Genomic DNA, 229,957 nt, shown 5'->3' with positions numbered 1-229,957 from the left:
GAATGCCGGCCTGCGTCGACAGGCGAAGCGGCTGGGCGTCAGCCTGGCCAGCCTGTGCCATCTGGCCTGGGCGCAGGTGCTGGCGCGCACCAGCGGGCGTGATGCCGTGGTGTTCGGCACGGTGCTGCTGGGCCGCATGGAATCGGGCGAAGGCGCCGACCGGGCGCTGGGGCTATTCATCAATACGCTGCCGCTGCGGCTGGATATGGACGGGCGCAGCGTTGAGGCGTCGGTGCGGCAGGCGCATGCGCGCCTGAGCGGCTTGCTGGCGCATGAGCACGCCTCGCTGGCGTTGGCGCAGCGCTGCAGCGGCGTGAAAAACGGTGCGCCGCTGTTCAGTGCGCTGCTGAACTACCGCCACAACGACGGGGAAGCATTGGCGCTGCCGGAAGGGGTCAGCCTGATCGGCGCGGACGAACGCACCAACTACCCGTTCGTGCTGTCGGTAGACGACGGCATGGATTCGCTGGCGTTGACGGCGCAGGTCATCGATCCTATCGACGCCGCACGGGTGTGCCGCTATATGCAACAGGCATTGACCGCTCTGGTGAATGCGCTGGAACACACGCCGGAAATGCCGGTGCGCGAACTGTCGATTCTGCCGGACGACGAGTACGCCTTGTTGATCAATGGCTGGAACGCAACGGCGCAGCCTTATCCGCAGGATGTCTGCCTGCATGCGCTGTTTGAAGCGCAGGTGCGCCGCACGCCGGACGCCGTGGCGCTGGTTTGCGGCGGCGCCGAACTGAGCTACGCCCAGCTGAATGCGCAGGCCAATCGCCTGGCGCACGCGCTGATAGCGCGCGGTGTCGGTCCGGATTGCCGCGTGGCGGTGTGCGCCGAGCGCAGCCTGGCGATGGTGACAGCATTGTTCGGCGTCCTCAAGGCCGGCGGCGCCTATGTGCCGTTGGATCCGGCTTATCCGGGCGAGCGTCTGCACTATATCCTGCAGGACGCCGATCCGGTGCTGCTGCTGGCGGACGCCGCCGGCCGCGCGGCGCTGGGCGAACACGCGGTGCCGCTGCTGGCGCTGGATGAACCGTTGGCGGACGAGCTGAACGCCGATAACCCGGCGCCGCGCGCGCAGCCCAACCATTTGGCCTACGTGATTTATACCTCCGGCTCGACCGGCAAACCGAAAGGCGCGATGAATGAACATCGTGGCATCGTTAACCGCCTGCTCTGGATGCAGCAGGCTTATGGATTGACGCCGGCGGATACGGTGCTGCAGAAAACGCCGTTCGGCTTCGACGTCTCGGTGTGGGAATTCTTCTGGCCGTTGATGTATGGCGCGCGTCTGGCAATGGCGCGCCCTGAAGGCCACAAGGATCCGGAGTACCTGAGCCGCGTCATCGAACAGTATGGCGTGACAACGCTGCACTTTGTGCCGTCTATGCTGCAAAGCTTCCTGCTGTATGAAGGCGCGAGCCGCCGCTGCGGGCAGGTGGTGCGCGTCATGTGCAGCGGCGAGGCGCTGCCCGCCTCACTGGTGGCCGAATTCTACCGCCAGATGCCGCATGTCGAGTTGCATAACCTCTATGGCCCGACCGAAGCGGCGGTGGACGTGACCGCCTGGCACTGCACCCGCCAATCTGGGCTGGTGTCGGCGCCCATTGGGCGGCCGGTGGCCAACACGCGGATCTATCTGCTTGATGAACAAGGGCAGCCGGTACCGCTGGGGGCGGTCGGCGAGCTGTATATCGGCGGCATTCAGGTGGCGCGTGGCTATTTCAACCGGCCTGAACTGACGGCGGAGCGTTTCCTGGCCGATCCGTTCGATGCCGGTCACGGCGGCCGCATGTACCGCACCGGCGATGTGGCTCGCTATCTGCCGGACGGCAATATCGAGTATCTGGGACGTAACGATCAGCAGGTGAAGATCCGCGGTTTCCGTATCGAATGCGGCGAGATAGAGGCGGCGCTGGCCGCGCATCCGCAGGTGCGCGAAGCCGTGGTGGATGCGCGCGGCGGCGACGGCGGTGAGAAACGCCTGATCGCCTGGGTGGTGTCGCAGCCAGGTGCCGATGAGGCGTCGCTGGCGGAGACGCTGCGCCGGCATTTGGCCGACAAGCTGCCGGATTACATGGTGCCGGCCGCTTGCGTGCTGCTGGAGGCGCTGCCCCTGTCGCCAAACGGTAAGCTCGATCGCCGCGCATTGCCCGACCCGTCGGGCGAGGCCTATCGTCGAGAAGCCTACGAGGCGCCGCAGGGGGACGTCGAGCAGCGTCTGGCGGCGCTGTGGGAAGAGCTGCTGGGCGTGGAACAGGTTGGCCGCAACGACAGCTTCTTCGCTCTGGGCGGCCATTCGCTGTTGGCGGTGCGTTTGGCCAACCGCCTGCAGCAAAGCGGGTTGCCGTTATCACTGCAGGCGCTGTTCGCCAACCCGGTTCTGCAGGCGTTGGCGCGCCAGATTACGCAGGCGGAAAGCCTGCCGCCGATTCTGCCCGCGCCGCGCGATGCCGCCTTACCGCTGTCGTTCGCTCAGCAGCGCCTGTGGTTCCTGACCCAGCTGGACGGCATGAGCGAAATTTACCACATGCCGTTGGCGCTGCGGCTGCGTGGGCCGCTGAATCTGGCCGCCTGGCAGAGCAGCCTCGACGCGCTTTATGCGCGCCACGACGCGTTGCGCACCGTCTTCATCAGCCGCGACGGCCAGCCGCAGGCGCTCATTTTGCCGATCGCCGGTTTGCCGCTGACGATCCACGATCTGCGCGGCGTCGCGGATGCGCAGGCGCGCGCCGCCACGCTGATACGGGAAGAGGTCGCAGCGCCCTTTGATCTGACCGGCGGCCCGCTGGTGCGCGCCAGCCTCATCCGGCTGAGCGACGAGGAACAGCTGTTCGCGCTGACCTGCCACCACATCATTTCCGATGGCTGGTCGAACGGCATCCTGCTGCGGGAGCTGGGCGCGCTGTACGGCGCATTGTGTCGCGGCGAGCCGTCACCGCTGCCGCCGCTGGCGTTGCAGTACGCGGATTACGCCCACTGGCAGCGGCAATGGCTGCAGCCTGCGCGGTTGTCGAAGCAGGCCGATTATTGGCGCCAGACGTTGGGCGATGCACCGGCACTGTTGACGTTGCCGACCGACCGTCCGCGTCCGGCGGTGCAGTCATTTGCCGGGGATCGGGTGGCCGTCTCGCTCGATGCCGAGCTGACCGCGGCGCTGAGGCAATTCAGCCTGCGTCAGGGATGCACGCTGTTCATCACGCTGCTGACGGCGTGGAGCGTCGTGCTGTCCCGTTTGTCGGGGCAGCGCGATCTGGTGATCGGCACGCCGGAGGCCAACCGTCGCCGGCTGGAAACGGAACCGATGATCGGCTTCTTCGTCAGCACCCTGGCGCTGCGCATCGATCTGTCCGACGATCCGGATTTGTCGACGTTGGCGCTGCGCGTGCGCGATACGCTGCTGGCGGCGCGCGACCATGGCGATCTGCCTTTCGAGCAGGTGGTTGAACAGGTGAACCCGCCGCGTCATCGCGGCCATACCCCGTTGTTCCAGGTGATGCTGAGCTGGCAGGACGGTTCGGTGCACGATATCGGCTTGCCGGGGCTGCAGGCGGAAGCGATCGATGCCGGCTATGCCGCGGCGAAATATGACATGACGCTGGATCTGACCGAGATCGGCGAAGAGATCGCCGGCTCGCTGTATTACGCCACGGCGCTGTTCGATCGTGAAACCGCTGAGCGCTACGGGATCTATCTGCGCCAGGTGCTGCAGGGCATCGCGTTGGCGGCGCCGCTGCCGGTTTCGCAGCTTGCGCTGTTGCCGCAGAACGAACGGCAACGGTTGTTGCATGGCTGGAACTGCACGCCGGATGAACCGCAGGCGGATCTCTGCCCGCACCATCACCTGGAGCGGCTGGCGCTGCGCACGCCGGCGGCGATCGCAGCGGTGTGCGGAGAAGAACGCCTCAGCTATCGGGCGCTCAATGAACGAGCCAACGCGTTGGCGCAGGTGTTGATCGCGCGCGGCGTCGGGCCCGATCGTCTGGTGGCGCTGTGTGCGGAGCGCGGCACGCCGATGCTGGTCGGGTTGCTGGCGATCCTGAAAGCGGGCGGCGCCTATGTGCCGCTCGATCCGGCGTATACCGGCGAACGTCTGGAGTACATTTTACACGATGCCCGGCCGGTGTTGCTGCTGGCCGACGCTGCAGGGCGCTCGGCGCTGAGCGGGGCCGATGTGCCGACGATGGCGCTGGAGGAAGACTGGGGCACCGAGGCCGCCAATCCGCAGGTTGAAGGGCTGACGGCGGCCAATCTGGCCTATGTGATCTATACCTCCGGATCGACCGGCAAGCCGAAAGGCGTGATGGTGGAACACCGTCAGGTTGAGCGCCTGTTTACCGCGACCGATGCCGGGTTCGGCTTTGACGCCGGGGATGTGTGGTGTCTGTTCCACTCGTTCGCCTTCGATTTCTCGGTATGGGAAATCTGGGGCGCGTGGCGCCACGGCGGCCGGTTGGTGATCGTGCCGCAGGAAACGGCGCGCTCCGCCCCCGCGTTCTATCAGCTGGTTTGTCACCAGGGCGTGACGGTGCTGAATCAGACGCCTAGCGCCTTTAAGGCGTTCATTCAGGCTCAGGACGACACGCCGCATCGGCTGCGCTACATCGTCTTCGGCGGCGAAATGCTGAATCCGGCCGATCTGGCGCCGTGGTATGCCCGTAATCGGCCGGACGCGCCGCGGTTAATCAATATGTACGGCATAACGGAAACGACGGTGCACGTCACTTACCGGGAAATGTCTCCGGCGGACATCACCGGCAGCGGCAGCCCGATCGGCCGCCGTATTCCGGATCTGCGCCTGTATCTGCTTGACGAACACGGTCAGCCGGTGGCGCAGGGCGCGGTGGGGGAGCTGTATGTCGGCGGGCTGGGCGTGGCGCGCGGCTACCTGAATCGGCCGGAGCTGAATGCGCAACGTTTCCTCGACGATCCTTTCGTGGCGGGAGAACGGATGTATCGCGCCGGCGATCTGGCGCGCTATCTGCCGAACGGTGAGCTGGAGTACCTGGGGCGCAACGACCAGCAGGTGAAAATTCGCGGTTTCCGCATTGAGTGCGGTGAGGTGGAGGCGGCGCTGCTGAGCCATCCTGCGGTCCGCAGCGTGGCGGTTGACGCCTGGCAGGACAACGGCGGCGACAAACGTTTGGTGGCCTGGGCGGTGCCGGGCGAAGGGGGGGACCGGGAAACGCTGGCGCTGCAGCTGCGTCAGCATCTGGCCGGGCGTCTGCCGGACTATATGGTGCCGACGGCCTTCGTGTGGCTGGACGCGTTGCCGCTGACCACCAACGGCAAGCTGGACAAACGCGCGCTGCCGGCGCCGGAGCTGGGCGCCGCCGCGCGCGCCGTTTATGAAGCGCCGGCCGATGAGCGGGAACGCCTGCTGGCGTCCGTCTGGCGTCAGTTACTGAATGTTGAACGCGTCGGTCGTCAGGATGACTTCTTCGCCCTGGGCGGACATTCGCTGCTGGCGGTACAGTTGGCCAACCGGGTGCAGCAGGCCGGCTGGCGGTTGCCGCTGTCGGCGCTGTTCGCCGCGCCGGTGTTGCAGGCGCTGGCGCAGTGGCTGGAACGGGAGGGGGCGGCGCAGCCGACGGCCATCGTGCCGACTCCGCGTCACGGCGCATTGCCGTTGTCGTTTGCCCAGCAGCGGTTGTGGTTCCTGAGCCAAATGGGCGGGATCGGCGAGACTTACCATATCCCGCTGGCGTTGCGCTTGGACGGCGAACTGGATGCGCCGGCGTTCCAGCGCAGCCTCGACGCGCTGTATGCCCGCCACGAAGCCTTGCGCAGCGTGTTTGTCTGCCAGGATGGGCAACCCCAGGTGCGGATCTTGCCGGAGGCGGCCATGCCGCTGGCGTATCACGACTTGCGCGGCGAGCATCAGGCGGAGCAACGTTTGCACGCGCTGGCCGAAACAGCGATGAAAGCGCCGTTCGATCTGGAAGGGGGGCCGCTGGTGCGGGCCTGCTTGCTGCAAGTGAGCGAGCGGCGGCATCTGTTCCTGCTGACCTGCCACCATATCGTTTCCGACGGCTGGTCTACCGGGATCCTGATGCGGGAGCTGAGCGCGCTGTATGGCGCCTTCCAACGCGGCGAACCGTCGCCGCTGCCGCCGCTGGCGGTGCACTATGTCGATTATGCCGTTTGGCAGCGCCAGTGGTTGACGCAGGAACGGTTGGCCGAGCAGGCGGCGTTCTGGCGCCAGACGCTGGGCGATGCGCCGGCGCTGCTGACGCTGCCGACCGATCGGCCGCGTCCGGCGATGCAGTCGTTCGCCGGTGGCGAGGTGCCTCTGGCCATCGACGCGGCGCTTACCGACGCGCTGCGGCGGTTAAGCCGTCAATACGGCGGCACGCTGTTCATGACGGTGCTGGCCGCCTGGAGCCTGGTGTTGTCCCGCATGGCCGGCCAACAGCAGGTGGTGATCGGCACCCCGGAGGCCAACCGCGGCAGGCTGGAAATCGAACCGCTGGTCGGCTTCTTCGTCAGCACGCTGGCGATGCATGTCGATCTGCGCGGTGAGCCGACGCTGCAAATCTTGCTCGAGCGAGTGCGCGAGACGGTATTGGCGGCGCGGGAAAACGGCGATCTGCCGTTCGAACAGGTGGTGGAGGTGGTCAATCCGCCGCGCCAGCTGGACGCGACGCCGCTGTTCCAGGTGATGCTGGCCTGGCAGGATGGCTCGGTGCGCGATATCGCCTTGCCGGGCCTGCAAACGGCGGATGCCGGGCTGAGCTATGACGTCGCGAAATTCGACATGACGCTCGAGTTGGCGGAAAGCGGCAGCGGCATTGTCGGCTCGTTGAACTACGCCAGCGCCTTGTTCGATCGCGACACGGCGGTGCGCTACGGCGTGTATCTGCAGCAGGCGCTGCGAGCGATGGCGGCGGATCTTACCCAGCCGGCGGCGCGCGTCGATCTGCTGCCTGCGGCCGAACGCCAACTGCTGCTGCATGACTGGAACCGCACCGAGCGGGCGTATCCGGCGCAGGCGTGCGTGCATCAGCTGTTCGACGAGCAGGCGCGGCGCACGCCGCAGGCGACGGCGTTGATCGATGGCGAGCAGCTTATTCGCTACGCGCAGTTGGCGGAGCGCGCCAATCGGCTGGCCTGGCGCCTGATTAAGGCGGGCGTGGAGCCCGGCCAGCGCGTGGCGGTCCGGTTTGAGCGCAGCGCCGCCCTGGCGATCGCCCAATTGGCGATCCTTAAGGCCGGTGCTGCCTATGTGCCGGTTGACCCGCAGCTGCCGGCCGGCCGGCAGAACTGGATCATCGCCGACAGCGGCGCGGTGCTGCTGCTGAACGGCGGCGAGGACGACGCGCAGATCGGCGTCGGCGTCGCTCGTCTTCCGCAAAATGATGACGCGGACCTGCCGTCCGGCGCGCCGATATTGGCGAGCAACAGTCTGGATCTGGCCTACATCATGTATACCTCCGGCTCAACCGGTAAGCCGAAAGGCGTGATGGTGCCGCATCAGGGGATCAACCGACTGGTGATCAATAACGGTTATGCGGAGTTCAGCGACTCAGATCGTATCGCTTTCGCCATCAACCCGGCATTCGATCCGGCGACGCTGGAAGTTTGGGGAGCCTTGCTGAACGGCGCCGCGCTGGTGGTGGTGCCGCCTGCGGTCTTGCTGGACGCCTCGGCGTTCGCCGATCTGCTGACGCGTCAGGCGATTACGGTGCTGGTGTTGCCGACCTCGCTGTTCAATCAGCATGCGCACAGCATTCCCGCGACGTTGGCGGGGCTGAAATACCTGATCAGCGGCGGCGAAGCGGCGGATCCTCATGCCTATACCCGGGTGCTGAAGGAGGGCGGCCGGGTGCAGCTGATCAACGGCTACGGCCCGACGGAAGCCACTACCGCCGCCACCTCGGCGCATATTACCGTGGCGGCGGGGCGGCACCGTTTGCCGATTGGCCGGCCGATCGGCAATACCCGGGTGTATCTGCTGGATGAACACCGCCAGCCGGTGCCGCTGGGCGCGATCGGCGAGCTGTATATCGGTGGCGTGGGCGTGGCGCTGGGTTACCTGAATCGCGAAGACCTCACGGCCGAGCGTTTCCTGGCGGATCCGTTTAACGAGGGAGGCCGCCTGTATCGCACCGGCGATTTAGCGCGCTATCTGCCGGACGGCAATCTCGATTACTGCGGACGCAACGATCAGCAGGTGAAGATCCGCGGCTTCCGCATCGAGTGCAGCGAGATTGAAGTCCTGTTGGAAACGCACCCGGCGGTGCGCGAAGCGGTGGTTGACGTGCGCGGCGCGCATCCTGCGTTGATCGCCTGGATCGTCCCGCAAGCTGAGGCCGAGGGCCGCGATCTGGCCGACGAGCTGCGGCGGCATCTGGCGGCGCAGTTGCCGGACTACATGGTGCCGGCGGCCTGTCTGATGCTGGCCGACTTGCCGTTGACCCCGAATGGCAAAGTGGATCGCCACGCGTTGCCGACGCCGCAGGCCGGCGACTTTGCACGCGTGGGCCATGAAGCGCCTCAGGGCGACACGGAAACCCTGTTGGCGGCGATCTGGGGCGAATTGCTCGGTCTGCCGAATGTCGGCCGACATGACAATTTCTTCGAGTTGGGTGGGCACTCGCTGCTGGCGGTGAAACTGATTGCGGAGCTGCGCCGCTGCGGCCTGACGGCGAACGTGCAGACGCTGTTTACCGCCCCGACGCTGGCCTCGCTGGCGGAGGCGCTGGAGGCGCGCTGCGAAATCGAGATCCCCGAGAACCTGCTGCGGCCGGATAGCGCGCGCATCACGCCTGAGCTGCTGCCGCTGGCCTCGCTGAACCAGGTTGAAATCGACAGCATCGTGGCGCGCGTGCCGGGCGGCGTGGCCAACGTGCAGGATATCTATGCGCTGTCGCCGTTGCAGGAGGGGATCCTGTTCCACCACCTGTTGGCGGAGCGGGGCGATCCGTACCTGTTATCTACGCTGCTGCGCTTTGAGCACCGCGAGCGACTGGATCGTTGGCGGGCCGCGATGCAACAGGTGATCGATCGCCACGATATTTTGCGCACGGCGTTCATCAGTGAGGCGATCCGCGAGCCGGTACAGGTCGTTTGGCGCGCCGCCGCGCTGCCGTGGACTGAGCTGACGCTCGATCCGGCGCAGGGGGCGATTGGCGAGCAACTGCTGGCGCGCTTCGATCCGCAGCATGCGCGTCTGGATCTCAGCCGCGCGCCGCTGCTGAATGTCGTGGTTGCGCAAGATAGCGATGGCAGTTGGTGGATGCTGCAACAATGGCATCATCTGGTGGGGGATCATTCCACGGCGGCATTGATTGAGGAAGAGATCGCCACGATCCTCGCCGGCAAAGGTGCCGAGCTGGGCGCCCCACCGCCGTTCCGCAATGCGGTGGCGCAGGCGCGTTTGAGCGTCAGCGCGCAAGAACATGAAACCTTCTTCCGCACCATGCTGGCGGACATCGAAGAGCCGGTGCTGCCGTTCGGGCTCGGCAACGTGCGCGGCGACGGCAAGGGCGTCACCACGGCGCACCAGCCAATCGACAAAGCGCTGAACGAACGTCTGCGGCATCAGGCCAAGCGGCTGGGCGTGAGCCTGGCCAGCCTGTGCCATCTGGCCTGGGCGCAGGTGCTGGCCCGCACCAGCGGCCAAGATCACGTGGTGTTCGGTACCGTGCTGTTGGGACGCATGCAGGCGGGGGAAGGCGCCGAACGCGCGATGGGGCTGTTTATCAATACGTTGCCGCTGCGCCTCGACATCGGCGATGACGATGTGGTGACGGCGGCGCGCCAGGCCCACGCGCGGCTGAGCGGGTTGCTGCATCATGAGCACGCGCCGCTGGCGCTGGCGCAGCGCTGCAGCGGCGTGGCGGCGGGGATGCCGCTGTTCAGCGCCTTGCTCAACTATCGCCACAACAACGGCAGCGAGCTGGTGTTGCCGGAAGGCATGACGCTGTTGAGCGCGCAGGAGCGCACCAACTATCCGTTCGTCCTGTCGGTGGAAGACGGCGGCGACTCTTTGGGGTTGACGGTGCAGGTCAGCGAGCCGGTGCCGGCGGCGAGGATCTGCGGCTATATGCAACAGGCGCTGGCCTCATTGGCGCAGGCGTTGGAAAGCCAGCCGACCCTGCCGGCGAGCGAACTGGAGATCCTGCCGCCGTCAGAGCGCCGGCTGCTGCTGGAGGAATGGAATCAGACGGCGGAGCCTTATCCCGCAGCGCTTTGCGTGCATCAGCTGTTTGAACGCCAGGCGCAGCGTGCGCCGCAGGCTGTAGCGATCGTGCAAGGCGATCGTCGGATCGGCTATGCGGCGTTGAACGCCCAGGCTAACCGGCTGGCGCATGCTCTGATCGCGCACGGCATTCAACCGGGCGAGCGCGTGGCGACGCGTCTGGCGCGCAGCATCGATCTGGTGGCGACGCAGCTGGCGATCTTCAAAGCCGGCGCGGTGTATGTGCCGATCGATCCGCAGCTGCCGGCGGCGCGTCAGCAGTGGATCCTGGAGGACAGCGGCGCGCGTCTGATCGTCGGTGAAGCGGCGGACGGGGATACCTTGCCGCTGCTGCGGCCGGTGGTCTCCGGCGGTGACGAGAACGACCCGGCGCTGTCGCTGTCGAGCGGCGAGGTGGCGTACATCATGTACACGTCCGGCTCCACAGGGCTGCCTAAAGGCGTGATGACGCCGCACCAGGGCATCACTCGGTTGGTGCTCAACAACCGTTATGCGGCGTTCGATGCGACGGAACGGGTGGCTTACGCCGCTAATCCGGCCTTCGACGCCGCGACGATGGAGGTGTGGGCGGCGCTGTTGAACGGCGGCGAACTGGTGGTGATCCCGGCGGAAACCGTGATGGATGCGGCGCGTTTGAGCGCCGCATTGACGCAGCATCGCGTGACGACGCTGTTCCTGACAACCGCGTTGTTCAATCAGTATGTGTACAGCATGGGTGCGACGTTGGCCCAGTTGCGCTACCTGATCTGCGGCGGGGAAAAGGAGGAGCCGAGCGCCTTCGAACGCCTGCTGCAGGAAGCGGGGCCGGTACAGCTGATCCACGCCTATGGGCCGACGGAAGCGACGACCTTCGCGACGACGGCGGCGATAGCCGAGGTGCAAGGCGCAACGCGTTTGCCAATCGGTAAGCCGATCGGCAACACCCGCGCCTATGTGTTGGATGCGCGCGGTCGGCCGGCGCCGCTGGGCGCTATTGGCGAGCTGTATATCGGCGGCGTCGGCGTGGCGCTGGGATACCTCAACCGGCCTGAACTGACCGCAGAGCGTTTCCTGAACGATCCGTTCAACCCGGGCGGGCGCATGTATCGCACCGGCGATCTGGTGCGTTATCGGGCGGACGGCAACCTCGAGTATCAGCGACGCAACGATCGTCAAGTGAAGATCCGCGGCTTCCGCATTGAGATGGGGGAGATAGAGGCGCGCCTGGCGGCGCACCCGGCGGTGAACGAAGCGGTGGTCGATGGCCGCTGCATCGGTGCGGATACGCGGTTGATCGCCTGGATCAGCCTGCGTGAGAACGTGGCGAGCGACGGGTTGGCCGGTGAGCTGCGCCAGCATCTGGCGGCTCAGTTGCCGGACTATATGCTGCCTGCGGCCTTTGTCTGGCTGGCGGCGATGCCGCTGACGCCAAACGGCAAGATTGATCGGCGGGCTCTGCCGGCGCCGGAGATGGCCGCCGCCGCAGGCGAAGCCTACGAAGCGCCGCGCGGCGATACCGAGACGCTGTTGGCGCAGGCGTGGGCGGAGTTGCTGGGGCTGCCGCAGATCGGCAGACACGACAACTTCTTCGAACTGGGCGGCCACTCGCTGCTGGCGGTGCGCCAGGCCAGCCTGGCGCAGCAGTGGGGGATCGCACTGCAGGTGCAGGCGATCTTTGACCATCCGGTGCTGGCGGATCTGGCGGCGCATGTCGAGCAGCGCACGGGCGCACAGCCGCTCAGGGCATTGCCGGCGCGCCGCAGCGGCCAGCGCCCGCCGGTGTTCTTCATGCCGACCGGCTATGGCGATCACTCGTATGTTTATGAGATTGCCAAAGAGATCGATGCGGACTTCCCGATTTATGCCGTGCCGTGGCCAGAGATGGCCGACGCGCCGCCGGCAACGATGGAGGCGATGGCGGAGATCGTTGTCGGGGTCATCCGGCAGGCGCAAGCCAGCGGGCCGTACCATCTGTTCGGTTACTCTTCGGGCGGGATCTTGACCTACATGGTGGCGGAACGGCTGCAGGCGGAGGGGGAAGAGGTGGCGCTGGTGGGCCTGCTCGACACCATGCGGCCACAGCAGGCGATGCGCGATGCGACACAGCTATTCCTCAGCTGGCTGGAGGTGGAACATCCGACGCTGGAGGCGGCGCTGTTCGCCCGCCTGCAGTTGCTGTCGGTGGAGGAGGCGCTGGCCGTGCTGCACGGCCAGGGCATCAGCACTTTCCTCGATGATCCGCTGAAGGAGGCTGCTTTATGGCGCAAGCGTTATCACTATGCGACCCTGGTCGGCGCCAGCGTCATCCGGCCGCTCGGCCTTAATCTGCATTTGTTTAAAGCGGTGGAGGAGATGCCCGGCTTGCTGAATGACGATCTGGAAGCCTACTGGCAACGCATCAAGCCGGCAGGTTACAACCGCCGCGACGGCTCGGCACTCGGCTGGGAGGGGCATCTGCCGGCGTCGGCGGTGACGGTCAACCTGGTCGATGGCGATCATGTCACCATGATGTCGGAAGCGGCGAACCGGCGCGGGTTAGGAGAGCGCATCAGCGCCGTGCTGAATACGCTCGTTCGACGCTGACCGCGTTGCTTGTCAATGAAGCCCTCGCAAGAGGGCTTTTTTTTACCCGTTGGCGGCGGTTTTGACGAGTTCCACCACCAGCGGTGAAAGCTCGCCGCGCAGCGCGGCGCGTTCCGACTGGAACAGCGTGGCGACATAAAAACGCCGGCCCGGCAGTTCGATGGCGCGCACGTCGCCTTCGGTGTCGTGGCCGCTGATCATCAGCGGGAAGCGCTCAAGATCGGCGACGAACTCCGGATTCACGCCGAAGTTGCAGTGGTAGCCTTCATGGGTGTTCAGGCTGCCGTAGGCCTGCGCGACGCGGGTCTCGGGCTGAAAAACGATGTCGCCGGTTTTTTCCACCAGCGAGCAGCTCAGCGGGGCGATCACCAACCGGCCGCCGCTGTCGGTTTCCGCATGGCCGGCGTCGTGCCAGCCCATCACGTTGCGGGCGTATTCGACGATGGCGTATTGAAAACCGCCGCAGGAGCCGAGGAACGGCACGTCGTTTTCCCGCGCATGACGGATCGCCATAAAGGCGCCGTCGTCGTAACGATACGGACTGCCCGGCACCACCCAGATGGCGTCAAAATTTTGCAGCGTTTCGGGGGCGGTCAGGGTGTCGGTCGGTAGCCACTGGGGCTGCACGTCGATGTCGAGATGGGCGGCGGCGAGCTGGAGCGCCACGGGGATGGCCTGATGGGCCACGGCTTGCGGGTTGTAATCACCGACCAGAGCAATGCGAACTTGAGCTTTCATCATTTCCTTTCCTGTGCGGGTAAAAAAGGAGATTACAGGAAAGTAGAGTGTCGAGCCGCCGCTTTTTAAACGTGGCGCACAAAAAAGCCCGGCGTGGCCGGGCTGAAAAAAAGAGGGTCAGTACAGCGAGGGCGCACCGGCCGGTCGGGTTTTGAAGCGGCGGTGCAGCCACATGTATTGCTCCGGCGCCCGCATGATCTCTTTCTCGATCACTTTGTTCATGTAAGCCGCCGCCGCCTGTTCGTCGCTGAGCGGATAGTCTTCCAGGGCAGGCTGGATCAGCAGGTCGTAGCCGCGGCCACGTTCGCGGCGGATCAGCACCACCGGCACCAGCGCCGGGTTGGCCATGCGTGCCAGCATGAAGGTGCCGCTGGTGGTAGCGGCCTGATCGACGGCGAACAGCGGGGCGAATACGCTGCCGCGCGGGCCGTAGTCCTGATCGGGCGCGAACCATACCGCCTCGCCGCGCTTGAGCGCGTGCACCATACCGCGCAGATCCTTGCGATCGATCATCGCCTTGTTGGAGCGCATGCGACCCTTGGTCTGCGCCCACTCCATCGCCTTGTTGTTGTGCGGACGGTACATCGCCATCATCGGCTGGCACAGACCCATTGCCCGGCCGCCCAGCTCCAGCGACATAAAGTGCACGCCGATCACCAGCACGCCGCGATCGTCGCGCTGCGCCATTTTGAGGTGGTTGATGCCGGAGACGTTGAACCAGCGCTTGACGCGTTTATCCGACCAGAACCAGGCCATGCCGGTTTCCAACAGGCCCATGCCGAGCGATTCGAAGTTGCCCACCACCTTGCGCTCACGCTGCGCTTCGTCCATCTCGGGGAAGCACAGCTCGAGGTTGCGACGGGTGATGGTGACGCGGCGTTTGAGAAATCGCATCGAAGTGCGCCCCATCCACACTCCCAGCCGATTGAGCAACGGGTAGGGGAGCTGGACCAGCAGGAACAGCAGGGCGAGACCGAACCAGGTGAGCCAGTAGCGCGGGTGCAGCAAGGCCAGTTGAAATGCTTTGGCTGATTTCATAGAAACTCTTTTTATACGTTAAAGGGGGGCAGCAAGCTGTAACGCATAAAGGTTCCACTCGATAGCGATACGACTACTCAGACACCCAAGTACGGCCAGGGTTTAGTCGGAATTCCATAATTGACTAAACATTTACATTCGAAGGGCGGTTTGCGCTGCTATCAGGCTTCGGAGGGATAGCTGTTGGCCAGCGGAGGCGGCTCTAGGAACGTGTATGTTAACACAGGGTACGGGGTGTGGCGGAAGAGGGGCATGCGAATATTCTCATTCGCGTTGCCCCTGAGTTGATGATTGGCTCGTTTTATAGGCTGGGAATGATAATCGCGGCGAAAATGGCGGCGATCGCCAGCCACTTCAGCAGGTAGTAACCGCGGCGGTTGCGCGCCTTCAGGCGTTGGCCGGCATCGCGCACCGCGTTGACGTACTTGAAGATGCGGTTGATGCCGCCGGTGCGATCCTGATCGTCGTTCGGCGAGCTGGCCGCCGACATCAGCGTGGCGCCGACCCAGTGGTTGACCGCCTGCGCCCAGCGCCATTTCATCGGCCGTTCGACGTCGCAAAACAGAATGATGCGCGTCTGATCGGTGGCGTTTTGTGCCCAGTGCACGTAGGTTTCGTCAAAGATCACCGCCTCGCCGTCGCGCCAGCTGTGCTGCTCGCCGTCCACCTCGATGAAGCAGCGGTCGTCGTTGGGCGTCATCAGCCCCAGGTGATAGCGCACCGAACCGGCGTAAGGATCGCGGTGTTTACCCAAATGGCTGCCGGGCGGCAGCTCGGCGAACATCGCCGCCTTGACCGACGGGATGCGGTTGAGCAGCGCGACGGTTTTTGGGCACAGCGTCTGCGCCGAAGGGTGGCTGTCGCTGTACCATTTCAGATAGAAACGTTTCCAGCCGCGCTTGAAGAAAGTGTTGAACCCTGCGTCGTTGTGCGACTGCGCCTTTTTGATGTGATCCTGCAGGCGTACCGCTTCCTCGCGGATCACCTGCCAGTTGTCGGTCAGCGTCTGCAGCTCCGGGAAGCCTTTTTCGTCGAAGTAGGGCTGTTTGGCGGGCAAGCGGGAGAAGCCGGTCATAAACATGTTGATCGGCCCCATAAAGGTGGAGTGATCGAACAGTTGGCGGGTAAGCTTTTGTTTCTCTTTGCCGCGGGAGTGGGCGTAGAGGAAGCTGATGATAAAAATGCCGATAATGATCGCGGCAACCATAGAATCCATCCCTGTTGGTGCTTGTTAAAAATTCGTACAAATTATAGTTTTGTGACAGGAAAAATTTAACTTTTTCGTGCGCTTTCCCGCTCATGCTGCTTGGTGGCATAAAAAATCAATAAAAATATTGGTAATAAAATTTTATATCGATTTTTTTGGTTTTAGTCCTATTCTTAAATCGTTCAAGGGGCGTTTCATGCCATCTTGTTTCATAACGAATGGCACGTATTTGAGAAAAGAGGGACTTATGAAGAAATCAATCATTGCCTTGTCTGCACTGCTGCTCGCTTCCCCGGTGTTCGCCGCTGAAACCGCGACCGACACCGCCGCCCACGCCAGCAACGAGGTCGTTGCTGAAGCGCACAAAGGGGCGGATACCGCCAAAGAAAAGCTGCACCAGTCTCAGGACAAGGGTGAGGAGCTGAAGCTGAAAGCCAAACACGCCGCCGAAGGCAAAAGCGACAGCGTCGGCAGCAAAGTGAGCGAAGGCTCGCAAAAGGCCTGGCACTCCACCAAACAGGGTACGGAGAAGGCTTGGGACAAGACCAAGCAAGGGGCGGAAAGCCTCAAGAACAAAGCGACCGAGTAAGGTCTTCGCTTTTACCCCAAGGGCCGCGTAGCGGCCTTTTTTATTGCCTGCAATCCAGAGCCGATACCGCGCTTTGTCGCCCTGATTAAAACGTGAGAGTATCCTTCATCGATTGGCGACTCCGTCGCAAGTAAGAAGGAAGCCCTATGAGGCCCTATTGGATAAGGCGTTTATTGACACCCTCACCCACCTGGACAGGCAGAGCATCGGTGATCTTGGGTCTGCTGGTGTTTGTGGTGTTGAGCGGGCTGGATAGCCTGGGTGTAGCGTTGGACGGGTGGACGCGCTACGTGATGATCGCGGGCGTGGCGGGTATTTGCTATTTCATTGCCGGGTATATTGATAAGCGCATTCCGCGTAAAGCACCGCCAATGTAGGCACAAGCCAGAAAAAGAAAAAGGCGCTTATCAAATGAGATAAAGCGCCTTTTCAACACGTTAACTGACTAGTATCAGTTCATGCCGTATTTTTTCAGCTTCTTGCGCAGCGTGCCGCGGTTGATGCCCATCATCAGGGCTGCGCGGGTCTGGTTGCCACGGGTGTATTGCATCACCATGTCCAACAGTGGCTGTTCAACTTCAGCCAGTACCAGCTCATACAGGTCATTTACGTCTTGACCGTTCAGTTGAGCAAAATAGTTCTTCAGTGCTTGTTTAACCGAGTCACGCAGAGGCTTTTGAGTCACCTGATCTTGTGAGTTAACGGTAGAAACGGTCAGTACGTCAGAATTTACGCGTTGTTCGAACATAGTTCTGTCAGCTCTTTTTTTACGCTAAGATTTTCGAAATATGCCTCCAACGCCTCCAGCTGTTCGCTGGCATCCTCTATGGCGTTGAATGTGCGCCGAAACTGGTCATTCGGAGCGTGTTCCTGGAGATACCAGGACACGTGCTTACGAGCAATCCGGAATCCCTTGCCTTGGCCATAGAAGCCGTGCAATTCCCGAATGTGCCCAATCAACAAGCGCTTCACCTCGCCAAGCGGCAGCGGCGGCAGCAACTCCCCAGTGTCCAGATAATGCTGGATTTCCCGGAAGATCCAGGGTCTCCCCTGAGCAGCGCGGCCTATCATCAGGGCATCGGCCCCGGTGTAGTCAAGCACTGCTCTGGCTTTATGCGGGTCAGTAATATCCCCATTCGCGATAATCGGAATGGAAACACTCTGCTTAACTGCCCGAATGCTGTCGTATTCCGCGTTGCCGTTAAACAGACAGGCGCGGGTTCGGCCGTGAATCGTCAGAGCCTGAATACCACAGTTTTCGGCCAGTTGGGCAATCTCTACACAGTTACGATGCTCTGGCGCCCAGCCGGTGCGAATCTTCAGCGTTACCGGCACATCCACTGCGTCAACCACCGCGTGGAGGATCCGTTTAACAAGATCCGGGTACTGCAACAAAGCGGACCCGGCAAGCTTCCGGTTCACTTTTTTGGCCGGGCATCCCATATTGATGTCGATGATCTGCGCGCCGTTGGCCACGTTGATACGCGCGGCGGCGGCCATATCATCAGGATCGCATCCGGCAATCTGCACGGATCGGATCCCTGGTTCATCGCTATGCACCATACGCAGACGCGACTTATCCGTCCGCCACACCTCCGGGTTGGAGGAGAGCATTTCGGATACAGCCATCCCAGCACCCATTGCATGACAGAGGGTTCTGAACGGGCGATCTGTAATACCGGCCATCGGGGCCGCAATCAGGCAATTAGTAAGCTGGTGGTGTCCAATGCGCATAGACAAAGAGTGACCATACTGTGTCCGCAAGGGCGCGTATATTACGCATTTTTGCGCCGAGATGAAAGGCCAAACTTTAACCAATTGGCCCGATATTAGGACGAAAAATGCGCTACGCAGTGTTTCATAAAAATATTATATATATTTTACAATAAGTTGACGAAAAGTGCTTATTTTGTGTGCGGAAAAATATTCGCCTTTGCGCAGAATATTATCTGCATTCACCTGCGTTTTTTGCCGAAATAGCCTGCCTGGAAGGCGCATTGTCAGGGCGATCCGTCGTTGAGCGGCGAAAAATTGCATAAAATTTTGTCTCGCCCGCGGGCCGATCGCCGGACAAAAAAAATCCACCGGCGCTGGGCCGGTGGATGAGGGGGCAATAGACCGTGGCGCTTACTTGCGGCGGCCGGTGATGCGGCACCATTCTTCGCGCTCGGCGACCGGATCGAGCGTGAACTGCTCTTCGTAGGCTTGCGCAACGCTGCTCGCCTGGCTGGCCAGCACGCCGGACAGCCCCAGATGACCGCCGGCCTTCGGCAGGCAACCGATCAGCGGCGCCAGCTCGCGCAGTGGGCCGGCAAGGATGTTGGCGACCACCACGTCCGCCAGCAGGTCCGCCGGCTGGTCTTTCGGCAGATACAGTTCCAGACGCTCTGAAACGCCGTTACGCTGCGCGTTGTCGCGGCTGGCCTGAATGGCCTGGGGATCGATGTCGATGCCGATAGCGCGCGCCGCACCCAGCTTCAGGGCGGCGATTGCCAGGATGCCGGAACCGCAACCGAAGTCGATAACGGTTTTGCCGGCCAGATCGAGGCCGTCCAACCACTGCAGGCACAGCGCGGTGGTCGGGTGGGTGCCGGTGCCGAACGCCAGGCCCGGATCGAGCATCACGTTGACCGCGTCGGGATCCGGCACGTCGCGCCAGCTCGGGCAGATCCACAAGCGCTCGCCGAAGCGCATCGGGTGGAAGTTGTCCATCCATTCGCGCTCCCAGTCCTTGTCTTCCAGCTGTTCTATCTTGTGGCGGAAACCGGCGCCCAGCAGCGGGTGCTGTTCCAGCATCGCCACCACCTCGGCCATATCGGTTTCCGCGTCGTACAGGCCGATCACGTCGGTATCGCCCCACAGCAGGGTTTCACCCGGCAAAGGTTCGAACACCGGGTTGTCGTGGGTGTCCTGGAAGGTCACCGACACGGCGCCGCTTTCCACCAGCGCGTCGCTCAGGTCTTCCGCCTGGCTGCCGGTGGTGTTCAGTTTGAGTTGGATCCAAGGCATAGCAATTCTCTTCAAGAGGGTAATGATGACGCCGCCTGGCGCTTTTCGCCGACGACGTTACCGAGATAAAACGCCAACAGGCTGAGCAACAGCGAAGGCACGATAGGGTGCAGCCCCGCCGGTTGCAGGTTGAAGCTGGCCAATAGCGTATAGCATACCGCACCCGACAGCATTGAGCTAAGCGCTCCCTGAGCATTGGCGCGTTCCCAATACAGGCCCAGCACCAGTGGCCACAGGAAGACCGCCTCCAGCCCGCCGAAAGCCAGCAGGTTGAGCCAGATGATCATCTCAGGCGGCCGCCAGGCCGCCAGCAGCACCAGCAGACCGAGGATCAGCGTGGTCAGGCTGGAGAAGCGCTTGATCAGCCGCTCGTTGTGGATCTGCTGTGGGCGTATGCCCAGGTAGAGATCCTTGATGATGGTGGCGGAAGATTGCAGCAGTTGGGCATTGATGGTCGACATGATCGCCGCCATCGGCGCCGCCAAAAAGATCCCGGCGGCGTACGGCGGCAACACGGTGATCATCAGCGTCGGGATCACCTGATCGGGGATCTTGAGATCCGGCAACACCGCGCGGCCGAGCGCGCCGGCCAGGTGCATGCCGAACATCAGCACCGCCACCACCACGGTGCCGAGCAGAATGCCGCGATGCACCGCCTTGCTGTCTTTGTAAGAAATGCAGCGCACGGCGGTGTGCGGCAGGCCAATCACCCCGAAGCACACCAGGATCCAGAACGACGCCATAAACGGCAGGCTGAGGATCTGATCGCCGCCCTGCGGCGACACCAGCGCCGGGTCGATCTGCTGCAGTTTGTTCACCGCGCTGTCCAGCCCGCCGGCGGCGTGGATCACCGCCACCAGCAGCAGCACGGTGCCGAGCAGCATCACCAGCCCCTGCATGGCGTCGTTCAGCACGCTGGCGCGGAAGCCGCCGAAGGCGGTGTACAGCGCAATGCTGATGCCGAAGATCAGCAGGCCGGTGTCGTAAGGAATGCCGGCGGCGGTCTCCAGCAGGCGGGCGCCGCCGATGAACTGCACCGTCATGGCGCCGAGGAACGCCACCAGCAGGCTGAGGCTGGCCAGCCACACCAGCAGGCGGCTTTGGTAGCGGCCATACAGCATGTCATTGAGAGTGATGGCGTTGTAGCGCCGCGCCAGGATGGCGAATTTCTTGCCCAGCACGCCGAGCGACAGCCACACCGCCGGCAGCTGGATCATCGCCAGCAGCACCCAGCCCAGGCCGTATTTGTAGGCGGCGCCGGGGCCGCCGATAAACGAACTGGCGCTGATGTAGGTGGCGGTCAGGGTCATCGCCAGCACAAAGCCGCCCATCGAGCGGTTGCCGAGGAAGTATTCGCTGAGGAAATTCCCGCTCTGGCGGCGGCTGTAGGCGTACACCGACAGGCCGAACACCAGCAGCAGGTAGGCGATCAGCGGCAGGATCACTTCAGTTTGCATCGCGGTCCTCCAGCGAAATGTCGCGGAACACCGTGCGTACCATCAGCCAGCACAGGCCGATGAACAGCAGTGGTACCAGTAAGCAGGCCATTTCGAACCAATGCGGCAGGCCGGTGACGCCGATAGCGCTGTCCGGCAGGTAGGCCGCCAGTCCCCAGGCCAGCAGGTAGAGCAGCGTCAGCCCCAGCGCCCAGCGCGCTTCGCGGTGCGCCTGAATAAAACGTTTGTCCATCAGTGTCCCCCATAGGTTTACGATGATGGCTTGTGACAAGAACAGATGAAGGAACAGGATTGTACGGAATGTGCGGCGTTTGGCTAATAAATTATTCACCTTTCCGGTGAACGCAACGGGGTGATGGAAAGAAAAGAGGGGGGTAAATATATAAACTGTTGCCGGTTTATTTCGATTGAAAAATAATTAAAGAGAATGGGAAAGGAATGGGTTTTATATTGGTTGGCGCAACCGGAATCGAACCAGGTGACCTCTGTGAAGTATGACACAGCGCTCTACCACTGAGCTACACGCCTGCAATAAACAAATTTATAACATCTCCTAATCATTCATGTAAATAGATTTTTTTATTTTTTGCTATTAAATAAATCGTTCGGTTAAATAATAACCTGCATATCCTTCGCCATTTATTTACTGTGATTAATATCACGATAAAGCCGCCCCGTTAATACGCTTAAACAAGGGCGGCGTTAATTAGCGGATTAACAATGTCACGCGGTTATCGTTCTTTTCTCAGATATTCTTTCTGAAATAGTATAAAGAACGATGACGCCGATGCACAAAAAGAACATCACGGCATACAGGGCGCCACCGCCACCTTGTTTTAACAGCAAACCGCCGACAAAAGGGGCGAGCGCCAGGCCAAATTCGTAAAACGTGGCGGCGCCGAAGTAAGCCCCTTTTAGGTTAGACGGCGCCATACGATCAATTTGTATATTGAGCGTAGGGAACAGGATGACTTCGCCGAGGCTGAGCAGGAACATGGCGACCAACCACAGCACCCAGCTTTCACTGGAAACCAGCAGGAAGACAATTTGTGAAAGCGCGAGAAAGAACACGCCCAGGCTGGTTTTCAGTGCCAATGACATGCGACGGGTAAAGCGCTCGGTGAAATACTGCAGCGTTATCACCGTAGCTGCATTGATGAATATCAGCACGCTGAGCAGGTATTCGGGGTTGTGCACCTGGCTGATCATGAGGTATTGCGGCAGCGTCACGTCGATCTGCCCGTAGACCAGCATCACCAAAATGTTGGCGACAACCAAAACCTTGAACGCCTGATCGTTCCAGATAATCCGCAAAGAGCCAATGAACGAGAAGGTGGCGTTGCGCGTTTCTTTACCGTGCCCCGCTTTGAATACCGCGAGCACCAGCAGCAAATAGCAAAGGAACGACAATGCGGTGACGAAGAAGGTGGCCTTCTGCGCCGTCAGCCCGAGAGCGACACCCACTAATGGGCCTACGGCTGCGCCCACGTTCATCAGGAAGTAGCGAATGTTCAACGCGCGTTCTCGCTCTTGCCTGTCATGGAGAATATCGCCGATCACCGCTTTGCTGGCGGGTTCGATCAATGAGCGCGAAATGCCATTGAGTAAAATACCGACAAAATACCACGCCGGTGAGTTGGCCAACGCAAGTACGCTAAATGAAATGATAGCGGCAATTGCACCGAGAATAATCAACGTGCGACGGCCATATTTGTCTGATGCGCCACCGAAGAGATAGCCGAAAGAAATAGACACGATAAGTGATACGCTCATCATGACGCCGATTTCCACCGGAGTCATCGCGTAGTTATTTCTCATGAGAATGGTAATGAATGGCCAAATCATGAAAAAGCAGGCGCGCGTCAAAAACGTCCCGATAAAGATAACCCATATTTCTTTTGGGAAATAAGGGATGAATGTTGACCTCAAGGCGGTTTCTCCTTAAATGTTGCTCGTCGTCTGTTGAACCGAGTGTATTACACCTTTTCCAAACTTTCCTTTTCCCATCGGTTAGCCAGAGAGAGTAACGGCGTCACTCCGGCTTCTCTAATCCTCGCGATGAGATTTTTCCGCTGATCGAAGATAACCGGATGCGGGCTGATGCCTTGAATAATCGCGGCGACAGTCGCCGAGACTGGCGTGCTATGCGCCAGCGTTGGAATCGCCAGAACGTTCATGCAGTATTCGAACATGGAATCGACGGAGTTCAATTTACCCAACATCAAGAACGTCATTTCATCTCCGACGAGGATAGCGCCAAGGCTGTCGAATATCATTTTGACTTGCGCCACGGGCTTCTCTTTCAGATGGAAACTGAGCAGTGCGCGGAACTGGTCGCGATTCAGACGGCCCTGTTTCATCTCGTCATTCAGCATGGCGAGTGCCTGGCGTACATAATTTTCCTCTTCGTTGAACAGATCTGCCGAAGCGCAGCGGAAATGCTGTTTGAGGAAATACCAGTGAAAGACATATTTGCCGTCGAATTCAAGGCGAACAACGTTGGTGAAGTCTTCCAGATCGTGCCGTTCCGGGTGGAATTCGCTGAGATCGCAACGAATATCGATGCCGGAAGAGGAGGCGATTCGGCGGCAAATGGTGGTGATATCAGCTTCGCCCAATAGCGCTTGCAGCATATGCTGCATGTTGTTACCGCCGGCGGCCAACTCGCAATAGGCGTCTTTGCCTGGCGTCAGGTATTTGATTCGGCTGTCGCGCGCATTGAGTGATGAGGCAATCTCAGCCCATTGGTTATGTACTTCCTGGCTTCTGATCGTTTCCAAACGAGGGTTTTTCTCATAGAACGCGATGACGCGCGGATCGACAGCCAGGCCACTGCGTTTGAGTATTCCGGCGTCAAGCTGCGCGCTTGCTTGGTTTTTCACCAGGACATTGATGAAGTTGCGCAGCGAACTCTCCCCGCAATCTGAGAACGAGACGTCAGAATCCGGCGCGGGGCGGCAGGTTTTGGTGATGCACAGCGGCGGAAAATAGCGGCCGTACACTTCGCGATCGTAATAGTCATGGCAGCGATCGGGGAAGTGCGTCTCGCCCGTCGCCGTTTCGCCGAACAGCTCCCCGCTCAGCTCCCGCAGTTGCTGCATGTAGGCGGTCAATTTGCCGAAGTTACCCTTGCATTTCAGCCACAGCGCCGCGTTGAGCAAATGAAACACCTCCCTGTCGTGCCCGGCGGTGCGGCTGGCCGCGATCAGTAAACGACATAAGTTGTGCAACTCGGCCAGCAAGCTGTCGCGATCTGCGCAGTGGATACCGACGTAATCCTGCACACGTCGCGGCAGATAGCGGTGATACTTGTTGAAAGGCAGATGCAATGCGATGAAGTCGGCGCTGAATCCCTCGGTTTGCAGCCGTTCGACGGTGCTTTCGGTAAAATTTTCCGCCAGCATGCTGGCGCGCAAGGTGGCTTCATCTTTTTGCTGGCGGGCATGTTCGACGGCGGCCAGCGCGTTTTGCCAGGCGGGGAACAGGCCGGCTTGCTGCACGGCTTCTTGCTGCGCCGCATTCACGCGTGCTTCCAGCTCGGCGATTTCGGCATTGAGCGCCAACAGTTGCGCCTCTTTATTCTCCGCAGCGCTTTTGCCCAGCGCTTTTTTACCGGTTTTTAGCGCGGCGATCGCGGCTCGACATTGTTGGATCGGCGCCTGCTGCGCTTTAACGGCGTTTTCCGCCTGTTGCAGGATCTGGTTCAGCGCTTTTTCCTGCGTTTTCAACTGAGCGCCTAAGGCGAGCGCTTCGCTCTCCGCGGCGGCGATCTGCGCTTTTGTGTCCTCGAATTGTTGCAGCACGCTGTCGCACAGCCGGCGTATTTGCACAGAAAGCCGATGTTGCTGCTCAATGGCATCGTGAAAGTCCGTTTCATCTCGTACATGCTGATATAACGAGGCGATATCATTGTCGGTGAAACGCCGGCTGCTCATGAAAGCCACCAGCCGTGCAAGGGTGGCGGGGGAAAACCAGGTGAACGGGTTCTTCACCTCTTTGCTTACGTCAAACTCGACCAGGTCAGTGCGGTAGAACAACGCGCGCGCCACCTGGCCGATCGGGTGATCGGCGCCAAGAAAACGATAATACTTTTCCGCGAGTTCGTTGTGGCACCAGATCACCCCGTACAGTGGCGAAAGAAAGCGATACTCAGGGCGTAACGGCATGTAGAGATCGCGGAAAATCTGTCTGGTTTGATCGGTCGTCATCAGCTAAAACCTTGGATGATGTTTTTTAACTTGAGCGCCGCCTGGTGGATTTGTTGTTGTTCATCCTGATTGGGCATCAGCGGCAGCGGCGTAAAGACGTCGTCGCGCAGAGCCAGCGGCCAGGACATGAACACGCCCAGTTCCGGCAGCCAGACCGAACCGCAGCAGGGGGTTTCGTCCCGTTGGATGATGCGCTCAAGCAAGATAAGAATGGAGGCGGCCGGGCCATATTTAGGAGGGCGCCGCATTTTGTGAAATATGTCCAACCCTTGATTGCGGGTATCGGTGACGATTTGCGCCAGCGCCTGTGCCGAAAGTACCTGGTTCAGCGGCCCCTCGTCGGTTGTTACCTGGCTGAGCAAGGGCACCAATCCGGCGCCGTGCTCGCCGCAGACCGTCAGGCTACGCACGTCGATGCGCTGCATGTCGATCCCGGAAATGCGGCAGATGCTTTTCAGCAGCCTGGCGGTGTTGTGCGCGGCGCCGATACCTATCACCCGGCAGCGAGAGTCGAGCAGGATTTTATCGATGTAATAGCTGATGCTATCCACCGGATTGACCGCATTGATGATGTGACAACCGGGAGCAATGAAGGGTTTGGCTCGGCTAAAAATGGCCTCGCTGAGCCGTACGTGATCGTCCAGCAACGCCTGGCGGTCATGCATCGGAAAGGTTGAAGGCACGCCATAGCAACAGAGGATCACGTCAGCCCCGTCGATGTGGCGGTAGTCATCCGTCACAACAATCTTGGGTAAAGACGTTCGGTTATGGCGTGAGAAGAGCGCTTCCGCCAGCAGGCCATCAAGAATATCTTCGCAAACGGCTGAATACTTTTCGGTATTTCGGCAGATGATCACGACTTCATTGACGCTGCCACGTCGCTCGGTCGTACTTAACAGCGCGTTTAGCGTCTCTTGCCCAATGCCGCCGAATCCCAATAAAACAATTTTCATGACCGCTCCTGATGACCTGCCCGGCTTATGCTTCGATCAGTTCGGCCAGTCTTGCATACTGCTTCTCAACCATACTCCACCCTTTATCGAGTACGGCTTTGACACGCTGGAATTGTTCTTCGGTCATCCCCTTGAAGAACGCTTTATCCACTTCCTGATGATCGCCATCGAATTCGGAGTGATCCTCGAAATGGTTCTGTTTGCTCGGATCGAACACGTGTTTGATGTTGTTATAGAAAACGAAAGCCGAACCTTCGATGACAAAGTGCACCAGGATAGCCTGTTCCAGATTATCCAGCGTGATCATCTGGTGGTTGAACCAGATGCACAGTGCTTCAAAGATCGCGTCTTCGCGAACTTGGAGGTTGTCGCGGCTGTTGCGCAGCACCTCGTCATGGCCGAATTCTTCTTTCAGATGCTCACTGAAGAAACGTGAGAAGCGAACGTCTTCACACAGTGCGCTACGCAGCAGCACCATTTTTTGGAACTGATCGGACAGGATCTGCAGGTAGTCCAGGAACAAGGATTTTTTCGCCTCGGAGAAGGTTTTATCCTTGGCGAATGCGGTAAAGATCTTGTTGTCCTGATAGCGCTCGATGTAGCGGGCGTTATGCGCTTTAAGCTGATGGTAGTAAGCGTAGGGATCTTGATCGAAAGTCACCAGTGGCTTGCTTGGATCTTCATAGAGCCCGCGCTCCTCAAACTGGATTGACAGCCCCCAGTAGCCGTTGTCGCCCGCGCCGATGAAGCCGTGATCCGCGCCTGGCGGAATGCAGATGACATCGCCTGGAACGGCCCGGCGGTCAACGCCGTCTCCCAGCAGGATCGCTTCCCCTTCACAAATGATATACAGCGAAGATATTGGATGAACATGCACATCCAGCTTTTCGTTTTTCGCCAGACGCACCCAGCTTACTGCCAGGCGTGCCTGTTCGGGAATAAAGCGGTTCATTTCCTCATTGGCGCGGAAATTCTTCACTTCACCCAAAAGCTTCTCAATCCCGTTTTCCTTAATGCTTTTTATGGTTTCCATGTCAGCACGGTGGTACTGGGAAAACACGGGCTTACGGTCGTATTCAGTTACATGGCTCATTAAGACATTACTCATCTAAGTCAATAAAAAGGATAAATAAAAAGAGAAAAAGAGCGCGCTGCATTCGATCGACGGCGACAATAGCACGGGCTATCACCGAGCGGATGTGATCGGGGTCAAGCTTTGTAATTAATACGTTAATTTTGTTAAAGCTTGTGGCGTGTGAAAATGCGAGGGATTGGGTTTTTTCCTTGATAATATTTATTTTTAAGCTAAGAGTTCATTATTTTTTGTTTAAAAACAGTTGGTTATGTTTTATGTGGTGAGGCGAGTGGGGGGCTCGATAAATGTGAAGATAAAGTTATCTGTGAAGATTTGATTCTATTTTGCGCGGTTGAACGAAAAAATCAGGCGGGCGCGAGAAAAGAAAAAGGCCGGTGATTAACCGGCCTTTCGTCAGACGATGCTGCGTACCTGCTTAGGTTTCCTGCAGACCCAGCTTCTTCTCCAGATAGTGAATGTTGGTGCCACCGTGCTGGAAGTTTTCGTCGTTCATGATTTTCTGCTGCAGCTCAACGTTGGTTTTGATGCCGTCGATGATCAGTTCAGCCAGGGCGTTTTTCATGCGGGCAATCGCCACGTCACGGTTTTCGCCGAAGGTGATCAGTTTGCCGATCATGGAGTCATAGTACGGCGGTACGGTGTAACCGGCGTAGATATGAGATTCCCAACGCACGCCGAAACCACCTGGCGCGTGGAAGCGGGTGATCTTGCCCGGGCTCGGCAGGAAGGTGTTCGGATCTTCGGCGTTGATACGGCATTCTACCGCGTGGCCGTGGATCTTCACTTCTTCCTGTTTGATCGACAGCGGCTGACCGGCAGCGATGCGCAGCTGCTCTTTGATCAGATCCACGCCGGTGATCATTTCGGTAACCGGGTGCTCTACCTGAATACGGGTGTTCATTTCGATGAAATAGAACTCGCCGTTTTCATACAGGAACTCGAAGGTGCCCGCACCGCGGTAGCCGATTTCCACGCAGGCTTTCGAGCAGCGCTCGCCGATGTAACGGCGCATTTCGCTGGTGATGCCCGGTGCCGGTGCTTCTTCTACCACTTTCTGGTGGCGGCGCTGCATGGAGCAGTCGCGTTCGGCCAGATAGATGGCGTTGCCCTGGCCGTCGGCCAATACCTGAATCTCGATGTGGCGCGGATTCTCCAGGAATTTCTCCATGTACACCATGTCGTTGTTGAAAGCCGCTTTGGCTTCCGCTTTCGTCATGTTGATGGACTGCTCAAGGTCTTTGTCGCTGCGCACGACGCGCATGCCGCGACCGCCGCCGCCGCCGGACGCCTTGATGATCACCGGGTAACCGATGCGCTTGGCGAAGGCACGGTTTTTATCCATGTCGTCGGTCAGCGGGCCGTCAGAGCCAGGTACGCAAGGCACGCCGGCTTTCTTCATGGCGTTGATCGCGGAAACCTTGTCGCCCATCAGGCGGATGGTTTCGGCTTTCGGGCCGATGAAGATGAAGCCGGAGCGTTCAACCTGCTCGGCGAAGTCGGCGTTCTCGGACAGGAAGCCGTAGCCTGGGTGGATCGCCACGGCGCCGGTGATTTCCGCCGCCGAGATGATGGCCGGGATGTTCAGATAGCTTTTTACCGATGGCGCAGGACCGATGCAGACGGTCTCGTCGGCCAGCAGCACGTGTTTCAGATCGCGGTCGGCCGCGGAGTGAACCGCAACGGTCTTGATGCCCAGTTCTTTACAGGCACGCAGGATGCGAAGCGCGATCTCGCCGCGGTTGGCGATAACAATTTTATCAAGCATGGGGGCGCCTCGTTATTCGATGACGACCAGCGGCTCGTCATATTCGACCGGCTGGCCGTTTTCCACCAGGATAGCTTTCACGACGCCGGACTTGTCGGCTTCGATCTGGTTCATCATTTTCATGGCTTCAACGATGCACAGGGTATCGCCGGCGTTCACTTTCTGGCCCACTTCCACGAAGGCTTTCGCGTCCGGGCTTGGGGTGCGGTAGAAGGTGCCTACCATTGGAGAACGAACGACGTGGCCACTCATGGCCGCCGGTGCCGCAGGGGTTTCTGCCGCAGGTGCGGTGGCAACGGCGGCAGCCAGGGCCGGCTGCTGCTGCGCCGGCATCGCGTAGGCCTGCTGCATGACGGGGTAAGCCTGCGCCGGTGCGGCACGGCTGATGCGAACCGATTCTTCGCCTTCAGAGATTTCCAGTTCAGAAATGCCTGATTCTTCAACCAGTTCGATCAGTTTCTTGATTTTACGAATATCCATGAGTGTGATTCCGTACTCTTTTTGTGGAGCAATTAGTGGGTTTTCGACAGACGGTTAACCGCTGCCTGTAAAGCGAAAGCGTAGCCATCCGCACCGAGGCCGCAAATCACGCCTACCGCTACGTCCGAGAGATAAGAGTGATGGCGGAAAGGTTCGCGGGCGTGCACGTTGGACAGGTGGATCTCGATGAACGGGATCTGCACCGCCAGCAACGCATCGCGCAGCGCCACGCTGGTATGCGTGAACGCCGCCGGGTTTATCAGAATGAAATCGGTGTTGCCGCGCGCCTGATGAATGCGATCGATCAGCTGATGCTCGGCGTTGGATTGCAGATGGCTCAGGGTAATATCCAATGCGGATGCCTGGTTTTCCAATCCGTTAACAATCTCTGTCAGCGTCGTGCTGCCGTACTTCTCCGGCTCACGCGTCCCCAGCAGATTGAGATTGGGGCCGTTCAGAAGCAAAATGTGAAACTTATCCGCCATTGTGCTGGTATCTCCGGCAATAAAACCATCATCGTAGAAAATAACCCGATGTTATCGATTTGTCACCTGTTAAGGGGCAAATTCACCCTGAGAACAGAAACAAGGTCGGGCATTATAACGATATCGTAGCAATTCGCAGCTAAATACTGGTCTTATCAGCGAAGATATTCAACCCCAAATCGACGAACTTGGGGATCCGTGACAGGAATATGAGCGCTGGAACACAGAAAAAGTTCCGGCCGGCGGCGTGTGTTTTTCCGCGACAATAACACGCGCCGCCGCGCGATTCAGCGCCACCAGGCGCGGAATTTCTTGTAGCGCAGGCCCAACAGCGCCACCGCCAGCAGCGCGTAAATGAACGGCTGGGGGGAAAACGTTTTGACCGACCACAGGTAGTGGATGGGGGCGAGGATCGCCGCCAGATAGACGAAGTTGTGCAATGTTTGCCATTTGGCGCCCAGTTTGCGCATCGCCCACAGCGTCGAGGTGGCCGCCAACGCCAGCAGGATCAGCCAGGTGAGGATGCCGAGCGTCAGATAAGGGCGGTTCACCAGCTCGCTGCCCAGCAGGCCGAGATTGCTCAGCCCCAGCTCCAGCGTGGAGTAGCTTATCAGGTGCAGCGTGCCCCAGGCAAAGCACCACAGCCCCACCAGACGGCGGCAGCGGATCAGCAGCGGCTGGCGGGCGTAGCGCGCCAGCGGGGCGATAGCCAGCGTGGCCAGCAGCAGTTTCAGCGTCATTCTGCCGGTAAAATGCTGAATGTCCTTGGACGGATCGGCGCTGAACCAGCCTTGATCCACCGCCAGCACCAGCCAGAGAAAGGGCAGAAACGCCGCCAGATGCAGGGCGGCTTTCAGCCATTTGATATGAACAGGCGTCAGGCGCACTTAGAAATTCTCCCGCAGATCCATGCCGTGATACAGCGAAGCCACCTGATCGGCATAGCCATTGAACAGCAGCGTCGGTTGGCGTTTGACGTCGAGAATGCCGCCGGAGCCGATGAAGCGCTCGGTGGCCTGCGACCAGCGCGGATGATCGACGTGCGGGTTCACGTTGGCGTAAAAACCGTACTCGTTCGGCGCGGATTGGTTCCAGGTGGTCGGCGGCTGATCGCGCACCAAACGGATATGCACGATCGATTTGATGCCTTTGAAGCCGTATTTCCACGGCGTGATCAGCCGCAGCGGCGCGCCGTTTTGCGGCGGCAGGGTTTTGCCGTACACGCCGACGGTCAGCAGTGCCAGCGGATGCATCGCCTCGTCCAGCCGCAGCCCTTCGACGTAGGGATATTTCAGGCCGCCGCCGATAAAGCGATCTTTCTGGCCGGGCATCTGCTCCGGATCGTACAGCGTCTGGAAGGCCACGTAGCGCGCGTTGCTGTTCGGTTCGGCCAGCTTGATAAGCTTGCCCAGTTCGAAACCGATCCACGGCACCACCATCGACCAGGCCTCGACGCAGCGCATGCGGTAAATGCGCTGTTCCAGCGGGAAACGCTTCATCAGATCGTCGATATCCAGCGTTATCGGCTTTGCCACTTCGCCGTCGATGCGCACTTTCCAGCCTTCGGTTTTCAGCCCGCCGGCGTTGGCGGCCGGATCGGCTTTGTCGAGGCCGAATTCATAGAAGTTGTTGTAGCCGGTGACCTTGTCTTCCGGCGTCATCGCCAGCTGCGCCTGCCAGGCGGCCGGTTTGCTGAATGCCAGCGCTTTGCCCGGCGGCGCCTTGGGGCGATCGTTGCCTTTGAACCACGACAGCAGGTCCGCCCGCGCACTGGTAGGCAGCGCCAGCGTAGCGGCGGTGATGCCGAGCGCCTGCAGCACTTTGCGCCGCTGGTGAAACACGCTCTCCGGCGTGACGTCGGCTTCGGTCAATTTCGGGTGTTTGTTCATGCTTATGCTCTCCGCGACTGATTCCCGCCGCCTGCGAGCGGCTAACGGGTCTCCATGAAATAAGCATGGCGCTAAAGCCGGCCGGAAGCGAGGGGACGCGGGAAAATATGAAATTTCGCAGAAGCGAGCGATCCCCCCGTCGCCGGGGGGAAAGATCAGCGGATTTTCACCAGGGTGCGGCCGGTGATTTGGTTGTTCAGCAGCGCGGCGGCGGTGGCCGGCGCTTGCTCGAGGGCGATTTCGTGCGTGGCCTGCTGATAGAAGCTGTCCGGCAGAATGCCGGCCAGCCGTTCCCAGGCGGTTTGGCGGCGGTGCAGCGGCGTATGCACCGAGTCCACGCCCTGCAGGCGCACGTTGCGCAGAATGAACGGCATCACGGTGGTCGGCAGCTGATAACCGCCCGCCAGGCCGCAGGCGGCGACGGTGCCGTTATAGTTCATCTGCGCCAGCACCCGCGCCAGCAGCTTGTCGCCGACGGTGTCCACCGCGCCGGCCCACAGCTGCTTCTCCAGCGGGCGCGGCGTGTCGATATAGCCATCGCGCGACATCACCTCTTTGGCGCCGAGCGCTTTCAGGTACTCGGTATTGCTGTCGCGGCCGCTGATGGCGGTCACCCGGTAACCCAGCGCCGCCAGCAGGGCGATGGCGGTGCTGCCCACGCCGCCGCTGGCGCCGGTCACCAGAATATCGCCGTCGTCCGGATGCACGCCGCCTTCCTCCAGCGCCATCACGCACAGCATGGCGGTAAAGCCGGCGGTGCCGATGATCATCGCCTTGCGCTCATCCAGGCCGTTCGGCAGCGGCACCAGCCATTCGCCGGAGACGCGCGCCTGCTCGGCCAGGCCGCCCCAGTGGTGTTCGCCCACGCCCCAGCCGGTGAGCACCACGCTTTGCCCCTCTTTGAAGCGATCGTCACGGCTGTGGCGCACGGTGCCGGCGAAGTCGATGCCCGGCACCATCGGGAAGTTGCGCACGATCTTGCCTTTGCCGGTGATCGCCAGCGCATCTTTATAGTTCAGGCTCGACCAGTTGATGTCGACGGTAACATCGCCTTCCGGCAAGCTATCGCTGCCGATATCTTTGATATGAGCCAGAGTTTGGTCGTCTTGTTGTTCCAATAACAGTGCACGCATGTCACTCTTCCTCTCGTTTACACTTTTCTATCAATGGCTGAATCACATTTATTTGACTATATGCATAATAAGCGGCCCAAGTCCTGATAAAGGACAAAAACGGCGCTTGCAGGTTTAATTCCTCGGCAAGGCTTGTTAGGGTTGGACGGCCCCTTTTAGCTAAAGGGTGAACACTCACTTAACCATAGCGGACAAGGCACAGGGATGCGATTTACCACCAAACTCTCTGCATTGATCACTCTGTTGGTCGCGCTGGCGATGTTTTTGATGCTGATGGGATGCTCATACAGCTTCTTTTACGTTACCCAGGATCGCCAGGAGCGCCGCTTGGATTCGCTGGTCACCACTCTCGATCAAGCCATGCTGAGCGAGCCGCCGCAGGAACAGGAGAAATGGTTGCCGATCGTCATGCGCACGCTCGGCATCGTGTCGATCCGCATAGAGGCCGGTACCAGCCAACTGCTCGACTATAAATTACCGACGGTCAAAAAAGAGCACTGGGATGCGCTGAACGGCTATCGTCAGGTCTCGCGTCCCCTGTTGCAGCATCCGGGCAGCACGCTGCACATTACCTATCGCGATCCCTTCGCCAGCGACGTGCGCACGTTGCAATCCACCGCCGCCGTCACGCTGTCGATCGTCGTGATGGTGGTGGTTTTGCTGTTCAGCCTGCGCTGGCTGCGTGAGCAGGCCGACGGTGAAGATCGCCTGGAACGCCGCGCGCGGCGCATTCTGAACGGCGAGCGTGAAAACGTCATGCAGGGCGACGTGCGTGAGTGGCCGGCCAACGTCAGCGGCGCGCTCGACCGCCTGCTGGCCGATCTGGCGGAAGCGCGGGAAGAGCGCAGCCGGGTCGATACGCTGATCCGCGCCTTCGCCGCGCAGGACGCCAAAACCGGGCTGAATAATCGCCTGTTCTTCGATAACCAATTGACCACTCAGCTGGAAGACGAAGGCTCGCACGGCATCGTGATGATGGTGCGGCTGCCCGATTTCGAGACCCTGCGCGAGACGCACGGCAGCGTGGCGGTGCAGGAGCTGATGTATTCGCTGGTCAACCTGCTGTCTACCTTCGTGATGCGCTACCCGTCGGCGCTGCTGGCGCGCTATTTCCACAGCGATTTTACCGTGTTGTTGCCGCATCGAACCCTGAAGGAGGCCGATGGCATCGCGTCACAGCTGGTCAATGCCATCGATGCCTTGCCTTCCACGGCGCTGATCGATCGCGAGGCCTTCCTGCACATCGGCATCGTGGCGTACCGCAGCGGTCAAACTACCGAGCAGGTGATCGATTATGCGGAGCAGGCGACGCGCCACGCTACGCTGCAGGGCGAAAACGGTTGGTATGTGTACGACAGCCAGGTGCCGGAAAAGGGGCGCGGCAGCGTCAAATGGCGCACGCTGCTGGAACAGGTGCTGGCGCGCGGCGGCCCGCGGCTGTATCAGAAACCGGCGGTGACCGTGGGAGGCGAGGTACATCATCGCGAGATCATGAGTCGGATCTATGATGGCACCCAGGAATTGCTGCCGGCGGAATATATGCCGCTGGTGCAGCAGCTCGGCTTGGCGGAGAGTTACGATCGCCAACAGGTGAGCCGCGTCATCCCCTTGCTGGCGCAGTGGCCCGAAGAAACGCTGGCGTTCCCGCTGTGCGTGGACTCGATTTTGCAGCGCTCTTTCCAGCGCTGGCTGCGCGATACGCTGTTGCAGTGCGAAAAAAGTCAGCGTAGGCGAATTCTGATTGAACTTGCAGAGGCAGATGTGTGTCAACATATCGACCGTTTGCGTCCGGTGCTGAGGTTGCTGTCAGGGCTGGGCTGCCGCCTCGCGGTGTCCAAAGCGGGTTTAACCGTGGTCAGTACGTCCTATATCAAGTCGCTGCAGGTGGAGATCGTCAAGCTCCACCCGGGGCTGGTGCGGAGTATCGATAAGCGGGACGAAAATCAGCTGTTCGTGCAGAGCCTGACCGGCGCCTGCGCGGGCACGCGCGCGCAGGTGTTCGCCGCCGGCGTACGCACGCGCAACGAGTGGCAGACGCTGAAAGATCGTGGGATCCACGGCGGGCAGGGCGACTTTTTCGCGCCGCCGGAACCGATCGACGCGGGGCGTAAAAAATATTCACGTCGTTATCGCGTTTAAGCTGATTGCCGGACAAAAATTGACGTAGAATGAGCGCCGGATCCATCTGGGCCATGTCACCCGTCATTTTGGAGTTTTCTCCAATCTGCCTGCGACAACGACGCCTATTTGAGATAGGCTCTTGTCAGCTTTTATCTGGTTGACGTTGGTAGGTGCTTACCATCGGCGGCAATCAGGGAATATGTTAGATTTTATGAGCTGTGTTACGCCGTTTCGTGCGTTGACAGGGTGGTAAACTGAGCCTTTGTTCAGGGAATTCAGGCCTCATCCAATTTCCGTGCATTCGAGCAGAAACAATACAGACTATTTTTCACCGAAGTAGAACGTTTTTGCGCCTTGTCGCTGCTTCGTGTGGTTGGTAAAGTAGGCGGATTTTATTTTCCGCCCCCAGCTTGCAGGATTATCCTTTCGTTATGTTTAAGAAATTTCGTGGCATGTTTTCCAACGACTTGTCCATCGACTTGGGTACCGCCAATACCCTGATTTATGTTAAAGGGCAAGGCATCGTACTGAATGAACCTTCGGTGGTTGCCATTCGTCAGGATCGTGCCGGCTCCCCAAAGAGCGTTGCGGCCGTCGGTCATGACGCCAAACAGATGCTGGGCCGCACCCCCGGCAACATCGCGGCTATTCGCCCGATGAAAGACGGCGTGATCGCCGACTTCTTCGTGACCGAAAAAATGCTGCAGCACTTTATCAAACAGGTTCACAGCAACAGTTTCATGCGCCCAAGCCCGCGCGTGCTGGTCTGTGTGCCGGTCGGCGCGACCCAGGTTGAACGCCGCGCTATCCGCGAGTCCGCCCAAGGGGCCGGCGCGCGTGAAGTGTTCCTGATTGAAGAGCCGATGGCGGCGGCGATCGGCGCAGGTCTGCCGGTCTCCGAAGCGACCGGTTCCATGGTGGTGGATATCGGTGGCGGTACCACTGAAGTGGCGGTGATCTCGCTGAACGGCGTGGTGTACTCTTCTTCCGTGCGCATCGGCGGCGATCGCTTCGATGAAGCCATCATCAATTACGTGCGCCGCAACTACGGCTCGCTGATCGGCGAAGCCACCGCCGAGCGCATCAAGCACGAAATCGGTTCTGCCTATCCGGGCGACGAAGTGCGCGAAATTGAAGTCCGCGGCCGTAACCTGGCCGAAGGCGTACCGCGTGGCTTTACCCTGAACTCCAATGAAATCCTCGAAGCCCTGCAAGAGCCACTGACCGGCATCGTCAGCGCGGTGATGGTTGCGCTGGAGCAGTGCCCGCCAGAATTGGCCTCCGACATTTCCGAACGCGGCATGGTATTGACCGGCGGCGGCGCGCTGCTGCGCAACCTCGATCGCCTGCTGATGGAAGAAACCGGCATTCCGGTCGTGGTGGCGGAAGACCCGCTGACCTGCGTGGCGCGCGGCGGCGGCAAGGCGTTGGAAATGATCGACATGCACGGCGGCGATTTGTTCAGCGAAGAATAGTCAGCCCCTGGAAGGAGGAATCGTATCGGATGAATGCGCACAGCGAGAATCGGGTACGGTTCCTCTTTCTGTTGTCGAGGAACTCGCATAATTTATGAAGCCGATTTTTAGCAGGGGGCCTTCCCTGCAACTGCGACTTTTTTTGGCGGTGATTGCGGCCATTGGCCTGATCGTTGCCGACAGCCGGCTCGGCACGTTCGTGAAGATACGCAACTACATGGACACCGCAGTCAGCCCTTTCTATTTTCTGGCCAACGGGCCGCGTAAAGTTTTGGACAGCGTGTCAGAAACGCTGGCCACCCGCCAACAGCTGGAGCTGGAAAACCGCGCTCTGCGGCAGGAACTGCTGCTGAAAAACAGCGATATTCTTCTTCTTGGCCAATTCAAGCAGGAAAACGCCCGCTTGCGCGAGCTGCTGGGCTCTCCGCTGCGCCAGGACGAACACAAGATGGTCACCCAGGTGATCTCCACCGGTTCCGATCCTTACAGCGATCAGGTGGTGATCGACAAAGGGTCGGACAACGGCGTCTATGAAGGCCAGCCGGTGATCAGCGACAAGGGCGTGGTCGGTCAGGTGGTGGCGGTGGCGAAAGTCACCAGCCGCGTGCTGCTGATCTGCGACGCCTCGCATGCGCTGCCGATCCAAGTGCTGCGCAACGATATTCGGGTGATCGCCGCGGGCAGCGGCTGCGCCGACGACCTGCAACTGGAGCATCTGCCGAACAACACCGACATCCGCGTTGGCGACGTGCTGGTCACCTCCGGCCTTGGCGGCCGCTTCCCGGAAGGGTATCCAGTGGCGGTGGTCTCCTCGGTCAAGGTCGACAACCAGCGCGCTTACACCGTGATTCAGGCGCGGCCGACCGCCGGTCTGCAACGCTTGCGCTACCTGTTGCTGCTGTGGGGCGCCGATCGCAACGGCGACATGCCGCTGCCGCCGGACGAAGTGCACCGCGTGGCCAATGAACGCCTGATGCAGATGATGCCGCAGGTGCTGCCGCCTGCCGGCTCCGTCGGGCCGCAGCTGCCGGCTCCGGCCACCGGCGTGGTGCCGCAAACCGTCGCTCCAGCGTCTGCTCAGCCCCAGGTTAAGCCTGCCGCGGCGGGAGTGGTGCAATGAACAGCTACCGCAGCCACGGGCGTTGGATAATCTGGCTATCGTTCCTGGTGGCGTTGGTGCTGCAAATCATGCCGTGGCCGGAGCAGATCTACATGTTCCGGCCTTCCTGGCTGGTGCTAATCCTGATCTACTGGGTGATGGCCTTGCCGCATCGGGTCAACGTCGGTACCGGCTTCGTGCTGGGGCTGATCATGGATCTGATCCTCGGCTCCACGCTGGGCGTGCGCGCGCTGGCGCTGGGCATCATCGCTTATCTGGTGGCGTTCAAATTCCAACTGTTCCGCAATATGGCGCTGTGGCAACAGGCGCTGATCGTCGTGCTGCTGTCGCTGTCGATGGACGTGGTGGTGTTCTGGGCTGAGTTTTTAGTGATCAACGTCTCTTTCCGCCCAGAGGTGTTCTGGAGTAGTGTGGTAAACGGCATTTTGTGGCCGTGGTTATTCCTGTTGATGCGTAAAATCCGCCGTCAGTTCGCCGTACAGTAAGGATATATCAATGACTTCGCTTTATCTGGCCTCCGGCTCCCCACGTCGACGTGAACTGCTGACCCTGCTGGGCGTGTCGTTCGACATTCTGCTGACGCATACCGAAGAGCAGCGCCGGGAAGGCGAAGCCGCGGAAGCCTATGTGCGCCGCCTGGCTCAGGACAAAGCCAAAGCGGGCGTGGCGCTGGCGCAGGAGGATCGGCCGGTGCTGGGCGCCGACACCATCGTGGTGCTCAACGGCCGGGTGCTGGAGAAGCCGCGCGACGAAGCCCATGCGGCCGAAATGCTGGCGGCCCTGTCCGGCAAGCAGCATCAGGTGATGACGGCGGTGGCGATCGCCGATCGCCACGACGTGCGTTGCCAACTGGTGGTGACCGACGTGACGTTCCGCAGCCTGTCACAACAGGATATCCGCGACTATATTGCTACGGGCGAACCGATGGATAAGGCGGGCGCCTATGGAATTCAAGGAAAGGGTGGTTGTTTCGTCAGAACGATAACCGGGAGTTATCACGCGGTGGTCGGTCTGCCGCTGGTCGAAACACATGAGCTGCTCAGTAATTTTGTCGCATTACGTGATGTAAGAACCGGTTGATGGGCGCTGCCATTATCGACCGGCTCTGAGGAGAAGGCATGACAGCTGAGCTACTGGTTAATATCACACCGTCTGAAACGCGGGTCGCCTATATCGATGGCGGCATTCTGCAAGAGATCCATATCGAACGCGAATCCAAACGCGGCATCGTCGGCAATATCTATAAAGGACGCGTCAGCCGCGTTCTGCCGGGCATGCAGGCGGCGTTCGTCGACATCGGCCTGGACAAGGCCGCCTTCCTGCACGCCTCCGACATCATGCCGCATACCGAATGCGTCGCCGGCGACGAGCGGAAAAACTTCCACGTGCGCGACATCGCCGAGCTGGTGCGACAGGGGCAAGATCTGATGGTGCAGGTGGTGAAAGATCCGCTTGGCACCAAGGGCGCGCGCCTGACCACCGACATCACGCTGCCTTCGCGCTATCTGGTCTTCATGCCGGGCGCGGCGCACGTCGGCGTTTCGCAGCGCATTGAAAGCGAAGCCGAGCGCGAGCGCCTGAAATCCATCGTTGCGCCGCACTGCGACGAGCTGGGCGGCTTTATCATCCGCACCGCGGCGGAAGGTATCGGCGAGGAAGAGCTGGCGCAAGACGCCGCGTTCCTCAAACGCCTGTGGACGAAGGTGATGGAGCGCAAGAAGCGCAACCAGACCAAATACAAGCTGTACGGCGAGCTGGCGCTGGCGCAGCGCATCTTGCGTGATTTCGCCGGTGCGGCGCTGGATCGCATCCGCGTCGATTCGCGACTGACCCACGATCTGCTGGTGGAGTTTACCGGCGAGTACATCCCGGACATTACCAACAAGCTCGAGCTCTATACCGGTAGCCAGCCGATTTTCGATCTGTATGATGTGGAAAACGAGATCCAGCGCGCGCTGGAGCGCAAGGTGGAGCTGAAGTCCGGCGGCTATCTGATCATCGATCAAACCGAGGCGATGACCACGGTCGACATCAACACCGGCGCCTTCGTCGGCCACCGCAACCTCGACGAAACCATCTTCAATACCAACATCGAGGCGACGCAGGCCATCGCGCGCCAGCTGCGGCTGCGCAACCTGGGCGGCATCATCATCATCGACTTTATCGATATGAACAACGAAGAGCATCGCCGCCGGGTGCTGCACTCGCTGGAGCAGGCGTTGAGTAAAGATCGGGTAAAAACCACGATCAACGGCTTCTCTCAGCTAGGCTTAGTTGAAATGACGCGTAAACGAACGCGTGAAAGCATTGAACATGTGCTCTGCCACGATTGTCCTACTTGCAATGGGCGCGGCACCGTGAAAACGGTGGAAACCGTGTGCTACGAGATCTTGCGCGAGATTGTGCGCGTGCACCATGCTTACGATTCCGATCGCTTCCTGGTGTACGCTTCGGCGGCGGTCGGCGAAGCGCTGAAGAGCGAAGAGTCGCATGCGCTGGCCGAAGTGGAGATCTTCGTCGGCAAACAGGTGAAGGTGCAGATCGAACCGTTGTACAGCCAGGAGCAGTTCGACGTCGTCATGATGTAGCCCGCCCGACATCGGTAAGGGCCCGGCACGCCGGGCCCGTCAGTGCATAGATATTCCCGTTGCCAGGCAGCGGAGCAAGGAGAACTGCGTGAGGCGACTGCCTGGGATTCTGTTAGCAACAGGCGCCACCCTAATTGTGATTGTGGCGCTGCTGATCAGCGGGCTGCGCCTGATGCTGCCGAAGCTGAACGACTACCGTCCCCAACTGCTGGCGCAGGTGGAGAAGCTGTCCGGCGTGCCCGTGCGAATGGACTTCGTGCAGGGCAGTTGGGAAACGTTTGGCCCACAGCTTGAAATGCGCAACCTGAGCGCCACGCTGCCCAAAAGCGATGTGCATATCGAACGCGTGACGCTGGCGCTGGACGTGTGGCAATCGCTGCTGCACTGGCGCTGGCAGTTCCGCGATCTGACCTTCTATCAATTCCGCCTCGATCTGAACGCCACGCTGGGCGGAGACCGGCAGGGCGACGGCCTTGAGCCGGGTAAAATCAGCGATCTGATGCTGCGCCAGCTCGACCACTTCGATTTGCGCGACAGCCGTATCTCGTTCCTGACGCCCGCCGGCGCGCGCGCCGAATTCGACATTCCTCAGCTGACCTGGCTCAACGGCCGCGATCGCCACCGCGCCGAGGGGCAGATCAGCCTGTCGACGCTGAACGGCCAACACGGCGTGGTGCAGCTGCGCATGGACCTGCGCGATAATCAGGGCCTGCTGGACACCGGCACGGTCTACCTGCAGGCCGATAACATCGACATGAAACCCTGGTTTACCCGCTGGCTGCGCGCCAACACCGGGCTGGAAAGCGCCGACTTCAGCCTGGCGGCCTGGCTGCAGGTGCAAAACGGCGAGATTGCCGGCGGCCATGCGTTGCTCAAGCAGGGGGCGGCCAACTGGGATACCGGCGCCGCGCAGCACCGGCTGGACGTGGACAATCTGGCGCTGTCGCTGCGCCGCCAGGGCACCGGTTGGCAGCTCGATGTGCCGCAGCTGCGGTTGAGCACTGACGGTCAGGCCTGGCCGCAGGGCGCGCTTTCCGCGCTGTGGTTGCCGGAAAACACCAAATTCATGGGGCCGGCGCAGAATGAAGAGCTGCGGGTGCGCGCAACCCACCTTCAGCTGGAGCGTCTGTCGGCGCTGCTGCCGACCTTCTCGTTCCTCAGCCCGGACGTGCTCGATCGCTGGAACGATCTGCAGCCGCAGGGGACGATGGAAGCCTTGGCGCTGGACATTCCGCTGAAGCAGCCGGAAAAGAGCCGTTTTCAGGCGCTGTGGCGTGATGTCAGCTGGCAGCATTGGGAACTGCTGCCCGGCGTCAACCACTTCTCCGGCGCGTTGAGCGGCGGGGTGGAGAACGGCCGCCTGACGCTGGGGCTGGCAGGCAGCACCTTGCCTTACGGCGATATGTTCCGTGCGCCGCTTGAAGTCAGCAGCGCGCGCGGCGCACTGACCTGGCGTTACAACGATCAAGGCTGGGAGCTGGCGAGCCAGGGGCTGGACGTCAAGGCGAAGTCGCTGTGGGTCAATGGCGATTTCCGCTATCAGCAGCCGGCCAAGGGCGATCCGTGGCTGAACATCCTGGCGGGCATCCGCCTGTATGACGGCGCCGACGCCTGGCGCTATTTCCCGGAACCGCTGATGGGCAAGCATCTGGTGGACTACCTGAGCGGCGCCATTCAGGGCGGCCAGGTGGATAACGCCACGCTGATTTATTCCGGCGATCCGCAGCACTTCCCGTACCGTAAAAACGAAGGGCAGTTCGAAGTCTTCGTACCGCTGCGTCATGCCACCTTCCAGTTCCAACCGGGCTGGCCGGCGCTGACCGATTTGGCGATCGATCTCGATTTCGCCAACGAAGGATTGTGGATGCATGCGCCGCAAACCCGGTTGGGCAAGGTGGCGGGCAAAAATATCAGCGCGGTGATACCGGATTACCTGAAAGAGCGGCTGCTGATCGACGCCGAAGTCGCGGGTGCGGGCAGCGACGTGCATGACTACTTCATGCAGACGCCGCTGCACGATTCGCTCGGGGCGGCGCTGGATCAGCTGCAGATTGGCGGTGATGTCAGTGGGCGCTTACATCTCGATATCCCGCTGGACGGCGAGCAGGTCAGAGCCACCGGCGAAGTGGCGCTGAACAACAACTCGTTGCTGATCAAGCCGCTGGACAGCGAACTGCAAAAGCTCAGCGGCAAGTTCCGCTTCGACAACGGCAACCTGCAGAGCGACCCGCTGTCGGCCACCTGGTTCGGGCAGCCGGTGGCGGTCAACTTCACCACCCAGGAAGGCGAGCGTGACTACAAGGTCAACGTCGGCCTGAAGGGCGACTGGCAGCCGGGCAAGTTCCCCGGCCTGCCGAAAGAGGCCGCCGATGCGCTCAGCGGCAGTGCGCCCTGGCAGAGCCAGGTGGCCATCACGCTGCCGCATCAGGGCTCGGCCAGCTACGATATCGGCCTTGACGCAGACTTGAAAAAAGTGAGCAGTCACTTACCTTCGCCGCTGGATAAGGCGCCGGGTGAAGCGTTGCCGGTGAACGTCAAGGTCAAAGGCGGTCTTAACGGCTTCATGTTGGCCGGCAGTGCGGGCAAGCAGAACCGCTTCAACAGCGAATGGAACTTCGACAAAAAACAGGTGAATCTGGCGCGCGCCGCCTGGCAAACCAACGGTGGCGGCACGCCGCCGCTGCCGGCCGGCAAGTCGATGACGCTGAACCTGCCGGCGCTGGACGGCGAGCAATGGCTGGCGCTGTTGGCGCCGGCGCTGAAACAGGGCGGCGGCAGCGGTCAGGTGGGCGGTTTCAGCTTCCCCACCACCGTGGCGCTGACCACGCCGCAGCTGCTGTTGGGCGGCCAGGCCTGGCATAAGCTGACGCTGTCGGCCGAAAAACAGCTGGGTGCCACCGTGGTGAGCGCCAAGAGCGATGAAGTGGACGGCAGCCTGCGGGTGGCCGATCGCGGGCCGTGGCGCGCCGATATCAACTACCTGTATTACAACCCGCAGTTCGCCGAGACGAAAAACGCGGCGGGCACGCCGACGCCGCCGGCGGAGAAAGTTTCCTTCCGCGACTGGCCTTCGCTGATGCTGCGCTGCAAGTCGTGCTGGGTGCTGGGGCAGAACCTCGGCAGGGTCGAGGCGGATTTGAGCAATCGGGGGGACACCCTGACGCTGGATCACGGCTTGATCGACACCGGCAAAGGGCGCATGAGCGCCACCGGCCTGTGGAAGCAGAACGCGCAGGAAGAACGCAGCTCGTTGAAAGGCAAGCTGCTCGGCGGCAAGATCGATGAAACCGCCGCCTTCTTCGGCATCACTATCCCGCTGAAAGGTGCGCCTTACGACGTGGACTTCGATCTGTATTGGCACGGCGCGCCGTGGCAGCCGCAGGTCAATACGCTGAGCGGCGCGCTGCAGGTCAAGATGGGCAAGGGCGAGATCGACAGCATGGGCGGCGGCCGTGCCGGTCAGCTGCTGCGGCTGGTCAGCTTCGACGCCCTGCTGCGCAAGCTGCAGTTCGATTTCAGCGATACCTTCGGCAAAGGTTTCTACTTTGATTCCATCCGCAGCACCGCCTGGCTGAAAGATGGCATAATGCATACTGATAATCTATTGATCGATGGCCTGGCGGCGGATATCGCCATGAGTGGCCAGATCGATCTGGCGCGCCGCCGCATCGATATGGAGGCGGTGGTGGCGCCGGCGATTTCGGCGACCGTCGGCGTGGCCACGGCGTTTGTCGTCAACCCGATCGTCGGCGCGGCGGTATTTGCCGCCTCGCAGGTGCTGGGGCCGCTGTGGAGCAAGATTTCGCTGATTCGTTACCATATCAGCGGCGATCTCGATCAGCCGAAGATCAATGAGGTACTTCGTAAGGCAAAGGAGGATAAGGCGTCATGAGGAATGCTAACGTTGCGTTGTTGCAGTTGTGCAGTGGCGATCAGGTGCGCGATAACCTGGCCCAGATTGAACAGCAGATCAAGCAGCTCAATGCCGGGGTAAAACTGGTCATGACGCCGGAGAACGCGCTGCTGTTCGCCAACTCTGCGGCCTACCGCCAGCAGGCGGAAAAACAGGGCGATGGCCCGCTGCAGAACGCGGTGCGCGAGCTGGCGCGCCGCTATGGCGTGTGGTTGCTGGTGGGCTCGATGCCCTTGATCAGCCGCGAAAATCCGGAGCTTATCACCACCAGCAGCCTGTTGTTCGACGAGCAGGGCGAGATCCGCGCTCGCTACGACAAGCTGCACATGTTCGATGTGGACATCAACGATGCGCACGGCCATTACCGCGAGTCGGATACCTACCAGCACGGGCAGCACCTGACGGTGGTGGATACGCCGGTCGGGCGTTTGGGCATGACCATATGCTACGATCTGCGCTTCCCCGCGCTATTCCAGGCGCTGCGGGCGCAGGGCGCCGAACTGATTTCGGTGCCGGCGGCCTTTACCCGGGTCACCGGTGAGGCACATTGGGAAATCCTGCTGCGCGCCCGGGCGATCGAAAACCAGTGCATGATCCTGGCGCCGGCGCAGGTGGGGCGCCACGGGCCGACCCGCCGCACCTGGGGCCACTCGCTGGCTGTCGACGGCTGGGGCAAGGTGTTGGCCGAGAACGCGGACGCTGTGGCGGCACTGAAGGTGCGCGTGGACACCGCAAGCCTGCAGCCCTTGCGGCAACAGATGCCGGTATTGCAGCACAACCGATTCCAGACGTCGCTGACGGCGCCGTCTGACAAGCTATCCTCCAATCAAGAGTGAAACCATTATGAGTCTGACGTTTGTCAGTGAGCAGTTACTCGCTACCAACAAGCTGAGTCATCAAGACCTGTACCAGGTACTGGGTCAACTGGCAGAACGCCGTATCGACTATGCCGATCTCTATTTCCAGTCCAGCTATCACGAAGCCTGGGTGATCGAGGACGGCATCATCAAGGATGGCTCTTACAATATCGACCAGGGCGTCGGCGTGCGCGCCGTTAGCGGCGAGAAGACCGGCTTCGCCTATGCCGATCAGATCACCCTGAATGCGCTGCAGCAGAGCGCCCAGGCGGCGCGCAGCATCGTGCGTGAGCAGGGCGACGGGCGGGCGCACACCCTGGGCGAGGTCGGTTACCGGGCGCTGTATCCGCTGCTCGATCCGCTGCAAAGCCTGCCGCGCGAAGAGAAAATCGCCCTGCTGCACCGCGTCGACAAGGTGGCGCGCGCCGCCGATGCGCGAGTGCAGGAAGTGAACGCCAGCATCACCGGCGTTTACGAGCAGGTGTTAGTCGCCGCCACCGACGGTACGCTGGCGGCGGACGTTCGCCCGCTGGTGCGCCTTTCCGTCAGCGTGCTGGTGGAGCAGGACGGCAAGCGTGAGCGCGGCTCCAGCGGCGGCGGCGGCCGTTTCGGTTACGACTATTTCCTGGAAAGCGTCGACGGCGACGTGCGTGCCGATGTCTATGCCCAGGAAGCGGTGCGCATGGCGCTGGTCAATCTCGGTGCGGTAGCGGCGCCGGCCGGCAATATGCCGGTGGTGCTGGGTGCCGGCTGGCCGGGCGTACTGCTGCACGAGGCGGTGGGCCATGGCCTGGAAGGCGACTTCAACCGGCGCGGCACCTCGGTGTTCAGCGGCCATATGGGCGAGCTGGTGGCTTCCGAGCTGTGCACCGTGGTGGATGATGGCACCCTGCAAGGGCGCCGCGGCTCGCTGGCGATCGACGACGAAGGCGTGCCGGGCCAGTACAACGTGCTGATCGAAAACGGCGTGCTGAAAGGCTACATGCAGGACAAGCTCAACGCGCGGCTGATGGGCGTCGCGCCGACCGGCAACGGCCGCCGCGAGTCCTATGCACATCTGCCGATGCCGCGCATGACCAACACCTACATGCTGGCGGGCCAATCGACGCCGGAAGAGATCATCGCCAGCGTTGAGTACGGCCTATACGCGCCGAACTTTGGCGGCGGCCAGGTGGACATCACTTCCGGCAAGTTCGTGTTCTCCACCACCGAAGCCTACCTGATCGAGAAGGGCCGCATCACCAAACCGGTGAAAGGGGCGACGCTGATCGGCTCCGGCATCGAGGCGATGCAGCAGATCTCGATGGTCGGCAACGATCTGGCGCTTGATAAAGGCGTGGGCGTATGCGGCAAGGAAGGCCAGAGCGTGCCGGTGGGCGTTGGCCAGCCGACGCTGAAACTGGATACGCTGACCGTCGGCGGCACGGCGTAATCTTTCCTCAAGGGGCCATGCACCGGCCCCTTGTTCATTCCCCATTTTGAGTTTTTTCTCGCCCGCGCAAAGAGTGCTGTGCGGCGATGATGCCGAGAAAGATGACGATGGCGTGCTTTGGTGTGTCTACCCAGCGTTGGTTGCTGTTGCTGGGCGTTTTGTCCCTGACGGGCTGTGCCCGTTCCGATGCGCTGTGGGGCGTGGTCGATAAGCTCTGCATGGCCAACTATCAGCAAAAGCGCGATCCGGCTCCGTGTGAGCAGATTTATATGCCGCAGGGGAAAGCGCAGGGTTTCAGCGTGCTGCAAAACCCGCGTTATCCCTACCACTTCATTCTGGTGCCGACGGCGCCGCTTTCCGGTATTGAAAGCCCGCTGCTGCTGGCCGGGGAACGGACGGACTATTTTGGCTATGCATGGCTGATGCGTTACCGGCTGGCCGCCGAGTATGGCGGGCCGGTGCCGGACGACAGGCTGGGCATGGCGATCAACTCCGCTTATGGCCGCAGCCAGAACCAATTGCATATTCATCTGACCTGCCTGCGCGAAGATGTACGGCGCCAATTGCAGGCGGAACGCCCCTATATTCAGGAACAATGGCGGCCTTTGCCGGATAAGCTGTTGCGCCACACCTACTATGCCCGCCGCGTGATGCAACCGACCGCGATGGGCATCTACCCGATTAAGGATCTTGCGGATTATTTTCATCTGTCGCCGCAGCAGCTGGCGGAGTATGGCGTGGCCATTGTTCCGACCACGTTTGCCGGCCAACGGGGGGTTATCTTGCTGGCCTCGAAGCGTGGCTGGGACGTTGGCAACCGCGCCTCGGTAGAATCGCTGCTGGATAAAACATGCGCGATTTTGCCGCGTTAATCTCAAGCATTTCTCGCTACACGATACTGATTAGCCGGCCTGTGCAGGTGTATCAGTCATTACCTCTGCAGTTCCCCCTTTCGCCAGTCATGCTTGGCAATGAGAGCCAGGGATTTGGTATAATTTAGTTACATTTTTCTTGAGTAAGGGTATTGTTTGGAGTACTTTAAATGGCCGGAACTGATGGTCATGAATAAGCATTTTGATGGTGTTAATTTAATCGATATAATCACCGATAGCTTCAATGAATATTGGATGGTTACAAATTCAATCTGTCCGATAGTTCATTGATTTACGAGTCTTTCACTGTTTTTATATTGATTTCATTCAGCCTGTGAGTGGCTGATGATTTTAATTTAAAAATACCGTAAGGTGCCGGTTAATAAATAAACTGTGGTTTCATTTGACTGTATTGTTGCAGGTATTCATTTATCCATTGATGAAAGTTATCAAAATTACTTTAATATGGAGGTTGTATGAAAAGGGTTTCCAAGTTGTTAATCGCATTTTCCGTGGCAGGGGCCTTAGTGGGATGTGCGCGCACAGCGCCGGTTGATAATGTTCATTCGACAGTTAGTGCCGGGCATAGTGAAGCTCAAGTCAGAAGCGCAATCCTTAAGGCGGGCGCCCAGCGCCAATGGATCATGAATGATGCAGGGCCGAGTGTCATCAAGGCGCGTCAGCAAAACCGCAATCACAGTGCAGAGGTGCGTATTACCTACTCGGCAACGGCTTATTCTATCGATTATGACAGCAGCCAGAATTTGCTTGCTTCTCAAGGTAAGATTCATAAAAACTATAATCGTTGGGTACGCAATCTGGATAAAGATATTCAGGTTAACCTCGCCACGAATGCAGTGCAGTAATATCTTTTTAGTCGGGCCAAGTATGGCCCGATAAATATTTTTAGCACAGGACGCTTATCATCGTTATGTATGAACAAGACACCTTTAATGCGCTTGATGCCATAACTGAAGCGCAACGCATTGCTTTTGCTCCCATGCTGTTTCAAACGGCGCTTTGTTTGCGCAATGGGGGGGTGTTGGCCTATCTGGATAAGCAAGGTGAACAAGGCGCGTTTCTGGATGAAATCGTTGCTAATAGCAGTCTGAATGATTATGCCACCAGCGTGCTGTTGGATATGGGGTTGAGTGGTCGCATCATTACCTGCCGCGACGAGCGCTACCGCCTCACAAAAGTGGGGCACTTCCTGCTGCATGACACGATGACCCGTGTGAATATGGATTTCACACAGGATGTCTGTTATCAGGGGTTGTTCTTTCTGACGCAAGCGCTAAAGGAGTCCAAACCTGCGGGTCTCCAGGTGTTCAGTGACACGGAAACTATCTATCCTGTGCTGTCCCAGTTACCATCTCCAGCTCGTGAAAGTTGGTTTGCATTCGATCATTACTACTCTGATGCGGCCTTTCATGCTGCGTTGCCGCATATTTTCGCCGGCCAACCTCTAAGCCTGTACGATGTCGGAGGAAATACGGGAAAATGGGCGCTGCGTTGCTGCCAATACGATGACGATGTCACGATTACGATACTGGATTTACCGCAACAAATTGCACTTGCCCGCCAAAATGTCGAAAATGCCGGTTTTTCTCACCGCATTGGCTTTCATGCGGTTGATATGCTCAAAGATGCCACATTGCCTGGCGAAGCGGATATCTGGTGGATGAGCCAGTTCCTCGACTGCTTCGCTCCGCAGCAGATAATTGGCATGTTGGAGCGTATCGCCAAGGTGATGAAACCTGGTGCTCGGTTGTGTGTTATGGAGCTGTTCTGGGATGCGCAAAAATTTGAGGCGGCCTCATTCAGCCTGAACGCCACGTCGCTTTATTTTACCTGCATGGCTAACGGCAATAGCCGTTTTTACAGCGTAGAGAAATTTTATCGCTACTTGGAAACGGCAGGATTTGAGGTTGAAAAGCGCGTCGATCATCTCGGTGTTGGTCATACCTTACTCATATGCAAGAAAATTTGACTTAAAAAGAGGCGTCAATTTGGCGCATTGTGCCAGAGATTACGGATACACCACGGATTTGCGTTAATGAAATTTGCCTTGAACATAGTCGACTGGCAGGCTCGAGCACCGGGTCTGAGCGCAGCGACCCAGTGGCTTGCATGGGCGCGCCAACCTGATGCCATTGATCCGAGCGCGCCTCAGGCGTTGCCTGATGAATTGCCGATGATGGTCGCCCGTCGCTTGAGCTCCGGCAGTAAGCTGGCGGTTGATTGCGGGCTCTCTTTGCTGCGTCGTCATGCCGTTGACGCCGTGCTTTATACCAGCCGTCACGGGGAACTGGAGCGTAACTACCGTATCCTTCATGCATTGGCGACCGGCCAGGCTGTTTCACCGACGGACTTTACCATGTCGGTTCATAACTCCGCGGTTGGAAATCTGACGATCGTTGCCAAGCAACCGATCGTATCCTCTTCGCTTTCCGCCGGCATGGATACGTTCCAGCAAGGGCTTTGTGAAGTGGTTTGCTTGCTGCAGGCCGGCCATCAACGTGTATTGATGGTGGATTTTGATGGTGTGATCCCAGCGTTTTACCATCCGGGGCTTCCTGCGCAAATGCCCACCTGGGCGTATGCCGTGGCGCTGTTGTTTGAGCCGGGGGATATGCTGCAATGCTCCACGGAGAGTGATTATGCAGGCAATGAAGTGTCTTTGCCGCAAAGCTTGCAGTTCTTAAGGCACTATCTCGCGCAGACGCCCCACTTTACGATTGACGGAGAACGGCTGCAGTGGCGTTGGAGTCTCATGAAATGAACGCTGTAACCGGATTAAACCGTATCTGGCGCTTGGTCATGACCGGGTTTTGCTTCGCATTATTTGGGCTCGGTGGGCTGCTGCTTTCCCTGACCTGGTTTAATTTGCTCTTGCTTGTTATACGTGATGACAATAAGCGCTGCCGCATAGCGCGGCGCAGTATTTCAGCCAGTTTTCGATTGTTCTTAACGGTAGCGAGGAGCATTGGCGTATTGGATTACCGTATCCATGGCGCCGATTGCCTGCGTAATGAACGCGGCTGTCTGGTGGTGGCGAATCATCCTACGTTGATTGATTATGTGCTGCTGGCTTCCGTGATGCCGGAAACGGATTGCCTGGTGAAAAGCGCATTACTGAGAAATCCGTTTGTCAGCGGGGTGATTCGTGCAGCGGATTATCTGGTTAACAGTCAGGCTGAGACTTTATTGCCACAGTGTCAGGAAAGATTGGGGCGCGGAGACACCATTTTAATTTTTCCTGAGGGCACGCGTACCGAGCCGGGGAAAAAGATGTCTCTGCAGCGCGGGGCGGCCAATATTGCCGTCCGCTGCCGCCGCGATCTGCGTATTGTGGCGATTTGCTGCAGTGAGCATTTATTGGATAAACAGAGCAAATGGTACGATGTCCCCCTTACAAAGCCGCTCTTTGAGATCAAAGTACGCGGTCGAGTGCCGATCGATCATTTTTATGATGGCAAAACACCAGAGCCGGCATTGGCGGCCAGGCAGCTGAACCGGCACCTTTCGCAACAATTACAATTCGTTGAAACACCTTTTTCGGGACTTAATGATGCAAGCGCTTTACCTAGAAATTAAAAATCTCATTATTGATACGTTGAATTTGGAGGAGCTGACGGCGGATGATATTGAAACGCAGGCGGCTCTGTTCGGGGAAGGATTAGGTCTGGACTCAATCGATGCGCTTGAACTCGGGCTGGCGGTAAAAAATAAGTACGGCATCGTGCTTTCCGCCGAAAGTGAAGAAATGCGCCAGCACTTTTACTCTGTAGCAACGCTGGCTTCTTTTATTCATTCGCAACGAGCCTGAGAAAGAGTCCGCCATGACAGAACAACACGCTATTTATGAAGAAGTCTCCGCGCTTCTGATCAAACTCTTTGAAATTGATCCCGCGTCGATTACGCCTGAAGCCCGCTTGTATGAAGATCTTGAGCTCGACAGCATCGATGCGGTCGACATGATTGTGCAATTGCAAAAGAAAACCGGCAGGAAGATCAAACCGGAAGAGTTTAAAGCTGTGCGAACCGTTCAAGATGTCGTCGAAGCGGTAGAACGTTTGCTGCGAGAAGTCTGATCCATCGTGCAAGGGAAAAGGTTGTCGGTACTTCAGGTCATGATGGCGCTAATCGTGTTAGCTTGGCCGTTTTTGGTTTGGTTTGGCCTGCTGCATGGAGGCCTGCATTGGCTGCTGCCATCGATGGCGCTGATGCTGTTTCTACGCTTACGTCAGCTGCGGCGAAAAGCCGGGCCGATGCATCGCATTATGCAGAGTGTGGCATTGGCGGGGATTGCGTTATGCGTTACCAGCGCGCTGTTACGCGCTCATCAGCTGCTGCTGTGGTGGCCGGTCATTGTCAATGTGGTGATGCTGTTTGGCTTTGGCGGTTCGCTGCGGAGTGATATGCCGTTGGTCGAGCGTTTGGCTCGGCTGCGCGATCCGCAGTTGCCCCCTGAAGGCGTTCGTTATACGCGTCGTGTTACCCAGGTCTGGTGCATCTTCTTCGTGTTCAACGGCTCCATGGCCTTCTTAACCGCCTTGCATGGAGATATGGCGCTTTGGACAATGTGGAACGGCATGATTGCTTATCTGCTGATAGGCGCGCTGATGGCCGGCGAATGGTTGGTGCGTCGTCGCATAATACGGCGAGATGTGCGATGACTCCCCCTCTTTCACTGTCGCAATGGTTAAGTGCATCGCGCCCCGATGAGACGCTCATTGCTTGGCTTGGCGAACAGACCTGGACACTCGGTCAATTGCGCTATGACGTATCGATATTGCTCGATCGCTTGCGTCAGCAAGAAGCCGAACGCTGGGCGCTGTGCTTTGAAAACAGCTACCTGTTAATTGTGGCGTTGTTGGCTGTCTTGTACGCCGGCAAAACACCGGTGATCCCAGGGCATCGCCGGGTCTCACTGCTTGAAGAGCAACAGTCGCTGTTTAACGGCGTGTTAAGTGATGCCGAACTGTGCTGGAGTGGGGCGCTGCTCGTTGTGGAATCAGCCCAAAAACCGGCGCCGACGAAGATCTGTCTGCCGGCGCTCACCGATGACGCCAGCATCGAACTGTTTACTTCCGGATCCACCGGGCAACCCAAAAGAGTCGTTAAGCGGATCGCGGTTCTGGATGATGAAGCCAGGCTGTTAGCGACCCGCTTTTCTGGGCAGTTGGACGGTTGTCGTGTGGTGGCATCGGTGGCTCCCCTGCATCTCTATGGCCTCACGTTTAGCATTTTCTTGCCTATGTCGCAGGGATTGCCTCTGCATGCGGCAATGCTTCATTACGTCGAACAGTTGGCTGCTTTTGATCGTTCATATCGCTATCTGTTTGTCAGCAGTCCTGCTTTCCTCAAACGACTCGATCCCCGGTTGGCTGCGCCATCGGTCAACATGATTTTCTCCGCAGGCGGCATGTTGCCATGGAAAGACGTTATGGCGACGCAAGCGTGGCTCGGCGTCTGGCCGGATGAAATTTACGGCAGTACTGAAACCGGCATTCTTGCCTGGCGCTACCGCGAACAAGATGACATTCCGTGGCAACTTTTTCCGGGGGTGACGCTCACGGCAGAGGGCGATGCCTTCCGCGCCGTATCACCGTTGATTGCGCAACCTGACGGGCAATTATTGGATGATGAGCTGCAGTTTATCCAGCATGGTCGTTTCCGTTTGCATGGGCGCCGTGGACGAGTGGTGAAAATTGAAGAGAAACGCATCTCACTGAGTGAAGTAGAACGTCGGCTGATAGCGCTGGACGGCATTCAGGATGCGGCGGCGGTGCCGATTTTTCGTCGAGGACGCCAAGGTATCGGTGCATTGCTGGTATTAGATCGTGAGCGGCAGGATGCCTGGCGAGAAAAGCATGGCAACGCGTTGGAATTGTCGTGGCGTCGTGCACTGTTGCCGTGGCTTGAGCCGGTGGCTATTCCTCGTTATTGGCGGGTGGTTGATGAAATCCCGGTAAACAGCATGAATAAGCGCGTTGATACGCAATTACAGGAGTTTTTCAATGACGCCCCATAAAATCGAATGCTACCAGCCGCAGCCTGGTCAAGCCGAGATCACCTTTTCTCTTGAGCCGGAAATGTTCTGGTTCAAAGGGCATTTCGCCGTGCAGCCGCTGTTACCGGGCGTAGCGCAACTCGACTGGGTCATGCATTTTTCCGCGATGCTGCTCGCGCCGGGTTTTCACTTCCACAGTATTCAGAACGTCAAATTTCAGGCGCCGTTGTTGCCGAAAAATCGAGTGACGCTGAGGCTCAATTGGCATGAGGAGCGTGGCAGCCTTACTTTCGCTTACCTGCGGCATGATGGCGCAACCCTTCATACCGCCAGCAGCGGGAAAATCCGGTTATGTCGTTGAGTTATTTGCCCTGCGTCGTGATCCCCTGCTACAACCACGGCGCGATGATGGCGCGCGTACTATCGCGTCTTGAGCCCTTGGCCTTGCCCTGCATTATCGTCGATGACGGCAGCGATGCCACTACGCGGCGTGAGCTTGATGCTCTGGCTGAGCAATACGAACGTGTGATTTTGGTTCGTCAGGATGTCAACGCGGGTAAGGGCGTGGCCGTTATTCGCGGTTTGGAGGCGGCAGCATGCGCTGGTTTTACCCATGCGGTGCAGGTCGATGCCGATGGGCAACATGCGATTGAAGACATCCCTGCACTGTTAGCGCTCAGCGAACGGTATCCGGAAGCGCTGATTTCCGGGTTGCCGATATACGATGATTCCGTGCCGCGATCGCGCCTCTACGGACGTTGGGTGACGCATGTTTGGGTATGGATTGAAACGCTTTCTCTGCAGTTGAAAGACAGTATGTGCGGCTTTCGCGTTTACCCGTTAGCCCCGACTTTGCGGCTCGCCGGGCGCGTTTCACTGGGGAGGCGGATGGATTTCGATACGGAGGTGATGGTGCGCCTTTATTGGCAGGGTAACACCAGCTATTTCGTCCCGACGCGAGTGACTTATCCCCTGGACGGGGTATCGCATTTCGATACGTTGAAGGACAACGTTCGTATCTCGATAATGCACGCCCGGTTATTTTTCGGCATGTTGCCGCGTATTCCTTCTCTGCTGTGTCGCAGCACAAATGCGCATTGGGCGAAACAAGCGGAAGTTAAAGGAATGTGGGGCATGCGCTTCATGTTAGCGGTGTGGCGGTTGCTCGGTCGCCGCGCATTTTCGCTTTTGCTGTGGCCGGTAGTTGGCGTCTACTGGCTGAGCGCGGCGGCGCCGAGACGGGCATCCCGGCAGTGGATTGCGCGCGTACGTCAGCAGCTTGTTTTGCGGCGGCAGGCAATTCCCCCGCATCTGAATAGCTACCGCCACTTTTTGCGATTTGGGCACGCCATGTTGGATAAGGTCGCCGGTTGGCGGGGAGAGCTGAAATTGGGGCGAGATATCGTTTTTGCTCCGGGGGCGGAAGAGGCACTCAACAGCGGCAGTACGCAGGGCAAGCTGTTATTGGCTTCACACCTGGGGGATGTGGAGGCGTGTCGGGCGCTGGCGCAGCGGCAAGGTGGGAAAGTGGTGAACGCCCTGGTCTTCAGCGAAAACGCCCAACGCTTTAAACAGGTGATGGAAGAAATGGCACCGCAGGCGGGAATAAACCTGCTCCCGGTGAATGACATTGGCCCTGAAACGGCAATGTTGCTGAAGGATAAATTGGATCGCGGCGAGTGGGTGGCTATCGTTGGCGATCGCATTGCGGTAAATCCGCAGCGCGGTGGCGATTGGCGCGTCAGCTGGAGTTCGTTTATGGGGCAGCCGGCGCCTTTCCCACAAGGGCCGTTTATTCTAGCCGCATTGCTGCGTTGCCCAGTGTTGTTGATTTTTGCTTTGCAACGGGAGGGAAAACTGCACATACATTGTGAGGCTTTCGCCGATCCGCTGCCATTACCGCGCGCTGAACGTCAACAGGCCCTTCAGGTGGCTATAGACCGCTATGCTGCCCGTCTTGAATATTTCGCGCTGATGTCCCCGTTGGACTGGTTTAACTTTTTCGATTTTTGGCGGCTGCCTGACACCGCCGATAAGGAGTAATGGGTGCTGAATGACCCTCGCTTTACGGCTGACGTTGAACTTACCATCCCGTTTCATGATGTCGACATGATGGGAGTGGTGTGGCACGGCAACTATTTTCGTTATTTTGAGATCGCCCGTGAGGCGCTGCTGAACCAGTTTGATTACGGTTACCGGCAAATGCAGGCGTCCGGGTATGTTTGGCCGGTTGTCGATACTCGGGTGAAATACCGCGATGTGCTGACATTTGAGCAGCGCATCCGCGTTCGCGCGCAGTTGGAAGAGTATGAAAACCGTTTGCGCATCGCTTACCAGATATTCGATGTCTTGACTGCGAAACGGACCACAACGGGTTACACCATTCAGGTTGCGGTAGAAGAGAAAAGCCGTGAAATGTGCTTCGTGAGTCCAGATATTTTGTTTGAACGCATGGGGGTGGCGCCATGAGACTTTTGCCTTTATGCCTGCTTTTGCTGGCGCCGTGGGTGCATGCCGTCACGCTGGATGAGCTTCAGCAACGTTTTACCGGGCAGCCGGTGATCCGGGCTCATTTCGCACAGACGCGTACGATTAAGGACATGCCTCAACCGCTTCGCTCACAGGGAGAAATGCTGCTTGCCCGCGATCAAGGGTTGTTGTGGGATCAAAAGAGTCCTTTCCCCATGCTGCTGATGCTAAACGATTTTCGTATGGTTCAACAGGTGAATGACCAGCCTCAACAGACGATTACCGCCGAAAATAATCCGCAGATGTTCCAGTTTAACCATCTGTTGCGCGGACTCTTTCAGGCCGATCGCAAGGCGCTGGAAAAGAATTTCCGCGTGGATTTTCAGGACAAGGGGGAGGGGCGTTGGGCTCTTCGCCTGACGCCGACAACCACGCCATTGGATAAAATTTTCTCCTCAATCGATTTGTCTGGTGAAACTTATCTGGAGTTTATTCAGCTCAATGATAAACAAGGCGATCGTACGGAAATCATACTTTCTCAACACCGACTGACCCCTGCGACGCTGACTGATGACGAACGCCAACGCTTTGCCGCCGACTAATTCCCGCCGCCACGCCCTGTTATGGGGATTGGTATGTTTGATGCTGCTTGCTGTGTTGTTGGCGCTGCTGCCGGGCGCACGTTTGAACAGCAGCGTGTTGGCGATGCTGCCCAAGCAGGCGCTGGGTTCCGCGCCGCTCGCGCTAAATGAAGGCTTTATGCAGCGCCTGGATAAACAGGTGGTGTGGTTGGTCAGCCCCGGTAAACAGCCAGATCCGCGAGTAGCAGAAACGTGGTTGGCGCAACTTCAACAGTCACCCACGTTGTCTGAAGTAAAAGGAAAGATGAACGTCGAAAGCCAGAAAGCCTGGGGAGCCTTTTTCTGGCAGCACCGTAACGGGCTTATCGATAGCGCCACCCGTATGCGTTTGCAAAATGGCGGTGAAGCGCAAGCGCAATGGGTTCTGTCACAGCTTTATTCCGCTTTTTCCGGCGTTAGCGGCAAAGAATTGCAGAACGATCCATTGATGCTGATGCGTGGCTCTCAGTTGGCGCTTGCGCAAAACGGCCAGCGACTGCGGCTGATGGATGGCTGGCTTGTCACTCAGGACGAGCAGCAAAACTACTGGTATTTGTTACATGGGGAGCTGGCGGGTGACTCCTTCGATATGCAACAGACCCATCGCTTGGTGGCGGAGCTCGCAGTACAGGAAGCGTCACTAAAGGCGCGCTATCCGCAGGCGCAGCTGCTTTCTCGGGGGACGGTGTTCTACAGCGATTACGCCAGCCAGCAAGCGAAGCGGGATATCTCCACCCTCGGCGTTGCCACGATCCTGGGCGTGATTTTGTTAATTATCGTGGTCTTTCGTTCATTGCGACCGTTGCTGTTGTGTCTGCTTTCTCTCAGCGTCGGGGCATTGGCGGGGACGGTGGCAACGTTGGTGCTGTATGGCGAACTGCATCTGATGACGCTGGTGATGAGCATGAGCATCATCGGGATTTCTGCCGATTATACGCTCTACTATCTGACAGAACGCATGGTGCATGGCGCAGTCATGTCGCCCTGGCAAAGCCTGACGAAGGTTGGCAAAGCGCTTTTGTTGGCATTGTTGACCACGGTGGCGGCCTATCTAATCATGATGTTGGCTCCTTTCCCTGGGATTCGCCAGATGGCCGTATTTGCCGCCACCGGACTTAGCGCATCGTGTCTGACCGTATTTTTCTGGCATCCCTGGTTGTGCCGCAGTCTGCCGGTGCGGCCGGTTCCGGCGATGGGGCTGATGTTGCGTTGGTTGGCGGCATGGAGACGCAATAAAGCGTTGCGTATAGGGTTGCCGACCGCCTTGGCATTGCTGTCATTGGCTGGGATTGCCACATTGCGCGTGAATGATGATATTTCCCAACTGCAGGCGTTGCCGTCTTCACTCCTGGCGCAGGAGAACCAGATTAGCCGATTGACCGGGCAAAGCGTCGATCAGAAATGGTTCGTGGTCTATGGCAATACCCCAGAACAGACGCTGCAGCGGTTGGAAACTTTCCTGCCTCATCTGGAGCGTGCTCAACGCGAGGGAATGATTAGCCAGTTCCGCGTGATCCCCCTTAATTCGCTGGCGCGCCAACAGCAGGATTTACATCTGCTGCGTGAAGCGGCACCAACCGTGATCCGCGCTCTAAAAAATGCGGGGCTTGATATCGCCCACCCCGATCTGAACGCGATGCCGGTTTCCGTGGCCGCGTGGCTTGAAAGTAGTGCCAGTGAAGGTTGGCGTTTGTTGTGGTTGACTCTGCCCAACGGCCAGAGTGGGGCGCTGGTTCCCGTCGATGGCGTAACGTCAGACAACCAATTGGGAGAGCTGGCGGACAAGCAGGCCGGTGTGGCATGGGTGGACCGCAAACAGTCGTTTGATTCGCTCTTCGCGCTCTACCGCGCCGTATTAACGGGGTTGTTAGGTATCGCGTTGGTTGTGATCGCCTGTGGCGCGATGGTTCGCCAAGGGTGGCGTAAAGGGCTTGTCAGTCTGATACCGTCCGTGTTGTCGCTGGGGTGCGGATTGGCTGTGCTCTCATTTTGCGGGTATAGCGTGAACCTATTCTCGCTGTTGGCATTAGTGCTGGTGCTGGGCATTGGCATCAATTACACACTGTTTTTTAGTAATCCTCAGGGTACGCCGCTGACTTCGCTGCTGGCCATTACGCTGGCTATGGTGACGACCTTGTTAACGCTTGGCATGTTGTTGTTCAGTGACACGCAGGCAATCAGCTGTTTCGGCATTGTTTTGGTCAGCGGAATTTTCGTCGCCTGGCTACTTTCACCACTGGCGATGCCAAATAAGAAAAGAGAAAAAAGATGATGGTACGTAATTTCTGGCGATTCGCCGCGTTGCTTGTTGTGATGGGGATAGCCGGCTGCAGCCATTCGGTTGCTCCGGGGAATGACGCGTTTCCACAGGCTTGGTTAGAGCCGGGCACCCGTGTGGTGTTGCCCGCGCCTGGTTTGTCACCGGCAATCGACAAGCAGCAACTGTTGACCGGTACTTTCAACGGCAAAAGCCAGTCGCTGTTGGTCATGTTGCATGCTGATGCGCATAAAATCACCCTCGCCGGACTTTCCTCTGTGGGAATTCGACTGTTTAAGCTCACCTATGATGAGAATGGGTTACACGCCGAGCAATCTATCATCGTTCCTCAATTACCTCCGGCGAGCCAGGTGTTGTCTGATGTCATGCTCAGTCTTTGGCCGCTTGAGACTTGGCGAGAGCGGCTGCCGAACGGCTGGACGATCGTCGATAAGGGTAATCAGCGCGAGCTGCGTAACGCCAGCGGCAAGCTGGTGACCGAGATCGTCTATCTTCAGCGTAATGGCCTGCGAGAGCCGATTAGCATTCAACAACATGCTTTTAAATACCAAATCACCATTCAATACCTGGGTGGCTAACATGATTTACATCTCTGCCGTCGGTATGATTAATGCGCTTGGGAATACTTTGGATGAGATAGCAGCAAACCTCGCTCGCGGCTCTGCGCCGGGTATGCGTCCGAGATTGGGATGGCTACAGGGGTACCCAGAAGCCGTGCTGGGCGGCGTTGAGGGAGAGTTACCCGTTATCCCTGCGTCGTTTTCCGCTCATCGTTCCCGTAATAATCAACTGTTGCTGGCCGCTCTGGAGCAGATCCAGCCCCAGGTTGATGAAGCCGTCGCCAGGTTTGGTCGCGATCGGATCGCCGTCGTGATGGGCACCAGCACCTCCGGGTTAAACGAAGGCGATGAGCATGTACAGTTGACGCTCAACGGCGAAGTTAGCTCACGTTGGCAATATCCTCAGCAGGAGCTCGGCGATCCGTCGCGATTTCTCAGCCGCTGGTTACGGGTCGATGGCCCGGCATTTACGCTTTCGACCGCTTGTTCCTCCAGCGCCCGAGCCATTATCAGCGGGCGGCGGCTGATAGAAGCGGGACTTGCCGACGTCGCCATTGTTGGCGGTGCCGATACGTTGAGCAGAATGCCGATCAACGGTTTTCACAGCCTTGAGTCGCTGTCGCCTCAGCTTTGCCAGCCGTTCGCCCAAAACCGTTGCGGCATCACTATCGGTGAAGGCGCTGCACTCATGGTGCTGACCCGCGAGCCTCAGCCTCTGGTTCTGTTGGGGGCGGGGGAATCCAGCGACGCTTGGCATATATCAGCACCGCATCCTCAGGGCGAGGGGGCCATTCGCGCCATTGAACAAGCCTTGGCAGAAGCGGATATCGAGGCGAAACAGGTGGGTTACATTAATCTGCATGGCACCGCGACACGGCTTAACGACCAAATCGAATCCCGCGTGGTGCATTCGCTGTTTGGTGAACAGGTACCCTGCAGTTCGACCAAGCATTTAACCGGCCACACTCTGGGGGCTGCGGGGATCACGGAGGCGGCTATCAGCGCGCTGATTTTACTGCGCAATTTACCTTTGCCCGCCCAAGACTTCAGCGCTTCGCCAGCGGACCCCGCGCTCCCCGCTTGCGGCATCATGCATACCAGTCAACCGTTGGCTCGACCGATAATCCTCTCTAATTCTTTCGCCTTTGGCGGAAATAACGCCAGCATTCTATTGGGGAAAGATGTATGAACGAATATTTGCCGCCGTCGGAGTATCTGCCTCATGCTGAGCCGATGATGTTACTGGATGAGGTCGTCAACGTGACGGAAAACGATGTTCACTGCCAGGTCAGTGTGCATCTTGACGGGGTGTTGGGACCCTTTATCGATGCTCAGGGCAATCTGCCGGGATGGTTTGCGCTGGAGTTGATGGCGCAAACGGTGGGGGTTTGGTCCGGCTGGCATCGCCGTCAAACGGGGTTGCATGAAATTTCATTGGGTATGGTGCTTGGCGCCCGTGAGTTAACCTGTGCGGCCGGGCATCTACCCGGCAATGCGACGTTGAATGTTCAAGCCAGGTTGCTGATGCAGGACGAACGTTTCGGCAGCTTTGACTGCACCATTACCGTAGGGCAAGAGTGCCTGGCATCTGGCCGTGTGAATACTTTCCAACCCACGTCAGAAGAGTTGACATCGCTTTTTAATCAGGGAGAGACCGCATGAGTCGTTCAGTTCTGGTCACCGGGGCTAGTAAGGGTATTGGGGGCGCGATTGCTCGTCAGCTCGCCGCCGATGGTTTTATGGTCGGCGTCCATTATCACCGAGATCAGGCCGGCGCCCAGGAAACCCTCGCAGCCATTGAGCAGTCTGGGGGGCAAGGTCGCCTGCTGAACTTTGACGTAAGTGAACGTGACCAGTGCCGTGAGGTGTTGGAAAAGGATATGGCTGCCCACGGCGCCTGGTACGGTGTGGTCTGCAATGCAGGCATCGCCCGGGATGGTGCGTTCCCCGCGCTTAGCGAGAACGATTGGGACAGCGTGATCCACACCAATCTCGATGGTTTTTATAACGTCATTCATCCCTGCATCATGCCGATGATCGGCGCGCGCCGAGGTGGCCGAATCATTACGTTGTCGTCGGTATCGGGAATGATGGGCAATCGCGGTCAGGTCAATTATAGCGCCGCTAAAGCGGGGATCATTGGCGCCACCAAAGCATTGGCCATTGAGCTTGCGAAGCGCAAAATCACCGTGAACTGCATTGCTCCGGGCTTGATCGACACGGGGATGATCGAAATGGAAGATGCCGCATTGAAAGAAGCGATGGCGATCATTCCAATGAAGCGCATGGGCCAGACGGATGAAGTCGCAGGCCTGGCGAGCTATTTAATGTCCGATATTGCGGGCTACGTCACCCGCCAGGTCATTTCCATCAACGGAGGAATGCTATGACTTGTCGTGTCGTCATCACCGGTATGGGCGGCGTAACCGCCTTTGGGGAACGGTGGCAGGATGTTTCCTTGCGTCTGTTGGCATATGAAAATGCGGTGCGGACAATGCCCGAGTGGCAGGTTTATGATGGATTGCATACCTTACTGGGCGCTCCAATCGATGATTTCGTCCTGCCTGAGCATTACACCCGAAAGCGCATTCGCGCAATGGGGCGAGTCTCGCTCCTTTCCACTCGCGCTACAGAACTGGCATTGGAACAAGCGGGGCTGATTGGCGATCCGGTACTGACTAACGGCCAAACCGGCATCGCCTACGGCTCTTCGACGGGAAGCACAGGCCCCGTGAGCGAATTCGCCACTATGCTCACTGAAAAACATACCAACAACATCACCGGTACCACCTATGTGCAGATGATGCCACATACCACAGCGGTTAATACCGGTCTGTTTTTCGGCCTGCGCGGCCGAGTGATCCCGACCTCCAGCGCATGCACCTCCGGGAGCCAGGCGATTGGCTATGCCTGGGAGGCTATTCGTCACGGTTATCAGAGGGTTATGGTTGCGGGTGGCGCAGAAGAGCTTTGCCCTTCGGAGGCCGCGGTGTTCGATACACTATTCGCTACGAGCCAGCGTAACGATAGCCCTAAAAGCACACCGTCCCCTTTCGATCGACAGCGTGATGGCCTGGTGATTGGCGAAGGTGCCGGGACCTTGGTCCTGGAAGAGTTGGAACATGCAAAAGCGCGCGGCGCCGCTATCTACGGTGAGATTGTAGGTTTTGCCACCAATTGCGATGCGGCGCATATCACTCAACCGCAGCGTGAAACGATGCAAATATGCATGGAGCAGGCGTTGAAGATAGCTGGCTTGAATGTGCGGGACATCGGCTATATCTCCGCTCATGGCACTGCCACTGACCGAGGGGATATCGCTGAAAGCCAGGCTACGGCAGCTATTTTCGGCGGCCAAACGCCGATTTCATCGCTGAAAAGCTATTTTGGCCATACGCTGGGAGCTTGCGGTGCGCTGGAAGCCTGGATGAGTTTGCAAATGATGCGCGAAGGCTGGTTTGCGCCAACGCTTAACCTTCATCAGCCGGATGAGCAGTGTGGTGAGCTGGATTATATTATGGGGGAAAGCCGGCGCATCGATTGTGAATACTTACAGAGCAATAACTTCGCGTTTGGCGGCATCAATACATCCATCATTATCAAACGTTGGGTTTAAGTCGACACGGCGGGAGCAATAAAATTGGTTCCCGCCATTCCAACCATCATAGGTTTACCTGAACCGCGCATCCCGCGCAAACAGGAAAGCGGCCTCCCGCAGGCGAGCGTCGGCTTCTGCCTGAGCCCCCTGATAGCGCAAGATCATGATCAGCGTAGCGTAGACGTTGGCATCGATGCGGCGCTGCAGATAGGCGTTGGCCCACTGCCGATAGTCGGTCAACAGGGCATCATCACGCGTTTGGTTATAGACCAGCAGCGCGTGAGATTGCTCGTCGAAGGTTTTGCGCTCCCGGTAGATCCAGGCGGCCGGCGGCGGCATCTGCTCGATGCTGTCGATGGTGGCCAGCATGGTGCGCTCCGATTGGGTGAGCGCCATGCGCCCTTGCCAGGCGAAGACCGCCATTGCCAACACGCCGACTGCCGCCATCGCCACCGGCAGGCTCAGGGCTTTAGCGAACGGCAGCGGGCGCGGCTCGCCGGTTTGGCCGTCCAGCAGCGCCAGCAACAGCAGAAACACCAGCCAGTGCGGTGTAGACAGATAGAAAGGGTATTCCAACTGGGTGTGCATCAGCATCGGCAGCAGCACCAGGAACAGGCCGACGCGGGCACCGGCCGGTTGCTCGCGATCCCGTTGCCAGGCGCGTTTCAGCAGCAGCGCGCCGGCGACGAGGACGATAACGATACCCGCCAGCGCTGGCAGGCCGCCCTCAACCCACCACAGCAGGATTTCATTGTGCGGATGCCCGGCGACTTCCAGCACTTCTCGCCAGGGCATTGCCTGTAGGCGGAAGTGCGCGAAGCTGTATTCAAAGCCGCCGTAGCCCCAGCCCAGCAGCGGTTTGGCCAGGATCATGCTCAGGGTATCTTGCAGCATTGTCAGACGTGAATAATTGGAGCCTTCGCGTGCGATAAGACCTGAGTGGCCATCCAGGCCAAAGCCGGTGAACAGTACCATCAGGCCAAGGGCGATACCCAGCAACAGCGCGCCGCCGGCCCAGCGGCTTGCGGCCGGGCGCTGGCGGGCAAAGCGCCACAGCAGCAGCGCCGCCGCTAGGGTGCCGCCCAGCCAGGCGGCGCGCGACTGGATCAGCACCAGCAGAGCGGAGAAAGCGACCAGCAGCGCGAGCAGCGGGAGTTGCCGCCGCTGTGTCGGCGCAGAGAGGGGGGCAAGCAGCAGCCAGAGCGCCAAAGCCAGCCCGGTGGCGATAAAGCTGCCGAGCACGTTCGGTTGCTGAAAGACGCCGTAGACCCGGCTGCCGTTAGGAGATACCCAGGCCAGAGCAGGGGCGAACAGCTGTAGCGCCGCCAACAGCGCCTGAACGCCGACGGCGAACAGCAGGCCGAACAGCAACAGGTCGCGCTGCCGGGCGGTGAGGCGCAGCTGCAGGCAAGCGACATAGAACAGCCAGCCACCGAGCAAACCGGCGCAGCGCCACAGGGCATCTTCGCGCCACTCGGGGCGGGTATACAGCAGCGGCAACGCCAGCACGGCGATGCCGAGCAGCAACAGCCGTGCGGTGGGGGTAAGTGAAAGACGGGCACGGCCAACACAAACGGTGGCGGTCACGAGCAGCGTGGTCAGCGCCATAGCGCTCCAGGCCAGAATATTTTGCGGCAGCGCCAGGCCGCCGCCGCCCATGTTGGGATGATAGACCGGCAGAATCACCGCCATCCAAATCAGCAGCAGGGGCAGCACGGCAATGGTCGCTGCGTTAGCGGGAGATTTATCGGCCATGGTTAACCTGCCAAGGTCTGATAGCGTTTATTGAAAGCATATTTTAATTATTCCCTATCCTTTACTTTGGTGTTTAAATTCGCTGAAGCTTCGATGCTTAAAATATTTTATGGGAATTGAAAAGGCTTCATGTTGAAGCGATAAATAATTTCTCTCTGTGAGCTTGGTGCGAATCATATAAAAAGGTAAGCCGTATTTCAGTTGCCTGCAAAGGGTGCCTTATTTGTTTGAAAAAAGCAGGATTGTCATTTTCTCAAATTCATCTTGCTCCAGTCAATTTTTAATATTTTGTTTTATTTTTTTATTTAAATCAATTCGTTGAAGTTTTATTTTGCGTAATGAAACGCCGTGTTTGCGACAGCGAGCTTCTGGGTCGGCAGGCGATGTAGCCAATGAGATAAGCATTTTCTTGTTAAATCGTTGTTGCCAATGGCGGTGCGGTAGGCGTGGTTTTATTTATCGCCGTTCATTATTTTATTTCATATTTTATTTATCACGTCTGTTTTTATTTTTATTAAGACTCTTCTTGTTCTTATGATTTTTTTTAAGTTTTTTTAAAGTAAATTTTTTTAAGATTGTTCTGTGCCTATGGAAATAACGGAGCGATGGTCTGCCTATCCCTGTTGCCGTGATACCAGACGGACTAACGCGCTTGTAAAAGCGCGTTAGTCCATGCTGCACCGCTCTCACTCCACTTCGCCAATCCGCTCCAGCGCATCTACCACCAGATCCCAGAATTTATCCTGATCCAGTTTGACCGCGACCTGGGTGTGGCAGTCCGGCGGCGGTGGCGCGCGGAAGTCCGCGACCGTCATGCCCAGCGTCAGGGTGCCGGTCAGTTCGATATCCACCGGCGCTTTGCGTACCGTCATCACGCTCGGATCGATTACGTAGGCGACGGCGCAAGGATCGTGTACCGGTGGGGCGCTGAAGCCTTGCGCCTGCTGGTACATACGGCCAAAGAATGCCAGCAGTTCGCCGACGAAGGTGGCCGGCCGGGTGCCGAGGGCGGCGATGCGCTCGCAGACTGCCGGCGTGGCCAAAGCCTGGTGAGTGAGATCCAGCCCGACCATGGTCAGCGGCCATTTTTCGTTAAACACGATGTGCGCCGCCTCGGGATCGATTTTGATATTGAACTCCGCTACCGCGCTCCAGTTGCCCACATGATAGCCACCGCCCATCAGCACCACTTCCTTGACCCGTTCGGCAATGCGCGGCTCTTTACGCACCGCCATGGCGATATTGGTCAGGCCGCCGGTCGGCACCAGCGTCACGCTGCCGGGTGGATGGGCCATCACGGTCTCGATGATCAGATCTACCGCATGGCGCGAGTCCAGCTGCAGGTGGGGTTCCGGCAGCACCGGGCCATCGAGGCCGGAATCGCCGTGAATGTCGGGCGCCACTTCGATATTGCGCACCAGCGGACGCGGGCAGCCGGCGGCGAAGGGTACGCCGGTGATATTGGCGATGCGCGCCACCGCCAGCGCGTTGCGCGTCACTTTGTCCAACGTCTGGTTACCCACCACGGTGGTGACCGCCAGCAGGTCGATCTGCGGATTGCCCCAGGCCAGCAACAGGGCGATGGCGTCGTCATGCCCCGGGTCACAGTCCAGTATGATTTTTTTCATGGTTATTCCTGATGCAGGGAGAGGTTCCCGCAGCATAACGCAGCGCGGCGGCGTGGGATAATGCCGATGGTGCTTTTGTTAACGGCATCAAAGCCTTGCCACTTTTACGATGTAATGAAACGTAAATCCTGCTCGCCGGGCTTTACCCTGGAGTTTGCTCCAGGGTTTACAGTGAGCTTCAGCGTTAATGCACAGAGGAGAGGCGGGATGAGCTTACTGAAAAGGTTGTTGGGGCAGGGCGGTATTAACGGCGGTCATCAGCGCGCGGGTCACCGCGGCGGGCATCATGGCAACCGCTATAACCAGCATGGCGAGCCGGGGCCGCAGTGCCCGAAATGCCAGGCGGTGAATAAATCGGACGCACGTTATTGCCATCGCTGCGGCCAGCCGTTTGCCGCGCTGAGCGCCACCTGCGGCCAGTGCGCCGCGCCGCTGCCGCCGGGCAGCCGCTTTTGCTCGCAGTGTGGCGGCGGTGTGCCATGAACCGGGGCGGTTGGACACTCGCGCTGCTGCTGGGCACCATGGCGCTATGGACGCTGCTGGCCTGGGGCGTGGCCGGCGTGCTGACCTGGCTCCCGGCGTTGGCGGACGCAGCCGGCAGTGCATCGTTGCCGGTGAGCGGTGTGCTGAGTTTGGTACCGCAGACGGTGCTGGATGCCTGGCTGCCGTGGCTGAAACAGCTGGGCAGCGGTCTGGCGAGCTATTTTCCTCTGCTGCTGAACTGGGCGGGCTACGCCGTCTGGCTGCTGTGGGGCCTCGGCATGCTGGCTCTGATACTGCTGGGCGCGCTGGCGCACCGCTATTTGAGCGCCGCTCAGCGATAACCCTGATAGACCGCCGCCACGCGTTCGAAATAGTCGGTTAGGTAGTTGATGCATACCTGCACCTTAAGCGGCAGTTTGTCCTTCTCGGTATAGAGCGCATAGATCGGCCGCGGATCCGAATGGTAGCTTTTGAACAGGATCTCGATCTCGCCGCGGTTGATCTCTTCGATCACCCACATCAGCGGGGCGTAGGCGATGCCGGCGCCGTTTTTCAGCCAACGGATCATGGTGGAAGAGTCGTTGGTGACGAAGCGCCCCTGCGGTGAAATGCGCGTGGTGATGCCCTCCGGCGACATCAGTTCAAATTCGCTGTCGGGCCGCACGCTGTACTCCAGCCAGGAAAAGTTGACCATGTCGCTCGGCTTCTGCGGCGTGCCGTGCTGGCTGAGGTAGCTTTTGGCGGCGCACACCACCATCGGCATCTGCCCCAGGCGGCGGGAGAACAGGCTGGAGTCCTGCAGCGCGCCGGTGCGGATCACCAGATCCAATCCGTCGGTGATCAGATCCGGCGCCGGAATGCCGGTCACCAGGTTGACCGTCAGGCCCGGGTACTCTTTCATCATCTCGGCGGTCATGTTCGCCAGCACGTTTTGCGCCATGGTGGATGAGCTGCCGATGCGCAGCGTGCCGGCGGGGGTATTGTTAAACGCATACAGTTGCTCATGCACTTCGCTGACTTCGTGCAGCATGCGCCGGCAGCCCTGATAGTAGATTTTGCCGGCCTCGGTCAGGCCGATGCTGCGCGTGCTGCGGTTCAACAGCTTGACCTGCAGCTCATTTTCCAGTTTCGAGACGGTTTGGCTGATCGATGAAACGCTCATGTCGAGTTGGCGCGCGGCCGCGGTAAACGACCCGAACTCAACCACTTTGGCGAATACCGACATCCGTTTTAATCTTTCCATTATTCACTCTGGCTTAAAAGTGATTTAGATCACAGATTGTTGATGCCTTGATAGTAAGCAGGCTAATATAACGTGGTCGGGTGAATAGACCTTACCAACGTGCGAGAGCGATCGGCGACGTAATCCTGCCGCTCCTCCGGCACCCTCGCAATCCCTGTCGTGGACGTCTGCCCCAAAGTTTAACCTTTTTTCGGGTTCGTGACCTGGACAAGCTGTCTGGTCAAGATTTGTGGCGCGCGCACGCTAAAATGTAAAGAGAATGTGAATGGCGAGATGTGTCTTTCCCCGGCGCAGTGAACAATAAGGAAAAATTGATGAGTTTGCTTCCGGTTATGGTCATCTTCGGACTGTCGTTTCCGCCGGTGTTTTTCGAGCTGCTGGTGTCGCTGGCGCTGTTTTTTCTCTTGCGCCGCCTGCTGCAGCCGACGGGGATTTACGATTTTGTCTGGCATCCGGCGCTGTTTAATACCGCGCTGTATTGCTGCTTGTTTTATCTGATTTCATGTCTTTTTGTTTGAGGTCGCTGTGAAAAATTTTTCGATAAAAATAACCCGAATCGCGATCACTTTGATTCTTGTGCTGCTGGGCATCGTTGCGGTGTTCAAGGCCTGGGTGTTCTACACCGAGTCGCCGTGGACGCGTGACGCCAAGTTCACCGCCGACGTGGTGGCGATCGCGCCGGACGTCAGTGGCCTGCTGACCGACGTGCCGGTGGTGGACAACCAACTGGTGAAGAAAGGGCAGGTGCTGTTCGTGGTCGATCGGCCGCGCTATGAGCAGGCGCTGGCGGAGGCCGGTGCCGACGTCGCCTACTATCAAACGCTGGCGGCGGAAAAACGGCGTGAGGCCGGCCGCCGCGTGAAGTTGGGCGTGCAGGCGATGTCGCAGGAAGAAATCGACCAGTCGAACAACTCGCTGCAGACCGTGCAGCACCAGCTGGCGAAGGCCGTGGCGGCGCGTGAGCTGGCGCAGCTGGATCTGGAGCGCACCACGGTGCGTGCCCCGGCCGATGGCTGGATCACCAACCTCAACGTCCACGCCGGCGAATACATCACCCGCGGCTCGGTGGCGGTGGCGCTGGTGAAGAAAGACTCCTTCTACATCCTGGCCTATCTGGAAGAAACCAAGCTGACCGGCCTGAATAAGGGCGACCGCGCGGAGATCACCCCGCTCGGCAGCAATCGCATCATGCATGGCACCGTCGACAGCGTGGCGGCGGCGGTAAACAACAGCAGCAGCACGGTTAACAACAAAGGATTGGCCTCGATCGACAGCAACCTGGAGTGGGTGCGCCTGGCGCAGCGCGTGCCGGTGAAGATCCTGCTGGACGCCAAGGACCAACAGCATCCGTACCCGGCCGGTACCACCGCCACCGTGGTGATCGTCGGCAAGAACGATCGCAATGCCGACAGCGGCTCGCCTTTTGTGCGCCTGATGCACCGGCTGCGTGAGTTCGGCTAATGAGTAGCCCAACCTTTATCCGGCTGAGATTTGCCTTCAAACTCAGCTTCGCGATTGTGTTTGCGCTGTTCGTCGGCTTCCATCTCAACCTGGAAACTCCGCGCTGGTCGGCGATGACCGCCGCCATCGTCGCCGCCGGCCCGGCTTTTGCCGCCGGCGGTGAACCCTTCTCCGGCGCCATCCGCCACCGCGGTTGGCTGCGCATCATCGGCACCTTTATCGGGTGCTTCGTCGGCCTGCTCATTATCATCACCACCGCCCGCGCGCCGGTGGTGATGCTGCTGCTGTGCTGCATCTGGGCCGGTTTCTGCACCTGGCTCTCTTCGCTGATCAAGGTGGAGAACTCCTATGCCTGGGGGCTGGCCGGGTATACCGCGCTGATCATCATCGTGACGGTTGCCACCAGCGAGTCTCATCTGCTGGAAGCGCCGCAGTTCGCCATCGAGCGTTGCAGCGAGATCGTGCTGGGCATCGTCAGCGCCGTGTTGGCGGATCTGCTGTTCTCGCCGCGTTCGATCAAGCAGGACATCGATCGGGCGGTGGATCAGTTGCTGGTGGATCAATACCGGCTGATGCAGATGTGCATCAGCAACGCCGACAAAGAGGATATTGACCGCGCCTGGAGCAATCTGGTCAAGAGCACTACGGCGCTGGATGGCATGCGCAACAACCTGATGATGGAGTCCTCGCGCTGGCAGAAGGTCAACCGCCGGGTAAAAGCGCTGCATACCCTGTCGCTGACGCTGATCACCCAGGCCTGCGAAACCTATTTGATCCTGCTAAATCACCCGGATGCGCTGCAAGCGAGCCTGCGGGAGCAACTGATGGTGCCGGCGGAAAACCCGCAGGAGATCCACAAGCGCATGAAGCTGTTGCGCCAGGTGCTGACCACGCATCGCTCCGAGGAAACGCTGCCGACCCTCACCGGCTGGGTCGGCGCGGCGACGCGCTACCTGCTGCTGTCGAAGGGCGTACACACCAACGGTAGCATCAGCGCGGTGGAAGAGGGCGTGTTGAGCACTGAAACCGTGGTCAAGCCGACCTCGGCGGAAGGGCATCACGCGATGATCAACGGCCTGCGCACCTTTGTGGCGACGGCGTTCGGCAGCCTGCTGTGGCTGTGGACCGGCTGGACGTCCGGCAGCGGTTTTATGGTGATCATCGCGGTGATCACCTCGCTGGCGATGCGCACCCCGGCGCCGCGCATGGTGGCGATGGATTTCGTGCTGGGCATGCTGGCGGCGATCCCGGTCGGTTCCCTGTTCTTCATGGTGATCCTGCCGGCGACGCAGCAGAGCATTTTGCTGCTGTGTCTCAGCCTCGGCCTGCTGGCGTTTTTCATCGGCATCGAGGTGCAGAAGCGGCGGCTCGGTTCGCTGGGGCTGTTGGCGGGGACGATCAACATTCTGGTGCTGAGCAACCCGATGGAGTTCAACGTCACCCAGTTTCTCGACGGGGCGCTCGGTCAGTTCCTCGGCAGCTGCGTCGGGCTGATGGTGCTGCTGCTGATCCGCGACAATTCGCGCGAGCGCACCGGCCGCACGTTGCTCAACCAGTTCGTCAGCAGCGCGGTGTCGGCGCTGACCACCAAGGCGGCGCGCCGTCGGCAAAACCACCTGCCTGCGCTGTATCAGCAGCTTAACCAGCTGCTGATGATGTTTCCGAACGACATCGCCAAATATCGCCTGGCGCTGAACCTGATCATCGCCCACCAGCGCATGCAGCGGGCGGAAATTCCGGTCAGCGAAGAGCTGTCGGCCTTCCACCGCCAGATCCGCAGCACCGCCGATCGGGTGGTTTCCGCCAAGAACGACGTCAAGCGCGCCTATTACTACGATCGCTTGCTGGGTGAGATGAATGAGTACCAGCAGAAGCTGGTGGACAATCAGGCGCCGCTCAGCGTCACCGGGCCGGTGAAACGCCTGGCCGACATGCTGCATCGCTATCGCCACGCCTTGATCGATTGATGCGTTCCCGTCTGTTGCGCCGCGTTGCGCAGCGCCTTCCCCGACTATACTGAAAGCAGCGCCTGGTACGGCGGGCCGTCTCATAAGAGGCGGCCCGTTTTCAGAGAGACTCCGAGTGCCAGAACGGCTGGAAAGTGGCATCATTGTCATGAATGGATGAAACTCTCGCCGCCGCGAAAACGTGACGTGCCGGTCATATTAGTTTCATCCAGGTCGACTATATACCTAACTAGCCTGGGGGAGCTGCGGCGCCTTCGGCGGCATAATTTCAGGGAATGCCATGAACAAGCGGATTCTGTTGGCGATTGTCATCGCCGTGGTCATCGCCGTCTTCAGCGCGCTGCGCGGCAACGAGCACCGGGCGATCGGCGGCAACCCGGCGGTGGTGCAGGCGCCGGCGGGGCAGCAGCAGAGCATCGATCGGCTTACGCAGCAGCAAACGGTGGTGAGTTACCTGCAGCAGCATCAGCGGCTGCCGGACTATTACGTCACCAAGAAGCAGGCGCGCGAGCAGGGTTGGGACCCGCGTTCAGGCAACCTCTGTGCGGTATTGCCGGGCAAGGCGATTGGCGGCGATCGATTCTCTAACCGTGAAGGGCAACTGCCGAGTGCCGGCGGCCGAGTCTGGCGCGAAGCGGACATCAATTACCAGTGTGGCCGGCGCGGCGCCGATCGCCTGCTGTATTCGAGCGACGGTCTGATCTTCGTCACGCGCGACCATTACAAAAACTTCATTCGTGTGGAGTGAGTTTGATGGCAAAAGTAGAGTTTGATTTTGAACAGATCCAGGATGTGCCGACCTTCTACCGCGATTTCGCGCACAAGTTTGCGCTGGACGAGGGGTTCGGCGCCAACCTCGACGCGCTGTGGGACGTGGTGACCGGCGATATCGGCCTGCCGGTGGAAATCGAGTTCACTCACCTGAATGCCCGCAGCAAGCGTCGTTTCGGCGCGATCATTCTGCTGTTTGAAGAGGCGGAAGAAGAGCTGGAAGGCAGCCTGCGTTTCAATATCCGCGAAAGCAGCGGCGAACCGGCCCATCACCGGGGATGAAACGGCTTCATCCCGGGATGGCGGCGGCGCTTAGTCGGCCGCTTCGGCCAGCTCGCGCAGGTATTGGAAGATCTGGCGGTAAGCCTTAGGCGGCTTGTTGGCGGCCTTCTCTTTCTGCGCGTTGCGCACCAGTGAACGCAGCTGTTGGCGATCGGCGGCCGGATACAGATCCAGGATCGATGGAATCACGTCATCGCCTTCTTCGACCAGACGGTCGCGCAGCGCTTCCAGTTTATGGAACAGCGAAACCTGCTGGTTATGGCGGTTTTTCAGCTTGTCGAGCGCGGTCTGGATCGGCTCGATATCGCGGGCGCGCAGCATCTTGCCGATCAGCTGCAGCTGACGGCGACGGCCCTCTTTCTTGATCTTCTGCGCCAGCTCGATGGCGGCGCGCAGATCTTCGTCCAACGGAATGCGGTCCAGCGCGTTTTTGCCCAGATCGACCATTTCGGCCCCCAGGTCTTTCAGCGCTTCGGCATCACGTTTAATCTCACTTTTACTGACCCAGATAATCTCGTCATCGTCCTCGTTTTCATTCTCCGGGACATCGTCGAGCCAGTCTTCAGGCTGTTTGTTCATGGTAGGCTCCGTTAAAAAGAGGCTAATCCTAACAGGTTGCCGGCTTTATGCGAAATTCAACGCGGTTCCTGTTAGACTCAACGGCAGAGATCTCAGGATTTTTGCGCGCCGCCCCGCGTGCACAACTACGCCGCTCCGGCACTTTTCTCAACGATTTTCTGATTAATTATGGCAGATTGATGAAAGTAGTCACCCAAGTTGCAGAACAGCGCAAGGCGCTGGAACAGGCCGTTTCTCAGGCGCTGGAGCTGGCCCGCGCCGGTTCCGACGCGGCGGAAGTCGCGGTCACCAAATCGACCGGCATCAGCGTCAGCACCCGCTTCGGCGAGGTGGAAAACGTCGAGTTCAACAGCGATGGCGCGCTGGGCATCACCGTGTATCACCGTCAGCGCAAAGGCAGCGCCTCTTCCACCGATCTCAGCCCGGACGCCATCGCCCGCACCGTGCAGGCGGCGCTGGACATCGCGCGCTACACCTCAGAAGATCCCTGCGCCGGCCCGGCGGAGAAAGATCTGCTGGCGTTCGAGGCGCCGGATCTCGATCTGTTCCACCCGACCGAGCTGGACGCCGAGCGCGGCATCGAGCTGGCGGCGCGCGCCGAGCAGGCTTCGCTGGCGGCGGACAAGCGCATTACCAACACCGAAGGCGGCAGCTTCAACAGCCATTATGGCATCAAGGTGTTCGGCAACAGTCACGGCATGCTGCAAAGCTACTGTTCCAGCCGCCACTCGCTGTCCAGCTGCGTCATTGCGGAGCTGGACGGTGACATGGAGCGGGATTACGCTTACACCATCGGCCGTGCGATGGGCGATCTGCAAAGCCCTGAGTGGGTGGGGCAGGAGTGCGCCCGCCGCACGCTGGCGCGTCTCGCGCCGCGCAAACTGTCGACCATGAAGGCACCGGTGCTGTTCGCCTCTGAGGTCGCCACCGGGCTGTTCGGCCATCTGGTGGGCGCCATCAGCGGCAGCAGCGTTTACCGCAAATCCACTTTCCTGCTGGACTCGCTCGGCAAGCAGATTCTGCCGGAGTGGCTGACCGTCGAAGAGCATCCGCACCTGCTGAAAGGGCTGGCATCGACGCCGTTCGACAGCGAGGGCGTGCGCACCCAGCGGCGCGATATCGTCAAGGATGGCGTGCTGCAAACCTGGCTGATGACCAGCTACTCGGCGCGCAAACTGGGCCTGCACAGCACCGGCCATGCCGGCGGCATCCATAACTGGCGCATTGCCGGGCAGGGCGCGGACTTCGCCGGCATGTTGAAACAGCTTGGCACCGGCCTGGTGGTCACCGAGCTGATGGGCCAGGGCGTCAGCGGCGTCACCGGCGATTACTCGCGCGGCGCCGCCGGTTTCTGGGTGGAAAACGGCGAGATCCAATATCCGGTCAGCGAGATCACCATCGCCGGCAACCTGAAAGACATGCTGCGCAACATCGTCAGCGTCGGCAGCGATATCGAAACCCGCAGCAACATCCAGTGCGGGTCGGTGCTGCTGCCGGAAATGAAGATCGCCGGCCAGTGATCCCCTGCGCGGCCGGCGCCCGCCGGTCGCGCGTTATCCCGTCTTAACCTTGCTTACAAATCTCCGGTTTCGGTTTTGCCCGGCCTTGCCTATGGTAACGGTGGGTTAATTAAAACAATAACTGGAAGGTGAGCAAACATGCAGAATACCCTGAAAGCGCTGGCGGCGTTGACGCTGCTGGCAGCCAGTTCGCTGGCGGCGGCCGCCGATCTGGGCGACGATATGGACACCCTGGCGGAAAACTACAAAACGGTGCTGAATACCGATTCGGCCGCTACCCTCACACAGAGCCTGCAAAACATGCGCGCCGCCGCGCAGGATGCCAAGCAGGGCACCCCGCCGAAGCTGGAAGACAAAGCCGCCGACAGCCCGGAGATGAAAGATTTTCGCAGCGGGTTGGATACCCTGATCGGCCAGATCGATCAAGCGTTGGCGCTGGCCAACCAAGGCAAAGTCGCCGAAGCGAAGCAGCTGGCGCAGGGCTTCAAACAAACCCGCGACGCCAACCACAAGAAATTCCGCTAATCCGTCAACCGTCGCGCCCGTCTTCCGTCAGATAGGAGGAGGGCGCCTGCCCCAGCACGCGGCGAAACATGGTTGAAAACGCCGCGCTGCTGTCATATCCCATCTCCATCGCCACCTGCGTTACGCTGCGCCCTTCGGCCAGCAGCGCCAACGCCAGCACCACGCAGGCGCGCTGGCGCCATTGTGAAAACGGCAGACCGGTCTGCGCGCGAAAGAAGCGGCTGAAGGTGCGAATGCTCATGTACAGCCGAGGGGCCCATCGCTGCGCGGAATCATGGGCGTCGGGGTGCTGCAAAAAGGCGTGGCACAGTTCGCCCAGCCGAGGATCGGCGGGCAGTGGGATGTGCAACGGCAAGGGTTGCAACCGGGCAAGCTCATGCAGCAGCAGCGTTGCCAGCGCTCCGTCGCGCCCCTCTTGTTCATACTCCAGCGGCATATCCACCGCCGCCATCAACAGCTGGCGCATCAGCGGCGTGACGCTGACCACCTGGCATACCTGCGGCCGTTCGGCGGGCAACGCGCCGGGTTCGAGGTACAGGCTGCGGGTGGTGACGCCGACCATTCTCACCGCGTGTGGCATCTGCGGCGGCAGCCAGACCGCATGCTGCGGCGGGACGACCCAATTGCCTTGCTGGGTGAAAACGTGCATGACGCCGGTGGCGCCGTACAGCAACTGCGCGCGCCGGTGGCTGTGCATCGGCAGCAGGTGGCCCGGTGGATAATCGGTGCCGATGGCGATCACCGCGCGCGTTACGTGGTCGATGTCATCAATGCGGACGTTGCGCATGTGTTCCCTTTGGCGGGCAGATTGGCCGAAACGCAATGATAGTTGGCCTTTCATATAAAGCAAGCCAACGGCCGCCGCCCTACTATCGGGGCAGAAAAATAATGCTTGTTCGGGGCACCGCTATTTTATCGGTCATGAAGCCCGTGCGAGTTTTCACACCAGGATGGGACGAAGGTTTTCGTTCTCGCAATACAAGAAGTTAATAAGGAATAAAGCGTCTTTTTATTCCAACACCTGAAGCAATAGTTCTTAGCGCAGTTCAATGACTATAAGGTGATATTTCATGTATAAGTTCGGTGTGGTTGGCGGCGGAGCCGCCGGGATCGCTTTTGCGTATAACTTTATAAAAAATAAGTCGGTTAATCATTGCAAAAGGCCGCTTTCCCTGACGGTGTTCGACAAACAGGGCTTCAAGGGCGGTATGGCATACAGCAGCGATTTTGACAGTCATATATTAAATATGACGCCGGAAAACATGTCGGCGGATATTTTCGACGATACGCACTTCGTTGATTGGATCGCCATGCATTTCCCGCAGTTTTGCCAGGATCGTTATCCGCCGCGCTGGCTGTATCGGGAATATCTCGATTTTATTCGCGACATGACGATTTATATGGCGGCGGACAGTAACGTAGCGCTGAATTTCGTGACCGCCGAAGTGAATGCCATCGCGCCGCTAGAAGCCGGCTACCGGCTGACCACCACCTGTGGCGGCGCCGAACAGATGAATGCGCTGGTGCTGTGTTCGGGGCACAACCCGCCGGAATGTCTCTATCCGGTGGATGGCGTGATCGCTTATCAGGCCCACCAGGATCTGCCGCCGATCAACCCTTACTCGACCATCGGCGTGATCGGCTGCAGCCTGACGGCGATTGATGCCATCGTTGAGCTGATGGAACGCCTGGGGGCGACCGACATCTGCGCCCTGTCGCGCTCGGGCCTGTTCCCCAGCGTGCAGCCGGCGCTGATGCGTCCGCCGCCGGAGGCGTTTGTTGAGGCGCTGCGGCGCTTTGTCGCCGGCAGCGATTTTATTGACGCGCAACAGCTGGTGCATGCGATCAATGCTGCGCTGGCGCGCCACTATCCAGGGCCGGAGCGGCTGACGGTGTTCTCGGCGCTGGGGGAAAGACGCGATTGCTACCGCGATCTGGCGGACAGCCTCGATCGCGCGCGTTTTGCCCGGGAGCATATCTGCAGCTATCTGGCGGCGATCCACCCGGCGGTGTGCGCCGCCTGGGTCAAGATGGATGCCAACAACCGGCAGGTTTTCATGCGTTTTTACAACTCCTCCTGGATGCGCAATCGGCACGCCATGCCGATCAAGAACGCCCACAAGATCGTGGCGGCGCTGGAGAGCCAGCGCTTGCGCGCCTGCGGCGGCCTGGCGGATATCAGTAAGGGGACGGACGGGTTTATCCTTCGTTGCCATGAGACGCGGGTGCACGCGCAGTATCTGTTCAACTGCACCACGCCTTCTTATCAACTGCCGCCCAACCGCCTGAGCCATCAACTGCTGCAAGACGGACTGGTGCAGGAGAACCTGTTCGGCGGCGTGAAGTGCAACCCGCACACGCTGAAAATCGCCGACCGACGCGGCCGTGAACAGCACCTCTACTCGCTCGGCGCGCCCGCCAAGGGCGACCTGTTTTACACCTCGGCGATGGAGTCCATCACGCGGGATATCAGCAAGATCGTGTTTAACAACCCTATTTTCAACGCAAAGAAGGCTGAAGTATGAAAAACGTAGCGCTCTTTGTCGGCAACGACATTTTCTCCTGGCTGGTGTGCCAGGATCTGATCGCCGCCCTGAAAGGCGAGTGTGCCTTTACGGTGTATTTCCCCTTGGCGAAAAGCGCCGGGCACACGCAGGAGCCGGCGGTTCGCCGCCTGGGGCTGTATGAGCGCGAAGTGCTGAACGATTTCGTGTTTCCGTTCGTGGGCCGCAACGCCGCCGCCTGCGCGGGCGTCTATCAGCCGCCGGCCCTGTTCCTGGCCGCCGCCGGGGTCAAAGCGCATCGCGTTCTCGACATCAATGACGCTGCGTTTATCAGCAGCCTGGGGCATATGGATGGGGTGATCTCACTGCGCTGTTATCAGAAATTTTCCGCCGACTATGTGCGCGCCTTCAGCCGACGCGGCAAGCTGCTGTGGAACCTGCATCCGGGGGATTTGCCGCGCTATCGCGGGGTGATGACGTTGTTCCGCGCGATGATGAACGGTGACAGAGACTGTGCGGTAACGCTGCATGAAATGGATGAGCACTGGGACGCCGGCCCGGTGCTCGCCCGCCTGCCCGCCGAGCTGCGTCACGATCTGTCGTTCCTGGAAAACATGATGCTGTTGGGCGTGCAAAGCGGCACCTTCCTGGCGCGTCAGCTGATGCGGGCGGAGCGCAGCGAAGCGATAGCGGCGGAAAAGCAGGGCGATTCGCGCTACTGGGGCTTCCCGGACGCGCAGACGCTGGCGCAGGCAGAACAGGCGGGCATTGAGCTGGTGGACCATGACGCCGTGCGCGAGCAGTATCTGGCGCTGTTCGTCGGCGATCGCTTCCACCCGCTGGCGGGGCAGTTCTGCGCCGGGTTCGACGACTTCGTGCGGGCGCACGGCCATGATTGAAACCTTGATTGTACTGGGTGCCGGTTTTCTGACCGGCATCACCACCATTCTGTTCGGCTTCGGCGGCGGCTTTGTGGTGGTGCCTTTCGTCTATCACTTGATCTCCGCGTCGGGCGAGCAGCCCGGCCAGGCGATGCATATCGCGGTGGCGACCTCGACGGCGGTGATGATCCTCAACGCGAGTTACGCCACGCTGACCAACTGGCGCAGCGGCAACCTGCTGCGCGAAACCATCGTGCCGCTGATCTTTTTCATCGGCATCGGCGCGGCGCTGGGCGCGTTCGCCTCTTCGCTGCTGGCGGACGGCGTGATCCGCGGGCTGTTTGTGGTCTATATGGCAGTGACCATCGCCGACTGTCTGTTCCGCCGGGGTTTCCTGGTCAAACCGGCGCGCGCCGAATTGTCCCCCGTTACGCTGTGGGGCGGCGGGCCGCTGATCGGCGGCATCGCGACCCTGCTGGGGGTGGGCGGCAGCGTGATGACCGTGCCGCTGCTGCGTCGTCATGGCTATGACATGAAATATTGCGTCAGCGCCGCCAACCCGCTGTCGATCCCGGTGGCGGTGATCGGGGCGCTGATGTATATCGTGTTGGGGTGGCGCGAGATGAGCGGGCCGCAGTATCTGGGCTACGTCAATCTGAACATTCTGGGGTTGCTGGTGGTCGCGGGGATTGCGGGGATCGTGTTTGCCCGGCGCTGTTTGCCTAAGGTGAGCGATGCGCTGCATGCCAAAATCTACGTGCTGCTGCTGATCGCCGTGCTGATCGCTATCTGCGTCTGAGACAGAAAGGGCGGCCGGATGCCGCCCTGAGAACCGCTTAACGGTGGTATTCGCCCGCCGCTTCCGGCTGGTACAGCAATTCCAGCACTTCAATCCGCGCTTCTTCACCGTTCGGCAATTGCCAGGAGATCTGCTTGCCGACGTGCATGCCGAGCAGCGCTGCGCCCAGCGGCGCCATCACCGACAGCTGATCGTGGCTGTCTTTCAGCGATGCCGGGTAAACCAGCGTGCGCACGTGCTCTTCATCGGTGTGCAGATCGCGAAAACGCACGCGGCTGTTCATGGTCACCACGTTGGCCGGCATTTTCTCCGGCGGCAGGATTTCCGCGCGATCCAACTCGTCGTTCAGCGCGGCGGCGACGTCGGTGTTGGCAAAGGCCGGTTGTTCCAATAGCGCATCCAGGCGTTCCGCATCCAGCTCATTAATAGTAATGATGGGTTTGGTCATTCCACTCTCCAGTCAAATCAAAGGGTGCCAGTCTGTGCACCCATAAATTCGGAAAAACAACACAAAGCAACACCCCCGCGCCAGAGGAGCGGGGGTGTGGGTAATGTCGATTTGTCCCATTGATAGTAGGCGGTTGGGACGAGAAAAGAAAGAGATCCCGATCACGAAGGCTTTTATCGTCAATCGTGGCAAAAAAAACGGTTAGTCCGGTTATCTATTTGTTATCTCATTGGCTTTTTCACCGCAGCGCCGTTTTGCGAAATGGATCCCCGTACGTCATTCGATTTCCACTTCGAACTGGAAAAAACCGGTCTACACAGAAATTCCTACCGGGGGTAGGGTAAAGACATCACAGAAAGCGGGTTATTCAGGTGATGCGCTTTACGGCTTACTGATTAATGTGGGATCTAGGGGTACTGAAAAGTGAATGATGGATCTGCTTCGATAAAAGAAATTGAACAATCCGATGTCAGCGAAGCCGGAGCGATCACCGCTCGGGTGTTGGCGGATATTACCGCGATGCTGAATGCTGAAAATATTTATACCAATGCGGTGCAGCAACAGATGCTGGAATCGCATATTCGCGCCATGGTGCTGCGTTCAATAACCGGTGAGCCGTTGCCGGAGGTGGATAAATCGTTGTTCGACGAAATCTCCGCCGAATCCATGCAAATGGCGGAGCGCGTGGTGAATCAGTTTGGCACATTGCCTATCGAAGAAGCCTATTTGCTGTCAGTGCACTTCGAAGTGGCGAAAGATAATAACGCATAGCGGTTAACGCATCGATTTCAATCAGGAGAATATACCATGGGTCAAATTACCGTAGTGATCGGCGATCGTCTGGGTAAAGGGCAAAAAGTCGGCCAAGGCGTTGAAAATTCAGGCGGAAAAGCGGTGGTTATCCCCGGCGTTGCGGCGGACATGAAGCTGGGCGACGTCATGAAAGCGGAAAACGCGCAGCTGGGCATCTCTTTTTGCGGCAGCGGCGGCGCCGGCGCGATTACCGCGCAAACCAAACACGGCTACAAGGCCAAATACGGCATGCGTTCGGTGGAAGAGGGCGTGACGGCAATTAACGAAGGCTGCAACGTGCTGGGCTTCGGCTTTATGGATAAAGAAGAGCTGGGCCAGAAACTGGTGGAAGCCTACGTCAAAAAACATGGCAATCCATAATGAAAGAGCAATATACCACATCGGTAAAGGTGGAGGGTAAAGGCGACAGCAAAGCGAAAGCTTTTGCTTCCGCCTTGGCTAATGTGCAGGGCGCGGTATTAAAGTCCACCAACAATATTCTGCTGCGTATCGAGCCGCAGGACGTCAGCGTGGTGAAAGCGGAAGAGAAAATAACTAAAGAGAAATTTCTTTTCTTCTTTTTACCGCGTGAAAGAAAGCGCTATGCCGTTTCTCTGGAAATAACCGTGAACGTAACCATTATCAATACCGAGAAGGTTGTCTTCGTCACGAAATAAAAACGTTAGCATAAATGAAAGGGTATACTGATGTTTTTAATCATCTTATTTAAATCGATTATTATCGGTGGGCTGGTGGGGGTCGGCGTAGGGGCCGGCGCCGCACGCATGTTCCACGCACCGACAACACAGGGCATGGGGGCATTTCGTACCTTGGGCGAGCTGAATTCCTGCGAGGGCGATCCGGCTTCCCACTTCTCATTCGGTCTGGGCTTCTTCTTCAACGCCTGGGCATCTTCCGTGGCGGCGGGTTCCTTCACGCAGGACGTCGACCACCGCATCATCCCGCACTGGGGCGCGGCGGCCCTGATGGTCAAGAACCGCAATCTGGCGCAAACGCTGCACGATCCGAAAAAAATGGCTATTGCCTGCGGCATCATCGGCATGCTGGTGGTGGCGTTCCTCAATACCACCGCTTCCGCCGTGCCTGCCGCGCTGCAGGTCACCGCGATCAAGGTGCTGGTGCCGGCGGCCAACCTGCTGGTGAACACCGTGATGCCGGTGATCTTCTGGCTGGCGGCGATCGACGCCGGGCGCCGTTCCGGCTTCTGGGGCACCATTTTCGGCGGCCTGGCGCAGCTGATCATGGGCAACGCCGTACCGGGCCTGGTGCTGGGTATTCTGATCGGCAAAGGCGTGGAAGAGAGCGGCTGGAACAAGATCACCAAGATCATGATGGCGGTGATCGTGCTGCTGTTCGTACTGAGCGGCTTCTTCCGCGGCTTCGACATGAAAGTTCTCGAGTCCTTCAGTCTCGGCGTGCCGGGCTGGCTGGACGCCATTCACAATACCCTGAGCGGTAAATAAGGAGCGGGATGATGGAAGAGCAAACCCAAAAAGGCTTCTGGTACGCCGACTGGTCATTCCCGATTTTTGTTGGTCTGCTGTCCTCCGGCGTGTTCGCCGGGACGCACATGTACTACCTGTACGGCATCGGCGCCTTTAACGAAGTGGCCTTCGTTTCCATGCTGCGAGCGGGGATGGATACCGGCGTGTACGGCGCGGTGGCGGCGTTCGGCGCCAGCTTCCTGTTCGCGCGCATCATCGAAGGCTCGCTGGTGGGCATCCTGGACATCGGTGGCGCGATCCAGACCGGCGTCGGGCTGGGCGTACCGGCGCTGCTTTTGGGGGCCGGCATCGTGTTCCCGGTCGCCAACTTCGCCGCTTCGCTGGCCACCGGCCTGATCATCGGCCTGGCGATCGGTTACGTGATCATCCTGGCGCGCAAATTCACCATCAATCAGAGCAACTCCACCTACGGGGCGGACGTGATGATGGGGGCGGGCAACTCGTCGGGCCGCTTCCTCGGACCGTTGATCATCCTGTCGGCGATGACCGCCTCGATCCCGATCGGCATCGGTTCGCTGCTCGGCGCGCTGCTGTTCTATATCTGGGGTAAACCGATCACCGGCGGAGCGATCCTCGGCGCGATGATCCTGGGGGCGATCTTCCCGGTAGCCATTTCTTAAGAGGCCTGCGCCAGGCGCCGCCCGATGCTGCGGTGGCGCCCGGGCTAACAGGAGCAATGCGGTATGTATGACTTAGTAATCAGAGGCGCCAGACTGGCGGACGACACGCTGATCGATCTGGCGGTGAAAGACGGCAAAATAGCCTCGGTGGGGCGGTTGGCGGCGGACGTCAGCGCCGTTCGCCAACTGGATCTGGCGGGCAACTGCCGCCTGAGCGCCGGTTGGATCGATGCGCACGTGCACTGCTATCCCGAATCGCCGATTTACCATGACGAGCCGGATCGGGTCGGTGTCGCCAGCGGCGTCACCAGCGTGGTCGATGCCGGCAGCACCGGCGCCGACGATATCGACGCCTTTTATCAGCTGACGCGCAGCGCCAAAACCAACGTGTTCGCCTTCCTCAACATCTCGCGCATTGGCCTGCTGCGGCAGAACGAGCTGGCGGAGTTGACTGACATCGACAAGCGCGAGGCCGGCCAGGCCATCGCCAACCATCCCGGCTTCATCATCGGCATCAAGGCGCGCATGAGCAGCAGCGTGGTGGGCAAGAACGGCACCCGGCCGCTGGTGTTGGCCAAAGAGATCCAACGAGAAAACCGCCAGCTGCCGCTGATGGTGCATATCGGCAACAACCCGCCGAATCTGGACGAGATCGCCGATCTGTTGACCCGTGGCGACATCATCACCCACTGCTACAACGGCAAACCGAACCGCATTCTGACGCCGGCGGGGACGCTGCGCGAGTCGATCCAGCGCGCGCTGCGGCGCGGCGTGTTGCTCGACGTGGGGCACGGCACCGCCAGCTTCAGCTTCGAGGTGGCGCGCCAGGCGATCACGCTGGGTATTTTGCCGCATACCATCAGCTCCGATATTTACTGCCGCAACCGCATGAACGGGCCGGTGCACAGCCTGGCGACGGTGATGTCCAAATTCTTCAGCGTCGGCCTGACGCTGCCGCAGGTGATCACCTGCGTCACGGAGAACGCCGCGTCGGCGCTGCAACTCAGCGGCAAAGGGCGGCTGGAGCCGGGCTATGACGCCGATTTCACGCTGTTTGAACTGCGCCGCGAACCGCAGGTGTTTGCCGACGCCGAAGGGCAAACCGCCGAGGGCGAACAGCTGTTGGTGCCGCTGGCCGCGGTGGTGGCCGGGGAAATCCTATTAACCGAACAAGGGGAGGCAGCCCATGTCTTCGATTTATGAAAAATACGGTTTGAAGCAGGTGATCAACACCTCCGGCCGCATGACTATTCTCGGCGTTTCCACGCCGCGCCAGGACGTGATCGACGCCGTTGACTACGGTCTGAATCACTATTTCGAAATCAAGGATCTGGTCAACAAGACCGGCGCCTATATCGCCGACCTGCTCAACGTGGAGGACGCGGTGATCGTTTCCTGCGCCTCGGCGGGCATTGCCCAGTCGGTGGCGGCAGTGATCGTCAAAGATAACGCCAATCTGCTGGTGAACCTGCACTCGGCGCCGATCGCCGTGCCGCGCGAGATCGTGTTGCCGCGCGGGCACAACGTCAACTTCGGCGCACCGGTGGACACCATGGTGGCGCTGGGCGGCGGCAAGGTGGTGGAGGCGGGCTACGCCAACGAATGTTCGCCGGAGCAGATTGAAGCCTGCATCACGCCGCAGACGGCGGCGATCCTGTACGTCAAATCGCACCACTGCGTGCAGAAAAGCATTTTGTCCGTCGAACAGGCGGCAGTGGTGGCGCGCAAGCATAACCTGCCGCTGATCGTCGACGCCGCGGCGGAAGAAGATCTGATGTGTTACTACCAGATGGGGGCCGATCTGGTGATCTACAGCGGCGCCAAAGCCATCGAAGGGCCGACCAGCGGCCTGGTTATCGGCAAGAAACAGTACGTCGAGTGGGTGAAGCTGCAGTCCGGCGGTATCGGTCGGGCGATGAAGGTCGGCAAAGAGGGCATCCTCGGCCTGACGCAGGCGATTGAAAGCTATCTGACGCTTGAGAAAACCACCGGGCAACAGATGGTGGAGCGGATGACGCCGTTCCTCGACAGCCTCAACATCCTGACCGGCGTCAGCGCCAAGACCGTCTGGGACAGCGCCGGCCGTGATATCGCCCGCGCCGAGATCGCCTTCGACGAGGCGGTGCTGGGGCGGTCGACCTATGACATCGTCCAGGCGCTGAAAACCGGCGACATCGCCATCTACTTCCGCGGCTACAAGGCCAACGAGGGCAAGATTGAGGTCGACGTGCGCAGCGTCGACGAGCAACAGCTGATGACCGTTTTTAGCTGTATCAAAAACCTGTTTACGGAGAAACAAGCATGAAGCTACAGCCTAACTACTATCGCGACCGCGTCTGCCTGAACGTGCTGGCCGGCTCCAAAGCCAACGCGCAGGACATCTACGCCGCGGCGGAAGGCCATGTGCTGGTGGGCGTGCTCTCCAAGAACTACCCGGACGTCGACAGCGCGGTGACCGATATGCTGCGCTATGCGCGCCTGATTGAAAACGCGCTCTCGGTCGGCCTGGGCGCCGGCGATCCGAAGCAGTCGGCGATGGTCAGCCTGATCGCTCAGCAGGTGCAGCCGCAGCACGTTAACCAGGTGTTTACCGGCGTCGGCGCCAGCCGCGCGCTGCTGGGCCAGAACGACAGCGTGGTCAACGGCCTGGTGTCGCCAACCGGGCGCGTCGGCTGGGTGAAGATCTCTACCGGCCCATTGAGCGCCGCAGCGCCGGACGGCATCGTGCCGGTGGAAACCGCCATCGCCTTGTTGAAGGACATGGGCGGCAGCTCCATCAAGTATTTCCCGATGGGCGGTCTGAAGTGCAAGGACGAATACCAGTACGTAGCCAAGGCCTGCGCCGAGCATGACTTTATGCTGGAGCCGACCGGCGGCATCGATCTGGAGAACTACGAGCCGATCGTCGAGATCGCCCTGGCGGCCGGCGTGAAACGCGTGATCCCGCATATCTACAGCTCGATCATTGACGCCGCCAGCGGCGACACGCGTCCGCAGGACGTGAAAACCCTGCTGGCGATGACCAAAAAGCTGGTGGGCTGAACGCGCAATGGGATGAGGTAAACGCTGGGAGGCGAAGGTTTTCCCGTGGCGCGGCATGCCGCGCCGCCGTTACCTATAGTCTATAGCTTTCAAGTTGCAGCTAGGCGGCAAGCGTAGGAGCCCCAGGAGCTTACTTAAGTAAGTGACTGGGGTGAAAAATCTGCCGGGAGCAGATTTAAACGCTGCTTGCAGCGGCCCCGAAGGGGTGAGGCCCATGGATGGGCCGAGTAACTGCGTAGCCAACAACGCTGCGGCTTGAAAGATGACGGATATATACTGAGGATTACTATGCGAAACTGGCAGGTTCCAACCCGACGCACCGCGTTGTTCCTGGCGCTGCTGGCCGTGACTGGCCCGGCGCTGCATGCTGAGGATGCAATGAATTCCACGTCATCTCATTTCGCCTATATCGGCACCTACAATCCCAACGGCGAAGGCGTTTACCGGGTGCAGGTCGATCCGGCCAGCGGAGCGCTGAGCCACACTACGCTGGTCAGCAAAGTGCCGAATCCGGCGCAGCTGACGCTGGGCGCCGATGGCAAGACGCTGTATGTCGCCAGCGAAGTGGCCGATTTCAACGGCGGCAAACACGGCGGCATCACTGCTTACCGGGTCAATCCGGCCGACGGCGGCCTGACGCAGCTCAACCAGGTGGATTCGCAGGGGGCGGGGCCGGTGTATCTCTCATCGACGCCGGACGGGCGCCATCTGCTGGTGGCGAACTACGTCAGCGGCAGCGTGGCGGCTTTCCCGATCGAAGCGGACGGCAGCCTGGGCGCCGCCAGCTCGGTGCAGCAACAGCAGGGCCCGGCGGGCGCGGCCAAACCGGCGGCGGCGGTGAACGGCAGCTTCGCCATCAGCGATCACAACGGCCCGCATGCCCATATGATCGCCAGCGATCCGAGCGGCAAGTTCGTGTTCTCCACCGATCTGGGGTTGGATCGCATCTACCAATGGCGCTTTGACGCCGTGAGCGGCCGGCTGACGCCGAACGATCCGCCGTGGATCGCCGCCTCTTCCGCCGGCGCGGGGCCGCGTCACTTTGTGTTCCATCCGGACGGCGAAACCGTGCTGCTGGTGAACGAAGAGGCTTCGACGTTGACCAGCTACCGTTTTGATCGCCAAAAAGGTACTCTGAAACAACTGCATGCGGTTTCCGCGCTGCCCGCCGACTATCAGGGGACCAGCTTCGCTGCGGGGCTGGCACTCAGCAAGAACGGCGACACGTTGTACGTCGCTAACCGGCTGCATAACAGCATTGCCCAGTTCAGCGTGGGCGCCGGCGGTGAGTTGAGGCCGGTGGCGGAAACCTGGACGCGTGGCGATTACCCGCGTTCGCTGGCGCTGAGCCCGGATGGCCGCTATCTGTATGCGTTGAACCAGCGCAGCGATAACGTCACCCGCTTCAGCGTAAACCCGACGGACGGCAAACTCAGCTTTGTGGGCGGCTATCTGCCGATCGGCAGCCCCTCGCAAATGGCGTTCCTGCCGCCGCCGAAGTAACCCGTGGCCCGCCCGGTTCACCGGGCGGGTTGCCTGATTGACGGACACAGAATGGTGCGATTTCCTTACCCGCGTTTGGCTTACTTGTTCGATGCTTTGCAAACCGAGACTTTGCCGCAGGATGAGCTGGCGAAGCGTTTCGCCGTGTCCACCCGCACGGTGCGGGCGGACATCACTGCGCTGAACGAGATTCTGGACAAATACGGCGCGCGTTTCGTGCATAACCGCGGGGCCGGCTATCGCCTGCAGGTCGATAACGCCGCGTTGTTCAGCGCCCTGCAGCATCAGGAGCGCCGCAAGCACGCCACCCCGCGCAGCGCGCAGGAGCGAGTGCATTATCTGCTGGTGCGTTTTTTGACCTCAGCCTTCTCCCTCAAACTGGAAGATCTGGCCGACGAGTGGTTCGTCAGTCGCGGTACGTTGCAAAACGACATGGCTGAGGTGAGAGAGCGCCTGGCGCACTATCAATTGACGATCGAAACCAAGCCGCGCTACGGCATGAAGCTGTTCGGCGCGGAGATGGCGATCCGCGCCTGTCTCACCGATTTGCTATTCCAGCTGCAGCTGGCCGACGCCGAGAACCCGCTGCTCAACAACGAGATCCTGCTTCAGCCGCAGGTAGCGGCATTCGCCGGATTGCTGCACCCTCTGCTGTCGCAATATGCCATTCGCCTGACCGACGAGGGCGAGCAGTACCTGATCTTCTACTGCGCGGTGGCGCTGCGGCGCATCAACGACGGCTATCCGCTGCCGGACTTCGAGGTGGAAGACGGCGACGACGCGGTACGTCAGGTGTCGACCCGCCTGGCGACGGAGCTGCGTTCGGCCTCCGGCAAAGAGATCTCGATGGCCGAAGAGGCCTATCTGCGGGTCAATATTGCCGCGCGGCGCGTGCAGGACGTGCAGCCGACCGAGATCAACGCCGACGATGAAGAAGCGCTGGTGGACTACATCCTGTCCTACATCAACGCACACTATAACTACAACCTGCAGGGCGACGAGCAGCTGCGGGCCGATCTGCTCACCCATATCAAGACCATGATTACGCGGGTGAAATACCAGATCAATATCCCCAATCCGCTGCTGGCCAACATCAAGCAGCACTATCCGATGGCTTACGACGTGACCCTGGCGGCGGTCTCCAGCTGGGGCAAATACACCCCCTATACCCTGAGCGAGAACGAAATCGGCTATCTGGTGCTGCACATCGGCGTGGGGCTGGAGCGGCATTACAACATCGGTTATGAACGCCACCCGCAGGTGATGTTGGTGTGCGATACCGGCAACTCGACGGTGCGCATGATCCAGGCGCAGATTGCGCGCAAGTACCCGCAGTTGGTGATGACGCGCATCGTCTCGCTGCGCGATTACGAGATGCTTGCGCATATCGACGAAGACTTCGTGATTTCCAACGCCCGCATCGGCGAAAAGAACAAGCCGGTGGTGGTGATGTCGCCGTTCCCGACCGATTACCAGCTGGAGCAACTGGGCAAGCTGGTGCTGGTGGATCGCACCAGACCGTACATGCTGGAGAAGTTCTTCGACGCCGAGCATTTCATGGTGCTCAACGAGCCGCTGACGCAGGCGGAGCTGTTCAGCCGGGTGTGCGGCCAGCTGGAGCGGGAAGGGTATGTCGGCGCGGACTTTTATCCGTCGGTGGTCGAACGCGAGGCGATCGTCTCCACGCTGCTGGGCGAGGGCATCGCGCTGCCGCACTCGCTGGGGCTGCTGGCCAAAAAGACCGTGGTGGTGACGCTGCTGGCTCCGCAGGGCGTCGCCTGGGGAGAAGGCGAGGTCGCGCACGTGATTTTCCTGCTGGCGATCAGCAAGAGCGACTATGAAGAGGCGATGGCGATCTACGAGCTGTTCGTCACCTTCGTGCGTGAACGCTCAATGAGCCGCCTGTTGGGCAGCGACAGCTTCGACAGCTTTAAAGCGGTGGCGCTGGACTGCCTGAGCCGGAGTTGAGGGGGAGAGGATATGGGGGATTGGGCGCAAAGGCGCGCCCTCAGCGGCTAATCTTCATCAAACCCGGAGTTGAACAGCTCGACCACTGCCGCCAGCGCGTTGACTTCGTCGGGGCCGGTCGCTTCGACTTCGATATGTCGGCCCTGGGCGGAATCCAGCATCAGCAGCGCGATGACGCTGCTGGCTTCGGCTTCGGTGCCGCTTTCGTTGCGCAGCATCACTTCGGCGTCGAAGCTTTGCACCAGCTCGAACAGTTTCATCGCCGGGCGCGCGTGCATGCCCAGCTTGTTTTTGATTTCAACCGTCTGTTTGACCGTCATTGTTTGCGCTTTTCCAGCGTGCGATGGCGCGACTGCACGTTCTTGCCGCGCGAGCGGAAGTAATCGGCCAGCTGTTCCGCCACGTACACCGAGCGGTGTTTACCGCCGGTACAGCCGATGGCGACCGTCAGGTAGCTGCGGTTGTTGGTTTCCAGCATCGGCAGCCATTGCTCCAGGTAGCTGCGGGTCTGGTAGATGAAGTTGTGCACTTCGGTATGGCGATCGAGGAACGACGCGACCGGCTTGTCCAGACCGGTCATCGGCCGCAGCTTCGGATCCCAGTGCGGGTTCGGCAGGAAGCGCACGTCGAACACGTAGTCGGCATCGATCGGGATGCCGTGCTTGAAGCCGAAGGATTCGAACACCATGGTCAGTTCGCGCTCGCGCTTGCCCAGCAGGCGGGTGCGCAGCATTTCGGCCAGCTCGTGCACCGACATTTCCGAGGTGTCGATAATCAGGTCAGCCCGCGAGCGCAGCGGTTCGAGCAGATCGCTCTCTTCGTCGATGGCGCTTTCCAGCGACAGGTTTTTGCTGGAGAGCGGGTGCAGGCGGCGGGTGTCGCTGTAACGGCGGATCAGCGTATTGCGATCGGCGTCGAGGAACAGTAGCTGCGGCGAGAAGCTGTCCGGCAGCTGAGTCATCGCGTATTCGAACACTTCCGGCGATTCCGGCATGTTGCGCACGTCGATGCTGACCGCCGCGGAGATATTGCGTTCCGCCAGCGTGTTGGCGAGCTGCGGCAGCAGCACCACCGGCAGGTTGTCAACGCAGTAAAAACCCATGTCTTCCAGCGCCCGCAAGGCGACGGATTTTCCGGAACCGGAACGGCCGCTGACAATCATCAGCACCATGTGGCAACTCCCCTGGCATCGCGGCGGCGTTCATCGCCACCGGTGGAAACTTTGTTATTCCGGCCGCAGCCGGATCCATCATCGTGAAACAGTATCGTTATCCGGGCTGGAAGTCACGCCGGCCGGGCATCACTCGGTGATGATTTGGTAAAGCTCTTCGTCGCTCTGCGCGGCGCGCAGGCGGCGGCATACGGTTTTGTCGGCCAGGCGTTTGGCGACCAGCGACAGGGTATGCAAATGGGTTTTGCACTGATCGGCAGGCACCAGCAGCGCGAACAGCAGGTCGACCGGCTGGTTGTCGATAGCGTCGAAAGCGATGGGTTGGTCGAGACGGATAAACACGCCAACGGCCCGCAGTGTGTCCTCTTCCAGTTTGCCGTGGGGAATGGCGATACCGTTGCCGATACCGGTGCTGCCCATGCGTTCCCGGGTGAGAACCGCGTCAAACACCACCTGCGAAGGCAGATTGAGCTGTTTGGCGGCCAGTTCGCTGATAATTTCCAAAGCCCGCTTCTTGCTGGTGCAGTGTACCGAGCTTTTGGTGCACTCGATGTTTAACACCGAGCTTAATTGCATATATTCGTTGTTCATCTCATCTTCACTTAAAACCGCGCCGCCGGGCGCACCCGGCAAGGCGGTTTTTCGTCGGTTTTAACCCTGATTACCGTTCGGCGCGTCACCCATGCGGGTCACGCGCCGAAGGGCGAGGCTGCGACAGATGCAACCTCATGGAATGGGTTAGGGTGTCAGTGTTGCTTCAATTTGTCTTTATGTTTGTTCAATTGACGTGCCAATTTGTCGATCAGCGTATCAATTGCGGCATACATATTCTCGTCTTCCGAGGTGGCGTGCAACTCGCCTCCATTCACGTGCACCGTTGCTTCCGCAATTTGCTGCACTTTTTCCACACTTAATACAACATACACCTGATTGATGCGATCAAAATACTGTTCGAGTTTGGCGAACTTGTTGTTCACGAACTCGCGCAACGGATCGGTGATTTCGATGTGGTGTCCGGTAATGTTGAGCTGCATAGTGTCTTCCTTCTCAATAGAGGTCAAACCAACTGTTTACGCTGGTTCGACGGCGGGATGGACAAAGACTCTCGGTACTTGGCGACGGTGCGCCGCGCCACGATGATCCCCTGATCGGAGAGCAAGGTGGCCAGCTTGCTGTCGCTGAGTGGTTTGGCGGGGTTTTCCGCCGCAATCAATTTCTTCACCAACGCGCGGATCGCCGTCGAGGAGGCTTCGCCGCCGCTGTCGGTATTCACGTGGCTGGAGAAGAAATATTTCAATTCGAAGATGCCGCGCGGGCTGTGCAAAAACTTCTGCGTGGTGACGCGCGAGATCGTCGATTCATGCATCTCCACGGCCTGGGCGATATCCGCCAGCACCATGGGTTTCATAAACTCTTCGCCTTGCTCGAAGAACGCCTGCTGTTGGCTGACGATGCAGCGGGTGACCTTCAGCAGCGTCTCGTTGCGGCTTTCCAGGCTTTTAATCAACCACTTGGCTTCCTGCAGGTTGCTGCGGATGAACTGGCCGTCGGCTTCGCTGCGGGCGCTGTTGCCCAGCGCGGCGTACTGCTGATTGATCTTCAAACGCGGCACGCTGTCGCCGTTGAGCTCGACCGTCCACGTGTTCTGCGTCTTGCGCACCAGCACGTCCGGGATCACGTATTCCGATTCGCCGGTATTGATCGACTGCCCCGGACGCGGATCGAGCGACTGAATCAGCAGCATCGCTTCTTTCAGTGTATCTTCTTTTAGCCGGGTTGATCGCATCAGGCTGCGAAAGTCGTGGTTGGCCAACAGATCCAGATGCTCGCTGATGATCAGCCGCGCTTCGGCCAGATAAGGGGTGTCTTTGGCGTATTGGGAGAGCTGCACCAGCAGGCAATCGCGCAGATCGCGCGCGGCGACGCCGATCGGATCGAAACGCTGCACGCGCTTCAACACCGCCTCGACTTCTTCAAGGGTCACGTTCTCGTCGCCCAGGCTTTCCAGAATGTCTTCCAGCGGCACGGTGAGATAGCCGGTGTCGTCCACCGCGTCGACGATGGAGGTGGCGATGGCGGCGTCGGTATCGGAAAACGGCGTCAGATCTACCTGCCACATCAGGTAATCCTGCAGCGTTTGGGTGGTCTCGCCCTGATAGACCGGCAGCTCGTCGTCGCTGTAGTCGGTGCCGGTGCCGGACGGCGTGCCGGCGGTGTAGATCTCATCCCAGGTGGCGTCCAGCGGCAGCTCTTCCGGCATGTCTTTCTGTTCCAGCGCCTCGCGGGTATCGAGCCCCTCGGTTTCCTGGGTTTCTTTGGCGTCGATTTCGTCGTGCAGATCGGTCTGTTCAAGCAGCGGATTGCTCTCCAGCGCCAGCTGGATCTCTTGCTGAAGCTCAAGCGTGGACAACTGCAGCAGGCGGATCGCCTGCTGGAGCTGAGGAGTCATGGCCAGCTGTTGGCTGAGCCTGAGTTGCAAACCTTGCTTCATAGTTTTCTGTCTACTTCCGTTAACGGTGTCGCCCCGCAGGGCGCGCCGGCGCTTAGAGGCGGAACTCTTCGCCCAGATAAACGCGTTTTACCTGCTCGTCGGCCAGAATAGCATCCGGCGTGCCGTGGGCAATCAGTTTGCCCTGGCTGACGATGTAGGCGCGTTCACATACGTCCAGCGTCTCGCGCACGTTGTGGTCGGTGATCAGCACGCCCAGGCCGCTGTCACGCAGGTGCTCGATGATTTTTTTGATGTCGATAACGGAAATCGGATCCACCCCGGCGAAGGGTTCGTCCAGCAGAATGAATTTCGGGTTGGCCGCCAGCGCGCGGGCGATTTCGACGCGGCGGCGTTCACCACCGGACAGCGCCTGGCCGAGGCTGTCGCGCAGATGGGAGATGTGGAACTCTTCCATCAGCTCTTTGGCGCGGTCTTCGCGCTGTTCGCTGGTGAGATCGGGACGGATCTCCAGCACCGCCATCAGGTTGTCGTACACGCTCAGGCGGCGGAAGATCGACGCTTCCTGCGGCAGATAGCCGATGCCGCGGCGCGCGCGGGCGTGCAGTGGCAGCAGGCTGATGTCTTCTTCGTCGATCACGATGCGCCCGGCGTCGCGTGGCACGATGCCGACCACCATGTAGAAGGTGGTGGTTTTACCGGCGCCGTTCGGCCCGAGCAGGCCGACGATCTCGCCGGATTTCACTTTCAGGCTGACGTCTTCGACAACTTTACGGCCCTTGTAGGCTTTCGCCAGGTTTTCTGCGATGAGTGTTGCCATAAGTGATTAGTTACTCTTTTTTTGCTCGTTTTTGTCTTGCAACTGCGACGGTACCAGAACCGTTGTCACGCGTTTGCCTTTGTCGCTAAACGCCTGCATTTGCTGCTGTTGCACCAGATAGGTGATGCGATCGCCTTTCACGTTGCTGTCGAGCTGCTCCAGATAGGCGTTGCCCGTCAGGGTCACCAGCTGGGTCGCCACGTCGTAACGCACTTTCTGCGCGTGGCCTTTGACCGGCTTGCCGCTGTCCTGCATCTGGTAGAAGGTTACCGGGTTGCCGAACGCTTCAATATAGGTCTTATTCTGATCTCCGCCCGGGCGGGTGACCACCACCTTGTCGGCGCGAATATCGATGGTGCCCTGTTTGATCACCACGTTGTCGGTGAAGGTGCTGACGTTGCTCTGCATGTCCAACGACTGTTTGAGCGAGTCGATGCTGACCGGCTGGCTGGAGTCGGATTTCAGCGCCAGAGCGGGGGCGCTGGCGGCCAAAACTAAGCTGCCGAGCAACAGGTTACGGAGTTGGTTTTTGGTTCTGAATTTCATAGTTGGTCTTAACCTTATCAATCAGCTCAGCGGTTTTGGTCCGCAGGTTCCCACGCATTTTCATGCCGTTAGAGGTAAAATTGGTCCCGTAAAGCGTGACTTCGTCATCGGAGGTGACGTCCTGGGTGACCAGGTTTACCTGAGCGTTGTCCGTCTTAATTTTTTCCAGCTGCGAGGTGGTGGTCAGGCTGTTTACCTCGACGTGACCATACAGATACAGCATCCGGTCTTTAGTCAGTTTGGCGCGATCGGCGCGAACTGACCAGGTGGCCACCGCATTCTCATCGAACAGCGTCATTACCGGCTGGGTGAACCAGCTCAGTTCGCCGGCGGTGTAATACTTCGCGTCTTCCGCCACCAGTTTGTAATTCAGCTTGCCGGCCGGGTTGTACACCACGGTGACCGTGTGCTGGCTCTGGTAGGTCGGATCCTTATCGTTGACCGGGCCAGGGGCCGTGTCGTCGCTGAAGTCCGTCATGTTCCAGCCGATCAGCGCCAGAACGATCACCGTCAACAGGATGGTGATCCACAGTTTGGTTTTACTCATATCGACAGCCCTTTGGCGTCCTCCAGCTTATTTTGAGCCAAAAGAATGATGTCGCACAGTTCGCGCACTGCACCGCGGCCGCCGGCAATGCGGGTGACGTAGTGGGCGCGCGGCGTCAACAGCGGATGTGCGTCCGCCACCGCGACCGCCAGGCCGACCTGCGCCATCACCGGCCAGTCGATCAGGTCATCGCCGATATAGGCGACCTGATCCGCCGTTAACGACAGTTTATCCAACAGTTCGCGGAAGGCCAAAAGCTTATCGGACTGCCCCTGATAAAGATGGGTGATACCGAGCGTCTGCGCGCGGTCTTCCAGCAGCTTGGCGGAGCGACCGGTGATGATCGCCACCTCGATGTCCGAGGTTTTCAAGCAGCGGATGCCGTAGCCGTCGCGCACGTTGAACGCCTTCAGTTCTTCACCGTTGTTGCCCATGAAGATCAGGCCGTCCGACAACACGCCGTCAACGTCGCAAATCAACAGGCGGATGTTCCCGGCACGCGCCATAACCTCTTGTTCTACCGGCCCGTAGCAGGTTTCTACCATACCCATTCCGTTCTATTCCTTAATTAAACGACGCCGGCGCGCAGCATGTCATGCATATGTACCACACCCAGCAGTTGGTCGCCATCGGCAACCAGCAGCGCGGTGATGTGGCGTTGTTGCATCAGGTTCAATGCATCGACCGCCAGGATGTTGGGGCGCACCCGCACGCCGCCCGGCGTCATGACGTCGGCGATCTTCGCCTCGTGCAGGTTGATACCCATGTCGAAGACCCGGCGCAGGTCGCCGTCGGTGAAGATGCCGGCGATTTTCATCAGATCGTCGCAGACAACCGTCAGGCCCAGATTTTTGCGGGTGATTTCCAGCAGCGCGTCGCGCAATGAAGCGTCGGCGCTGACGTGGGGCATTTCGTCGCCGCTGTGCATGATATCGCTAACCCGCAGCAGCAGTTTGCGGCCGAGTGCGCCGCCCGGATGCGACAGCGCGAAATCTTCCGGCGTGAAACCGCGCGCTTTCAGCAGCGCGACGGCCAGCGCATCGCCCATCACCAGCGTGGCGGTGGTGCTGGTGGTCGGCGCCAGCCCCAGCGGGCAGGCTTCCTGCGGCACCTTGATGCACAGGTGGATATCCGCCGCCTTGCCCATCGAGCTTTCCGGATTATTGGTCATACAGATGAGGGTGATCTGTTGGCGTTTCAATACCGGGATCAGCGCCAGGATCTCGCTGGACTCGCCGGAGTTGGAGATGGCGAGCACGATGTCCTGCGGGGTGACCATGCCCAAATCGCCATGGCTGGCTTCCGCCGGGTGAACGAAGAATGAGGGGGTGCCGGTGCTGGCGAAGGTCGCGGCGATCTTGCAGCCGATATGGCCGGATTTGCCCATGCCCATCACCACCACTTTGCCGCCGCAGGCGGCGATCGTTTCGCAGGCGCGGGTGAAGTCTGCGTTGATGTAGCTGTCGAGCTGAGCCAGCCCTTCACGCTCTATCTGAAGCACTTCTTTGCCGGCCTGCTGAAAATCGAAGCCCGGTTGCAACTCAATGTTCGACATACTCATTCCCGTCGGTTTAGCCGAAAGTACTGAAAGGGTTAAAGAACAGCACCGCAAGATACGCAATAAAGCCGCATAATAACAGCGCGCCCGCCAGGTGGCCGATGCGGTGTTTGCGGCCAATGCACAGCACGCTAAGCAGCACGCTGGCCGCCAGCATCACCCAGTAATCGCGCTGGAAGGCGGCGGCGTCCACGCTACCCGGCGACAGCAGGGCGGGGACGCCCAGCACGATCACCGTGTTGAAAATATTGGAGCCGATGATATTACCAATCGCCATATCATCCTCGCCCTTCAGCGCTCCGGCGATGGAGGTGGCCAGTTCGGGCAGGCTGGTGCCGATGGCGATAATGGTCAAACCGACCACCAGTTCGCTCAGGCCGAAATAGTGCGCAATCACCGTCGCGTTATCGACCACCATTCTGGAAGAGAGCGGCAGAATGATAAACGCCAGCACCAGCCACAGCACCGCCACGGTGTTGCTGCTGTCCTGCGGCAGTTCGGCTATCTGCTCCATGGTCAGGCTGTCGCTGCCCTCGCGCTGCGCCAGCCGGGCGATTTTCAGCATCAGCAGGATGAAGCCGGCGGCGGCGGCCAGCAGCAGCACGCCGTCCAGCCTGCTCAGGGTGCCATCCATCAACACGAAACCGCACAATACTGTGACCGCTAACATCAGCGGCAGTTCGCGGCGCAGTATCTCGGAGCGCGCGGCCAGCGGGTGAATCAGCGCCGCCACCCCCAGGATCAATAAGATGTTGGTGATGTTGGACCCTAATACGTTGCCAACGGCCATATCTATCTGCCCGTTCAGCGCGGCGGTGGTGGACACGATCAGCTCCGGCAGCGAAGTGCCGATGCCGACGATGGTCATGCCGATGATCAACGGCGGTACGCCGAGCGAGCGGGAAATCACGGCAGCACCATAAACTAAGCGGTCTGCACCATACACCAGTAGAAATAAACCAACGATTAATAATGCTATCGCGAGAAACATGCAGGGTCCTTTGTCGGGTATTATCCCGGTTCGTTGGTTAAAGCCGTCAATGCGGCGGTATTGCTTGCCCTCCGTTGCGCGCGTTTGAGCCGCAGCAACGGTTTTTCCCGGCTAATAGTTGAACAGTTTCGTTTTTTTTCGTTATGGCGCCAATTTTGACCGGGTGGCGCGGAAAAGTAAAACCAATGGCACCATTGGTTGCGAAATGGCAGTAAGTTTTTGTAAAGATGAGACGGATTGCGCCCATTGCTTTAACATCACGGGTAGATTCAGCAAAAGATGAGTCGTAAAGGGTCCATTAACATGCTCCAAAAGGCAGATAATTTGGTCGAAGTGCGCGACATGAGCTTCTCGCGCGGCGACCGACGGATATTTGAAGACATCAACCTGACGGTGCCTCGCGGTAAGGTCACGGCGATCATGGGGCCATCGGGCATCGGCAAAACCACGCTGCTGCGCCTGATCGGCGGCCAGTTGGCGCCGGACAGCGGGGAGATTTGGTTCGACGGCGACAACATTCCCGCGTTGTCCCGCCGTCAGTTATACGACGCGCGCAAAAAGATGAGCATGCTGTTCCAGTCGGGCGCACTGTTTACCGATTTGACCGTATTCGAAAACGTGGCCTACCCGCTGCGCGAGCACAGCAACCTGCCGGAGCCTTTGTTGCGCAGCACGGTGCTGATGAAGCTGGAAGCGGTGGGGCTGCGCGGCGCGGCCCAACTGATGCCCAATGAGCTTTCCGGCGGCATGGCGCGCCGGGCGGCGTTGGCGCGCGCGATCGCGCTGGACCCGGAGATGATCATGTTCGACGAACCCTTCGTCGGCCAGGATCCGATCACCATGGGGGTGTTGGTCAAGCTGATCGACGAGCTGAACCATGCGCTGGGCATTACCTGCATCGTGGTGTCGCACGACGTGCCGGAGGTGCTGAGCATCGCCGACTACGCCTACATCGTGGCCGATCACCGGGTGATCGCCGAAGGCACCACGCAGCAATTGCAGAACAATCCTGATGCGCGCGTGCGCCAGTTCCTGGATGGTATAGCGGATGGGCCGGTGCCGTTCCGCTATCCGGCCGGGGATTATCAGACCGAACTGCTAGGCTTAGGGAGTAAATAAGCTCATGTTATTAAGAGCGTTAGCGTCCTTGGGGCGCAGTGGCATCAACACCAGCGCCAGCTTCGGCCGCGCCGGGTTGATGCTGTTCAACGCGTTGATTGGCCGGCCGGAACCCGGCAAGCAGTGGCCGCTGTTGTTGAAACAGCTCTACAGCGTCGGCGTGCAGTCGCTGCTGATCATCATGGTCTCCGGGCTGTTCATCGGTATGGTGCTGGGCCTGCAGGGCTATATCGTGCTCACCACCTACAGCGCCGAGGCCAGCCTCGGCATGATGGTGGCGCTGTCGCTGCTGCGTGAACTGGGGCCGGTGGTGACGGCGCTGCTGTTCGCCGGCCGCGCCGGTTCCGCGCTCACGGCGGAAATCGGCCTGATGAAGGCGACGGAACAGATCTCCAGCCTGGAAATGATGGCGGTCGATCCGCTGCGGCGCATCGTGGCGCCGCGCTTCTGGGCGGGGTTCATCAGCATGCCGCTGTTGACCATCATTTTCGTGGCGATCGGCATTTGGGGCGGCTCGGTGGTCGGCGTGGACTGGAAGGGCATCGACAGCGGCTTCTTCTGGTCGGCGATGCAGGGCGCCGTAGAGTGGAAAAAAGATCTGCTCAACTGCCTGATCAAAAGCGTGGTATTCGCCATTACCGTAACCTGGATTGCCATTTTCAACGGGTACGACGCCGTGCCTACCTCTGAAGGTATTAGCCGGGCGACGACGCGTACCGTGGTGCATTCGTCACTGGCGGTGTTGGGATTGGATTTCGTGCTGACAGCACTGATGTTTGGGAATTGATTCGATGCAAACGAAGAAGAGTGAAATCTGGGTTGGGGCATTTATGCTGATTGCGCTGTGCGCTATCGTGTTTATCTGCCTGCAGGTGGCGAACCTTAAATCGATCGGCAGCGAGCCGACCTACCGCATTTACGCGACGTTCGACAACATCGGCGGCCTGAAGCCGCGTTCGCCGGTGAAAATTGGCGGCGTGGTGATCGGCCGCGTAGCGGACATCGAACTCGATTCGAAAACCTACACGCCACGCGTGGCGCTGGATATCCAGAAAAAGTACGACCAAATCCCGGATACCAGCTCGCTGGCGATCCGCACCTCCGGCCTGCTGGGCGAGCAATATCTGGCGCTTAACGTGGGCTTCGAAGATCCTGATATGGGCACCACCATCCTGAAAGACGGCGGCACCATTCAGGACACCAAATCAGCCATGGTTCTGGAAGACCTGATCGGCCAGTTCCTGTATAAAAGCGGCGGTCAGGACAGCGCCAAACCGGGAGACGCGGCCGCTGAGCCGGCTGCCGGCGCCACACCGCAACCCGCTGTTCCAAATCATTAAGAGAGGATACCTGCATGTTTAAACGTTTACTGATGGTGGCTCTGCTGGTGGTTGCACCGCTGGCGAGCGCAGCCGACCAAACCAATCCTTACAGCATGATGCAAGACGCGGCGCAGAAGACCTTCAGCCGTTTGAAAAACGAACAGCCGAAGATCAAGCAGGACCCGAACTACCTGCGCTCCATCGTCCACCAGGAACTGATGCCGTTCGTGCAGGTGAAATACGCCGGCGCGCTGGTGCTGGGGCGTTACTATAAAGAGGCGACGCCTGCGCAGCGCGAAGCCTACTTCACCGCCTTCCAGTCTTACCTGGAGCAGGCTTACGGCCAGGCGCTGGCGATGTACCACGGCCAAACTTATCAGATCGCGCCTGAACAGCCGCTGGGCAATGCCGACATCGTGGCCATTCGCGTCACCATCATCGACAACGGTGGCCGCCCGCCGGTGCGTCTGGATTTCCAATGGCGCAAGAACAGCAAAACCGGCTACTGGCAGGCGTATGACATGATCGCCGAAGGCGTCAGCATGATCACCACCAAGCAGAATGAGTGGGCGTCTACGCTGCGTACTCAGGGCATCGACGGCCTGACCAAACAGCTGCAGGCCGCCGCCGCGCAGCCTATCACGCTGGACAAGAAAAACTGATGTCGGCAGCGCTCAGCTTCGAATCAGAGCAGCAGACGCTGATCCTGCGCGGTGAACTGGACCGGGAAACGCTGCAGCCGCTGTGGCGGCAGCGCGACGCGTTGATGGCGGATAAAACCGCGATCGACGTGGCGCAACTGCAGCGCGTGGACTCCGCCGGGCTGGCGCTGTTGCTGCATTTGCAGGAAGAGCAGCGCGAGCGCGGCGTAGCGTTGAAAATTTTCGGTGCCACCGAGCGCCTGAAAACGCTGATCGCGCTCTACAACCTGCAGGCGATAATGCCTGTCGATACCGCCGGTTAGCGGCGTTTCACGCCGCCCTTGCGTGGTAAAACGATACAAAGCCCCTGTTATGCAGGGGCTTTTTCTTTAGTTTAAGAAAACATCGTATTCCACTAAGATACTAGGCTGTTTATGATCCTTTAGCGGCAGAACTGGATACTATGGAAACCAACGAGATTAAAGACGTGCTGATGCAGGCATTGGCACTGGATGAAGCACATGTGACGGGCGACGGCAGTCATTTTCAAGCGATTGTGGTCGGTGAACTGTTCGCCGGCATGAGCCGCGTCAAAAAACAGCAGACGGTTTACGCACCGCTGATGGAATACATTGCGGACAACCGCATTCATGCCTTGTCTATCAAGGCGTACACCCCTGAAGAGTGGCAGCGAGACCGCAAACTCAACGGATTTTAAGGCTGTTTGCCCTGCCGGGCGGGCAGCTTCAGATTAGATAACAGAGAGTAGTCAGATGGATAAATTTCGTGTGCAGGGTCGGACCCGCCTGAGCGGTGAAGTGTCTATTTCCGGGGCCAAAAACGCCGCCCTGCCGATCCTGTTCGCCGCCCTGTTGGCGGAAGAGCCGGTCGAGCTGCAGAATGTCCCCAAGCTGAAGGACATTGACACCACCATTAAACTACTCAACCAGTTGGGTACCAAGATTGAGCGCAACGGTTCGGTCTTCGTGGACGCCAGCGGCGTGAACGAGTTCTGTGCCCCTTACGATCTGGTGAAAACCATGCGCGCATCCATCTGGGCGCTGGGGCCGCTGGTGGCGCGTTTCGGCCGCGGCCAGGTTTCCCTGCCGGGCGGCTGCGCGATCGGTGCGCGTCCGGTCGATCTGCACATCACTGGCCTGGAGCAGCTGGGTGCCGAGATCAAGCTGGAAGAAGGTTACGTCAAGGCGTCCGTCGAGGGCCGCCTGAAGGGCGCGCACATCGTCATGGACAAGGTGAGCGTGGGCGCGACCGTAACCATCATGAGCGCCGCGACCCTGGCGACCGGCACCACCGTTATCGAGAACGCCGCGCGTGAGCCGGAAATTGTCGATACCGCCAACTTCCTCAACACGCTGGGCGCGAAGATCAGCGGCGCCGGCAGCGACAAAATCACCATCGAGGGTGTCGAGCGTCTGGGCGGCGGCGTTTATCGCGTGCTGCCTGACCGCATCGAGACCGGCACCTTCCTGATCGCCGCCGCAGTTTCCGGTGGCAAAGTGATGTGCCGCAACACCCGTCCGGATACGCTGGATGCGGTGTTGGCCAAGCTGCGCGAAGCCGGTGCCGATATCGAAGTGGGCGAAGACTGGATCAGCCTGGACATGCACGGCAAACGCCCGAAAGCGGTCACCGTGCGCACCGCGCCGCACCCGGGCTTCCCGACCGACATGCAGGCCCAGTTCAGCCTGCTGAACCTGGTGGCGGAAGGCACCGGCGTCATCACCGAGACCATCTTCGAAAACCGCTTCATGCACGTCCCGGAACTGATCCGCATGGGCGCGCACGCGGAAATCGAGAGCAACACCGTAATCTGCCATGGCGTTGAGCAGCTGTCCGGCGCTCAGGTAATGGCGACCGATCTGCGTGCTTCCGCCAGCCTGGTGATCGCCGGCTGCATCGCCGACGGCGTGACCGTCGTCGATCGCATCTACCACATCGATCGCGGCTATGAGCGTATTGAAGACAAGCTGCGCGCGCTAGGTGCGAACATCGAGCGCGTGAAAGGCGAGTAAGTGATTCGCGCCGGCGCGGCTGCGTCGGCAGGATGAAAATAAAAGGGCCGGCTATCAATGCCGGCCCTTTTTTTAATTGCTGTCTTCCGGGAATTCACCCACCGTCATTTTCAATGTAATACGCTTGCCGTCGCGCAGCACGATGACCGGTATCTCGGTGCCCGGCCTGATCTCCGCCACCTGGTCCATGGTCTCCAGCACGGACACCGCCGGTTTGTTATCCACGTTGATGATGATGTCGTTGATCTGGAAACCGGCGCTGCTCGCCGGGCCGTTCGGCGTAATTTCGGTCACGATGATGCCCTGCAGGCGATCGATGCCGGAGTTGGACGAGCGCAGTGGAATAATCTCCTTGCCCTGAATACCGAAATAGCCGCGGATCACGCGGCCGTCGCGGATCAGCTTGTCCATGATTTTGGTGGCCAGTTCGATCGGAATGGCGAAGCCGAGGCCTTCCGGCGTTTCGCCATCGGTGATTTTGTCATAGGTCAGGGTATTGATACCGATCAGCTCGCCCAGCGAGTTGACCAGCGCGCCGCCGGAGTTGCCGCGGTTGATTGAGGCGTCGGTCTGCAGGAATGTTTGCCGGCCGGTGGTGCTCATACTGATGCGCCCGGTGGCGCTGAGGATACCCTGAGTCACGGTTTGCCCCAGGTTATACGGGTTGCCGATCGCCAGCACTACGTCGCCGACGTGGGCAACGCGGTTTTTGTTGGTCGGGATCACCGGCAGGTTGCCGGGATCGATCTTCAGCACCGCCAAATCGGTCAGGCCGTCGGAGCCGACCAGCAGCGCTTCGTAGCGGCGGCCATCCTGCAACACCACGGTGATCTGCTGGGCGTCTTTGATCACGTGGCGGTTGGTGATGATATAACCGCGCTCGTTCATGATCACGCCGGAACCGAGCGACAGCACGTTGGTGGCGCCGTTCAGGTTGCGGTTGTAGATGTTCACCACGGCGGGTGCGGCGCGGCGCACCGCCTTGTTGTAGCTCACCGGTGTTTCGTCGCTGGTATTCTCGGTTTTCTCTGCAAACAGGCCGTTGGAAGAGCGCAGCATGGGCAGGGCGACCAACAGCAGGCCGGCAACGATGAGACCGATAACGACGGAACGCAAGAGCTTAGCAAACATGGAGTTTTCGTGGTGTGGTGAACGATGTTCGGAGGATAGCATGAGTTAACCGGGCGCAGTATGTCACCGAGCCCGGTTTTTGCACAAATTAACGCAGCAGCAGATAAATGGTTTCGTTACCGCGCACGATATTGAGCGCCATCACCGGTGGTTTGGTTTCCAGCACCTTGCGCAGCGCGGTGATGCTGTCCACGCGCTGGCGGTTGACGCCGATGATCACGTCGCCTTTTTGCAAGCCGATCTGTGCCGCCGTCGAGCCTTTATCCACGTTCTCCACCTTCACGCCCTTGTCGCCAGTCGGCAGTGCGCCATTGCTGAGGGAAACCCCCTGCAGCGCCGGCGACAGCGTTTCGGCGTTGGTCGAGGCGCTCTCGCTGTTGTCCAGCGTGACCGAGACTTCCTGCGGTTTGCCATCGCGCAGCAGGCCCACTTTGAGGGTTTTGCCCGGTGCAGTGGTGCCGACTTTGGCGCGCAGCTCGGCGAAGCTGTTCACCGGCTTGCCGTCGACGGAAACCAGAATATCCCCGGCTTTGATGCCGGCCTTGGCGGCGGCGGATTTCGGCAGCACTTCGCTGACGAAGGCGCCGCGCTGCGCGTCGGTGTTGAAGGCTTTGGCCATGTCCGGGGTCATTTCACTGCCCTTGATGCCAAGCAGACCGCGTTTCACTTCGCCGAATTCAATCAGCTGCTGGCTCAGGTTCTGCGCCATATTGCTCGGAATGGCGAAGCCGATGCCGACGTTGCCGCCGCTCGGCGCCAAAATGGCGGTATTGATACCGATCAGTTCGCCGTTCAGGTTAACCAATGCGCCGCCGGAGTTGCCGCGGTTGATCGAGGCGTCGGTCTGAATGAAGTTTTCCAGCCCCTCCAGATTCAGGCCGGTGCGGCCCAGCGCCGAGATGATGCCTGAAGTGGCGGTTTGGCCCAGGCCAAACGGGTTGCCGACCGCCACGGCGAAGTCGCCGACGCGCAGCTGGTCGGAATCGGCCATCTTGATGGCGGTCAGGTTTTTGGTGTCGCTGAGCTGCAGCAGAGCGATGTCGGATTGCTCATCGCGGCCGACCAGCTTGGCGTCCAGTTCACGGCCGTCGTTCAACTGCACGCGGATTTTATCGGCGTTGTTGATGACGTGGTTGTTGGTCAGCACGTAGCCTTTGGCAGCGTCGATGATGACGCCGGAACCCAGCCCTTCAAACGGGCGGGAGCTCTGCTGCTGGCCGGGGAAATTGGGGCCGAAGAAGCGTCTGAACTCTTCCGGCAGCTGTTGACGCTGCACCTGGGTGCCTGCGACATGCACGCTCACTACGGCGGGCAAGACTTTTTCCAGCATCGGCGCCAGGCTCGGCAGCGGCTGCCCCTGAACAGCGACGGGCAGGGCCGCGTTGGCCACCGGTACAGCGCTGAGCGCCAGGCCGAGGCTCATTGCCAATGCACTAAGAATTAAAGACTTTTTCTTCATTGATGATAACTCTCTCAATACCTGCCGATGAAAATTTGATGATAAGGCAATCACCTTGTCATAGTGAAGGGTAAGACCGTGAATTTGCGTGCAAAGTTCAGTAAAGGTAATGCGAAGGAAGGTCAATAAGGCACAAAGGGGGAATAAACCCGCGGGTGGCCCCGCGGGCGAAGAAGGGATATCAGTCGCGGCGCGCGCTTTGGCCGCGCAGCAGGCCGGAGGCGCCTTCCGAATAGTCGCGCGGCATTTCCACCGGCGCCTGATCGTTGTCTGCTTCCGCTTCGGTCAGGCGATAGCGGAACGGGTTCTCCTGCATCGGCAGATCCGGCAGCAGGTTGTTGGAGCTTTTCGCCATGTGCTGATACAGCTGGCGATAGTCGCGAGCCATGTTGTCCAGCAGCTCGGCGCTGCGGGCAAAGTGGCCGACCAGCTCCTGACGGTACTCTTCCAGCTCGGTTTTGCTCTTGTCCAGCTCGTTCTGCAGGACTTGTTGTTGACGTAATTTACGGTTGCCAAAACGCATCGCCACCGCACCAATCACGATACCGACGACCAAACCAATCAGCGCATACTCCCAGGTCATGATGACTCCTATTTTGACTTCGTTGTTCCGCAGGGATTTTTCACTTAATAATATCCACTATAACCGTTAACCTTGTCCGAGTGGAATCCTGATGCGCTTCCACCTAATTTTTACAGGGTTTTCAGCGGCGCCCGCAGCGGGCATTTGTGGCGATAACGGTGCGAATCGGCATCAACTTGCCGCCAACGTTGGCTAAATAATTTCTAAGCGTTCTTAGGGAACATCGAACAGATGCAGGCACTATCACCGTTATCTCGCTACCAGCAGGCGCTGGACGCGGGGGAATATCAGGCCGATGAGGTTCAACGTCGGGCCATGACTCAACTGGATCGCATTTATCAGGCCCTGCTGCAAAAGCCCGCGGCGAGCGCGCCGGCCGGCGGGCTGCGCGGCAAGCTCAGCCGTTTGCTGGGCAAGGGCGGCGAAACGGCGCCGCAGCGTCCGGTGCAGGGGCTGTATATGTGGGGCGGCGTTGGGCGCGGCAAAACCTGGTTGATGGACATGTTCTTCCACAGCCTGCCGGGCGATCGCAAAATGCGCCTGCACTTTCACCGCTTCATGTTGCGAGTGCATGAAGAGCTGACCGAGTTGCAGGGGCGGGAAAACCCGCTGGACATCGTTGCCGACGGCTTCAAGGCCGAGACCGATGTGTTGTGCTTCGACGAATTCTTCGTGTCCGACATCACCGACGCCATGCTGCTGGCCACGCTGCTGCAGGCGCTGTTCGCGCGTGGTATCACGCTGGTGGCCACGTCGAACATCCCGCCGGACGATCTGTACCGCAACGGCCTGCAGCGGGCGCGTTTCCTGCCGGCTATCGATCTGATCAATGAGTACTGCGACGTGATGAACGTCGACGCCGGTATCGACTATCGTCTGCGTACCCTGACCCAGGCGCACCTCTACCTGACGCCGCTGAGCGACCAGACGCGCGAGACCCTGGATCGGATGTTCGTCAAGCTGGCGGGCAAGGCGGGGGAGGACGCGCCGGTGCTGCAGATCAACCATCGGCCGCTGCAGGCGATCCGTTCGGTGGACGGCGTGCTGGCGGTGGATTTCCACACGCTGTGCGAAGAGGCGCGCAGCCAACTGGACTACATTGCGCTGTCGCGGCTGTATCACAGCGTGATCCTGTATAATGTGCAGGTGATGGGGCCGTTGAAAGAGAATACTGCGCGCCGCTTCCTGGCGCTGGTGGACGAATTCTACGAGCGACACGTCAAGCTGGTGATCGGCGCCGAGGCGTCGATGTTCGAGATCTACCAGGGGGAGCGGCTGAAGTTCGAGTACCAGCGCTGCCTGTCTCGCCTGCAGGAAATGCAGAGCGAAGAGTACCTTAAGCTGCCGCATCTGCCCTGAGTCCGCCGGGCCTATCGCCGGTTGCCTGCCGCCGGCGATAAATTTATTTTCCATTCAAAAACCGTTCGATCTTTGTGAGCGACTTCTCTATAATCTTGCGACCCCACGTTACAACAAAGTTTTTTTTCCCAAAAACTTTATAGTGCCGGCAATGGCTATTCGAAGGGGTAGGTTTGCTGGACTTGTATGGTCGTGTGAGCCTCAACTGTTTTCGAGCGTTTGGGTGTTCACCAACGTGTAACTAATTATTGGGTAAGCTTTCTAATGAAAACTTTTACAGCTAAACCAGAAACCGTAAAACGCGACTGGTACGTTGTTGATGCAGATGGTAAAACTTTAGGCCGTCTCGCTACTGAACTGGCTCGTCGCCTGCGCGGCAAGCATAAAGCGGAATACACCCCGCACGTGGATACCGGTGATTACATCATCGTTCTGAACGCTGACAAAGTTGCTGTAACCGGCAACAAGCGTACAGACAAAGTGTACTACCACCACACCGGCCACATCGGTGGTATCAAGCAAGCGACCTTTGAAGAGATGATTGCCCGCCGTCCTGAGCGCGTGATTGAAATCGCGGTTAAAGGCATGCTGCCAAAGGGCCCGCTGGGTCGTGCTATGTTCCGTAAACTGAAAGTTTACGCGGGCACCGAGCACAATCACGCGGCACAGCAACCGCAAGTTCTGGACATTTAATCGGGATTAATGGCAATGGCTGAAAATCAATACTACGGCACTGGTCGCCGCAAAAGCTCCGCCGCTCGCGTCTTCATCAAGCCGGGCAACGGTAACATCGTTATCAACCAGCGCAGCCTGGAACAGTACTTCGGTCGCGAAACTGCCCGCATGGTAGTTCGTCAGCCGCTGGAGCTGGTCGACATGGTTGGCAAACTGGACCTGTACATCACCGTTAAAGGTGGTGGTATCTCCGGTCAAGCTGGCGCTATCCGTCACGGTATCACCCGTGCACTGATGGAGTACGATGAGACTCTGCGTTCTGAACTGCGTAAAGCTGGCTTCGTCACCCGTGACGCTCGTCAGGTTGAACGTAAGAAAGTCGGCCTGCGTAAAGCACGTCGTCGTCCGCAGTTCTCCAAGCGTTAATTTTCGCTGCCTCGGCAGTGCGATTTACGCAAAAAACCCGGTGCTTCACCGGGTTTTTTTATGCCTGAAATCCGCCGTCCCCGACTAAAATCTGTGGCATATCAGACAATTCAACATGAATTCGCCGCACCGCCCCCACAAAACAAGCAAAATCTGGTAAACTATCACCCACTTTTGCGCCTGTTCGCCGTGCAGTTGACCTCCTGAGCCGGTTTTTCATGGGCTCGGGTCGCGCTGCGTGCTGCCGGCCTGCGGCAAGATTATTCAGGATAGCAGCCTGTCAGTTGGCTATTCGCAGTATTTTCTAGATAACTTGGAGGTTTTCATGGCTGTCGCTGCCAACAAACGTTCGGTAATGACGCTGTTCTCTGGCCCGACCGACATTTTTAGCCATCAAGTACGTATCGTACTGGCGGAGAAAGGTGTCAGCGTCGAGATCGAGCAGGTCGAAATGGATAACCTGCCGCAAGATCTGATTGACCTCAACCCCTACCAGACGGTGCCTACGCTGGTCGATCGCGAACTGACCCTGTATGAATCCCGCATCATCATGGAATACCTGGATGAGCGTTTCCCGCACCCGCCGCTGATGCCGGTTTACCCGGTTGCCCGTGGCGAGAGCCGTCTGATGATGCTGCGCATCGAGAAGAACTGGTACTCGCTGATGGACAAGATCGAGAAGAGCAGCGGTCAGGAAGCGGAATCCGCCCGTCGCCAGCTGCGTGAGGAGCTGTTGGCGATCGCGCCTATCTTCGGTCAGACGCCGTATTTCATGAGCGAAGAGTTCAGTCTGGTGGATTGCTACCTGGCACCGCTGCTGTGGCGTCTGTCGCAGCTGGGCATCGAATTGAGCGGCGCCGGTTCCAAAGAGCTGAAGGGCTACATGACCCGCGTCTTCGAACGCGACGCTTTCCTGGCTTCCTTGACCGAAGCCGAGCGTGAAATGCGCCTGCAAACCCGGGGCTAAGCGCGATGGACATGTCTCAGATGACGCCGCGTCGCCCGTATCTGCTGCGGGCGTTCTACGACTGGCTGCTGGATAACCAGCTGACGCCGCACCTGGTGGTCGACGTGACTCGCCCGGACGTGCAGGTGCCGATGGAGTTCGCGCGTGACGGCCAGATCGTGCTGAATATCGCGCCGCGCGCGGTAGGCAACCTGGCGTTGGGCAACGAAGACGTGCAGTTTAACGCACGTTTCGGCGGCGTGCCGCGTCAGGTTTCGGTGCCGATGGCCGCCGTGCTGGCGATCTATGCGCGTGAAAACGGCGCCGGCACGATGTTCGAACCGGAAGCCGCCTACGACGAAAGTGAAGGCGTGTTCGAAGGTCTGGATAATGAGACGATCCCTTCGGAAACCCTGATGTCGGTGATCGACGGCGATCGCCCGGATACCGCGGAAGATAACGGCCCGGACGATGAGCCGCCACAGCCGCCGCGCGGTGGCCGCCCGGCGCTGCGCGTGGTGAAATAACCCCGCGCGAACAAACGAAAAAGCACCCCTGGGGGTGCTTTTTTTTTGCCCGGCAGAGGCGGATCAGCCTTTCAAAGCGGCAATGCAGGCATCGCGCGGCGCGCTGAGATCGCCAACGCGCACGGTGGACAAGGCGTGGGTTGCGCGCTGGCGGAAACTGGTGATGGCGGTGTCGCCTTGCACTTCCGGCGGCGCGGTGCAAATGTCATTGAGCGGCAGATCGTTGCCTTTGTTGAGCGCCTGCAACACCGCCGCCGGATTGTAGATCAGGGCGGCGGAGAGGGCCGATTTGATGCCGGCGGTAAAGCCGGCATTGCCGCCGCCGGCCAGCTTGGGCGCCAGGGCAATCCAGCTGTCGTCCCCCAGCCTGATGCTGTTTTCCACGGCGTTGAACTGCCCGGCCTTGCCTAACTGAGCCACGACCGGCCGCGCGCCGCGTGCTTCGATATTGTAACCGACCTCCTGCGAATCCAGCGCCATGGCCGAAGTGCTGAAACTGACGGCCAGCAGTGCGCCGGCCAACAGGGAAATGGAGCATTTCATGTTCGCTATCCTTATCTCGGTGTCAGGCGCAGCCGCGCCCCGCAATGGTGCTAACTCAATACTATAGCGCGTTGAGACGGTGAGGAGAGGGGAGGTTGTTACAAAGCGTGGCAGGCTAAAACAGAGGCCCGGCAACGTGCCGGGCCTTTGGCGGTACGGAAGGTTTACACTTCCAGGTAGTTCATGATGCCGTCTGCCGCCTTGCGGCCTTCGGCGATCGCTGTCACCACCAGGTCTGAGCCGCGCACCGCGTCGCCACCGGCGAAGATTTTCGGGTTACTGGTCTGGAACGCGTTGTCGCTGCCTTCCGGTGCCAGGATGCGGCCCTGTTTATCGAGCTGCACGTCGTGCGCCGCCAGCCAGTCCATGCGGTGCGGGCGGAAGCCGAACGCCATCACCACCGCGTCGGCGTCGATCACGTGTTCGGAACCCGGCACCTGCTCCGCCGCCTGACGGCCGTTGGCATCCGGCGCACCCAGCTGAGTGCGTACCATTTTCACCCCGGCCACGCGGCCGGCGCTGTTCAGTTCGATGCTCAGCGGCTGCAGGTTGAACTGGAAGTCTACGCCTTCTTCCCGGGCGTTCTTCACTTCGCGCTTGGAGCCCGGCATGTTGGCTTCGTCGCGGCGGTAGGCGCAGATGACCTGCGTCGCGCCCTGGCGCACCGAGGTACGCACGCAGTCCATGGCGGTATCGCCACCGCCCAGCACCACCACGCGCTTGCCCTCCATGCTGACGTAAGGCTCGTGCTGCTCGGTTTCATACCCCATCAGCTGTTTGGTGTTGGCGATCAGGAACGGCAGCGCGTCGTACACGCCCTGCGCCTCCTCGTTCTCCAGGCCACCGCGCATCGACTGATAGGTGCCGACGCCGAGAAACACCGCATCGTACTCGCTCAGCAAGGTCTCCATGCTGACGTCTTTGCCCACTTCGGTGTTCAGCTGGAACTCGATGCCCATCTCGCTGAAAATGCCGCGGCGTTTGACCATCACTTCCTTTTCCAGCTTGAAGGCCGGGATACCGAAGGTCAGCAGGCCGCCGATCTCGGGATGACGGTCATACACCACCGCTTTGACGCCGTTGCGGGTCAGCACGTCGGCGCAGGCCAGCCCGGCAGGGCCGGCACCGACGATCGCCACGCGCTTGCCGGTCGGCTGCACGTGCGACATGTCCGGCTTCCAGCCCATTTCGATGGCCTTATCGCTGATGTAGCGCTCGATATTGCCGATGGTGACCGCGCCGAACTCGTCGTTCAGGGTGCAGGAGCCTTCGCACAGGCGATCCTGCGGGCACACGCGGCCGCACACTTCCGGCAGGCTGTTGGTCTGATGCGCCAGGTCCGCCGCTTCCATGATGCGGCCTTCGTTGGCCAGCTTCAGCCAGTTCGGGATGTAGTTGTGCACCGGGCACTTCCACTCGCAATACGGGTTGCCGCAGGACAGACAGCGGTCAGCCTGGGCCTTGGCCTGGGTTTCCGAAAACGGTTCGTAGATCTCGACGAACTCGATTTTGCGGATCTTCAGCGGTTTCTTTGGCGGATCAACACGCTGCAGGTCGATAAATTGATAAACGTTCTGGCTCATTAATGACCTACCTCTTACTGCGCCTGCACCCGCAGCTCGGCTGCGGAACGGCTACGGTGACCCAACAGCGCTTTGACATCGCTGGACTTCGGTTTGACCAGGGCGAACTTCGGCGCCCACTCCGGCCAGTTGGCCAGGATCTCTTCCGCGCGGGAAGAGCCGGTCGCCTGCACGTGTTCGGTGATCAGGCCGCGCAGGTGCTCCTCGTGGATCGCCAACTGATCGACATCCAGCACTTCCACCAGTTCCGGGTTCACGCGCTTGCGGAACTCGCCGTCTTCGTCCAGCACGTAGGCGAAGCCACCAGTCATGCCGGCACCGAAGTTGATGCCGGTTTTACCCAGCACGCAGACGATGCCGCCGGTCATGTATTCGCAGCCGTTGTCGCCGATGCCTTCCACCACGGTGATAGCGCCGGAGTTGCGCACCGCGAAGCGTTCGCCCGCGCGGCCGGCGGCGAACAGCTTGCCGCCGGTGGCACCGTACAGGCAGGTGTTGCCGACGATGCTGGCTTCATGGCTGCGGAAGGCGGAGCCGATCGGCGGACGCACCGCGATGCTGCCGCCGGCCATGCCTTTGCCGACATAGTCGTTGGCGTCGCCGGTCAGGGTCAGCTCGACGCCGCCGGCGTTCCAGACGCCGAAGCTCTGCCCGGCGGTGCCGGAGAAGTGCGCCTTGATCGGATCGGCTGCCATACCCTGATCGCCGTGCACGTCGGCGATAGCGCCGGACAGCATGGCGCCTACGGAGCGGTCTGTGTTGCGAATGTCGAAGTAGAAGGTTTTACCCTGCTTCGCTTCGATATACGGCTGCGCCTGAGCCAGCAGCTCTTTGTTCAACAGGCCCTTGTCGAACGCCGGGTTGCTGCTTTCGGTGCAGTACACCGCTTTGCCCGAATGCGGCGTGGCGGTTTTCAGCAGCGGCGACAGATCCAGCTTGTTCTGCTTGGCGGAGATGCCGTCCAGCTCGGTCAGGAACTCGGTGCGGCCGATCAGATCCACCAGTTGGCTCACGCCCAGCTGCGCCATGATCTCGCGGGTTTCACGCGCGATAAACTGGAAGTAATTCGTCACGCGTTCCGGCAGGCCGTGGTAGTGATCGCGGCGCAGCTTGTCGTCCTGAGTCGCAACGCCGGTCGCGCAGTTGTTGAGGTGGCAGATGCGCAGGTATTTACAGCCCAGCGCCACCATCGGCCCGGTGCCGAAGCCGAAGCTTTCCGCGCCCAGGATCGCCGCCTTGACGATGTCCACGCCGGTTTTCAGGCCGCCGTCCACCTGCAGGCGGATCTTGTGGCGCAGGCCGTTGGCCACCAGCGCCTGCTGGGTTTCCACCAGGCCCAGTTCCCACGGACAGCCGGCGTATTTCACCGAGGACAGCGGGCTGGCGCCGGTGCCGCCGTCGTAACCGGCGATGGTGATCAGGTCGGCATAGGCTTTCGCCACGCCGGTGGCGATGGTGCCGACGCCCGGCTCGGACACCAGTTTCACCGAGATCACCGCTTTCGGGTTGACCTGCTTCAGGTCGAAGATCAGCTGCGCCAGATCTTCGATCGAGTAGATGTCGTGGTGCGGCGGCGGGGAGATCAGGGTCACGCCCGGCACCGAGTAACGCAGTCTGGCGATGTACGGAGTGACTTTATCGCCCGGCAACTGGCCGCCTTCGCCCGGCTTGGCGCCCTGCGCCACCTTAATCTGGATCACGTCGGCGTTCACCAGATAGGCCGGCGTCACGCCGAAGCGGCCGGAGGCCACCTGTTTGATGCGCGACACCTTGTTGGTGCGGTAGCGCGCCGGATCTTCGCCGCCTTCGCCGGAGTTGGAGAAGCCGCCGAGGCCGTTCATGGCGATCGCCAGCGACTCGTGCGCTTCCGGGCTCAGTGCGCCGATCGACATCGCCGCGGTATCGAAGCGTTTGAACAGCGACTCCGCCGGTTCAGCCTGATCGACCGGGATCGGTTCGCCTTTCGGCGTGATGGCCAGCAGATCGCGCAGCATGGCGACCGGCCGCTCGTTCACCAGCTTGGCGTAGGCCTGATAGTCGCTGTATTCCCCGCTGTGCACCGCTTTTTGCAGCGAGTTCACCACGTCCGGGTTGTAGGCGTGGTATTCGCCGCCGTGCACGAACTTCAGCAGGCCGCCTTGCTCCAGCGGTTTGCGTTTCAGCCAGGCGCGCTTGGAAAGGTTCTGCAGATCCTGCTGGAAATCGCTGAAGCTGGCGCCGCCGATGCGGCTGACCACGCCCTGGAAGCACAGATCCGCCAGATCGCGATGCAGGCCGACCGCTTCGAACAGCTTGGAGCAGCGGTAAGAGGCGATGGTCGAGATGCCCATTTTGGACATGATCTTATACAGGCCTTTGTTGATGCCGTTGCGGTAGTTCAGCATCACGTCGCGGTATTTCTTGTCGATCGCTTGGCTGTCCACCAGCTTGGCCAGGGTTTCATAGGCCAGATACGGGTAGATGGCGGTCGCACCGAAGCCGAGCAGCACGGCGAAGTGGTGCGGATCGCGGGCGCTGGCGGTTTCAACGATCAGGTTGGCGTCGCAGCGCAGGCTTTTCTCCACCAGGCGGGTTTGCACGGCGCCAACGGCCATCGGGGCGGGTACCGGCAGGCGGCCGGGCGTGATAGCGCGGTCGGACAACACCAACAGCACCGCGCCTTCGCGCACCTTGCGTTCCGCTTCGTCGCACAGGGCGCGAATGGTCTGCTCCAGATCCTGCTGCTGCGGATCGAAGGTCAGATCGAGCGTCTCGGCGCGATAGTATTCGCCTTCCAGCGTGGTGAGCTGTTTGAAATCGGAGTACAGCAGGATCGGCGATTTGAAGCTCAGGCGGTGCGCCTGGCCTTCGGCTTCGCAGAACACGTTCATTTCACGGCCGATACTGGTGGCCAGCGACATGACGTGCGCTTCGCGCAGCGGATCGATCGGCGGGTTGGTGACCTGCGCGAACTGCTGGCGGAAATAGTCGTAAACGATGCGCGGCCGGCTGGAGAGCACGGCAAATGGGGTATCGTCGCCCATCGAACCGGTGGCTTCCTGGCCAATCTCGCCCAGTACGCGGATCACCTGATCCAGTTCTTCGCTGCTGTAGCCGAACTGTTTCTGATAGGTCTCGAGCTGCGCGTCGTCGAGCTCGCGGCTGCCGACCTGATCGTCCGGCAGATCTTCGAACGGCACCAGACGTTTGACGTTTTTCTCCATCCACTCTTTATACGGGTGGCGGCTTTTCAGATCGTTGTCGGTTTCCGCCGAGTGCAGGATGCGGCCGCTGCGGGTGTCGATCACCATCAGCTCGCCGGGGCCGACGCGGCCTTTTTCCACCACTTCGTCCGGCTGGTAATCCCAGATGCCGACTTCGGAGGCGCAGGTGATCAGCTTGTCTTTGGTGATGACATAGCGCGCCGGGCGCAGGCCGTTGCGATCGAGGTTACAGGCGGCGTAGCGGCCGTCGGACATCACGATGCCGGCTGGGCCGTCCCACGGCTCCATGTGCATCGAGTTGAAGTCGAAGAAGGCGCGCAGATCGCCGTCCATGTCCGGGTTGTTCTGCCAGGCCGGTGGCACCAGCAGGCGCATGGCGCGGATGAGATCCATCCCGCCCGCCAGCAACAGTTCCAGCATGTTGTCCAGCGAGCTGGAGTCGGAGCCGGTTTCGTTGACGAACGGCGCGGCGGCTTGCAGATCCGGGATCAGCGGCGTTTGGAATTTGTAGGTACGGGCACGCGCCCACTGGCGGTTGCCGGTGATGGTGTTGATTTCGCCGTTGTGCGCCAGGTAGCGGAACGGCTGCGCCAGCGGCCAGCGCGGCACGGTGTTGGTGGAGAAGCGCTGGTGGAACAGGCAAATGGCCGATTCCAGGCGCAGGTCCGCCAGATCGAGATAGAAGCGCGGCAGATCCGCAGGCATGCACAGGCCTTTATAGATCGTCACCAGGTTAGAGAAGCTGCAGACGTAGAAGCTGTTGTCCTGCACGCGTTTCTCGATGCGGCGGCGCGCCACGAACAGGCGGCGTTCCATATCGCGCGGGCGCCAGCCGGCCGGGGCGTTAACGAAGATTTGCTCGATGCGCGGCAGGGAGGAGAGGGCGATTTCACCCAGCACGTCCGGGTTGGTCGGCACTTCACGCCAGCCGACGATCGACAGCGTTTCGTTTTGTAGCTCTTCTTCCACGATGCGGCGGCTGAGGCGCGCTTCCTCTTCATTCTGGCTGAGGAACATCATGCCGACGGCGTAGTTCTTGGCCAAACGCCAGCCGCGCTCTTCCGCCACCATGCGGAAGAAGCGATCGGGTTTTTGCAGCAACAGGCCACAGCCGTCGCCGGTCTTGCCGTCGGCCAGGATCGCGCCGCGGTGCTGCATGCGGGCCAGCGCGTGAATGGCGGTACGCACCACCTTGTGGCTAGGTTCGCCTTCTATGTGGGCGATCAGGCCGAAACCACAGTTGTCCCTCTCTTGGGATTTATCGTACAACATATCGTGAACCTCCCCAGGCTCTGCGTGACTCTCACAACCTACTGCGAGGGGGCTTCCCAATTTCAGGCAGAAGTCCAATCAGCAAGTTAACCCCGCCAATCTGCTTTTCCGCCCTCCATCAATGGCCTCTCGTGACGGTCTCACAAGTGGTATAGGACTTGTTTTAAGAGGGAGTCTTCAATTACTGCATAAATATGACGAGACGTTTGCCCGTCCAGAAAGCTTCCAGCGGACTTCCAACTTAGCGAGAAAGAATTCGCAGGTCAAATGTGGGCTTAAGATAGATTCTTATCGAATTGATGATGTTTATTTATTTGAAAGATAAGGTATTTAATGCGTTTTTGCACTATCGTGGGGCAACGCCGATCCCCACAGAAGTGTGAGCTGTCTCACTATAGTGCAACCCCTTAATCTCTGCACCATGCTAGTGCGGGGGTTAATGGCAGAATTTTATTCTATAAGATATTTCTTTGTTGATGTTTGTCACTGTTTTTCACTGCATTGTCATATTGCCGTTAACGGTTGCGCGACGATTAGAATAATTCATCAGAATTATAGTGAATTGATTTGCGTTTATGGTGAATAGTTATGCCTGGTGGCGCCTTGCGGGGAAAGCGTTGATCTCTGTCATCGCGGGAAAAGCCGTTTCTTATTAGCATCGCGGCTTTGAACACAGAGAATCACCAAGATTATGCAGTTGCCGCAATTAGTCAATATGTTTGGCGCAGATCTCCAGCGCCGCTATGGCGAAAAGATCCATAAACTCACGCTGCACGGCGGATTCAGCTGCCCTAACCGCGATGGCACGTTGGGGCGCGGCGGCTGTACGTTTTGCAACGTCGCTTCATTCGCCGATGAGGCGATGCAGCGGCAAAGTATCGCCGAACAGCTGGCGCGACAGGCCGCGCGGGTCGACCGGGCGCAGCGCTATCTGGCCTATTTCCAGGCCTATACCAGCACCTATGCGGAGGTCGAACTACTGGCGTCGATGTATCGGCAGGCGTTGGCGCAGAGCGAGATGGTCGGCCTGTGCGTCGGCACCCGGCCGGATTGCGTGCCGCCCGCCGCATTGGATCTGCTGACGGGATATCGCGAACAGGGTTACGAAGTGTGGCTGGAGCTGGGGCTGCAGACGGCGCACGATAAAACGCTCAAACGCATCAACCGCGGCCATGATTTCCGCTGCTATCAGCAGACCGCGCAACGGGCTCGGCAGCGCGGGCTGAAGGTGTGCTGCCATCTGATCGTCGGGCTGCCGGGCGAGACCCAGCGCGATCATCTGCTCACGTTGCAGCGGGTGGTGGAGTCCGGCGTGGATGGCATCAAGCTGCATCCGCTGCACGTCGTTACCGGCAGTACCCTGGCCCGCGCGTGGCGAGCCGGGCGTTTGTCCGAACTGGTGCTGGAAGACTACGCCGCCAGCGCCGGGGAGATGATCCGCCACACGCCGGGCGAGGTGGTGTATCACCGCCTGTCCGCCAGCGCCCGTCGGCCCACTCTGCTGGCGCCACTGTGGTGTGAAAACCGCTGGCGCGGCATGCAGGCGGTGGGCGCTTATCTGCAGCAATACGGCGGGCAGGGCAGCGCGCTGGATGAAAAGCGGCGCTACCGCCCCGGAATGCCGCTCTGAAGTGCAATCTTTGCCACACTTCGGCGTTTGCCGCCTTATCTCACCGCTGTTTTACGGTATGATTCAAAAGATTGTGTCTGATGGGAGCCGCTATGAAGCAAATCCGGGTGTTGGCCCAGTACTACGTCGATTTAATGGTGAAACTGGGGTTGGTGCGCTTCTCGCTGCTGCTGGCCTCGGCGCTGGTGGTGCTGGCGATGGTGGTGCAGATGGCGGTGACCATGCTGCTGCGCGGCGAAGTGGAAAGCATCGACGTGGTGCGTTCGATCTTCTTCGGCCTGTTGATCACCCCGTGGGCGGTCTACTTCCTCTCGGTAGTGGTGGAGCAACTGGAGGAGTCGCGCCAGCGGCTGGCGCGGCTGGTGGACAAGCTGGAGGAGATGCGCCACCGCGATCTGGAGCTCAATCAGCAGCTTAAGGACAATATCAGCCAACTGAACCAGGAGATCGCCGACCGTATCAAGGCGGAAGAAGAGCGCCTGCAGGTGATGGACAAGCTGACGGAAGAGATGGAACAGCGTGAACTGGCGCAGATTGAGCTGGGCCAGCAATCGGCGCTGCTGCGTTCCTTCCTCGATGCCTCGCCGGATCTGGTCTACTACCGCAACGAAGACAAAGAATTTTCCGGCTGCAACCGCGCGATGGAGCTGCTGACCGGCAAGAGCGAGAAGCAGCTGATCGGCCTGACGCCGTTCGACGTCTACGGCCAGGAGATCGCCGAAAAGGTCATTGAAACCGACGAGAAGGTGTTCCGCCACAACGTCTCGCTGACCTACGAACAGTGGCTGGTGTATCCCGATGGCCGCAAGGCCTGTTTCGAGCTGCGCAAGGTCCCGTTTTACGACCGGGTGGGCAAACGCCACGGGCTGATGGGCTTCGGCCGCGATATTACCGAGCGTAAGCGCTACCAGGACGCGCTGGAGAACGCCAGCAGGGAGAAGACCACCTTTATCTCCACGATCAGCCACGAGCTGCGTACGCCGCTTAACGGCATCGTTGGCCTGAGTCGCATCCTGCTCGATACCGAGCTGAACGACGAGCAGTTGAAATACCTGAAGACCATTCACGTCAGCGCCATCACCCTCGGCAATATCTTCAACGACATTATCGAAATGGATAAGCTCGAGCGGCGCAAGGTGCAGCTCGACAACCAGCCGGTGGACTTCACCGGCTTCCTGGCGGATCTGGAGAACCTCTCCGGCCTGCTGGCGCAGCCGAAAGGACTGCAGTTCATCATGGAGCCGCAGACGCCGCTGCCGCAGCAGATCGTGACCGACGGCACGCGCCTGCGGCAGATTTTGTGGAACCTGATCGGCAACGCGGTGAAATTCACCCAGCAGGGGCAAATCGTGGTACGCGTGCGGCGCGAGGCGCAGGAGAAGCTGGTGTTCGAGGTGGAAGATTCGGGCATGGGCATCCCTCAGGACGAGCAGGACAAGATCTTCGCCATGTATTACCAGGTGAAAGATCAGCGCGGTGGCCGCCCGGCTACCGGCACCGGCATCGGGTTGGCGGTCTCCAAGCGGCTGGCGCAGAGCATGGGCGGTGACATCACCGTGCGCAGCGAACAGGGGCACGGTTCTTGCTTCACTCTGACCATCCAGGCGCCGGCGGTGCAGGAAGCCGTCAGCGAGCTACCGGAGGAAGAAGAGCTGCCGTTGCCGGCGCTACATATCCTGCTGGTGGAGGATATCGAACTGAACGTGATCGTGGCGCGCTCGGTGCTGGAGAAATTGGGCAACAGCGTCGAAGTGGCGATGAACGGCCACGATGCGCTGGCAATGTTCGATCCGGACGAGTTCGATCTGGTGCTGCTGGATATCCAACTGCCGGACATGACCGGGCTGGACATCGCCCGGGCGCTGCGCGAACGCTACGCCGGGCAGGCGCTGCCGCCGCTGGTGGCCCTGACCGCCAACGTGCTGAAAGACAAAAAAGAGTATCTCGAGGCGGGCATGGACGATGTGCTGAGCAAGCCGTTGTCGGTGCCGGCGCTGACCCAGGTCATCAAACACTATTGGGATCATCAACCTTCTCACACTTCAAAGAAAACGGAGCACAAGGCGATGCAGATTAATGAGTCGTTACTCGATACCGCGATGCTGGAGCAGTACATGGATCTGGTTGGCCCGCAGTTGATCCACCAAAGCCTGGAGATGTTCGAACAAATGATGCCGGGTTATCTGGCGGTGCTGGACTCCAACATGACGGCGCGCGATCAGAAAGGCATCACCGAGGAAGGTCACAAGATCAAGGGAGCCGCCGGTTCGGTCGGTCTGCGCCATCTGCAGCAGCTGGCGCAGCAGATTCAAACGCCGACGCTGCCGGCCTGGTGGGATAACGTGCAGGATTGGGTGGATGAGCTGAAGCAAGAGTGGCGCAACGATGTGCAGGTACTGCGGGCTTGGGTAGAGAACGCTGAAAAAAAATGACCCCGACCTAAGCCGGGGTGCGCGAATATTGCGCCAACACCAGGGAAATTGTGAACCTGCGTATTGGTTTCAGTGTTCTGGTCGAGCAGGTTGTTGCGAATTCCTAAACATCATACAGCCAACAACATAGCAAATGTAAGCGCTCTTGTTAGAAGATTCATTAAAATGTGTGATGTAGATTAGTGTTTGTCAACTCCGAGCACGAACCAGTTGACAGCGACGACAGGAGTAAGAGTGATGAAAAAGGTGGGTGTAGTCCTCAGCGGCAGCGGCGTTTATGACGGTACGGAGATCCATGAAGCGGTGCTGACGCTGCTGGCGTTGGACCGTGCCGGCGCGCAGGCGGTGTGCTTTGCGCCTGATAAACCACAACGCCATGTTATTAATCACTTATCTGGTGAGGAGATGGCGGAGTCGCGCAATGTCCTGATTGAATCGGCGCGCATTGCCCGCGGCGCGGTGCAGCCGCTGGCGCTGGCGGAGGCCGCGCAGCTGGATGCGCTGATCGTGCCCGGCGGCTTTGGCGCCGCCAAGAACCTCAGCAATTTTGCCGAAGCCGGCGCGGAATGTTGGGTTGATGAAGATTTGGCGCGTCTGACGCGTGAGATGCATAAGGCCAGCAAACCAATTGGCCTGATGTGCATCGCGCCGGCGCTGTTGCCGAAACTGCTGGATCAACAAGCGCGGCTGACCATTGGCAACGATCCGGACCTGGGAGAAGTGATTGACGCCATGGGCGGCGAGCCGGTGATTTGCCCGGTGGACGATATCGTGGTGGACAGCGAACATAAAGTCGTGACCACGCCGGCCTATATGCTGGCGCCGTCGATCGCGCAGGCGGCCCTCGGCATCGATAAGCTGGTGGTGCGGGTGCTGGAACTGGCTGAATGAGAAAATCGCTCGGCGGATGGCGGTGGCTGCGCCCGTGGTATTGGCTGAAGCGCGGGGTCATCGCGATTCTCGGCCTGTGGGTGTTGGGCATTGTGGCCTTCGCCTTCCTGCCGGTGCCGTTTTCCGCCGTGATGGTGGAGAGACAAGTCAGCGCCTGGCTGAGCGGCGACTTCGGCTACGTCGCCCATTCGGACTGGGTGTCGATGGACGACATCTCGCCGCAGATGGCGTTGGCGGTGATGGCGGCTGAGGATCAGAAGTTTCCAGACCATTGGGGCTTCGACGTGGCGGCCATTGAAAAGGCGCTCAGCCACAACGAGAAGCGCCCGACGCGCATCCGCGGCGCGTCCACGCTGTCGCAGCAAACCGCCAAAAACCTGTTTTTGTGGGATGGCCGTAGCTGGCTGCGTAAAGGTCTGGAGGCCGGATTGACGTCGGGCATCGAGCTGGTGTGGACCAAGCGGCGCATTCTGACGGTGTATCTGAACATCGTCGAGTTCGGCGACGGGGTGTTCGGCGTGGAGGAGGCTTCACAGCGCTTTTTCCATAAGCCGGCCAAACGGCTGAGCGCGGCCGAAGCGGCGCTGCTGGCGGCGGTATTGCCGAATCCGCACCGCTTCAGGGCCGATGCGCCGTCCGGCTATGTGGTGCAGCGTCAACAGTGGATCATGCGCCAGATGCGGCAGCTGGGCGGGGAAGGTTTCCTGAAAGAGAACAAGCTGGATTAAGCGGGCGGGAACGGCACGGCGCCGCTCCCGCCAGAGCGGATTACTTCACATAGGTAAAGGCGGTGGTGACGTGCTTCACGCCGCTGACCTGGCTGGCGATCTGCGCCGCCGACTGCCCTTCCTGCTGCGTGACCAGGCCCAGCAAGAACACTTCGCCGTTTTCGGTGGTGACCTTCACGTTGGACGATTTCACCGTATCGCTGGTGAGCAGCTGCGAACGCACCTTGGTGGTGATCCAGGTGTCGGAGGACGCGGTGCTCAGGCTGACCGGCGTGCCCTGACGGATTTCGTTATACACTTCGGTCGTGCCTTCCACGCCCATGGCGATCTGCTTGGCGCGCGCGGTGAGATCGGCGTTAGGCGACTGGCCGGTCAACAGCACTTTGCCCTGATAGGCGGTGGCGACCACTCGGGCGTCTTTCTTCAACTGCTGGTCTTTGCTTAGGGCGCTTTCGACCCTGGCTTCCAGCGTGCCGTCATCCACCTGGGTCCCGACGCTGCGCGGGTCGGTGGCGGTTTTGGTCGCGACGGCCGCACTGCCGACGACGACGCCGGCGATACAGCCTTGCAACAGCAGGGCGCTGGACAGCACTGCAAATGTGGCTTTTAGCTTCATCTCAGTTCCTTAATCGTCCTGGTGGGGGAATAACGTATTGTCTATCAGGTCGCACAGGCAGTTTACGGTCAGCATATGCATTTCCTGAATGCGCGAGCTGCGGTGCGACGGGATGCGGATTTCGACATCCTGCTGGCCGAGCAGCCCGGCCAGCTCGCCGCCGTCGTAGCCGGTGAGCGCGACGATGGTCATATCGCGCGTGACGGCCGCCTCGACCGCTTTCACAATATCACGGCTGTTGCCGCGGGTGGAAATCGCCAGCAGCACGTCGCCGGTGTGCCCGAGCGCGCGCACCTGCTTGGCATACACTTCGTCGTGCAGCCGATCGTTGCTGATCGCCGTCAGCACCACGTTGTCGGCGTTGAGGGCGATGGCCGGCAGGCTGGGGCGCTCGGTTTCAAAACGGTTGATCATGCTGGCGGCAAAGTGCTGCGCGTTGGCCGCCGAGGTGCCGTTGCCGCAGCACAGGATTTTGTTGCCGTTGAGTAAGGATTGAACCAGCGTCATCGCAGCGCGGGAAATGGCGTCCGGCAACGCTTCCGCCGCCGCAATCTGGGTTTGGATGCTTTCGGTAAAACAGGCTTTAATTCTATCCAGCACGTTGTATTAATCCACTAAGTCAAAGGGCCGGTCTGCGCCGCAAAACCCCGATTAATCCGCATTGAAGGCGTTGGGTATCCATTCTAACTGGCTACCGGTAATGGCCAAAACATCAAAACGGCAAGATGATGTGTCAAAACTGGCTCCGCGCCCCGCCAGCCAGACGGCGGCAGCATGCAGCAGCCGCTGTTGTTTGCGAGAGGTGACGCTGGCGGCCGCGCCGCCGAAGGCGTCGTTGCGGCGGTAGCGCACTTCGACGAACACCCAGGTGGCACCGTCGCGCATGATGAGGTCGAGCTCACCGCCGCGCACCGCGACGTTGGCGGCGCAGAAGGTGAGCCCGGCGTGTTCCAGGTGACGGCGGGCCAGTAACTCATAGCCCGCCCCGGAGGCGCGTGGGTTCAAGAGACCGGCACGACCGTGCCCTGACGGTATTGCAGCCAAGGCAGCTTACGGTTGATCACGCAGTTCGGCGACGCGCTCAGCGTACCGGTGGTGCCGGAAACCTGGAAGCCCGGCAGCTGGCGCATTTCAGCAAAGTGGTTGGCCAATGTCCAGGCATCCATTCCCATCGCATACAGGCGCACCAGCGAGTAGTCGTTACGGAAGCGCGCGCTGGCCTGCTGCAACAGCTGAGGGTTTGAGCCGGCCAGCAGCGGGATATCGCTGAACTGCAGGCCTTCCATTTCCAGACGGAAGTCCGGGCCGGCGCCGGCCTGGTAGCTGCGCGAGCTGGCGTACATCGCCGGCTTGCCGCGCGAGCTGGTGGCCATGTCGATCATCGGTTTGATCAGCGTCAGCTGGGACTGGGTAGCAACGATATACACCGCGTCGACGCTGCCGCCGGTCGCGGCGGGCACGTCGCTCGGCGGCGCCGGAATGGTTAGCCCGGCGATGGTGACGCTCTGCGGCGCCGGGGCGCTCGACATCGGCGTACCGGTCATGCGGATGCCGCCGCTGTTGACTATTTGGCGCAGCTCGCCGGCGGAGCCGATGTCCTGACGCAGTACGGTTTGCCCGCCTTGCTTCTGCCATTCCTGGTTAAAGGCCTTGGCGACGCGATCGCCGAAGGCGCCGCGCGGGACCAGCAACAGCGGTTGACGCTTCTGCTGTTCCCAGATGTGGCGGGCGGCGTCGCGCGCTTCATCTTCCGGTGACAGGGCGAAGTAACAGATGTTCAGGTTGTCCTTCGGCGTTTCCGGCTGGTTGAGCGCCAGTACGTTCAGCGTGGTGGTGCTGGCGGACAGCTGATCGACGTTCTCTTTCAGCAGCGGGCCGACCACCAGGGTGGCGCCATCCTGCTGCGCCTGGCTCAGCAAGGCGGCCAGCGGCTGGCTGGTGGTGTCGTACACTTTGACCTGCGCGTTGGCGGCCTGCAGCGGCGTTATCGGCGCGCTGGACGGCGCAGCGGGTTGCGCGGCGGTCACGGCAGGCTGGCTCTCTTGCGCCGAAGGGCTGACCGCGCCGTTGGCGTTGATGTCGCCCGTGGCGGCCTGATCGGCCGGCGCCGTTTGGGCCGGCGTGCTGGCCGGTTGTGCGGCTTGAGGCTGCGGCGCCGGCATGGAACCGCCGTTTTTCGCCGCTTCGAAGCCTTGCTGGATGGCGTCGGCGAATACTTTCGCCTGGCCGTTCAACGGCAGCAGCAGGGCGATTTTCGAGGTGGAGGCTTGGGTGAAGTTCAGCACCTGGTTCAGGCGAGCCGGCAGCGTTTTGGCCGCCGGGTTCTTCGGATAACGGTTCTGCCAGTCTTTGATACCGGCCTTCAGCAGATCGGGATCCTGCTTATTGTCCTGATAGACGCGCAGCAGATCCAGCCAGCCTTGCAGCACGTTCTCGTCGGCGTTGATCACCAGGCTGTTCATCTCCTGCGGCGTCAGCTGCAGCAGCGCCTGCCAGGTCTGATCCAGGTTGTCCTGGTGCGGTTTGCCGGTCAGCAACGGCTCCTGAGCGATATAGGTGCGGATCAATGGCAGCGATGCTTTGCCCTGATTGGCGGCGATTTGCGCCTGGTAGTAGCGCACCTTCTGATTCGGCGACAGCGAACTGCTGTCCAGGTGGCCCAGCGTGCTGCGGGCGCTGACGTAGCTCTTGTTGGCGATCTGCAGTTCGGCGGTCAGCAACTGGCGTTCAGTCTGCTGTGCGCCACTGAGATTTTTCGGCAACTGGTTCAACTGGTCGCCGGCCTGCGGCAGTTTTCCTTCACGCAGCAAGGCGCGAATAGCAAGTAATTGCCAGTCAGCCTTGTTATCATCGCTGCTTTGCTGCAACTGCTGCAGGTAGTAATCGGAGCTGGCGCTCGCTTCGTTCTGTATATTGGCGGGCGGCGTTTGCGGGGCCCGACTTGGACAGCCTGCCAGGAAAAGGGCGGCCGCGATGACTGCAGTAAGTCGGACAGGCTTGGAACGCCCTGCTTTGGTACGAACGAATGTTGAGGAAAGCATACTGTATCCAGTGATGTTTTTTTCAAGATGCTCAATATTAAATCGGCAACCCGGATGAAACAATGAATCAACACCAACAATCAGTCATTTCTGCATCAACGCTGTATGTGGTGCCCACTCCCATCGGCAATCTGGGCGATATCACCCACCGCGCGTTAGAGGTACTGAAAAGCGTTGATCTGATCGCGGCGGAAGACACGCGCCATACCGGATTGCTGTTGCAACACTTCGCGATCAACGCGCGTCTGTTCGCGCTGCACGATCACAACGAACAGCAAAAAGCCGATCAGCTGCTGGCGAAACTGCAGGAAGGCCAGAGCATCGCGCTGGTGTCCGACGCCGGCACGCCGCTGATCAACGATCCCGGTTATCACCTGGTGCGCCGCTGCCGCGAGGCCGGCATTCGCGTGGTGCCACTGCCGGGCGCCTGCGCCGCCACTACCGCGCTGTGCGCCGCGGGCGTTGCTTCCGACCGCTTCTGCTACGAAGGCTTCCTGCCGGCGAAAACCAAGGGGCGCAAGGATACGCTGATGGCGCTGGCGGAGGAACCGCGCACGCTGATTTTCTACGAATCCACTCACCGCCTGCTGGAAAGCCTGCAAGACATGGTCACCGTCTGGGGCCCGCAGCGCTATGTGGTGCTGGCGCGCGAGCTGACCAAAACCTGGGAATCTATCCACGGCGCGCCGGTGGGCGAACTGCTGGCGTGGGTGCAGGAAGATGAAGTGCGCCGCCGTGGCGAGATGGTGCTGATCGTCGAAGGCCACAAGGCGCAGGAGGATGCGCTGCCGCTCGAGGCGCTGCGCACGCTGGCGCTGCTGCAAAAAGAGCTGCCGCTGAAAAAGGCGGCAGCGCTGGCGGCGGAAATCCACGGCGTGAAGAAAAATGCGCTGTATAAGCACGCGCTGGAGCAACAACAGCCGTAAAGCGGTTGACCTGCCGCTGCCGCGACGCTACTATCCGCGCCGGAGTTGACCAGACAGTCGCCGCTTCATTGCCGTCCTCTTCGGGGAGACAGATGGAGGGGAGGAAAGTCCGGGCTCCATAGGGCAGGGTGCCAGGTAACGCCTGGGAGGCGCAAGCCTACGACTAGTGCAACAGAGAGCAAACCGCCGATGGCCCGCGCAAGCGGGATCAGGTAAGGGTGAAAGGGTGCGGTAAGAGCGCACCGCGCGGCTGGCAACAGTTCGTGGCACGGTAAACTCCACCCGGAGCAAGGCCAAATAGGGGTTCACATGGTACGGCCCGTACTGAACCCGGGTAGGCTGCTTGAGCCAGTGAGCGATTGCTGGCCTAGAGGAATGACTGTCCACGACAGAACCCGGCTTACCGGTCAACTCCCTCGACAAAAGAAAACCCCGCGCAACGTCAGTTGCGCGGGGTTTTTCGTTTTCCGGCCGATTTACACCGGCAGGTCAATCAGCAGTGCGCGCAGCGGCGTCTCGGCGCGGATCGTCAGGCGATTCTCCTCGCGCACGAAGGCGCCGTCGCCGCAGGTCAGGCGCTGCGCTTCGTGGCGCTCGCCGGTGGCGGCGATGGTGCCGTGAATCGACTGCAAATAGGCGCGTGGCCCGTTAATCGTCAGCGTTTGTTCTTCGCCCGGCTGCAGATCGAGATGGTGGATCCAAACCTGCTGGCGCAGCTGCAGGCTGCCCTGCGCGCCGTCCGGCGAGGCCAGCAGCAGGTTACCTGCCGCCGGCAGCGTCAGGCGCTGCACCCGCTCGTTGTTACGTTCCGGGCAGGCGTCCAGCCACAGCTGCAGTCGGGTCAGCGGCGTATCGCTGCTGACGTTTTGTTCGCTGTAGCTCAGGCCCGGCTGGGTGGCCAGCAGCAGCGCTTCGCCGGCGTTGGCGCGCGCGGCGTTGCCGTCGCTGTCGCGGTATTCCGCCTCGCCCTGCAGGATCAGGTTCAGGATATCCACGCTGGGATAGGTGCGCGGCTGGAACGACGCGCCCGGCGCCAGCACCTCCTGATTCAGCACCCGCAGCGACGCGTAGCCCATCAGTTTGGGATCGAAGTAGTGACCAAAGGAAAAGGTGTAGCGAGCCTGCAGCCAACCAAAGTCAGCTTGCCCGCATTGTTGTGCTGTTCTGCATGTAATCATGGCAATCGGCTCTCTAAATTCATTATCCAAATGGTAAGCATCTGGACGTCGGATTGTTAGCCAGTTAATCTGGTCGGCATATTCAAATTTCCTGACAGAGGGATGTGATGGCCAGAGATCGGGCGCTCACGCTTGAGGCGCTGAGAGTGATGGACGCGATCGACCGGCGCGGCAGCTTCGCCGCGGCCGCCGACGAACTGGGCCGGGTGCCGTCGGCGCTCAGCTACACCATGCAAAAATTGGAAGAAGAATTGGACGTGGTGCTGTTCGACCGTTCGGGCCACCGCACCAAGTTCACCAATGTGGGGCGCATGTTGCTGGAACGCGGGCGGGTGCTGCTGGAAGCGGCCGACAAGCTGACCACCGACGCCGAGGCGCTGGCGCGCGGTTGGGAAACTCACCTGACCATCGTCAGCGAAGCGCTGTCGCCGCCGAGCCTGCTGTTCCCGCTGGTGGACAAGCTGGCGCTGAAGGCCAACACCCAGGTGTCGATTTTCACCGAGGTGCTGGCGGGCGCCTGGGAGCGGCTGGAGCAGGGGCGCGCCGACATCGTGATCGCGCCGGACATGCATTTTCGCGCGTCGTCGGAGATCAACACCCGCAAACTGTACAAGGTGATGAGCGTTTACGTCGCCGCGCCGGATCATCCTATCCACCAGGAGCCGGAGCCGCTGTCCGAGGTGACCCGCGTGAAATACCGTGGCATCGCGGTGGCGGATACCGCCCGCGAGCGTCCGGTGTTGACCGTGCAGCTGCTGGATAAGCAGCAGCGTCTGACGGTGAGCACCATCGAAGACAAGCGTCTGGCGCTGCTGGCCGGGTTGGGGGTGGCGACCATGCCGTATCCGATGGTGGAGAAAGATATCGAAGCCGGGCGGCTGCGCGTGGTGGGGCCGGAATACAGCCGCGAAGCCGATATCATCATGGCCTGGCGACGCGACAGCATGGGGGAGGCGAAAGCCTGGTTCCTGCGCGAAATTCCGCGCCTGTTCGCGCAGCGCTAACATCGCTTGGATGACATCCCCTTGCCGGGCGGCAAGGGGATTTTTTTTGCCTTAGCCGAAGCGCTGGTCGCGGCCGTGCGGCTCGTCCAGATCCTGCGCCGGCCCGATGGAAATGATGCCGTGCGGGTTGATGGTGGCGTGGCTGCGGTAGTAGTGGTTGCGAATGTGCGGCAGGCTGACCGTTTCGGTGATGCCCGGCATCTGGTAGATGTCACGCAGGAAACCGTACAGGTTCAGGTAGTCGCTGATGCGGTGCTTATCGCACTTGAAGTGGGTGACGTACACCGGATCGAAGCGCACCAGCGTGGTCCACAGACGCAGGTCGGCTTCGGTCAGCCGATCGCCGGTCAGGTAGCGGTGTTGCCCCAGGATCTGCTCCAGGCGTTCCAGCGCGTTGAAGACCCCGTTGACCGCGTCGTCATACGCTTCCTGGCTGGTGGCGAAACCGGCCTTGTACACGCCGTTGTTCACTTGATCGTAAATCCAGCCGTTCAGCTCATCGATTTTGCCGCGCAGCTCGGCCGGGTAGTAATCGCCCGCGCGGGCGCCCACGCCGTCAAACGCGCTGTTGAACATGCGGATGATGTCGGCAGATTCGTTGCTGACGATGGTTTGCCGCTGTTTGTCCCACAGTACCGGCACGGTCACGCGCCCGCTGTAGTGCGGATCGGCACGCAGGTAGATCTGGTACAGGAAGTCGGCGTGATACAGCGGATCGCCGGTGGTTTCAGGAAAATCCTGGCCGAAGGTCCAGCCGTTTTCCAGCATCAGCGGGTGCACCACCGAGACCGGAATGATCTGCTCCAGCCCTTTCAGTTTGCGCATCAGCAGCGTGCGGTGCGCCCAGGGGCAGGCGAGAGAAACATACAGGTGATAACGGCCCGCTTCTGCCTGAAAGCCACCCGTGCCGTGTTCGCCCGGCTGACCGTCGGCGGTCACCCAATTGCGAAACTGAGCGGTTGAACGTTTGAAACGGCCGCCGGTAGATTTCGTGTCATACCAGATGTCTTGCCAAACGCCATCGACGAGTTGTCCCATGGGAATCTCCTTGGTGTCCGAGTAAAAAAACGACAGGGCCCGGCATGCCGGGCCCTGAATGACAGTTTAGATTACCATTTCTTATTCAGAAGACGGTCGATGCTGAAGCCGCCCGGGCCTGCAACCGCCAACACGATGAAACCGCCGGCGATGGTCAGGTTTTTCATGAACATCAGCTGGTTTACGCCTTCTGCAAAGTCAGTGTGGAACAGCAGCGCGGTCAGAATGGTGAAACCGGCAGTGAACAGCGCTACTGTGCGGGTCAGGAAACCGAACAGGATCGCCAGACCGCCGCCAAATTCCAGCAGGATGGTCAGCGGCAGCAAGAAGCCAGGCACGCCCATCGATTGCATGTACTGTTGGGTACCGGCATAAGCGTCACCCATTTTGCCGTAGCCTGCCACGATAAACAGAATTGGCATCAGAATACGAGCAACCAACAAACCTGTATCTTCTAATTTTTTCATCATCTACTCCAAAGTGTTTTTGTGCGCCTGTTCGGCGGTAGTCATATCAACGGGCGGCGTAGCGGGTCTCTTACCCTGTCCGCTCCGTCTCAAATTGATGGAGTGAATGTTAAGCGGGAAGTGCTCAGGTTGTTAGCAAGTAAAACTGTCGTAATTTTTCAAAAAATCTGAATCTTTAGCGTGCTAATAAACTGACGCTTGTCAGCAGGTTGCCCGGCCCTCGGGATAAGCCGCGCTGTTTTAGGGGGAAAATGAGGGCGGAGCAACAGGATGTTTGAAGGAAAAGCGCGGCGCTTACTTGGCGGAGAAGGTCTTTTTAAACAGGCGGATAGCGCTCCATGCGCCGAAAGCACGGCGCGACCAGCGGATCATCTTGCTGGGGTGGCGGATGCCGTACAGCGCCATGACGCTGGAACCGAGCACCAGATAGCGGCGCAGGCCAAACACCGTCTGCCAGCCGCGGTCAATGCGCTCGGTCTTTTCCAGCCACAGAGACTTGTGTTCGGCCAGATCCAGGCGTTGCTGCTGGATCTGGCGAATCAGCCTCTCTTTTTTCCATTCCAGGTAGCGGCGGCGGCTCATGGCTCGCGCTCCAGTTCGGCGCGGTCGAGTTCCAACTGCTTGCGCGTCGCGCCGAGCAGCGTGGTGCGACGGGCCTTGACCAGCGTCCAGATGGTGCCGACCACGGCCAGGAACAGCAGCACGCCGGTCGTGGCGCCCAGCGCCACCAGCCGGTAGACCGGATCGATGGCCCAAAAGATCAGGATTAACAGGCTCATCAAACCGAAGGCGGTGAATAGCAGCGTCATACCGGCCATGATCAGCAGTTGAATGAGGTTGGCTTTCTCCTCCTCCAACTCGACCACCGCCAGCCGGACACGGGTTTCCACCATGCCGACCAGGATCGTGATGATGCGCTGACCGATATCCAGGACCCCTTTGGCGGGGCCCTGCGCGCGCACTTGCGGTTGTTCAGCCATGATTAGCGACGCGCGAGCAGCACGCCCAGCACGACGCCAACCGCCGCACCGATACCGATGCCGGTCCACGGGTTGTCGCGCACGTAGTCGTCGGCCTGGCCTGCGATCTGTTTGGTTTGCGAAGCCAGCTTGTCACCGGCGTCGCTCAGGCGAGCGCGGGTCTCTTTCAGCGCGCCTTCCGCTTTCGAACGCAGCTTCTCAAGCTCGGCTTTCGGCTTGTCGGTGGAGGAGTTCAGCACTTCCTCCAGCGTATCGGCTAAGGACTTCAGTTCAGCGCGTAAGTTTTCTGCATTTGAATCATGTGCCATGTGATTATTCCTTAACGTTTATTTCGACAGACTTTTAACATAGCGGATTTTTTCGCCGGAGCAAAGGGGTGATGGCCAGCAGATAACACCAGACATCAATTCCATATGCTTAAGAAATCCCGTGTGATGGGGCTCTCATCGATAAATCCGCTGGTGTAAAAAAATTATTCCGCCTGGGCGCGTTTCAGCTCAGCCTGCGCTTCCGCCAGCTTTTGCTGCTTCTTGGCGACCTTGTCCAGCTTGCCGGTTTGCTGCGCTTCTTTCAGCTCCTGCCGGCGCTCGTCGACCTTGCGCTGTTTCTCCGCGATATTTTTCTCACGTTCGGCCTGCAGGCCGGCTTCAGTGCAGTGAGTCTGCACTTCGCTCAGCGCTTTTTTCAGGCCGTCCACGCGGTGGGTGTTGCCGTGTTGGGTGGCATAATCGATTTGCTGCTGGATGTCTTGCGCTTTGGCGGCGCAACCGCCCTCGGCGGCCGCAGCGAGCGCCGGCAGCGTGCAGAGTGGCAACAGCAGTAACAGTGAGTGGCGTAATTTCATCTTTCAGTTCCTTTTCATGGGATGCCTGAACAGGCATCCGCTTTCCTGACTGCCGAAGGCGGCAGCGCGAGAGGAGGGCGTTCATCGCCGGCTGAAGTTACCCTTCAGCATAGTCATGAAACCGGCGGGCCCCCAAAGAATCAGCCGTGACTCAGTGCTGACTGATTAATTCTTGAGCTAATCGGTGCGAATGAAAATGAAGATAATGGCAATGAAAGGAAACCCCTTCATATGAAGGGGGATTATCCCAGATTGAGTGGGGAACGCGCAAATTCGCGTACCCAATGCGACGGCACGGGGGACTCGCTCAACGCGATGTGGTAACCGGGCGGCAAAATGGTTTGCAACGCTTCGCGCGCCAGCAACTGCTGCTCCGGCGAGTCCAGACGGATGACCAGGCCATCACCTTCCGGCGTAATGCTTTTGATGCGGATGCCGCGCTCATCCAGGCGCTGGTAGACGTAAAAACCGTCGGGCAGCGACAGCCCTTGCTGGCTGGCGCGAATGCGCAGCTCGCTCTCGGTGCGCACCATGCAGGGCACCAGCAGCGTCGCCAACGCCAGCAGGGCGAGCGCGATCAGCAAGACGTATTGCCAGCGCGGGCGCTTTGCTGTCACGCCCCTTTCCCCGGGTTCTGGCTGCTGGCGCGTTTCTTGCGCCACAGCACGATCAGCGAGCCGACCAGCCCGACCACCAGCAACACCAGCGGCAACATCATCAGGCAGAACATCAGCTGATCTTCATACTTGCGGAACACCGGGGTTTTCCCCAGCGCGAAGCCCAACGTTGTCAGGATCAAGACCCACAGCAGGCCGCTCATCCAGTTGAAAAACTGGAAGCGCGCGTTGCTCAGGCCGGACAGCCCGGCGATGGTCGGCAGCAGGGTGCGCACGAAGGCCAGGAAGCGGCCGACCAGCAGAGCGGAAAGCCCGTGGCGGTGGAACAGGTTGTGAGCGCGTTGATGGTAGTGGGCCGGCAGGTGCGAAAGCCAGCCTTGCACCGTTCGCGTATTGCCGAGCCATCGGCCCTGTATATAGCTGACCCAGCACCCCAGGCTGGCGGCGACGGTCAGGATAACGATGGTCAGCGGGAAACCCATGGTGCCTTTGGCGATCAGCACGCCGACCAGGATCAGCAGGCTGTCGCCCGGCAGGAAAGCGGCCGGCAGCAGGCCGTTCTCCAAAAACAGGATCATGAACAGCAGGATGTAGAGGGTCCACACCAACGAAGGGTTCGCCAGCGTCTCAAAATCCTGCTGCCACAAGGCATGTATCAGTTCTTTAATGATGTCCATCCGGTGTTCCTAAAACGTCATTGTTTATTTTTATCTCAGCGGCGGAACGGGCGTGGGCTGAAAGCGCGCGGCGATCCTGAATGCTGATAACGATGAAACGGCGTTGCTTTAAGGTTTCTTAGCGGTGCGACACCGGTCATAGGTGGTAAGTCAGCGTGCCACGGTACTGCATGTTACTTTCTTTCCAGCCGGCCTGCCGACTCTGTTGCCTGGAGGCGTCCAGCATCCAGTCGACCTGGGCAAGCCGGTTGGGCGCCGGACTGTCCTGGCGGGGGAAGCGAATTCGGTAGCCCGGCTCTGCAGCCAGGGTATAGACCGGCGCCGGCAGGGAGGATACGAGCAGCGAACCGGGGAAAGAGTGCGCTCTGGGCAGCAGCAGCAGCAACTTACCGGGGGCTTTGCGGCGCGCTTCGGCCGGCGCCCGATACACATGATCATAGGGGGAAAGCGCCGGCTCCGCCAGCGGTGGCAGGCTGCTCAGCGCGCTGGGGGTGGGCTTGGGTGACGCCACGCATAGCTGTTGGCCGGAGACCGAACCGGTCCAGCAGAAAACAGCAATCAGCATGGCAAACAACCAGCGCATTTATTCGCGTCCCGCCCCCGCAGCAATGGGTAAAAAAGTGGGCTAACTCTACCAAAATAGCACGATTGGCAACAGGGAAATCTACGTTGCCGACGGTGAAATAGTACACGGCAAACGGCGGTTCCGGCATCGATTCAGCGGATTTTACATTACCTGACATAAGCCGACGGTTTTTGACCGCCGTGGCTATTTCGGTTCGTGGCTCACGCCATCCAGATGCACCACCGGATTCTCGGCGAACAGGTAGCGGTCGGCGTTGTATTCGAAATCGTCGCTGGTGGCGTTGAACAGCATCTGCTTGGTGTTTTCCAGATGCTGCCACATCGCCAGTTTGGCGGCGTAGGGATCTTTGCGCATCAGCGCCTTGAGGATCTGATCGTGATCGTCGCACCAGCTGGCGATCGAGCGTTCGTCGATATGCTCGTGCAGTTTTTTCCAGTAAGGGTTGTTGACCCGCTGTACCCACATTTTTTCCACGATGGTGGCCATGGCGGTGTTCTGGGTGGCCAGCGCCACCTGTACGTGGAACTTCAGATCCCACTGCGAGTCGCGGAAGCGATCCTCTTTGCGGGCGTGCTCCTGGATCTCCATCAGCTGCACGATATCTTGTTTGGTCACCTGGGTGGCGGCGAATTCGGCGATGTTGCTTTCGATCAGCTGGCGCGCCTGCAGCAGCTCAAACGGGCCGGCGGTGGCGAACTCGATGCTGTCGCCCGGTACCACCAGGTGTTTTTGCTGGTTGGACACCACGTGGATCCCGGATCCCTTGCGCACGTCCACATAGCCTTCCACTTCCAGCATGATGATCGCTTCGCGCACCACGGTGCGGCTGACATTCATCTCTTCGGCGATGTATCGCTCGGCCGGCAGCTTGTCGCCCACCGGGTAGCGGCCGCTTTCGATGCGTTGCTTAAGCTCGGCGGCCAGTTGCTGATACAGGCGTCTGGTTTCAGTGAATTCCATAGTGAATGCTCTATACGGTGCGGTGGGAAGGGGCGCGTAGCCATCGGATTTGTTATACCACTTATTCGGCACCGCTGCCAGAGGAGCAGGAGGCCCGGCGCGGCGGCCGGGCGACGGGATCAGCTGCGCGCCGGGGTCGGTTGCAGCGCGGCGGGTTGCGGTTCGGCGGCCGGGCGGTTTTGCAGCACCGTCCAGATGACGATGGCACCGAGAATGTCGAAGACCGACAGCGCGGCGAACAGCGGGCTGAAGCCGAGGGTGTCTGCCAGGGCACCGACCACCAGGGCGAACAGCGTGCTGGCGGTCCAGGCCGCCATGCCGGTCAGGCCGTTGGCGGTCGCCACTTCATTGCGGCCGAACACGTCGGAAGAGAGGGTGATCAGCGCGCCGGACAGCGCCTGATGGGCGAAGCCGCCAACGCACAGCAGCGCGATAGCCGCATAAGGGCTGGTGAACAGGCCGATCATGCCGGGGCCGATCATCAACACCGCCCCCATCGTCACCACCAGCTTGCGCGAGACGATCAGATTGACCTTGAAATACTTCTGGAACAGCGGCGGCAGATAGCCGCCGACGATGCAGCCGAGATCGGCGAACAGCATCGGCATCCAGGCGAACATGGCGATCTCTTTCAGGTTAAAACCGTAGGCCTTGAACATGAACAGCGGGATCCAGGCGTTGAAGGTGCCCCAGGCCGGTTCCGCCAGAAAGCGCGGCAGCGCGATGCCCCAAAACTGGCGGTTGCGCACGATCTGCCAGGCGGACATCTTTTTGGCGTTAGAGGTCTGGTGCTGCGCTTCCTGCCCTTCGAGGATGTAACGTCGCTCTTCCTGGCTCAGTTTCTTCTGATCTTTCGGGTGCTTGTAGAACAACAGCCAGCAGATGGCCCAGATCAGGCTCAGTACGCCGGTGATGATGAACGCCATCTCCCAGCTGTGCGCCACGATGGCCCACACCACCAGCGGCGGGGCGATCATGCCGCCGATCGACGAACCGACGTTGAAATAGCCGACGGCGATCGAACGCTCTTTGGCCGGAAACCACTCGCTGCTGGCCTTCAGCCCGGCGGGGATCATCGCCGCTTCGGCCATGCCGACCGCGCCGCGCGCCAGCGCCAGGCCGCCCCAACTGTTGGCCAGCGCGGTACCCATGCAGAACAGCGCCCACAGAATGGCGAACATGGCGTAACCGACCTTGGTGCCCAGCACGTCCAGCACATAACCCGCCACCGGCTGCATCACGGTATAGCAGGCGGAATAGGCGGCAACGATATAAGAATACTGTTGGGTGGTGATGTGCAGCGTATCTTCCAGCGTCGGCGCCGCCACGGCGATGGCGTTGCGGGTCAGGTAGCCCAGCACGGTGCCGACGGTCACCAGCCCGATCATGTACCAGCGTAACCCTTTAATTTTACGCATCCGAAATGTCTCCCCGTTTGAAGGTATGGCCGTCGATGCGGCTGGCGAGACAATAACCTGTCATACAGGTTTAAAAGTTGAGTGATATCACAAAAGGAATTATTCGCCTGAGCGATACTGTCGCCGGTGAAATAGGGCGTTTATGCCACACCTCTGCCGTAAAAATGAGCGAAAAAGGGATTAAAGGACAGCAAAATGACAGATGGCGGGAAAAATTTGCTGGACGCTCGCTAAAATTGGTGTGATAACTTTTGTGATTCGATCCCTGTGCCGCACGGCAAGTAAGGTAAGGAGCCCGAGATGGCGACGTTTTTGAGCGAAGATTTCCTGCTGGACAGCGAATTTGCCCGGCGTTTGTATCACGACTACGCGGCGCACCAGCCGATTTTCGATTACCACTGCCATTTGCCGCCGCAACAGATTGCGGAGAATACCCGCTTCAGCAATCTGTACGATATCTGGCTGCGGGGGGATCACTACAAATGGCGGGCGATGCGCACCAACGGTGTGGCGGAGCGGCTGTGTACCGGCGATGCAGGCGATCGCGAGAAATTCGACGCCTGGGCCGCCACGGTGCCGCACACCATCGGCAACCCGCTCTATCACTGGACGCACCTGGAGCTGCGCCGGCCGTTCGGCATCACGGGAACACTGCTGTCGCCGGCCACGGCGGATGAGATCTGGCAGCGCGGCAATGCGCTATTGGCGCAGGATGAGTTTCGCGCGCGCGGCATCATGCGGCAGATGAACGTGAAAATGGTCGGCACTACCGACGATCCGATCGACGATCTGCGCCATCATCGGGCGATCGCCGACGATCACAGCTTCGATATCAAGGTGTTGCCGAGCTGGCGGCCAGACAAGGCCTTCACCATCGAAGCGCCCGGTTTCAACGACTATCTGCGGCAGCTGGAGGCGGCGGCGGACACCGCGATCGGCCGCTTCAGCACGCTGTGCGACGCCCTGTACAAAAGGATGGATCACTTCGCCGCCCACGGTTGTAAGGTGGCCGATCATGCGCTGGACGTGGTGGTGTTCGGCGAGGCCGATGAAGTGACGTTGGATGCGATCCTGCTGCGTCGCCTGAACGGCGAGCTGCCGACGCCGGAACAGAGCGCGCAGTTCAAAAGCGCGGTGCTGCTGTTCCTGGCCGGCGAATACCGGCGCCGCGGCTGGGTGCAGCAATATCACATCGGCGCGCTGCGCAATAACAACAGCCGCATGTTGGCCGCCGTCGGGCCGGATATCGGCTTCGACTCGATCAACGATCGGCCGCTGGCGGAGCCGCTGTCGCGGCTGCTGAATGCCCAGGCGCGGCAGGGCGGCCTGCCGAAAACCATTCTTTATTGCCTCAACCCGCGCGATAACGAAGTGATCGGCACCATGATCGGCAATTTCCAGGGGGAAGGCACGCCGGGCAAGATGCAGTTCGGCTCCGGCTGGTGGTTCAACGATCAGAAGGACGGCATGCAGCGCCAAATGACGCAGCTGGCGCAGCTCGGGCTGCTGAGCCGCTTCGTCGGCATGCTGACCGACAGTCGCAGCTTCCTGTCGTACACGCGCCATGAGTACTTCCGTCGCATCCTTTGCCAGATGATCGGCCGCTGGGTGACGGACGGCGAAGCGCCGGCGGATATCGCGCTGCTGGGCGGGATGGTGAAAAACATCTGCTTCGACAACGCCAAAGACTATTTCGCCATTGACCTGGCGTAGCCGTTATCCGGGACCGGTTTATGCAAAGTACGATAAAGATTCACGAACAGGATAACGTGGCGGTGGCGCTGCGCGACCTGGCCGCTGGAGAAACGGTTGAGCTGGCAGGCGTCGCCGTTCCGCTGGTACAGCCGGTGGCGCGCGGGCACAAGTTTGCACTCGGCCCGATCGCAAAGGGCGAGGACATCATCAAATATGGCCAGCCGATCGGCCATGCGCTCGCGGCTATCGGCCCTGGGGAGCATATCCATTCGCAAAACGCCAAAACCAACCTGAACGATCTGGACAGCTACCGTTACCAGCCGCAGTTCCCGGCGTTGCCGCCGCAGGCGGCGGATCGCGAGGTGCAGCTGTACCGCCGGGCCGGCGGCGACGTGGGGATCCGCAACGAGCTGTGGATCGTGCCGACCGTCGGCTGCGTCAACGGCATCGCCCGCCAGATCCAGCAGCGCTTTTTGCAGCAAACGCAGGCGGAGGGGATCGACGGCGTGCATCTGTTCAGCCATCCGTTCGGCTGCTCGCAGCTGGGGCAGGATCATGCCAACACCCGCATCATGCTGCAGAACATGGCGCGCCATCCCAACGCCGGCGCGGTGCTGGTGATCGGGCTGGGGTGCGAGAACAATCAGGTGGATGCCTTCCGCGCCACGCTGGGGATGGTGGACGAGCGGCGGCTGCGCTTTATGGTGTGCCAACAGCAGGACGACGAGGTGGAGGCCGGGCTGGCGCTGCTGCACGAGCTGTACCGGGAGATGCGCCACGATCGCCGCGAGCCGGGCCGCCTGAGCGAGCTGAAGTTCGGCCTGGAGTGTGGCGGTTCGGACGGATTGTCGGGTATCACCGCCAACCCGCTGCTGGGGCGCTTTTCCGACTATGTGATCGCCAATGGCGGCACCACGGTGCTGACCGAAGTGCCAGAGATGTTCGGCGCCGAGCGCATTTTGATGAGCCGCTGCTGCGATGGGGAGACCTTCGGCAAAACCGTCGACATGATCAACGATTTCAAACGCTATTTCATCGCCCATCAACAGCCGATATACGAGAATCCGTCGCCGGGCAACAAGGCCGGCGGCATTACCACGCTGGAGGAGAAATCGCTCGGCTGCACCCAAAAAGCGGGCCTGAGCCAGGTGGTGGACGTGCTGAAATACGGCGAGCGGCTGCGCGTGCCGGGGTTGAATTTGCTCAGCGCGCCGGGCAACGATGCGGTGGCGACCAGCGCGCTGGCCGGCGCCGGCTGCCATATGGTGCTGTTCAGCACCGGGCGCGGCACGCCGTACGGCGGCTTTGTGCCGACGGTGAAGCTGGCGACCAACAGCGAGCTGGCGGCGAAGAAACCGCACTGGATCGATTTCGACGCCGGCGGCCTAATCCACGGCGTGGCGATGGAGACCTTGCTCGGCCGCTTCGTCGATCTGATCGTCGAGATCGCCAACGGCCGCCCGGCGCGCAATGAAGCCAACGACTTCCGCGAGCTGGCGATCTTTAAAAGCGGGGTAACGCTATAAGGCTGACAAAAAAGGCGCTCGAAAGAGCGCCTTTTCGATGCCGACAGGTGGGATTAACGCACCTTCAGCGGGTCTTCGTTCGCCAGCCGTTGATCTTCCGCCTGGCAGGCCGCCGCGGTGAACAGCACGTCGGTGGAGGAGTTAAGGGCGGTTTCCGCCGAATCCTGCAGCACGCCGATGATAAAGCCCACGGCCACTACCTGCATCGCCACGTCGTTCGGAATGCCGAACATGTTGCACGCCAGCGGGATCAGCAGCAGCGAGCCGCCGGCCACGCCGGAGGCGCCGCAGGCGCAGAGGGCGGCCACCACGCTCAGCAGCAGGGCGGTCGGGACGTCCACCGCGATGCCCAGCGTGTTCACCGCCGCCAGCGTCAGCACGGTGATGGTGATCGCCGCGCCGGCCATGTTGATGGTAGCGCCCAGCGGGATGGAAACCGAGTAGGTGTCCTCATTCAGGTTCAGCTTCTTGCACAGCTCCATGTTCACCGGGATGTTGGCGGCCGAGCTGCGGGTGAAGAAGGCGGTCACACCGCTTTCGCGCAGGCAGGCGAACACCAACGGATACGGATTGCGGCGGATTTTCCAGTAAACGATCAGCGGGTTGAGCACCAGCGCCACCAGCAGCATGCAGCCGATCAGCACCATCAGCAGCTGGGCGTAGCCCCACAGCACGCCGAAGCCGGTTTCCGCCAGCGTGGAGGCCACCAGGCCGAAGATGCCGAGCGGCGCACAGCGGATCACCGCGCGTACCACCAGCGTGACTGCATGGGACATGTCGTTGATCAGCCCCTTGGTGGTTTCGGAAGCGTGGCGCAGCGCCAGCCCCAGCCCGACGGCCCAGGCCAGAATACCGATGTAGTTGGCGTTAATCAGCGCATGGAACGGGTTGGCCACCACGCTCATCAACAGACCCTTCATCACCTCCACAATGCCGCCCGGCGGGGTAATGTCCGTCGCGCCGGTGGTCAGCGCCAGCGTAGAAGGGAAGATAAAGCTGACGACGACCGCCACCAGCGCGGCGGCAAAGGTACCCAGCAGGTAGAGGAACAGGATCGGGCGAATGTTGGTCTTCTGCCCCTGTTTATGGTTGGCGATCGAGGCCATCACCAGAATCAGCACCAGCACCGGCGCCACGGCTTTCAGCGCGCCGACGAACAGGATGCCGAGCAGGCCGACGGCCGCAGCGGCTGCCGGCGAAACCAGCGCCACCAGAATGCCGGCCACCAGGCCGACCATGATTTGTTTGACCAGGCTACCCTGCATGATCCTTTGTAATAGTTTTTGCATAGTGCTTTCTTCCTGATGTTATCTGGCCGCCGCGGCGGGAACGACGCCGGGTAGCTTTATATGATTCTGTAACTAAGTGTGTTTGCCGAATCAGTATTCAGCAATCGAATGATGTTGGAAAGAGGCGAGGGTGAAATTCTGAGCGCGGATCAACACTTGATAACATACTGGTTACATTTGTGTGATCGCAATAACGTTTGGCGTTTTGGGGGAATTGCCAAACAATCGCGGGGCGACTAGCGCCCCGGATAACAGATTGTGGTTATTTCTTCGCCAGGCGATCGTTGCGGCGATTGACCCAGGCGTTGATCAGCAAGGTAAGCGTCAGGATGCCCGCCACCACGCCGAGCGACACGCCGATCGGGATGTGGAAGAAGTCGATAATCAACATCTTGATGCCGATAAACACCAGGATCACCGACAGGCCGTATTTCAGCATCGAGAAACGCTCCGCCACGTTGGCCAGCAGGAAGTACATGGCGCGCAGGCCCATGATGGCGAACAGGTTGGAGGTCAGGACAATGAACGGGTCAGTGGTCACGGCGAAGATCGCCGGGATGCTGTCTACCGCGAAGATCACATCGCTCAGTTCGACCAGGATCAGCACCAGCACCAGCGGGGTGGCGAACAGGATGCCGTTGCGGCGCACGAAGAAGCGCTCGCCTTCCAGGCTGTCGGTCATGCGCAGCCGGCTGCGCAGCCATTTCACCAGCGGCTTGTCGCCGATCGCCGAGTCATCTTCCTTCGCCAGCGCCATCTTGATACCGGTGAACAGCAGGAAAGCGCCGAACAGATACAGCAGCCACTGGAACTGGCTGACCAACCAACTGCCGGCGAAGATCATGATGGTACGCAGCACGATCGCCCCCAGCACGCCGTAGATCAGCACCCGCCGCTGCAGGTTGGCCGGCACGGCGAAGTAGCTGAACAGCATCAGCCAGACGAACACGTTATCCACCGCCAGCGCTTTTTCGATCAGGTAGCCGGTCAGGAAAGCCAGCGCCTGGGTATCGGCGACGGCGCGCCCGGCGGTTTCATTCAGGTAGTACCAAAAACCGAAATTGAACAGCAGGGAGAGGCTGACCCACACCAGCGACCAGCTGGCGGCCTGCTTCAGGGTCATGGTGTGCGCGCCTTTACGGCCCTGCAACAGGAGGTCGATTGCGAGCATCACGACTATGACGGCGGCGAAGCTGCCCCATAACCACGGTGTGCCAACGGAATTCATCATCAGAGGTATCCTTCAAAAACAAAAACGGCCAACGTCGGAAGACGCCAGCCGCTTTGTGAACGCTGCAAGCAAACCTCGCCTTCCGGCAAGGTCTCACTTACAACGTTGATGAAGGTGGTTACACCTTTGACATCAGGTTGCCCGGTAACCGGATGCTTGCGCATCGTAATGACGATTGACCGGCAATGAAGTTACTCCCCTTTGCACAGCAGAAAGTAATGCAAAATGTGTCGGCGGTCAACGTGAATCGCGTTAGCCGGCCATCGCTTTTTGCGCGCCCAGGCTGACGACGAATCCCTGCAGCAGCAGACGGCTGAACGGCGTGTCGCTAACCTGTTGTTGTTGCTGTTGATAGCGGGCTTGCTGCTCGGGATGCAGTTCGCCGAGCCACTGCAGATACTGGCTCATCACCGCGCCGTTGAATTCCGGGTGGAACTGGGTGGTCAGGGCGTGATCGCCATAGCGCAGGATCTGGTGCGCGTCCTGCTGCGAACGCGCCAGCGTCTGCGCGCCGGCAGGCGGCGTCAGCACGCTCTGCGAATGGATAAGGTTGGCCTTGAAACGCGGCGGCAGCAGGGTGAGCCGCCGGTCTTCGGCTGCGGCGGGCAGCAGTTCGATCTCCAGCGTACCCACCTCCATGCCCTGCGGGTGGTAGCCCACTTCGCCGCCGAGCGCGTAGGCCAGCAACTGGTGGCCGTAGCAGACGCCGAACAGCGGCAGTTTGATCACCATCGCCTGACGCAGCCATTCGGCGGCTTCCTCGCTCCACGGCAGCTGTTCGGTCACCATCGCCGGCGATCCGGTGATGATCACGCCGCAATAGGCGGCCGGCGGCAACGGCCGTTCGCCGGCGGGCAGATGCACGATGTGCGCGCGTTCGGCATCGATGTTGCCCTGTTGCAGGAACATACCTTCAAAGTTGGCCAGTTCCTGGCGAATGGCCTGCGGCGCGTCGCCGGTTTGCATCACGAGCAGCGGTTTCATCTCATTCTCCGTCGGCGGGGAAGACGACGCCGGTCTGGCGGCGGATGTCGGTCAGCAGGCGTGCGACGATCAGCGAATTCTCCAGCCCCGGATGTTCCACCTGGTGCTTCTCAACCAACTCGGCGAAGGCCAGCGCTTCATACAGCATGGTGTTGATGTGCTGCGGTTGGCTCAGATCTTGGCGGTTGCCGCCGCGCGGCGTCAGCGCCACGCCCTGACACTCGGAAATCTTGTCGATAATCAGCGTGCCTCCCTCTCCCTGGATCTCGCTGGGGATCGCCGAGTCGCTGACCTTGGAATGGGAAAGCGTGACGTCGAAATCGCCGTAGTTCAGGCAGACGGTGCCGTGGGCGTCCACGCCGGTCTCCAGCAGCGTGGCGCTGGCGAGCACCGACTGCGGCGCGCCGAACAGTGCCACTGCACTGGCCAGGCAGTAGTAGCCGATATCCATGATCGAGCCGTTGGAGAACTGCGGGTTAAAGGTGTTGGGATTCTCGCCGGCGAGATAGCGCGGATAGCGCGAAGAGTATTGGCAATAGTTGATGAAGGCTTTGCGCAGCCGGCCGACTTTCGGCAATGCCTGCTGCAGCGCCAGGAAATTCGGCAAGTAGGCGCTTTTGAACGCTTCGAACAGCACCACCTGATTTTCCCGCGCGCAGGCTACCAGTTGTTCCGCTTCGCGCTGGTTGGAGGCCAGCGGTTTTTCGCAGATCACGTGCTTTTTATGGCGCAGGAACAGCAGCGATTGCGGGCAGTGCAGGGAATTGGGGCTGGCGATATACACCGCGTCTATAGCATCGGACTGGGCCATTGCCTCGAGCGAGTCGAAAAACTGCGTGACCTGATAGTTGGCGCCAAATGCCTGCGCCTGTTCCAGCGAGCGTGAATATACGGCGCTCAGCGTGAGTTTGCCGCTTTCATGGGCGGCATCGATAAAACGTTCCGTAATCCAGTTGGTGCCGACAACGGCAAAGCGAATCATGGCGAGCTCCGGTCCAGGCTTAAAACCGCAGATTATCACGCCCTCACTCGCTATGCATACAGCTCGCCGAACAGCGAAAGGTGCGTCAGATACAGCCGGGTATCGAACTCCAACTGGTGGTAATCCGGCTCCATATGACAGCACAGGCTGTAGAACGCCTTGTTGTGATCTTTCTCTTTCAGGTGCGCCAGCTCATGCACCACGATCATGCGCAGGAAGGGTTCGGGTGCGACTTTAAACACCGTCGCCACGCGGATTTCTGCCTTGGCCTTCAGCTTGCCGCCCTGCACGCGTGAGATAGCGGTATGCAGGCCGAGTGCGTGCTTCATGACGTGGATCTTGCTGTCGTAGGCCACCTTGCTCAGCGGCTGAGCGTTGCGCAGATACTGGTTTTTCAGATCGACGGTAAACTGATACAGCGACTTGTCGGTGGTGCAGTCGTGCACCTGCGGATAGCGCTGCAGCAGCACGTCCCCCAGCCGATTCTGATGGATCAGTTGTTGCACCTGGCTTTGCAGATGCGTTGGGTAGCCTTGCAGGTAGGTCAATTCAGACATTCTTGTTCCGTATCAACGGCCATTCAGTCGGTCATTCTATGCTGTTTTTTCGCTCAAATCCTGACATACGCAATTTATCCGAAAAAACATTTTACTGACGGGCGTTTTTAGGGGATAAACAGCCCAAATTTTATCAGTCAGGAGGGGCAATGAGCCAACTCGATCTGGGAACACAGCAACTTGAGCTGGAGCGTTATCCCCAACAGGAAGAATCCACCCAACTGCAGGCGTGGGAAGCGGCGGACGAATATCTGCTGCAACAGCTTGAAAACGTAGATATCGGCGGCCGCCCGGTGCTGATTTTCAACGATAACTTCGGCACCCTGGCCTGTGCGCTGCACGCGCATCGCCCTTACAGCGTCAGCGACTCGTACATGAGCCAGCTGGCGACGCGCCACAACCTCAAGCTCAACGGTCTGGATCCTGAGCAGGTCACGCTGTTGGACAGCCTGGCCGAGCTGCCGGCGGCGCCGGCGGTGGTGCTGATTCGCGTGCCGAAGGCGCTGGCGCTGCTGGAGCAGCAGCTGCGCGCGCTGCGCCACGTTGTGACCGAAGACACGCTGATCGTCGCCGGCGCCAAAGCGCGTGACGTGCATACCTCGACGATGCAGCTGTTCGAAAAGGTGCTGGGCCCGACGCGCACCAGCCTGGCGTGGAAGAAAGCGCGCCTGATCTTCTGCCAGGTGGCGGACATCGTCCCGCCGGCGGCAGCGGAAACCACCGACTGGACGCTGGACGGCACTGATTGGCTTATCCACAACCACGCTAACGTCTTCTCGCGCGGCAGCCTGGATATCGGCGCGCGCCTGTTCCTGGATCATCTACCGCGTGGCCTGAACGGCCATATCGTCGATCTGGGCTGTGGCAACGGCGTGATTGGCCTGACGGCGCTGGCGCAAAACCCGGAAGCGCAGGTGACCTTTCTCGATGAATCTTACATGGCGGTGGCCTCCAGCGAGCTGAACGTGGAGCACAACCTGCCGCAAGAGCTGGATCGTTGCCAGTTTGAGGTGAACAACGCGCTGGCGGGCATCGAGCGCGAAAGCGTGCAGGCGGTGCTGTGTAACCCGCCGTTCCACCAGCAGCACGCCATTACCGATCACACCGCCTGGCAGATGTTCTGCGACGCCAAGCGCTGCCTGCAGGTGGGCGGCGAATTGCGCATCGTCGGCAACCGCCACCTCGACTATCACCAGAAGCTCAAGCGTCTGTTCGGCAACTGCACGCTGGTAGCCTCGAACAAGAAGTTCGTGATCTTGAGAGCGGTGAAATCCGGCGCGCGTCGCTGAGCGTGATGACCAAGGGGCGCTGTGCGCCCCTTTCTTACAGCGCCATCGCCAGCCGCGTACCCTGATCGATCGCGCGGCGGGCGTCCAGCTCGGCGGCCACGTCGGCGCCGCCGATCAGATGTACGGTTTTCCCCATCGCCAGCAGCGGTTGCTGCAGTTCGCGGCGCGGTTCCTGCCCGGCGCAGATGACCACCGTGTCTACCGGCAGGCAGCTGTCCTGCTCGGCGCGGGTGATGTGCAGCCCTTCGTCGTCGATCAGTCGATAGCTGACGCTATTGAGCATCTTCACGCCGCGCATTGCCAGGCTGGCGCGGTGGATCCAACCGGTGGTTTTCCCCAGGCCTTCGCCCACCTTGCTGGTTTTGCGCTGTAACAGGTAGATTTGCCGCGCGGCCTGTGGCGCCTGCGGCCCTTGCGCCGCCAGCCCACCGCGCTGCTCAAGGCGGCCGTCGATGCCCCATTCGCGGTTGAATTCCGCCTGATCCAGGCTGCTGGAGACGCCGTGTTGGCTAAGATACTCGGCGGTGTCGAAGCCGATGCCGCCGGCGCCGACGATCGCCACCCGCTGGCCGACCGGTTTTTTATCGCGCAGCACGTCCAGATAGCTCAGCACCTTGGCGTGCCCGATGCCGGGAATATCCGGGGTGCGCGGCACGATGCCGCAGGCGAGGATCACTTCGTCGAATTCGCTTAAATCCGCCGCCTCGACCTTGACGCCCAGCCTGACCGTCACTTCGCGCAGCGCCAGCTGGCGGCGGAAGTAACGCAGGGTTTCATGGAATTCTTCCTTGCCGGGGATCTGCTTGGCGATGTTGAACTGGCCGCCGATCTGCTCGGCGGCGTCGAACAGCGTCACCTGATGGCCACGGCTGGCGGCGGTGGTGGCAAAGGCCAGTCCGGCGGGGCCGGCACCGATCACCGCCAGTTTTTTCGGTTTTTCCGCCATCGTCAGCGGCATTTCGGTTTCACGGCAGGCGCGTGGGTTGACCAGGCAAGACGTCAGTTTGCCTTCAAAAATCTGGTCGAGACAGGCCTGGTTGCAACCGATGCAGGTATTGATCTCGTCGGCGCGTCCCTCGGCGGCTTTCTGCACAAAGGCGGCGTCGGCGAGGAACGGGCGCGCCATCGACACCATGTCGGCGCAGCCGTCCGCCAGCACCTGCTCGGCCACCGCCGGATCGTTGATGCGGTTGGTGGTGATCAGCGGAATACCCACCTTGCCCATCAGCTTGCGGGTCACCCAGCTGAACCCGGCGCGCGGCACCATGGTGGCGATGGTCGGGATGCGCGCCTCGTGCCAGCCGATGCCGGTATTGATGATCGTGGCGCCTGCCTGTTCGACCGCCAGCGCCAGCTGTTCGATCTCCTGCCAACTGGAGCCATCCTCCACCAGATCGAGCATCGACAGCCGGTAGATCAGAATGAATTCCGCGCCCACCGCCTGGCGCACCGCCCGCACGATCTCGACGGCGAAGCGCATGCGGTTGGTGAAGCTGCCGCCCCAGCGATCGTCGCGCTGGTTGGTGCGCGCCGCCAAAAATTGGTTGATCAGGTAGCCTTCGGAACCCATCACCTCAACGCCGTCGTAGCCGGCCTGTTGCGCCAGCGCCGCGCAGTGGGCGAAGTCGGCGATGGTCTGCTCGATCTCCGCTTCACTCAGCGCGCTTGGCGCGAAGGGATTGATCGGCGCCTGCAGCGCGGAAGGGCCCACCGGGTGCGGTTGATAGCTGTAGCGGCCGGCATGCAGGATCTGCAGCGCTATCTTGCCGCCCGCGCGATGAACGGCCTCGGTGACCGGCCGATGGTGAGGCAGCTGCGCCTCGCTGTTGAGGGTGGAGCCGCCGCGATACACCACGCCTTTGTCGTTGGGCGCGATGCCGCCGGTGACGATCAGGGCCACGCCGGCGGCGGCGCGCTCGGCATAGAACGCGGCCAGGCGCTGCGGGCCGTCGGGCAGCTCTTCCAGGCCGGTATGCATCGATCCCATCAGCACCCGGTTTTTCAGGGTGGTGAAGCCGAGATCCAGCGGCGCCAGCAGGTGAGGGTAATTGCTCATTGCACTCTCCATCGTTCATCCCCCGCCTCTTTCAACCTGCAGCGTTGTTGCCTGCGTTCGCTCGCCCCAGTCACTTACTTGAGTAAGCTCCTGGGAACGCCCGAACTTGCCGCCTAGCTGCAGGTTGAAAGCGATTGGGGATGAGCATCTGTTATTATTATGTGAACACAAGTGGTCGGATGAGATAAATCTAGCCGTTGTCGCGCCGCTTGGGAATCTGCGTTGTGCCGAATGTGATAGACGTCATGAATCTCAGGCAACGTTTGCATAACCAACAAAAGATCGGTTAACCTTTGCGCGTTGCAAATTCCTTCTCTCTGCGGAGCCATAACCGAAAATGAACAACCACACCTGTTGATATCTGGTCCCACGCTGTGCGCTCCCGCGCCCTGTGGGGATGTTTTTGATCTCATTCAGGAGTGCTTATGGCTCATTTTGCGCAGTCCCCTTATTTCGTTTTACATCAACTGACCTGCCAATTTGCTGACGGCGAAACGCTGTTCGGCCCGCTGGATCTCGCTTTCGATCGGCAGAGCTGCGGCCTGGTGGGGCGCAACGGCGTCGGCAAAACCCAGCTGCTGCGCCTGATCGCCGGGCGGGATCTGCCGGGCAACGGGCACGTTGAATCCCATGCCGCATTGGCTTACGTTGCGCAGCAGCCGGAGATCGCGGCGGGCACCACGCTGGCGCAGCTGCTGGGCTACGGCGAGGTCTTCGCCGCGCTGGCGCGCATCGAGCAGGGGCGGCCGTTGGCGGACGATATCGATCGTCTGGAAGGACGCTGGGATCTCAAAGATCGTCTGCAAAGCGCCTTCGCCGCCGCCGGGCTGCCAGCCTTCGATCCGCTGCGATCCGCGTGCGACTTGAGCGGCGGCGAACGGATGCGCGCGGCGCTGTGCGGCGCTTTTCTAGGGGAGGCGGATTATCTGCTGTTGGACGAACCGACCAATCACCTCGACAGCGCCGGGCGCGCCTGGCTGTATCAGCAGTTGGATCAGTGGCGCGGCGGGCTGCTGATCGCCAGCCATGACCGGCAGCTGCTGGGGCGTATGGAGCGCATTGTCGAACTGACGCCCGGCGCGCTGCGCAGCTACGGCGGCAACTACGACGACTACCGGCGCCAGCGCGATACGGAGCAGCAGGCGGCGCGCGCCGATCTGGAGCATGCGCGCGAGGAGCGCCGCCGCACCCGCGCCCGCCAGCAGAAAGAGCACGACATGAGCCAGCGACGCTCGGCGCAAACGCTACGCGTCGTCGATACGCTGAATATCGCCTCTTTCGAGCGAGTGGCCTACAAGTCGGCGGCGAAGGAGAGCCTCGGCACGCTGCGCAAACAGCATCAGGAGCAGCGCGACAGCCTCGATTCGGCGGTGCGCGAGGCCTATCAGCGGGTGGAAGACGAGCAACCGGTGTTGCTGGCGCTGCCGGGCAGTGAAGTGAGCGCGAACAAGCAGGTGCTGGTGCTCGAGCAGCTGCAGCTGCCGTTCGTCAGCGCGCCGCCGCTGGATCTGCGGATCGACGGCCCGATGCGCGTGGCGTTGACCGGCCCCAACGGCTGCGGCAAATCCACCTTGCTGAAGACCATTCTCGGTCAGCTGGCGGCGCTTTCCGGCCATTGTCATTGCCCGCTGTCGACGGCCTACCTCGATCAAACCCTGTCGCAGCTCGACCCGAGTCTGTCGGTGATGGACCATCTGGGGCTGCAGGATTCGCCGCTGGCGGAAGGCGCGTTGCGTACCCGGCTGGCGCAGCTGCAGCTTGGTGCGGATCGCATCGCGCTGCCGCTGGGCTCGCTGAGCGGCGGCGAACGGCTCAAGGCGGCGCTGGCCTGCGCGCTGTGGCGGCGACAACCGGCGCAGCTGCTGTTGCTGGACGAACCGACCAACCACCTGGATCTGGCGTCGTCGCTGGCGATCGAAACCGCCCTGGCGGATTTCCCCGGCGCGATGCTGGTGGTATCGCACGACGAAGACTTCCTGCAGGCGCTGCGGCCGACGCACCGCCTGAACCGGCAGGCGGACGGCTGGCGGCTTAAGGCCTGGTAACGCGGGAAGGCGGCCCTAAGGGGCCGCCTTTTTCATCTCGGGCGCGTTAATGCACGCCAGCAGCTGGGTGAAGGCCGCGGCCATCTGCTCTTCCGGTACGCAGGCAAACCCCATCAGCAGGCCGCGCCGGCGGTTGGGCAGCATATAGTAGCGCGACAGCGGCCGCACCAGCACCCCGTGCGCGGCGGCAGCGGCGGCGATCGCCACGTCGTCGGCCTCGTCCGGCAGATTGAGGATCAGGTGCAATCCGGCGTTGCTGTTGAACTCGCTGAGCGCCTGTTTGCCGAGGTGCTGTTCGATCAATCCGGTCAGAAAAGCGCGCCGCCGGGCGTACAGCAACCGCATGCGGCGGATATGTGCAGTGTAGTGCCCCGCCTGAATAAACTCCGCCAGCGCGCTCTGAATCAGCAGGTGCCCGCCGCGGTACAGCTCGGCGTGGGCGGTTTTCAGCGCCTGCACCAGCGGCGGCGGCAACACCACATAGCCGAGGCGCAGCGCTGGGTAGAGCGTCTTGCTGAAGGTGCCGATGTAAATCACCGGCGCATCGGCCTCCAGGCCTTGCAGCGCCGGGATCGGTTGGCCGGAAAAGCGGAATTCGCTGTCGTAGTCGTCCTCGACGATCCAACCGCCGGCGTTGCGCGCCAGCGCCAGCAGCCGTTGGCGCCGCGCCAGGCTCATCACCGAGCCGAGCGGATACTGGTGCGACGGGGTCACGAAGATCAGCCGCGGCGGGGTGGTCGGCTGCTCCGGCGGAACCAGCCCGGCTTCGTCCACCGCCAGCGGGCAGATATTCAGCGCATTGATGCGCAGGATATTGCGGATCCCCCAATAGCCCGGCTCTTCGATCCAAGCGTCATCCCCCGGATTGCACAACATGCGCGTCACCAGATCGATCGCCTGATGGATGCCTTCGGTGATCAGGATCTGTTCCGGCGAGCAGTGCACCGAGCGCGCCACCCGTAAATACTCCACCAACGCATGCTGCAGCTCCGGGCTACCGCCCTGATTGCTGTAGGTCAGCCGTTGCGGCGCCGGACGGCGGCTGAGCCTCGCCTGGATCTTGCTGAACAGCTGATGGGGAAAGGCGTTGACGTCGGGCACGCCGGGAATGAACGCCCCCCACTGTTTGGGGCTGGCGCTGGCGTGGTGCAGCAGCGTGGCGCCGCGCTCCGACAGTTCGACGCGGCGCGGTTGCCCGCTGCCGTTCGCCGGGGCGCCGCCGGTGGAGAGGCAGCTGTCCGGCACCGTGTCGGCGACGAAGGTGCCGCTGCCGGCGCGCGCCGACACGTAACCTTCCGCCAGCAGTTGTTCATAAACGGTTAATACAGTGTTGCGGGATAGGCTGAGCTCCTGCGCCAGATCGCGCGAGGCGGGCAGGCGGCTGGAGGGCGGCAGGCTGCCGTCGAGAATGCTGGTGCGGATCGCGTTGTAAAGCCGCTTGTGCAGCTTGTCATCGGGCTGTTCGCCAAGGCGCTGCAGCAACAGGTCACCACTCAATGAGCGCAATTGGATCCCTCAATTATTCGTAACTGGCACTCGATTATAGGGCCACATCCTGTGTAAATAAACGTCATTGTTTCACGAATGTGAACGAAACGTGTAACTGGCACCGACCGGAGAGAACAGCATGAAAAACGCAGAATTGAACCAACGCCGTCAGGACGCCACCCCGCGCGGAGTGGGCGTGATGTGTGGTTTTTACGCCGAGCGCGCAGAGAACGCTACGCTGTGGGATGTGGAAGGCAAAGAAGTGATAGATTTCGCCTCGGGGATCGCCGTGCTGAACACCGGCCATCGCCACCCGAAGGTGATCGCCGCGATTGAAAAGCAGCTGCAGGCCTTCACCCACACCGCCTATCAGATCGTTCCTTACGAAAGCTATGTCTCGTTGGCAGAGCGCATCAATCAGCGCGCGCCGATCGCCGGCCCGTGTAAAACCGCCTTCTTCACCACCGGCGCGGAAGCGGTGGAAAACGCGGTGAAGATCGCCCGCGCTTACACCGGCCGCCCGGGCTTGATCACCTTCGGCGGCGGTTTCCACGGCCGCACCTACATGACCATGGCGCTGACCGGCAAAGTGGCGCCTTACAAACTGGGCTTTGGCCCATTCCCCGGCTCGGTGTTCCACGGCCAGTACCCGAACGCGCTGTACGGCGTGACCACCGAAGACGCGATGAGCAGCCTGGACCGCCTGTTTAAAGCGGATATCGATCCCAAGCAGGTGGCGGCGATCGTGCTGGAGCCGGTGCAGGGCGAAGGCGGCTTCAACGTGGCGCCGGCCGAATTCATGCAGGCGCTGCGCGCGCTGTGCGACCAGCATGGCATCCTGCTGATCGCCGACGAAGTGCAGACCGGCTTCGCCCGTACCGGCAAGCTGTTCGCCATGGAGCACTACAGCGTTAAACCGGATCTGATCACCATGGCGAAAAGCCTGGCGGGCGGCATGCCGCTGTCGGCGGTGGCGGGCCGCGCCGAGGTGATGGACGCGCCGGCGCCGGGCGGGCTGGGCGGCACCTACGCCGGTAACCCGCTGGCGGTGGCCGCGGCGCATGCGGTGCTGGACGTGATCGAAGAAGAGCAGCTGTGCCAGCGCGCCCAGCGCTTGGGGCAGCACCTGGTGGAAGTGCTGCAGCAGGCGCGCAAAACCAGCCCGGCGATCGCCGATGTGCGTGCGCAAGGTTCGATGGTGGCGGTGGAATTCAACGATCCGGCCACCGGCAAACCATCTGCCGATATCACCCGTCAGGTGCAGCAGAAAGCGATGGAAGAAGGGCTGCTGCTACTGAGCTGCGGCGTGAACGGCAACGTGATTCGCTTCCTGTACCCGCTGACCATCCCGGACGATCAGTTCACCAAGGCGATGGGCATCCTGTCCCGCGCGCTGGCCCACTAAGGAGTGAACGGCATGAAATTGAATAATCCCGAGCTGTTGCGCAGCCAGTGTCTGATCAACGGCGAATGGTGCGATGCCCTGAGCGGCAAGCGCGAAGCGGTGATCAATCCGGCCACCGGCGCCGAACTGGCCAGCATTCCGCTGGTCAGCGAAGAGGAAACCCAGCAGGCGATCGCGGCGGCGCAGCGGGCGCAAAACGAGTGGAAACAGCTGACCGCCAAGCAGCGTTCCGCGCTGCTGCTGGCCTGGGCCGACAAGGTGCTGGCCGCACAGGAAGATCTGGCACAGCTGATGACCGCCGAGCAGGGCAAATCGCTGGCGGAAGCGCGCGGCGAAGTGGCGTACGCCGCGTCGTTCATCACCTGGTTCGCCGAAGAGGCCAAGCGGGTGGACGGCGCGGTATTGCAGGCGCCGCAGGCTTCGCAGCGCCTGGTGGTGGTGAAGCAGCCGATCGGCGTGTGTGCGGCCATCACCCCGTGGAATTTCCCGGCGGCGATGATCACCCGCAAGGTGGCGCCGGCGCTGGCGGCCGGTTGCGCCATCATCGTCAAACCGGCCGAGCAAACGCCGTTGACCGCGTTGGCGTTGGCCAAGCTGGCGCAGGACGCCGGCATTCCCGCCGGCGTGTTGCAGGTGGTGACCGGCGAAGCAGCGCAAGTGGGCAAGGTGCTGTGCGACAGCCCGGTGGTGCGCAAGCTGAGCTTTACCGGCTCGACCGAGGTCGGCCGTATCCTGATGGCGCAGTGCGCGCCGAGCATCAAGAAACTGTCGCTGGAGCTGGGCGGTAACGCGCCGGTCATCGTGTTCGACGACGCCAATCTGGACGCGGCAGTGGCGGGCATCATGGCCTCCAAGTTCCGCAACAGCGGCCAGACCTGCGTCTGCGCCAACCGCATCTACGTGCAGGACGGCATCTACGAACGACTGGCGGAGAAACTGGTGGCGGCGGTCGAGCAGCTGAAAGTCGGCGACGGTAGCCAGGAAGGCACGACCCAGGGGCCGCTGATCGACAGCGATGCGGTGGCGAAGGTGCAGAGCCATATCGACGATGCGCTGATCAAAGGAGCGCAGATCGCCACCGGCGGCCAGCCGCACGCGTTGGGCGGCACCTTCTTCCAGCCGACGGTGGTGACTGGCGTGACGCAGAAAATGCGCTTCGCCAAAGAAGAGACCTTCGGGCCGGTGGCGCCGCTGTTCCGTTTCCATGACGAGGCGGAAGCCATCGCCATGGCCAACGACACCGAATTCGGCCTGGCCGCCTACCTGTTCACGCAGAACGCTGCGCGCCAGTGGCGGGTGCCGGAAGCGCTGGAGTACGGCATGGTCGGCATCAACACCGGGTTGATTTCCAACGAAGTGGCGCCGTTCGGCGGCGTGAAACAGTCAGGGCTCGGGCGTGAAGGATCGCGCTACGGGATAGAAGAATATCTGGAGCTGAAATACCTGTGTATCGATGTGAGCTGTTGAGCGTCAGGACGTTAACCCATCCCGGCGGCCAGCGTCGCCGGGCGATAAAGGATGATGCATGTCTGATAATATCTCTGTTTCTCCGGCGCTTGCCGCCGGGGTGCGAGCACCTGCACCCGCCAAATCGTTAAGTTTCCTCGAAGGGGTGGCGATGATCGTCGGCACCAACATCGGCGCCGGCGTGCTCTCCATCGCCTACGCTTCCAGCAAGGCCGGTTTCCTGCCGCTGCTGTTCTGGCTGGTGCTGGTGGGGAGCCTGACCACCATCACCATGCTGTACGTTGCCGAATCCACGCTGCGCACCCGCGCGCATCTGCAGCTGAGTGGGCTGGCGAAGCGCTACGTCGGTGGCCTGGGCGCCTGGCTGATGTTCGCTTCGGTGTGCGTCAACAGCGTCGGGGCGCTTACCGCTTATATGACCGGCAGTGGCAAGCTACTGCAATCGCTGTTCGGCATCTCGCCGGCGCTGGGCAGCTTGCTGTTCTTCGTGCCCGCCGCCGGCGTGCTGTACCTTGGTTTGAAAGCGATCGGCCGCGGCGAGAAGTTCATCAGCATCGGCATGGTGGTGATGTTGACCGCGCTGGTGGCGGCGACGCTGCTGAAAGACACCACCCAGATGCGCAACCTGCTGGACGGCGACTGGCGCTATATGGTGCCGGTGTTCAACGTGGTGGTATTCTGCTTCTCGGCGCAGTATATCGTGCCGGAGATGGCGCGCGGCTTTGCCGACAAGCCGGAGCAACTGCCGAAGGCGATCATCGTCGGCATGGTCGTGACCTTCATTTTGCTGGCGGCGGTGCCGATGTCGGTGATCGCGCTCAGCGGGCTGGATGGCATTTCCGACGTAGCCACCATCTCCTGGGGCCAGGCGCTGGGGCAGTGGGCGTTCTTCTCCGCCAACATCTTCGCGCTGTGCGCGATGCTGACCTCGTACTGGGGATTGGGCGGCAGCTTCCTGACCAATATTTTCGACAAGTTCCGGCTGGGCAACGACGAGCTGCCGCTGCGCCGCTTCGGCGTACTGCTGCTGGTGGTGGTGCCGCCGTTCGTGCTGGCCTACAGCGGCCTGGTGTCGTTCGTCAACGCGCTCTACTTCGCCGGGGTGTTCAGCGGGGTGATCCTGTCGATCATGCCGATGCTGATCCTGCGCGGTGCGCGCAAACAGGGCGACCAGACCCCGCGCTGGCAGTGCAACTGGATCACGCACCCGTTGCTGCAGGTCAGCATTGTGTTGCTGTACCTGGCCAGCGCGGTGTACGCCATCGCTTCATTGTTAGGCTATCTGCCCTCTGGATGGTGATTTGCCTTCCCTCAAGCAGTGATGTTGTTTCTCGGCATTGAGAACGGCGGCGTCGTGGCCGCCGATTTTTTTCTCAGGCGCGCCGTTTTTCCGACAACGCCAGCCAGGCCTGCACCGAAGGGCGCTGCCACTGCTTGTGCGCATAGTGGCGCACGCGCTCCGGCACCGCATCACCGTGCATCACCAGCCGGTTGAGCATCAGCGCCAGATCGGTGTCGGCGATGCACCACTCCCTGAACAGATTGTCTTGCCCGTGGCTCAGCAGTTTTTCCACGGCGGCGATCAGCTTGCGCGCGGCCTCTTGCGCGGCTTCGGACAGCGGCGGGAACTTGCCGTTGTTGAACACCACCTCGGTCGAACGCTCGGCGCGGATCGGCAGCAGATCGCTGCGCAGCCAGGCCTGGATCTCGCGCGCTTTGGCGCGCAGCTTCACGTCGCGCGGGTATATGGCGTGGGCCGGGTGGATGTCTTCCAGGTATTCGGCGATCGCCGAAGACTCTGAGAGCTGGAATTCGCCGATCGCCAGCGTCGGCACCCGGCGGGTGAGCGACAGCGCCGCGTAGGCCGCCTCTTTGTTCTCTTCCTTCGCCAGGTCCACCGTCTTCACGGTGAACGGAATGCCTTTTTCCGTCAGCACGACAAAGGCGGACATGGCGTACGGGCTGAAAAATTCACTGTCGGTGTAAAGCTCGATGATCGGTTGAGACATCGGCGGTTCCTCGGGGTTAAAGGGGGAACATTCATCATTGTCGAGGGGAGGCTAAAAATCAATCTGTTAGCTAAAAGTTCTTGGGCGGCGTGGTTTACGGCGCCGTGAGTTCCTTCAGGATGATGTGATATATTTGTTGCCAACACGTGAATTGAGCCGTATTGGGTAACATGAAGACGCAGTGGATAGAAAGAGTGAAAGTGGGATGCGCGCGCCTGTGGCCGCACCCGCTGGCGGTGGGCAAGCGAGAGATGCTGATTTCCAGCGTCGGCGCCGGTTTGGGGCTGATGCTCGCCGGCTGGATCAGCCACTTTATTTTGGGCGAGGTGAACCTGTGGTTTATCGCGCCGATGGGCGCTTCGGCGGTGCTGCTGTTCGGCGTGCCCAACAGCCCGTTGGCGCAGCCCTGGTCGATCGTCGGCGGCAATGCGCTGGCGGCGACGGTGGGCGTCAGCGCCGGTCTGCTGATCCCCGATCCGGGCCTGGCCTGCGGCGCCGCGGCGGCGGTGGCCATCGGCCTGATGTTCAAGCTGCGTTGCCTGCATCCACCCGGCGGCGCGGTGGCGTTGACCGCCATCCTCGGCGGCCCCGGCATTCACCAGATGGGCTATGACTTCGTACTGTATCCGGTGCTGCTGAACTCGGTGCTGTTGGCGGCGCTGGCCATTCTGTTCAATAACCTGGCCGGGCGACGCTACCCGCACGCGCTGGCGCCGGCGGAGGCCAAGCCGGCCAATTTGCCGATCGATGCCGTTTCCATCACCCGCGCCGATTTGCATGAGGCGCTGATGGAGGGGGATCTGTTCGATATCGACGAGGACGATCTGCAGGAGATCCTGCTGCGCGCCGAGCAGTTGGCGCATCAGCGGCAAAGCAAAATCGCCTGATCAGCCCAGCGTTTTGCGGTAAAACACCACCCGCTCCGTTTCGGCAAAGCCCAGCGCCGCGTGCAGGCGCTGGGAGTCCAGATTAGCGATGTCGGTATCCGACGCCAGCTCGCTGCACCCCTGTTGCTTGGCCCACTCCTGCACCTGCGCGATCAAACGCGCCGCCCAACCCTGGCGGCGAGCGCACTCGACGGTATAAATCCCTTCCAGAAATGCCACCGGCGACGATTCGCAGCCGTTGACGTAATCGTAGCGCAGCGCGATCTCGGCAAAGCCAACGAAATCGCCGTCCAGCCCCCGCGCCATAAACGCGGTGTGGTGCGGCGAAGCCAATATTTCGCGCATCTCCGCGCGGTGCACTTCCTGAGGGCAGGTGGGCCACAGCGCCGAGCGCAGCGCCAGCCAGGCGTCGAGGTTGTCGTGGCCGCAGTTGACGATCATGCAGGGGCCCTTATGAGTCGGAATAAATCAGGAATGCCGAAAGAGAAGTGTGGCACGGCGGCGGGAAACAAAAAAGCCATTATGGCGGGGCTCTCTAAGAGGATGAAAGAGATGTGTTAATATTTTAAGCGAAGTTGCTATAGGGTACGGCCAGCTCACTGATAAGGGATTGCTATGGATACGAAAGCCGTAGCTCAAGGAATTATTGAACAGGCCGCCGTTTCTTCGCGTCGTTTGCGGGAACTGTCTCCCTCAACGTACCATAAGCTCACCCCACGAAATCTGGACATGATCTACTTTCTGGCGGAGGAGTATCTTGAACCCTTTGTTGGCCTATACCAGCAAATCGAAAATGTTCTGTGAAGGTGTGAATCATGGGCTATCTAAAGTCTTGGGGCAGTAAGCTCGGTAAAGGATTGTCGCACCTTGTGGAAGCGATTTTGGGCGGGGTATTTTCTGTCGCTGCGTTTGGCTCACTGTTCTGGTTCGACGAAGGGTGGCAACGAATTCTGAGCGCGGCAATATTCCTGTTGCTGGTGTTTGTTACTATTGCTTTGTGTAGCCTTGTGAGAAGCGAGCGATAGCGGATTGATCAATCAAAAGCCAGCGGTTGGATTTTAACTAATGATCAAGTGATGATGACTTCCTATCGTTAAGTAAGAAAATCAATGAACTGGCTAAAATCCTTTCTTGTGAAGTTCACTAAGTTTGTTGGTCACCAAACGGCCGATCTGGCCGAGTCCGTTATCATTGGCCTTTTCTCCATTGCGGCCTTTGTTGCCTTGTTCTGGTTTGACGAGTGGTGGAAATCTATCGCTGCGGCTATCGTGATTTTCTTTGCCGGCTTTCTGGTGAGTCTGGCTATAGGCTGGTTAAGAGGGGAAAGATAACTGATAGTGCCGGCATACTGCCGCCATTTTGCCGCCATTTTGCCGCCACTGTGAGCACGAAATAAAAAAGCCACTTCGAGAAAAGTGGCTTTTTTATATGATTTTAAAGCTAAAATTTGGTGGCCCCTGTTGGGTTTGAACCAACGACCAAGCGATTATGAGTCGCCTGCTCTAACCACTGAGCTAAGGGGCCAAGCCGCGAGATTATAGGGAATCCTTAAGCGGCGGTCTACTGTTACCCGCCCGTATGTTGCTTTTCTGCACAGTTCTAGCCTGTTGTAATTGTTGGCGGATTTTGCGATAACCGCAGTAAATCCCTGCAATGGACTCACGACACTCATGGAACTTCTGGCGCCCAATCTGCGGGTGGTGTTTTGCGGCATCAACCCCGGCCTTTCTTCCGCCCATCAGGGCTATCCTTTCGCCAACGGCAGCAATCGCTTCTGGAAGGTGATCCATCAGGCCGGCTTTACCGAGCGCCAGCTGGCGCCGGAGCAGTGGCAGCTGCTGAAGGACAACGGCTGCGGCATTACCGCGCTGGTGGCGCGCCCGACGGTGGCGGCCAGCGAGCTGTCGCGCGACGAGCTGCGCAGCGGCGGTGAGGCGCTGCAAGAGAAGATCCTGCGCTATCAGCCGCGCGCGCTGGCGATTTTGGGCAAGCAGGCGTTCACCACCGCCTTCGGGGTGAAAAACGCGCCTTGGGGCAAGCAGACGCTGATGCTGGGGGAAACCGAGGTGTGGGTATTGCCCAACCCCAGCGGATTGAACCGCGCCACGCTGGAGCAACTGACCGCCAGCTATCGCGAGCTGTTCCTGGCGCTGCAATGACATAAGGGAGTATGCGATGACATCGATGATGAAAGGTTGTGTGATGGCGCTGTTATTGGTGACCGGCGCTGCACAGGCGGGGCATTCGCCGCAGGAAGCGCGCAACAAGCAGAACGTGCTGGAGTTTTATCGGCAGGGGCTGAACAACAAGGATTTTGCGGCCGCGCGACCATTTTTAGGCGAGCAGTACAAGCAGCATAACCCCAATGCCAAAGACGGCGTGGCGGGCTTTCGTCAATTTGTCGAGCTGCTAAAAACGCGTTACCCCAACTCGCACAGTGAGGTTAAACAGGCGTTTGTCGACGGCGACTATGTGATCCTGCATGTCGAGGTCAGCGGGCGCGAGCCCGGCAAGACCGCGGCGATCGTCGATATCTTCCGTCTCGACGCCGCCGGGAAAATTGTTGAACACTGGGACGTGACGCAGCCGGTGCCGGAGAAGACCGCCAGCGGCAACAGCATGTTCTGAGGCATAAAAAAACCCCGGCAGGACGGGGTTTTTGTTTTTTGGGGCGGCAGCCGGACTTAGTCGTCCAGGAAGCTGCGCAGCACTTCGGAGCGGCTTGGGTGACGCAGCTTGCGCAGCGCCTTGGCTTCGATCTGACGAATACGCTCACGGGTTACGTCAAACTGCTTGCCGACCTCTTCCAGCGTGTGGTCGGTGTTCATGTCGATACCGAAACGCATGCGCAGCACTTTCGCTTCGCGCGCGGTCAGGCCGGCCAGCACGTCGTGGGTAGCGGAACGCAGGCTTTCCGACGTCGCGGAATCCAGCGGCAGCTCGAGGGTGGTGTCCTCGATGAAGTCGCCCAGATGCGAATCTTCGTCGTCGCCGATCGGCGTTTCCATCGAGATTGGCTCTTTGGCGATCTTCAGCACCTTGCGGATCTTGTCTTCCGGCATCAGCATGCGCTCGGCCAGCTCTTCCGGCGTCGGCTCGCGGCCCATCTCTTGCAGCATCTGGCGCGAAATACGGTTGAGCTTGTTGATGGTCTCAATCATATGCACCGGAATACGGATGGTGCGCGCCTGATCGGCGATGGAGCGGGTGATAGCCTGACGGATCCACCAGGTGGCGTACGTCGAGAATTTGTAGCCGCGGCGGTATTCGAACTTGTCTACCGCTTTCATCAGGCCGATGTTGCCTTCCTGGATCAGATCCAGGAACTGCAGGCCGCGGTTGGTGTATTTCTTGGCGATGGAAATAACCAGACGCAGGTTGGCCTCAACCATCTCTTTCTTCGCGCGGCGGGCTTTCGCTTCACCGATCGACATGCGACGGTTGATGTCTTTGACCTGCTCGATGGTCAGGCCGGTTTCTTCTTCGATCTGACGCAGTTTCTGCAGGCTGCGCTGCACGTCTTCAGCCACGTCTTTCAGTTTTTCCGACCATGGCTTGGCCATCGCCAGTGCGGCTTCGAACCAGGAATCGCTGGTTTCGTTGCCGGCGAACAGGGTGACGAAGTTCTTCTTCGGCATTTTGCACTGTTCAACGCACAGCTTCATGATGATGCGTTCCTGGGTGCGAACGCGATCCATCATGGTGCGCATGCTGTTGACCAGGAAGTCGAACTGCTTCGGTACCAGGCGGAACTGCTTGAACACTTCAGACAGCTTCAGGATCTCTTCCGCGGCGCTGGCATGGCTGCGGCCGTTCTTCTTGATCACCAGACGGGTCGTTTCGTACTGATCGCGCAGATCGGCGAACTTCTGACGCGCCAGCTCAGGATCGATGCTGTTGTCGTCTTCGGTGTCGTCGTCTTCGTCGTCTTCATCTTCTTCGTCGTCGTCTTGCTCTTCGCTCGACAGCTCAGAACCGATGTGGGTCGCGGTAGGGGCGATGTCCTCTTCCGCGTTAGGATCGACGAAGCCGGTGATCAGATCGGACAGGCGCGCTTCGCCCGCTTCGACGCGATCGTACTGCTCAAGCAGGTAGGTAATGGCTTCCGGGTATTCGGCAACCGAGCACTGCACCTGGTTGATGCCGTCTTCGATGCGCTTGGCGATGTCGATTTCGCCTTCGCGCGTCAGCAGTTCGACGGTACCCATTTCGCGCATGTACATGCGCACCGGGTCGGTGGTGCGGCCGATTTCGGATTCCACGCTGGACAGAACCTGTGCGGCGGCTTCTTCCGCATCTTCGTCCGTGCTGTTCGAGTTTTCGGCGAGCAGCAGGTCATCGGCGTCCGGTGCTTCTTCCATCACCTGGATGCCCATGTCGTTAATCATCTGGATGATGTCTTCGATCTGATCGGAGTCGACGATATCTTCCGGCAGATGGTCATTGACCTCAGCATAGGTCAGATAGCCTTGCTCCTTACCACGGGTGACAAGTAGCTTCAGCTGTGACTGCGGGTTTTGCTCCATAAGACGGTATCCACACTTCAGAGTATTTAGGTTGGTGTCGGTCGGCGAAACCGCCAACAATAGCATTTGGGGCGTTTTCGTTATCGCCGCGGCCCACTATGGCGGCACTGTGCAGGGCTCTGCCCTCGCAATTATCGGCACTTAAGCCGTTTGGTATTCAGTTTTTCTTTCCAGCTCTTGACTCGTTGATCATACGAACTTCTTCTCGCTCTGAGGGGCTCAAGCCCTGCGTACGGGAGAGTGCCAGTAACTCTTCTAACCGTTGTTCGAGCACAGAGTCGAACATATGATTCAGGGAGTCCAGAAAGGTTCTTTCTGCAATCTCTGTATCTGATATATCGTTCCAGGCAGACAAAGTTTCAAGGTTAGCGCTGAACTTTGTATCCCGATATTCTTCCAGAATCTGGCCCGTTTTTATTCCAGGTTGAGCCAGGCAAAGGCTCACCAGCTCGCTGAACAGCGGCAGGCCTGGTAGTTTGGCGTGTTGCAACCCTTCAAGAGAAGGTACAAGTGTAGCCAACTGCGGATTTTGCACCAGTAACCCTATCAGTATACGCATGGTTGTGCGTTTTAGCTGGGGCGCCTGATAAGGATGCGCATTTTCCGCCTGCTTGGGCATCAGCTTGTCGAGCTGGCTGTCGTCCAGCAGCCCCAGCTTGTTGCCGAGCTCCTGGCGCAGGTACAAGCGCAACGTTTCGCCCGGCACCTGAGTAATCAGCGGCAGCGCCAGCGTGCTCAGCTTGGCGCGCCCGTCCGGGCTGCTCAGATCCACCTGCGGCAGCAGACTTTCGAACAGGAACGTGGACAGCGGCTGCGCCTGCTCCATTCGCTGTTCGAAGGCTTCTTTGCCTTCCTGGCGCACCAGGGTGTCCGGATCTTCGCCGTCGGGCAAAAACATGAACCGCAGCTGGCGCCCGTCGTTCAGGTACGGCAGCGCGGTTTCCAGCGCTCGCCAGGCCGCTTCGCGGCCGGCGCGGTCACCGTCGTAACAGCAGACGACGTTGTCGGTGGCGCGGAACAGCAGCTGAATGTGTTCAGCCGTCGTCGAGGTTCCGAGCGAGGCGACGGCATAATCGATGCCGAATTGCGCCAACGCCACCACGTCCATATACCCTTCCACCACCAGCAGCCGCTGGAGGGTAGGGTGGTTCTGCTGTGCTTCATACAGGCCATACAGCTGGCGGCCCTTATGGAAAACTTCGGTTTCCGGCGAGTTCAGGTACTTCGGCATACCGTCGCCCAATACGCGGCCGCCGAAGGCGATCACGCGCCCGCGTTTGTCGCGGATGGGGAACATCACCCGTTCGCGGAAACGGTCGTACGAACGCCCCTGATCGTTAGTCACCAGCATGCCGGCATCGTTCAATGCGCGGCGCGAGTCGGCGTCGCGGCCGAAACGCTTCAGGGCGTTGTCCCATCCCGCCGGCGCGAAGCCAATGGCGAAATGGCGAATAACGTCGTCACTTAATCCGCGCTGCTGCAAATAGCTGCGCGCCGGTGCCCCGGAGGACTGCTGCAGTGACTGTTGATAGAACGCGCTGAGCTGCTCCATCAGTTGGTACAGGCTCTGGCGCTGATGGCGTTCGATCTGGGTTGGCCCGGTGCCCGCTTCGTAAGGCACTTCCAGCCCGTGCATGGTCGCCAGCTCTTCGATGGTTTCGACAAACTCGAGTCGGTCGTAATTCATCAAAAAATCGACGGCGTTGCCGTGCGCACCACACCCAAAACAGTGATAAAACTGCTTTTCGCCATTAACGGTAAAGGAAGGCGTCTTTTCGTGGTGGAACGGACAGCACGCGTGGTAGTTCTTGCCTTGCTTCTTGAGCTTCACGCGGGCGTCGATCAGATCGACGATGTCGGTGCGAGCCAGCAAGTCATTGATAAATACGCGCGGAATTCGTCCAGCCATAAGCCCTTACTTCATTAGCCTATAAACGAGAACAAGCCGCGCATTCCTTTCGGAAAGCACGGCCTTCGTATGCAACTACTCGGTCTGCGCGATTTTGAAAATCAGAAATTCACGCGGTGGGGTTGCCCCCGAAGAATTAATACAGACGAGTGCGGCGTGCGTTTTCGCGAGCCAGTTTCTTCGCGTGACGTTTCACAGCAGAAGCTTTAGCGCGTTTACGTTCGGTAGTTGGTTTTTCATAAAACTCACGACGACGAACTTCAGCTAAAACACCCGCTTTCTCGCAAGAGCGTTTGAAACGACGCAGAGCAACGTCAAATGGCTCGTTTTCACGTACTTTAATTACCGGCATGTGCCTCTCACCTCAATAAAATTCGGTTTGTTGCTGGCCAAGCGCCAGCCTTTTCAAAATGGTGCGGAATTTTACTCCAATGGATGCTGCTTTGTAAAGCACCACAGCAAATTGAAACCCGCGTCGCTCTGCCGCAACGTGCGCAATTTTGCACCGGGCGCTGATTATAGACTAATCAGAAAAAAATGCTCGTCTTTAATCGCCTGGGCCTTTTCTGGATGAATCATCGACATAGGTGCGAGCCGGTGACAAGATGCGCCGCGCTGGCGGTAAATGCGGCGGAATGTGGTAGACTGGCGGCCGCACGTGAATGATGGGAAATGTAATGCGAGTACTGGGTATAGAAACGTCCTGCGATGAAACCGGAATTGCAGTGTATGACGATCAAACCGGTTTGTTGGCCAACCAATTATACAGTCAGGTGAAGCTGCACGCCGACTACGGTGGCGTAGTGCCGGAACTGGCCTCTCGCGATCACGTGCGCAAAACCGTGCCGCTGATTCAGGCGGCGCTGAAAGAGGCCAACCTGACCCCGGCCGACATCGACGGCGTGGCCTATACCGCCGGGCCTGGCCTGGTGGGCGCGCTGCTGGTCGGTGCTACCGTGGGGCGCGCGCTGGCGTTCGCCTGGAACGTGCCGGCAGTGCCGGTGCATCATATGGAAGGCCACCTGCTGGCACCGATGCTGGAAGACAATCCGCCGGCGTTCCCGTTCGTCGCGCTGCTGGTCTCCGGCGGCCACACTCAGCTGATCAGCGTCACTGGCATCGGTGAGTATGAACTGCTGGGCGAGTCGATCGACGATGCCGCCGGCGAAGCGTTCGACAAAACCGCCAAGCTGCTCGGCCTGGATTATCCCGGCGGGCCGATGCTGTCGAAGATGGCGCAGCAGGGCACGGCGGGGCGCTTCACCTTCCCGCGGCCGATGACCGATCGTCCGGGGCTGGACTTCAGCTTCTCCGGGCTGAAAACCTTCGCCGCCAACACCATTCGCTCCAACGGCAACGACGATCAGACGCGTGCCGACATCGCCCGCGCTTTCGAGGATGCGGTGGTAGATACGTTGGCGATCAAATGCAAACGTGCGCTGGAGCAAACCGGCTTCAAACGCCTGGTGATGGCCGGCGGCGTGAGCGCCAACCGCACGTTGCGCGCCAAGCTGGCAGAGATGATGCAGAAACGCGGCGGGGAAGTGTTCTATGCTCGCCCGGAATTTTGCACCGACAACGGCGCGATGATCGCCTATGCCGGCATGGTGCGCCTGAAGAGCGGCGCCAACCCGGAGCTGAGCGTTTCGGTGCGGCCGCGCTGGCCGCTGGCGGAACTGCCTGCGGTATAAAGCAAAAGGCCGGATAATCCGGCCCTTCTGTTATTCGTCTTTCGGCTGGTCGCCGTTATCCGCATCCGCGTCGTTTTTCTTCTTGCGGAACTTGCCCCAAATCTTGCCTTCCTGGCCGCGCCACAGGCGCTGGATATTGTCGTGATGCCGCATCAGGATCAGGCAGGAGAGCATCGCCACCGGGAAGGTGAACTGCGGTTTGAACCACCAGACGTAGAACGGGGCGATCAGCGCACTGACGATAGCGCCGAGCGAAGAGTAGCCGCTGAGCAATACCGTCAGCAGCCAGGTGCCGGTCATCAGGCCGGTCAGATCCCAACCGATAGGCGCGATGGCGCCAAACGCCGTCGCCACGCCTTTACCGCCGCGAAAGTGGAAGAATACCGGATAGATGTGCCCCAGGCAGGCGGCGATCGCCGTCAGGCCGAGGTACAGCGGCGGCACATCGAGTTTGTAGGCCAGCCAGACCGGCAACATCCCTTTCAGAATATCGAACACCAACACCGCCGCCGCCGCCAGCCGGCCGCCGATGCGCAGGACGTTGGTCGCCCCGGGGTTTCCTGAGCCATGCTCACGCGGGTCCGGCAGCCTGGCGATCCGGCAAACCAGGATCGCGCTCGAAATCGAGCCGCACAGATACGCGAAGATAATCATGCCAAGCGCGGTAGCACTCATAACGCGGTTCCGTTTAATAATGGTCGTTTTACTCGCAACATCTATGGATAATACGCACATTCCGCTGGAAGTGGTATCCGGCAAGGCCAAAAACAGAGAATGACGTGATGGATATCGTATTTATTGAAGAGCTTACCGTAATTACCACCATTGGCGTTTATGAGTGGGAACAGGGCATTCGTCAGAAGCTGGTGTTCGATATCGAAATGGGCTGGGATAACCGGCCGGCCGCCGCCAGCGATGACGTAACCGACTGTCTGAGCTATGCCGACGTCAGCGACGCCGTGATCCAGCACGTGGAGTCGAACCGCTTCGCGCTGGTGGAACGCGTGGCGGAGGAAATATCCGAAATTTTGCTTCAGCGCTTCAATTCCCCCTGGGTCCGTATTAAGGTCAGCAAACCGGGCGCTGTAGCACATGCCAGTCGGGTCGGCGTGATCATTGAGCGCGGCACTCGTCCCGCATAATTTTATGTCATCTGCTTGCAACGAAAGACCGTTAACCTGGTCTTAATCCTGAGAATTGTTTTAGCGGCATTGTCTTTAAGCATTGCCGCTTTTTTATGTGATAGCCGTTATTTTATGGGGTGATCGAAGCACATGGCTGACATGCATTCACTGTTTATTGCGTTTGTTCTTGGGGTTGTTGAGGGGTTAACCGAATTTCTGCCGGTGTCTTCCACCGGGCATATGATTATCGTTGGCGAGTGGCTGGGCTTTACCGGCGACAAAGCCAAAACCTTTGAAGTCATCATCCAACTGGGGTCGATCCTGGCCGTGGTGGTGATGTTCTGGCGCCGACTGTTCGGCCTGATCGGCATCCATTTCGGCGGCAAGCCGGTGGAGCACGAGGGCAAAACCAGCGGCCAGCTGAAGCTGGGGCACATCCTGTTGGCGATGATCCCGGCGGTGGTGCTGGGTCTGGCCTTCCATGATTTCATCAAGTCGCTGTTCGCGCCGAAAAACGTGATGTACGCGTTGGTGGTCGGCGGCCTGCTGCTGCTGGCAGCGGAATGGCTGAAGCCGAAGAAACCGAGCGCGGAAGGGCTGGATGACATCACCTATCGCCAGGCGTTCATGATCGGCTGCTTCCAGTGCCTGGCGCTGTGGCCGGGCTTCTCCCGTTCGGGTTCCACTATCGCCGGCGGTATGCTGGTGGGCGTGAATCGCTATGCGGCGTCCGAGTTCTCCTTCATTTTGGCGGTGCCGATGATGATTGGCGCCAGCGGCCTGGATCTGTACAAGAGCCTGCACTTCCTGACCTGGGGCGATCTGCCGATGTTCGCCGTCGGTTTCGTTACGGCCTTCGTGGTGGCGCTGATTGCGATCAAGACCTTCCTGTCGCTGATCAAGCGCATCTCGTTCGTGCCGTTCGCCATCTACCGCTTTATCGTGGCGGCCGTGGTTTACATGGTATTCCTGTAAGCCCGACGCCAAGAAAAAACCCCGCTCTGCGGGGTTTTTTTATGCCTGATCGTTGAGGATAGTTTGATTGAGCCTCCAGTCGGCCAGCGCCTGCTGGCGGCGGCGTTTGAGCTCATCGCGGATCGCGGTGCCCTGCAGCCCGCTGGCGACCACTTCTTTAATAGATACCGCGTTCGCCACCTGATACGCCTGGCGCAGATAGTCTCCCTGCGGATAAGGGTTCTCCTCAAAGCCGGTGCGGCCACGCGCGTCCGCTTCGCTGGTCAGGATCATCTGCTCCAGCCTTTGGGGCTTGCGCCAGACGTCGATGGCGTCGAACAGCTTCAGCAGGGTTTCCGGCCGCAGCTTGTTCACGGTGTGGATCAGATCATGGTACTCGGCCACCAGCTTGCTCAGATCGCGCACCGGGTTGGGCACCCGCAGTCGCTGGCACAGCGCTTCGACCAGCCGCACGCCCGCCGGGCCGTGGCCGTGGTGATGCGGCCAGAACTCTTTCGGCGTCAACCCCTTGCCGAGGTCATGGCACAGGGTGGCGAAGCGCACGTCCACCTCCGGCGTGAGGCGGGCGGCAATCGCCAGCGCCATCAGCGTGTGCACGCCGGTGTCGATCTCCGGGTGCCACTTGGCGGGGGCCGGAACGCCGAACAGCGCGTCGATTTCCGGGAACAGCACCGCCAGTGCATTACAGTCGCGCAGCACCTGAAAATAGACCTGCGGGCTCTGGCTTTGCAGCGCCTTTTCGGTTTCCTTCCAGACGCGTTCGGCGGTCAGCGCAGCCAGTTCACCGCCGTGCGCCATTTGGCGCATCAGGGCGAGCGTTTCGTCGGCAATGTGAAAACCCAGGTGGGCGAAGCGGGCATTGAAGCGGGCCACGCGCAGTACGCGCAGCGGATCTTCGCCGAACGCGTCGGAAACGTGGCGCAGCACGCGCGCCTGCAGATCGGCCACGCCGCCGTAAGGGTCAATCAGTTCCCCTTCGGCGGAGCGGGCGATGGCGTTGATGGTCAGATCGCGCCGCAGCAGATCTTCTTCCAGCGTGACGTCCGGCGCGGCATAGCAGGTAAAACCGGTGTACCCCTGGCCGGATTTGCGCTCGGTGCGCGCCAGCGCGTACTCCTCATGAGAATCGGGGTTGAGGAACACCGGGAAATCTTTGCCGACCTGTTGGTAGCCCAATGCCAGCAGCTCCGCCGGCGTGGCGCCCACCACCACCCAATCATGATCGACTACCGGGATATTGAGCAGGCTGTCGCGAACGGCGCCGCCGACCAGATAAATCTGCACTGTTGACTCCTGAATATCGTGTAAGGCTCTGTCTATCAGATTACATGAATTGGCCGCGGGATGTCGGCACCAATGAAAAGGGCGCCCGCAGGCGCCCATACTCAAACTGAACGATACTGAGATCAGTTCATCCAGCGGTTGTTGTTCTTGCGGCGCGGGATCAGGTGCGGCAACAGCAGGCCTAGCAGCAAACCGACGCCGGCGACGCCGCCCCCGTACATGAACCATTGCAGGATAATGGTGCGCTGCTTGTCGTCGAGCTGCAGGTTAACGGCGTTGACCTTCTTCTGCGCGACCACCAGCTGGTTTTTCAGATCCTGGTTTTCCTTCTGCAGGCTGCTGATGGTGCTGTCGCTGCCCGCGACTTTCTCCTGCATTTCCGAGGTGCGCTGGTTCCAGGTGTTGTCGATGTTGGCCAGCTTGTCGGTCAGGGTTTTCACCTGCTGTTCCAGCTCGGGCACGCGAGTGCGCAGGCTTGGCGTCTGGCTGAGCTGGTCGAGCGGGATCCAGGTGGTGCGGCCTTTCGGATCGCGGATCTGGCCGTAGTTGGTGCTGTCGTTGACGCTCAATAGGGTGACTTCTTCACCGGCGTTCAGAGTGCCGACAATACGGTACTGATTACCTGGGCCGCTATGGACGTAAGTGCTTAACTCATCGGAGATATAGCGTTTATCTTCGGCATGTGCGGCCCAAGTGATGCTGAAGCTCAGCGCGGCAAGGCAAATCAGGCGTAATTTCTGCATTAGTTCATCGTTTCTGGGTGAATTTATGGAACGATAGTAGAGGGTTCAGTCTGACGACGCAACGCCAAAACCGGAATGAGAACTATCTTACTGTGGCTGATTCTGTGAGTTGCGCAGCGTTTTATAACGTAACAGGTTTTTTCTACAGTTAGCAGGGTTAAGGCGCCGGGAATCGCGGTAAGATAACGGCAACTGTGCGTCAGTGGGCAGCATACGGCGGGCCGAACGCGCCGCGCTGAAACCGACGTGAATGCATAACTTATTGGTGTTAAAGAATTATGACCGTTGAAATTGAACTGAAATTCATCGCCGCGCCGCAAGCGGTGGCCGCTCTGCCGCAATGGCTCGCCGCCTGGCCGCATCAGCATTCCGCGCCGCAAAAGCTGACCAACATTTACTTCGAAACGGCCGACAACGTCCTGCGCCGTCACGACATGGGGCTGCGCATTCGCGGTTTCGACGATCGCTATGAGATGACCATCAAAACCGCCGGTAAAGTGGTGGGCGGCCTGCACCAGCGCCCGGAATACAATGTCGCTATCGCCGAGCCGCAGCTGGCGCTGGCGCAGTTTCCTGCCGACATCTGGCCGCAGGATTGCGATATCGCGGCGCTGCAGCAGGCGTTGCAACCGCTGTTCCGTACCGATTTCGTGCGTGAGAAGTGGGTGGTTACTTACGGCAAAAGCGAGATAGAGATTGGCCTGGACCAGGGCGAGGTGCGTGCCGGTGACCTCAGCGAAGCCCTGAGCGAGATCGAGCTGGAGCTGTTGAAAGGCGATACCGCCGATCTGCTGGCGTTGGCCGGTGAGCTGGCGGCGCACGACGGGTTGCGTCAGGGCAGCCTGAGCAAGGCGGCGCGCGGTTACCACCTGGCGCAGGGCAATCCTCCGCGCGAGGTGCGCCCACTGCAGGTGCTGAAGCCGGCGGCCAAGGCGACCGTGGAGCAGGGGATGATCGCCGCCTTCGAGCAGGCGCTGAGCCACTGGCAGTACCACGAGGAGCTGTGGCTGCGCGGCGACGCGCAGGCGCGCGCTTCGGTGATTGAGGCGGTCGGAACGATCCGCCAGGCGCTGGTGATCTTCGGTGGCCTGGTGCCGCGCAAGGCCAGCGCCGATCTGCGCGCCCGCCTGACCGAGCTCGAACCGCTGTTGGCGGACAAAGCCGCACAGCCAGAAACCCTGTGCTACAGCACGGCCTATCTGCAATGTAAGTTGGCGCTCACATCATGGCTGGTGAGCGGCGCCTGGCGGCCGTTTATCGATGCCAAAGGGCAGGCCAAGCTGGACGGCTCTTTCAAGCGCTTCAGCGACATCATGCTGGGGCGCAGCGGCGCGGAGCTGAAAGAAGCCTTCAGCCGTATGCTGAACGAAGATGAATATCAGGAACAATTGCCGCGCCTGACGCGTCAGATTTCGGCGCTGGTCCTGCTGTCGGGCGCCTACCCCGACGAGCAGACCGGGCCTTATATCGAGGCCTGGCGCGAGCTGCAGGCAGCGCTGAGTGAGCGCCGCCAGGGCTGGTATGAAGCCAGCCGCAAACAGGCCTTATCGCATGCGCCATTCTGGTTAAACGGCGCGCTTCGTTAATCCAGCCGGCCCGCCAGCCGTGGGCCGCAGAACGGGTCATACACTATGTCGCCACTTTCAGCCGCGTTACAGGCTCAGGCACAGCAGGTTGTGCAGCGTTTTCAGGAAGTTCACGGCGCGGACTGCGCCTTTAGCGAACAGGAGCAGTGGGTGCTGGCGTCGAGCGATTTCGTCAGCGACGCGCTGTTCGCCCAGCCGGCCTGGCTGGCGACGCTGCGCGAACAGCCGCCGGCGCCCGGCGAGTGGCAACACTATGCCGCCTGGTTGCAGGACGAGCTGGAAGAGGTGCGCGATGAGGCCCAGCTGATGCGCACGCTGCGTCTGTTTCGCCGTGAAACGCTGGTGCGCATTGCCTGGGCGCAGGCTCAGGGGCTGTGTTCGACCGAAGAAACGCTGCTGCAGCTGAGCGGATTGGCGGAAACGCTGATCGTCAGCGCGCGCGACTGGCTGTACCAAACCTGCTGCCGCGAGTGGGGCACGCCGTGCAACGCCGCCGGTGAACCGCAGCCGCTGCTGATCCTCGGCATGGGCAAGCTGGGCGGCGGCGAGCTGAATTTCTCGTCGGATATCGATCTGATCTTCGCCTACCCGGAAAACGGCCAGACCCAGGGCGGGCGGCGCGAGCTGGACAATGCCCAGTTCTTCACCCGCCTCGGCCAGCGGCTGATCAAGGCGCTGGATCAGCAGACCATCGACGGCTTCGTTTATCGCGTCGACATGCGGCTGCGGCCGTTCGGCGACAGCGGTCCGTTGGTGATGAGCTTCGCGGCGCTGGAAGATTACTATCAGGAGCAGGGGCGCGACTGGGAACGTTATGCGATGGTGAAGGCGCGCCTGATGGGCGGCGCAGAAGACGCCTACAGCCAGGAGCTGCGCAAAACGCTGCGGCCGTTCGTGTTCCGCCGCTATATCGATTTCAGCGTCATTCAATCATTGCGCAACATGAAGGGCATGATCGCCCGTGAAGTGCGGCGTCGCGGCCTGAAGGACAACATCAAGCTGGGTGCCGGCGGCATTCGGGAAATCGAATTCATCACCCAGGTATTCCAGCTGATCCGCGGCGGCCGCGAGCCGGCGCTGCAGGGGCGTTCACTGTTGCCGACGCTGCAGGCGGTGGGTGAGCTGGGGCTGCTGGAGGCCGAGCAAGTGCGGGCGCTGAGCGCCGCCTATCTGTTCCTGCGGCGGCTGGAGAATCTGCTGCAGGCGATCGGCGATCAGCAAACCCAGACGCTGCCGCAGGATGCGCTCGATCAGGCACGGCTGGCCTACGGCATGGGGCTGGCGGATTGGCCGGCGCTGATGGCGACGCTGGAGTTGCACATGCAGGCGGTGCGGGCGGTGTTCGACGACCTGATCGGCGACGATAGCCCGGATGTCGGCGAAGATCCCGACTACCAACACTACCACAGCCTATGGCAGGACGCGCTGGAGGAAAATGAGCTGGCGCCGTTGACGCCGCACCTGGACGAAGAGGGGCGCCGACAGATGTTGCGCACCATCGCCGATTTCCGCCATGACGTCGACAAACGCACCATCGGCCCGCGCGGCCGCGACGTGCTCGATCAGTTGATGCCGCGCCTGTTGGCGGAAGTGTGCCCGCGCCAGGACGCGCCGACCGCGCTGGTGCGACTGGCGCAGCTGCTGCTCAGCATCGTCACCCGCACGACCTACCTCGAGCTGCTGGTGGAGTACCACGCGGCGCTCAGCCATCTGATCCGCCTGTGCGCCGCGTCGCCGATGGTTGCCAACCAGCTGTCGCGCTATCCGCTGTTGCTGGACGAACTGCTGGATCCGGCCACGCTGTATCAGCCGGTGGCGCTGGATGCCTACCGCAGCGAGCTGCGCCAGTACCTGCTGCGGGTGCCGGAAGACGACGAAGAGCAAAAGCTGGAGGCGCTGCGCCAGTTCAAACAGGCGCAGCAACTGCGCATCGCCGCGGCGGATATCGCCGGCGCGCTGCCGGTGATGAAAGTGAGCGACCACCTGACTTATCTGGCGGAAGCGATCATCGACGCGGTGGTGCAACAGGCCTGGAGCGACATGGTGGCGCGCTACGGCCAGCCGACCCATCTGCAGGAGCGTGAAGGGCGCGGCTTTGCGGTGATCGGCTACGGCAAGCTGGGTGGCTGGGAGCTGGGTTACAGTTCCGATCTCGATCTGGTGTTCCTGCTGGATTGCCCGCCGGAGGTGATGACCGACGGCGATCGCTGCATCGACGGCCGTCAGTTCTACCTGCGGCTGGCGCAGCGGGTGATGCATCTGTTCAGTACCCGCACCTCCTCCGGCATTCTGTATGAGGTGGACGCGCGCCTGCGGCCTTCCGGCGCCGCGGGGATGCTGGTCAGCACCGTCGAGGCGTTCGCCGACTACCAGCAAAATGAAGCCTGGACCTGGGAACATCAGGCCCTGGTGCGTGCGCGCATCGTGCATGGCGATCCGGCGCTGCATCAGCAGTTCGACGCGATCCGGCGCGAGATCCTGTGCAAAACGCGCGATGCGGAGATCCTGAAGCGCGAAGTGCGCGAGATGCGCGAAAAGATGCGCAACCATCTCGGCAACAAGCAGCGCGATCTGTTTGATATCAAAACCGATGAGGGCGGCATTACCGACATCGAATTTATCGCCCAATATCTGGTCTTACGCTATGCGCCGGGTGAACCGCGGCTGACGCGTTGGTCGGACAACGTGCGCATCTTCGAGCTGATGGCCAATTACGACATCATGCCGGAAGAGGAGGCGCGCGCGTTGACCCAGGCCTATGTCACCATGCGCGACGAGATCCACCATCTGGCGCTGCAGGAGCATTCCGGCAAGGTCGGCAGCGAGCTGTTCGCCGCCGAGCGCGAGCAGGTGCGTGCCAGCTGGGCCAAATGGCTGGATTAATACCTTTTTGCGGGTATTCCGGCGGTCTGTGGTAATATCTGCGCCACTAAAATTTTGTACTTTTTTGGAGTTATCGGATGAAAGTTACGCTGCCTGATTTTCGCCGCGCCGGTGTGCTGGTGGTCGGTGACGTCATGTTGGATCGCTATTGGTATGGGCCGACCAGCCGCATTTCACCGGAAGCCCCGGTGCCGGTGGTCAAGGTCGATACCATCGAAGAGCGTCCCGGCGGCGCGGCTAACGTGGCGATGAACATCGCTTCGCTGGGAGCCACTTCCCGCCTGGTGGGCCTGACCGGCATCGACGATGCGGCGCGGGCGCTAAGCGCCAAGCTGAATGAAGTCAACGTGCGCTGCGACTTCGTCTCGGTGCCGACCCATCCGACCATCACCAAGCTGCGCGTGCTGTCGCGCAACCAGCAGCTGATCCGTCTCGACTTCGAAGAAGGTTTCTCCAACGTCGATCCGCAGCCGATGCTGGAGCGCATTCAGCAGGCGCTGCCGCAGATCGGCGCGCTGGTGCTGTCCGATTACGCCAAGGGCGCGCTCAGCCAGGTGCAGGGCATGATCCAACTGGCGCGCGCCGCCAAAGTGCCGGTACTGATCGATCCGAAAGGCTCTGACTTCGAGCGCTATCGCGGCGCGACGCTGCTGACGCCGAACCTGTCCGAGTTCGAAGCGGTGGTGGGCCACTGCAAGGATGAGGCGGAGCTGGTGGAACGCGGCATGAAGCTGGTGGCGGATTTTGAGCTGTCGGCGCTGCTGGTTACCCGTTCCGAACACGGCATGACGCTGCTGCAGCCGGGCGTTGAACCGCTGCATTTGCCGACCCAGGCGCAGGAAGTGTTCGATGTGACCGGCGCGGGCGACACCGTGATCGGCGTGCTGGCCGCCTCGCTGGCCGCCGGTAATTCGCTGGAAGAGTCCTGTTTCCTGGCTAACGCCGCCGCCGGCGTGGTGGTGGGCAAGCTTGGCACCTCTACCGTGTCGCCTATCGAGCTGGAAAACGCGGTGCGCGGCCGTGCCGAAACCGGTTTTGGCGTGATGACCGAAGCGCAGTTGAAGCATGCTGTCGCGCAGGCGCGTCAGCGCGGCGAAAAAGTGGTGATGACCAACGGCATCTTCGACATTTTGCATGCCGGCCACGTCTCTTATCTGGCCAACGCCCGCAAGCTGGGCGACCGCCTGATCGTGGCGGTGAACAGCGATGCGTCGACCAAACGCCTGAAAGGGGAAACACGCCCGGTCAACGCGCTGGAGAATCGGATGATCGTGCTGGGCGCGCTGGAAGCGGTGGATTGGGTGGTGCCGTTCGAAGAGGATACGCCGCAGCGCTTGATCGCCGACATTCTGCCGGATCTGCTGGTGAAAGGCGGTGATTACAAACCGGAAGAGATTGCCGGCAGTGCGGAAGTGTGGGCCAACGGCGGGGATGTCAAAGTGCTGAACTTTGAAGACGGGCTGTCGACCACCAACATCATCAACGCGATCAAAGACGGTCGCGGCTAACGCCGGGCAATCTAAAGAACAAGGGCGCGCGGTTCTGGTGCGCGCCCTTGGCGGGAATTTATTCGTCTTCCTGTTTGGCTGCCGGTGCCGCGCTCAGTTTGCTTTCCAGCTCGGCCATGCGCTGTTCCAACAGCGCCAGCTTCTCGCGGGTGCGCAACAGAACCTGAGTCTGTACGTCGAACTCTTCGCGGTTAACCAAATCCAGGCGAGTCAGCTGCGACTGCAGGACCTGACGGATTTTTTTCTCAACGTCTTCCCCGAATTCACGAACGCCTTTAGGCATGGACTCATGAACCTGGCGTGCGATTTGTTCGATTTTTTTCGGGTCAATCATGGCGTATCCCTTTCAGAGTTTAATAGCTGCCGCTTAGTGTAATGCGAGTTGCCCGCCGGATAAACCATTAAGCGCATTCGCCGTGCGTGGCCGAATTGTGCTTTTGCCAATTGCCCTGCCTACCCATTAGCGCTATAGTCAACCTGCTTATTCTCAGGGCGGGGTGAAAGTCCCCACCGGCGGTAAATCACCTTCTACGGTGAAAGCCCGCGAGCGCTCAGCCAGCCTGTCAGGGCCGGTTAGAGGTCAGCAGATCCGGTGTAATTCCGGGGCCGACGGTTATAGTCCGGATGGGAGAGAGTAACGGTATCTGCCGGGCTTGTGCCCGCTTGCGTTATTTTTTTAGCTATTGCTAGCTACTCCTCAAGATCGCCCTGGTTCTGGTAATCCATAATTTTTTAATGAGGTTTTTTACCATGAATCAGACGCTACTTTCAGACTTCGGCACGCCGACAGAACGCGTTGAACGCGCGATCGACGCACTGCGCAACGGGCGCGGCGTAATGGTGCTCGATGATGAAAACCGTGAAAACGAAGGTGACATGATCTTCGCCGCGGAAACCATGACCGTTGAGCAGATGGCGCTGACCATTCGCCACGGCAGCGGTATCGTGTGCCTGTGCATCACCGAAGAACGCCGTCAGCAGCTTGAGCTGCCGATGATGGTGACCAACAATTCCAGTCAGTTCCAGACCGCCTTCACCGTGACCATTGAAGCGGCGCAGGGCGTGACCACCGGGGTTTCCGCTTCCGATCGCCTGACCACCATCCGTGCGGCGGTGGCAGACAGCGCCAAGCCGAGCGACCTGAACCGTCCGGGCCACGTGTTCCCGCTGCGTGCGCAGCCAGGCGGCGTGCTGAGCCGTCGCGGCCACACCGAAGCGACTATCGATCTGGTTTCCATGGCCGGTTTCAAACCTGCCGGCGTGCTGTGTGAGCTGACCAACGACGATGGCAGCATGGCGCATGCGCCGGAAGTGATTACCTTCGCCAAACAGCACGACATGGTGGTGCTGACCATCGAAGATCTGGTGGCCTACCGCCAGGCGCACGAGAAAAAAGCCAGCTGATAGCCGGCCGCTTTTCAACGATAAAAAAGCCGCGTTACGCGGCTTTTTTTTATCTACCGTTCTGACAGGCGTTCGCCGATGCGGCTGGCGTAATTCATCACGTGGAAGGTGTAGTTTTCCTCCACCGTGCCCTGGAACAGATGCGCCCAGGGGCCGATGGCGTAGATGCCGAGATCTTCCCCTCCGTGGGTCTCGCTTTTCAGCGGCACCAGCGCCGGCTGAATAAAGTCGGGCGCGGTGGCCTGTTCCATGGTCAATGCCGGGCGTTCGGTCAGCGGGATCGTGCCGCCGGGGCCATTGGCGAAGCCGACGGTGGTGTAAGGCTTGCCGTCGCTGCCCAGTCGCGGTTTGCCGTCGACGCCGACGGAAATGCCGAGGATAGGATTACCTCGCTTGGCATAGCCGGCGATGGTCAACGTGTGGCTGTGATCGCCGGTCACGATCACCAGGGTTTCGTCCAGATTGACCTTGTTGACGATGGTTTTCACCGCCTCGTTCAGGGCGACCGCGTCGCTCAGCGTGCGGTAGGCGTTACCGTTGTGGCTACCGTGATCGATGCGTCCCCCCTCCACCAACAGCAGGTAGCCTTCGGGATTCCTGGCCAGAATATCGATGGCCTTGCCGGTCATTTCCGCCAGCGAAGGCTCTCCCGCTGCGTCTTGCCGCCGATCGTGCTCGAAGTTCATGTGCGATGGCTCGAACAGGGCCAACAGGTGGTCGACTTTGGCCGGTTCGATTTTGGCGAACTGCGCCTGATTCCAGACATATTGCCCACGCTCGCCATAGCGTTGTAGCCAGGCCTGCGTCAGATCGCGGCCATCCTTTCTGGCGCCTTTTTTACCGGGGTATTCCGGATCGCTCACGCTGTCGGGCAGGAAGTTGGCGCGCCCACCGCCCATCGCCACGTTGAGGCCGTTACCGTACTTCATTTCCACCAGCTGGCGCGCGATGTCGCGGCAGCCTGCGGCCAGGGCCGCTGCCGGCATTTTTGCGTCGGATTCCCAATCGCGGTTGGCGATATGGGCATAGGTGGCGCCCGGTGTGGCGTGGGTGATGGTCGCGGTCGTCACGGCGCCGGTGGCCATGCCGAGCGTTGCGGCCATCTCCCACAGCGTGGTGACGGTCTTGGTTTGCTGGTCCTCGCAATTGTTGAGGGTCGCCGTATGGTTGAGGCCCATCAGATCGTTGATGGTTTTGACGCCGGTGGTCATCGCCACTGCGCTGGGCGCGGAGTCGGTGATTTGGGCGTCGGCGGAGTAGGTTTTGGCCGCCGCCAGATAGGGGAAGGCCTCCCAGGCCAGCACGTTGGATTCGCCGTCCACGCCGCGCTGCTGCCCTTCAAAAATGCGGGCGGCGGTCACGGTGGAAAATCCCATGCCGTCACCGACCACCAGAATGACGTTTTTGGCGCGGTTGGTGTTTGGCGTCTGTTTTAGCCGCTGTTGCAGCTGAGCTTGCGCCTGAAGGAAGTAAGGGTCTTCGCGCTGCGTCAGCTGCGCGTTGTCCGCCGCGCCGGCGGTTGCCGTCCAGCCGGCGCATAAGGACATGGAAAGCGCCAGGCGGGTTGCCAGTGTGAGTCTGAACATGAATTCCTCCTTGGTGAGACGTAGTTCCCATTGCGCGGCGGGGCTGTCGGCACCCGTCGGCAGAGGAGGAGTGTATAGATTACGTTAACAAAAAATACATAAATTGTTCACAAATTGGATCTGTGTGGCAGTAATGCCATGACATTCATGCTTGTTATTAATCTATTGAAATATATAAATTTTTTATCTTTCTGTTTACCGGCGTATTCCTCCGTTTTTAATTCAAATTTATTGAATATCTTCATCACGGTTATCCGGCTGTGTTGGTGTGGCAAAGCGCGTAATGTAGCGGCATAGCACAATTTGAACTAAGGATCTCCCTATGAACACCTCTCGTATGCCTGCACTGTTTCTTGGCCACGGTAGCCCGATGAACGTGCTGGAAGACAACCGTTACACCCGGGCATGGCGTGCGTTGGGTGAGTCATTGCCGCGCCCGAAGGCGATCGTGGCGGTTTCCGCACATTGGTATACCCGCGGCACTGCGGTTACCGCGATGGAAAAACCCAAAACCATTCACGACTTCGGCGGGTTCCCGCAGGCGCTGTTCGATACCCGTTATCCGGCGCCGGGCTCTCCCGCGCTGGCTGCGCAGCTGCAGCAAATGCTGGCGCCGGTGCCGGTGACGGCCGATCTCGGTGAGTGGGGGTTGGATCACGGCACCTGGGGCGTGTTGATCAAGATGTATCCCAATGCCGACATTCCGGTGGTGCAGCTCAGCGTCGACGGTACGCAGCCGGCGGCCTATCACTATGAGCTGGGTCGCAAACTCGCTGCGCTGCGTGATGAGGGCGTGATGATTGTCGCCAGCGGCAACGTGGTGCACAACCTGCGCATGGTGAAATGGCAGGGCGATACCAGCGCCTACCCGTGGGCGGAATCGTTCAATAACTTTGTCCGGGATAACCTGCGTTATCGGGGCGAAAACCATCCGCTGGTGGATTTCATGCGCCATGAGGGGGCAGCGCTGTCGAATCCGACGCCGGAACACTATCTGCCGTTGCTGTACGTGCTTGGCGGTTGGGATGGCAAAGAGGCCATCAGCGTGCCGATCGACGGTATCGAAATGGGAGCGCTGAGCATGCTGTCGGTGCAGGTGGGCTAAAGAAAAACGCCAGTCAGAGACTGGCGTTTTTGTCTTCGGCGGGGCGATCAGCCGAGGATGGTGTGCGGATAGAAGCGCGACAGATCCTGCGTGATCAGTTCGCGATCTTCGCGCAGGCCGATACCGCAAGGCTGATCGTTCACCAGCCAGCTGCCGATCAACGTGTAGCTGTCTTCAAACTTCGGCAGCGGGTGGAACTGCTGCACGATCATGCCTTCTTCACCATAAGGTCCGTCCACACGCGCCACTTCCTGACCGTTTTCGACGATCTGGATATTGGCACCTTCGCGTGAGAACAGCGGCTTGGTGACGTAATGATCCATCGGCGGATGATCGTCTTGCGCGAAATAAGCCGGCAACAGATTCGGGTGGTTCGGGAACATTTCCCACAGCAGCGGCAGCAGCGCTTTGTTGGAGATGATGCTCTTCCAGGCCGGCTCCAGCCAGCGCACGCCGGCGTCTTCGAGCTTGGTGGAGAACATCTCGCGCAGCATGAATTCCCACGGGTAGAGCTTGAACAGGTTGCCAATCACCTGATCCTGCAGATCGGTAAACTGGCCTTTCTCGCCGAGACCAATCTCTTCCATGAACAGGAACTCGGTCGGCAGACCGGCTTCCTGCGCGCAGTCCTGCAGATATTGCACCGTGCCGCGATCTTCTTCGCTGTCCTGGCAGCAGGCCAGGTGCAACAGGCCGAAGCCGTGATGCGCTTTCAGCTCGGCGAAACGCTCGATCAGCTTTTCCTGCAGGCTGTTGTACTGATCCGACTCCGGATCCAGTTTGCCGGCGTTGATCTGGTCTTCCAGCCACAGCCACTGGAAGAAGGCCGCCTCATACAGCGAGGTTGGCGTATCGGCGTTGTTCTCCAGCAGCTTTGGCGGGTTGACGCCGTCGTAGGCCAGATCGAGACGCGAGTACAGCGACGGCTGGTTGGTGCGCCAGGAGCTGCGTACGAACTCCCAGGTGTGTTTCGGGATGCAGAACTTGGCCATCAGCTCGTCGCTGCCGACCACTTTTTCCACCACCTGCAGGCACATCTGGTGCAGCTCAGCGGTGGCGTTTTCGATCTCTTCAATTTGCGCCAGCGTGAACTGGTAATAGGCGTCTTCACACCAGTACGGCTCGCCGTACATGGTGTGGAAACGGAAACCGAACTCGGTCGCTTTTTCACGCCAGTCCGGGCGCTCGGTAATAGCAATACGTTTCATGCATCAACCGCCCATGCTGCGAGAGCCGGAGTTTGAGGTGGCGCTGCTGCGCTGCATGCTGGTCTGCTTGGCCACGCTCTCGCCGAAGCCGCCGCGGGTCACGGTGTTGGTGACTGCAGGCTTCGGCGCCATGGCGGTTTTCGGCACCGTCATGGTGCGGCCGCCGGCGGTGGCCGGGCCGTAGCTCTTGCCGCTGGCGTCGACAAACTTGCCGTTCGCCGGGCTGGCGGCGTTCTTGGAGGTGAAGAGCGGCTGCTGCGCGAAGCCGGAACCGCCCATCAGGCGACCCATCATGTAGCCCGCCATCAGCGGCATCCAGAAGCTGCCGCTGCTTTGCGATTCCGCCGCCATGCCGGCCTGCGCCGGAGCCTGGGTGCACTGCGCTTCGCCGAACTCGGCGACGCAGTCTTCGCGGGTGGCGTATTTCGGCGCGGTTTTCGCCGCTTCTTGCAGGGCGTTGTTGTAGGCGGTGGTGCACTGCTCGCTCATCGAAGGATTGGCGCGCGAACAGTCATCGGCATTCTGATACAGGGAGACCGTTTCATCGCTCTTCTCGCAGCCGGCCAGCATAAAGACGGCGCTGATCGCCAAAGCCACGGGCGCGACACGGTAGCTGCGCCAGGATTTGCGGAACGTCTCTTGGTTGATGTTTTTTGTCCGTTTCATCGTTATCAATCCCATCATGCGGGCTGTTTTCGCCCTTTCCCAGTAGTGGCGCTAAGGATAGGGGAAACATGGTCAAAATTAAAGCTGAAACGCCCGCAGAATCGACTCTTTACGCAGTTATACGTTGGGGTGTGCGCCAGTTCGCTTTCGCGGCGAAAAAACGCGCATTGGCGTTTCATCATGAAACGTTGTCGCTATGATGATGTTCCATAATGGAACAAAAATCGCGAGGCTCGCCAGGCGGGCGGCGGGCGCTCATAGTCGAAGCACAACAACAAGCCGGCGGCGAAGTCGGCGCGTCATCACCTGATATCTGAACGTTACCATCGCCAACTCCCTACAAGGATCCGGTTATGTTGAGAATCATCCAGTCACCAGGCAAATATATTCAGGGCGCCAATGCGCTGGCCGCCGTCGGCGAATATGCCAAATCCCTCGCCGATCACTACCTGGTGATCGCAGACGACTTCGTGATGCAGCTGGCGGGCGACACCCTGATGGGCAGCCTGCAGCAGCACGGCGTGAAACATCACGCGGCCCGCTTCAACGGCGAGTGCTGCCGCAAAGAGATAGACCGGCTCGGCCATGAGCTCCAGGCCCACGGTTGCCGCGGCGTGATCGGCGTCGGCGGCGGCAAGACGCTCGACACCGCCAAGGCCGTGGCGCACTACCAACAGCTGCCGGTGGTGCTTATTCCCACCATCGCCTCCACCGATGCGCCGACCAGCGCGCTGTCGGTCCTCTACACTGAACAGGGCGAATTCGCCGAATACCTGATTTACCCGCGCAACCCGGACATGGTGGTGATGGACAGCGCCATCATCGCCAAAGCGCCGGTGCGCCTGCTGGTGGCCGGCATGGGCGACGCGCTCTCCACCTATTTCGAAGCCCAGGCCTGTTTCGACGCCCAGGCCACCAGCATGGCCGGCGGCAAATCGACGCTGGCGGCGCTCAGCCTGGCGCGGCTGTGTTATGACACGCTGCTGGCGGAAGGGGTGAAAGCCAAACTGGCGGTCGAGGCCGGCGTGGTGACGGAAGCGGTGGAGCGCATCATTGAGGCCAATACGTATCTGAGCGGCATCGGCTTCGAGAGCAGCGGGTTGGCGGCGGCGCATGCCATTCACAACGGTTTTACCGTGCTCGAAGAGTGCCACCACCTGTATCACGGCGAGAAAGTGGCGTTCGGCACCCTGGCGCAGCTGGTGCTGCAGAACAGCCCGATGGCGCAGATTGAAACCGTGCTGGCGTTTTGCCATGGCATCGGCTTGCCGATCACGCTGGCGCAGATGGGCGTCACCGGCGATGCGACGGCGAAGATCATGGCGGTGGCCGAGGCCAGCTGCGCGGCCGGCGAAACCATTCACAACATGCCGTTCAAGGTCACCCCTGCGGGCGTGCAGGCGGCGATCCTGACGGCGGATAGGCTGGGCGCCGCCTGGCTGCAGCGTCATTGATACCCTTGGGGCGCGGTGCGCCGCGTCCCTGTTCTTACAGAGGAAACCATCGTGAAAAAACTGATTAATCAGGTCGAGTCGGTGTTGGAAGAGCAGTTGCAGGGGCTGGCGGAGGCCCATCCCGAGCTGCTGGTGCACGCGGATCCGGTCTTCGTGACCCGCGCCGACGCGCCGGTGGCGGGCAAGGTGGCGATCCTGTCCGGCGGCGGCAGCGGCCATGAGCCGATGCACTGCGGTTTCGTCGGCGAAGGGATGCTCGACGGCGCCTGTCCGGGCGAGATTTTTACCTCGCCGACGCCGGATAAAATGTACGAGTGCGGCCAGGCGATCGACGGCGGTGCCGGGGTGTTGCTGCTGATCAAGAACTACACCGGCGACGTGCTCAACTTCGAAACCGCCACCGAGCTGCTGCACGACAGCGGCGTCGCGGTGGCGACGGTGCTGGTGGATGACGACGTGGCGGTCAAAGACAGCCTGTTTACCGCCGGGCGGCGCGGGGTGGCCAACACCGTGCTGATGGAGAAGCTGTTGGGCGCCGCCGCGGCGCGCGGCGATGATCTGGACAGCGTGGTGACGTTAGGGCATCGCATCAACAACCACGGGCACTCGATCGGCATCGCGCTGGGGGCTTGCACCGTGCCGGCCGCCGGCAAGCCGTCGTTCACCCTGGCGGAAAACGAAATGGAGTTCGGCGTCGGCATTCACGGCGAGCCGGGCATTGCGCGCCGCCCGTTCACCACGCTCAACGCGGCGGTGGACGACATGTTCCATACGCTGATCGACCACGGCCACTATCAGCGCACGATCCGCGTCTGGGATCGTCAGCAGGGCGAGTGGCGCGACGAGATGCAGACCAAACAGCCGCTGACGCGCGGCGATCGTGCGATCGCGCTGGTCAACAACCTGGGCGCTACGCCACTGTCGGAGCTATACGGCGTGTACCATCGGCTGGCGGAGCGCTGCGCCGAAGCGGGCATCATCATTGAACGCAACCTGGTGGGGTCTTATTGCACCTCGCTCGATATGCAGGGCGTGTCTATCACGCTGTTGAACGTGGACGACGAGCTGTTGTCCTTGTGGGATGCGCCGGTGAAAACACCTGCGCTGCGTTGGGGTTGCTGAGGAGGAATCATGGCGTTGACCAAACAACAGGTTGTCGATTGGCTGATGCGTTGCGGCGAGGTGTTCAGCCGGGAGCGCGATTTTCTGACCCGGCTGGACACCGAGATCGGTGATGCCGACCACGGTTTGAACATGAATCGCGGTTTCAACAAGGTGGTGGAAAAGCTGCCGTCGGTGGCGGACAAGGATATCGGCTTTATCCTGAAAAACACCGGCATGACGCTGCTGTCGAGCGTGGGCGGCGCCAGCGGCCCGCTGTTCGGCACCTTCTTCATCCGCGCGGCGCAGGCGGCGAACGCCAAGCAAAGCCTGGATCTGCCGGAGCTGCATCAGATGATGCAAGAGGGGGTGGAAGGCGTGGTGATGCGCGGTAAGGCGGAGCCGGGCGATAAAACCATGTGCGACGTCTGGTGGCCGGTGGTGGAAAGCCTCGGCCAGTCCGCGCAGCAGAACCTGAGCGTGGCGGAAGCGCTGCAGCGCGCCGCCGACAGCGCCGAGCGGGCGGTGGAGAGCACCATTACCATGCAGGCGCGCAAGGGGCGGGCCAGTTATCTGGGCGAGCGCAGCATCGGCCACCAGGATCCCGGCGCCACTTCGGTGATGCTGATGATGAAAACGCTGGCCGAGGTCGCCGGTAGTTAGCCGTAGCAGGAGGCGAGATGATTAATATCGTGGTGGTTTCGCACAGTGTGTTGCTGGCGCGCGGCGTTGAGCAGTTGGCGCGGCAGATGATGCGCGGCGATGGCTGCAAGCTGGCGCTGGCGGCGGGCGTAGATGACGAGGAACACCCGATCGGCACCGACGCGGTCAAAGTGATGGAGGCGATCGAAGCGGTCGCCGACGGTGACGGCGTTCTGGTGCTGATGGATTTGGGCAGCGCGCTGCTCAGTGCCGAAACCGCGCTCGATCTGCTGGACCCGGACGTGGCTGTCAAAGTGCGGCTGTGTGCGGCGCCGCTGGTCGAAGGCACGCTGGCGGCGGTGGTGGCCGCCAACTCCGGTGCCTCGCTGGAGCAGGTGGTGGCGGAGGCGCAGGGCGCGCTGCAGGCCAAACAGGCGCAGCTGGGCGAAGGCTCACCGGCCGCGAAAAGCGCGGCTTTGCCGCTGGCGCAGGGCAAAAGCGCAACCTGGACGGTGCAGAACCCGCACGGGCTGCACGCGCGCCCGGCGGCGCGGCTGGTCGAGACGCTGGCGCCGTTCAAGGCCGAGCTGGTGCTGGAAAAGCAGGGGCAGTGCGTCGATCCACGCAGCCTCAATCAGCTGGCGCTGCTGCAGGTGCGCCACGGCGATACTATTCGCCTGATCGCCGACGGCGCGCAGGCGGACGAGGCGCTGGCGGCGTTCAACGCGCTGGCGAAGCAACATTTCGGCGAGACGGTCTCCGAGAGGCAGCAGCCTTCGCTGCACGGTATCCCGGTGGCGGAAAGCGTCACCAGCGGGCCGGTGTTTCAGGCCCACAGCTTCTGGCCGCCAACCGCCGATCGACGGATTGGCGCGGACGAGGTGTTGGGCGAACAGCAACGCCTGCGTGAGGCTCTACAGCACACGCTGAGCGATCTGAACCGGCTGGCGGAACGCACCGGCACGCTGATCGGCAAGCCGCAGGCGGCGATCTTCGGCGCCCACAGCATGCTGCTGGACGATCCGGATCTGCAGCAGGCGGCGTACACCCGCATCGCGCAGCAGTTGTGCAGCGCCGAACAGGCCTGGCGGCAGGTGCTGGAGGCGATCGCCGAAGAGTACCGCGAGCTGGATGACGACTACATGCGGGCGCGTGAACTGGACGTGCGCGACATGCTGCGCCGCACGCTGTGCCATCTACAGGGGCTGCCGCTGTCGGCCATCGCGCTGGCAGAGCCGTCGATACTGGTGATGGACGAGCTGATGCCTTCGGAGGTGGTGATGCTCGACAGGCGGCTGGTGCTCGGCATCTGCCTGAGCGGTGGCAATGCCCTGTCGCACAGCGCCATTCTGGCGAAGGCGATGGGCATTCCGATGGTGGTCGGTATGCAGGATTGCCTGAGCAAAACCCGCAGCGGGCAGAAGGCGATGCTGGACGCCGCGCGCGGGGTGTTGCAGCTCAGCCACTAGGCGCGCAGCTTGAACTGGCGAATGTCGATCCCGTGCTGTTTGATCTTCCGCCACAGCGTGGTGCGGCCGATGCCCAGCAGCTGCGCCATCTCCGTCAACTGACCACGGCTGACGGTCGCCGCGCGGAGGATCGCCTGGCGCTCCATGTCCGTCAGCGTCAACAGCGGCGCGCCGGGCTGCGGATCGCTCTCCAGCAGCGACGGCTGGCCGAGCAGGTGTGCCGGCAAATCTGCTAACTGGATGTGGTGGCCGTGGCAAATCATCGCCGCGCGCTCCACCACCCCTTTCAGTTCCAAATCGTTGCCCGGCCACAGGTAGAGCGCCAGTTGGGCCATCACTTCGTCATCCACCCGAAAGCGACACTGAAAGTGTTGCTCCAGCGCGCGCAGATGGTGTTTGACCAGCAGCGGAATATCGCTCAGCCGCTGGCGCAGCGGCGGGATCTGGATCTCGAAGGCTTGCAGGCTGTAAAACAGCTGGCGGCGGAAGCGGTTTTGTTGCACCAGCAGCGGCAGATCGGCGGCGCTGCCGGCGATCACCCGCACATCGACCGGGATCACTCGGCTGGAATTGAGGCGGATCACCACGCCGGTTTTCAGCACCTGCAGCAACGCCGACTGCATCTCCGCCGGCAGGTATTCGATCTGTTCGAGATACAACGTGCCGCCGTTGGCCAATTCGAATTTGCTGAGCTGGCCCGCCTCTTCTTCGCTGGCATCGCTGCCCAGCAGTTCACGCAGCCCCTGCGCCTGCGGCAGCAGTTGGCAGTTGAGGGCGATATACGGCCCGGCGGCACGTTCGCCGGCGTTGTGGATAGCCTGGCTGAGCCGCTCTTTGCCAACCCCTTCCTCCCCGCGCAGCAGGATCGGATGCTGGCCCTTGGCCGCCTGCTGCCCGTAACGGATCAGTCGCCGCATTTCCAGCGAGGCGGAGGGCATCTGTTCGAAGCTGTGGCTGACGCGCCCCAACTGGCTGCTGACATATTGGCGCAGCCGCTCGAGTGGGTGCAGCAGGGCGATGAAACTGCAGCGATCGCCGTCGAAAATCGGCTTGAGCGTTAGCAAGGCGGCAATAAACTGCCGCTGGCTTTCGAAGGTGACTTCGACGTGTTGCAGCGGCTGCCGGTCGGCGATGGCGCGCTTGAGCAGGGCGGGCAGCGTCAGCAGCTGCGCCAGCGGTTTGCCCTGGCTCTGCTGCTCGTCCAGCTTCAACAGGGCGGCGGCGCGCTGGTTGATATATTGCAGGTAGCCACGGTGATCCCAGGCCATGACGCCGTCGTCTACGCCGTCCAGCAGGCCGTAAAGCTGGTTAAGATGGCGGTTGGATTCCGCCAGCAGGCCGTCGGCGTTCAGCGAATTGCCGATTTCGCGAGCGATGGCCAGCGTCAGCGACAGATCGCCGGCGGCGCAGTCGGCCAGCAGGCAGCCCAGCGCGATCGAGCCGCGTTGGCGGCCGCTGTTGTCGTAGACCGGCGTCGCGCAGAATGACCAGCCGTGCAGCGCCCGGCGCACGTGCTCCTCGCCGCTCACCCGCACCGGGTGGCCTTCTGTCGCCGCCAGCGCCGGGGCGTTGGTGCCGATCTGCCCCTCGGCCCAGTAAGCGCCGGGGGCGAACCCCAATGGCTGCAAAAGCTCCCAGGTTTGGGTGTCGCCGCAGCGCCACAGCATGCAGCCGCTCTCGTCGAGGATCATCAACAGGCAACGACGCGGCTCCATGTATTCGCAGGCGTCCTCCAGCGCCGCCTGGCCGAGCGTCAGCAGGTCGTTCTTGCGGCGGCAAATTGATTCGAAGGTGGCGCCCTGGGCGCGGTGCGGTGCTTGCCAGACGTCAGGCTGCATCAGGCTGCGGCAGCGCAGCCAGGAGGCGTAAACCGCCTGTGTCGGGCGCAGCGGCGGCGGCAGTTCGCCGTCGTTAATCAAGCGCTGCCAGCGTGAATCGTTGTCCATCGAACCTCACCAGACTGCGAAAATGAGAGTGACGATGATACCACCTGGCACAGCGGAGGCTGTGAGGCGGCGGGCAGAAGCGGGGGAAATCGGGGCAAAAAAAAACGGGGTGCGGCGCAGGCCGGACCCCGTATTTATCAACGCGTGCGCATCAGTTGCGGAATGGGTTGCCGCTGTTGCGAGCCGGTTGGCTGGTGGTGACGGCCGGCGCGGATGCGCGAGTGGCCGCCGGTACCGGCGCTGCGGTTTGCTGCATTGGCGCATTGTCCTGATAACCGTCCGCATAGGCGTCCTGCGCGCGGTTCTGCGGCGCCACGGCGTCAGGTGCGGTCGACACCGGTTTACCCAACGCGCCATTCAACAGCAGCAGATCGTTCTGGTTCAGCGTGCCGAGCGCCGACTTGATGTTCAGCTGGTTGATCAGATAGGTGTAACGCGCGTCGGACAGCTGACGTTTGGCGTTATACAGGGTGGTGGTGGCGTCGAGCACATCGACGATGGTGCGGGTACCAACCTGATAACCGGCTTCCATCGCATCCAGAGAGCTCTGCGCGGAAATCACCGCCTGTTTGTAGGCGTTGATGCTGCTGATCGAGGCATTGACGTTGTTGAACGACGAACGCACGGTCTGCACCACGCTGCGGTGTGAGCTTTCCAACTGCTCGCTGGCGCCGACGAAGCCATACTGCGCTTGTTTCACCTGGGAATTGGTCGCGCCGCCGCTGTACAGCGGCAGGTTGAAGCTGATGCCGACCTTATTTTGGCCCGCATCGGAGTCGCTGTAGCGCGCGGCATTCGCGCCGCCGGTGTTGGATCCGTTGTATTTGGTATTGCTGATGCCGGTTGACGCGCTGACGTCAATCGTCGGCATATAGCCGGTTTGGGCTGCGCGGATTTGCTCGCGCGCCAGATCCTGGCTCAGACGGGCGGACAGCAGGCTCAGGTTGCGCGCTTCCGCTTCTTTCAGCAGATTGTTCACCGCTTCCGGGCGCTGGGTACTGAAGCGATCGGTATTCAGAGAGGCCAGCTCCGGGTAGAAGGCCCCGGTCACCTGGCGCAGCGTTTCCAGCGCATTATCCAGATCGTTGCGGGCGGAGACTTCCGCCGCCAGCACGGTGTCATAGTTCGAGCGGGCGTTCTGCACGTCAGTGATCGCCACCAGGCCTACGTTGAAGCGCTGGGTGGTTTGATCCAGCGTGCGGTATACCGCATCTTTCTGCGCCTGGGTATAGGACAGCGTGTCGATCGCTTTCAGCACGTTGAAGTAGGCGGTGGCGGTGTTGAGAATCAGCGACTGCTCGGCGGTTTGGAAGGTGACGTCGGAGATGCCGGCGGTCTTTTCCTGCAGCGTCAGCTGGCGCCATTTCGACATGTCGAAAATAGTTTGCGTCAGCGCCAACGAACCGCTGGTCACGTTGCTGTTAACGCCATTGCTGTCACGATAACCGTTGGTGTAATCGTAACCTGCGGTTAAACCGAGTTGCGGCAACAGCGGGCTGCGCGCTTCATTGATCTTTTCGAATGCGGCATCGCGGTCAGCTGCACTTTTGCGCAGATCCGGGTTACTTTCCCTGGCCTGTTTGTAGACCTGCAGCAGGTTCTCTGCCTGGCTCATTGCACTGAAGCCGCCCAGGCTCAGTCCGATAAGAAGGGGGAGCAGTTTCTTCATTTGCATTCCTTGTTGTGCAGCAATATTGCTATGTTAGCGCTGACGATAGACGAAATAGTTGCCGATTCTAGCAGAGTCTGCGGTACGCATCAGGTGGCTGAATGTGCCATCTCACGTAACTTTTACCTTTCAGGCCGCCCATTTACCTTGGCGTACTGCCCGGGCCGACTGCAGCTGATATTATGGCTGACAATCCGGATTGTTTCCCGCTATTACCTGCGAGCGCACAAACGTGCCGCATCCGGCGGCGAAAAACAGCCTAACATAAAGCCGCGGCGGAGAGTCCCGCTGTTTCTGTCATCAAAACCGTTTATTTTATCGGCATACTCAAGCAGGAGAATTCGCGCATGAACCGTTCGCAGCCATCGCCCGTTACTTTCGATAAAAAAGATGTAGAAATTATTGCACGCGAGACGCTGTACCGTGGTTTTTTTTCACTCAATTTATACCGGTTTCGCCATCGGTTGTTCAATGGCGAAATGAGCCCTGAAATCACGCGTGAAATTTTCGAACGCGGCCATGCGGCGGTGCTGCTGCCCTACGATCCGGTGCGCGACGAGGTTGTGCTGATTGAACAACTGCGCATCGCCGCGGTCGATACCAGTAATTCGCCCTGGCTGCTCGAAATGGTGGCGGGTATGATCGAAACCGGCGAAAGCGTCGAGGACGTGTGCCGCCGCGAAGCGCAGGAAGAGGCCGGCGTGGTGGTCGGGCGCTGCAAACCGGTGCTGAGCTACCTGGCCAGCCCCGGCGGCACCAGCGAACGTTTGTCGATCATGGTCGGCGAAGTGGACGCCGGCACCGCCGAGGGCATTCACGGCCTGGCGGAAGAACATGAAGATATCCGCGTCCACGTGGTCAGCCGCGAGCAGGCTTACCGCTGGGTGGAGGAGGGCGCGATCGATAACGCCGCATCAGTGATTGCATTGCAATGGCTGGCGTTGCACCATGAATCGTTGAGAAAAGAGTGGGCCAACTAATGAAACAGCGCTATACCCCTGATTTCCCCGAAATGATGAGATTGTGCGAAACCAACTTCGCGCAATTGCGCCGCTTGCTGCCGCGCAACGACGAAGCGGGCGAAACGGTGACTTATCAGGTGAACGGCGCCGGCTATCGTCTGACCATCGTTGAGTCCACGCGTTACACGTCGCTGGTGGAGATCGAGCAGATCTTTCCGGCGGTCAGCTACTGGAGCCTGCCCGCGATGACGGTGCGGTTGTACCATGACGCCATGGTTGCGGAAGTGTGTTCCAGTCAGCAGATCTACCGCTTTAAAGCGCGTTATGATTATCCTAATAAAAAGTTGCATCAACGCGACGAAAAGCATCAAATTAACCAGTTTCTTGCTGATTGGCTGCGCTACTGTTTGGCGCATGGAGCGATGGCGGTTCCGGTTTGTTAGACAGACTGAAATAACAAAGGACACCATTTGGAAAGCCTGTTTAAACTGCCCGTGGCGAGTGGGGCTGCGGTCAGGATTCTACAAATAACAGATACCCACCTTTTTGCCGGCGAACACGAGACGCTGCTCGGCATCAATACCTATCGCAGCTATCACGCGGTGCTGGACGCCATCCAGGCGCAGCGCCGCGACGTCGATTTGATCGTCGCCACGGGAGATTTGGCGCAGGATCATTCGCAAGAGGCGTACCGCCACTTCGCCGCCGGCATCGCGCAACTGCCGGCACCCTGCGTGTGGCTGCCGGGCAACCATGATTTTCAACCGGCGATGGTCGACGCGTTGGCCGCCGCCGGCATTGCGCCTTCCAAACAGGTGCTGCTGGGCGACAGCTGGCAGGTGCTGATGTTGGACAGCCAGGTGTTCGGCGTACCGCACGGCGAATTGAGCGAATACCAGCTCGAGTGGATGGAGCGCTGCCTGCAGGCTCACCCCGAGCGCTATACGCTGTTGCTGCTGCACCATCATCCGCTGCCGTCCGGTTGCACCTGGCTCGATCAGCACAGCCTGCGCAACCCGCATATGCTGGGCGCGATCCTGCTGCGTTATCCGAAAGTGAATACCGTGGTGTGCGGGCACATTCACCAGGATCTGGATCTGGAATGGCAGGGCCGGCGCCTGTTGGCGACGCCGTCCACCTGCGTGCAATTCAAGCCGCACTGCACGAACTTCACCATCGACGACGTCTCCCCCGGCTGGCGCTACCTCGATCTGCTGCCGGACGGCCGCGTCGAGACGCAGGTGTTCCGCCTGGAAAACGACGATTTCCGCCCCGATATGGACTCGGATGGATACTGATGCCTTCGACACTGCTCTACCTGCACGGTTTCAATAGTTCGCCGCAGTCGGCCAAGGCGGTGGCCTTCAAGGCCTGGCTGGCCGAGCACCATCCCGACATCGAGATGCTGGTGCCGCAGCTGCCGGCCTTTCCGGCGGAGGCCGCCGAGATGCTGGAAAATATGGTGTTGGAGCGCGCCGGCCAAACGCTCGGGCTGGTCGGCTCATCGCTGGGCGGCTATTACGCCACCTGGTTGTCGCAGTGTTTTTCCCTGCCGGCGGTGGTGGTCAACCCGGCGGTCAAGCCGTTTGAGCTGCTGGTGGACTATCTCGGCGCCAACGAGAACCCCTACACCGGCCAGCAATATGTGTTAGAGTCTCGGCACGTTTACGATCTGAAAGTGATGCAGATCGATCCCTTGGAGTCGCCGGATTTAATCTGGCTGCTGCAGCAAACGGGCGATGAAATTCTCGATTACGGCCAGGCAGTGGCGTATTACACCGCGTGTCGGCAAACGGTGGAGTCGGGTGGAAACCACGCCTTCGTCGGTTTCGAGCACTACTTCCCCCAGATTGTGGATTTTTTAGGGCTAAACGCGGTCTGACGGACCGTTCCGGCACCTCCCTTTAACCACGAAAAAATAATCAACGATGACTCAATCCAGCTATAACGCTGATGCCATTGAAGTACTCAGCGGTCTAGAACCAGTGCGCCGTCGTCCCGGCATGTATACCGACACGACGCGCCCAAACCACCTCGGCCAAGAGGTGATCGATAACAGCGTCGACGAAGCGTTGGCCGGTCACGCCAAGCGTATCGACGTGATTCTGCACGCCGATCAGTCGCTGGAAGTGATCGACGACGGCCGCGGCATGCCGGTGGACATCCACCCGGAAGAGGGCGTGCCGGCGGTTGAGTTGATCCTGTGCCGGCTGCACGCCGGCGGTAAATTCTCGAATAAAAACTACCAGTTCTCCGGCGGCCTGCACGGCGTTGGGATCTCGGTGGTCAACGCCCTGTCGAAGCGGGTGGAAGTCAACGTGCGCCGCGACGGTAACGTCTACGGCATCGCCTTCGAAAACGGCGACAAGGTGCAAGATCTGACGGTGACCGGCACCTGCGGCAAACGCAACACCGGCACCAGCGTGCACTTCTGGCCGGACGAACAGTTCTTCGACAGCCCGCGTTTCTCGGTATCGCGCCTGACTCACCTGCTGAAAGCCAAAGCGGTGCTGTGCCCTGGCGTCGAGATCTATTTCATCGACAAGGTGAACAACACCGAACAGCGCTGGTGCTATCAGGACGGCCTGACCGACTATCTGATGGAAGCGGTCAACGGCCTGATTACCCTGCCGGAAGCGCCGTTCGTCGGCAATTTCGCCGGTGATACCGAAGCGGTGGACTGGGCGCTGCTGTGGCTGCCGGAAGGCGGTGAACTGCTGACCGAAAGCTACGTCAACCTGATCCCGACCATGCAGGGCGGTACCCACGTCAACGGCCTGCGTCAGGGGCTGCTGGACGCGATGCGCGAGTTCTGCGAATTCCGCAATATTCTGCCGCGCGGCGTGAAGCTGTCGGCGGAGGATATCTGGGATCGCTGCGCCTACGTGCTGTCGGTGAAGATGCAGGATCCTCAGTTCGCCGGGCAGACCAAAGAGCGTCTCTCCTCGCGCCAGTGCGCGGCCTTCGTTTCCGGCGTGGTGAAAGACGCCTTCAGCCTGTGGCTGAACCAGAACGTTCAGGCGGCGGAACAGCTGGCCGAGCTGGCGATCTCCAGCGCCCAGCGCCGCCTGCGCGCCGCCAAGAAAGTGGTGCGCAAGAAGCTGACCAGCGGGCCGGCGCTGCCGGGCAAGCTGGCGGACTGCACCTCGCAGGATCTGGCCATGACCGAACTGTTCCTGGTGGAAGGGGACTCGGCGGGCGGATCGGCCAAACAGGCGCGCGATCGCGAATATCAGGCGATCATGCCGCTGAAGGGCAAGATCCTGAATACCTGGGAAGTTTCCTCGGACGAAGTGCTGGCCTCGCAGGAAGTGCACGACATTTCCGTGGCGATCGGCATTGATCCGGACAGCGAAGATCTCAGCCAGCTGCGCTACGGTAAAATCTGCATCCTGGCGGATGCGGACTCCGACGGCCTGCACATCGCCACGCTGCTGTGCGCGCTGTTCGTGCGCCACTTCCGTTCGCTTGTGAAAGGCGGCCACGTCTATGTCGCCATGCCGCCGCTGTACCGTATCGATCTCGGTAAAGAGGTGTTCTACGCGCTGGATGAAGAAGAGAAAGCCGGCGTGCTGGAACAGCTGAAGCGCAAGAAGGGCAAGCCGAACGTGCAGCGCTTTAAAGGGCTGGGCGAGATGAACCCGCTGCAGCTGCGCGAAACCACCCTCGATCCGAACACTCGCCGTCTGGTGCAACTGACGGTGGCAGAGGATGACGTCGATCAGACGCTGGCGGTGATGGACATGCTGTTGGCCAAGAAGCGTTCGGAAGATCGCCGCAACTGGCTGCAAGACAAGGGCGACATGGCCGAACTGGCGGTCTGAGCTTGACCCTGGCCCGGTGAAACGCCGGGCCTGCTTTCCCGCAGGGCGTTGCATGCGGCGCCCGTCAACCTGGGGCGAACCGTGTGAAGATCACCCTCGAAGAGCTGCTGGCGTTCACGGCGGTGGTCGACAGCGGTTCGGTCACCGCCGCCGCCGATCGGCTCGGCCAAACCACCTCCGGCGTCAGCCGCGCACTCAGCCGCCTGGAAACGAAACTCGACGCTACGCTCTTGCGCCGCACCACGCGTCGCCTGAGCCTGACCGAAGAAGGGCAGAGCTTCCTGGTGCCTGCGCGCGAAATCCTGCGCTCGGTGGATCAGGCCGAAGCGCTGATGGCGCTACGGCGCCAGCTGCCCGCCGGCCGGCTGCGGGTCAACGCCGCCGCCCCTTTTATGGCGCACGTGCTGGTGCCGATGGTGGCGGAGTTCCGCCGCCGTTATCCGCAGATTGAGCTGGAGCTGGACACCGACGATCGCAATATCGACCTGTTGGAGAAACGCGCCGATATCGCGATCCGCATCGGCGCGCTGCGCGACTCCACGCTCCATGCGCGCCTGCTGGGGCATAGCCGGTTGCGCATCCTCGCCAGCCCGGATTACCTGCAACGGCATGGCGAACCGCGCGGCGTGGAAGATCTGCACCGCCATTGCCTGTTGGGATTCACCTACCCGGAGTCGCTGAACCAGTGGCCGCTGCGTCACCGGCAGGCGCGGCATTTTGCCATCGAACCGACGATCTCGGCCTCCAGCGGGGAGACGCTGCGTGAGTTGGCGTTGCGCGGGGCGGGCATTGTCCAACTGGCGGATTTCATGACCCGACGCGATCGGGAAGCGGGCAGGCTGGTACCGCTGCTGGTGCGGGAGACGCTGGACGTGCGTCAGCCGATCAACGCGGTGTATTACCACGACGCCCAGCTGGCGGCGCGCCTCACCTGTTTTCTCGACTACGTCAGCGCCCGCCTTGAGGGAGAACCGCCAGAGGCCGCAGAGGGCCTCTGAAGGGATTACAGCGCGTTTTCCAGCACGTAGATCTCGGTACCCAGCACGTAGTCCTTGATGGTTTCGCGGTGCTTGAGCATATGGTCTATCTGCAGGTGCTTTTCCAGATGCGCCTGGCTTTGCCATTTTTCCAGCATAAACACCGAATCCGGCGACAGTTTCTGCCAGGGGGCCTGCGTGTGGCTGTCTATCATCGGCGTGTATTCGCCGCAGCCTTCTTCTGCCAGCACCAGCGGCACCAGCTTTTCAATGGCTTGTAACACGGTGGCGCGGTGGCCGGGTTTGACTTTGATTTCTGCGATTACGGTGATCATCATTACCTCGTTGGTTAAGCCGTTCGCTGCCAGTTAAGCAAAAATTTCCGCCAGATGCTCGCGATAACGTGCGATGTCCGTTTCGATATCCGGTTGTTTTATCACGTCATTGCAGATAAAGGTCGGCAAGGCTTCCATCCCCAGGAACTGGTTGGCCTTGTGGAAGTGCAGGTAGACGCCGTCGACGCCGACGCCGTGGAAGAACTGGTTCGGATCGGTGAAGGCCTCGAGCGGGGCGTTCCAGGTCAGGCTCAGCAGGTATTTTTTGCCCTGAATCAGGCCGCCGGAGCCGTACTTCTTGCCGGCGTCGGAGCGGGTACGGCCATCGCTGGCGTACAGGCTGCCGTGGCCGGCGGTGAACACTTCGTCGATGTATTTTTTCAGGATCCAGGGTTCGCCCATCCACCAACCCGGCATCTGATAGATGACCGCATCGGCCCACAGGTATTTCTGTACTTCGGCTTCGATGTCATAGCCGTCGTCGACCACCGTGACCTGCACATCGTGCTGCAGATCGCGCAGGAAGCTTTCCGCCACGTCGCTCAGGGTTTGGTTGAGTTCGCCGTTGGAATGGCCGAATTGCTTTTTAGCGTTGATAATCAGGATATTGCTCATCTTTTGCGGCTCCCGTCAGAGTTAAGATAGATGCCGTTTTCCGCTGCGGTGCGCAAAAACAGCTTGCTGAACGAGAGTGTAATCGTTGGCCAGGCAAGTAAAAACGTGATGGCAGGCACAACAGTCTTGATTCTTAATCAACAATAACGGTGGAGTTTTGCCTAAACGCCCCAGCGACAGCGCCTTCGGCCGGCGATCCTTGCGCCAACTGTGACAGCCACCCCGCAGATGGGTTACTATCGCGGGCAGAATCGACAAGCGATGCCTTATTGTCGTCCAGGGATTGCCAAGCCACGGTCTGAGGATAATTGAGTAATGAGTGATCTGACTCATGACGGTGTAGAGCGTTTACCGCTGCACACATTCACTGAAAACGCCTATTTGAACTATTCCATGTACGTCATCATGGATCGGGCGTTGCCGTACATTGGCGACGGTTTGAAGCCGGTACAACGCCGCATCATCTACGCCATGTCTGAGCTGGGGCTGAATAACAGCGCCAAATTCAAGAAATCCGCCCGTACCGTGGGCGACGTGCTGGGTAAATACCACCCGCACGGCGACAGCGCGTGTTATGAGGCCATGGTGCTGATGGCGCAGCCGTTCTCGTACCGCTATCCGCTGGTGGACGGCCAGGGGAACTGGGGGGCGCCGGACGATCCCAAGTCGTTTGCGGCGATGCGTTATACCGAATCGCGCCTCTCCAAATACGCCGAAGTGCTGCTGGCCGAGCTGGGGCAAGGCACCGTCGACTGGATCCCGAACTTTGACGGCACGCTGCAAGAGCCGAAGATGTTGCCGGCGCGTCTGCCGAACATCCTGCTGAACGGCACCACCGGCATCGCCGTCGGCATGGCGACCGACATTCCGCCGCACAACGTGCGCGAAGTCGCCGCCGCTGCGGTGGCGCTGCTCGACAAGCCGGGCGCCTCGCTCGATGACCTGCTCGAATTCGTGCAGGGGCCGGACTTCCCGACCGAAGCCGAGATCATTACCCCGCGCGACGAAATCCGCAAAATTTACCAGAGCGGCCGCGGCTCGGTGCGCATGCGCGCCGTGTGGAAGAAAGAAGACGGCAGCGCGGTGATCACCGCCTTGCCGCATCAGGTGTCTGGCGCCAAAGTACTGGAGCAGATCGCCAGCCAGATGCGCGCCAAGAAGCTGCCGATGGTCGAAGATCTGCGCGATGAATCCGACCACGAAAACCCGACGCGTCTGGTGATCGTGCCGCGCTCCAACCGCATCGATCTGGAACAGGTGATGAACCACCTGTTTGCCACCACCGATCTGGAACGCAGCTACCGCATCAACATGAATATGATCGGTCTGGATAACCGCCCGCAGGTCAAAGGGCTGGTGGAGATCCTCACCGAATGGCTGGCCTATCGTCGCGACACGGTGCGCCGCCGCCTGAACTATCGCCTCGAGAAAGTGCTGAAACGCCTGCATATCCTCGAAGGTTTGCTGGTGGCGTTCCTCAATATCGACGAGGTGATCCACATCATCCGCAGCGAGGATGAGCCGAAGCCGGTGCTGATGGAGCGTTTCGGCATCTCCGATACCCAGGCGGAAGCGATCCTCGAGCTGAAACTGCGTCACCTGGCCAAGCTGGAAGAGGTCAAGATCCGCGGTGAGCAGGATGAGCTGGCGAAAGAGCGCGATCAGCTGCAGGCGCTGCTGGCGTCCGAACGCAAGCTGAACACGCTGATTAAGAAAGAGATCCAGGCCGATGCGCAGACCTACGGCGACGATCGCCGTTCGCCGCTGACCGAGCGCGCGGAAGCCAAAGCGATGAGCGAGCACGACTTCGTGCCGTCCGAGCCGGTGACCATCGTGCTGTCGGAAATGGGCTGGGTGCGCAGCGCCAAGGGCCACGACATCGATCCGGCCGGCCTGAGCTACAAGGCCGGCGACAGCTTCCGTGGCGCGGCGCGCGGCAAGAGCAACCAACCGGTGGTGTTCATCGACTCCACCGGGCGCAGCTATGCGCTCGATCCGATGACGCTGCCTTCGGCGCGCGGGCAGGGCGAGCCGCTGACCGGCAAGCTGACGCCGCCGCCGGGCGCCACCATTGAGCAGGTGCTGATGGCGGCCGACGATCAGAAGCTGCTGATGGCGTCCGATGCCGGTTACGGCTTCGTTTGCACGTTCAACGATTTGGTAGCGCGCAACCGCGCCGGCAAGGTGATGATCACGCTGCCGGATAACGCCAGGGCGCTGCCGCCGATGGAGATCCACGGCGCAGACGACATGCTGCTGTCGATCACCGCCGCCGGGCGCATGCTGATGTTCCCGGTTGCCGATCTGCCGCAGCTGTCGAAGGGCAAAGGCAACAAGATCGTCTCGATTCCGGCAGCCCAGGCGGCGGCCGGTGAAGACAAGCTGGCCTGGCTGTTCGTGCTGCCGCCGCAGGCGTCCGTCACGCTGCACGTCGGCAAACGCAAGCTGACGCTGCGGCCGGAGGATCTGCAGAAGTTCCGTGCGGAGCGCGGTCGCAAGGGCACCCAACTGCCGCGTGGCCTGCAGCGCATCGATCGCGTCGAAGTGGATGCGCCGGTGCGGGCGTTGGGCGGCGACAGCGAAGAGTAAGCGTTGGCGTTAGCGTTAACGGGCGGTCGCAGCATGCTGTGGCCGCCTTATTTATTTTTGCTGGCGTTTATTTTCCAAATAGTTAACATTTCTGCGCATAAAATTATTGTGCGTACTGCCGGCTGGCGGGAAAATAGCGAGAAAGGCAGGCGACATCGGCGTGCTTATCGCCTGGCCGGCAAATAATGAGTAAAGGAATCTGCGCAGCGAAGTAAACTGCGTTGGCAGTGTGCTAATGAGGTTGTTATGTTATTGATTTTGCGTGCCGTTCTCGCCACTCTTTTCTGTATTCTGGTGTGTATTTTCGGTTCTGTTTATTGCTTGTTCAGCCCGCGCAATCCCCGCCATGTGGCGACCTTCGGCCATCTTTTCGGCCGCCTGTCGACGCTGTTCGGCATCAAGGTTGAAACCCGCGTGCCGGCCGATGCGGCCAACAACGGCAACTGCATCTATATCGCCAACCACCAAAATAACTACGACATGGTGACGGCCGCCAATATCGTGCAGCCGCGCACCGTGACCGTCGGTAAAAAAAGTCTGGTGTGGATCCCGTTTTTCGGCCCGCTGTATTGGCTGACCGGTAATCTGCTGATAGATCGTGATAATCGCGCCAAGGCGCACGGCACCATCGCCCAGGTGGCGGAGCAGTTCAAAAAGAAAGACATTTCGATCTGGATGTTCCCGGAAGGGACCCGCAGCCGCGGTCGCGGACTGATGCCGTTTAAAACTGGTGCCTTCCACGCGGCCATCGCCGCCGGCGTGCCGATTGTGCCGATCTGCGTATCGACCACCAGCGGTAATATAAATCTTAATCGCTGGAATAACGGTCATGTGATCGTCGAGATGTTGGCGCCGGTGGATACCAGCAAATACGGCAAAGAAAACGTGCGCGAGCTGGCGGCCCATTGCCGCGAGCTGATGGAGGCGAAGATCGCCGAATTGGACGCCGAAGTCGCCCAGCGCAACGCCGCCAAAAAATAAGAGTCTACCGGCTTCAAAGAATACGTTTTTAATTGGCGTTCAGCGCCGTTAACGCCTGAGCGCCTGCTAATCTTGATTGGCGGGCGTTTGGGTTTTGCACACGGTTTAGTTATTGCTTTTCATGGAGAAAATATGTCACTCAGTCGACGTCAGTTTTTACAGGCATCGGGCCTGGCGCTGTGCGCGAGCGCCGTGCCGCTGAGGGCAGAGGCGAGCGGAACGCAGACCCCATTACCCATCCCTCCACTGCTGGAGTCGCGCCGCGGTCAGCCGCTGTTCCTGACCCTGCAGCGCGCCCACTGGGCGTTTATGGATAACCGCAAAGCGGCGGTGTGGGGCATCAACGGCATGTATTTGGGGCCGACGGTGCGGGTTTACAGCGGTGACGACGTCAAACTGATCTACAGCAACCGCCTGCAGGAGCCGGTGGCGATGACCATCAGCGGTCTGCAGGTGCCGGGCACATTGATGGGCGGCGCGCCGCGCATGATGTCGCCCAACGTCGACTGGTCGCCGGTGCTGCCTATTCGCCAGGCGGCGGCCACCTGTTGGTATCACGCCAACACGCCGAACCGCATGGCGCCGCACGTATACAACGGGCTGGCCGGGCTGTGGCTGGTGGAGGATGCCGTCAGCAAAGCGCTGCCGCTGCCCAACCACTATGGTGTCGACGATTTCCCGCTGATCATTCAGGACAAGCGCTTCGATAACTTCGGCACGCCGCAATACGATGCGCCGTCGCAGGGCGGTTTCGTCGGCGATACGCTGTTGGTCAACGGTGTGCAAAACCCGTATGTCGAGGTGTCGCGCGGCTGGGTGCGTTTGCGTCTGCTCAACGCCTCCAACGCGCGCCGCTATACCTTGCAGCTCAGCGACGGACGACCGTTCAACGTGATCGCCAGCGATCAGGGCTTCCTGCCTGCGCCGGTCGCGGTGCAGCAGCTGTCGCTGGCGCCGGGCGAACGCCGGGAAGTGCTGATCGACATGTCGAAGGGCGAGGAGGTGACCATCACCGCCGGTGAAGCGGCGGGCATCATGGATCGCCTGCGCGGCCTGTTCGAGCCGTCGAGCATTTTGGTGTCCACCCAGGTGCTGACGCTGCGCCCGACCGGCCTGCTGCCGCTGGTGACCGACAACCTGCCGATGCGTCTGCTGGCGGATCAGCTGTTGGACGGCAGTGCCAGCCGCACCCGAGATTTCCGCCTGGGCGACGGCGGCGTCGGCATCAACGGCGCGATTTGGGACATGAACCGCATCGACGTGCAGTCGCAGCAAGGCACCTGGGAACGCTGGAACATTCATGCGGATACGCCGCAGTCGTTCCATATTCAGGGCGTGCAGTTCCTGATCAAACGCGTCAACGGCGCGCAGCCGATGGCGGAAGATCGCGGCTGGAAGGACACCGTCTGGGTCGATGGCGACGTCGAGCTGCTGGTGTATTTCAACCAACCTACCTCCGAACACTTCCCGTTCCTGTATTACAGCCAGACGCTGGAGATGGCCGATCGCGGCACCGCCGGCCAGCTGATGGTGCAGCCGACGATGTAATCTGCGCTGCGGGCCGCTTACGGCGCCCGCAGTCTCTCCAGGAAGGCCTGCACCACCGGCGTCACGCTGTCGGCGCGGTAAACCGCGTACAGATCCGCCGACGGCGCCTGTTGCAGCGAGCAAAAGCGCACGCCGGGCCACGGGATGCGGCCGTAGCTGTCCGGCAGCAGCGTAATGCCGCAGCCTTCCGCCACCAGCGCCAGTAGGGTTTGCGGCTCGTTGACCTGATAAGCGACGTCCGGCAAAAATCCCTGCTGCAGACACAGATTGTGCAGATACAGCCCCAGGCTGGCCTCGTGCGGCGGCAATACGATGAAGCTATCGTTCTGCAGCGCCGCCAGCGGGATGTTTTCCTGCTGCGCCAGCGGATGAGCGATCGGCAGCACCACGGCGATGCTTTCGCACGCCAACCGTTGGCAGGTCAACCCCGGCAGCGTCTGTTGCTGCGCCTCTCGCCAAACCCCGATATCGATATGCCGCTTTTGCAGCGCGGCGATTTGCTGGCTGGGCGTCAGCTCGTTCAACGACCAGGTGACGCCGGCGTTTTGCTCGCTGAACCGCCGCAGCGCCGCGATCAGGCCGCCCCAGGCCGACGTGCCGACCATGCCGACCACCATGTGGCCGCCTTGGCCGCGCCCCATCTGTTGCACCTGATGCAGCGCGCTGTCGGCCTGATCCAGCAGCCGCTCGACGTTGCGCAGCAGCGTGCGGCCGGCCGGCGTCAGCGTCATGGAGCGGGTGGTACGTTTGAACAGCACCACCCCGAGCTGGCTCTCCAGCTCCTTGATGTGCTTGCTGAGCGGCGGCTGTGACATATTCAGCCGCCGAGCGGCCTGGGTGAAGTTCATCTCTTCCGCTACCACGCGGAAATAGTGCAGCAGACGGAAGTTAATCCGGCCGGGATCGGGCAGGGCATGGGGCGGGTTCATCCGGGGTATTGTCTCCTTGTGACGCAGCTCAACTTATAGGTAAATGGAATAAATCGGCCGCCAAGAATGTATTGGTCTCGGCCGCGCCTCGCTCTCTACTATGGGGATTATTGTCCCCTGCTGAAAGAGAGAATACGATGTTTAATCAAGAAGATGCTTTTACCTGCGCCGATGTTGTCCGCGCACGCCTGCCGGGTTTCCAGCCGAAAGCGGCCTTGATTCTCGGCTCCGGGCTCGGCGCCCTGGCGGAGGTGATGACCGAAACCGTCACCATCGACTACGCGGAGCTGCCGGGCTTCCCGGTGAGCGGCGTCGCCGGCCATGCCGGGCAACTGGTCGCCGGCAAGCTGGAAGGCGTGCCGGTATTGTGCATGAAAGGGCGCGGTCATTTCTATGAAGGGCGCGGCATGCAGGTGATGACCACCGCGGTGCGCACCTTCAAACTGCTTGGCTGCGAATTCCTGCTGGCGACCAACGCCGCCGGTTCGCTGCGCCGCTCGGTGGCGCCGGGCAGCCTGGTGGCCATTACCGATCACATCAACTTCATGCCGGAATCGCCGCTGGTCGGCGCCAACGACGAGCGCTTCGGGCCGCGCTTCTTCAGCCTGGCGAACGCCTACGATCGCGATCTGCGCGTCCAGTTGGCGGCGGTGGCCGAAAGCGCGGGCATCCCGCTGGCGGAAGGGGTATTCGCCGCCTACACCGGGCCGAATTTCGAAACGCCGGCGGAGATCCGCATGATGCAGACCCTGGGCTGCGACGTGGTGGGCATGTCGATCGTGCCGGAAGTCCTGACGGCGCGCCACTGCGGCCTCAAGGTGCTGGTGGTGTCCGCGATGACCAACTACGCCGAAGGGCTGTCGGATACGCCGCTCTCCCATGAACAAACGCTCAGCTGCGCGGCGCTGGCGGCGGACGATTTCATGCGCCTGATCCGCGAGCTGTTCAAAACGCTGTAATAGCGCAAGCAAACCGGCGGCGGGCTGCAGGGGGCCTGCCGCACCAATCATCGTTGAAAGCATAATAACAAGGTGATGGCGATGGCGATAAAAACACGATTGAAAGTCATGATTTTCCTGCAGTTCTTTATCTGGGGCGCCTGGTTGGTGACGCTGGGCTCCTACATGATCAACACGCTGCATTTCAGCGGTATGCAGGTGGGGATGGTTTACAGCGCCAAAGGCATCGCTGCGCTGATCATGCCGGGGCTGGCGGGCATCATCGCCGATCGGTGGATGAAGGCCAACTCTCTGTATGCGCTTTGCCACCTGTTCGGAGCGCTGGCGCTGTACTGCGCGGCGCAGGTCGAGCAACCGATGCTGATGTTCTGGGTGATGCTGTTCAACGCGATGGTCTATATGCCGACCATCGCGCTCTCCAACGCCATTTCCTATTTTTGCCTCGAGAAGCACGGCTTTGACACGGTGAAGGACTTTCCGCCGGTGCGGGTGTACGGCACGGTGGGGTTCATTCTGGCGATGTGGCTGGTCGGTTTCAGCCAAATCGAGCTCAGCAATCTGCAGCTGTACCTGGCTTCTGGGGCGTCGCTGCTGCTGTCCGCTTATTCGCTGACGCTGCCACGCTGTCCGACCAACCGCGCGGCCGAGTCGAAGAGCTGGGTGAGTGTGCTGGGGCTGGATGCGCTGGTGCTGTTCCGCCAGCGGCGCATGGCGCTGTTTTTCCTGTTCGCCATGTTGCTTGGCGCGGCGCTGCAGATAACCAATACCTTCGGCAACCCGTTCCTGCACGATCTGTCGCTCAACCCGCTGTATCAGGACAGCCTCAGCGTCCGGTATCCGGCGGTGCTGCTGTCGTTGTCGCAGATCTCCGAAGTGTTCTTTATCCTCACCATTCCCTTCTTCCTGCGCCGTTACGGCATCAAGCAGGTGATGCTGATCAGCATGGCGGCCTGGACGCTGCGCTTCCTGTTCCTGGCCTATGGCACGCCGGTTGGCTTTGGTTTCGTTCTGCTGCTGTTGTCGATGATCGTCTACGGCTGCGCCTTCGACTTCTTCAATATCTCCGGCGCCATCTTCGTCGAGAAAGAGGCCGATCACCGTATCCGCGCCAGCGCGCAGGGGCTGTTCATGACTATGGTGAACGGTTTGGGCGCCTATCTGGGGGCGCTTGCCAGCGGCGAGGTGGTGGACTTCTTCAGCCATGATGGCGTGAAAGACTGGCAGAGCATCTGGCTGGTGTTTGCACTGTATACGCTGGTGCTGGGGATCGTGTTCGCGTTGAGCTTCAACTATCGCCACCCGCCGCAGGAGAGCGCGGCGGCGGCGCAGTAAGGCAGAAGGCGCCGCGTGACGGCGCCTTGAAACGTCAGGCCTGCGGGAAGCGCTGTTGCAACTGCGGCCGGTCCGGCGGATTGGCGGCCCCGAGGCTGGCCACCACGCAAGCGGCGACCCGGTTGGCCAGATCGACCGCCTGCGGCAGCGGCCAGCCGGCAGACAGGCCCGCCAGCAAACCGGCGCAGTGGGCATCGCCCGCGCCGATGGTGTCGACGACGTCTACCGGATAAGCAGGAACGTGCAGCGGCGGCGTGCGGCCGTCGCAGATCCACGCACCATCGCGATCCAGACGGCAGATCAGCGTCAGGTTACGGGCAGCGGCATAGCGCTGCGCGGCCTCCACGGCGTCGCCGGCGCCGCACAGCGCGGCCACTTCGTCGCGGTTGAGCGTCAGCAGAGTGTGGCTGTCGCTGAGCATGGTGAAGAAATCTTCGCTGAGCTGGGCGATGCGCGGGCCAGGATCGATCAGACGCGGCTGATCGAACGGCATGCGCGTCAGCCACTCGCGCAGCGCTTCGCCGCTTTCGCCCGCCAGCTCGTAGCCGCTGGCGTAGATCAGAGTGTGTTCCGTCAGCGGCAGCGTCGCCAGCTGCGCTTTATTCCATTGGCTTTCGCAACCGGAAACCGTGATGAAGGTGCGTTCACCGTTCGGCTCCACCAGCGCCAGGCACCAGCCGTTGTCCATCTGGCCGTGGCGCAACAGCACCTCCAGCCCCAGTTCGCCCATGGCGGCTTCGACAGCAGCGCCCCATTCGCCGTTGCCAACCGGCATGCCGTTAATCACCGGCGTTTCCAGGCGCACCAGCGCGCGCGCCACGTTGAACGCGCAGCCGCCGATTTGCCGCGCCTGCGGCTGGGCTTCGATATCTTCGCCGCTGGTCGGCAGGCGCGGCAGCGTCATCACCAGATCGCCGACCGCGCCCCCAATAACCAGGACAGGTGTTACAGCTTCCCACTCACTCATTGATGTTCTCTGCGTTGGGTCAGGTACAGACCGTAAGCGATCAGACTCACCGCGAACGACACAAACAGCCCCAGGCTGGAATCGGCGAACAAGCCTTTGGCCAGCGGGCCGTCGATAAAACCGGTTTTGGTGACCAGCAGGCCGCACAGGGCGCCGAGGAACCAGCAGAACAGCGGGGCTTTGCGCACGCCGCGGTTCTGGCCATGCAGGCCGTACAAAGCGTTGCCATCATACCCGTGGCGGCGGCGCAGGCACAGGTAATCGAGTAGGAAAATCGCCTCCCAGGCCGCCAGGAAGACGCCGCAGAACACCAGGAAGGAGATGAACGGCCCCATGAAATCGCCGGAGATGAACAGCACATACAGGGCGATGCCCAGCACCACCACCGCGTCGAACGACACCGCCAGCCACTGTTTGACCTGCACGCCGATGGTCAACAGATTAAGGCTGGCGGAATACAGGCTTAGCACCGCGATGGTGACGATGCCGGCGGTGGCGGCCAGCAGATAAGGGATCGCCATCCAGGCGGGCAGCACCGAGCCTATCAGCGCGATGGGGTTGGCGGCGCTGGCCAGATCGGGCAGCTGCACGGAAAGCAGAATACCGGCCAGCATCAGCAGCATCAGCGGCAAACAGGCGCCGCCCATCACCGCGGCGAAAATGCTTTTGCTCGATGAGCTCGGGCTTTGATAGCGGCTGTAATCGGCGCCGGCGATCGCCCAACTGATGCCGGTGCCGGCGGCGATCACCGATACCGCAGGCAGGAAGCCGGTCAACCAACTGCCGGAAGGCAGCGCCAGCACCTGGCTCCACTCGGTGTTGAACAGGATATAGAGCACCACGATCAGCGTCATGGTGCCGAAGATGCGGCTGAACCAACTTTGCATCCAGACCACGGTATTCTGCCCCAGCAGGCTGACGACGACAGTGAGCCCGCCGAACAGCAGCAGGCTGAGCGCGGTCAGCAGGTGGCTGGTTCCCAGTCCGAAGGCCTCGAACAGCGCCGCCAGCGTCAGGGTACCGGTGATCACGTTGACCGCTTCCCAGCCCATCAGGTTGATCCAACTGAACAGGGTGGGTGCCACGTTGCCCTTCAGGCCGAAAATCACCCGCGAGAGCGTCAGCGTAGAGGTGCGCCCGCGCTTGCCGGCGAAGCTGGTGAGGCCGACCAGCACGAAGCTGGCGACGCCGACCAGCGCGGCGAGCACCGATTGCAGGAAGGATAAGCCGAAGCCGACGATAATGGCGCCGTACACCACGCCGAGAATGCCGATATTGGCCGCCGACCAGATCCAAAACAGCTCGATGGGCTTGCCGGTCTGTTCCGCGTCCGGCACCCGATCGATACCGGTGCTTTCTACCTTCCATGCTTCATTGCGATTGATATCGGTCATAGCAAATGATCCCTGTTGCGCAGGGCCGCGAGGGCCGCCGCAGTTGACTGAAAATCGATTCCGTTGGCGCGGTTGACGCCGGCTATTCCGTTGTCGGTGAAGACGCCAATTCCGCGCAGTGTGTAGCGGCTGATCCCGCCGGGTCTGTCAAAGTAAGGGCGGTATCCGCCTTATCGAGTGAGGCACGTCGGCCGCACGGCGCCAATGAGTGTAGTCAAAGAGTGGATCTGCAGCGGGGTTAGGCGAAGCGGGAACGTTTCTATTTGCCGACATCGATCTGTTTCGCCCACCGCGATGGGATCCTGTGATGTGGCTATGAGCAGTGAGCAAGCTATCCATTAGCTACGTTGCTTATTATCGGCCGGTTTTGCTGGCAGTATATGCCCGCTGCCGGCCTTCAAGGGCATCCTTTAGGGCTGGCAGCGGGTTTTTTATTGTTTTTAAAGTGGGTCCCTGGTGTTGGTGCGATTGATGTATCAACATCAATAAGCACAGATTACGCGCGATCTAGATCCAATGAAAGTCCATTAGGCAAAAATTGTGATGCCACTCTGAAAACATTAGCGATATTTTAGTTAAGGTGAGGAGCTTATTGCCGGAGCGGCGATAGGATAAAAAACGAAATCCAGACAAATGGCATAGGTAAGAGGGCGGGCGAATGACGGATTTTATGGCCTGGCTGCGTGGCCATCTGGCGCAGGGGGCGGTAGCGCCGCGTTATATTCAGCTGGCGACGGCGATAGAAACCGCAATCAGGCAGCAGGTGTTGGCGGCCGAGGCGTTCTTGCCGCCCGAACGGCAGATGGCGGAAGGCCTGGCGCTGTCGCGCGTCACCGTCAGCAAGGCGATGAAGCTGCTGGAGGAGAAGGGGCTGATTTCGCGGCAGCAGGGCGTTGGCACCCGCGTGGCGATGCGCATCGGCTATTCCCTCGATAAGGACAGCGGTTTCACCGCTCAGGCGCTGCGCCACGGCAGCAGCGTCAGCAACCGATGGCTGCTGCGCACCCGGGTCGGCGCGCCGGCCAAGGCCGCGGCGGCGCTGGGGCTGGCGGTGGGGGATGAGGTGATCAAACTGCGGCGTTTGCGCTTGCTGAACGGCAGCCCGGTCTCGCTGGAAACCACCTATATTCCGCCGCGCTTCCTGCCCGAACCGGGGCAGCTGGAGCATTCGCTGTATGCGTTATGGCAATCGCGCGGCATCGTGCCCGAAGATAAACACTTTCTGTTGAAGGCGGTATCCTGCAGCGACGAGGTCGCCGAGCTGCTCAACGTGCCGTGCGGCGCGCCGCTGTTGCACATCACCCAAACCAGCCGCAACGCCCAGGGTGAGGCGCTGGAGTTCAGCGATATCTTGTGCCGCAGCGACGTTTATGAATTCGAAGTGAACGGTTAGCGAAATAACCATGCTCTTTTTGCAGCTAGTGCGTATAATCGCCGCCCGGCGATTAATTAACCTGTAAAAAGAGCAGCAGAATGAGCACCACCAGCCTGATCCAACCCGATCGTGAACTGTTTTCCTATAAGCCTTATTGGGCGGAATGTTTTGGCACCGCGCCGTTTTTACCGATGTCGCGAGCAGAGATGGATCAACTGGGCTGGGACAGCTGCGATGTGATCATCATCAGCGGCGACGCCTATGTCGATCACCCGAGCTTCGGCATGGCGATCATCGGCCGCATGCTGGAAGCGCAGGGCTTCCGCGTCGGCATCATCGCGCAGCCGGACTGGAGCAACAAAGAAGATTTCATGCGGTTGGGGAAACCGAACCTGTTCTTCGGCATCACCGCCGGCAACATGGACTCGATGATCAACCGTTATACCGCCGATCGCAAACTGCGCCACGACGATGCTTACACCGCCGGCAACGTCGGCGGCAAGCGCCCGGATCGCGCCACCCTGGTCTACAGCCAGCGTTGTAAAGAAGCCTACAAAGACGTGCCGATCGTGCTGGGCGGCATCGAAGCCAGCCTGCGCCGCATCGCCCACTACGATTACTGGTCAGATACCGTGCGCCGCTCGGTGCTGGTGGATTCCAAAGCCGACATGCTGATCTACGGCAACGGCGAACGCCCGCTGGTGGAAGTGGCGCATCGCCTGGCCGCCGGTGAGAAGATCGGCGACATCCACGATATTCGTAATACCGCGGTGATGCGTAAAGAAGCGCTGCCGGGCTGGAGCGGCGTGGATTCCACCCGTCTCGACAAGCCGGGCCGCATCGAAGCTATCCCGAACCCGTACGGCGACGATCTGCCGTGCGCCGACGGCGCCAAGCCGAAAGAGCCGGAAGCCAAGCCTGTCACCGTGCGCGCCGCCAAGCCGAAGCCGTGGGAGAAGACCTACGTGTTGCTGCCGTCCTTCGAGAAAGTGAAGGGCGACAAGGTGCTGTATGCGCACACCTCGCGCATTTTGCACCATGAAACCAACCCGGGCTGCGCCCGCGCGCTGATGCAGAAACACGGTGACCGTTACGTGTGGATCAACCCGCCGGCGATCCCGCTGACCACGCCGGAAATGGACAGCGTCTTTGCGCTGCCTTATCAGCGCGTGCCGCATCCGTCCTACGGTCAGGATCGCATTCCGGCCTATGACATGATCCGTTTCTCGGTGAACATCATGCGCGGTTGCTACGGCGGCTGTTCGTTCTGTTCGATCACCGAGCACGAAGGGCGCATCATCCAGAGCCGTTCGGAAGATTCGATCGTTCGCGAAATCGAAGAGATCCGCGACAAGGTGCCGGGCTTTACCGGCGTGATCTCCGATCTGGGCGGCCCGACCGCCAACATGTATATGCTGCGCTGCACCAACCCGCGCGCCGAGCAGACTTGCCGCCGCGCCTCGTGCGTGTATCCGGAGATCTGCACCTACATGGACACCAACCACGAGCCGACCATCAAACTGTATCGCCGCGCGCGTTCGCTGGAGGGCATCAAGAAGATCCTGATCGCCTCCGGGGTTCGTTATGATCTGGCGGTGGAAGATCCGCGCTATATCAAGGAGCTGGCGACCCACCACGTCGGCGGCTATCTGAAGATCGCGCCGGAACACACCGAAGAAGGCCCGCTGTCGAAGATGATGAAGCCGGGCATGGGCAGCTACGATCGCTTCAAGCAGCTGTTTGATCACTATTCGAAGCAGGCGGGCAAAGAGCAGTATCTGATCCCGTACTTCATCTCGTCGCACCCGGGCACCCGCGATGAAGATATGGTGAACCTGGCACTGTGGCTGAAGAAGAACCGTTTCCGCCTCGATCAGGTACAGAACTTCTATCCTTCGCCGATGGCCAACTCCACCACCATGTATTACAGCGGCAAAAACCCGCTGAGCAAGGTGGGGTACAAGAGCGAAGACGTGGTGGTGCCGCGCGGCGATCGCCAGCGCCGCCTGCATAAGGCGCTGCTGCGTTACCACGATCCGGCCAACTGGGCGCTGATCCGCACCGCGCTGGAAGAGATGGGGCTGAAGCACCTGATCGGCAGCCGCCGCGAGTGTCTGGTGCCGGCGCCGAGCATCGACGAGCAGCGCGAAGCGAAACGCCTGCAGCGCCATACCCGGCCGGCGCTGACCAAACATACCGATATCAATCGGCAGCGCACGCCGTCCAACCGGCCGCCGCGCAAACCGATTCGCAAAGCCAAGCCGTAACGGCCACGCCGCATGCGCAAACAAAAAGGAGAACCCCCGGGTTCTCCTTTTCACTTTTGATCATCACAGCTGCTCGTAGGCGGCTTCCACTTTCATTAAATGACGCGGCGCCTGCGGAGCGGGGTGGTATTTGCGCACGTGCCAGTTAAAGGCTTCCGGCGACAGGTTGTTGATCATCGCGATGGCCTGCTGACGGTTGTTGGAGAAGGTGCGCAGCAGCGCGCCGGTGCCGTTGACGTAGGCGATGATGGTGGCGTAGCGCAGTGTAACAGGATTCGCGATCCCTTTAAGCTGCTGTTTTTGCAAGGTGGCCAGGTAGGCGGCGCCGAGATCGATATTGGTGTCGGGATCCAGCAGATCGTCATCGTCCGGGCAGCCGCGTTTGCCTTTGTAGCGATAGGCATCGCAGCCGGCGGTATCGGCTTTCAGCTGCATCAGGCCGATAGCGTTGGACCTGCTCACCGCAGCGGGGTTGAAGCCGGACTCCACCTGGATCATGGCGGTGATCAGCTTGGCGTCCACGCCGTATTCGCTGGCGGCGTCTTTAATGGCGCTGTCGAAAGCGTGGCGATCGTAGCTGACGCGCTGTTTCTTGCCGGCGCAACCCGCCAGCACCAGCATGACGCAAAGCATGCCCAGGCTTAACCCGTGTGAGAAAGAGAATTTCATGGTGCTCCGTGCTTGTCTGTTTTTTTAACGGCGTTAACCGGCGGGCGAGGCCTCCGGCGTGGTCATCATAACGTCAGGCGGCGCAAGGGAGCAATGTGCGGGAAGGAAAAGCCCCCTCCGGCGGGAGAGGGCTTGGGGAGGAATTACAGGGTATCCGGATCCGGCCCGAGGCGGTTGCCGACGTCCAGCTTGGCGATCTCGCCCAGTTCGTCCTTATCGAGTTTGAAGTCAAATACCTCGAAGTTTTCGCGGATGCGCGACGGCGTGACCGATTTCGGGATCACGATAAGGCCGCTGTCCAGGTGCCAGCGCACCACGATCTGCGCCGGGGTTTTCTCGTATTTCTCGGCCAGCGCCTTGATCAGCGGCTGGTCGAACACCCCTTCACCGCCCTGCGCCAGCGGGCTCCAGGATTCGGTGGCGATGTGGTGCGTGGCGTTCCAGGCACGCAGCTGGCGCTGTTGCAGCAGCGGATGCAGCTCTATCTGGTTGACGACCGGCGCCACGTTGGTTTCATCCAGCAGGCGCTGCAGGTGCGGCGTATGGAAGTTGCATACGCCGATGCTTTTCACCAGGCCTTGCTCGCGCAGTTTGATCAGCTCGCGCCAGGCGGAGACGTATTGATCCTGCTGCGGGCGCGGCCAGTGGATCAGGTACAGATCCACATAGTCCAGTTTTAGCTTCTCTAGGCTGGTTTCCAGCGCCGCCAGCGGATCGCCCTGATCGTCGTTCCACAGCTTGGTGGTGATGAACAGCTCGCTGCGCGGCAGCGAGCTGGACTGCAGCGCGGCGCCGACGCCTTCCTCGTTCTTGTAGATCGCGGCGGTGTCGATGGAGCGGTAACCGATCTCCAGCGCTTTGCTCACCGCGCGGGTGGTCTCTTCAATACTCGCCTGCCAAACGCCGAGACCCAACTGCGGCATCAGATTACCATCGTGGAGTTTGATGATGGGTTGTTGCGTTGTCATGCGCATCTCCTTGTGTACGGATTGCGGCGCCTGCGGCACCGAAACGGCTATAGATAAATTCTAGTTGGCAAAATGGGCGGTTGCCGGGTTTGCCAGCCTAATTTCAGCGGTGGCGGGAGGGCGACTTTCTCCCCGCTCTCCCTGCGAATGAGCGGTCGGACGGGTGGTGCGAAACGATCGGCGGCGCACTAAGGCGCCTGACGGCGCTCGGTGATCGGCCGGGCGCCGGATGCGGTGAAAAATGGCTGACGGAGACTAAAGCCTAGCAAAAAATCGCCGTTTTGCGATTAACGCGCCGCTTCATAAATGCGGCGGCTGACGTCCAGGGTAATGTCCTGATGCTCGCCCAGGGCGGTCATGCCGTGCTGATGCAGCTTGTCGAGCAGCGCCGGAATGCTGCTGCCGTCGAGCTGATAATCCGCCATGCGGGTCGGTACGCCCATCTGCTCGAAGAAGGCGCGAGTGGCGGCGATGGCCCCGTCGATACGGCTGTCTTCGCTGCCTTCGCGCAGGCCCCAAACGCGGTCAGCATACTGCAGCAGTTTTTCGCGCTTCTGCGCTTTCTTCTCGTGCAGCAGCGCCGGCAGTACGATGGCCAGCGTTTGCGCGTGGTCGAGATCGTGCATGGCGGTCAGCTCGTGGCCCAGCATGTGGGTCGCCCAGTCCTGCGGCACCCCGGCGCCGATCAGGCCGTTCAGCGCCATGGTGGCGCTCCACATCACGTTGGCGCGCACCGCATAGTTTTCCGGTTCGGCCAGCGCGCGTGGGCCGTCCTCCAGCAGGGTCAGCAGCAGGCCTTCGGCGAAGCGATCTTGCACCTTGGCGTCGACCGGGTAGGTCAGATACTGCTCCAGGGTGTGTACGAAGGCGTCGACCACGCCATTGGCGATCTGGCGTGGCGGCAGCGAGTAGGTCACCACCGGATCCAGCACGGCGAAGCGCGGCTGCACCAGCGGCGAGAAGAAGTGCTGCTTGTCGCCGCTGCTTTTACGGGTGATCACCGCGCCGCTGTTGGATTCGGAGCCGGTGGCCGGCAGCGTCAGCACGCAACCCATCGGCACCGCGTCGGCGATGTGGCTGCCGACGGTCTGCAGGATATGCCAGGCGTCGCCGTTGGCGGTATAACGGGCCGCGGCGGCGATGAATTTGGTGCCGTCAACCACCGAACCGCCGCCGACCGCCAGCAGGAAATCGATGTTTTCCGCCTTAACCACCTCGACCGCTTTCATCAGCGTTTCGTAAGTCGGGTTCGGCTCGATGCCGGAGAACTCCCGCACATCGCGGCCGGCCAGCGCGCTATACACCTGGTCAAGCACGCCATTTTTCTTCACGCTGCCGCCACCGTAGGTGATCAGGATGCGTGCGTCCGCCGGGATCTGGCCGGCTACTTCGGCAATTTGGTCCTTGCCGAACAGGATTTTGGTTGGGGTATGCAGAATGAAGTTTTGCATGGATGATTTCTCTCTTTCTGTCAGGCGGGCGCCAACGTGGCGCAAAGGTTTCTGGCCCGTATTGTCAGGAACCTGGCGGCAACGCACAATGCACATTCCTGTTTGGTTCTTGCCTATTTCTACAACTTGCTGTAGAAATGGCGAGTTTTAAATTATGATTTATGCCGAATCGTTCTGACTGTAAGAGGGTGTTTCCGTGACTGAAATCGATGCGCTGCGCAGCCGCATGGCGCGCCAGGCGATGGCTATCGCCACCGGCAACGGCTACACGCCGTCACCGGTGCCGCGGGTGAAGATCCTGTATGTCGATCGCCACTGCCCACGTCAACCGGTGATGTACGAACCGGGGATCGTCATCATCTTTCAGGGGCACAAGGTCGGCTATTGCGGCAACAAGGTGTTCCAGTACGATCCGCGCAACTACCTGCTGATGACGGTGCCGCTGCCGTTCGAGTGCGAAACCTTCGCCAGCCCGGAACTGCCGCTGGTTGGGTTGGCGGTCAATATCGATACCCAAATGCTGCAGGATTTGCTGATCGACATCGGCGACGACGACTACCTGATGCAGCCGCGGGCGGAGAGCAACGGGGTGAACCTGGCCGAGCTGACGGAAGCGTTGCTGTGTGCCACCGAACGCCTGCTGGACGTGATGGCCAAGCCGCTCGATGCCCGGGTGCTGGGGCCGCAGATCGTGCGCGAGATCCTCTACTACGTGCTGCGCGGCACCTGCGGCGCGTCGCTGCAGGAGTTGGTCAACCGCCATACCCACTTCAGCCAGATCGCCAAGGCACTGCGGCGTATCGAACATCAGTATGCCGATAACCTCAACGTCGAGCAGTTGGCCAGCGAGGTCAACATGAGCGTCTCGGCGTTTCACCATAACTTCAAGGCGGTAACCAACACCTCGCCGCTGCAGTACGTGAAGTCGTACCGGCTGCATAAGGCGCGCCTGCTGATGGTGCATGACGGCCTGAAGGCCAGCACGGCGGCGATCCGCGTCGGTTACGAGAGCGCGTCGCAGTTCAGCCGTGAATTCAAGCGGCTGTTCGGCATGACGCCGAGCGATGAAGTCGCCCGGCTGCGCGACGCCAATCCGCTGCTGCTGGAGGGCTGAGCCGCGTTTACGGGGTCAGGACGATCTTACCGAACGGCCCGCGATCGAGGTGATCCAACGCCTGCGGCAGCTGATCGAAGCGGTAGACCTGGTCGATCACCGGCTGCAGGTTGACGGCGTCCACGGCGCGCACCAGATCTTCCAGCGCGCGACGATGGCCGACGCCGATGCCCTGGATCTGCGCCGATTTCAGCAGCAGCAGGCCGGCAGGCGCGGAAATCTCGGCGCCCGCCAGCACGCCGATCACCGAGATGCGGCCGCCCACCGCCACCGCGCGCACCGAATTGCCCAGATTCGGGCCACCGACGGTGTCGATCACATGGTCGATGCCGCGATCCTGCGTCAGCGCATATACCGCTTCGACCCAATCACCGTTCAGCCGGTTGATGCCGTGACTGGCGCCCAGCACCCGGGCGCGCACCAGCTTTTCATCGCTGCCGGAGGTCACGAACACCTCGGCGCCGTGCGCTTTGGCGATCTGCAGTGCAAACAGCGCCACCCCGCCGGTGCCTTGCACCAGCACCGTCTCGCCGGCATGCAGCTTGCCTTGCTCCACCAGCGCGAACCAGGCGGTCAGCCCGGCGCACGGCAGGGTGCTGGCCTGCACGTCGTCCAGCGACGCCGGCGCCGCCACCAGCCAGTCTTCATGCAAAATCACATATTCCGCCAGCACGCCCGGATAGAAGCCGCCGAGGGTGTGGTAAGGCACCTGGCGCGCATCGCCGTACGGCTTTTGCCGGCCATCGAGCCAGCCGGGGCTGAAGGTGGAGATCACCCGGGCGCCGGGTTGGAAACGGCTGACGCCGGGGCCGATGGCGTCGACCTCGCCGGCCATGTCCGAGGCGGGGGTGAACGGCTGCGGCAGCGTCAGCCCCATGCCGCTTTCAATCATCAGTTTGTCGCGGTAGTTGAGCGCGACCGCCTTCACTTTCACTCTGATCTCGTGTGGCCCCGGCTGCGGGATCGCTTCGGTGGTCAGCTGCAGGTGTTCACGTCCCAGGGCATCCATTGTCCAGCGTTGCATCGTGTCGGTCATGATGTTCTCCAAAGTCAGCGATTAACGACCTGTCGATAATATCGTTGATAGAGGTTCGCCAGTGGCGATAAGATTTCCGCAGATTGTTTCTTTCAGAGCGACAAATCATGAGCGATCGATTGAGCGGCATTTCGGTATTCGTCACCGCCGTGGAGGCGGGCAGTTTTGCATTGGCGGCCAGTCGGCTGCACCTGTCACGTTCAGCGGTGGGGAAAACCATCGCCCGGCTGGAACAGCGGCTGGGTGTGCGGCTGTTTCATCGCACCACCCGCAGCCAGAGCCTGACGGACGACGGCGCGTTGTTCTATGAACGCTGCCTGCGGGCGCTGGAGGAGATCCGCAGCGCGGAAACGTTGCTGGAGTCGGGCAAGCGACAGGTCAGCGGCCGGCTGCGGGTATCGATGCCGGTGCTGTTTGGCCGCATGTGCATTGCGCCGCTGCTGACTGAGCTGACGCGCGAGCACCCTGGCCTGGAGCTGGAGCTGTCGTTCAGCGATCGGGTGGTGGATCTGATTGAGGACGGCTTCGATATGGCGATCCGTAACGGCACGTTGGCCAACAGCGGCGGGCTGGTGGCGCGGCGTATCGGCGATCATCGCATGACGCTGTGCGCCTCGCCGGCCTATCTGCAGCGGTGCGGCGAACCGCGCAGCATCGAGCAATTGGCCCAGCATGAGGCGGTGACCTATATGCGCGCCGGTGCGCGGCGCAGCTGGTTGGTATTGGATAGCGACGGTAAGCCGCAGGAAGTGATGCCGAATAACCGGCTGCAAATGGACGATCTGCAGGCGATTGCGGATGCGGCGACGGCGGGGTTCGGCATTGCCTGGCTGCCGTGCTGGCTGGTGCGTGAGCAGCTGTTGAGCGGGGCGCTGGTGCGCTTGCTGCGCGACCGGCCGGGTGCCGCCTTTGACGCGCATGCGGTGTGGCCGCACACGCCTCACCTGCCGCTGAAGGTGCGGCTGGCGGTGGATACACTGGTGAGCAAACTGCCTGCCAGCCTGGCGTTGGTCGAGAAGGCGCTGTAGTGCGCCTGGCTCAGGAGGAGGCGGCGCGTTTTTTACGCCAGATCACCAGCATGGCGCCCAGCAGGCCGACGAACAGCAGCAGCAGCGGCAGCAGCATCAGGCCGGTCATCACCTGGCTTTCGTAGCGCTTCACCAGCGGGATTTGGCTGAAAGCATAGCCGAGGCCCACCAGCGCGCAAACCCAGATCGCCGCGCTCAGCCAATTGAACACCTGGAAGCGTGAGCTGTTGAGCCCGGAAATACCGGCCATGGTCGGCAGCAGGGTGCGCACAAAGCCGAGGAAACGGCCGATCAGCAGCGCCGTCAACCCGTGGCGGTTGAACAGGTTGTGTGCGCGCTGGTGGTACTGTGCCGGCAGCTGCAGCAGCCAGCTCTTCACCAGGCCGGTGTGGCCCAGCCAGCGGCCCTGGATATAGCTCAACCAGCAACCGAGGCCGGCGGCGGCGGTCAGAATCAGCAGGGTGGGGGCAAAGCCCATCACGCCTTTGGCGATCAGTGCGCCCGACAGCAGCAGCAGGCTGTCGCCGGGGAGAAAGGAGGCGGGCAGCAGTCCGTTTTCCAAAAACAGAGTGGTGAAAAGTACGGCGTAAACCACCCAAATTACGCTGGGATCGGCGAGGGCGGTAAAGTCCTGCTGCCAAAGCGCATGAATAATCTCTCGTAATACATCCATTTTATGTCCTGTTGCATGCCGGTTGCGCCCGGGGTCACGTTCTCCAGGGTGCGGCGGTTACCGTATCTGACAGTTACCCGGATAGTGTACCGCTAATAGCTTAAGCCGACATTAAACGAGACGAAGAAAATTAGCGGAATCCGCCTTAGCGCACGCCGTTGAGGCGATCGAAGCCGGCAGCCAGATCGGCGATCAGGTCTTCGACGTTCTCCAGGCCGATGTGCACGCGCACCAGCGTGCCGGAAAAATCGACGCCGCCCGCCGGACGGATCGCTTCCAGCTCTTCCGGTTGGTTGGCCAGGATCAGCGACTCGAAGCCGCCCCAGGAGTAGGCCATGCTGAAGTGGCTGAAGTTGTCCAGGTAGGCGGCCAGCTGCGCATCGTCCAGCCGCTCTTTCAGCACGAAAGAGAACAGCCCGTTGCAGCCGCTGAAGTCGCGGCGGTAGAACTCGTGGCCCTTGCAACTGGGCAGGGCCGGGTGATTGACCGTCGCCACCTCCGGCCGTTCGGCCAGCCAGTTGGCGACCTCAATGCTGCTGCGCTCGTGCTGCTTCAGGCGCACGCTCAGGGTGCGCAGGCCGCGGCTCGCCATGTAGGCGGTGTCGGCATCCACCATCTGCCCCATCAGATAGGAGTACTCGCGCAGTTGATCCCAACAGCGCGCGTTGGAGACGGCGGTGCCGAGCATGTAATCGGAATGGCCGATCAGGTATTTGGTGCCGGCCTGAATAGAAATGTCGATGTCAAAATCCAGCGCCTTGAACAGCACGCCCGCCGCCCAGGTGTTGTCGATCATGATCACCACCTCCGGCGCCACGGCGCGAATGGCCTGCACCATCGCCGGAATGTCCTGCACTTCCAGGGTGATGGAGCCGGGGGATTCCAGGAACACCACGCGGGTATTGGGTTGGATCAATGTGGCGATATCGGCGCCGATCAGCGGATCGAAATAGGTGGTGCTGACGTTCATGCGACCGAGGATGTGGGTGCAGAAATCCTGGGTCGGTTCGTACGCCGAACCGGTGACCAGCAGGTGATCGCCGGCGCCGACGAACGACAGGATCGCATTGGCCACCGCCGCCGCACCGCAGGGGTACAGCACGCAGCCGGCGCCGCCCTCCAGCTCCACCATCGCATCCTGCAGGGCGAAGTGGGTCAGGGTGCCGCGTCGGCCGTAAAACAGCTCGCCGTGGGCGCGTTGCGCGGTGGCGTGCTTTTTGGCAGCGACGGAGTCGAAGACCAAAGAAGAGGCGCGTTGCGTGACGGGATTGACGGAGCCCTGGGTGTAGCGTTTGCCGCGGCCGGCGCCGATCAGCGTGGTTTCGATGTGTTTTGACGTCATGGTACCTGGCTCACCTTTGGTTGCTCTGCACGTGCCCGTTTGCGATAGCCCTTACGTTAGCATGAGTTAATATAGCCATCCAGACGTTTTAACTTCCAGATACAGAAACGGCTATTATTGGCTGCCAGGTGTGCCTTTCTCGCCTCATCCTTCTGCCCTGGTGCGAGAGAGAAGCCCATTCCTCGGTCAAGACGCCGTTCGGCAGCGTGGCGTTGTTGCGTCGTTGTGGAAGAAAAGTAACGAAATAACCCTATAAAAGGGGCGTTTGGCGGTGAACGGGCGCGGATTGGCGCTTTGCGGCGGGGTTGGCTAAAATTTTCTCGTTTATTTGGTAAATAATAATGAGAACTACTATCAATCCCCGGTTGGTTTGATATGATCGCACGCTGAATTATTCCTTAATTTTGATCGGTAATGGGTGGAGGCACAGCGTGAAAACGGCTGGCAAGAATTTAAATCAAGGATCGTTCGGCCAGGGCCGGGCGCAGTGGGGCAAGGCCTTTGGCCGCAGCCTGATGGCTTCTATGGTGCTGGTCGTGGGGCTGGCCGGCAGCGCGCAGGCAGCGCCGGCGGCCAATCCGGCCGTTACCGAAAGCGTTGCGCCGACCACCGCGCCTGCACCTGCAGCCGCCGCGCCGGAAAGCATCACGCCGGTAAACCCGGCACCGACGATCCAGCCACCGGAAACCCGCGGCATGGACCTGTCCATTTGGGGCATGTACCAGCACGCCGACGCGGTGGTGAAAGCGGTGATGATCGGCCTGGTGCTGGCGTCTATCGTGACTTGGACCATTCTGTTCGCCAAAGGCAGTGAACTGCTGCGTGCCAAACGTCGTCTGCGTCGCGAGCAGTTGGCACTGGCCGAAGCGCGTTCGCTGGATGAGGCTTCCGAACTGGCGCAAAACTTCTCCCCGGAGAGCGTCAGTGCGGTACTGCTGAACGATGCGCAAAATGAGCTGGAGCTGTCTGCGGAATCCAACGACAACAACGGCATCAAGGAACGCACCGGTTTCCGCCTCGAGCGCCGCGTGGCGGCCTACAGCCGCAACATGGGCCGCGGCAACGGCTTCCTGGCCACCATCGGCGCCATCTCGCCGTTCGTCGGCCTGTTCGGTACCGTCTGGGGCATCATGAACAGCTTTATCGGCATCGCCCATTCGCAGACTACCAACCTGGCGGTCGTGGCGCCGGGCATCGCAGAGGCGTTGCTGGCGACTGCGATGGGCCTGGTGGCGGCGATCCCTGCGGTCGTTATCTACAACATCTTCGCCCGCGTCATCAGCGGCCATCGCGCCCAGGTAGGCGACGTGGCGGCGCAGGTCTTGCTGCTGCAGGGCCGCGATCTGGATCTGGCCGCAACGGCGGAAGCCAAGCGCTCACAGCACGCACACCAACTGCGGGCGGGGTGAGTCATGGCGATGCGCTTAAATGAAGATCTGGACGACAGCGGCGAACTGCATGAAATCAACGTGACGCCGTTTATCGACGTCATGTTGGTGCTGTTGATCATCTTTATGGTGGCCGCGCCGCTGGCAACGGTAGATATCCGCGTCGATCTGCCGGCTTCTTCCGCCAAACCGCAGCCGCGGCCGGAGAAACCGGTGTTCCTGTCGGTGAAGGCTGACAAGCAGCTCTACGTTGGCGATCAGCCGGTGAATGCCGATCAGCTGACTTCGGTGCTGGATCAACGCACTCAGGCGAACAAAGAAACCACCATCTTCTTCCAGGCGGACAAGAGCGTGGACTATGAAACGCTGATGAGCGTGATGGACACCCTGCGTAAAGCCGGCTACCTGAAAGTGGGGCTGGTGGGCATGGAAGGCGCCGCCAAGTAGCGGCAGCAAAACGATAAAGGGCGCTCAGGCGCCCTTTTTTATTGATTCAGAGATATCACTCCCCGGCCAACAACGCCCGGGAACCGGCATGGCGCCAGTGGATACGGCCCGGTAGATAAAGCGCATTCTGTTCCAGCGGCCGCTCGTCGATGAGCGCGGTGACCTTGCTGAAGCTATGTTGCGCCAGCGCCCGGCAGTCCTGTGCGACCGTGTCTATCTTCAGCGTCATGCAATCGAACAGGTAGTGATCGTCGAAGCTGCACAGGTGGATGTCGCTCTCCATCAGCTGATGCTGAGTCAGATAACGCAATACCCCTTCCAACAGGCCGCAGGCGGCGGTAAACAGCGCTTTGGGCGGACGCCCCAGCTGTGCGCACAGCTGAGCGAACATCTCGTAACCCGAGCTGGGGTGGTAGCTGCCGTTGATGATCCATTCCGGTTTGCACGATACGCCGGCGCGCTCCAGGCCAAGCTGGAAGCCGGCCAGCCGATCGCGGGTCGGTGAAATGCGCGGCTGCCCGCCGAGAAAATAGATCTCATCCGGATGTTGGCGCGCGACCTTTTCCACCAGGTCGGCGGTCGCATTAACCGAGTCGGTGATCACCAGCGGCAGTTCGGAACCGGCGATCAGGCGGTCCATCTGCACCACCGGTAGCCCGGCGTTGATCTTCTGGTATTCCGCGTCGTTCAGCTGGCTGGAGGCGACGATCAGACCGTCGACCTGCCGCTGCACCAGACTGTTCACCGCCATCATCTCCTGCGCCGGGTTTTCATCGGTGCAGGCGATCAACAGCTGCAGACCGGCTTCGCGGCACAGCGTTTCCAGCTCGCGCGAGATCACCGCAAAGCCGTAGTTGGTCATCTCCGGCACCACCAGCCCCAGCGTATGGCTGCGGTTGGATCGCAAAGAGCGGGCGTGGATGCTGGGCTGATAATGGTGTTCGTGCGCCAGCGCCAGAATGCGATCGCGGGTGTCGTCGGACACCCGGTATTCCTTGCTGCGGCCGTTCAGCACCAGGCTGGCGGTCGATTTCGACACCCCGGCCAGCGTGGCGATGTCACTGATGGTAATGCGTTTATTTTTTTTCACTGACGCCATCTGAAGTCATCGGAGGATGCGTCATTCTAGCATGCATGGCGTCAGCGGCCAGTATTCCAACGCCAGCGGTGCGCTCCCGTTCAGCCGCAGTTGCGGTTCACCTGCCGGGAAGTAGCGCGCGCTCATCACCGCCTCGCCGTGGTTGATGAAGATTTCCACGCTGGAACGATCGAACAGCAGCTGCAGATGCGTGACCGGGCCGCGCCAGTAACGGTGCTCCGGCCGGCTGTCGGCCAGGGAAGCGCGCGTCAGTTGCAGCCGATCGCCGTCCCAGTTCAGCGTCATGGCATCGCCAAAGGCGGCGCTGAACGCACCCTGCGGCGATATTTGCAGCTCCGCGGCCCCCAGCGCATAGGTGGGGGCGTCATCGGCGTGGCCTTGCCAGTCTTCTCGCTCGCCGCGCAGCTGTTGCAGCTCGCGCGCCGGGCGTTGGTGGAGGTGGCCATGCCGCAGCGACAGCTCGCGTGGGCAGGTCATGGTGTGGATCCAGCCGTAACGGCGCGTCGGATGGGCTTCTTCATCTTGCTCGGGCACGCCCATCCAGCCGAACAGCAGGCGGCGGCCATCTTCCGCCAGCGTCGTCTGGGGCGCGTAGAACTCGAAGCCGGCGTCCAGCTCGCGAAATTCGCCGTGGCTGAAGGCCGCCTGCCGGTAATCCAGCTTGCCGAGCAGATAGCCGGCCTGATAACGGTTGAGATAGCGTTCCGCCTGCGGCGCCAGCCCCTGCGGGCAGCAGATCAACACGTCGCCGCCGCCCAGCGAGAACAGGTCCGGGCACTCCCACATGTAGCCGAATTCACCCAGGTCGTTCAGGCCGGAACCGGCGATCTCTCCCAGCGCTTGCCAGTCGCGCAGATCGCTGGAACGCAGCAGCAGCACCTTGCCGCGATCCTGCAAGTCACGCGCGCCGAGCACCATGTACCAGGCATCCTGATGACGCCACACTTTTGGATCGCGTACGTGGCCGCTGTAGCCCTCCGGCAGCGGCAGCACCGGCCCGAGTTTGCGGTATTCGCCCCGATCGCTTTCCTGAGCCAGGCATTGGTAAGCCGTGCGTGAGCCGTCGGGAAATTTCACGTTGCCGGTGTAGATCAGCGTGATTTTGTTTTCCGCCACCACCGCCGAGCCGGAGTAACAGCCGTGGCTGTCGTAGCAGGCGCCCGGCGCCAGGGCGATCGGCTGATGTTCCCAACGCACTAAATCAAGCGACTGCCAGTGTCCCCAGCACTTGTTACGATGATCGCAGCCCAGCGGGTTCCACTGATAGAACAGGTGATAAACGCCGTTGTGCTGGATAAAGCCGTTGGGATCGTTCAGCAAGCCAACGCTGGGTGCCAGATGCCAGGCCGGGCGGTGCGGATCGCGCAGCGCGAGTGGCTGGCCGCCCATTACGGCCCGCAGCGCCTGTTTGATTAAGCTGAGTTCTTCCATCATTGCGCGTCCGTTTTATATTTCAGCAGCAGGGAGAGCACGAAGGCGCTGCCAAAGGCGATCGCCAGGCCGATGATATAGCTGACCAGCGAACTGGCCTGCACGATCGCCATGCCGGGGATCGCCGTCAGCCCGACCGCGTTCATGCCGACGTGGTTGGCCACCACCCAGGCGCCGCCGAGCGCGCCGCCCGCCAGTGCCGCCAGGAAGGGCTTCACGAAGCGCAGGTTGATGCCGAACAGCGCCGCCTCGGTGATGCCGAGCATGGCGGAAAAGGCGGAAGGCACCGCGATGGCTTTGATTTTGGCGTCGCGGGTTTTGAAATACACCGCCAGGCAGGCGCCGCCCTGCGCGATGTTGGCCATCGACCAGATCGGCAGCAGGAAGTTGACGCCGATATTGGGGTTGCCGAGCAGTCCGGCTTCTACCGCATGGAAACTGTGGTGAATGCCGGTGATGACGATAGCGGAATAGAGGCCGCCGAACAGCAGCCCGGCGAACCACCCCGCATGGGCAATCAGCGTGCTGAGCACGAAGGAGATGCCGTCGCCCAGCGCGCGGCCGGCGGGGCCGATAAACAGCAGGGCGACAAAGCCTGAGATGACCACCGTCAGGAACGGCGTCAGGATCAGATCGAGCGCGTTGGGGATCACCTTGCGCAGCCGCTTTTCCAGTACGCTCATGAACCACACCGTCAGCAGCACCGGGAACACGGTGCCCTGATAGCCGATCATGGCGATGTCCAGACCGAAGAAGTTCATGGTGTGGAACCCTCCGGCGACGCCCCAGGCGTTGGTCAGCGCCGGATGCGTCAAAATGCCGCCGAGCGTGGCGCCCAGGTAGGGATTGCCGCCGAATTCGCGTGCGGCGGTGAAGCCGATCAGAATCGGCAGGATAATGAACGCCGCCGAGCTGAACATATCCAGCATGATAAACAGCGCGCTGTTGGCATCGGCCCAGCCGTAGGTTTTCACCATGCCGAGCAGCCCCATCAGCAGGCCGGAAGCGACGATCGCCGGGATGATGGGCACGAAGATGTTCGACAGCAGGCGGGCGATGCGCTGCAGCGGGTTGAGCTTTTTCGCCGCGATATCGGCGGCTTCAGCCTTGCTGGATTCGCTGACGCCCGCCGCCTTGATGAATTCCGCATGCACCTTGTTGACCAGCCCGGTGCCGAAGATCACCTGGATCTGACCGGCGTTGCTGAAGCAGCCTTTGACGCCGTCCAGTTTGCCGATGGCCTCTTTGTCCACCTTGCTGTCGTCCACCAGCACCAGGCGCAGGCGCGTGGCGCAGTGGGCGGCGCTGGCGATGTTCTCTTTACCGCCGAGCAGCGGCAACAGCGCGTTGGCGGTTGCGGTAATGTCCATGTTGTCCCCTTGCTAAATAAAAATGCCGCCGCGCAGTTTGCGGCGCAGCGCCGTGAATCGATGTCAGAAGAAATACTTGAATCTGGCGCGCATGCCGTAACGTTGATCGTTGTCGCCGTTGGCTATCTTGTTGTCGGCGTTGGCTTCAAGCAGCGACACATAGGCGCCTAAATACAGATTGAAATTCTTCATATTCATAATGTTAGGTATCTGATACGACGCGTGAACGGTGTGGATGTCGTAGTTGCCCGGTTCGCTAAGCGGGTTGTGGATATCGGCGGCGATCCCGGCGGTATTGAACTCTTTGATATTGTTATGGGCATAGATATAACCCAGTTCGAAGCGCCGCCACAGCACGTTGACGCCGGCGGTGAAGTCTTGCTCGCCTGAGGCATCCAGATAGGCGGTGCTCAGGTTGGCCACCACGCCGTTATCCGGATCGGCGGCGCTGTTGTTCCAGCTCATCGTCATGCCGTAGCCGTTGCGTTTGGACTGATCGACGAAGCGGCCCTGGCCGTCCTGATAGCCGTAGGCGTTATTCACCACGTTGCTTTCCATTGCCGCCGCGATGCTGAAGGCGTCTTTTTTCCAGGCGATCACCGGGCGCAAATAGGCGACGTTTTTCTTATTGTCCAGAGCGTTGCCGTGGTAGCTGTTGTCCTGGAACAGCGAAGTGCCGTCCTCCACCAGCGTGTTCAGCTCGAAATAGACATCACCGGCGTATTTGCTCAACATCAGGTTGCCGCCGCTGCTGCTGCGGCCGCGGCCTTCTTTCATCATGTAGATATAGCCGAAGCCGTCGGCGTACAGATCGTTGGCGGTATTGCCGGAGTATTGAATGAAGGTGTCCTGATTCAGCGGGAACATGTCGTAGGCTTCAAAGCGGCCGATTTTGGTTTGCCAGTTCTTTTCATTGCCGAAGAAGAAGGCGGCGTCGTCCAGGTTCATTTTGCCGGTCATGTCCGCCAGCGGCTGCACGCTGAAGCCGGAGAAGTTGCCGTCCTGATTGCGGCGGTAGCCGTCCAACCCGACCAGAATGCGGCCGTTGATATCCCAACGTTCTTTGTTGCCGGGCTTCCAGTCTTTGTGGTCGCTGCCTTTCAGCGACGTCAGCTGGCCGCTGCGGCTGGCGCCGTCCAGGTTGAACTCCACGTCGCCGTACAGCTTCAGGTCATTGAATCCGCTCAGTTGCAGCACGCTGGCGTTGGCAATCGGCGTTTCCGGCGTGGCGGCATGCTGCACAATCTGCGCGGTTTGCCGTTCGGTGTTGGCGGTGCGTTGTTCCAGCTGTTGCGCCCGACGTTCCGCCGCCGTCGCGCGGGTTTCAGCCTGTGCGGCGCGCCATTCCGCCTGCGCCAGACGTTGTTCCAGCGCGTTGAGACGCGCCTCGATGCTGCCGCTGCCCGAGGCCGCTGCGCTGGAAGCAGAGAGGAAAAGCCCTGTTGTTATCGCTAAATAGCTGAGTTTTTTCATCATCGTCTATCATCCGGGTAAGGGTTGTTATTATTGTTTGCTAAATTGCTAAACCGGTTTTTCATGGCGAAAGATAACGAGAGGGAAGCGCGCTGGCAACTCAGTTAGCTAACCCGATTCAGCTATTGTGATCGAGCGCGCAAATCGTGGACAAAAAGACCACGGCGAACCTTAGGCTCGCCGTGGAAGCAGAGGATCAACGCAGGAAAGCTGCCAGCTCGTCGGCGTGGGGCAGGGCGGTCATGGCGCCTTTGGCGGTGGTGGCCAGCGCGCCGCAGGCCTGCGCCTGGGCGATAACCGCCGGCCATTGCGCTTCCTGCGGCAATTCGTGAAGGCGCGCCAGCGCCGCTAACAGCCCGGCGACGAAGGCGTCGCCGGCGCCGGTGGTATCGACCGGAACGACAGGCGCCGCGCGGAAATGGCGTAGCCGTTGGCCATCATGCACATAGACGCCGTCGCCGCCCAGTGTCACCAGCAACAGGCGCAGCGGATAGGTTTGCATCATCCAGCGAATGGCGTTCTCCAGATCGTCAAGATGGCTGATGAAAGCCAGCTCTTCGCGCGACAGTTTCACCACGTCCGCCAGCAGCAGCGCCTTTTGCAGGCAGGGGCGCAGTGCTTCCGGCTGGCGCCAGACCTCTTCGCGGATGTTGGGATCGAAACTGACCCGGCCACCGGCCGCCCGAATGCGCTCCATCGCCGTGAAGGCCGCACTGCGGCTGGGCTCCTGCGAGAGCGCGATGGAGCAGAGGTGCAGCCATTCACCCCGTTGGAAAGCCGGCAGATCGTCGGGCTGCAAAAATAGATCGGCACTGGGCTGCACCATAAACGTGAATGAGCGCTCACCCTGCAGATCGAGATCCACCACGACCGTGGAGGTGTGGTGTTCGGGGTCTGGCCGCATATGGCCGATATCCACCCCTTCATCGCTCAGCACCTGCTGCAGAAAGGCGCCGAAGCCGTCTTGCCCCACTCGCCCGATAAAAGCGCTGTCGCCACCGAGCCGGGCGATACCCACCGCTACGTTAGCCGGCGCGCCGCCGGGGCATTTGAGATAACCGTTGGCATTTTCCGGCACCAGGTCGATCACGGCGTCTCCCAGTACCCATACGCGATTCATCATGCTTAATCCCTGTTTTTGTCCTTGTCAGATGGGTTGCTAAAATAGAAGAACCGGTTTAGCAAGGCAATGAAATAATGCGTTGGGGCGTTTGGAGGGTGAGGAAGATCAATTTTTCTTCTGGGCTCGGGGGGGAAGAGAACCCGCCCCGCGAGCCGGCTCGGGGCGAGATAGCGGGGGGGTTTAGCCCAGTTTCGGATACACGCCCGGGCCGATTGGCAACCCAAGCGCATACCAGACCAGCAGCAGCAAAATCCACACGCTGAAGAACACCACAGGATAGGGCAGGATCAGCACGTAATAGGTGCCGAGCTGCGCGTCTTTGCGGTAGCGTTGCAGGAAGCCGAGGAACAGCGGCAGGAACGGCGACATCGGTGCCAGCGGCAGCACCGCGGAGTCGGCGATGCGAAAGATCATCTGGGCGAACGCCGGGTGGAAACCGAGCAGCATAAACATCGGTACGAAGATCGGCGCCAAAATTGACCAGATCGCCGAGCCGCTGGCGATGAACATGCACAGGAAGGCGGAGAGGAACATCAGGCCGAGAAATGCCGGTGCGCCACTCATGCCGGCGGCTTCCAGCATATCGGTGAGGCCGACGGCCATAAACTTGCCCATGTTGCTCCAGTTAAAGAACGCCACGAACTGCGACAGCGGAAATACCATCACGATAAAACCCGCCATGCTTTTCATCGGATCGAGCAAGTGGTGGGGAATGTCATCCGGCCGCCGGATCTGTTTGGTGACTACGCCATAGGTAATGGCGACGGTGAAGAAGAACAGGATGATGATCGGCACTATACCCTTTATGAACGGGGAAGGGATCAACGAACCGGTGTTCGGGTCACGCAGCGGCGCGGCCTCCGGCACCACCAGAGCGGCGATGATAGCGATAAACACCAGCGCGGCGATGCCGCTCATCATCAGTCCCCGGTTCTGCAGCGGGGTCAGCGCGGCGATTTTGTCTTCGGCGCTGCCTTGCCACTTCGGCAGCCGGGGCTCGATAAACTTGTCGGTGAGCAGCGCGCCGGCGATGGTCAGTACGATCACGGAGGTGGCCATAAAGTACCAGTTGTCGATCACGCTAACGTGAATCGCGCCATCCACTGCTTTGGTGGCTTCGGTGCTGATGCCGGAAAGCAATACGTCGGTGGTGACGATCAACAGGTTGGCGGTAAAACCGGAGGCGACGCCGGCGATCGCCGCCAGCAGTCCGGCTATTGGGTGGCGGCCCACCGCCACAAACATCAGCGCGCCAAGAGGCGGCATCACCACCAGGGCGGCGTCCGACGATATATGGCTGAAGAAGGCGATAAACAGCACCATATAACTGGCGTAGCGGGCGCTGACGCGCGAGGCCATTTTGTACATCAGCGCCTGCAGCAAGCCGACCTTTTCCGCCAGGCCGGCGCCTATCACCAGCGCCAAAATAGCCCCCAGCGGCGCAAAGCTGCTGAAGTTATGGATGATGTTGGGAAATATCCACTGCATGCCCGCCACGCTCATCAGGTTATTCACCTTGATAAGCTCGCCGGTGGCCGGATTTTTTACCGCTACATCGAGCCAGGAAAACAGCGCGGTGGCCAGCATAAGCACCAGGATCAAATAGACGAACAGTAAAAACGGATTGGGGATCTTATTGCCGATGCGTTCCACCCAGTAAAAAACGCGTCCGGGGCTTTTATTGATTGGCGTTGTGGCCTCACTCATGATTTTACCCTCTGTGTTTGCTCTGTTGTGTGATTGTTATTATTTGATTTATTTATAATTATGCTTAGTGACCCGGTGAGTCGGGCCCTGTCTGTTCATGCTATTTCAATGGGGAGGGTTTCACCCCCTGCGGGATTGGGCAGCGGTACGGTTGTTCGGCGCGCCGGCGATCAAACTCGCTGCGGCAGCGCGCCAGCAGGGCACTGTCGCTCAGCAGATCGATGGCGGTCGCCGCCATTACTTTGCCGGCCAGGCACATGCCCTTATGGGCGATAGCGGTGCGGCCCTGCGCCACCAGTTGCCAGGTGTGCAGAGGCGTGCCGAGTGCGAAACAGGGGCTAAAGCATTGGGCGGTCGGCGCCACCCAGCTCACGTCGCCAACGTCGGTAGAACCGTACAGCAGGTCATCGGACTCCACATAAGGAGCGACCTCATCCATCAGCACCTTATCTCCCAGCCGCTGCACCCACTCGCGCCCGGCTGCGCCGCCGGTGCGGGCAATGTTGAGTTTGGCGTTGCGCAGATCGTCGCGGCTCAGCGTCTGACGGATTTCCTCGGCGAAGCGGCGTTCGGCGTCGCTGTACTCGGGCAGACCGAAATCACACAGGTTTTGATACATCGCGCGTTCCAGGCTGCGGTTCGGCACATAGTTGGAGCAGGCCTTGTCGAAGCGCACTTCCATCTGGGTGTCAGTCATCAGCGCTGCGCCCTTGGCGATGTTAATCACCCGTTGGTAAATGTCCTGCGCCTGATCGAGCTGCGGCGCGCGGATCAGGTACAACACCTCGGCGTCGGCCTGCACCACGTTGGGGGAGCTGCCGCCGGTGTTGGTGACCGCGTAGTGCAGCCGCGCTTCTTGTACGATATGTTCGCGCAGGAAGTTGGCACCGGTATTCATCAGCGTCACCGCGTCCAGCGCGCTGCGCCCCAGGTGCGGCGAGTTGGCGGCATGGGCGGCGACGCCCTTGAAGTGAAACGCCGCCTGAATGTTGGCCAGCGTACTGGTATTGAACATGCCGCTGAAGCCTTCCGGGTGCCAGGTGAGGGCGGCGTCGACGTCGTCGAACAGGCCTTCGCGCACCATAAAGGTTTTGCCGGAGCCGCCTTCTTCGCCCGGGCAGCCGTAGAAGCGTAAGGTACCGGTCAGCCGGTTCTGCTGCATCCACGCCTTGGCGGCGAAGGCGCCCGCCAGCGCCGCAGTGCCCAGCAGGTTGTGGCCACAG

Annotated in this window: 210 protein-coding genes, 2 tRNA genes, 1 other RNA gene and 1 riboswitch (2 of these 214 only partly in view); of the genes, 115 read left to right on the top strand and 98 right to left on the bottom strand. The window is 60.4% G+C overall.

Annotated elements, in window-relative coordinates; translation table 11 throughout:
- Nucleotides 1-12,772 carry the 3' portion of a non-ribosomal peptide synthetase gene (locus C9411_RS11880; protein WP_107227106.1) on the top strand. 5,009 nt of this gene lie to the left of the window's left edge, so the window shows 12,772 of its 17,781 coding nt (coding positions 5,010-17,781); the start codon falls outside the window, past its left edge; its stop codon occupies nt 12,770-12,772.
- A 42-nt stretch (nt 12,773-12,814) separates the two neighbouring features.
- On the opposite strand, the gene C9411_RS11875 is transcribed toward C9411_RS11880, so the two are convergent.
- The 3 genes from C9411_RS11875 to lpxO all read right to left on the bottom strand — a co-directional run bounded on the left by C9411_RS11875 (nt 12,815) and on the right by lpxO (nt 15,755).
- Nucleotides 12,815-13,513: a CTP synthase gene (locus C9411_RS11875; RefSeq protein ID WP_172837458.1), complete on the bottom strand. Its 699-nt coding sequence runs from the start codon at nt 13,511-13,513 to the stop codon at nt 12,815-12,817.
- A 114-nt stretch (nt 13,514-13,627) separates the two neighbouring features.
- Nucleotides 13,628-14,548, bottom strand: coding sequence for a kdo(2)-lipid IV(A) palmitoleoyltransferase (lpxP, locus tag C9411_RS11870; protein ID WP_063988546.1), 921 nt, complete (start codon nt 14,546-14,548; stop codon nt 13,628-13,630).
- A gap of 301 nt (nt 14,549-14,849) precedes the next feature.
- Nucleotides 14,850-15,755, bottom strand: a complete 906-nt coding sequence (lpxO, locus tag C9411_RS11865; RefSeq protein WP_107227105.1) for a lipid A hydroxylase LpxO — start codon at nt 15,753-15,755, stop codon at nt 14,850-14,852.
- 247 nt (nt 15,756-16,002) lie between these two features.
- Between lpxO and C9411_RS11860 the strand changes: the two genes are divergently transcribed.
- Nucleotides 16,003-16,344: a hypothetical protein gene (locus tag C9411_RS11860; protein ID WP_016930249.1), complete on the top strand. Its 342-nt coding sequence runs from the start codon at nt 16,003-16,005 to the stop codon at nt 16,342-16,344.
- A 209-nt stretch (nt 16,345-16,553) separates the two neighbouring features.
- Nucleotides 16,554-16,721 (top strand): hypothetical protein, encoded by a 168-nt coding sequence (locus C9411_RS25710; protein WP_158263877.1) that lies wholly within the window; start codon nt 16,554-16,556, stop codon nt 16,719-16,721.
- 74 nt (nt 16,722-16,795) lie between these two features.
- On the opposite strand, the gene fis is transcribed toward C9411_RS25710, so the two are convergent.
- The 16 genes from fis to C9411_RS11780 form a co-directional block, all read right to left on the bottom strand.
- A complete protein-coding gene (gene fis, locus C9411_RS11855; RefSeq protein WP_000462905.1) occupies nt 16,796-17,092 on the bottom strand; it encodes a DNA-binding transcriptional regulator Fis in 297 nt (98 codons plus the stop codon).
- On the bottom strand, nt 17,074-18,078 hold the full coding sequence (gene dusB / locus C9411_RS11850; RefSeq protein WP_107227136.1) for a tRNA dihydrouridine synthase DusB: 1,005 nt from the start codon (nt 18,076-18,078) through the stop codon (nt 17,074-17,076). Before dusB ends, fis begins: the two co-directional genes overlap by 19 nt.
- 393 nt (nt 18,079-18,471) lie before the next feature.
- Entirely contained in the window at nt 18,472-19,353 is an 882-nt protein-coding gene (gene prmA / locus C9411_RS11845; RefSeq protein ID WP_063988549.1) for a 50S ribosomal protein L11 methyltransferase, read from the bottom strand.
- 11 nt (nt 19,354-19,364) lie between these two features.
- Nucleotides 19,365-20,810, bottom strand: a complete 1,446-nt coding sequence (gene panF / locus C9411_RS11840; RefSeq protein WP_107227104.1) for a sodium/pantothenate symporter — start codon at nt 20,808-20,810, stop codon at nt 19,365-19,367.
- Entirely contained in the window at nt 20,800-21,042 is a 243-nt protein-coding gene (locus tag C9411_RS11835) for a YhdT family protein (protein ID WP_004936865.1), read from the bottom strand. Before C9411_RS11835 ends, panF begins: the two co-directional genes overlap by 11 nt.
- Nucleotides 21,043-21,261: 219 nt before the next feature.
- Nucleotides 21,262-21,338 (bottom strand) — tRNA-OTHER (locus C9411_RS11830).
- 195 nt (nt 21,339-21,533) lie between these two features.
- Complete coding sequence (locus C9411_RS11825; protein ID WP_107227103.1) at nt 21,534-22,739, bottom strand: MFS transporter; 1,206 nt, start codon at nt 22,737-22,739, stop codon at nt 21,534-21,536.
- Between the two features lie 47 nt (nt 22,740-22,786).
- Nucleotides 22,787-25,018: a hypothetical protein gene (locus C9411_RS11820; protein ID WP_107227102.1), complete on the bottom strand. Its 2,232-nt coding sequence runs from the start codon at nt 25,016-25,018 to the stop codon at nt 22,787-22,789.
- Entirely contained in the window at nt 25,018-25,971 is a 954-nt protein-coding gene (locus tag C9411_RS11815; RefSeq protein WP_063988553.1) for a malate dehydrogenase, read from the bottom strand. Before C9411_RS11815 ends, C9411_RS11820 begins: the two co-directional genes overlap by 1 nt.
- Nucleotides 25,972-25,996: 25 nt before the next feature.
- The gene (locus C9411_RS11810; protein WP_028127541.1) at nt 25,997-27,064 is read right to left on the bottom strand and encodes a cupin domain-containing protein; all 1,068 of its coding nucleotides are present in this window, start codon (nt 27,062-27,064) and stop codon (nt 25,997-25,999) included.
- 418 nt (nt 27,065-27,482) lie between these two features.
- Complete coding sequence (gene accC, locus C9411_RS11805; protein ID WP_063988554.1) at nt 27,483-28,832, bottom strand: acetyl-CoA carboxylase biotin carboxylase subunit; 1,350 nt, start codon at nt 28,830-28,832, stop codon at nt 27,483-27,485.
- A gap of 12 nt (nt 28,833-28,844) precedes the next feature.
- Entirely contained in the window at nt 28,845-29,312 is a 468-nt protein-coding gene (gene accB, locus C9411_RS11800; protein WP_038879746.1) for an acetyl-CoA carboxylase biotin carboxyl carrier protein, read from the bottom strand.
- A 32-nt stretch (nt 29,313-29,344) separates the two neighbouring features.
- Complete coding sequence (aroQ, locus tag C9411_RS11795; protein WP_004936891.1) at nt 29,345-29,797, bottom strand: type II 3-dehydroquinate dehydratase; 453 nt, start codon at nt 29,795-29,797, stop codon at nt 29,345-29,347.
- 287 nt (nt 29,798-30,084) lie between these two features.
- Nucleotides 30,085-30,684, bottom strand: coding sequence for a protein-methionine-sulfoxide reductase heme-binding subunit MsrQ (gene msrQ / locus C9411_RS11790; RefSeq protein WP_016930241.1), 600 nt, complete (start codon nt 30,682-30,684; stop codon nt 30,085-30,087).
- The gene (gene msrP / locus C9411_RS11785; RefSeq protein WP_063988555.1) at nt 30,685-31,686 is read right to left on the bottom strand and encodes a protein-methionine-sulfoxide reductase catalytic subunit MsrP; all 1,002 of its coding nucleotides are present in this window, start codon (nt 31,684-31,686) and stop codon (nt 30,685-30,687) included. It lies immediately after the preceding gene.
- Nucleotides 31,687-31,841: 155 nt separating this feature from the next.
- Nucleotides 31,842-32,819 carry an MDR family oxidoreductase gene (locus C9411_RS11780; protein WP_063988556.1) on the bottom strand — a complete coding sequence of 326 codons (978 nt, stop codon included), beginning with the start codon at nt 32,817-32,819 and terminating at the stop codon, nt 31,842-31,844.
- 204 nt (nt 32,820-33,023) lie between these two features.
- Here C9411_RS11780 and csrD point away from each other — a divergent pair, with 204 nt between their 5' ends.
- The 28 genes from csrD to C9411_RS11640 all read left to right on the top strand — a co-directional run bounded on the left by csrD (nt 33,024) and on the right by C9411_RS11640 (nt 62,756).
- A complete protein-coding gene (csrD, locus tag C9411_RS11775; protein WP_063988557.1) occupies nt 33,024-34,958 on the top strand; it encodes an RNase E specificity factor CsrD in 1,935 nt (644 codons plus the stop codon).
- 413 nt (nt 34,959-35,371) lie between these two features.
- Nucleotides 35,372-36,415, top strand: a complete 1,044-nt coding sequence (mreB, locus tag C9411_RS11770; RefSeq protein ID WP_003855260.1) for a rod shape-determining protein MreB — start codon at nt 35,372-35,374, stop codon at nt 36,413-36,415.
- Between the two features lie 94 nt (nt 36,416-36,509).
- On the top strand, nt 36,510-37,535 hold the full coding sequence (gene mreC, locus C9411_RS11765; RefSeq protein ID WP_063988558.1) for a rod shape-determining protein MreC: 1,026 nt from the start codon (nt 36,510-36,512) through the stop codon (nt 37,533-37,535).
- Nucleotides 37,532-38,020 (top strand): rod shape-determining protein MreD, encoded by a 489-nt coding sequence (gene mreD, locus C9411_RS11760; protein WP_004936918.1) that lies wholly within the window; start codon nt 37,532-37,534, stop codon nt 38,018-38,020. Before mreC ends, mreD begins: the two co-directional genes overlap by 4 nt.
- A gap of 10 nt (nt 38,021-38,030) precedes the next feature.
- Entirely contained in the window at nt 38,031-38,615 is a 585-nt protein-coding gene (locus C9411_RS11755) for a nucleoside triphosphate pyrophosphatase (protein ID WP_048321988.1), read from the top strand.
- A gap of 38 nt (nt 38,616-38,653) precedes the next feature.
- Entirely contained in the window at nt 38,654-40,123 is a 1,470-nt protein-coding gene (rng, locus tag C9411_RS11750; protein ID WP_063988560.1) for a ribonuclease G, read from the top strand.
- 88 nt (nt 40,124-40,211) lie between these two features.
- Entirely contained in the window at nt 40,212-44,015 is a 3,804-nt protein-coding gene (yhdP, locus tag C9411_RS11745; protein ID WP_107227101.1) for an AsmA2 domain-containing protein YhdP, read from the top strand.
- Nucleotides 44,012-44,872, top strand: a complete 861-nt coding sequence (nit1, locus tag C9411_RS11740) for a deaminated glutathione amidase (protein ID WP_047729770.1) — start codon at nt 44,012-44,014, stop codon at nt 44,870-44,872. The genes yhdP and nit1 overlap by 4 nt, the downstream gene beginning before the upstream one ends.
- Nucleotides 44,873-44,879: 7 nt before the next feature.
- A complete protein-coding gene (gene tldD, locus C9411_RS11735; RefSeq protein WP_107227100.1) occupies nt 44,880-46,325 on the top strand; it encodes a metalloprotease TldD in 1,446 nt (481 codons plus the stop codon).
- 107 nt (nt 46,326-46,432) lie between these two features.
- Nucleotides 46,433-47,197, top strand: coding sequence for a CDP-diacylglycerol diphosphatase (locus C9411_RS11730; RefSeq protein WP_107227135.1), 765 nt, complete (start codon nt 46,433-46,435; stop codon nt 47,195-47,197).
- 476 nt (nt 47,198-47,673) lie between these two features.
- Nucleotides 47,674-48,063, top strand: coding sequence for a hypothetical protein (locus tag C9411_RS11725; protein ID WP_063988563.1), 390 nt, complete (start codon nt 47,674-47,676; stop codon nt 48,061-48,063).
- Nucleotides 48,064-48,128: 65 nt separating this feature from the next.
- Complete coding sequence (locus C9411_RS11720; protein WP_107227099.1) at nt 48,129-49,187, top strand: methyltransferase; 1,059 nt, start codon at nt 48,129-48,131, stop codon at nt 49,185-49,187.
- A 66-nt stretch (nt 49,188-49,253) separates the two neighbouring features.
- Entirely contained in the window at nt 49,254-49,979 is a 726-nt protein-coding gene (locus C9411_RS11715; protein WP_063988565.1) for a beta-ketoacyl synthase chain length factor, read from the top strand.
- Complete coding sequence (locus C9411_RS11710) at nt 49,955-50,794, top strand: lysophospholipid acyltransferase family protein (protein WP_074181137.1); 840 nt, start codon at nt 49,955-49,957, stop codon at nt 50,792-50,794. The genes C9411_RS11715 and C9411_RS11710 overlap by 25 nt, the downstream gene beginning before the upstream one ends.
- Entirely contained in the window at nt 50,769-51,026 is a 258-nt protein-coding gene (locus C9411_RS11705; protein WP_049204340.1) for a phosphopantetheine-binding protein, read from the top strand. The genes C9411_RS11710 and C9411_RS11705 overlap by 26 nt, the downstream gene beginning before the upstream one ends.
- 13 nt (nt 51,027-51,039) lie before the next feature.
- Nucleotides 51,040-51,291, top strand: coding sequence for an acyl carrier protein (locus C9411_RS11700; RefSeq protein ID WP_063988567.1), 252 nt, complete (start codon nt 51,040-51,042; stop codon nt 51,289-51,291).
- Between the two features lie 6 nt (nt 51,292-51,297).
- The gene (locus C9411_RS11695) at nt 51,298-51,876 is read left to right on the top strand and encodes a hypothetical protein (protein ID WP_063988568.1); all 579 of its coding nucleotides are present in this window, start codon (nt 51,298-51,300) and stop codon (nt 51,874-51,876) included.
- Nucleotides 51,873-53,234 carry an AMP-binding protein gene (locus tag C9411_RS11690; protein ID WP_107227098.1) on the top strand — a complete coding sequence of 454 codons (1,362 nt, stop codon included), beginning with the start codon at nt 51,873-51,875 and terminating at the stop codon, nt 53,232-53,234. The genes C9411_RS11695 and C9411_RS11690 overlap by 4 nt, the downstream gene beginning before the upstream one ends.
- A complete protein-coding gene (locus C9411_RS11685; protein WP_063988570.1) occupies nt 53,221-53,574 on the top strand; it encodes a hydroxymyristoyl-ACP dehydratase in 354 nt (117 codons plus the stop codon). The genes C9411_RS11690 and C9411_RS11685 overlap by 14 nt, the downstream gene beginning before the upstream one ends.
- A complete protein-coding gene (locus C9411_RS11680) occupies nt 53,565-55,256 on the top strand; it encodes a glycosyltransferase (RefSeq protein ID WP_107227097.1) in 1,692 nt (563 codons plus the stop codon). The genes C9411_RS11685 and C9411_RS11680 overlap by 10 nt, the downstream gene beginning before the upstream one ends.
- Before the next feature lie 3 nt (nt 55,257-55,259).
- On the top strand, nt 55,260-55,682 hold the full coding sequence (locus tag C9411_RS11675; protein WP_025304404.1) for a thioesterase family protein: 423 nt from the start codon (nt 55,260-55,262) through the stop codon (nt 55,680-55,682).
- Nucleotides 55,679-56,284, top strand: coding sequence for an outer membrane lipoprotein carrier protein LolA (locus C9411_RS11670; RefSeq protein WP_063988572.1), 606 nt, complete (start codon nt 55,679-55,681; stop codon nt 56,282-56,284). The genes C9411_RS11675 and C9411_RS11670 overlap by 4 nt, the downstream gene beginning before the upstream one ends.
- On the top strand, nt 56,253-58,574 hold the full coding sequence (locus tag C9411_RS11665) for an MMPL family transporter (RefSeq protein ID WP_107227096.1): 2,322 nt from the start codon (nt 56,253-56,255) through the stop codon (nt 58,572-58,574). Before C9411_RS11670 ends, C9411_RS11665 begins: the two co-directional genes overlap by 32 nt.
- Entirely contained in the window at nt 58,571-59,158 is a 588-nt protein-coding gene (locus C9411_RS11660; protein WP_107227095.1) for a DUF3261 domain-containing protein, read from the top strand. The genes C9411_RS11665 and C9411_RS11660 overlap by 4 nt, the downstream gene beginning before the upstream one ends.
- A gap of 1 nt (nt 59,159) precedes the next feature.
- Complete coding sequence (locus tag C9411_RS11655) at nt 59,160-60,329, top strand: beta-ketoacyl-[acyl-carrier-protein] synthase family protein (protein WP_107227094.1); 1,170 nt, start codon at nt 59,160-59,162, stop codon at nt 60,327-60,329.
- Nucleotides 60,326-60,802: a 3-hydroxy-fatty acyl-ACP dehydratase gene (locus C9411_RS11650; RefSeq protein WP_063988576.1), complete on the top strand. Its 477-nt coding sequence runs from the start codon at nt 60,326-60,328 to the stop codon at nt 60,800-60,802. The genes C9411_RS11655 and C9411_RS11650 overlap by 4 nt, the downstream gene beginning before the upstream one ends.
- Complete coding sequence (locus C9411_RS11645) at nt 60,799-61,530, top strand: 3-ketoacyl-ACP reductase FabG2 (RefSeq protein ID WP_063988577.1); 732 nt, start codon at nt 60,799-60,801, stop codon at nt 61,528-61,530. Before C9411_RS11650 ends, C9411_RS11645 begins: the two co-directional genes overlap by 4 nt.
- The gene (locus C9411_RS11640) at nt 61,527-62,756 is read left to right on the top strand and encodes a beta-ketoacyl-ACP synthase (protein ID WP_063988578.1); all 1,230 of its coding nucleotides are present in this window, start codon (nt 61,527-61,529) and stop codon (nt 62,754-62,756) included. Before C9411_RS11645 ends, C9411_RS11640 begins: the two co-directional genes overlap by 4 nt.
- A 54-nt stretch (nt 62,757-62,810) precedes the next feature.
- On the opposite strand, the gene C9411_RS11635 is transcribed toward C9411_RS11640, so the two are convergent.
- Both C9411_RS11635 and C9411_RS11630 read right to left on the bottom strand, forming a co-directional pair.
- Complete coding sequence (locus tag C9411_RS11635) at nt 62,811-64,493, bottom strand: PglL family O-oligosaccharyltransferase (protein ID WP_107227093.1); 1,683 nt, start codon at nt 64,491-64,493, stop codon at nt 62,811-62,813.
- A 686-nt stretch (nt 64,494-65,179) separates the two neighbouring features.
- Nucleotides 65,180-66,121 (bottom strand): nucleoside hydrolase, encoded by a 942-nt coding sequence (locus C9411_RS11630; protein WP_063988580.1) that lies wholly within the window; start codon nt 66,119-66,121, stop codon nt 65,180-65,182.
- 207 nt (nt 66,122-66,328) lie between these two features.
- Here C9411_RS11630 and C9411_RS11625 point away from each other — a divergent pair, with 207 nt between their 5' ends.
- Together C9411_RS11625 and C9411_RS11620 are read left to right on the top strand one after the other, a co-directional pair.
- Complete coding sequence (locus C9411_RS11625) at nt 66,329-66,604, top strand: zinc ribbon domain-containing protein (RefSeq protein WP_063988581.1); 276 nt, start codon at nt 66,329-66,331, stop codon at nt 66,602-66,604.
- Complete coding sequence (locus tag C9411_RS11620; RefSeq protein WP_107227092.1) at nt 66,601-66,945, top strand: hypothetical protein; 345 nt, start codon at nt 66,601-66,603, stop codon at nt 66,943-66,945. The genes C9411_RS11625 and C9411_RS11620 overlap by 4 nt, the downstream gene beginning before the upstream one ends.
- Here the strand turns inward: C9411_RS11620 and aaeR are convergent.
- Nucleotides 66,936-67,847 (bottom strand): HTH-type transcriptional activator AaeR, encoded by a 912-nt coding sequence (gene aaeR / locus C9411_RS11615; RefSeq protein ID WP_063988583.1) that lies wholly within the window; start codon nt 67,845-67,847, stop codon nt 66,936-66,938. The genes C9411_RS11620 and aaeR overlap by 10 nt on opposite strands.
- A 314-nt stretch (nt 67,848-68,161) precedes the next feature.
- Between aaeR and aaeX the strand changes: the two genes are divergently transcribed.
- The 5 genes from aaeX (at nt 68,162) to C9411_RS11590 (ending at nt 72,328) form a co-directional block, all read left to right on the top strand.
- Complete coding sequence (aaeX, locus tag C9411_RS11610; RefSeq protein WP_004936952.1) at nt 68,162-68,365, top strand: p-hydroxybenzoic acid efflux pump operon protein AaeX; 204 nt, start codon at nt 68,162-68,164, stop codon at nt 68,363-68,365.
- Nucleotides 68,366-68,372: 7 nt separating this feature from the next.
- Entirely contained in the window at nt 68,373-69,308 is a 936-nt protein-coding gene (gene aaeA, locus C9411_RS11605; RefSeq protein WP_063988584.1) for a p-hydroxybenzoic acid efflux pump subunit AaeA, read from the top strand.
- Complete coding sequence (gene aaeB, locus C9411_RS11600) at nt 69,308-71,275, top strand: p-hydroxybenzoic acid efflux pump subunit AaeB (protein ID WP_063988585.1); 1,968 nt, start codon at nt 69,308-69,310, stop codon at nt 71,273-71,275. Before aaeA ends, aaeB begins: the two co-directional genes overlap by 1 nt.
- 280 nt (nt 71,276-71,555) lie before the next feature.
- The gene (locus C9411_RS11595; RefSeq protein ID WP_063988586.1) at nt 71,556-72,023 is read left to right on the top strand and encodes a ribonuclease; all 468 of its coding nucleotides are present in this window, start codon (nt 71,556-71,558) and stop codon (nt 72,021-72,023) included.
- 5 nt (nt 72,024-72,028) lie between these two features.
- Nucleotides 72,029-72,328, top strand: coding sequence for a barstar family protein (locus C9411_RS11590; RefSeq protein ID WP_004936963.1), 300 nt, complete (start codon nt 72,029-72,031; stop codon nt 72,326-72,328).
- 30 nt (nt 72,329-72,358) lie between these two features.
- Here the strand turns inward: C9411_RS11590 and yjgA are convergent, their stop codons facing one another.
- Nucleotides 72,359-72,907, bottom strand: coding sequence for a ribosome biogenesis factor YjgA (yjgA, locus tag C9411_RS11585; protein ID WP_004936968.1), 549 nt, complete (start codon nt 72,905-72,907; stop codon nt 72,359-72,361).
- A 179-nt stretch (nt 72,908-73,086) separates the two neighbouring features.
- Here yjgA and pmbA point away from each other — a divergent pair, with 179 nt between their 5' ends.
- Both pmbA and cybC read left to right on the top strand, forming a co-directional pair.
- Entirely contained in the window at nt 73,087-74,427 is a 1,341-nt protein-coding gene (pmbA, locus tag C9411_RS11580) for a metalloprotease PmbA (protein WP_107227091.1), read from the top strand.
- 138 nt (nt 74,428-74,565) lie between these two features.
- Nucleotides 74,566-74,952, top strand: a complete 387-nt coding sequence (gene cybC, locus C9411_RS11575; protein ID WP_060424637.1) for a cytochrome b562 — start codon at nt 74,566-74,568, stop codon at nt 74,950-74,952.
- Between the two features lie 4 nt (nt 74,953-74,956).
- On the opposite strand, the gene C9411_RS11570 is transcribed toward cybC, so the two are convergent.
- Nucleotides 74,957-75,739, bottom strand: coding sequence for a helix-turn-helix domain-containing protein (locus tag C9411_RS11570; protein ID WP_063988588.1), 783 nt, complete (start codon nt 75,737-75,739; stop codon nt 74,957-74,959).
- A gap of 283 nt (nt 75,740-76,022) precedes the next feature.
- Here C9411_RS11570 and C9411_RS11565 point away from each other — a divergent pair, with 283 nt between their 5' ends.
- The 3 genes from C9411_RS11565 to C9411_RS11555 are packed head-to-tail and all read left to right on the top strand — an operon-like array spanning nt 76,023 to nt 79,136.
- Nucleotides 76,023-77,477: an FAD/NAD(P)-binding protein gene (locus C9411_RS11565; RefSeq protein WP_063988589.1), complete on the top strand. Its 1,455-nt coding sequence runs from the start codon at nt 76,023-76,025 to the stop codon at nt 77,475-77,477.
- Complete coding sequence (locus tag C9411_RS11560) at nt 77,474-78,355, top strand: formyltransferase family protein (protein WP_063988590.1); 882 nt, start codon at nt 77,474-77,476, stop codon at nt 78,353-78,355. Before C9411_RS11565 ends, C9411_RS11560 begins: the two co-directional genes overlap by 4 nt.
- A complete protein-coding gene (locus C9411_RS11555) occupies nt 78,348-79,136 on the top strand; it encodes a sulfite exporter TauE/SafE family protein (protein WP_063988591.1) in 789 nt (262 codons plus the stop codon). Before C9411_RS11560 ends, C9411_RS11555 begins: the two co-directional genes overlap by 8 nt.
- Before the next feature lie 37 nt (nt 79,137-79,173).
- Here the strand turns inward: C9411_RS11555 and rnk are convergent, their stop codons facing one another.
- Complete coding sequence (gene rnk / locus C9411_RS11550) at nt 79,174-79,584, bottom strand: nucleoside diphosphate kinase regulator (RefSeq protein ID WP_004936993.1); 411 nt, start codon at nt 79,582-79,584, stop codon at nt 79,174-79,176.
- Nucleotides 79,585-80,028: 444 nt separating this feature from the next.
- On the opposite strand from rnk, the gene C9411_RS11545 reads away from it, so the two are divergent.
- From C9411_RS11545 to C9411_RS11500, 10 genes are all read left to right on the top strand, one after another.
- The gene (locus C9411_RS11545) at nt 80,029-80,355 is read left to right on the top strand and encodes a glycine dehydrogenase (RefSeq protein ID WP_107227134.1); all 327 of its coding nucleotides are present in this window, start codon (nt 80,029-80,031) and stop codon (nt 80,353-80,355) included.
- A gap of 36 nt (nt 80,356-80,391) precedes the next feature.
- A complete protein-coding gene (locus tag C9411_RS11540; RefSeq protein ID WP_107227090.1) occupies nt 80,392-80,757 on the top strand; it encodes an SFCGS family glycine-rich protein in 366 nt (121 codons plus the stop codon).
- Entirely contained in the window at nt 80,757-81,053 is a 297-nt protein-coding gene (locus tag C9411_RS11535; protein WP_047729783.1) for a DUF4312 family protein, read from the top strand. Before C9411_RS11540 ends, C9411_RS11535 begins: the two co-directional genes overlap by 1 nt.
- 30 nt (nt 81,054-81,083) lie before the next feature.
- Nucleotides 81,084-81,860 carry a DUF4311 domain-containing protein gene (locus C9411_RS11530; RefSeq protein ID WP_004937006.1) on the top strand — a complete coding sequence of 259 codons (777 nt, stop codon included), beginning with the start codon at nt 81,084-81,086 and terminating at the stop codon, nt 81,858-81,860.
- An 11-nt stretch (nt 81,861-81,871) separates the two neighbouring features.
- Nucleotides 81,872-82,522 (top strand): DUF4310 family protein, encoded by a 651-nt coding sequence (locus C9411_RS11525; RefSeq protein ID WP_004937013.1) that lies wholly within the window; start codon nt 81,872-81,874, stop codon nt 82,520-82,522.
- 63 nt (nt 82,523-82,585) lie between these two features.
- On the top strand, nt 82,586-83,725 hold the full coding sequence (locus C9411_RS11520; protein ID WP_063988595.1) for an amidohydrolase/deacetylase family metallohydrolase: 1,140 nt from the start codon (nt 82,586-82,588) through the stop codon (nt 83,723-83,725).
- On the top strand, nt 83,709-84,827 hold the full coding sequence (locus C9411_RS11515; protein ID WP_107227089.1) for a DgaE family pyridoxal phosphate-dependent ammonia lyase: 1,119 nt from the start codon (nt 83,709-83,711) through the stop codon (nt 84,825-84,827). Before C9411_RS11520 ends, C9411_RS11515 begins: the two co-directional genes overlap by 17 nt.
- On the top strand, nt 84,824-85,564 hold the full coding sequence (locus C9411_RS11510) for a KDGP aldolase family protein (protein ID WP_033648993.1): 741 nt from the start codon (nt 84,824-84,826) through the stop codon (nt 85,562-85,564). Before C9411_RS11515 ends, C9411_RS11510 begins: the two co-directional genes overlap by 4 nt.
- A 288-nt stretch (nt 85,565-85,852) precedes the next feature.
- The gene (locus C9411_RS11505; RefSeq protein ID WP_063988597.1) at nt 85,853-87,067 is read left to right on the top strand and encodes a lactonase family protein; all 1,215 of its coding nucleotides are present in this window, start codon (nt 85,853-85,855) and stop codon (nt 87,065-87,067) included.
- A 51-nt stretch (nt 87,068-87,118) separates the two neighbouring features.
- Entirely contained in the window at nt 87,119-89,035 is a 1,917-nt protein-coding gene (locus tag C9411_RS11500; protein WP_107227088.1) for a transcription antiterminator, read from the top strand.
- A 47-nt stretch (nt 89,036-89,082) separates the two neighbouring features.
- Here the strand turns inward: C9411_RS11500 and npr are convergent, their stop codons facing one another.
- From npr to C9411_RS11445, 11 genes are all read right to left on the bottom strand, one after another.
- Nucleotides 89,083-89,355 carry a PTS phosphocarrier protein NPr gene (gene npr, locus C9411_RS11495; protein WP_004937034.1) on the bottom strand — a complete coding sequence of 91 codons (273 nt, stop codon included), beginning with the start codon at nt 89,353-89,355 and terminating at the stop codon, nt 89,083-89,085.
- Entirely contained in the window at nt 89,352-90,206 is an 855-nt protein-coding gene (rapZ, locus tag C9411_RS11490; protein ID WP_015379177.1) for an RNase adapter RapZ, read from the bottom strand. Before rapZ ends, npr begins: the two co-directional genes overlap by 4 nt.
- Before the next feature lie 129 nt (nt 90,207-90,335).
- Nucleotides 90,336-90,797 (bottom strand): PTS IIA-like nitrogen regulatory protein PtsN, encoded by a 462-nt coding sequence (gene ptsN / locus C9411_RS11485; RefSeq protein ID WP_016930212.1) that lies wholly within the window; start codon nt 90,795-90,797, stop codon nt 90,336-90,338.
- A 155-nt stretch (nt 90,798-90,952) separates the two neighbouring features.
- Nucleotides 90,953-91,240, bottom strand: coding sequence for a ribosome hibernation promoting factor (gene hpf, locus C9411_RS11480; RefSeq protein ID WP_004937038.1), 288 nt, complete (start codon nt 91,238-91,240; stop codon nt 90,953-90,955).
- A 23-nt stretch (nt 91,241-91,263) separates the two neighbouring features.
- Nucleotides 91,264-92,697 (bottom strand): RNA polymerase factor sigma-54, encoded by a 1,434-nt coding sequence (rpoN, locus tag C9411_RS11475; protein WP_107227087.1) that lies wholly within the window; start codon nt 92,695-92,697, stop codon nt 91,264-91,266.
- A 52-nt stretch (nt 92,698-92,749) separates the two neighbouring features.
- A complete protein-coding gene (gene lptB / locus C9411_RS11470; RefSeq protein ID WP_004937040.1) occupies nt 92,750-93,475 on the bottom strand; it encodes an LPS export ABC transporter ATP-binding protein in 726 nt (241 codons plus the stop codon).
- Nucleotides 93,476-93,481: 6 nt separating this feature from the next.
- Entirely contained in the window at nt 93,482-94,021 is a 540-nt protein-coding gene (gene lptA, locus C9411_RS11465) for a lipopolysaccharide ABC transporter substrate-binding protein LptA (protein WP_004937045.1), read from the bottom strand.
- A complete protein-coding gene (lptC, locus tag C9411_RS11460) occupies nt 93,990-94,568 on the bottom strand; it encodes an LPS export ABC transporter periplasmic protein LptC (RefSeq protein ID WP_063988600.1) in 579 nt (192 codons plus the stop codon). Before lptC ends, lptA begins: the two co-directional genes overlap by 32 nt.
- The gene (gene kdsC / locus C9411_RS11455) at nt 94,565-95,119 is read right to left on the bottom strand and encodes a 3-deoxy-manno-octulosonate-8-phosphatase KdsC (protein WP_021505108.1); all 555 of its coding nucleotides are present in this window, start codon (nt 95,117-95,119) and stop codon (nt 94,565-94,567) included. The genes lptC and kdsC overlap by 4 nt, the downstream gene beginning before the upstream one ends.
- A 17-nt stretch (nt 95,120-95,136) precedes the next feature.
- On the bottom strand, nt 95,137-96,123 hold the full coding sequence (gene kdsD, locus C9411_RS11450; protein ID WP_025304376.1) for an arabinose-5-phosphate isomerase KdsD: 987 nt from the start codon (nt 96,121-96,123) through the stop codon (nt 95,137-95,139).
- Nucleotides 96,124-96,139: 16 nt separating this feature from the next.
- Nucleotides 96,140-97,117, bottom strand: a complete 978-nt coding sequence (locus tag C9411_RS11445; RefSeq protein ID WP_025160120.1) for a calcium/sodium antiporter — start codon at nt 97,115-97,117, stop codon at nt 96,140-96,142.
- A gap of 303 nt (nt 97,118-97,420) precedes the next feature.
- Between C9411_RS11445 and mlaF the strand changes: the two genes are divergently transcribed.
- From mlaF to murA, 7 genes are all read left to right on the top strand, one after another.
- Entirely contained in the window at nt 97,421-98,236 is an 816-nt protein-coding gene (mlaF, locus tag C9411_RS11440; RefSeq protein WP_028127533.1) for a phospholipid ABC transporter ATP-binding protein MlaF, read from the top strand.
- A 4-nt stretch (nt 98,237-98,240) separates the two neighbouring features.
- Nucleotides 98,241-99,023 (top strand): lipid asymmetry maintenance ABC transporter permease subunit MlaE, encoded by a 783-nt coding sequence (mlaE, locus tag C9411_RS11435; RefSeq protein ID WP_085337184.1) that lies wholly within the window; start codon nt 98,241-98,243, stop codon nt 99,021-99,023.
- Nucleotides 99,024-99,027: 4 nt separating this feature from the next.
- Complete coding sequence (gene mlaD, locus C9411_RS11430; protein ID WP_063988601.1) at nt 99,028-99,576, top strand: outer membrane lipid asymmetry maintenance protein MlaD; 549 nt, start codon at nt 99,028-99,030, stop codon at nt 99,574-99,576.
- Between the two features lie 14 nt (nt 99,577-99,590).
- A complete protein-coding gene (gene mlaC, locus C9411_RS11425; RefSeq protein ID WP_063988602.1) occupies nt 99,591-100,220 on the top strand; it encodes a phospholipid-binding protein MlaC in 630 nt (209 codons plus the stop codon).
- Complete coding sequence (mlaB, locus tag C9411_RS11420) at nt 100,220-100,522, top strand: lipid asymmetry maintenance protein MlaB (RefSeq protein WP_016930202.1); 303 nt, start codon at nt 100,220-100,222, stop codon at nt 100,520-100,522. The genes mlaC and mlaB overlap by 1 nt, the downstream gene beginning before the upstream one ends.
- 140 nt (nt 100,523-100,662) lie before the next feature.
- The gene (gene ibaG, locus C9411_RS11415; RefSeq protein ID WP_025304370.1) at nt 100,663-100,917 is read left to right on the top strand and encodes a BolA family iron metabolism protein IbaG; all 255 of its coding nucleotides are present in this window, start codon (nt 100,663-100,665) and stop codon (nt 100,915-100,917) included.
- 55 nt (nt 100,918-100,972) lie between these two features.
- Entirely contained in the window at nt 100,973-102,232 is a 1,260-nt protein-coding gene (murA, locus tag C9411_RS11410; RefSeq protein ID WP_004937068.1) for a UDP-N-acetylglucosamine 1-carboxyvinyltransferase, read from the top strand.
- 72 nt (nt 102,233-102,304) lie between these two features.
- Here murA and degS read toward each other — a convergent pair whose 3' ends face one another.
- The 3 genes from degS to zapG form a co-directional block, all read right to left on the bottom strand.
- The gene (gene degS, locus C9411_RS11405) at nt 102,305-103,363 is read right to left on the bottom strand and encodes an outer membrane-stress sensor serine endopeptidase DegS (protein ID WP_063988603.1); all 1,059 of its coding nucleotides are present in this window, start codon (nt 103,361-103,363) and stop codon (nt 102,305-102,307) included.
- Nucleotides 103,364-103,451: 88 nt separating this feature from the next.
- Nucleotides 103,452-104,822, bottom strand: coding sequence for a serine endoprotease DegQ (gene degQ, locus C9411_RS11400; protein WP_107227086.1), 1,371 nt, complete (start codon nt 104,820-104,822; stop codon nt 103,452-103,454).
- A gap of 181 nt (nt 104,823-105,003) precedes the next feature.
- The gene (gene zapG / locus C9411_RS11395) at nt 105,004-105,405 is read right to left on the bottom strand and encodes a Z-ring associated protein ZapG (RefSeq protein ID WP_004937074.1); all 402 of its coding nucleotides are present in this window, start codon (nt 105,403-105,405) and stop codon (nt 105,004-105,006) included.
- 231 nt (nt 105,406-105,636) lie between these two features.
- Between zapG and zapE the strand changes: the two genes are divergently transcribed.
- From zapE to sspB, 5 genes are all read left to right on the top strand, one after another.
- The gene (zapE, locus tag C9411_RS11390; RefSeq protein WP_107227085.1) at nt 105,637-106,764 is read left to right on the top strand and encodes a cell division protein ZapE; all 1,128 of its coding nucleotides are present in this window, start codon (nt 105,637-105,639) and stop codon (nt 106,762-106,764) included.
- Nucleotides 106,765-107,028: 264 nt separating this feature from the next.
- Nucleotides 107,029-107,457 carry a 50S ribosomal protein L13 gene (rplM, locus tag C9411_RS11385; protein WP_004937079.1) on the top strand — a complete coding sequence of 143 codons (429 nt, stop codon included), beginning with the start codon at nt 107,029-107,031 and terminating at the stop codon, nt 107,455-107,457.
- 15 nt (nt 107,458-107,472) lie between these two features.
- On the top strand, nt 107,473-107,865 hold the full coding sequence (rpsI, locus tag C9411_RS11380; RefSeq protein ID WP_004937080.1) for a 30S ribosomal protein S9: 393 nt from the start codon (nt 107,473-107,475) through the stop codon (nt 107,863-107,865).
- A gap of 325 nt (nt 107,866-108,190) precedes the next feature.
- Nucleotides 108,191-108,832 (top strand): stringent starvation protein SspA, encoded by a 642-nt coding sequence (gene sspA, locus C9411_RS11370; protein ID WP_063988752.1) that lies wholly within the window; start codon nt 108,191-108,193, stop codon nt 108,830-108,832.
- Between the two features lie 5 nt (nt 108,833-108,837).
- A complete protein-coding gene (sspB, locus tag C9411_RS11365; RefSeq protein ID WP_004937084.1) occupies nt 108,838-109,338 on the top strand; it encodes a ClpXP protease specificity-enhancing factor in 501 nt (166 codons plus the stop codon).
- 63 nt (nt 109,339-109,401) lie between these two features.
- Here the strand turns inward: sspB and C9411_RS11360 are convergent, their stop codons facing one another.
- From C9411_RS11360 to gltB, 3 genes are all read right to left on the bottom strand, one after another.
- On the bottom strand, nt 109,402-109,881 hold the full coding sequence (locus tag C9411_RS11360; protein WP_107227084.1) for a hypothetical protein: 480 nt from the start codon (nt 109,879-109,881) through the stop codon (nt 109,402-109,404).
- Between the two features lie 164 nt (nt 109,882-110,045).
- Complete coding sequence (locus C9411_RS11355; RefSeq protein ID WP_063988608.1) at nt 110,046-111,464, bottom strand: glutamate synthase small subunit; 1,419 nt, start codon at nt 111,462-111,464, stop codon at nt 110,046-110,048.
- 14 nt (nt 111,465-111,478) lie between these two features.
- Nucleotides 111,479-115,939, bottom strand: coding sequence for a glutamate synthase large subunit (gltB, locus tag C9411_RS11350; protein ID WP_107227083.1), 4,461 nt, complete (start codon nt 115,937-115,939; stop codon nt 111,479-111,481).
- Nucleotides 115,940-116,630: 691 nt separating this feature from the next.
- Between gltB and C9411_RS11340 the strand changes: the two genes are divergently transcribed.
- The 4 genes from C9411_RS11340 (at nt 116,631) to mtgA (ending at nt 121,620) form a co-directional block, all read left to right on the top strand.
- Nucleotides 116,631-117,569, top strand: coding sequence for a TIGR01212 family radical SAM protein (locus C9411_RS11340; RefSeq protein WP_063988610.1), 939 nt, complete (start codon nt 116,631-116,633; stop codon nt 117,567-117,569).
- Nucleotides 117,570-117,661: 92 nt separating this feature from the next.
- Nucleotides 117,662-120,001, top strand: a complete 2,340-nt coding sequence (arcB, locus tag C9411_RS11335; protein WP_107227081.1) for an aerobic respiration two-component sensor histidine kinase ArcB — start codon at nt 117,662-117,664, stop codon at nt 119,999-120,001.
- Between the two features lie 237 nt (nt 120,002-120,238).
- Nucleotides 120,239-120,892, top strand: coding sequence for an isoprenoid biosynthesis glyoxalase ElbB (gene elbB / locus C9411_RS11330; RefSeq protein WP_063988612.1), 654 nt, complete (start codon nt 120,239-120,241; stop codon nt 120,890-120,892).
- Nucleotides 120,889-121,620, top strand: coding sequence for a monofunctional biosynthetic peptidoglycan transglycosylase (gene mtgA, locus C9411_RS11325; protein ID WP_107227080.1), 732 nt, complete (start codon nt 120,889-120,891; stop codon nt 121,618-121,620). Before elbB ends, mtgA begins: the two co-directional genes overlap by 4 nt.
- Before the next feature lie 40 nt (nt 121,621-121,660).
- Here the strand turns inward: mtgA and dolP are convergent, their stop codons facing one another.
- The 4 genes from dolP to C9411_RS11305 are packed head-to-tail and all read right to left on the bottom strand — an operon-like array spanning nt 121,661 to nt 125,277.
- Nucleotides 121,661-122,236 (bottom strand): division/outer membrane stress-associated lipid-binding lipoprotein, encoded by a 576-nt coding sequence (gene dolP / locus C9411_RS11320; protein WP_004937101.1) that lies wholly within the window; start codon nt 122,234-122,236, stop codon nt 121,661-121,663.
- Between the two features lie 9 nt (nt 122,237-122,245).
- Nucleotides 122,246-122,836, bottom strand: a complete 591-nt coding sequence (diaA, locus tag C9411_RS11315) for a DnaA initiator-associating protein DiaA (RefSeq protein WP_063988614.1) — start codon at nt 122,834-122,836, stop codon at nt 122,246-122,248.
- 51 nt (nt 122,837-122,887) lie between these two features.
- Complete coding sequence (locus C9411_RS11310) at nt 122,888-123,241, bottom strand: YraN family protein (RefSeq protein WP_019453117.1); 354 nt, start codon at nt 123,239-123,241, stop codon at nt 122,888-122,890.
- Nucleotides 123,238-125,277 carry a penicillin-binding protein activator gene (locus C9411_RS11305; protein WP_107227079.1) on the bottom strand — a complete coding sequence of 680 codons (2,040 nt, stop codon included), beginning with the start codon at nt 125,275-125,277 and terminating at the stop codon, nt 123,238-123,240. Before C9411_RS11305 ends, C9411_RS11310 begins: the two co-directional genes overlap by 4 nt.
- A 62-nt stretch (nt 125,278-125,339) precedes the next feature.
- Here C9411_RS11305 and rsmI point away from each other — a divergent pair, with 62 nt between their 5' ends.
- Both rsmI and rnpB read left to right on the top strand, forming a co-directional pair.
- Nucleotides 125,340-126,203, top strand: a complete 864-nt coding sequence (gene rsmI, locus C9411_RS11300; RefSeq protein ID WP_004937108.1) for a 16S rRNA (cytidine(1402)-2'-O)-methyltransferase — start codon at nt 125,340-125,342, stop codon at nt 126,201-126,203.
- Between the two features lie 41 nt (nt 126,204-126,244).
- An RNA gene (gene rnpB, locus C9411_RS11295) (RNase P RNA component class A) lies at nt 126,245-126,622 on the top strand.
- 57 nt (nt 126,623-126,679) lie between these two features.
- On the opposite strand, the gene C9411_RS11290 is transcribed toward rnpB, so the two are convergent.
- Nucleotides 126,680-127,381, bottom strand: a complete 702-nt coding sequence (locus tag C9411_RS11290) for a pirin family protein (RefSeq protein ID WP_107227078.1) — start codon at nt 127,379-127,381, stop codon at nt 126,680-126,682.
- A 107-nt stretch (nt 127,382-127,488) separates the two neighbouring features.
- On the opposite strand from C9411_RS11290, the gene C9411_RS11285 reads away from it, so the two are divergent.
- On the top strand, nt 127,489-128,385 hold the full coding sequence (locus C9411_RS11285) for a LysR family transcriptional regulator (protein WP_004937113.1): 897 nt from the start codon (nt 127,489-127,491) through the stop codon (nt 128,383-128,385).
- 51 nt (nt 128,386-128,436) lie between these two features.
- Here the strand turns inward: C9411_RS11285 and C9411_RS11280 are convergent, their stop codons facing one another.
- The 11 genes from C9411_RS11280 to C9411_RS11230 all read right to left on the bottom strand — a co-directional run bounded on the left by C9411_RS11280 (nt 128,437) and on the right by C9411_RS11230 (nt 135,972).
- Nucleotides 128,437-129,423 carry a glutathione S-transferase family protein gene (locus C9411_RS11280; RefSeq protein ID WP_107227077.1) on the bottom strand — a complete coding sequence of 329 codons (987 nt, stop codon included), beginning with the start codon at nt 129,421-129,423 and terminating at the stop codon, nt 128,437-128,439.
- 71 nt (nt 129,424-129,494) lie between these two features.
- Entirely contained in the window at nt 129,495-129,890 is a 396-nt protein-coding gene (locus C9411_RS11275; RefSeq protein ID WP_004937119.1) for a DoxX family protein, read from the bottom strand.
- 294 nt (nt 129,891-130,184) lie between these two features.
- Nucleotides 130,185-130,472 (bottom strand): YqjK-like family protein, encoded by a 288-nt coding sequence (locus tag C9411_RS11270; RefSeq protein WP_004937121.1) that lies wholly within the window; start codon nt 130,470-130,472, stop codon nt 130,185-130,187.
- A complete protein-coding gene (locus tag C9411_RS11265) occupies nt 130,469-130,870 on the bottom strand; it encodes a phage holin family protein (RefSeq protein WP_015379160.1) in 402 nt (133 codons plus the stop codon). The genes C9411_RS11270 and C9411_RS11265 overlap by 4 nt, the downstream gene beginning before the upstream one ends.
- Nucleotides 130,871-130,872: 2 nt before the next feature.
- A complete protein-coding gene (locus C9411_RS11260; RefSeq protein ID WP_004937125.1) occupies nt 130,873-131,178 on the bottom strand; it encodes a YqjD family protein in 306 nt (101 codons plus the stop codon).
- Between the two features lie 164 nt (nt 131,179-131,342).
- Nucleotides 131,343-131,714, bottom strand: a complete 372-nt coding sequence (locus C9411_RS11255) for a DUF1090 domain-containing protein (protein WP_063988618.1) — start codon at nt 131,712-131,714, stop codon at nt 131,343-131,345.
- Between the two features lie 242 nt (nt 131,715-131,956).
- Complete coding sequence (gene mzrA / locus C9411_RS11250) at nt 131,957-132,331, bottom strand: EnvZ/OmpR regulon moderator MzrA (RefSeq protein ID WP_074181139.1); 375 nt, start codon at nt 132,329-132,331, stop codon at nt 131,957-131,959.
- A complete protein-coding gene (locus C9411_RS11245) occupies nt 132,328-133,008 on the bottom strand; it encodes a DedA family protein (protein ID WP_063988619.1) in 681 nt (226 codons plus the stop codon). The genes mzrA and C9411_RS11245 overlap by 4 nt, the downstream gene beginning before the upstream one ends.
- 136 nt (nt 133,009-133,144) lie before the next feature.
- The gene (locus tag C9411_RS11240) at nt 133,145-133,591 is read right to left on the bottom strand and encodes a hypothetical protein (RefSeq protein ID WP_063988620.1); all 447 of its coding nucleotides are present in this window, start codon (nt 133,589-133,591) and stop codon (nt 133,145-133,147) included.
- Between the two features lie 186 nt (nt 133,592-133,777).
- The gene (exuR, locus tag C9411_RS11235; protein WP_033636102.1) at nt 133,778-134,554 is read right to left on the bottom strand and encodes a transcriptional regulator ExuR; all 777 of its coding nucleotides are present in this window, start codon (nt 134,552-134,554) and stop codon (nt 133,778-133,780) included.
- A gap of 119 nt (nt 134,555-134,673) precedes the next feature.
- Entirely contained in the window at nt 134,674-135,972 is a 1,299-nt protein-coding gene (locus tag C9411_RS11230) for an MFS transporter (RefSeq protein ID WP_107227076.1), read from the bottom strand.
- 77 nt (nt 135,973-136,049) lie between these two features.
- Between C9411_RS11230 and C9411_RS25705 the strand changes: the two genes are divergently transcribed.
- From C9411_RS25705 to C9411_RS11220, 3 genes are read left to right on the top strand one after another with little or no spacing between them, the layout of a single operon-like run.
- A complete protein-coding gene (locus C9411_RS25705; protein WP_158263876.1) occupies nt 136,050-136,217 on the top strand; it encodes a hypothetical protein in 168 nt (55 codons plus the stop codon).
- Between the two features lie 55 nt (nt 136,218-136,272).
- A complete protein-coding gene (gene uxaC / locus C9411_RS11225; RefSeq protein ID WP_107227075.1) occupies nt 136,273-137,685 on the top strand; it encodes a glucuronate isomerase in 1,413 nt (470 codons plus the stop codon).
- Nucleotides 137,686-137,705: 20 nt separating this feature from the next.
- Nucleotides 137,706-139,193: a UxaA family hydrolase gene (locus C9411_RS11220; RefSeq protein ID WP_107227074.1), complete on the top strand. Its 1,488-nt coding sequence runs from the start codon at nt 137,706-137,708 to the stop codon at nt 139,191-139,193.
- A gap of 53 nt (nt 139,194-139,246) precedes the next feature.
- Here the strand turns inward: C9411_RS11220 and sstT are convergent, their stop codons facing one another.
- The 5 genes from sstT to C9411_RS11195 all read right to left on the bottom strand — a co-directional run bounded on the left by sstT (nt 139,247) and on the right by C9411_RS11195 (nt 144,236).
- Nucleotides 139,247-140,482, bottom strand: a complete 1,236-nt coding sequence (gene sstT, locus C9411_RS11215) for a serine/threonine transporter SstT (RefSeq protein ID WP_063988624.1) — start codon at nt 140,480-140,482, stop codon at nt 139,247-139,249.
- 262 nt (nt 140,483-140,744) lie between these two features.
- A complete protein-coding gene (locus C9411_RS11210) occupies nt 140,745-141,713 on the bottom strand; it encodes a TerC family protein (protein ID WP_063988625.1) in 969 nt (322 codons plus the stop codon).
- A 252-nt stretch (nt 141,714-141,965) separates the two neighbouring features.
- A complete protein-coding gene (locus C9411_RS11205) occupies nt 141,966-142,697 on the bottom strand; it encodes a glutamine amidotransferase (RefSeq protein WP_107227073.1) in 732 nt (243 codons plus the stop codon).
- Between the two features lies 1 nt (nt 142,698).
- Nucleotides 142,699-143,679, bottom strand: coding sequence for a Gfo/Idh/MocA family protein (locus tag C9411_RS11200; protein ID WP_107227072.1), 981 nt, complete (start codon nt 143,677-143,679; stop codon nt 142,699-142,701).
- A gap of 50 nt (nt 143,680-143,729) precedes the next feature.
- Nucleotides 143,730-144,236 (bottom strand): M48 family metallopeptidase, encoded by a 507-nt coding sequence (locus C9411_RS11195; RefSeq protein ID WP_004937154.1) that lies wholly within the window; start codon nt 144,234-144,236, stop codon nt 143,730-143,732.
- Between the two features lie 149 nt (nt 144,237-144,385).
- Between C9411_RS11195 and rlmG the strand changes: the two genes are divergently transcribed.
- Complete coding sequence (gene rlmG, locus C9411_RS11190) at nt 144,386-145,525, top strand: 23S rRNA (guanine(1835)-N(2))-methyltransferase RlmG (protein ID WP_107227071.1); 1,140 nt, start codon at nt 144,386-144,388, stop codon at nt 145,523-145,525.
- A gap of 34 nt (nt 145,526-145,559) precedes the next feature.
- Here rlmG and C9411_RS11185 read toward each other — a convergent pair whose 3' ends face one another.
- A complete protein-coding gene (locus tag C9411_RS11185) occupies nt 145,560-147,581 on the bottom strand; it encodes an FAD-dependent oxidoreductase (protein WP_063988629.1) in 2,022 nt (673 codons plus the stop codon).
- A gap of 425 nt (nt 147,582-148,006) precedes the next feature.
- Here C9411_RS11185 and C9411_RS11175 point away from each other — a divergent pair, with 425 nt between their 5' ends.
- The gene (locus C9411_RS11175; protein ID WP_107227070.1) at nt 148,007-149,626 is read left to right on the top strand and encodes an ABC-F family ATP-binding cassette domain-containing protein; all 1,620 of its coding nucleotides are present in this window, start codon (nt 148,007-148,009) and stop codon (nt 149,624-149,626) included.
- Nucleotides 149,627-149,641: 15 nt separating this feature from the next.
- Here the strand turns inward: C9411_RS11175 and C9411_RS11170 are convergent, their stop codons facing one another.
- Entirely contained in the window at nt 149,642-151,132 is a 1,491-nt protein-coding gene (locus C9411_RS11170) for a PLP-dependent aminotransferase family protein (RefSeq protein WP_107227069.1), read from the bottom strand.
- Nucleotides 151,133-151,253: 121 nt separating this feature from the next.
- Between C9411_RS11170 and C9411_RS11165 the strand changes: the two genes are divergently transcribed.
- Genes C9411_RS11165 through C9411_RS11155 form a run of 3 tightly spaced genes read left to right on the top strand, consistent with a single transcriptional unit; the run spans nt 151,254 to nt 155,286 of the window.
- Nucleotides 151,254-152,519 (top strand): 4-aminobutyrate--2-oxoglutarate transaminase, encoded by a 1,266-nt coding sequence (locus C9411_RS11165; RefSeq protein ID WP_063988632.1) that lies wholly within the window; start codon nt 151,254-151,256, stop codon nt 152,517-152,519.
- Between the two features lie 12 nt (nt 152,520-152,531).
- A complete protein-coding gene (locus tag C9411_RS11160) occupies nt 152,532-153,986 on the top strand; it encodes an NAD-dependent succinate-semialdehyde dehydrogenase (protein ID WP_038879538.1) in 1,455 nt (484 codons plus the stop codon).
- Between the two features lie 58 nt (nt 153,987-154,044).
- Nucleotides 154,045-155,286 (top strand): amino acid permease, encoded by a 1,242-nt coding sequence (locus tag C9411_RS11155; protein WP_063988633.1) that lies wholly within the window; start codon nt 154,045-154,047, stop codon nt 155,284-155,286.
- 73 nt (nt 155,287-155,359) lie between these two features.
- Here C9411_RS11155 and yfcF read toward each other — a convergent pair whose 3' ends face one another.
- Nucleotides 155,360-155,995 (bottom strand): glutathione transferase, encoded by a 636-nt coding sequence (gene yfcF, locus C9411_RS11150; protein ID WP_107227068.1) that lies wholly within the window; start codon nt 155,993-155,995, stop codon nt 155,360-155,362.
- A 170-nt stretch (nt 155,996-156,165) separates the two neighbouring features.
- Between yfcF and C9411_RS11145 the strand changes: the two genes are divergently transcribed.
- A complete protein-coding gene (locus C9411_RS11145; RefSeq protein WP_107227067.1) occupies nt 156,166-156,882 on the top strand; it encodes an HPP family protein in 717 nt (238 codons plus the stop codon).
- Here the strand turns inward: C9411_RS11145 and aac(6') are convergent, their stop codons facing one another.
- On the bottom strand, nt 156,883-157,323 hold the full coding sequence (aac(6'), locus tag C9411_RS11140; protein ID WP_107227066.1) for an aminoglycoside 6'-N-acetyltransferase: 441 nt from the start codon (nt 157,321-157,323) through the stop codon (nt 156,883-156,885). It lies immediately after the preceding gene.
- Nucleotides 157,324-157,497: 174 nt separating this feature from the next.
- Between aac(6') and C9411_RS11135 the strand changes: the two genes are divergently transcribed.
- The 3 genes from C9411_RS11135 (at nt 157,498) to C9411_RS11125 (ending at nt 158,213) form a co-directional block, all read left to right on the top strand.
- The gene (locus tag C9411_RS11135; protein ID WP_107227065.1) at nt 157,498-157,686 is read left to right on the top strand and encodes a hypothetical protein; all 189 of its coding nucleotides are present in this window, start codon (nt 157,498-157,500) and stop codon (nt 157,684-157,686) included.
- An 11-nt stretch (nt 157,687-157,697) separates the two neighbouring features.
- Nucleotides 157,698-157,907, top strand: coding sequence for a hypothetical protein (locus C9411_RS11130; RefSeq protein WP_107227064.1), 210 nt, complete (start codon nt 157,698-157,700; stop codon nt 157,905-157,907).
- An 84-nt stretch (nt 157,908-157,991) separates the two neighbouring features.
- Nucleotides 157,992-158,213: a hypothetical protein gene (locus C9411_RS11125; protein WP_063988638.1), complete on the top strand. Its 222-nt coding sequence runs from the start codon at nt 157,992-157,994 to the stop codon at nt 158,211-158,213.
- Nucleotides 158,214-158,330: 117 nt separating this feature from the next.
- On the opposite strand, the gene C9411_RS11120 is transcribed toward C9411_RS11125, so the two are convergent.
- Nucleotides 158,331-158,406, bottom strand: a tRNA-Ile gene (locus C9411_RS11120).
- Nucleotides 158,407-158,552: 146 nt separating this feature from the next.
- On the opposite strand from C9411_RS11120, the gene mug reads away from it, so the two are divergent.
- On the top strand, nt 158,553-159,041 hold the full coding sequence (gene mug, locus C9411_RS11115) for a G/U mismatch-specific DNA glycosylase (RefSeq protein WP_107227063.1): 489 nt from the start codon (nt 158,553-158,555) through the stop codon (nt 159,039-159,041).
- A gap of 16 nt (nt 159,042-159,057) precedes the next feature.
- On the top strand, nt 159,058-159,510 hold the full coding sequence (locus C9411_RS11110; protein ID WP_107227062.1) for a nuclear transport factor 2 family protein: 453 nt from the start codon (nt 159,058-159,060) through the stop codon (nt 159,508-159,510).
- A 56-nt stretch (nt 159,511-159,566) separates the two neighbouring features.
- Here C9411_RS11110 and rpoD read toward each other — a convergent pair whose 3' ends face one another.
- From rpoD to rpsU, 3 genes are all read right to left on the bottom strand, one after another.
- On the bottom strand, nt 159,567-161,408 hold the full coding sequence (gene rpoD / locus C9411_RS11105; protein ID WP_063988654.1) for an RNA polymerase sigma factor RpoD: 1,842 nt from the start codon (nt 161,406-161,408) through the stop codon (nt 159,567-159,569).
- Nucleotides 161,409-161,565: 157 nt separating this feature from the next.
- Nucleotides 161,566-163,317, bottom strand: a complete 1,752-nt coding sequence (gene dnaG / locus C9411_RS11100; RefSeq protein WP_063988655.1) for a DNA primase — start codon at nt 163,315-163,317, stop codon at nt 161,566-161,568.
- A 136-nt stretch (nt 163,318-163,453) separates the two neighbouring features.
- Nucleotides 163,454-163,669, bottom strand: a complete 216-nt coding sequence (gene rpsU / locus C9411_RS11095) for a 30S ribosomal protein S21 (RefSeq protein WP_001144069.1) — start codon at nt 163,667-163,669, stop codon at nt 163,454-163,456.
- A gap of 325 nt (nt 163,670-163,994) precedes the next feature.
- Here rpsU and tsaD point away from each other — a divergent pair, with 325 nt between their 5' ends.
- On the top strand, nt 163,995-165,008 hold the full coding sequence (gene tsaD, locus C9411_RS11090; RefSeq protein WP_004937199.1) for a tRNA (adenosine(37)-N6)-threonylcarbamoyltransferase complex transferase subunit TsaD: 1,014 nt from the start codon (nt 163,995-163,997) through the stop codon (nt 165,006-165,008).
- 30 nt (nt 165,009-165,038) lie between these two features.
- On the opposite strand, the gene plsY is transcribed toward tsaD, so the two are convergent.
- Nucleotides 165,039-165,683 carry a glycerol-3-phosphate 1-O-acyltransferase PlsY gene (gene plsY, locus C9411_RS11085; RefSeq protein ID WP_063988657.1) on the bottom strand — a complete coding sequence of 215 codons (645 nt, stop codon included), beginning with the start codon at nt 165,681-165,683 and terminating at the stop codon, nt 165,039-165,041.
- Between the two features lie 107 nt (nt 165,684-165,790).
- Here plsY and folB point away from each other — a divergent pair, with 107 nt between their 5' ends.
- Together folB and bacA are read left to right on the top strand one after the other, a co-directional pair.
- Nucleotides 165,791-166,150, top strand: a complete 360-nt coding sequence (gene folB / locus C9411_RS11080; protein WP_019453081.1) for a bifunctional dihydroneopterin aldolase/7,8-dihydroneopterin epimerase — start codon at nt 165,791-165,793, stop codon at nt 166,148-166,150.
- A gap of 132 nt (nt 166,151-166,282) precedes the next feature.
- Nucleotides 166,283-167,107: an undecaprenyl-diphosphate phosphatase gene (gene bacA / locus C9411_RS11075; protein ID WP_004937204.1), complete on the top strand. Its 825-nt coding sequence runs from the start codon at nt 166,283-166,285 to the stop codon at nt 167,105-167,107.
- A 39-nt stretch (nt 167,108-167,146) separates the two neighbouring features.
- On the opposite strand, the gene C9411_RS11070 is transcribed toward bacA, so the two are convergent.
- Both C9411_RS11070 and C9411_RS11065 read right to left on the bottom strand, forming a co-directional pair.
- Entirely contained in the window at nt 167,147-168,391 is a 1,245-nt protein-coding gene (locus tag C9411_RS11070; RefSeq protein WP_063988658.1) for a multifunctional CCA addition/repair protein, read from the bottom strand.
- 122 nt (nt 168,392-168,513) lie between these two features.
- A complete protein-coding gene (locus C9411_RS11065) occupies nt 168,514-169,134 on the bottom strand; it encodes a TIGR04211 family SH3 domain-containing protein (RefSeq protein ID WP_019453078.1) in 621 nt (206 codons plus the stop codon).
- Nucleotides 169,135-169,412: 278 nt separating this feature from the next.
- On the opposite strand from C9411_RS11065, the gene C9411_RS11060 reads away from it, so the two are divergent.
- The 3 genes from C9411_RS11060 to hldE all read left to right on the top strand — a co-directional run bounded on the left by C9411_RS11060 (nt 169,413) and on the right by hldE (nt 175,111).
- On the top strand, nt 169,413-170,720 hold the full coding sequence (locus C9411_RS11060; protein ID WP_063988659.1) for an inorganic triphosphatase: 1,308 nt from the start codon (nt 169,413-169,415) through the stop codon (nt 170,718-170,720).
- Between the two features lie 45 nt (nt 170,721-170,765).
- Complete coding sequence (gene glnE, locus C9411_RS11055; RefSeq protein WP_107227061.1) at nt 170,766-173,603, top strand: bifunctional [glutamate--ammonia ligase]-adenylyl-L-tyrosine phosphorylase/[glutamate--ammonia-ligase] adenylyltransferase; 2,838 nt, start codon at nt 170,766-170,768, stop codon at nt 173,601-173,603.
- 77 nt (nt 173,604-173,680) lie between these two features.
- A complete protein-coding gene (gene hldE / locus C9411_RS11050; RefSeq protein WP_063988661.1) occupies nt 173,681-175,111 on the top strand; it encodes a bifunctional D-glycero-beta-D-manno-heptose-7-phosphate kinase/D-glycero-beta-D-manno-heptose 1-phosphate adenylyltransferase HldE in 1,431 nt (476 codons plus the stop codon).
- Nucleotides 175,112-175,169: 58 nt separating this feature from the next.
- Here the strand turns inward: hldE and C9411_RS11045 are convergent, their stop codons facing one another.
- Nucleotides 175,170-175,445 (bottom strand): accessory factor UbiK family protein, encoded by a 276-nt coding sequence (locus tag C9411_RS11045; RefSeq protein ID WP_004937216.1) that lies wholly within the window; start codon nt 175,443-175,445, stop codon nt 175,170-175,172.
- Between the two features lie 145 nt (nt 175,446-175,590).
- Nucleotides 175,591-175,751, top strand: a riboswitch (FMN riboswitch).
- Between the two features lie 110 nt (nt 175,752-175,861).
- Here C9411_RS11045 and ribB point away from each other — a divergent pair.
- On the top strand, nt 175,862-176,515 hold the full coding sequence (gene ribB, locus C9411_RS11040) for a 3,4-dihydroxy-2-butanone-4-phosphate synthase (RefSeq protein WP_004937218.1): 654 nt from the start codon (nt 175,862-175,864) through the stop codon (nt 176,513-176,515).
- Between the two features lie 53 nt (nt 176,516-176,568).
- Here ribB and C9411_RS11035 read toward each other — a convergent pair whose 3' ends face one another.
- A complete protein-coding gene (locus tag C9411_RS11035; RefSeq protein ID WP_107227060.1) occupies nt 176,569-178,101 on the bottom strand; it encodes an alkaline phosphatase in 1,533 nt (510 codons plus the stop codon).
- Nucleotides 178,102-178,423: 322 nt separating this feature from the next.
- Between C9411_RS11035 and ygiD the strand changes: the two genes are divergently transcribed.
- Nucleotides 178,424-179,206 carry a 4,5-DOPA dioxygenase extradiol gene (ygiD, locus tag C9411_RS11030; protein WP_033654819.1) on the top strand — a complete coding sequence of 261 codons (783 nt, stop codon included), beginning with the start codon at nt 178,424-178,426 and terminating at the stop codon, nt 179,204-179,206.
- Nucleotides 179,207-179,253: 47 nt separating this feature from the next.
- Here the strand turns inward: ygiD and C9411_RS11025 are convergent, their stop codons facing one another.
- Complete coding sequence (locus C9411_RS11025) at nt 179,254-180,414, bottom strand: glutathionylspermidine synthase family protein (protein ID WP_025304316.1); 1,161 nt, start codon at nt 180,412-180,414, stop codon at nt 179,254-179,256.
- A 3-nt stretch (nt 180,415-180,417) separates the two neighbouring features.
- Nucleotides 180,418-181,080, bottom strand: a complete 663-nt coding sequence (locus C9411_RS11020; RefSeq protein WP_107227059.1) for a DUF1190 family protein — start codon at nt 181,078-181,080, stop codon at nt 180,418-180,420.
- 353 nt (nt 181,081-181,433) lie between these two features.
- On the opposite strand from C9411_RS11020, the gene C9411_RS11015 reads away from it, so the two are divergent.
- Genes C9411_RS11015 through dhaM form a run of 4 tightly spaced genes read left to right on the top strand, consistent with a single transcriptional unit; the run spans nt 181,434 to nt 185,746 of the window.
- A complete protein-coding gene (locus C9411_RS11015; protein WP_060424753.1) occupies nt 181,434-182,534 on the top strand; it encodes a glycerol dehydrogenase in 1,101 nt (366 codons plus the stop codon).
- A 51-nt stretch (nt 182,535-182,585) separates the two neighbouring features.
- Nucleotides 182,586-183,656 (top strand): dihydroxyacetone kinase subunit DhaK, encoded by a 1,071-nt coding sequence (gene dhaK / locus C9411_RS11010; RefSeq protein ID WP_060424756.1) that lies wholly within the window; start codon nt 182,586-182,588, stop codon nt 183,654-183,656.
- Nucleotides 183,657-183,665: 9 nt separating this feature from the next.
- On the top strand, nt 183,666-184,298 hold the full coding sequence (gene dhaL, locus C9411_RS11005) for a dihydroxyacetone kinase subunit DhaL (RefSeq protein ID WP_063988666.1): 633 nt from the start codon (nt 183,666-183,668) through the stop codon (nt 184,296-184,298).
- 17 nt (nt 184,299-184,315) lie between these two features.
- A complete protein-coding gene (gene dhaM, locus C9411_RS11000) occupies nt 184,316-185,746 on the top strand; it encodes a dihydroxyacetone kinase phosphoryl donor subunit DhaM (RefSeq protein ID WP_107227058.1) in 1,431 nt (476 codons plus the stop codon).
- Here dhaM and dhaR read toward each other — a convergent pair.
- Nucleotides 185,743-187,692, bottom strand: a complete 1,950-nt coding sequence (gene dhaR / locus C9411_RS10995; protein ID WP_107227057.1) for a dihydroxyacetone kinase operon transcriptional regulator DhaR — start codon at nt 187,690-187,692, stop codon at nt 185,743-185,745. The genes dhaM and dhaR overlap by 4 nt on opposite strands.
- A 151-nt stretch (nt 187,693-187,843) precedes the next feature.
- Nucleotides 187,844-189,361, bottom strand: coding sequence for a multidrug efflux transporter outer membrane subunit HasF (gene hasF / locus C9411_RS10990; RefSeq protein ID WP_033654823.1), 1,518 nt, complete (start codon nt 189,359-189,361; stop codon nt 187,844-187,846).
- A gap of 347 nt (nt 189,362-189,708) precedes the next feature.
- Here hasF and nudF point away from each other — a divergent pair, with 347 nt between their 5' ends.
- From nudF to C9411_RS10960, 6 genes are all read left to right on the top strand, one after another.
- Nucleotides 189,709-190,341 carry an ADP-ribose diphosphatase gene (gene nudF / locus C9411_RS10985; protein ID WP_004937242.1) on the top strand — a complete coding sequence of 211 codons (633 nt, stop codon included), beginning with the start codon at nt 189,709-189,711 and terminating at the stop codon, nt 190,339-190,341.
- The gene (locus tag C9411_RS10980; protein ID WP_004937244.1) at nt 190,341-190,766 is read left to right on the top strand and encodes a DUF1249 family protein; all 426 of its coding nucleotides are present in this window, start codon (nt 190,341-190,343) and stop codon (nt 190,764-190,766) included. The genes nudF and C9411_RS10980 overlap by 1 nt, the downstream gene beginning before the upstream one ends.
- Before the next feature lie 27 nt (nt 190,767-190,793).
- The gene (gene cpdA / locus C9411_RS10975; RefSeq protein WP_033636061.1) at nt 190,794-191,621 is read left to right on the top strand and encodes a 3',5'-cyclic-AMP phosphodiesterase; all 828 of its coding nucleotides are present in this window, start codon (nt 190,794-190,796) and stop codon (nt 191,619-191,621) included.
- Nucleotides 191,621-192,205, top strand: coding sequence for an esterase YqiA (yqiA, locus tag C9411_RS10970; RefSeq protein ID WP_025304306.1), 585 nt, complete (start codon nt 191,621-191,623; stop codon nt 192,203-192,205). Before cpdA ends, yqiA begins: the two co-directional genes overlap by 1 nt.
- A gap of 46 nt (nt 192,206-192,251) precedes the next feature.
- Nucleotides 192,252-194,147 carry a DNA topoisomerase IV subunit B gene (parE, locus tag C9411_RS10965; protein ID WP_025304305.1) on the top strand — a complete coding sequence of 632 codons (1,896 nt, stop codon included), beginning with the start codon at nt 192,252-192,254 and terminating at the stop codon, nt 194,145-194,147.
- Nucleotides 194,148-194,230: 83 nt separating this feature from the next.
- Entirely contained in the window at nt 194,231-195,145 is a 915-nt protein-coding gene (locus C9411_RS10960; RefSeq protein ID WP_107227056.1) for a LysR substrate-binding domain-containing protein, read from the top strand.
- Nucleotides 195,146-195,150: 5 nt separating this feature from the next.
- Here the strand turns inward: C9411_RS10960 and C9411_RS10955 are convergent, their stop codons facing one another.
- Both C9411_RS10955 and C9411_RS10950 read right to left on the bottom strand, forming a co-directional pair.
- Complete coding sequence (locus tag C9411_RS10955) at nt 195,151-195,459, bottom strand: putative quinol monooxygenase (protein WP_063988757.1); 309 nt, start codon at nt 195,457-195,459, stop codon at nt 195,151-195,153.
- A 33-nt stretch (nt 195,460-195,492) separates the two neighbouring features.
- Nucleotides 195,493-196,074 carry an NAD(P)H-dependent oxidoreductase gene (locus C9411_RS10950; protein ID WP_038879461.1) on the bottom strand — a complete coding sequence of 194 codons (582 nt, stop codon included), beginning with the start codon at nt 196,072-196,074 and terminating at the stop codon, nt 195,493-195,495.
- A gap of 315 nt (nt 196,075-196,389) precedes the next feature.
- Between C9411_RS10950 and parC the strand changes: the two genes are divergently transcribed.
- The 3 genes from parC (at nt 196,390) to ftsP (ending at nt 201,192) form a co-directional block, all read left to right on the top strand.
- Nucleotides 196,390-198,663, top strand: coding sequence for a DNA topoisomerase IV subunit A (gene parC / locus C9411_RS10945; RefSeq protein WP_107227055.1), 2,274 nt, complete (start codon nt 196,390-196,392; stop codon nt 198,661-198,663).
- 246 nt (nt 198,664-198,909) lie between these two features.
- Nucleotides 198,910-199,644: a 1-acylglycerol-3-phosphate O-acyltransferase gene (locus C9411_RS10940; RefSeq protein WP_063988672.1), complete on the top strand. Its 735-nt coding sequence runs from the start codon at nt 198,910-198,912 to the stop codon at nt 199,642-199,644.
- Nucleotides 199,645-199,776: 132 nt separating this feature from the next.
- Entirely contained in the window at nt 199,777-201,192 is a 1,416-nt protein-coding gene (gene ftsP, locus C9411_RS10935) for a cell division protein FtsP (RefSeq protein ID WP_107227054.1), read from the top strand.
- A gap of 17 nt (nt 201,193-201,209) precedes the next feature.
- Here ftsP and C9411_RS10930 read toward each other — a convergent pair whose 3' ends face one another.
- Nucleotides 201,210-202,121, bottom strand: coding sequence for a LysR family transcriptional regulator (locus C9411_RS10930; protein WP_107227053.1), 912 nt, complete (start codon nt 202,119-202,121; stop codon nt 201,210-201,212).
- A 137-nt stretch (nt 202,122-202,258) separates the two neighbouring features.
- Here C9411_RS10930 and xapA point away from each other — a divergent pair, with 137 nt between their 5' ends.
- Together xapA and C9411_RS10920 are read left to right on the top strand one after the other, a co-directional pair.
- Nucleotides 202,259-203,080: a xanthosine phosphorylase gene (xapA, locus tag C9411_RS10925; protein ID WP_063988675.1), complete on the top strand. Its 822-nt coding sequence runs from the start codon at nt 202,259-202,261 to the stop codon at nt 203,078-203,080.
- 81 nt (nt 203,081-203,161) lie between these two features.
- Nucleotides 203,162-204,412, top strand: coding sequence for a nucleoside permease (locus tag C9411_RS10920; protein ID WP_107227133.1), 1,251 nt, complete (start codon nt 203,162-203,164; stop codon nt 204,410-204,412).
- A gap of 34 nt (nt 204,413-204,446) precedes the next feature.
- On the opposite strand, the gene C9411_RS10915 is transcribed toward C9411_RS10920, so the two are convergent.
- The gene (locus C9411_RS10915) at nt 204,447-205,379 is read right to left on the bottom strand and encodes a PfkB family carbohydrate kinase (RefSeq protein WP_107227052.1); all 933 of its coding nucleotides are present in this window, start codon (nt 205,377-205,379) and stop codon (nt 204,447-204,449) included.
- Nucleotides 205,376-206,773: a cytosine permease gene (locus tag C9411_RS10910; protein ID WP_063988678.1), complete on the bottom strand. Its 1,398-nt coding sequence runs from the start codon at nt 206,771-206,773 to the stop codon at nt 205,376-205,378. Before C9411_RS10910 ends, C9411_RS10915 begins: the two co-directional genes overlap by 4 nt.
- A 658-nt stretch (nt 206,774-207,431) precedes the next feature.
- Here C9411_RS10910 and C9411_RS10905 point away from each other — a divergent pair.
- Both C9411_RS10905 and C9411_RS10900 read left to right on the top strand, forming a co-directional pair.
- On the top strand, nt 207,432-208,166 hold the full coding sequence (locus tag C9411_RS10905) for a GntR family transcriptional regulator (RefSeq protein ID WP_107227051.1): 735 nt from the start codon (nt 207,432-207,434) through the stop codon (nt 208,164-208,166).
- A gap of 80 nt (nt 208,167-208,246) precedes the next feature.
- Nucleotides 208,247-210,415, top strand: a complete 2,169-nt coding sequence (locus C9411_RS10900) for a YgiQ family radical SAM protein (RefSeq protein WP_060424780.1) — start codon at nt 208,247-208,249, stop codon at nt 210,413-210,415.
- Nucleotides 210,416-210,478: 63 nt separating this feature from the next.
- Here the strand turns inward: C9411_RS10900 and C9411_RS10895 are convergent, their stop codons facing one another.
- The 3 genes from C9411_RS10895 to yqhD all read right to left on the bottom strand — a co-directional run bounded on the left by C9411_RS10895 (nt 210,479) and on the right by yqhD (nt 213,503).
- On the bottom strand, nt 210,479-211,084 hold the full coding sequence (locus C9411_RS10895; RefSeq protein ID WP_107227050.1) for a transglycosylase SLT domain-containing protein: 606 nt from the start codon (nt 211,082-211,084) through the stop codon (nt 210,479-210,481).
- A 143-nt stretch (nt 211,085-211,227) separates the two neighbouring features.
- Nucleotides 211,228-212,052, bottom strand: coding sequence for a 2,5-didehydrogluconate reductase DkgA (gene dkgA, locus C9411_RS10890; RefSeq protein WP_060457211.1), 825 nt, complete (start codon nt 212,050-212,052; stop codon nt 211,228-211,230).
- A gap of 287 nt (nt 212,053-212,339) precedes the next feature.
- Entirely contained in the window at nt 212,340-213,503 is a 1,164-nt protein-coding gene (gene yqhD / locus C9411_RS10885; RefSeq protein ID WP_063988680.1) for an alcohol dehydrogenase, read from the bottom strand.
- Between the two features lie 226 nt (nt 213,504-213,729).
- Between yqhD and C9411_RS10880 the strand changes: the two genes are divergently transcribed.
- On the top strand, nt 213,730-214,617 hold the full coding sequence (locus C9411_RS10880) for an AraC family transcriptional regulator N-terminal domain-containing protein (protein ID WP_369919428.1): 888 nt from the start codon (nt 213,730-213,732) through the stop codon (nt 214,615-214,617).
- Between the two features lie 7 nt (nt 214,618-214,624).
- On the opposite strand, the gene C9411_RS10875 is transcribed toward C9411_RS10880, so the two are convergent.
- Entirely contained in the window at nt 214,625-215,653 is a 1,029-nt protein-coding gene (locus tag C9411_RS10875; protein ID WP_107227049.1) for an NAD(P)-dependent alcohol dehydrogenase, read from the bottom strand.
- Between the two features lie 107 nt (nt 215,654-215,760).
- Between C9411_RS10875 and C9411_RS10870 the strand changes: the two genes are divergently transcribed.
- Nucleotides 215,761-216,681 (top strand): LysR family transcriptional regulator, encoded by a 921-nt coding sequence (locus tag C9411_RS10870; protein ID WP_063988683.1) that lies wholly within the window; start codon nt 215,761-215,763, stop codon nt 216,679-216,681.
- A 10-nt stretch (nt 216,682-216,691) separates the two neighbouring features.
- On the opposite strand, the gene C9411_RS10865 is transcribed toward C9411_RS10870, so the two are convergent.
- Together C9411_RS10865 and metC are read right to left on the bottom strand one after the other, a co-directional pair.
- Nucleotides 216,692-217,354, bottom strand: a complete 663-nt coding sequence (locus tag C9411_RS10865) for a DedA family protein (RefSeq protein WP_063988684.1) — start codon at nt 217,352-217,354, stop codon at nt 216,692-216,694.
- A gap of 145 nt (nt 217,355-217,499) precedes the next feature.
- Nucleotides 217,500-218,696 (bottom strand): cystathionine beta-lyase, encoded by a 1,197-nt coding sequence (gene metC / locus C9411_RS10860; RefSeq protein WP_107227048.1) that lies wholly within the window; start codon nt 218,694-218,696, stop codon nt 217,500-217,502.
- 431 nt (nt 218,697-219,127) lie between these two features.
- On the opposite strand from metC, the gene exbB reads away from it, so the two are divergent.
- Nucleotides 219,128-220,105 carry a tol-pal system-associated acyl-CoA thioesterase gene (gene exbB, locus C9411_RS10855; protein WP_072269874.1) on the top strand — a complete coding sequence of 326 codons (978 nt, stop codon included), beginning with the start codon at nt 219,128-219,130 and terminating at the stop codon, nt 220,103-220,105.
- Between the two features lie 3 nt (nt 220,106-220,108).
- Nucleotides 220,109-220,531 (top strand): TonB system transport protein ExbD, encoded by a 423-nt coding sequence (gene exbD, locus C9411_RS10850; protein WP_004937307.1) that lies wholly within the window; start codon nt 220,109-220,111, stop codon nt 220,529-220,531.
- Nucleotides 220,532-220,586: 55 nt separating this feature from the next.
- Here exbD and C9411_RS10845 read toward each other — a convergent pair whose 3' ends face one another.
- From C9411_RS10845 to C9411_RS10815, 7 genes are all read right to left on the bottom strand, one after another.
- Entirely contained in the window at nt 220,587-221,630 is a 1,044-nt protein-coding gene (locus C9411_RS10845; protein ID WP_107227047.1) for a LacI family DNA-binding transcriptional regulator, read from the bottom strand.
- A gap of 21 nt (nt 221,631-221,651) precedes the next feature.
- Nucleotides 221,652-223,061, bottom strand: a complete 1,410-nt coding sequence (locus tag C9411_RS10840) for a sucrose-6-phosphate hydrolase (protein WP_107227132.1) — start codon at nt 223,059-223,061, stop codon at nt 221,652-221,654.
- Nucleotides 223,061-224,431: a sucrose-specific PTS transporter subunit IIBC gene (locus C9411_RS10835; RefSeq protein ID WP_060443844.1), complete on the bottom strand. Its 1,371-nt coding sequence runs from the start codon at nt 224,429-224,431 to the stop codon at nt 223,061-223,063. The genes C9411_RS10840 and C9411_RS10835 overlap by 1 nt, the downstream gene beginning before the upstream one ends.
- A 63-nt stretch (nt 224,432-224,494) precedes the next feature.
- On the bottom strand, nt 224,495-225,904 hold the full coding sequence (locus C9411_RS10830; protein ID WP_107227131.1) for a carbohydrate porin: 1,410 nt from the start codon (nt 225,902-225,904) through the stop codon (nt 224,495-224,497).
- Between the two features lie 196 nt (nt 225,905-226,100).
- Nucleotides 226,101-227,027, bottom strand: a complete 927-nt coding sequence (locus tag C9411_RS10825) for an aminoimidazole riboside kinase (protein WP_063988686.1) — start codon at nt 227,025-227,027, stop codon at nt 226,101-226,103.
- A gap of 180 nt (nt 227,028-227,207) precedes the next feature.
- A complete protein-coding gene (gene abgT / locus C9411_RS10820; RefSeq protein ID WP_107227046.1) occupies nt 227,208-228,734 on the bottom strand; it encodes a p-aminobenzoyl-glutamate transporter in 1,527 nt (508 codons plus the stop codon).
- Nucleotides 228,735-228,834: 100 nt separating this feature from the next.
- Nucleotides 228,835-229,957 carry the 3' portion of a M20 family metallopeptidase gene (locus C9411_RS10815; protein WP_107227045.1) on the bottom strand. The gene runs 329 nt beyond the window's last position, so 1,123 of the gene's 1,452 nt are visible here — the last part of the coding sequence; its start codon lies beyond the right edge, outside the window; the stop codon is at nt 228,835-228,837.

The sequence above is a fragment of the Serratia sp. Nf2 genome (assembly GCF_003028435.1).
Classification (GTDB): Bacteria; Pseudomonadota; Gammaproteobacteria; order Enterobacterales; family Enterobacteriaceae; genus Serratia; species Serratia marcescens_L.
This window is presented reverse-complemented; position numbering and strand designations above follow the sequence as displayed.

Bases quoted from the DNA above. Each gene is read 5' to 3' on its own strand.
- C9411_RS11875 (WP_172837458.1), bottom strand. From the start codon at position 13,513: ATGATGAAAGCTCAAGTTCGCATTGCTCTGGTCGGTGATTACAACCCG.
- lpxP (WP_063988546.1), bottom strand. From the start codon at position 14,548: ATGAAATCAGCCAAAGCATTTCAACTGGCCTTGCTGCACCCGCGCTAC.
- lpxO (WP_107227105.1), bottom strand. From the start codon at position 15,755: ATGGTTGCCGCGATCATTATCGGCATTTTTATCATCAGCTTCCTCTAC.
- C9411_RS11860 (WP_016930249.1), top strand. From the start codon at position 16,003: ATGAAGAAATCAATCATTGCCTTGTCTGCACTGCTGCTCGCTTCCCCG.
- fis (WP_000462905.1), bottom strand. From the start codon at position 17,092: ATGTTCGAACAACGCGTAAATTCTGACGTACTGACCGTTTCTACCGTT.
- dusB (WP_107227136.1), bottom strand. From the start codon at position 18,078: ATGCGCATTGGACACCACCAGCTTACTAATTGCCTGATTGCGGCCCCG.
- prmA (WP_063988549.1), bottom strand. From the start codon at position 19,353: ATGCCTTGGATCCAACTCAAACTGAACACCACCGGCAGCCAGGCGGAA.
- panF (WP_107227104.1), bottom strand. From the start codon at position 20,810: ATGCAAACTGAAGTGATCCTGCCGCTGATCGCCTACCTGCTGCTGGTG.
- C9411_RS11835 (WP_004936865.1), bottom strand. From the start codon at position 21,042: ATGGACAAACGTTTTATTCAGGCGCACCGCGAAGCGCGCTGGGCGCTG.
- C9411_RS11820 (WP_107227102.1), bottom strand. From the start codon at position 25,018: ATGACGACCGATCAAACCAGACAGATTTTCCGCGATCTCTACATGCCG.
- C9411_RS11815 (WP_063988553.1), bottom strand. From the start codon at position 25,971: ATGAAAATTGTTTTATTGGGATTCGGCGGCATTGGGCAAGAGACGCTA.
- C9411_RS11810 (WP_028127541.1), bottom strand. From the start codon at position 27,064: ATGAGCCATGTAACTGAATACGACCGTAAGCCCGTGTTTTCCCAGTAC.
- accC (WP_063988554.1), bottom strand. From the start codon at position 28,832: ATGCTTGATAAAATTGTTATCGCCAACCGCGGCGAGATCGCGCTTCGC.
- accB (WP_038879746.1), bottom strand. From the start codon at position 29,312: ATGGATATTCGTAAAATCAAGAAACTGATCGAACTGGTTGAAGAATCA.
- aroQ (WP_004936891.1), bottom strand. From the start codon at position 29,797: ATGGCGGATAAGTTTCACATTTTGCTTCTGAACGGCCCCAATCTCAAT.
- msrP (WP_063988555.1), bottom strand. From the start codon at position 31,686: ATGAACAAACACCCGAAATTGACCGAAGCCGACGTCACGCCGGAGAGC.
- C9411_RS11780 (WP_063988556.1), bottom strand. From the start codon at position 32,819: ATGCGTGCACTGTTATTGGAACAACAAGACGACCAAACTCTGGCTCAT.
- csrD (WP_063988557.1), top strand. From the start codon at position 33,024: ATGCGATTTACCACCAAACTCTCTGCATTGATCACTCTGTTGGTCGCG.
- mreB (WP_003855260.1), top strand. From the start codon at position 35,372: ATGTTTAAGAAATTTCGTGGCATGTTTTCCAACGACTTGTCCATCGAC.
- mreC (WP_063988558.1), top strand. From the start codon at position 36,510: ATGAAGCCGATTTTTAGCAGGGGGCCTTCCCTGCAACTGCGACTTTTT.
- mreD (WP_004936918.1), top strand. From the start codon at position 37,532: ATGAACAGCTACCGCAGCCACGGGCGTTGGATAATCTGGCTATCGTTC.
- C9411_RS11755 (WP_048321988.1), top strand. From the start codon at position 38,031: ATGACTTCGCTTTATCTGGCCTCCGGCTCCCCACGTCGACGTGAACTG.
- rng (WP_063988560.1), top strand. From the start codon at position 38,654: ATGACAGCTGAGCTACTGGTTAATATCACACCGTCTGAAACGCGGGTC.
- nit1 (WP_047729770.1), top strand. From the start codon at position 44,012: ATGAGGAATGCTAACGTTGCGTTGTTGCAGTTGTGCAGTGGCGATCAG.
- tldD (WP_107227100.1), top strand. From the start codon at position 44,880: ATGAGTCTGACGTTTGTCAGTGAGCAGTTACTCGCTACCAACAAGCTG.
- C9411_RS11730 (WP_107227135.1), top strand. From the start codon at position 46,433: ATGGCGTGCTTTGGTGTGTCTACCCAGCGTTGGTTGCTGTTGCTGGGC.
- C9411_RS11725 (WP_063988563.1), top strand. From the start codon at position 47,674: ATGAAAAGGGTTTCCAAGTTGTTAATCGCATTTTCCGTGGCAGGGGCC.
- C9411_RS11720 (WP_107227099.1), top strand. From the start codon at position 48,129: ATGTATGAACAAGACACCTTTAATGCGCTTGATGCCATAACTGAAGCG.
- C9411_RS11715 (WP_063988565.1), top strand. From the start codon at position 49,254: ATGAAATTTGCCTTGAACATAGTCGACTGGCAGGCTCGAGCACCGGGT.
- C9411_RS11705 (WP_049204340.1), top strand. From the start codon at position 50,769: ATGCAAGCGCTTTACCTAGAAATTAAAAATCTCATTATTGATACGTTG.
- C9411_RS11700 (WP_063988567.1), top strand. From the start codon at position 51,040: ATGACAGAACAACACGCTATTTATGAAGAAGTCTCCGCGCTTCTGATC.
- C9411_RS11690 (WP_107227098.1), top strand. From the start codon at position 51,873: ATGACTCCCCCTCTTTCACTGTCGCAATGGTTAAGTGCATCGCGCCCC.
- C9411_RS11685 (WP_063988570.1), top strand. From the start codon at position 53,221: ATGACGCCCCATAAAATCGAATGCTACCAGCCGCAGCCTGGTCAAGCC.
- C9411_RS11680 (WP_107227097.1), top strand. From the start codon at position 53,565: ATGTCGTTGAGTTATTTGCCCTGCGTCGTGATCCCCTGCTACAACCAC.
- C9411_RS11670 (WP_063988572.1), top strand. From the start codon at position 55,679: ATGAGACTTTTGCCTTTATGCCTGCTTTTGCTGGCGCCGTGGGTGCAT.
- C9411_RS11665 (WP_107227096.1), top strand. From the start codon at position 56,253: ATGACGAACGCCAACGCTTTGCCGCCGACTAATTCCCGCCGCCACGCC.
- C9411_RS11660 (WP_107227095.1), top strand. From the start codon at position 58,571: ATGATGGTACGTAATTTCTGGCGATTCGCCGCGTTGCTTGTTGTGATG.
- C9411_RS11655 (WP_107227094.1), top strand. From the start codon at position 59,160: ATGATTTACATCTCTGCCGTCGGTATGATTAATGCGCTTGGGAATACT.
- C9411_RS11650 (WP_063988576.1), top strand. From the start codon at position 60,326: ATGAACGAATATTTGCCGCCGTCGGAGTATCTGCCTCATGCTGAGCCG.
- C9411_RS11645 (WP_063988577.1), top strand. From the start codon at position 60,799: ATGAGTCGTTCAGTTCTGGTCACCGGGGCTAGTAAGGGTATTGGGGGC.
- C9411_RS11640 (WP_063988578.1), top strand. From the start codon at position 61,527: ATGACTTGTCGTGTCGTCATCACCGGTATGGGCGGCGTAACCGCCTTT.
- C9411_RS11635 (WP_107227093.1), bottom strand. From the start codon at position 64,493: ATGGCCGATAAATCTCCCGCTAACGCAGCGACCATTGCCGTGCTGCCC.
- C9411_RS11630 (WP_063988580.1), bottom strand. From the start codon at position 66,121: ATGAAAAAAATCATACTGGACTGTGACCCGGGGCATGACGACGCCATC.
- C9411_RS11625 (WP_063988581.1), top strand. From the start codon at position 66,329: ATGAGCTTACTGAAAAGGTTGTTGGGGCAGGGCGGTATTAACGGCGGT.
- C9411_RS11620 (WP_107227092.1), top strand. From the start codon at position 66,601: ATGAACCGGGGCGGTTGGACACTCGCGCTGCTGCTGGGCACCATGGCG.
- aaeR (WP_063988583.1), bottom strand. From the start codon at position 67,847: ATGGAAAGATTAAAACGGATGTCGGTATTCGCCAAAGTGGTTGAGTTC.
- aaeX (WP_004936952.1), top strand. From the start codon at position 68,162: ATGAGTTTGCTTCCGGTTATGGTCATCTTCGGACTGTCGTTTCCGCCG.
- aaeB (WP_063988585.1), top strand. From the start codon at position 69,308: ATGAGTAGCCCAACCTTTATCCGGCTGAGATTTGCCTTCAAACTCAGC.
- C9411_RS11595 (WP_063988586.1), top strand. From the start codon at position 71,556: ATGAACAAGCGGATTCTGTTGGCGATTGTCATCGCCGTGGTCATCGCC.
- C9411_RS11590 (WP_004936963.1), top strand. From the start codon at position 72,029: ATGGCAAAAGTAGAGTTTGATTTTGAACAGATCCAGGATGTGCCGACC.
- yjgA (WP_004936968.1), bottom strand. From the start codon at position 72,907: ATGAACAAACAGCCTGAAGACTGGCTCGACGATGTCCCGGAGAATGAA.
- pmbA (WP_107227091.1), top strand. From the start codon at position 73,087: ATGAAAGTAGTCACCCAAGTTGCAGAACAGCGCAAGGCGCTGGAACAG.
- cybC (WP_060424637.1), top strand. From the start codon at position 74,566: ATGCAGAATACCCTGAAAGCGCTGGCGGCGTTGACGCTGCTGGCAGCC.
- C9411_RS11570 (WP_063988588.1), bottom strand. From the start codon at position 75,739: ATGCGCAACGTCCGCATTGATGACATCGACCACGTAACGCGCGCGGTG.
- C9411_RS11565 (WP_063988589.1), top strand. From the start codon at position 76,023: ATGTATAAGTTCGGTGTGGTTGGCGGCGGAGCCGCCGGGATCGCTTTT.
- C9411_RS11560 (WP_063988590.1), top strand. From the start codon at position 77,474: ATGAAAAACGTAGCGCTCTTTGTCGGCAACGACATTTTCTCCTGGCTG.
- C9411_RS11555 (WP_063988591.1), top strand. From the start codon at position 78,348: ATGATTGAAACCTTGATTGTACTGGGTGCCGGTTTTCTGACCGGCATC.
- rnk (WP_004936993.1), bottom strand. From the start codon at position 79,584: ATGACCAAACCCATCATTACTATTAATGAGCTGGATGCGGAACGCCTG.
- C9411_RS11540 (WP_107227090.1), top strand. From the start codon at position 80,392: ATGGGTCAAATTACCGTAGTGATCGGCGATCGTCTGGGTAAAGGGCAA.
- C9411_RS11535 (WP_047729783.1), top strand. From the start codon at position 80,757: ATGAAAGAGCAATATACCACATCGGTAAAGGTGGAGGGTAAAGGCGAC.
- C9411_RS11530 (WP_004937006.1), top strand. From the start codon at position 81,084: ATGTTTTTAATCATCTTATTTAAATCGATTATTATCGGTGGGCTGGTG.
- C9411_RS11525 (WP_004937013.1), top strand. From the start codon at position 81,872: ATGGAAGAGCAAACCCAAAAAGGCTTCTGGTACGCCGACTGGTCATTC.
- C9411_RS11520 (WP_063988595.1), top strand. From the start codon at position 82,586: ATGTATGACTTAGTAATCAGAGGCGCCAGACTGGCGGACGACACGCTG.
- C9411_RS11515 (WP_107227089.1), top strand. From the start codon at position 83,709: ATGTCTTCGATTTATGAAAAATACGGTTTGAAGCAGGTGATCAACACC.
- C9411_RS11510 (WP_033648993.1), top strand. From the start codon at position 84,824: ATGAAGCTACAGCCTAACTACTATCGCGACCGCGTCTGCCTGAACGTG.
- C9411_RS11505 (WP_063988597.1), top strand. From the start codon at position 85,853: ATGCGAAACTGGCAGGTTCCAACCCGACGCACCGCGTTGTTCCTGGCG.
- C9411_RS11500 (WP_107227088.1), top strand. From the start codon at position 87,119: ATGGTGCGATTTCCTTACCCGCGTTTGGCTTACTTGTTCGATGCTTTG.
- npr (WP_004937034.1), bottom strand. From the start codon at position 89,355: ATGACGGTCAAACAGACGGTTGAAATCAAAAACAAGCTGGGCATGCAC.
- rapZ (WP_015379177.1), bottom strand. From the start codon at position 90,206: ATGGTGCTGATGATTGTCAGCGGCCGTTCCGGTTCCGGAAAATCCGTC.
- ptsN (WP_016930212.1), bottom strand. From the start codon at position 90,797: ATGAACAACGAATATATGCAATTAAGCTCGGTGTTAAACATCGAGTGC.
- hpf (WP_004937038.1), bottom strand. From the start codon at position 91,240: ATGCAGCTCAACATTACCGGACACCACATCGAAATCACCGATCCGTTG.
- rpoN (WP_107227087.1), bottom strand. From the start codon at position 92,697: ATGAAGCAAGGTTTGCAACTCAGGCTCAGCCAACAGCTGGCCATGACT.
- lptB (WP_004937040.1), bottom strand. From the start codon at position 93,475: ATGGCAACACTCATCGCAGAAAACCTGGCGAAAGCCTACAAGGGCCGT.
- lptA (WP_004937045.1), bottom strand. From the start codon at position 94,021: ATGAAATTCAGAACCAAAAACCAACTCCGTAACCTGTTGCTCGGCAGC.
- lptC (WP_063988600.1), bottom strand. From the start codon at position 94,568: ATGAGTAAAACCAAACTGTGGATCACCATCCTGTTGACGGTGATCGTT.
- kdsC (WP_021505108.1), bottom strand. From the start codon at position 95,119: ATGGGTATGGTAGAAACCTGCTACGGGCCGGTAGAACAAGAGGTTATG.
- kdsD (WP_025304376.1), bottom strand. From the start codon at position 96,123: ATGTCGAACATTGAGTTGCAACCGGGCTTCGATTTTCAGCAGGCCGGC.
- C9411_RS11445 (WP_025160120.1), bottom strand. From the start codon at position 97,117: ATGTTTCTCGCGATAGCATTATTAATCGTTGGTTTATTTCTACTGGTG.
- mlaF (WP_028127533.1), top strand. From the start codon at position 97,421: ATGCTCCAAAAGGCAGATAATTTGGTCGAAGTGCGCGACATGAGCTTC.
- mlaE (WP_085337184.1), top strand. From the start codon at position 98,241: ATGTTATTAAGAGCGTTAGCGTCCTTGGGGCGCAGTGGCATCAACACC.
- mlaD (WP_063988601.1), top strand. From the start codon at position 99,028: ATGCAAACGAAGAAGAGTGAAATCTGGGTTGGGGCATTTATGCTGATT.
- mlaC (WP_063988602.1), top strand. From the start codon at position 99,591: ATGTTTAAACGTTTACTGATGGTGGCTCTGCTGGTGGTTGCACCGCTG.
- mlaB (WP_016930202.1), top strand. From the start codon at position 100,220: ATGTCGGCAGCGCTCAGCTTCGAATCAGAGCAGCAGACGCTGATCCTG.
- ibaG (WP_025304370.1), top strand. From the start codon at position 100,663: ATGGAAACCAACGAGATTAAAGACGTGCTGATGCAGGCATTGGCACTG.
- murA (WP_004937068.1), top strand. From the start codon at position 100,973: ATGGATAAATTTCGTGTGCAGGGTCGGACCCGCCTGAGCGGTGAAGTG.
- degS (WP_063988603.1), bottom strand. From the start codon at position 103,363: ATGTTTGCTAAGCTCTTGCGTTCCGTCGTTATCGGTCTCATCGTTGCC.
- degQ (WP_107227086.1), bottom strand. From the start codon at position 104,822: ATGAAGAAAAAGTCTTTAATTCTTAGTGCATTGGCAATGAGCCTCGGC.
- zapG (WP_004937074.1), bottom strand. From the start codon at position 105,405: ATGACCTGGGAGTATGCGCTGATTGGTTTGGTCGTCGGTATCGTGATT.
- zapE (WP_107227085.1), top strand. From the start codon at position 105,637: ATGCAGGCACTATCACCGTTATCTCGCTACCAGCAGGCGCTGGACGCG.
- rplM (WP_004937079.1), top strand. From the start codon at position 107,029: ATGAAAACTTTTACAGCTAAACCAGAAACCGTAAAACGCGACTGGTAC.
- rpsI (WP_004937080.1), top strand. From the start codon at position 107,473: ATGGCTGAAAATCAATACTACGGCACTGGTCGCCGCAAAAGCTCCGCC.
- sspA (WP_063988752.1), top strand. From the start codon at position 108,191: ATGGCTGTCGCTGCCAACAAACGTTCGGTAATGACGCTGTTCTCTGGC.
- sspB (WP_004937084.1), top strand. From the start codon at position 108,838: ATGGACATGTCTCAGATGACGCCGCGTCGCCCGTATCTGCTGCGGGCG.
- C9411_RS11360 (WP_107227084.1), bottom strand. From the start codon at position 109,881: ATGAAATGCTCCATTTCCCTGTTGGCCGGCGCACTGCTGGCCGTCAGT.
- C9411_RS11355 (WP_063988608.1), bottom strand. From the start codon at position 111,464: ATGAGCCAGAACGTTTATCAATTTATCGACCTGCAGCGTGTTGATCCG.
- gltB (WP_107227083.1), bottom strand. From the start codon at position 115,939: ATGTTGTACGATAAATCCCAAGAGAGGGACAACTGTGGTTTCGGCCTG.
- C9411_RS11340 (WP_063988610.1), top strand. From the start codon at position 116,631: ATGCAGTTGCCGCAATTAGTCAATATGTTTGGCGCAGATCTCCAGCGC.
- arcB (WP_107227081.1), top strand. From the start codon at position 117,662: ATGAAGCAAATCCGGGTGTTGGCCCAGTACTACGTCGATTTAATGGTG.
- elbB (WP_063988612.1), top strand. From the start codon at position 120,239: ATGAAAAAGGTGGGTGTAGTCCTCAGCGGCAGCGGCGTTTATGACGGT.
- mtgA (WP_107227080.1), top strand. From the start codon at position 120,889: ATGAGAAAATCGCTCGGCGGATGGCGGTGGCTGCGCCCGTGGTATTGG.
- dolP (WP_004937101.1), bottom strand. From the start codon at position 122,236: ATGAAGCTAAAAGCCACATTTGCAGTGCTGTCCAGCGCCCTGCTGTTG.
- C9411_RS11305 (WP_107227079.1), bottom strand. From the start codon at position 125,277: ATGCTTTCCTCAACATTCGTTCGTACCAAAGCAGGGCGTTCCAAGCCT.
- rsmI (WP_004937108.1), top strand. From the start codon at position 125,340: ATGAATCAACACCAACAATCAGTCATTTCTGCATCAACGCTGTATGTG.
- C9411_RS11290 (WP_107227078.1), bottom strand. From the start codon at position 127,381: ATGATTACATGCAGAACAGCACAACAATGCGGGCAAGCTGACTTTGGT.
- C9411_RS11285 (WP_004937113.1), top strand. From the start codon at position 127,489: ATGGCCAGAGATCGGGCGCTCACGCTTGAGGCGCTGAGAGTGATGGAC.
- C9411_RS11280 (WP_107227077.1), bottom strand. From the start codon at position 129,423: ATGGGACAACTCGTCGATGGCGTTTGGCAAGACATCTGGTATGACACG.
- C9411_RS11275 (WP_004937119.1), bottom strand. From the start codon at position 129,890: ATGAAAAAATTAGAAGATACAGGTTTGTTGGTTGCTCGTATTCTGATG.
- C9411_RS11270 (WP_004937121.1), bottom strand. From the start codon at position 130,472: ATGAGCCGCCGCCGCTACCTGGAATGGAAAAAAGAGAGGCTGATTCGC.
- C9411_RS11265 (WP_015379160.1), bottom strand. From the start codon at position 130,870: ATGGCTGAACAACCGCAAGTGCGCGCGCAGGGCCCCGCCAAAGGGGTC.
- C9411_RS11260 (WP_004937125.1), bottom strand. From the start codon at position 131,178: ATGGCACATGATTCAAATGCAGAAAACTTACGCGCTGAACTGAAGTCC.
- C9411_RS11255 (WP_063988618.1), bottom strand. From the start codon at position 131,714: ATGAAATTACGCCACTCACTGTTACTGCTGTTGCCACTCTGCACGCTG.
- C9411_RS11245 (WP_063988619.1), bottom strand. From the start codon at position 133,008: ATGGACATCATTAAAGAACTGATACATGCCTTGTGGCAGCAGGATTTT.
- C9411_RS11240 (WP_063988620.1), bottom strand. From the start codon at position 133,591: ATGCGCTGGTTGTTTGCCATGCTGATTGCTGTTTTCTGCTGGACCGGT.
- exuR (WP_033636102.1), bottom strand. From the start codon at position 134,554: ATGGAATTCACTGAAACCAGACGCCTGTATCAGCAACTGGCCGCCGAG.
- C9411_RS11230 (WP_107227076.1), bottom strand. From the start codon at position 135,972: ATGCGTAAAATTAAAGGGTTACGCTGGTACATGATCGGGCTGGTGACC.
- uxaC (WP_107227075.1), top strand. From the start codon at position 136,273: ATGGCGACGTTTTTGAGCGAAGATTTCCTGCTGGACAGCGAATTTGCC.
- C9411_RS11220 (WP_107227074.1), top strand. From the start codon at position 137,706: ATGCAAAGTACGATAAAGATTCACGAACAGGATAACGTGGCGGTGGCG.
- sstT (WP_063988624.1), bottom strand. From the start codon at position 140,482: ATGCAAAAACTATTACAAAGGATCATGCAGGGTAGCCTGGTCAAACAA.
- C9411_RS11210 (WP_063988625.1), bottom strand. From the start codon at position 141,713: ATGATGAATTCCGTTGGCACACCGTGGTTATGGGGCAGCTTCGCCGCC.
- C9411_RS11205 (WP_107227073.1), bottom strand. From the start codon at position 142,697: ATGAAACCGCTGCTCGTGATGCAAACCGGCGACGCGCCGCAGGCCATT.
- C9411_RS11200 (WP_107227072.1), bottom strand. From the start codon at position 143,679: ATGATTCGCTTTGCCGTTGTCGGCACCAACTGGATTACGGAACGTTTT.
- C9411_RS11195 (WP_004937154.1), bottom strand. From the start codon at position 144,236: ATGTCTGAATTGACCTACCTGCAAGGCTACCCAACGCATCTGCAAAGC.
- rlmG (WP_107227071.1), top strand. From the start codon at position 144,386: ATGAGCCAACTCGATCTGGGAACACAGCAACTTGAGCTGGAGCGTTAT.
- C9411_RS11185 (WP_063988629.1), bottom strand. From the start codon at position 147,581: ATGAGCAATTACCCTCACCTGCTGGCGCCGCTGGATCTCGGCTTCACC.
- C9411_RS11175 (WP_107227070.1), top strand. From the start codon at position 148,007: ATGGCTCATTTTGCGCAGTCCCCTTATTTCGTTTTACATCAACTGACC.
- C9411_RS11165 (WP_063988632.1), top strand. From the start codon at position 151,254: ATGAAAAACGCAGAATTGAACCAACGCCGTCAGGACGCCACCCCGCGC.
- C9411_RS11160 (WP_038879538.1), top strand. From the start codon at position 152,532: ATGAAATTGAATAATCCCGAGCTGTTGCGCAGCCAGTGTCTGATCAAC.
- C9411_RS11155 (WP_063988633.1), top strand. From the start codon at position 154,045: ATGTCTGATAATATCTCTGTTTCTCCGGCGCTTGCCGCCGGGGTGCGA.
- yfcF (WP_107227068.1), bottom strand. From the start codon at position 155,995: ATGTCTCAACCGATCATCGAGCTTTACACCGACAGTGAATTTTTCAGC.
- C9411_RS11145 (WP_107227067.1), top strand. From the start codon at position 156,166: ATGAAGACGCAGTGGATAGAAAGAGTGAAAGTGGGATGCGCGCGCCTG.
- C9411_RS11135 (WP_107227065.1), top strand. From the start codon at position 157,498: ATGGATACGAAAGCCGTAGCTCAAGGAATTATTGAACAGGCCGCCGTT.
- C9411_RS11130 (WP_107227064.1), top strand. From the start codon at position 157,698: ATGGGCTATCTAAAGTCTTGGGGCAGTAAGCTCGGTAAAGGATTGTCG.
- C9411_RS11125 (WP_063988638.1), top strand. From the start codon at position 157,992: ATGAACTGGCTAAAATCCTTTCTTGTGAAGTTCACTAAGTTTGTTGGT.
- mug (WP_107227063.1), top strand. From the start codon at position 158,553: ATGGAACTTCTGGCGCCCAATCTGCGGGTGGTGTTTTGCGGCATCAAC.
- C9411_RS11110 (WP_107227062.1), top strand. From the start codon at position 159,058: ATGACATCGATGATGAAAGGTTGTGTGATGGCGCTGTTATTGGTGACC.
- rpoD (WP_063988654.1), bottom strand. From the start codon at position 161,408: ATGGAGCAAAACCCGCAGTCACAGCTGAAGCTACTTGTCACCCGTGGT.
- dnaG (WP_063988655.1), bottom strand. From the start codon at position 163,317: ATGGCTGGACGAATTCCGCGCGTATTTATCAATGACTTGCTGGCTCGC.
- rpsU (WP_001144069.1), bottom strand. From the start codon at position 163,669: ATGCCGGTAATTAAAGTACGTGAAAACGAGCCATTTGACGTTGCTCTG.
- tsaD (WP_004937199.1), top strand. From the start codon at position 163,995: ATGCGAGTACTGGGTATAGAAACGTCCTGCGATGAAACCGGAATTGCA.
- plsY (WP_063988657.1), bottom strand. From the start codon at position 165,683: ATGAGTGCTACCGCGCTTGGCATGATTATCTTCGCGTATCTGTGCGGC.
- folB (WP_019453081.1), top strand. From the start codon at position 165,791: ATGGATATCGTATTTATTGAAGAGCTTACCGTAATTACCACCATTGGC.
- bacA (WP_004937204.1), top strand. From the start codon at position 166,283: ATGGCTGACATGCATTCACTGTTTATTGCGTTTGTTCTTGGGGTTGTT.
- C9411_RS11065 (WP_019453078.1), bottom strand. From the start codon at position 169,134: ATGCAGAAATTACGCCTGATTTGCCTTGCCGCGCTGAGCTTCAGCATC.
- C9411_RS11060 (WP_063988659.1), top strand. From the start codon at position 169,413: ATGACCGTTGAAATTGAACTGAAATTCATCGCCGCGCCGCAAGCGGTG.
- glnE (WP_107227061.1), top strand. From the start codon at position 170,766: ATGTCGCCACTTTCAGCCGCGTTACAGGCTCAGGCACAGCAGGTTGTG.
- hldE (WP_063988661.1), top strand. From the start codon at position 173,681: ATGAAAGTTACGCTGCCTGATTTTCGCCGCGCCGGTGTGCTGGTGGTC.
- C9411_RS11045 (WP_004937216.1), bottom strand. From the start codon at position 175,445: ATGATTGACCCGAAAAAAATCGAACAAATCGCACGCCAGGTTCATGAG.
- ribB (WP_004937218.1), top strand. From the start codon at position 175,862: ATGAATCAGACGCTACTTTCAGACTTCGGCACGCCGACAGAACGCGTT.
- C9411_RS11035 (WP_107227060.1), bottom strand. From the start codon at position 178,101: ATGTTCAGACTCACACTGGCAACCCGCCTGGCGCTTTCCATGTCCTTA.
- ygiD (WP_033654819.1), top strand. From the start codon at position 178,424: ATGAACACCTCTCGTATGCCTGCACTGTTTCTTGGCCACGGTAGCCCG.
- C9411_RS11025 (WP_025304316.1), bottom strand. From the start codon at position 180,414: ATGAAACGTATTGCTATTACCGAGCGCCCGGACTGGCGTGAAAAAGCG.
- C9411_RS11020 (WP_107227059.1), bottom strand. From the start codon at position 181,080: ATGAAACGGACAAAAAACATCAACCAAGAGACGTTCCGCAAATCCTGG.
- C9411_RS11015 (WP_060424753.1), top strand. From the start codon at position 181,434: ATGTTGAGAATCATCCAGTCACCAGGCAAATATATTCAGGGCGCCAAT.
- dhaL (WP_063988666.1), top strand. From the start codon at position 183,666: ATGGCGTTGACCAAACAACAGGTTGTCGATTGGCTGATGCGTTGCGGC.
- dhaM (WP_107227058.1), top strand. From the start codon at position 184,316: ATGATTAATATCGTGGTGGTTTCGCACAGTGTGTTGCTGGCGCGCGGC.
- dhaR (WP_107227057.1), bottom strand. From the start codon at position 187,692: ATGGACAACGATTCACGCTGGCAGCGCTTGATTAACGACGGCGAACTG.
- hasF (WP_033654823.1), bottom strand. From the start codon at position 189,361: ATGAAGAAACTGCTCCCCCTTCTTATCGGACTGAGCCTGGGCGGCTTC.
- nudF (WP_004937242.1), top strand. From the start codon at position 189,709: ATGAACCGTTCGCAGCCATCGCCCGTTACTTTCGATAAAAAAGATGTA.
- C9411_RS10980 (WP_004937244.1), top strand. From the start codon at position 190,341: ATGAAACAGCGCTATACCCCTGATTTCCCCGAAATGATGAGATTGTGC.
- yqiA (WP_025304306.1), top strand. From the start codon at position 191,621: ATGCCTTCGACACTGCTCTACCTGCACGGTTTCAATAGTTCGCCGCAG.
- parE (WP_025304305.1), top strand. From the start codon at position 192,252: ATGACTCAATCCAGCTATAACGCTGATGCCATTGAAGTACTCAGCGGT.
- C9411_RS10955 (WP_063988757.1), bottom strand. From the start codon at position 195,459: ATGATCACCGTAATCGCAGAAATCAAAGTCAAACCCGGCCACCGCGCC.
- C9411_RS10950 (WP_038879461.1), bottom strand. From the start codon at position 196,074: ATGAGCAATATCCTGATTATCAACGCTAAAAAGCAATTCGGCCATTCC.
- parC (WP_107227055.1), top strand. From the start codon at position 196,390: ATGAGTGATCTGACTCATGACGGTGTAGAGCGTTTACCGCTGCACACA.
- C9411_RS10940 (WP_063988672.1), top strand. From the start codon at position 198,910: ATGTTATTGATTTTGCGTGCCGTTCTCGCCACTCTTTTCTGTATTCTG.
- ftsP (WP_107227054.1), top strand. From the start codon at position 199,777: ATGTCACTCAGTCGACGTCAGTTTTTACAGGCATCGGGCCTGGCGCTG.
- C9411_RS10930 (WP_107227053.1), bottom strand. From the start codon at position 202,121: ATGAACCCGCCCCATGCCCTGCCCGATCCCGGCCGGATTAACTTCCGT.
- xapA (WP_063988675.1), top strand. From the start codon at position 202,259: ATGTTTAATCAAGAAGATGCTTTTACCTGCGCCGATGTTGTCCGCGCA.
- C9411_RS10920 (WP_107227133.1), top strand. From the start codon at position 203,162: ATGGCGATAAAAACACGATTGAAAGTCATGATTTTCCTGCAGTTCTTT.
- C9411_RS10915 (WP_107227052.1), bottom strand. From the start codon at position 205,379: ATGAGTGAGTGGGAAGCTGTAACACCTGTCCTGGTTATTGGGGGCGCG.
- C9411_RS10910 (WP_063988678.1), bottom strand. From the start codon at position 206,773: ATGACCGATATCAATCGCAATGAAGCATGGAAGGTAGAAAGCACCGGT.
- C9411_RS10905 (WP_107227051.1), top strand. From the start codon at position 207,432: ATGACGGATTTTATGGCCTGGCTGCGTGGCCATCTGGCGCAGGGGGCG.
- C9411_RS10900 (WP_060424780.1), top strand. From the start codon at position 208,247: ATGAGCACCACCAGCCTGATCCAACCCGATCGTGAACTGTTTTCCTAT.
- C9411_RS10895 (WP_107227050.1), bottom strand. From the start codon at position 211,084: ATGAAATTCTCTTTCTCACACGGGTTAAGCCTGGGCATGCTTTGCGTC.
- dkgA (WP_060457211.1), bottom strand. From the start codon at position 212,052: ATGACAACGCAACAACCCATCATCAAACTCCACGATGGTAATCTGATG.
- yqhD (WP_063988680.1), bottom strand. From the start codon at position 213,503: ATGCAAAACTTCATTCTGCATACCCCAACCAAAATCCTGTTCGGCAAG.
- C9411_RS10880 (WP_369919428.1), top strand. From the start codon at position 213,730: ATGGCGCGCCAGGCGATGGCTATCGCCACCGGCAACGGCTACACGCCG.
- C9411_RS10875 (WP_107227049.1), bottom strand. From the start codon at position 215,653: ATGACCGACACGATGCAACGCTGGACAATGGATGCCCTGGGACGTGAA.
- C9411_RS10870 (WP_063988683.1), top strand. From the start codon at position 215,761: ATGAGCGATCGATTGAGCGGCATTTCGGTATTCGTCACCGCCGTGGAG.
- C9411_RS10865 (WP_063988684.1), bottom strand. From the start codon at position 217,354: ATGGATGTATTACGAGAGATTATTCATGCGCTTTGGCAGCAGGACTTT.
- metC (WP_107227048.1), bottom strand. From the start codon at position 218,696: ATGACGTCAAAACACATCGAAACCACGCTGATCGGCGCCGGCCGCGGC.
- exbD (WP_004937307.1), top strand. From the start codon at position 220,109: ATGGCGATGCGCTTAAATGAAGATCTGGACGACAGCGGCGAACTGCAT.
- C9411_RS10845 (WP_107227047.1), bottom strand. From the start codon at position 221,630: ATGGCGTCAGTGAAAAAAAATAAACGCATTACCATCAGTGACATCGCC.
- C9411_RS10840 (WP_107227132.1), bottom strand. From the start codon at position 223,061: ATGGAAGAACTCAGCTTAATCAAACAGGCGCTGCGGGCCGTAATGGGC.
- C9411_RS10835 (WP_060443844.1), bottom strand. From the start codon at position 224,431: ATGGACATTACCGCAACCGCCAACGCGCTGTTGCCGCTGCTCGGCGGT.
- C9411_RS10830 (WP_107227131.1), bottom strand. From the start codon at position 225,904: ATGAAAAAACTCAGCTATTTAGCGATAACAACAGGGCTTTTCCTCTCT.
- C9411_RS10825 (WP_063988686.1), bottom strand. From the start codon at position 227,027: ATGATGAATCGCGTATGGGTACTGGGAGACGCCGTGATCGACCTGGTG.
- abgT (WP_107227046.1), bottom strand. From the start codon at position 228,734: ATGAGTGAGGCCACAACGCCAATCAATAAAAGCCCCGGACGCGTTTTT.